This is a genomic window from Streptomyces sp. NPDC000594 (genome assembly GCF_040299965.1).
In the GTDB taxonomy this organism is placed as follows: Bacteria; Actinomycetota; Actinomycetes; order Streptomycetales; family Streptomycetaceae; genus Streptomyces.
In genome coordinates this window covers 212,631-443,316 of sequence record NZ_JBEPCY010000004.1, presented here as the reverse complement: position 1 = coordinate 443,316, position 230,686 = coordinate 212,631, and the positions used below count along the sequence as shown (strand labels likewise).

General features: G+C 72.4%; 191 protein-coding genes, 1 tRNA gene and 1 riboswitch (2 of these 193 only partly in view). Of the genes, 86 read left to right on the top strand and 106 right to left on the bottom strand.

The window, feature by feature from the left end:
• On the bottom strand, positions 1–40 hold the beginning of the coding sequence (locus ABT354_RS09165) for a helix-turn-helix transcriptional regulator (RefSeq protein ID WP_351491007.1). Its footprint begins 992 nt before the window's first position; the window shows 40 of its 1,032 coding nt (coding positions 1–40); the start codon lies at positions 38–40; the stop codon falls past the left edge of the window.
• A 118-nt stretch (positions 41–158) separates the two neighbouring features.
• Between ABT354_RS09165 and ABT354_RS09160 the strand changes: the two genes are divergently transcribed.
• Positions 159–746: a TIGR03086 family metal-binding protein gene (locus tag ABT354_RS09160; protein WP_351491005.1), complete on the top strand. Its 588-nt coding sequence runs from the start codon at positions 159–161 to the stop codon at positions 744–746.
• A 138-nt stretch (positions 747–884) separates the two neighbouring features.
• On the opposite strand, the gene ABT354_RS09155 is transcribed toward ABT354_RS09160, so the two are convergent.
• From ABT354_RS09155 to ABT354_RS09105, 11 genes are all read right to left on the bottom strand, one after another.
• Complete coding sequence (locus ABT354_RS09155; protein ID WP_351491003.1) at positions 885–1,757, bottom strand: SRPBCC family protein; 873 nt, start codon at positions 1,755–1,757, stop codon at positions 885–887.
• Positions 1,758–1,977: 220 nt separating this feature from the next.
• Positions 1,978–2,823 carry a thioesterase family protein gene (locus ABT354_RS09150; RefSeq protein WP_351491001.1) on the bottom strand — a complete coding sequence of 282 codons (846 nt, stop codon included), beginning with the start codon at positions 2,821–2,823 and terminating at the stop codon, positions 1,978–1,980.
• Positions 2,824–2,917: 94 nt separating this feature from the next.
• Positions 2,918–3,580, bottom strand: coding sequence for a trimeric intracellular cation channel family protein (locus ABT354_RS09145; RefSeq protein ID WP_351490999.1), 663 nt, complete (start codon positions 3,578–3,580; stop codon positions 2,918–2,920).
• Positions 3,581–3,683: 103 nt separating this feature from the next.
• The gene (locus tag ABT354_RS09140) at positions 3,684–4,895 is read right to left on the bottom strand and encodes an ABC transporter ATP-binding protein (RefSeq protein WP_351490997.1); all 1,212 of its coding nucleotides are present in this window, start codon (positions 4,893–4,895) and stop codon (positions 3,684–3,686) included.
• Positions 4,892–5,890, bottom strand: a complete 999-nt coding sequence (locus ABT354_RS09135; protein WP_351490995.1) for an ABC transporter ATP-binding protein — start codon at positions 5,888–5,890, stop codon at positions 4,892–4,894. Before ABT354_RS09135 ends, ABT354_RS09140 begins: the two co-directional genes overlap by 4 nt.
• Before the next feature lie 6 nt (positions 5,891–5,896).
• Positions 5,897–6,850: an ABC transporter permease gene (locus ABT354_RS09130; RefSeq protein WP_502983365.1), complete on the bottom strand. Its 954-nt coding sequence runs from the start codon at positions 6,848–6,850 to the stop codon at positions 5,897–5,899.
• Positions 6,851–6,860: 10 nt separating this feature from the next.
• Positions 6,861–7,865, bottom strand: coding sequence for an ABC transporter permease (locus tag ABT354_RS09125; RefSeq protein WP_351490991.1), 1,005 nt, complete (start codon positions 7,863–7,865; stop codon positions 6,861–6,863).
• A gap of 88 nt (positions 7,866–7,953) precedes the next feature.
• Positions 7,954–9,624, bottom strand: coding sequence for an ABC transporter substrate-binding protein (locus ABT354_RS09120; RefSeq protein ID WP_351490989.1), 1,671 nt, complete (start codon positions 9,622–9,624; stop codon positions 7,954–7,956).
• A gap of 272 nt (positions 9,625–9,896) precedes the next feature.
• The gene (locus ABT354_RS09115) at positions 9,897–10,688 is read right to left on the bottom strand and encodes an enhanced serine sensitivity protein SseB C-terminal domain-containing protein (RefSeq protein WP_351490987.1); all 792 of its coding nucleotides are present in this window, start codon (positions 10,686–10,688) and stop codon (positions 9,897–9,899) included.
• Between the two features lie 233 nt (positions 10,689–10,921).
• Positions 10,922–11,698, bottom strand: a complete 777-nt coding sequence (locus ABT354_RS09110; protein ID WP_351490985.1) for an enhanced serine sensitivity protein SseB — start codon at positions 11,696–11,698, stop codon at positions 10,922–10,924.
• Positions 11,699–11,869: 171 nt separating this feature from the next.
• Positions 11,870–12,547, bottom strand: a complete 678-nt coding sequence (locus ABT354_RS09105; RefSeq protein WP_351490983.1) for an AAA family ATPase — start codon at positions 12,545–12,547, stop codon at positions 11,870–11,872.
• Between the two features lie 323 nt (positions 12,548–12,870).
• Positions 12,871–12,965: riboswitch (glycine riboswitch) on the top strand.
• A gap of 158 nt (positions 12,966–13,123) precedes the next feature.
• On the opposite strand from ABT354_RS09105, the gene gcvT reads away from it, so the two are divergent.
• The 7 genes from gcvT to ABT354_RS09070 all read left to right on the top strand — a co-directional run bounded on the left by gcvT (position 13,124) and on the right by ABT354_RS09070 (position 21,945).
• Positions 13,124–14,239, top strand: coding sequence for a glycine cleavage system aminomethyltransferase GcvT (gene gcvT / locus ABT354_RS09100; protein ID WP_351490980.1), 1,116 nt, complete (start codon positions 13,124–13,126; stop codon positions 14,237–14,239).
• A gap of 135 nt (positions 14,240–14,374) precedes the next feature.
• Positions 14,375–14,752, top strand: coding sequence for a glycine cleavage system protein GcvH (gene gcvH, locus ABT354_RS09095; protein ID WP_351490978.1), 378 nt, complete (start codon positions 14,375–14,377; stop codon positions 14,750–14,752).
• 112 nt (positions 14,753–14,864) lie between these two features.
• Positions 14,865–16,124, top strand: a complete 1,260-nt coding sequence (gene glyA / locus ABT354_RS09090) for a serine hydroxymethyltransferase (protein ID WP_351490976.1) — start codon at positions 14,865–14,867, stop codon at positions 16,122–16,124.
• A gap of 315 nt (positions 16,125–16,439) precedes the next feature.
• A complete protein-coding gene (locus ABT354_RS09085; RefSeq protein WP_351490974.1) occupies positions 16,440–17,807 on the top strand; it encodes an L-serine ammonia-lyase in 1,368 nt (455 codons plus the stop codon).
• A 231-nt stretch (positions 17,808–18,038) separates the two neighbouring features.
• Positions 18,039–18,854, top strand: coding sequence for a DUF8832 domain-containing protein (locus ABT354_RS09080; RefSeq protein WP_351490972.1), 816 nt, complete (start codon positions 18,039–18,041; stop codon positions 18,852–18,854).
• Positions 18,855–19,107: 253 nt separating this feature from the next.
• Entirely contained in the window at positions 19,108–20,382 is a 1,275-nt protein-coding gene (locus tag ABT354_RS09075; protein WP_351490970.1) for an MFS transporter, read from the top strand.
• Positions 20,383–20,496: 114 nt separating this feature from the next.
• Positions 20,497–21,945 carry an MFS transporter gene (locus tag ABT354_RS09070; RefSeq protein WP_351490968.1) on the top strand — a complete coding sequence of 483 codons (1,449 nt, stop codon included), beginning with the start codon at positions 20,497–20,499 and terminating at the stop codon, positions 21,943–21,945.
• An 87-nt stretch (positions 21,946–22,032) separates the two neighbouring features.
• Here the strand turns inward: ABT354_RS09070 and ABT354_RS09065 are convergent, their stop codons facing one another.
• Complete coding sequence (locus ABT354_RS09065; protein WP_351490965.1) at positions 22,033–22,323, bottom strand: hypothetical protein; 291 nt, start codon at positions 22,321–22,323, stop codon at positions 22,033–22,035.
• Positions 22,324–22,507: 184 nt separating this feature from the next.
• Between ABT354_RS09065 and ABT354_RS09060 the strand changes: the two genes are divergently transcribed.
• Positions 22,508–23,365 (top strand): TIR domain-containing protein, encoded by an 858-nt coding sequence (locus tag ABT354_RS09060; RefSeq protein WP_351490963.1) that lies wholly within the window; start codon positions 22,508–22,510, stop codon positions 23,363–23,365.
• 35 nt (positions 23,366–23,400) lie between these two features.
• Here the strand turns inward: ABT354_RS09060 and ABT354_RS09055 are convergent, their stop codons facing one another.
• On the bottom strand, positions 23,401–24,279 hold the full coding sequence (locus ABT354_RS09055) for an NAD(P)-dependent oxidoreductase (RefSeq protein WP_351490960.1): 879 nt from the start codon (positions 24,277–24,279) through the stop codon (positions 23,401–23,403).
• Positions 24,280–24,429: 150 nt separating this feature from the next.
• Between ABT354_RS09055 and ABT354_RS09050 the strand changes: the two genes are divergently transcribed.
• Positions 24,430–25,407 carry a GlxA family transcriptional regulator gene (locus ABT354_RS09050; RefSeq protein WP_502983372.1) on the top strand — a complete coding sequence of 326 codons (978 nt, stop codon included), beginning with the start codon at positions 24,430–24,432 and terminating at the stop codon, positions 25,405–25,407.
• 261 nt (positions 25,408–25,668) lie between these two features.
• Positions 25,669–26,940: a serine hydrolase domain-containing protein gene (locus tag ABT354_RS09045; RefSeq protein WP_351490956.1), complete on the top strand. Its 1,272-nt coding sequence runs from the start codon at positions 25,669–25,671 to the stop codon at positions 26,938–26,940.
• Between the two features lie 10 nt (positions 26,941–26,950).
• On the opposite strand, the gene ABT354_RS09040 is transcribed toward ABT354_RS09045, so the two are convergent.
• The 7 genes from ABT354_RS09040 to ABT354_RS09010 form a co-directional block, all read right to left on the bottom strand.
• Positions 26,951–27,091 (bottom strand): hypothetical protein, encoded by a 141-nt coding sequence (locus ABT354_RS09040; protein ID WP_351490954.1) that lies wholly within the window; start codon positions 27,089–27,091, stop codon positions 26,951–26,953.
• Between the two features lie 127 nt (positions 27,092–27,218).
• A complete protein-coding gene (locus ABT354_RS09035) occupies positions 27,219–28,196 on the bottom strand; it encodes a CopD family protein (protein ID WP_351490951.1) in 978 nt (325 codons plus the stop codon).
• 104 nt (positions 28,197–28,300) lie between these two features.
• A complete protein-coding gene (locus ABT354_RS09030) occupies positions 28,301–28,522 on the bottom strand; it encodes an EF-hand domain-containing protein (protein WP_351490948.1) in 222 nt (73 codons plus the stop codon).
• 133 nt (positions 28,523–28,655) lie between these two features.
• A complete protein-coding gene (locus tag ABT354_RS09025; RefSeq protein ID WP_351490946.1) occupies positions 28,656–29,888 on the bottom strand; it encodes a YVTN family beta-propeller repeat protein in 1,233 nt (410 codons plus the stop codon).
• A gap of 1 nt (position 29,889) precedes the next feature.
• A complete protein-coding gene (locus tag ABT354_RS09020; protein WP_351490943.1) occupies positions 29,890–30,738 on the bottom strand; it encodes a polysaccharide deacetylase family protein in 849 nt (282 codons plus the stop codon).
• A gap of 472 nt (positions 30,739–31,210) precedes the next feature.
• The gene (locus ABT354_RS09015) at positions 31,211–31,717 is read right to left on the bottom strand and encodes an ATP-binding protein (RefSeq protein ID WP_351490941.1); all 507 of its coding nucleotides are present in this window, start codon (positions 31,715–31,717) and stop codon (positions 31,211–31,213) included.
• Between the two features lie 252 nt (positions 31,718–31,969).
• The gene (locus ABT354_RS09010; protein WP_351490939.1) at positions 31,970–32,740 is read right to left on the bottom strand and encodes an enoyl-CoA hydratase/isomerase family protein; all 771 of its coding nucleotides are present in this window, start codon (positions 32,738–32,740) and stop codon (positions 31,970–31,972) included.
• A 175-nt stretch (positions 32,741–32,915) separates the two neighbouring features.
• Here ABT354_RS09010 and ABT354_RS09005 point away from each other — a divergent pair, with 175 nt between their 5' ends.
• On the top strand, positions 32,916–33,152 hold the full coding sequence (locus ABT354_RS09005; protein WP_351490936.1) for a hypothetical protein: 237 nt from the start codon (positions 32,916–32,918) through the stop codon (positions 33,150–33,152).
• 76 nt (positions 33,153–33,228) lie between these two features.
• On the opposite strand, the gene ABT354_RS09000 is transcribed toward ABT354_RS09005, so the two are convergent.
• Both ABT354_RS09000 and ABT354_RS08995 read right to left on the bottom strand, forming a co-directional pair.
• Positions 33,229–34,359 (bottom strand): L,D-transpeptidase, encoded by a 1,131-nt coding sequence (locus tag ABT354_RS09000; RefSeq protein WP_351491163.1) that lies wholly within the window; start codon positions 34,357–34,359, stop codon positions 33,229–33,231.
• 377 nt (positions 34,360–34,736) lie between these two features.
• Positions 34,737–35,987 carry a L,D-transpeptidase gene (locus ABT354_RS08995; protein ID WP_502983364.1) on the bottom strand — a complete coding sequence of 417 codons (1,251 nt, stop codon included), beginning with the start codon at positions 35,985–35,987 and terminating at the stop codon, positions 34,737–34,739.
• A 249-nt stretch (positions 35,988–36,236) separates the two neighbouring features.
• Here ABT354_RS08995 and ABT354_RS08990 point away from each other — a divergent pair, with 249 nt between their 5' ends.
• Both ABT354_RS08990 and ABT354_RS08985 read left to right on the top strand, forming a co-directional pair.
• On the top strand, positions 36,237–38,219 hold the full coding sequence (locus ABT354_RS08990; RefSeq protein WP_351490932.1) for an ABC transporter ATP-binding protein: 1,983 nt from the start codon (positions 36,237–36,239) through the stop codon (positions 38,217–38,219).
• The gene (locus tag ABT354_RS08985) at positions 38,216–40,141 is read left to right on the top strand and encodes an ABC transporter ATP-binding protein (protein WP_351490930.1); all 1,926 of its coding nucleotides are present in this window, start codon (positions 38,216–38,218) and stop codon (positions 40,139–40,141) included. The genes ABT354_RS08990 and ABT354_RS08985 overlap by 4 nt, the downstream gene beginning before the upstream one ends.
• 124 nt (positions 40,142–40,265) lie before the next feature.
• Here ABT354_RS08985 and ABT354_RS08980 read toward each other — a convergent pair whose 3' ends face one another.
• On the bottom strand, positions 40,266–41,213 hold the full coding sequence (locus ABT354_RS08980) for a helix-turn-helix transcriptional regulator (protein WP_351490927.1): 948 nt from the start codon (positions 41,211–41,213) through the stop codon (positions 40,266–40,268).
• Positions 41,214–41,277: 64 nt separating this feature from the next.
• Between ABT354_RS08980 and ABT354_RS08975 the strand changes: the two genes are divergently transcribed.
• The 4 genes from ABT354_RS08975 (at position 41,278) to ABT354_RS08960 (ending at position 45,878) form a co-directional block, all read left to right on the top strand.
• Complete coding sequence (locus ABT354_RS08975; RefSeq protein WP_351490925.1) at positions 41,278–42,288, top strand: alpha/beta fold hydrolase; 1,011 nt, start codon at positions 41,278–41,280, stop codon at positions 42,286–42,288.
• A 132-nt stretch (positions 42,289–42,420) separates the two neighbouring features.
• A complete protein-coding gene (locus ABT354_RS08970; protein ID WP_351490923.1) occupies positions 42,421–43,212 on the top strand; it encodes a class I SAM-dependent methyltransferase in 792 nt (263 codons plus the stop codon).
• Between the two features lie 94 nt (positions 43,213–43,306).
• Complete coding sequence (locus ABT354_RS08965; protein ID WP_351490922.1) at positions 43,307–43,465, top strand: hypothetical protein; 159 nt, start codon at positions 43,307–43,309, stop codon at positions 43,463–43,465.
• Between the two features lie 397 nt (positions 43,466–43,862).
• Positions 43,863–45,878 carry a M4 family metallopeptidase gene (locus tag ABT354_RS08960; RefSeq protein ID WP_351490920.1) on the top strand — a complete coding sequence of 672 codons (2,016 nt, stop codon included), beginning with the start codon at positions 43,863–43,865 and terminating at the stop codon, positions 45,876–45,878.
• Positions 45,879–45,958: 80 nt separating this feature from the next.
• On the opposite strand, the gene glgP is transcribed toward ABT354_RS08960, so the two are convergent.
• Positions 45,959–48,838 (bottom strand): alpha-glucan family phosphorylase, encoded by a 2,880-nt coding sequence (gene glgP, locus ABT354_RS08955; RefSeq protein ID WP_351490918.1) that lies wholly within the window; start codon positions 48,836–48,838, stop codon positions 45,959–45,961.
• Positions 48,839–49,122: 284 nt separating this feature from the next.
• Between glgP and ABT354_RS08950 the strand changes: the two genes are divergently transcribed.
• From ABT354_RS08950 to glgB, 4 genes are all read left to right on the top strand, one after another.
• On the top strand, positions 49,123–51,111 hold the full coding sequence (locus ABT354_RS08950) for an alpha-1,4-glucan--maltose-1-phosphate maltosyltransferase (protein ID WP_351490916.1): 1,989 nt from the start codon (positions 49,123–49,125) through the stop codon (positions 51,109–51,111).
• Entirely contained in the window at positions 51,108–52,814 is a 1,707-nt protein-coding gene (gene treS, locus ABT354_RS08945; RefSeq protein ID WP_351490914.1) for a maltose alpha-D-glucosyltransferase, read from the top strand. Before ABT354_RS08950 ends, treS begins: the two co-directional genes overlap by 4 nt.
• 221 nt (positions 52,815–53,035) lie before the next feature.
• Positions 53,036–54,526 (top strand): maltokinase N-terminal cap-like domain-containing protein, encoded by a 1,491-nt coding sequence (locus ABT354_RS08940; RefSeq protein WP_351490911.1) that lies wholly within the window; start codon positions 53,036–53,038, stop codon positions 54,524–54,526.
• A gap of 306 nt (positions 54,527–54,832) precedes the next feature.
• On the top strand, positions 54,833–57,010 hold the full coding sequence (gene glgB / locus ABT354_RS08935; protein ID WP_351491161.1) for a 1,4-alpha-glucan branching enzyme: 2,178 nt from the start codon (positions 54,833–54,835) through the stop codon (positions 57,008–57,010).
• A 67-nt stretch (positions 57,011–57,077) separates the two neighbouring features.
• Here glgB and ABT354_RS08930 read toward each other — a convergent pair whose 3' ends face one another.
• The 6 genes from ABT354_RS08930 to ABT354_RS08905 form a co-directional block, all read right to left on the bottom strand.
• Entirely contained in the window at positions 57,078–59,402 is a 2,325-nt protein-coding gene (locus tag ABT354_RS08930; RefSeq protein WP_502983363.1) for a HelD family protein, read from the bottom strand.
• Positions 59,403–59,624: 222 nt separating this feature from the next.
• Positions 59,625–59,999 carry a DUF4259 domain-containing protein gene (locus ABT354_RS08925; RefSeq protein WP_351490909.1) on the bottom strand — a complete coding sequence of 125 codons (375 nt, stop codon included), beginning with the start codon at positions 59,997–59,999 and terminating at the stop codon, positions 59,625–59,627.
• An 80-nt stretch (positions 60,000–60,079) separates the two neighbouring features.
• Complete coding sequence (locus ABT354_RS08920) at positions 60,080–61,336, bottom strand: cytochrome P450 (RefSeq protein WP_351490907.1); 1,257 nt, start codon at positions 61,334–61,336, stop codon at positions 60,080–60,082.
• 42 nt (positions 61,337–61,378) lie between these two features.
• Positions 61,379–61,789: a thioredoxin family protein gene (locus ABT354_RS08915; protein ID WP_351490905.1), complete on the bottom strand. Its 411-nt coding sequence runs from the start codon at positions 61,787–61,789 to the stop codon at positions 61,379–61,381.
• 4 nt (positions 61,790–61,793) lie between these two features.
• Positions 61,794–62,186: a MerR family transcriptional regulator gene (locus ABT354_RS08910; RefSeq protein WP_351490903.1), complete on the bottom strand. Its 393-nt coding sequence runs from the start codon at positions 62,184–62,186 to the stop codon at positions 61,794–61,796.
• Positions 62,187–62,492: 306 nt separating this feature from the next.
• The gene (locus ABT354_RS08905) at positions 62,493–63,926 is read right to left on the bottom strand and encodes a cation:dicarboxylate symporter family transporter (protein WP_351490900.1); all 1,434 of its coding nucleotides are present in this window, start codon (positions 63,924–63,926) and stop codon (positions 62,493–62,495) included.
• A 135-nt stretch (positions 63,927–64,061) separates the two neighbouring features.
• On the opposite strand from ABT354_RS08905, the gene ABT354_RS08900 reads away from it, so the two are divergent.
• From ABT354_RS08900 to ABT354_RS08880, 5 genes are all read left to right on the top strand, one after another.
• Positions 64,062–65,690 (top strand): sensor histidine kinase, encoded by a 1,629-nt coding sequence (locus ABT354_RS08900; RefSeq protein WP_351490898.1) that lies wholly within the window; start codon positions 64,062–64,064, stop codon positions 65,688–65,690.
• Entirely contained in the window at positions 65,687–66,373 is a 687-nt protein-coding gene (locus ABT354_RS08895) for a response regulator (protein WP_351490896.1), read from the top strand. The genes ABT354_RS08900 and ABT354_RS08895 overlap by 4 nt, the downstream gene beginning before the upstream one ends.
• Positions 66,374–66,830: 457 nt before the next feature.
• Entirely contained in the window at positions 66,831–68,189 is a 1,359-nt protein-coding gene (locus tag ABT354_RS08890) for an ABC transporter substrate-binding protein (RefSeq protein ID WP_351490894.1), read from the top strand.
• A complete protein-coding gene (locus ABT354_RS08885; protein WP_351490892.1) occupies positions 68,186–69,049 on the top strand; it encodes a carbohydrate ABC transporter permease in 864 nt (287 codons plus the stop codon). The genes ABT354_RS08890 and ABT354_RS08885 overlap by 4 nt, the downstream gene beginning before the upstream one ends.
• Positions 69,046–69,861: a carbohydrate ABC transporter permease gene (locus ABT354_RS08880; RefSeq protein WP_351490889.1), complete on the top strand. Its 816-nt coding sequence runs from the start codon at positions 69,046–69,048 to the stop codon at positions 69,859–69,861. Before ABT354_RS08885 ends, ABT354_RS08880 begins: the two co-directional genes overlap by 4 nt.
• A 74-nt stretch (positions 69,862–69,935) precedes the next feature.
• Here ABT354_RS08880 and ABT354_RS08875 read toward each other — a convergent pair whose 3' ends face one another.
• Both ABT354_RS08875 and ABT354_RS08870 read right to left on the bottom strand, forming a co-directional pair.
• Positions 69,936–70,319 (bottom strand): hypothetical protein, encoded by a 384-nt coding sequence (locus tag ABT354_RS08875; RefSeq protein WP_351490887.1) that lies wholly within the window; start codon positions 70,317–70,319, stop codon positions 69,936–69,938.
• A gap of 315 nt (positions 70,320–70,634) precedes the next feature.
• Positions 70,635–71,660, bottom strand: coding sequence for an ATP-dependent 6-phosphofructokinase (locus ABT354_RS08870; protein ID WP_351490885.1), 1,026 nt, complete (start codon positions 71,658–71,660; stop codon positions 70,635–70,637).
• Between the two features lie 401 nt (positions 71,661–72,061).
• Here ABT354_RS08870 and pta point away from each other — a divergent pair, with 401 nt between their 5' ends.
• From pta to pyk, 3 genes are all read left to right on the top strand, one after another.
• On the top strand, positions 72,062–74,149 hold the full coding sequence (gene pta / locus ABT354_RS08865; protein WP_351490883.1) for a phosphate acetyltransferase: 2,088 nt from the start codon (positions 72,062–72,064) through the stop codon (positions 74,147–74,149).
• A gap of 51 nt (positions 74,150–74,200) precedes the next feature.
• Positions 74,201–75,475 (top strand): acetate kinase, encoded by a 1,275-nt coding sequence (locus tag ABT354_RS08860; protein WP_351490881.1) that lies wholly within the window; start codon positions 74,201–74,203, stop codon positions 75,473–75,475.
• A 74-nt stretch (positions 75,476–75,549) separates the two neighbouring features.
• On the top strand, positions 75,550–76,974 hold the full coding sequence (pyk, locus tag ABT354_RS08855) for a pyruvate kinase (RefSeq protein WP_351490878.1): 1,425 nt from the start codon (positions 75,550–75,552) through the stop codon (positions 76,972–76,974).
• 143 nt (positions 76,975–77,117) lie between these two features.
• Here the strand turns inward: pyk and ABT354_RS08850 are convergent, their stop codons facing one another.
• The 4 genes from ABT354_RS08850 to ABT354_RS08835 all read right to left on the bottom strand — a co-directional run bounded on the left by ABT354_RS08850 (position 77,118) and on the right by ABT354_RS08835 (position 81,364).
• Positions 77,118–78,512: a hypothetical protein gene (locus ABT354_RS08850; RefSeq protein WP_351490876.1), complete on the bottom strand. Its 1,395-nt coding sequence runs from the start codon at positions 78,510–78,512 to the stop codon at positions 77,118–77,120.
• Entirely contained in the window at positions 78,502–78,966 is a 465-nt protein-coding gene (locus tag ABT354_RS08845; protein ID WP_351490874.1) for a DUF6114 domain-containing protein, read from the bottom strand. The genes ABT354_RS08850 and ABT354_RS08845 overlap by 11 nt, the downstream gene beginning before the upstream one ends.
• A gap of 93 nt (positions 78,967–79,059) precedes the next feature.
• Positions 79,060–79,731, bottom strand: coding sequence for a DUF6230 family protein (locus ABT354_RS08840; protein ID WP_351490871.1), 672 nt, complete (start codon positions 79,729–79,731; stop codon positions 79,060–79,062).
• A gap of 661 nt (positions 79,732–80,392) precedes the next feature.
• A complete protein-coding gene (locus ABT354_RS08835; RefSeq protein ID WP_351490869.1) occupies positions 80,393–81,364 on the bottom strand; it encodes a tetratricopeptide repeat protein in 972 nt (323 codons plus the stop codon).
• A gap of 213 nt (positions 81,365–81,577) precedes the next feature.
• Here ABT354_RS08835 and ABT354_RS08830 point away from each other — a divergent pair, with 213 nt between their 5' ends.
• A complete protein-coding gene (locus ABT354_RS08830; protein WP_351491157.1) occupies positions 81,578–82,246 on the top strand; it encodes a TetR/AcrR family transcriptional regulator in 669 nt (222 codons plus the stop codon).
• A 9-nt stretch (positions 82,247–82,255) separates the two neighbouring features.
• Here the strand turns inward: ABT354_RS08830 and icmA are convergent, their stop codons facing one another.
• From icmA to ABT354_RS08810, 4 genes are all read right to left on the bottom strand, one after another.
• The gene (gene icmA, locus ABT354_RS08825; protein WP_351490867.1) at positions 82,256–83,956 is read right to left on the bottom strand and encodes a coenzyme B12-dependent isobutyryl-CoA mutase large subunit; all 1,701 of its coding nucleotides are present in this window, start codon (positions 83,954–83,956) and stop codon (positions 82,256–82,258) included.
• 112 nt (positions 83,957–84,068) lie between these two features.
• Positions 84,069–84,395 (bottom strand): DUF3817 domain-containing protein, encoded by a 327-nt coding sequence (locus ABT354_RS08820; RefSeq protein WP_351490863.1) that lies wholly within the window; start codon positions 84,393–84,395, stop codon positions 84,069–84,071.
• Positions 84,396–84,518: 123 nt separating this feature from the next.
• Complete coding sequence (locus ABT354_RS08815; RefSeq protein ID WP_351490861.1) at positions 84,519–85,028, bottom strand: MarR family winged helix-turn-helix transcriptional regulator; 510 nt, start codon at positions 85,026–85,028, stop codon at positions 84,519–84,521.
• 120 nt (positions 85,029–85,148) lie between these two features.
• Positions 85,149–85,493, bottom strand: a complete 345-nt coding sequence (locus tag ABT354_RS08810) for a DUF3817 domain-containing protein (RefSeq protein WP_351490858.1) — start codon at positions 85,491–85,493, stop codon at positions 85,149–85,151.
• Positions 85,494–85,696: 203 nt separating this feature from the next.
• Here ABT354_RS08810 and ABT354_RS08805 point away from each other — a divergent pair, with 203 nt between their 5' ends.
• From ABT354_RS08805 to ABT354_RS08790, 4 genes are all read left to right on the top strand, one after another.
• Positions 85,697–86,329, top strand: a complete 633-nt coding sequence (locus ABT354_RS08805) for an AIM24 family protein (RefSeq protein ID WP_351491155.1) — start codon at positions 85,697–85,699, stop codon at positions 86,327–86,329.
• Complete coding sequence (locus ABT354_RS08800; protein WP_351490855.1) at positions 86,329–86,979, top strand: AIM24 family protein; 651 nt, start codon at positions 86,329–86,331, stop codon at positions 86,977–86,979. The genes ABT354_RS08805 and ABT354_RS08800 overlap by 1 nt, the downstream gene beginning before the upstream one ends.
• Entirely contained in the window at positions 86,976–87,761 is a 786-nt protein-coding gene (locus tag ABT354_RS08795) for an AIM24 family protein (protein ID WP_351490853.1), read from the top strand. Before ABT354_RS08800 ends, ABT354_RS08795 begins: the two co-directional genes overlap by 4 nt.
• Before the next feature lie 147 nt (positions 87,762–87,908).
• Positions 87,909–88,385, top strand: a complete 477-nt coding sequence (locus ABT354_RS08790; protein WP_351490851.1) for a MarR family winged helix-turn-helix transcriptional regulator — start codon at positions 87,909–87,911, stop codon at positions 88,383–88,385.
• A 78-nt stretch (positions 88,386–88,463) separates the two neighbouring features.
• On the opposite strand, the gene ABT354_RS08785 is transcribed toward ABT354_RS08790, so the two are convergent.
• Both ABT354_RS08785 and ABT354_RS08780 read right to left on the bottom strand, forming a co-directional pair.
• Positions 88,464–89,909: a sensor histidine kinase gene (locus ABT354_RS08785; protein ID WP_351490849.1), complete on the bottom strand. Its 1,446-nt coding sequence runs from the start codon at positions 89,907–89,909 to the stop codon at positions 88,464–88,466.
• Positions 89,906–90,571, bottom strand: coding sequence for a response regulator transcription factor (locus ABT354_RS08780; RefSeq protein WP_351490847.1), 666 nt, complete (start codon positions 90,569–90,571; stop codon positions 89,906–89,908). The genes ABT354_RS08785 and ABT354_RS08780 overlap by 4 nt, the downstream gene beginning before the upstream one ends.
• Before the next feature lie 122 nt (positions 90,572–90,693).
• On the opposite strand from ABT354_RS08780, the gene ABT354_RS08775 reads away from it, so the two are divergent.
• The gene (locus tag ABT354_RS08775) at positions 90,694–91,380 is read left to right on the top strand and encodes a PepSY domain-containing protein (RefSeq protein ID WP_351490845.1); all 687 of its coding nucleotides are present in this window, start codon (positions 90,694–90,696) and stop codon (positions 91,378–91,380) included.
• Between the two features lie 416 nt (positions 91,381–91,796).
• On the opposite strand, the gene meaB is transcribed toward ABT354_RS08775, so the two are convergent.
• On the bottom strand, positions 91,797–92,753 hold the full coding sequence (gene meaB, locus ABT354_RS08770) for a methylmalonyl Co-A mutase-associated GTPase MeaB (protein ID WP_351490843.1): 957 nt from the start codon (positions 92,751–92,753) through the stop codon (positions 91,797–91,799).
• A gap of 55 nt (positions 92,754–92,808) precedes the next feature.
• Complete coding sequence (locus ABT354_RS08765; RefSeq protein WP_351490841.1) at positions 92,809–94,014, bottom strand: acetyl-CoA C-acetyltransferase; 1,206 nt, start codon at positions 94,012–94,014, stop codon at positions 92,809–92,811.
• A 148-nt stretch (positions 94,015–94,162) separates the two neighbouring features.
• Here ABT354_RS08765 and mce point away from each other — a divergent pair, with 148 nt between their 5' ends.
• The 7 genes from mce to ABT354_RS08730 all read left to right on the top strand — a co-directional run bounded on the left by mce (position 94,163) and on the right by ABT354_RS08730 (position 104,669).
• Positions 94,163–94,591, top strand: a complete 429-nt coding sequence (gene mce / locus ABT354_RS08760) for a methylmalonyl-CoA epimerase (protein ID WP_351490839.1) — start codon at positions 94,163–94,165, stop codon at positions 94,589–94,591.
• Positions 94,592–94,758: 167 nt separating this feature from the next.
• Positions 94,759–98,838 (top strand): polarized growth protein Scy, encoded by a 4,080-nt coding sequence (gene scy, locus ABT354_RS08755; RefSeq protein WP_351490837.1) that lies wholly within the window; start codon positions 94,759–94,761, stop codon positions 98,836–98,838.
• A gap of 772 nt (positions 98,839–99,610) precedes the next feature.
• Positions 99,611–100,546 (top strand): coiled-coil domain-containing protein, encoded by a 936-nt coding sequence (locus tag ABT354_RS08750; protein WP_351490834.1) that lies wholly within the window; start codon positions 99,611–99,613, stop codon positions 100,544–100,546.
• A 132-nt stretch (positions 100,547–100,678) separates the two neighbouring features.
• Positions 100,679–101,710 carry an ABC transporter ATP-binding protein gene (locus tag ABT354_RS08745; protein WP_351490832.1) on the top strand — a complete coding sequence of 344 codons (1,032 nt, stop codon included), beginning with the start codon at positions 100,679–100,681 and terminating at the stop codon, positions 101,708–101,710.
• A gap of 3 nt (positions 101,711–101,713) precedes the next feature.
• The gene (locus tag ABT354_RS08740; protein WP_351490830.1) at positions 101,714–102,493 is read left to right on the top strand and encodes an ABC transporter permease; all 780 of its coding nucleotides are present in this window, start codon (positions 101,714–101,716) and stop codon (positions 102,491–102,493) included.
• 170 nt (positions 102,494–102,663) lie between these two features.
• Positions 102,664–103,836: an ABC transporter ATP-binding protein gene (locus tag ABT354_RS08735; RefSeq protein ID WP_351490828.1), complete on the top strand. Its 1,173-nt coding sequence runs from the start codon at positions 102,664–102,666 to the stop codon at positions 103,834–103,836.
• Positions 103,836–104,669, top strand: coding sequence for an ABC transporter permease (locus tag ABT354_RS08730; protein ID WP_351490826.1), 834 nt, complete (start codon positions 103,836–103,838; stop codon positions 104,667–104,669). Before ABT354_RS08735 ends, ABT354_RS08730 begins: the two co-directional genes overlap by 1 nt.
• Before the next feature lie 32 nt (positions 104,670–104,701).
• On the opposite strand, the gene ABT354_RS08725 is transcribed toward ABT354_RS08730, so the two are convergent.
• The gene (locus ABT354_RS08725; RefSeq protein WP_351490823.1) at positions 104,702–105,028 is read right to left on the bottom strand and encodes an Rv1322 family protein; all 327 of its coding nucleotides are present in this window, start codon (positions 105,026–105,028) and stop codon (positions 104,702–104,704) included.
• Between the two features lie 220 nt (positions 105,029–105,248).
• Here ABT354_RS08725 and ABT354_RS08720 point away from each other — a divergent pair, with 220 nt between their 5' ends.
• Complete coding sequence (locus ABT354_RS08720; RefSeq protein ID WP_351490821.1) at positions 105,249–106,277, top strand: LLM class flavin-dependent oxidoreductase; 1,029 nt, start codon at positions 105,249–105,251, stop codon at positions 106,275–106,277.
• A gap of 181 nt (positions 106,278–106,458) precedes the next feature.
• On the opposite strand, the gene ABT354_RS08715 is transcribed toward ABT354_RS08720, so the two are convergent.
• Positions 106,459–106,851, bottom strand: coding sequence for an SCO5389 family protein (locus tag ABT354_RS08715; protein ID WP_351490819.1), 393 nt, complete (start codon positions 106,849–106,851; stop codon positions 106,459–106,461).
• 309 nt (positions 106,852–107,160) lie between these two features.
• Between ABT354_RS08715 and nucS the strand changes: the two genes are divergently transcribed.
• Complete coding sequence (nucS, locus tag ABT354_RS08710; protein ID WP_351490817.1) at positions 107,161–107,823, top strand: endonuclease NucS; 663 nt, start codon at positions 107,161–107,163, stop codon at positions 107,821–107,823.
• A 117-nt stretch (positions 107,824–107,940) separates the two neighbouring features.
• On the opposite strand, the gene ABT354_RS08705 is transcribed toward nucS, so the two are convergent.
• From ABT354_RS08705 to ABT354_RS08695, 3 genes are all read right to left on the bottom strand, one after another.
• Positions 107,941–110,463 carry an ATP-binding protein gene (locus tag ABT354_RS08705; protein WP_351490815.1) on the bottom strand — a complete coding sequence of 841 codons (2,523 nt, stop codon included), beginning with the start codon at positions 110,461–110,463 and terminating at the stop codon, positions 107,941–107,943.
• 481 nt (positions 110,464–110,944) lie between these two features.
• Complete coding sequence (locus ABT354_RS08700) at positions 110,945–111,268, bottom strand: STAS domain-containing protein (RefSeq protein WP_351490813.1); 324 nt, start codon at positions 111,266–111,268, stop codon at positions 110,945–110,947.
• Between the two features lie 275 nt (positions 111,269–111,543).
• Positions 111,544–112,392 (bottom strand): 3-hydroxyacyl-CoA dehydrogenase family protein, encoded by an 849-nt coding sequence (locus tag ABT354_RS08695; RefSeq protein WP_351490811.1) that lies wholly within the window; start codon positions 112,390–112,392, stop codon positions 111,544–111,546.
• A gap of 172 nt (positions 112,393–112,564) precedes the next feature.
• On the opposite strand from ABT354_RS08695, the gene ABT354_RS08690 reads away from it, so the two are divergent.
• Complete coding sequence (locus tag ABT354_RS08690; protein ID WP_351490809.1) at positions 112,565–113,137, top strand: cob(I)yrinic acid a,c-diamide adenosyltransferase; 573 nt, start codon at positions 112,565–112,567, stop codon at positions 113,135–113,137.
• Positions 113,138–113,242: 105 nt separating this feature from the next.
• Here ABT354_RS08690 and ABT354_RS08685 read toward each other — a convergent pair whose 3' ends face one another.
• On the bottom strand, positions 113,243–113,839 hold the full coding sequence (locus ABT354_RS08685; RefSeq protein ID WP_351490807.1) for a hypothetical protein: 597 nt from the start codon (positions 113,837–113,839) through the stop codon (positions 113,243–113,245).
• 173 nt (positions 113,840–114,012) lie between these two features.
• On the opposite strand from ABT354_RS08685, the gene ABT354_RS08680 reads away from it, so the two are divergent.
• The 3 genes from ABT354_RS08680 (at position 114,013) to ABT354_RS08670 (ending at position 117,991) form a co-directional block, all read left to right on the top strand.
• A complete protein-coding gene (locus ABT354_RS08680) occupies positions 114,013–115,215 on the top strand; it encodes a sensor histidine kinase (protein WP_351490805.1) in 1,203 nt (400 codons plus the stop codon).
• Positions 115,212–115,952, top strand: coding sequence for a response regulator (locus tag ABT354_RS08675; protein WP_351490803.1), 741 nt, complete (start codon positions 115,212–115,214; stop codon positions 115,950–115,952). Before ABT354_RS08680 ends, ABT354_RS08675 begins: the two co-directional genes overlap by 4 nt.
• 167 nt (positions 115,953–116,119) lie before the next feature.
• Positions 116,120–117,991: a glycosyl hydrolase family 18 protein gene (locus ABT354_RS08670; protein WP_502983362.1), complete on the top strand. Its 1,872-nt coding sequence runs from the start codon at positions 116,120–116,122 to the stop codon at positions 117,989–117,991.
• Between the two features lie 51 nt (positions 117,992–118,042).
• Here ABT354_RS08670 and ABT354_RS08665 read toward each other — a convergent pair whose 3' ends face one another.
• From ABT354_RS08665 to ABT354_RS08535, 27 genes are all read right to left on the bottom strand, one after another.
• The gene (locus ABT354_RS08665) at positions 118,043–118,693 is read right to left on the bottom strand and encodes a class I SAM-dependent methyltransferase (RefSeq protein WP_351490802.1); all 651 of its coding nucleotides are present in this window, start codon (positions 118,691–118,693) and stop codon (positions 118,043–118,045) included.
• A gap of 57 nt (positions 118,694–118,750) precedes the next feature.
• On the bottom strand, positions 118,751–119,212 hold the full coding sequence (locus ABT354_RS08660; RefSeq protein ID WP_351490800.1) for a DUF2550 domain-containing protein: 462 nt from the start codon (positions 119,210–119,212) through the stop codon (positions 118,751–118,753).
• 128 nt (positions 119,213–119,340) lie between these two features.
• Positions 119,341–119,724, bottom strand: a complete 384-nt coding sequence (locus ABT354_RS08655) for a F0F1 ATP synthase subunit epsilon (protein ID WP_351490798.1) — start codon at positions 119,722–119,724, stop codon at positions 119,341–119,343.
• A gap of 225 nt (positions 119,725–119,949) precedes the next feature.
• A complete protein-coding gene (gene atpD / locus ABT354_RS08650; protein WP_351490796.1) occupies positions 119,950–121,392 on the bottom strand; it encodes a F0F1 ATP synthase subunit beta in 1,443 nt (480 codons plus the stop codon).
• The gene (locus ABT354_RS08645) at positions 121,392–122,309 is read right to left on the bottom strand and encodes a F0F1 ATP synthase subunit gamma (protein WP_351490794.1); all 918 of its coding nucleotides are present in this window, start codon (positions 122,307–122,309) and stop codon (positions 121,392–121,394) included. Before ABT354_RS08645 ends, atpD begins: the two co-directional genes overlap by 1 nt.
• A gap of 20 nt (positions 122,310–122,329) precedes the next feature.
• Positions 122,330–123,928, bottom strand: a complete 1,599-nt coding sequence (gene atpA / locus ABT354_RS08640) for a F0F1 ATP synthase subunit alpha (RefSeq protein ID WP_351490792.1) — start codon at positions 123,926–123,928, stop codon at positions 122,330–122,332.
• A 159-nt stretch (positions 123,929–124,087) separates the two neighbouring features.
• Complete coding sequence (locus tag ABT354_RS08635; RefSeq protein WP_351490790.1) at positions 124,088–124,903, bottom strand: F0F1 ATP synthase subunit delta; 816 nt, start codon at positions 124,901–124,903, stop codon at positions 124,088–124,090.
• The gene (locus tag ABT354_RS08630) at positions 124,900–125,454 is read right to left on the bottom strand and encodes a F0F1 ATP synthase subunit B (protein WP_351490787.1); all 555 of its coding nucleotides are present in this window, start codon (positions 125,452–125,454) and stop codon (positions 124,900–124,902) included. The genes ABT354_RS08635 and ABT354_RS08630 overlap by 4 nt, the downstream gene beginning before the upstream one ends.
• Positions 125,455–125,495: 41 nt before the next feature.
• A complete protein-coding gene (gene atpE / locus ABT354_RS08625; protein ID WP_323446747.1) occupies positions 125,496–125,738 on the bottom strand; it encodes an ATP synthase F0 subunit C in 243 nt (80 codons plus the stop codon).
• A 79-nt stretch (positions 125,739–125,817) separates the two neighbouring features.
• Positions 125,818–126,630: a F0F1 ATP synthase subunit A gene (gene atpB / locus ABT354_RS08620; protein WP_351490783.1), complete on the bottom strand. Its 813-nt coding sequence runs from the start codon at positions 126,628–126,630 to the stop codon at positions 125,818–125,820.
• A 228-nt stretch (positions 126,631–126,858) separates the two neighbouring features.
• Positions 126,859–127,296: a Cg1360 family ATP-synthase-associated protein gene (locus ABT354_RS08615; protein ID WP_351490780.1), complete on the bottom strand. Its 438-nt coding sequence runs from the start codon at positions 127,294–127,296 to the stop codon at positions 126,859–126,861.
• A gap of 269 nt (positions 127,297–127,565) precedes the next feature.
• On the bottom strand, positions 127,566–128,948 hold the full coding sequence (locus ABT354_RS08610; RefSeq protein WP_351490778.1) for an MraY family glycosyltransferase: 1,383 nt from the start codon (positions 128,946–128,948) through the stop codon (positions 127,566–127,568).
• Positions 128,949–129,070: 122 nt separating this feature from the next.
• Entirely contained in the window at positions 129,071–130,426 is a 1,356-nt protein-coding gene (glyA, locus tag ABT354_RS08605; RefSeq protein WP_351490776.1) for a serine hydroxymethyltransferase, read from the bottom strand.
• A gap of 113 nt (positions 130,427–130,539) precedes the next feature.
• Positions 130,540–131,193, bottom strand: coding sequence for an arsenate reductase/protein-tyrosine-phosphatase family protein (locus ABT354_RS08600; protein ID WP_351490774.1), 654 nt, complete (start codon positions 131,191–131,193; stop codon positions 130,540–130,542).
• Complete coding sequence (locus ABT354_RS08595; protein WP_351490771.1) at positions 131,190–131,837, bottom strand: L-threonylcarbamoyladenylate synthase; 648 nt, start codon at positions 131,835–131,837, stop codon at positions 131,190–131,192. Before ABT354_RS08595 ends, ABT354_RS08600 begins: the two co-directional genes overlap by 4 nt.
• Before the next feature lie 151 nt (positions 131,838–131,988).
• A complete protein-coding gene (prmC, locus tag ABT354_RS08590) occupies positions 131,989–132,834 on the bottom strand; it encodes a peptide chain release factor N(5)-glutamine methyltransferase (protein WP_351490769.1) in 846 nt (281 codons plus the stop codon).
• Between the two features lie 132 nt (positions 132,835–132,966).
• Positions 132,967–134,046 (bottom strand): peptide chain release factor 1, encoded by a 1,080-nt coding sequence (gene prfA / locus ABT354_RS08585; RefSeq protein ID WP_351490767.1) that lies wholly within the window; start codon positions 134,044–134,046, stop codon positions 132,967–132,969.
• 154 nt (positions 134,047–134,200) lie between these two features.
• Positions 134,201–134,425: a 50S ribosomal protein L31 gene (gene rpmE / locus ABT354_RS08580; protein WP_351490765.1), complete on the bottom strand. Its 225-nt coding sequence runs from the start codon at positions 134,423–134,425 to the stop codon at positions 134,201–134,203.
• Positions 134,426–134,547: 122 nt separating this feature from the next.
• The gene (locus tag ABT354_RS08575) at positions 134,548–135,720 is read right to left on the bottom strand and encodes an LCP family protein (protein WP_351490763.1); all 1,173 of its coding nucleotides are present in this window, start codon (positions 135,718–135,720) and stop codon (positions 134,548–134,550) included.
• 355 nt (positions 135,721–136,075) lie between these two features.
• The gene (locus tag ABT354_RS08570) at positions 136,076–137,845 is read right to left on the bottom strand and encodes a trypsin-like serine protease (protein ID WP_351490761.1); all 1,770 of its coding nucleotides are present in this window, start codon (positions 137,843–137,845) and stop codon (positions 136,076–136,078) included.
• Positions 137,846–138,219: 374 nt separating this feature from the next.
• Complete coding sequence (gene rho / locus ABT354_RS08565) at positions 138,220–140,235, bottom strand: transcription termination factor Rho (protein ID WP_351490757.1); 2,016 nt, start codon at positions 140,233–140,235, stop codon at positions 138,220–138,222.
• 613 nt (positions 140,236–140,848) lie between these two features.
• Positions 140,849–141,805: a homoserine kinase gene (gene thrB, locus ABT354_RS08560; RefSeq protein WP_351490754.1), complete on the bottom strand. Its 957-nt coding sequence runs from the start codon at positions 141,803–141,805 to the stop codon at positions 140,849–140,851.
• Between the two features lie 544 nt (positions 141,806–142,349).
• A complete protein-coding gene (gene thrC, locus ABT354_RS08555) occupies positions 142,350–143,420 on the bottom strand; it encodes a threonine synthase (RefSeq protein ID WP_351490752.1) in 1,071 nt (356 codons plus the stop codon).
• Between the two features lie 7 nt (positions 143,421–143,427).
• Positions 143,428–144,726 (bottom strand): homoserine dehydrogenase, encoded by a 1,299-nt coding sequence (locus tag ABT354_RS08550; protein WP_351491150.1) that lies wholly within the window; start codon positions 144,724–144,726, stop codon positions 143,428–143,430.
• A gap of 99 nt (positions 144,727–144,825) precedes the next feature.
• Complete coding sequence (gene lysA / locus ABT354_RS08545; RefSeq protein WP_351490750.1) at positions 144,826–146,217, bottom strand: diaminopimelate decarboxylase; 1,392 nt, start codon at positions 146,215–146,217, stop codon at positions 144,826–144,828.
• 10 nt (positions 146,218–146,227) lie between these two features.
• Complete coding sequence (gene nrtL, locus ABT354_RS08540) at positions 146,228–147,229, bottom strand: ArgS-related anticodon-binding protein NrtL (protein ID WP_351490747.1); 1,002 nt, start codon at positions 147,227–147,229, stop codon at positions 146,228–146,230.
• A 56-nt stretch (positions 147,230–147,285) separates the two neighbouring features.
• Positions 147,286–147,783: a response regulator gene (locus ABT354_RS08535; protein WP_351491148.1), complete on the bottom strand. Its 498-nt coding sequence runs from the start codon at positions 147,781–147,783 to the stop codon at positions 147,286–147,288.
• Positions 147,784–147,975: 192 nt separating this feature from the next.
• Between ABT354_RS08535 and ABT354_RS08530 the strand changes: the two genes are divergently transcribed.
• From ABT354_RS08530 to ABT354_RS08495, 8 genes are all read left to right on the top strand, one after another.
• A tRNA-Arg gene (locus tag ABT354_RS08530) sits at positions 147,976–148,047 on the top strand.
• Between the two features lie 528 nt (positions 148,048–148,575).
• Positions 148,576–149,442, top strand: coding sequence for a DUF4132 domain-containing protein (locus tag ABT354_RS08525; protein WP_351491146.1), 867 nt, complete (start codon positions 148,576–148,578; stop codon positions 149,440–149,442).
• A complete protein-coding gene (locus ABT354_RS08520) occupies positions 149,439–154,355 on the top strand; it encodes a DNA-binding protein (protein ID WP_351490744.1) in 4,917 nt (1,638 codons plus the stop codon). Before ABT354_RS08525 ends, ABT354_RS08520 begins: the two co-directional genes overlap by 4 nt.
• A gap of 180 nt (positions 154,356–154,535) precedes the next feature.
• Entirely contained in the window at positions 154,536–155,696 is a 1,161-nt protein-coding gene (locus ABT354_RS08515) for an ATP-binding protein (protein WP_351490742.1), read from the top strand.
• Between the two features lie 44 nt (positions 155,697–155,740).
• The gene (locus ABT354_RS08510; RefSeq protein WP_351491144.1) at positions 155,741–159,646 is read left to right on the top strand and encodes a DUF5682 family protein; all 3,906 of its coding nucleotides are present in this window, start codon (positions 155,741–155,743) and stop codon (positions 159,644–159,646) included.
• Positions 159,643–161,631: a hypothetical protein gene (locus ABT354_RS08505; protein WP_351490740.1), complete on the top strand. Its 1,989-nt coding sequence runs from the start codon at positions 159,643–159,645 to the stop codon at positions 161,629–161,631. Before ABT354_RS08510 ends, ABT354_RS08505 begins: the two co-directional genes overlap by 4 nt.
• Before the next feature lie 48 nt (positions 161,632–161,679).
• Positions 161,680–162,864: a cytochrome P450 gene (locus ABT354_RS08500; protein WP_351490738.1), complete on the top strand. Its 1,185-nt coding sequence runs from the start codon at positions 161,680–161,682 to the stop codon at positions 162,862–162,864.
• A gap of 666 nt (positions 162,865–163,530) precedes the next feature.
• Entirely contained in the window at positions 163,531–164,250 is a 720-nt protein-coding gene (locus ABT354_RS08495) for a sigma-70 family RNA polymerase sigma factor (protein ID WP_351490736.1), read from the top strand.
• Here ABT354_RS08495 and ABT354_RS08490 read toward each other — a convergent pair.
• The 6 genes from ABT354_RS08490 to ABT354_RS08465 form a co-directional block, all read right to left on the bottom strand.
• A complete protein-coding gene (locus tag ABT354_RS08490; protein ID WP_351490734.1) occupies positions 164,240–166,192 on the bottom strand; it encodes a mannosyltransferase YkcB-related protein in 1,953 nt (650 codons plus the stop codon). The genes ABT354_RS08495 and ABT354_RS08490 overlap by 11 nt on opposite strands.
• Positions 166,193–166,279: 87 nt before the next feature.
• Positions 166,280–168,106 (bottom strand): sensor histidine kinase, encoded by a 1,827-nt coding sequence (locus ABT354_RS08485; RefSeq protein WP_351490732.1) that lies wholly within the window; start codon positions 168,104–168,106, stop codon positions 166,280–166,282.
• A complete protein-coding gene (locus ABT354_RS08480) occupies positions 168,103–168,909 on the bottom strand; it encodes a response regulator transcription factor (RefSeq protein WP_351490729.1) in 807 nt (268 codons plus the stop codon). The genes ABT354_RS08485 and ABT354_RS08480 overlap by 4 nt, the downstream gene beginning before the upstream one ends.
• A gap of 232 nt (positions 168,910–169,141) precedes the next feature.
• A complete protein-coding gene (locus ABT354_RS08475; RefSeq protein WP_351490726.1) occupies positions 169,142–169,882 on the bottom strand; it encodes a zf-HC2 domain-containing protein in 741 nt (246 codons plus the stop codon).
• Complete coding sequence (locus ABT354_RS08470; RefSeq protein WP_351490724.1) at positions 169,879–170,445, bottom strand: sigma-70 family RNA polymerase sigma factor; 567 nt, start codon at positions 170,443–170,445, stop codon at positions 169,879–169,881. Before ABT354_RS08470 ends, ABT354_RS08475 begins: the two co-directional genes overlap by 4 nt.
• Positions 170,446–170,612: 167 nt before the next feature.
• Positions 170,613–171,554 carry a DUF1996 domain-containing protein gene (locus ABT354_RS08465; RefSeq protein ID WP_351490722.1) on the bottom strand — a complete coding sequence of 314 codons (942 nt, stop codon included), beginning with the start codon at positions 171,552–171,554 and terminating at the stop codon, positions 170,613–170,615.
• A 494-nt stretch (positions 171,555–172,048) separates the two neighbouring features.
• Between ABT354_RS08465 and ABT354_RS08460 the strand changes: the two genes are divergently transcribed.
• Positions 172,049–172,702, top strand: a complete 654-nt coding sequence (locus ABT354_RS08460) for a hypothetical protein (protein ID WP_351490720.1) — start codon at positions 172,049–172,051, stop codon at positions 172,700–172,702.
• 50 nt (positions 172,703–172,752) lie between these two features.
• Here the strand turns inward: ABT354_RS08460 and ku are convergent, their stop codons facing one another.
• Positions 172,753–173,853, bottom strand: coding sequence for a non-homologous end joining protein Ku (gene ku, locus ABT354_RS08455; RefSeq protein WP_351490718.1), 1,101 nt, complete (start codon positions 173,851–173,853; stop codon positions 172,753–172,755).
• A 49-nt stretch (positions 173,854–173,902) separates the two neighbouring features.
• On the opposite strand from ku, the gene ligD reads away from it, so the two are divergent.
• The 9 genes from ligD (at position 173,903) to ABT354_RS08410 (ending at position 185,499) form a co-directional block, all read left to right on the top strand.
• A complete protein-coding gene (ligD, locus tag ABT354_RS08450; protein ID WP_351490716.1) occupies positions 173,903–174,790 on the top strand; it encodes a non-homologous end-joining DNA ligase in 888 nt (295 codons plus the stop codon).
• A complete protein-coding gene (locus tag ABT354_RS08445; protein ID WP_351490714.1) occupies positions 174,787–175,677 on the top strand; it encodes an ATP-dependent DNA ligase in 891 nt (296 codons plus the stop codon). The genes ligD and ABT354_RS08445 overlap by 4 nt, the downstream gene beginning before the upstream one ends.
• A gap of 610 nt (positions 175,678–176,287) precedes the next feature.
• The gene (locus ABT354_RS08440; protein WP_351490712.1) at positions 176,288–178,942 is read left to right on the top strand and encodes a hypothetical protein; all 2,655 of its coding nucleotides are present in this window, start codon (positions 176,288–176,290) and stop codon (positions 178,940–178,942) included.
• The gene (locus ABT354_RS08435; RefSeq protein WP_351490710.1) at positions 178,939–179,298 is read left to right on the top strand and encodes a zinc-ribbon domain-containing protein; all 360 of its coding nucleotides are present in this window, start codon (positions 178,939–178,941) and stop codon (positions 179,296–179,298) included. The genes ABT354_RS08440 and ABT354_RS08435 overlap by 4 nt, the downstream gene beginning before the upstream one ends.
• A gap of 282 nt (positions 179,299–179,580) precedes the next feature.
• A complete protein-coding gene (locus ABT354_RS08430; protein WP_351490708.1) occupies positions 179,581–180,306 on the top strand; it encodes a hypothetical protein in 726 nt (241 codons plus the stop codon).
• A 266-nt stretch (positions 180,307–180,572) separates the two neighbouring features.
• Positions 180,573–181,871 carry an ATP-binding protein gene (locus ABT354_RS08425; protein ID WP_502983371.1) on the top strand — a complete coding sequence of 433 codons (1,299 nt, stop codon included), beginning with the start codon at positions 180,573–180,575 and terminating at the stop codon, positions 181,869–181,871.
• A 149-nt stretch (positions 181,872–182,020) separates the two neighbouring features.
• A complete protein-coding gene (locus ABT354_RS08420; RefSeq protein ID WP_351490706.1) occupies positions 182,021–183,463 on the top strand; it encodes an FtsW/RodA/SpoVE family cell cycle protein in 1,443 nt (480 codons plus the stop codon).
• Positions 183,460–184,920 carry a penicillin-binding transpeptidase domain-containing protein gene (locus ABT354_RS08415; RefSeq protein WP_351490703.1) on the top strand — a complete coding sequence of 487 codons (1,461 nt, stop codon included), beginning with the start codon at positions 183,460–183,462 and terminating at the stop codon, positions 184,918–184,920. Before ABT354_RS08420 ends, ABT354_RS08415 begins: the two co-directional genes overlap by 4 nt.
• Before the next feature lie 123 nt (positions 184,921–185,043).
• Complete coding sequence (locus ABT354_RS08410) at positions 185,044–185,499, top strand: DUF3291 domain-containing protein (protein WP_351490701.1); 456 nt, start codon at positions 185,044–185,046, stop codon at positions 185,497–185,499.
• 32 nt (positions 185,500–185,531) lie between these two features.
• Here ABT354_RS08410 and ABT354_RS08405 read toward each other — a convergent pair whose 3' ends face one another.
• Positions 185,532–186,428, bottom strand: a complete 897-nt coding sequence (locus ABT354_RS08405) for an ADP-ribosylglycohydrolase family protein (RefSeq protein WP_351490699.1) — start codon at positions 186,426–186,428, stop codon at positions 185,532–185,534.
• 118 nt (positions 186,429–186,546) lie between these two features.
• Between ABT354_RS08405 and ABT354_RS08400 the strand changes: the two genes are divergently transcribed.
• Positions 186,547–187,512: an alpha/beta fold hydrolase gene (locus ABT354_RS08400; RefSeq protein WP_351490696.1), complete on the top strand. Its 966-nt coding sequence runs from the start codon at positions 186,547–186,549 to the stop codon at positions 187,510–187,512.
• Here the strand turns inward: ABT354_RS08400 and ABT354_RS08395 are convergent.
• Together ABT354_RS08395 and ABT354_RS08390 are read right to left on the bottom strand one after the other, a co-directional pair.
• Entirely contained in the window at positions 187,509–188,066 is a 558-nt protein-coding gene (locus tag ABT354_RS08395; protein ID WP_351490694.1) for a DUF6882 domain-containing protein, read from the bottom strand. The two genes, ABT354_RS08400 and ABT354_RS08395, sit on opposite strands and share 4 nt — an antisense overlap.
• Positions 188,067–188,200: 134 nt before the next feature.
• The gene (locus ABT354_RS08390) at positions 188,201–189,331 is read right to left on the bottom strand and encodes a ferritin-like domain-containing protein (protein ID WP_351490692.1); all 1,131 of its coding nucleotides are present in this window, start codon (positions 189,329–189,331) and stop codon (positions 188,201–188,203) included.
• A 210-nt stretch (positions 189,332–189,541) separates the two neighbouring features.
• Between ABT354_RS08390 and ABT354_RS08385 the strand changes: the two genes are divergently transcribed.
• Together ABT354_RS08385 and ABT354_RS08380 are read left to right on the top strand one after the other, a co-directional pair.
• A complete protein-coding gene (locus ABT354_RS08385; RefSeq protein ID WP_351490690.1) occupies positions 189,542–190,477 on the top strand; it encodes an AurF N-oxygenase family protein in 936 nt (311 codons plus the stop codon).
• An 83-nt stretch (positions 190,478–190,560) separates the two neighbouring features.
• Positions 190,561–191,289, top strand: coding sequence for a TetR/AcrR family transcriptional regulator (locus ABT354_RS08380; RefSeq protein ID WP_351490688.1), 729 nt, complete (start codon positions 190,561–190,563; stop codon positions 191,287–191,289).
• A gap of 16 nt (positions 191,290–191,305) precedes the next feature.
• Here the strand turns inward: ABT354_RS08380 and ABT354_RS08375 are convergent, their stop codons facing one another.
• The gene (locus tag ABT354_RS08375; protein ID WP_351490685.1) at positions 191,306–191,809 is read right to left on the bottom strand and encodes a DinB family protein; all 504 of its coding nucleotides are present in this window, start codon (positions 191,807–191,809) and stop codon (positions 191,306–191,308) included.
• A 559-nt stretch (positions 191,810–192,368) separates the two neighbouring features.
• Between ABT354_RS08375 and ABT354_RS08370 the strand changes: the two genes are divergently transcribed.
• Positions 192,369–192,905 (top strand): hypothetical protein, encoded by a 537-nt coding sequence (locus ABT354_RS08370; RefSeq protein ID WP_351490682.1) that lies wholly within the window; start codon positions 192,369–192,371, stop codon positions 192,903–192,905.
• Between the two features lie 3 nt (positions 192,906–192,908).
• Here the strand turns inward: ABT354_RS08370 and ABT354_RS08365 are convergent, their stop codons facing one another.
• The 4 genes from ABT354_RS08365 to ABT354_RS08350 form a co-directional block, all read right to left on the bottom strand.
• Positions 192,909–193,061, bottom strand: coding sequence for a hypothetical protein (locus tag ABT354_RS08365; RefSeq protein WP_351490680.1), 153 nt, complete (start codon positions 193,059–193,061; stop codon positions 192,909–192,911).
• A 110-nt stretch (positions 193,062–193,171) separates the two neighbouring features.
• Positions 193,172–193,477 (bottom strand): hypothetical protein, encoded by a 306-nt coding sequence (locus tag ABT354_RS08360; RefSeq protein ID WP_502983361.1) that lies wholly within the window; start codon positions 193,475–193,477, stop codon positions 193,172–193,174.
• Positions 193,478–193,684: 207 nt separating this feature from the next.
• The gene (ltrA, locus tag ABT354_RS08355) at positions 193,685–195,070 is read right to left on the bottom strand and encodes a group II intron reverse transcriptase/maturase (protein ID WP_351490676.1); all 1,386 of its coding nucleotides are present in this window, start codon (positions 195,068–195,070) and stop codon (positions 193,685–193,687) included.
• Positions 195,071–195,735: 665 nt separating this feature from the next.
• Complete coding sequence (locus ABT354_RS08350) at positions 195,736–195,873, bottom strand: hypothetical protein (RefSeq protein ID WP_351491170.1); 138 nt, start codon at positions 195,871–195,873, stop codon at positions 195,736–195,738.
• Between the two features lie 691 nt (positions 195,874–196,564).
• Between ABT354_RS08350 and ABT354_RS08345 the strand changes: the two genes are divergently transcribed.
• A complete protein-coding gene (locus ABT354_RS08345) occupies positions 196,565–196,849 on the top strand; it encodes a DUF8847 domain-containing protein (protein ID WP_351490673.1) in 285 nt (94 codons plus the stop codon).
• Between the two features lie 112 nt (positions 196,850–196,961).
• Positions 196,962–198,308, top strand: a complete 1,347-nt coding sequence (locus tag ABT354_RS08340; RefSeq protein ID WP_351490672.1) for a C40 family peptidase — start codon at positions 196,962–196,964, stop codon at positions 198,306–198,308.
• Here the strand turns inward: ABT354_RS08340 and ABT354_RS08335 are convergent.
• Genes ABT354_RS08335 through ABT354_RS08315 form a run of 5 tightly spaced genes read right to left on the bottom strand, consistent with a single transcriptional unit; the run spans position 198,236 to position 204,039 of the window.
• The gene (locus tag ABT354_RS08335; protein ID WP_351490670.1) at positions 198,236–199,516 is read right to left on the bottom strand and encodes a styrene monooxygenase/indole monooxygenase family protein; all 1,281 of its coding nucleotides are present in this window, start codon (positions 199,514–199,516) and stop codon (positions 198,236–198,238) included. The genes ABT354_RS08340 and ABT354_RS08335 overlap by 73 nt on opposite strands.
• 48 nt (positions 199,517–199,564) lie before the next feature.
• Positions 199,565–200,263 (bottom strand): GTP-binding protein, encoded by a 699-nt coding sequence (locus tag ABT354_RS08330; RefSeq protein ID WP_502983360.1) that lies wholly within the window; start codon positions 200,261–200,263, stop codon positions 199,565–199,567.
• Complete coding sequence (locus tag ABT354_RS08325; RefSeq protein WP_502983370.1) at positions 200,244–200,654, bottom strand: DUF742 domain-containing protein; 411 nt, start codon at positions 200,652–200,654, stop codon at positions 200,244–200,246. Before ABT354_RS08325 ends, ABT354_RS08330 begins: the two co-directional genes overlap by 20 nt.
• A gap of 23 nt (positions 200,655–200,677) precedes the next feature.
• Positions 200,678–201,160, bottom strand: coding sequence for a roadblock/LC7 domain-containing protein (locus ABT354_RS08320; protein WP_351490665.1), 483 nt, complete (start codon positions 201,158–201,160; stop codon positions 200,678–200,680).
• On the bottom strand, positions 201,157–204,039 hold the full coding sequence (locus ABT354_RS08315) for a sensor histidine kinase (protein WP_502983359.1): 2,883 nt from the start codon (positions 204,037–204,039) through the stop codon (positions 201,157–201,159). The genes ABT354_RS08320 and ABT354_RS08315 overlap by 4 nt, the downstream gene beginning before the upstream one ends.
• Before the next feature lie 376 nt (positions 204,040–204,415).
• On the opposite strand from ABT354_RS08315, the gene ABT354_RS08310 reads away from it, so the two are divergent.
• A complete protein-coding gene (locus ABT354_RS08310; RefSeq protein ID WP_351490661.1) occupies positions 204,416–205,210 on the top strand; it encodes a hypothetical protein in 795 nt (264 codons plus the stop codon).
• 134 nt (positions 205,211–205,344) lie between these two features.
• Here ABT354_RS08310 and ABT354_RS08305 read toward each other — a convergent pair whose 3' ends face one another.
• The gene (locus tag ABT354_RS08305; protein WP_502983358.1) at positions 205,345–205,848 is read right to left on the bottom strand and encodes a MarR family winged helix-turn-helix transcriptional regulator; all 504 of its coding nucleotides are present in this window, start codon (positions 205,846–205,848) and stop codon (positions 205,345–205,347) included.
• Between the two features lie 274 nt (positions 205,849–206,122).
• On the opposite strand from ABT354_RS08305, the gene ABT354_RS08300 reads away from it, so the two are divergent.
• Positions 206,123–207,031 carry a lysozyme gene (locus ABT354_RS08300; protein WP_502983357.1) on the top strand — a complete coding sequence of 303 codons (909 nt, stop codon included), beginning with the start codon at positions 206,123–206,125 and terminating at the stop codon, positions 207,029–207,031.
• A 60-nt stretch (positions 207,032–207,091) separates the two neighbouring features.
• Here ABT354_RS08300 and ABT354_RS08295 read toward each other — a convergent pair whose 3' ends face one another.
• Together ABT354_RS08295 and lon are read right to left on the bottom strand one after the other, a co-directional pair.
• A complete protein-coding gene (locus ABT354_RS08295) occupies positions 207,092–207,913 on the bottom strand; it encodes a pentapeptide repeat-containing protein (protein WP_351490656.1) in 822 nt (273 codons plus the stop codon).
• A 405-nt stretch (positions 207,914–208,318) separates the two neighbouring features.
• The gene (gene lon / locus ABT354_RS08290) at positions 208,319–210,745 is read right to left on the bottom strand and encodes an endopeptidase La (RefSeq protein ID WP_351490654.1); all 2,427 of its coding nucleotides are present in this window, start codon (positions 210,743–210,745) and stop codon (positions 208,319–208,321) included.
• A 174-nt stretch (positions 210,746–210,919) separates the two neighbouring features.
• Between lon and ABT354_RS08285 the strand changes: the two genes are divergently transcribed.
• The 10 genes from ABT354_RS08285 (at position 210,920) to ABT354_RS08240 (ending at position 222,437) form a co-directional block, all read left to right on the top strand.
• On the top strand, positions 210,920–211,519 hold the full coding sequence (locus ABT354_RS08285) for an RNA polymerase sigma factor (RefSeq protein WP_351490651.1): 600 nt from the start codon (positions 210,920–210,922) through the stop codon (positions 211,517–211,519).
• A gap of 11 nt (positions 211,520–211,530) precedes the next feature.
• Positions 211,531–212,412, top strand: a complete 882-nt coding sequence (locus tag ABT354_RS08280; RefSeq protein WP_351491135.1) for a zf-HC2 domain-containing protein — start codon at positions 211,531–211,533, stop codon at positions 212,410–212,412.
• Between the two features lie 95 nt (positions 212,413–212,507).
• Positions 212,508–213,299: an ABC transporter ATP-binding protein gene (locus ABT354_RS08275; RefSeq protein ID WP_351490649.1), complete on the top strand. Its 792-nt coding sequence runs from the start codon at positions 212,508–212,510 to the stop codon at positions 213,297–213,299.
• Positions 213,296–213,550: a hypothetical protein gene (locus tag ABT354_RS08270; protein ID WP_351490646.1), complete on the top strand. Its 255-nt coding sequence runs from the start codon at positions 213,296–213,298 to the stop codon at positions 213,548–213,550. The genes ABT354_RS08275 and ABT354_RS08270 overlap by 4 nt, the downstream gene beginning before the upstream one ends.
• Positions 213,547–214,914 (top strand): hypothetical protein, encoded by a 1,368-nt coding sequence (locus ABT354_RS08265; RefSeq protein WP_351490643.1) that lies wholly within the window; start codon positions 213,547–213,549, stop codon positions 214,912–214,914. Before ABT354_RS08270 ends, ABT354_RS08265 begins: the two co-directional genes overlap by 4 nt.
• Positions 214,911–215,522: a hypothetical protein gene (locus tag ABT354_RS08260; protein ID WP_351490641.1), complete on the top strand. Its 612-nt coding sequence runs from the start codon at positions 214,911–214,913 to the stop codon at positions 215,520–215,522. The genes ABT354_RS08265 and ABT354_RS08260 overlap by 4 nt, the downstream gene beginning before the upstream one ends.
• A gap of 165 nt (positions 215,523–215,687) precedes the next feature.
• Positions 215,688–216,377: a spermidine synthase family protein gene (locus tag ABT354_RS08255; RefSeq protein ID WP_351490638.1), complete on the top strand. Its 690-nt coding sequence runs from the start codon at positions 215,688–215,690 to the stop codon at positions 216,375–216,377.
• A 90-nt stretch (positions 216,378–216,467) separates the two neighbouring features.
• The gene (locus ABT354_RS08250; RefSeq protein ID WP_351490636.1) at positions 216,468–217,205 is read left to right on the top strand and encodes a response regulator transcription factor; all 738 of its coding nucleotides are present in this window, start codon (positions 216,468–216,470) and stop codon (positions 217,203–217,205) included.
• Positions 217,202–218,281: a HAMP domain-containing sensor histidine kinase gene (locus ABT354_RS08245; protein WP_351490635.1), complete on the top strand. Its 1,080-nt coding sequence runs from the start codon at positions 217,202–217,204 to the stop codon at positions 218,279–218,281. Before ABT354_RS08250 ends, ABT354_RS08245 begins: the two co-directional genes overlap by 4 nt.
• A 298-nt stretch (positions 218,282–218,579) precedes the next feature.
• Positions 218,580–222,437, top strand: coding sequence for a multifunctional oxoglutarate decarboxylase/oxoglutarate dehydrogenase thiamine pyrophosphate-binding subunit/dihydrolipoyllysine-residue succinyltransferase subunit (locus ABT354_RS08240; protein ID WP_351490632.1), 3,858 nt, complete (start codon positions 218,580–218,582; stop codon positions 222,435–222,437).
• A gap of 95 nt (positions 222,438–222,532) precedes the next feature.
• Here ABT354_RS08240 and ABT354_RS08235 read toward each other — a convergent pair whose 3' ends face one another.
• From ABT354_RS08235 to ABT354_RS08220, 4 genes are all read right to left on the bottom strand, one after another.
• Positions 222,533–225,880, bottom strand: coding sequence for an SAV_2336 N-terminal domain-related protein (locus tag ABT354_RS08235; protein WP_351490630.1), 3,348 nt, complete (start codon positions 225,878–225,880; stop codon positions 222,533–222,535).
• Positions 225,881–226,093: 213 nt separating this feature from the next.
• Complete coding sequence (locus tag ABT354_RS08230) at positions 226,094–227,158, bottom strand: AAA family ATPase (protein ID WP_351490628.1); 1,065 nt, start codon at positions 227,156–227,158, stop codon at positions 226,094–226,096.
• A gap of 129 nt (positions 227,159–227,287) precedes the next feature.
• Positions 227,288–229,276, bottom strand: a complete 1,989-nt coding sequence (locus tag ABT354_RS08225) for a VMAP-C domain-containing protein (RefSeq protein ID WP_351490626.1) — start codon at positions 229,274–229,276, stop codon at positions 227,288–227,290.
• Complete coding sequence (locus tag ABT354_RS08220) at positions 229,273–229,713, bottom strand: CU044_2847 family protein (RefSeq protein ID WP_351490623.1); 441 nt, start codon at positions 229,711–229,713, stop codon at positions 229,273–229,275. The genes ABT354_RS08225 and ABT354_RS08220 overlap by 4 nt, the downstream gene beginning before the upstream one ends.
• A 165-nt stretch (positions 229,714–229,878) precedes the next feature.
• On the opposite strand from ABT354_RS08220, the gene ABT354_RS08215 reads away from it, so the two are divergent.
• Positions 229,879–230,061, top strand: coding sequence for a DUF6104 family protein (locus ABT354_RS08215; protein ID WP_351490621.1), 183 nt, complete (start codon positions 229,879–229,881; stop codon positions 230,059–230,061).
• Positions 230,062–230,105: 44 nt separating this feature from the next.
• Here ABT354_RS08215 and ABT354_RS08210 read toward each other — a convergent pair whose 3' ends face one another.
• On the bottom strand, positions 230,106–230,686 hold the 3' portion of the coding sequence (locus tag ABT354_RS08210) for a hypothetical protein (RefSeq protein WP_351490618.1). Its footprint extends 232 nt past the window's final position; only the last 581 of its 813 coding nucleotides appear in the window; the start codon falls outside the window, past its right edge; it ends in the stop codon at positions 230,106–230,108.

Below are 230,686 nucleotides of genomic sequence, written 5' to 3'. Positions count from 1 at the left end.
GGAGGAGCAGCAGCACGGAGAGGAGCCGTTCGGATCTCATCTGCGGGCACGTCCTGGGCTTCGGATGAAAGAGTTCGCAAACCTGACGGGGGGTGTCAGGTTATCGGTGCAGAGTGGCGTCCCGTACCGACCCCTCCATCACTCCGTGGGAGACGCCGATGAACGACCCCCGCCCCCTCTACGCCCGTGCCGTCGCGCAGTTCGCCGCGCTGGTGGCGACCGTGGAGCAGGACCAGCTGGACCGCCCGACGCCCTGTGCCGAGTTCGATGTCCGGGCCCTCCTGGACCATGTGCTGATGGTGACGGACCACCTCGCGCACGTCGGGGAGGCCGGGGACTGGCTCACCGCCCCCGAGTGGACCCGGCAGGTGGCCGACGACGGCTGGCCGGCCGCCTTCGAGGAGAAGCGCGTACGGGCCATCGGGGTCTGGGCGGACGACGCCAGGCTGGCCGGGGAGGTCTCGGTGCCCTGGGGGAAGGTATCGGGCACGGCGGCGCTGGGCGGCTATGTGCTGGAGACGGTCACCCACACCTGGGACCTCTCCCGGGCGCTGGGCAATCCGCTCCCCCTGGACCAGGAGCTGGCCGAGGGTCTGCTGCCGCTGGCGCGGGGGTTCATCGGGGCGGAGCACCGGGGCGGCGAGATCCCCTTCGGGCCGGTGCGCGAGGTCCCGGAGGACGCGGACGCCTATGACCGGCTCGCGGGGTGGCTGGGCCGTGAGGTGCCCTTCACGGCGGCGGGCTGAGCGCTCCCCCAGCGGCTGTCCCCTGCCACGGCTGCTCCCACCGCGACTGCCCCTGCCACGGCTGCTCCCACCGCGACTGACCCTGCCACGGCTGCTCCCACCGCGACTGACCCTGTCTCGGCTGTCCCGGGGCCCGGCTCAGGACCGGCGTACCTCGCCCGCCAGCTGTTCGATCCGGGTCCGCCAGGACTCCAGGGTGTCCGCCGCCGGGGCGTCGGACGGCAGGGTCGCCGTGAGGAGCAGCCGGGCGCCATGGCCGGTCCCCTCCAGCAGCTGCCAGCGGACCTCGGTGCCGGGCCCGGGTTCATAGGCCAGCAGATGGGGTGGCCGCAGCTCGGTGATCCGGCCGGGCCGGGTGCCGGGGGCGAGGAAGCCGGGCGGCGGGGGCGCGCCGAGCAGCGGGGTCGAGTGGCGGGCCAGCAGGGCCCAGACCCGCTCGGCGGGCCGGACGAGCTGGCGTTCGTAGCGCAGGCTGCGGCCGCCCGCCGCGGTGGCCCGGACGGTTCCGCCGTCCAGTCCGAGGCGGCGTACGTACTCCTCGTGCAGGGTCCCGCCGGTGTCCCGTTCGGGGGCGGTTCCGGTGTCCTGGCCGGCGAGGAGCCGGGCGAGGGCGGCGAGGCAGTGGTGCCAGCCCGAGGCGTAGCTCGCGGCGCCGTAGTGGTCGCCGAAGGTGTGGGTGAGGGTCAGCAGGGAGCCGGAGCCGTCGGGGCCGTCCGGGGCGATCTCCCAGCGGAGTTCGTCGTCGCCCCAGGTGAAGCCGAGGAGCCGGGGTTCCACCAGCTCGGTGACGGTGCCGGTGGCCCCGGGGGCGGACGCGCCGGGGAAGCGGAAGCCGAGGGTGGCGCCGGGCCGGGGGGCCGGGCTCACCCGGCAGGGGAACCACCGGGCGAGCAGCTCGGGATCGGTCAGCGCCGTCCAGACCCGGGCGGGGTCCGCCGCCAGCGGGCGGGCCATGCGCAGCGCGGTCCGGCCCTCGCCGGCCGGGGTGAGCGCGTCGGGGTGCGCGGTCATGAGGAGTGGCCTCTCTCGCGACCCCGGTGGTACGCGTCGCGTCCGTCGGGCGGCCGGGGCACGCTCCGACCATACCGACGGGCGGGCCGCCGGTCCCCCACCCCGGGCCGCGTGTCAGCCGACCGCCCGGGGAGGGCCATGTCCCAGCCGGTGGCCCGGGATGGGCCGTGTGTCGGCGGGTGGACCGTGGGTCAGCCGGTGGCCCGTCGCGCGCCCCGGCTCAGCGGGGCGCCTTCGCCAGCTGGCGGGACTGGGCGACCAGCCGGTCCGCGCTGTCCCAGACCTCGGCGTCCTCCTCCAGGAAGCCGCCCGCGAGATTGCGGGTGGCGATGGCGATGCGCAGCGGTCCGGGGGCGGGCCGGCAGCGGACATGGACGGTCAGCTCCACCGTCGGGGTCCAGCCGGAGAGCCCGAGGTCGAAGGAGGTGGGCGGCAGCGCGTCCACCGCGAGGAGCAGCGAGAGGGGGTCGTGGTCCCGGCCGTCGGCGAGCCCGAACCAGCCACGGGTCTCGCCCTTGCCGGAGGGGGCGCCGACGACCCATCCGACGGTCGCCGGGTCAAGCCGGATGGCGAGCCGGTCCATGATCGCGGAGCTGCCGCTGAACGGGGGCGGCGGCCCGTCGCCGGTGCCGGCGCACTGCTCGTACGGGGGCATCGCGGGCGGCCGGGCCGAGGTGCGGACCTCGCCGTGGAGGGTGTCGAGGTCGCCGTAGGTCGCCAGTACCCGGATGCGTTCGACCTCGGTGCCGTCCTCGTCCCGCTGGAGCAGGGACGCCTGTCCGGTGGAGAGGGTGCGGCCGGTACGGACGGTCTCGGTCCGGATCTCCGCGGGGCCGGGCCGGGAGGCGCTGAGGTAGTGGGCGGTGATGGTGAACGGGTCCGCGTGGGGCAGCGCGTCGCCGAGCGCCCGGCCGAGCAGGGCGAGCAGATAGCCGCCGTTGACGGCGCGGATGATGGTCCAGCCGGGGGAGAGTTCCGCGTCGTAGACGCCCGGCGCGCGGAGGGTGACGGCGGTGTCGCGGTCGAACTCGCTGTCCCCGATGGATGCCTGAACTGCCTGTGCCATGGCGGCACCGTACAACAGCGTCATACTGAGCGGTAGCTTAATTCTTGGCGTTCCCGATCCGCGAACACCGCACTCACCTGCGGCGACGGAGAGATCACTGACCGTCGTCGGCCATGGCGGAGCGGCGGTTCCAGGCGCGCGGGGCCCGCCAGTGGAAGCGGAGCGCGAGCAGCCGCAGCGAGAAGGCAGCCAGCGCGGCCAGCCCGCCGGTGAGCGCGTTGAGGGTGTCGAAGCGGATGCAGAGCGCCACGACGGTGGCGCCGACGATCGCGGGGACCGCGTAGAGGTCCCGGTCCCAGCGGAGCAGCGAGGGGACCTCATTGGCGAGCACATCGCGCAGCACCCCGCCGCCGACGGCGGTGGCCAGGCCGAGCACGGCGGACATGGTCAGGCCGAGACCGTACTCGTACGCCTTGACGGTGCCGGTCACACAGAACAGCCCGAGGCCCGCCGCGTCGAAGACATTGACCCCCGTCTGGATCCGCTCGACCTCCGGGTGGAGGAAGAAGACCAGGACCGTGGCGACCAGGGGCATCAGAAAGTAGCCGAGGTCGGTGAAGGCGGCCGGGGGGACCGCCCCGATGATCAGGTCACGCAGCAGCCCGCCGCCCAGCGCGGTCACCTCGGCGAGGACCGCCATGCCGAAGACATCGAAGTTCTTGCGGACGGCGAGGAGCGCGCCCGAGATCGCGAAGACGAAGATCCCCACAAGGTCGAGCGCATGCAGAACGGAGGGTGAGAACAATTCTTGGAGCACCGGACAGTTCTACCCTGTCCCGCCCGGTGCTCCTCCCCCCTGGCCCGCCGCCCCTTTGTCCCTCTTCGTACCGGGGGACCACCGGGGGCGTACCGGGGGCGGGTCAGCCCTTCCCCGAGGCTGCCTCATCGGGCTCGGTGCCCTTGGCCGGGGCTGCCTCGTCGGGCTCGGCGCCCTTGGCCGGGGCGGGGGCGTCGTCCGTCTTCTGGGCGGGGATCGCCACCGACAGCGGGTCCGCCACCTTCTCCGTGACCTCCGCCTCCTTCGCGACGACCGCCGCCGTGGCCACCACCGCGTCGATCCCGGTCGAGCGGGTCTGCTCGACCGTGCCCGCCTCGATCTCGCGCGCGAAGTGGCAGGCCACCCGGTGGCCGTCACCGAGATCGACCAGGGCCGGACGCTCCGCGCCGCACCGCTCCTGCGCCCAGGGGCACCGGGTGTGGAAGCGGCACCCGGCGGGCGGGTTCGCGGGCGAGGGCAGGTCCCCGGCGAGCAGGATCCGCTCCCGCCGGTCCTCCACCTCGGGGTCGGGCACCGGCACCGCCGACATCAGTGCCTTGGTGTACGGGTGCTTCGGCGCCGCGTAGAGCGCGTCGCCCGGCGCCTCCTCCACCAGCCCGCCCAGATACATGACCCCGATGACATCCGAGATGTGCCGGACGACGGCGAGGTCATGGGCGATGACCAGATAGGTCAGCCCCAGCGACTCCTGGAGCTCCTCCAGGAGATTGATCACCTGGGCCTGGACCGATACATCGAGCGCGGAGACCGGCTCGTCGCAGATGATCACGTCCGGCTCCAGGACCAGCGCCCTGGCGATACCGATGCGCTGGCGCTGACCGCCGGAGAACTCGTGCGGATAGCGGGAGAGGGCGTTCGCCGGAAGACCGACCCTGGCCAGGATCTCCTTGATCTTCTCGCGCCGCTCGGCCTGGTCCTTGCCGATCTTGTGGGCGGCCATGCCCTCGCTGAGGATCGACTCGATGTTCTGCCGGGGGTTGAGGCTGCCCAGCGGGTCCTGGAAGACCATCTGGAGCCGGCGGCGGAAGCCGCGCATCTGCTCATCGGGCAGTTGCGCGAGGTCCGTTCCGTCGAAGACGACCTTGCCGTCGGTGACATCGACCAGCCGCAGGACGGCCCGCCCCAGGGTGGTCTTGCCGCACCCCGACTCGCCCACCAGGCCATAGGTCTGCCCGGCCTCGACCCGGAGCGAGACCCCGTCGACCGCGTAGACATGGCCGACCGTACGGTCGAAGAGGATGCCCTTCCTGACCGGGAAGTGGACCTTCACATCGTCGAGTTCGAGCAGACTCATGCCGAGACCTCCGCCTGGGGCGTGGGAAGGACCGGGTTGACGCAGCGCACCTGGTGGCCCGCGGCGCGTGGTTCGGTCAGTTCGGGCGTGCCCGTCAGGCACTCCATCGTGTAGTGGTCGCAGCGCGGGGCGAAGGCACAGCCGTCGGCCCAGGCGATGCGGTCGTTGATGGATCCGCGGATCGGGGAGAGCGGCTCCCCGCGCGGGGCGTCGAGCCGCGGGATGGAGCCCAGCAGACCGTGCGCGTACGGGTGGGTCGGATGGGCGAACAGCGCGCGCCGGCCCGCCGACTCCACCGCCCGGCCCGCGTAGAGCACATTGACCTGGTCGCAGAGACCGGCCACGACACCGAGGTCATGGGTGATCATCAGCAGGGCGGTGCCCTCCTGGTCGACCAGCTCCTTGAGCAGCTCCAGGATCTGGGCCTGGATGGTCACATCCAGGGCGGTGGTCGGCTCGTCGGCGATGAGCATGCGCGGCGCGCAGGCGACCGCCATGGCGATCAGGGCGCGCTGGCGCATCCCGCCGGAGAGCTGGTGCGGATACTCCTTCAGCCGCCGGGAGGGATCCGGGATACCGACCCGGTCAAGGAGCTGGGCGGCCTCCTTGCGGGCGGCCTCCCCCTTCATGCCCCGGTGGCGATGGAGGATCTCGGTGACCTGGATCCCGATGGGGACCACCGGGTTCAGCGAGGAGAGCGGATCCTGGAAGATCATCGCCAGCTGGCTGCCCCGCAGACCGCGCCGTTTGCGCGGGTTCATGGTCAGCAGGTCCTGGCCGTCGAAGACGGCCCGGCCGCCGACCCGGACACCCTTGGCGGGCAGCAGGCCCATCAGGGCCAGCGAGGTGACGGACTTGCCGCACCCCGACTCGCCGACCAGGCCCACGACCTGACCCTGGTCGACATCGAAGGAGACACCGTCCACGGCCGTGGAGTCCTTCCGGCCCTTGGCGGTGAAAGTGACGCTGAGTTCGTCGACGGAGAGCAGTGCCATGGGACTTCAGCCTCGCAGCTTCGGGTCGAGGGCTTCGCGCATGGCCTCGCCGAGCAGGGTGAAGCCCAGGGCGGTGATGATGATTCCGACCGCGGGATAGACCGCCATCATCGGCTCGTTGTCGAAGAAGCGCTGTGCCTGGGAGAGCATGACGCCCCACTCCGGGACGGCGGGGTCGGGGTTGCCGAGACCGAGGTAGGACAGGGCCGCGGCCTCGATGATCGCGGTGGCGAGGCTCAGCGTCGCCTGAACGATCACCGGGCTCAGCGAGTTGGGCAGGATCTGGGTGAGGACGATCCGCCGCTTCCGTACCCCCAGCGCCTTCGCCGCGAGGACATAGTCCGCGCCGCCCTGGGCGAGCATCGAGCCGCGCAGCAGCCGGGCGAAGACGGGGATCTGGACCACACCGACGGCGATCATCACGGTGGTCAGGGACTGGCCCATCACCGCCGCTATCGAGACCGCCAGCAGCAGCGACGGCAGCGAGAGCATGATGTCGGTGATCCGCATGATCACGGTGTCGACGCGCTGTCCGGCCCGGCCGCCGAGGGTGGCGGCGGCGCCCGAGACCACGCCCACCAGGGCGCCGGCGATCAGACCGATGAGCATGGAGACCACACCGACGAGCAGGGTCTGGCGGGCGCCGACGAGCATCCGGGAGAACATGTCCCGGCCGAGGTTGTCGAGGCCGAACCAGTTCTCGGCCCGCATGCCGACGAACCGTCCCTGGTTGGGGAAGACCTCGCCGCGCCAGGTCTGGGCGGTGGGGGTGTGCGGGGCGACCCACGGTCCGATGATCGCGAGCACCACGAACACGGCGATGATGGCGGCACCGATGATCGCCATCTTGCTGCTCCGCAGCCGCCGGGCGGCCTCGCGCCAGAGGCTGGCGCCGCTGGTGGCCTCGGAGGTCTGCATCAGCTCCGCGAGCCGGTCGATCTTGTCGGCCTTCTTGGTCATGATCGTCACGTCAGTGCACCCGCACTCTCGGGTCGATGAGGCTGTACGCGAGATCGACCAGCAGGTTGATCACCACGTACACCATCGCGATGAAGAGGATGAAGCCGACGAGCACCGGATAGTCGCGCGCGTCGATCGAGGTGCGGATGAACGAGCCGACGCCGCCGAAGGAGAACACGGACTCGGTGAGCACCGCCCCGGAGAGCAGGCTGCCGGTCAGCAGACCGACCGCGGTGACCACGGGGAGCATGGCGTTGCGCAGGACATGGCGGACCCGGACGACCCGCTTGTCGAGGCCCTTGGACTCGGCGGTGCGGACATAGTCCTCGCCGAGGACTTCGAGGACGCTGGCGCGGGTCATGCGGACGATCACCGCGAGCGGGATCGAGGAGAGGGTGACCGCGGGCAGCACCAGATGGACGATCGCGTCCCAGCTCGCGTCCAGCTCACCGGTGAGCACACCGTCGAGGATGGCGAAGCCGGTGATCTCGGTGGCGTCCAGACCGGTGGAGAGCCGCCCGTAACTCGGGAACCAGCCCAGCTCCACCGCGAAGACGCCCTTGAGCAGCAGGGCGAGGAAGAACACCGGGATGCAGATCCCGACGAGGGAGCCGGAGACCGCGGCCACGTCCAGCCAGCCGCCGCGGCGCTTGGCCGCCAGATAGCCGAGCGGGACACCGATGACGACGGCGATCAGGATCGCCGCGACACCGAGTTCCACGGTGGCCGGGAAACGCAGGGTGAACTCGTCCCACACCGGCTGACCGGTCTGGGTGGAGGTGCCGAGGTCCAGTTCGAAGATGCGCTTGAGGAAGCGCCAGTACTGGACGTGGACCGGCTCGTCGAGGCCCAGCGCCCGGTTGATCCTCGCCACTTCGGCTTCTGTGGCCCGCTCGCCCAGGATCGCTGAGGCGGGTCCGCCGGGCAGTCGGTTCAGCCACAGGAAGAGCAGGACCGACAGGCCGAGCAGGGTGGGAATGAGCTGTAGCAGTCTTCTGACGACAAGTCGCAGCACCCCGCATGCCCCTTTCTCACGTACGTCACTGTGGGTCCGCCCGGCCACCGATGAAGCGTGGCCGGGCGGACCGTGAGCTAACAGTCGTCTACTTGAAGGAGACCTCGGCGAAGTTCTCCTGCGTCAGCGGGGAGACCTTCGGCGGGTTGACGTTCTTGCCGAACGCGATGGCCGGCGGGGAGGACGAGACCGGGACACCCGGGACGTACTCCATGATCGCCTCGTTGGCCTTCTTGTACGCCTCGACGCGGCCCGCGGGGTCGGTGATCTTGGAGGCGGCGTTCACCGCGTCGAAGACCTTCTTGTCCTTGAAGCCCCACTGCTTGTCCGGCCCGGCGAACCAGGTGCCGATGAAGTTGTAGCCGTCGTTGAAGTCACCGGTCCAGCCGAGGAGGTGCAGGGCGCAGGAGCCCGCCTCGGTGGCGTCCAGGTAGTCCGGGGCCCACTTCATGGCCTTCGGGGTGACGGTGATACCGGCCTTCTCCAGGTCGGCCTTCATCAGCTCGAACATGTCCTGCGGAGCGGGCATGTACGGGCGGGTGACCTCGGTCGGGTAGCAGAAGGTGAGCTTCAGCTTGCTCTCACCGGCGTCCTTGAGGAGACCCTTCGCCTTCGCGCTGTCGAACGGGTACGTCTTCACCTGGTCCGAGTAGCCGGCGACGGTGTCGGGCATGAACTGGGTCGCCGCCTTGCCGCCCTCGGGCAGCTGGGTCTTGACGAGGTTCTCCCGGTCGATGGCGTGGGTGATCGCCTGACGCACCTCGGGCTTCTTCAGCGCCTTGTTGGCGCTCTGGCTCATGCCGACATAGAAGATGTTGAAGACATCGCGGGTCGGGACCTCGTAGCCCTCGCCCTCCAGCGTCTTCACATCGGCCGGGGCGACCAGGTCGTAGCCGTTGATGTCACCGGCCTGGAGCGCCTGGCGGCGGCCCTCCTCGGTGTCGATCGTACGGAAGACGAGGTTCTTCACCTTCGCCTTGTCACCCCAGTAGTCGTCGAAGCGCTCCAGGGAGACTTCCTTGTTGCCCTTGTTCCACTTGGTGATCTTGTACGGGCCGGTACCGGCGACCGTGCCGGCCTCCTGGCTGTACTTGGGGTACGTGATCGCGTCGCCCTTGGCGCTGGCGTCCTGCTTCGCGTACTCCTGGAGCGCCTTCGGCGAGTGGATCGCCAGGGCCTGGAGGGAGAAGCCGCCGGGGAGGTTGGCCGAGGGCTCGTTGACCTCGATGACAGCGGTGCTGTCGTCCTTGGCGGTGCAGGACTTGTAGTTGGCCTTCGGGGCCTCGGAGTCCTCGTTCTTCGCGAACCCGCCCATGATGGTCTGCCAGTAATAGGAGACCGCGCTGGACTGGTACGTGCCCTTCCAGTTGAACCAGTGGTCGTAGTTGGCGCAGACGGCCTTGGCGTCGAGCGCCGCGCCGTCGTGGAACTTGACGTTCTTACGGATGTTGAACGTCCACACCGTGCCCTCGGCGTTGCTCGACCACTTCTCGGCGAGCCCTCCGACGAGTTTGCTTCCGCCGGGCTCGTGCTCAAGGAGTGCTTCGAACGCCTGACGGGTGACGCGGAACGTCTCCCCGTCGCTGGCGAGTGCGGGATCCAGGGAACCGGGGTCGCCGGCGCCGGCGAACACGAAGGTGTCCTTCGCGCCGCCCTTGTCACCGTCCTTGTCCCGCTCGCTGGCGCAACCGGTCGCGACCAGTGCGACGACAGCCGTCGTCGTGATCGCCCGGAGCGCCCCGGACTTGAGTATGCGCATGGTCCACCCCTGGTTCACCATGTGGGAGAGGTCTTGACCGGCCGAACACTACAGACGGGAGCCACCGGGGAGAACAGTCCGGATACCGGTGATATCCAGTCGAGACCCGGACGCTCAACAAATCGGTGCGATACAGGACATCCGCGAACGTCTCATTAAGTCCCTTGACATAGGCGATAGTTCGGAGATGTCATGGCGGACCACCACCTGAGGGACGGGCCCGTGCGGGTGGGACGGGTCAGCGGTGGCGGGAGTGGGTCAGCGGGGGTGGGTCAGCGGTGGTCGGCGGAGCCGGGCCGGGGATAGCCGTAGCCGCCCGCGCCCGCGCCATGTGCCTCGCGGTCGTAGAAGGGCCGGGCGCGGGCGCGCAGCCACATCGTCACGGGGTCGTACTCGTCGGACATGGCGACGGTCGAGACCGGCAGCCCCTCGGGGACGGCCGCGATGGACTGCTGCATCATGGCCCGGACCGCGTCGACGGAGGCGCGCCCGGTGTCGTAGAGATCGAGCCCGATGGCGAGGTAGGGCGCCCCCAGCGCGGGCTGCACCCAGGCGCGGCGGAGCGAGCGGACCGCCGGGGTGCGATGGGCGTTCTGGGCGAGCAGCGCGTAGAAGTGCGGGATCTCCAGGGCGGGTTCGGTCAGCCGCAGCGGCCCGGCGGGCATCCGGTCGAGGCCGGTGGCGATCCGGCGAAGGTCGGTCCAGGGGATGCCGACACCGCCGCCCGGGGCATGGGGATTCAGCCAGATGCCCCAGCGCTCGGGGAAGAGGGTACGGGCGATGTCGACGCCGGTGACCACCTCATGGGCGCGGCTCCAGCCGGAGCCGGAGAGTTCCCGTTCGGAGGTGACACAGGGGGCGTAGCCGAAGCCGTCGATGCGGACATTGCCGTACTGGGCGTCGGCGGAGCCGGGGGTGCCGTGCCACAGGAGCATCCAGAGTCTGCCCTGGGAGGGGTCGGCGAGTGCCGTGAGCAGTGCCTCGTACGCGTCGAAGCGTCCGGGCGTCACCTGGCGCAGCATGTGCTCGACCTGGCCGGCCGCCGCGGTGCCTGACGCGCTCACCCTGGGGTCCTTTCGTCTCCTGGCTCGGTGTTCGGCACGACCTCCGGCTCGACCTCCGGCTCGGGGGAGGCCAGGCCATGGATCAGCTTAATCGGCCACGGGGGCGCGGGCGGGGGCCTTCGGCGCGTGCCGCGGTCCGGGTCGGCGCCGACGGGTCCGGGACCGATGGTCGGGCGGTCGGGTCCGGGCCGGCGCGCGGTCGGGGCCGGCGCCGGGTCCGCCCCTTCTACCGGTCAGTGGTCGTGCCGGTAGAAGGGGCGGACCCGCTCCACCATCCAGTCGGCGACGGGGTCGCCGACGGCGAGGTCCAGCAGGATGAGATGGACGGGCCAGCCCGCCTGGACCCGGCCGAGTGCCCGGCCGAGCGCGTCGAGGGGGGCGGTCCGCTCGGGGCCCTCCCAGGACGAGAGCTGGACCCCGATGAAGAGGGAGGGCGGGTCGCCCTCCACGGAGGCGAGCGCCCGGCGGGCGGAGAGGACGATCCCGGTCTCCCGGAACTCCTGCGAGGCGGCGGCGAGGAAGTCCAGCGGGTCGTCCTGCCAGTCCGGCTCGAACAGGCGCACCCGGCCGCCCGCGGTCGGCCCGGCGAGGGGGACGGTGCCGTCCGGGCCGCTCCGGCACAGCTCGGCGACGGCGGGCGGGGGCAGCGGCGCGCCGACGACCCCGCCGGGGTTGACCGCGATGCCCAGCTGCGGGGGGAGCCCCCGGGCGAACTCGCGGGCGGGGGCCACGGTGTACGGCATATGGGCGCCCGCGCAGGCGGTGAACTGCTCCTCGGAGCTGAAGACCGGCACATAGGCGGCGCCGTCGATCTCCAGGGTGGGGAGGGAGAGGTCGCGGCTGTCGGGGGAGCCGCCCTCGGGCAGCGGGATCCACAGGGGGCTGCGGCCGAGCACCTCGACGAGCCGGGCCCCGGCGCCGGGGTCACCGAGGGAGGCGGCGAGGACCGCCTCCAGCTCATTGGCGGGCCAGCCCGCGGCCTGCGGCTCCATCTGCTGTGGAACGGTCATGGTGCTGGCTCTCTCCCCCCGGCGCGGCCGGTCGCCCCCGATGTGACCCCCCGAGCCTACCGACCCGGCCGCCGCGCCACGCCGGACAACGCCTTCCGCGCGGTGCGGCGGCGCACCCGGCGACCGCACCCGGGGCCGCACCGGGGCCGGGGCACTCGTAGCCGGGCAGGGTCAGGGGCGCTCGAAGCCGAGGAGGGTCAGCGCCGAGGCCGCGTCCCGGTCGAGCAGGACCGCCGAGGAGCAGCCCCCCGGCAGCCGGCCCGCCTCCGCGTCGGCGATGAGCCGGCCCACTCCGCGCCGGTGCCGGGCGAAGGCGTACCCGGAGACGCCCCGCCCGCGCTCCCGCTGCCCCTCGCGGGCCACCCCGGGCTCCACGTCGAGCAGGACGAGATGGAGGGCGGTGCCCCGGCGCCGGGCCTGGCGCGCCAGCCAGCGGCGGACCCAGGTCTGGGTGCCGCAGTCATGGACGACGACGCTCTCCCCGGCACGCAGGGCGCGCCGCAGCCCGGCGTAGTGGGCGATCCGGACGAAGGGGCGGTAGACGGCGTACGGCAGCCGGGCGGGCGCCCGCCGGTCCCAGCGGTCCCGGGTGTCCTGGGAGTCGACGGACCGGCCGCGCACGGACCGCCGGATCAGGGTGGACTTGCCGCTGCCGGGCAGCCCGGAGACCACCACGAGGTCGCCGGGGGCGAAGACGAGCCGACGCGGGCTGTGTCCCGACCGGTCCCGCAGATCACGCAGGACGGGGGTGGCCGGGCCCGCGGTACGGAACCTGCGGGCGGCGCTCACCACGGCCCGCGCGGCGCGGTTCCCGGCCGTGGTGTACGTACTGGAGTGCTGAAGCGTCATTCCACTCTCCCCCTCGTCGGCTCACCACACACTTGCCCAAGAAGCGTAAAGAAATGGTAATGGGACACAACCGATTTGCCCTGGAAGCGCGTCCGGCGCGTACTCCGTGCCGCTTGCGGGCCCCGGCACCGCGCCGGCGGCCGGCCCCGGCTCCGTACCCGGGACACGGCCCGGGCACCCGCCCCTCCCCCCTGCCCGTATCCGCATCCGCACTCCTGTCCGTATCGCTGTCCGCGCCCCTGTCCGTATCCGTGTCCGGCCGGACACCCCCACAGCGGGCGGATGCGTGCAATGATGTGCCCGCCAACTGCATATCGGCCGTTTGAATCCGCGCGGGAGAGTCCCGGCACTGTGTGCCGGGCGCCGAAGGAGCAAGTTCCTCCCTTGAATCTCTCAGGCCCCGTACCGCGCGCGACGAGGCAGATCTGAAAAGCGAGCCGCCGGGCGGCTCCACCCAAGGTGCAAGTCGCGATCCGCGGTACGGAGTACGTACGTACGGTCGCGACGAACCTCTCAGGTTCCGATGACAGATGGGGAGGGAATGTCCTCGCCCGCCCTGCCCCGGGAGCCTGTTTCATGACCCATGCCCCTCGTCAGACCGCCCTTGACGCCCTGCATCGCTCGCTGGGCGCGACCATGACCGACTTCGCGGGCTGGGACATGCCGCTGCGGTACGGCAGCGAGCGCGACGAGCACCTCGCGGTCCGTACCGGCGCCGGTCTCTTCGATCTCTCCCATATGGGCGAGATCACCGTGACCGGCCCGCAGGCGGCGGCGCTGCTGAACTACGCCCTGGTGGGCAATATCGGCTCCGTCGGGGTCGGCCGGGCCCGCTACACCATGATCTGCCGCGAGGACGGCGGGATCCTGGACGACCTGATCGTCTACCGCCTCGGCGAGACCGAGTACATGGTGGTGGCGAACGCCTCCAACGCCCAGACCGTGCTGGACGCGCTCACCGGGCGGGCCGCCGGCTTCGACGCCGAGGTCCGCGACGACCGTGACGCCTACGCCCTGCTCGCGGTGCAGGGTCCCGCCTCCCCCGGCATCCTGGCCTCCCTCACCGACGCCGATCTGGACGGGCTGAAGTACTACGCCGGTCTGCCGGGCACGGTCGCCGGGGTGCCCGCGCTGATCGCCCGTACCGGCTACACCGGCGAGGACGGCTTCGAGCTGTTCGTGGAGCCCCGGTACGCGGAGGAGCTGTGGCGGGCGCTCACCGAGGCGGGCCGCGAGGCCGGTCTGGTGCCGTGCGGCCTCTCCTGCCGGGACACCCTCCGCCTGGAGGCGGGCATGCCGCTGTACGGGAACGAGCTGACCACCGCGCTGACCCCGTTCGACGCGGGGCTCGGCCGGGTGGTGAAGTTCGAGAAGGAGGGCGACTTCGTCGGCCGCGCGGCGCTGGAGAAGGCCGCCGAGCAGGCGCGGACCGCCCCGCCGAGGGTGCTGGTCGGGCTGATCGCCGAGGGCCGCCGGGTGCCGCGCGCCGGATACGACGTGGTGGCCGGATCCACCGTCATCGGCACGGTCACCTCGGGCGCCCCCTCCCCCACCCTGGGCAAGCCGATCGCCATGGCCTATGTGGACCAGGCGCACGCGGCCCCCGGCACCGAGGGCGTGACCGTCGACATCCGGGGCGCCCAGGAGGCGTACCAGGTCGTGGCGCTCCCCTTCTACAAGCGCCAGAAGTGACCTTTCCGCGGCCGTCGGCCCGTTCCGTCCCCCGGGACGGCGGTCAGGCGTGTCCGCGACAAAAGTGACCAGCGGCACCCCGTACCGTCCCCACCACGTCGTTTCCCACCTCCCGCGTACAGGAGAATTCAGGTCATGAGCAACCCCCAGCAGCTGCGCTACAGCAAGGAGCACGAGTGGCTGTCGGACGCCGAGGACGGCGTCGCGACGGTCGGCATCACCGAGTTCGCGGCCAGCGCGCTCGGCGATGTCGTCTACGCCCAGCTCCCGGCCGTGGGCGACACGGTGACCGCGGGCGAGTCCTGCGGCGAACTGGAGTCCACCAAGTCGGTGAGCGACCTCTACTCCCCCGTATCCGGCGAGGTCGTCGAGGCCAACCAGGACGTGGTGGACGACCCGTCGCTGGTGAACACCGCTCCCTTCGAGGGCGGCTGGCTGTTCAAGGTGCGGGTGAGCGAGACCCCCGGGGACCTGCTCACCGCCGAGGAGTACGCGGCCTTCACCGCGGGCTGATCCGAGGCACCCGGGCGCACCGGCCGCCGGACCCCACCGGGTCGGCGGCCCCGCACCGGTCCGTACCGCCCCGCCCACGACCGATCACGACCGATCACGACAGGGACCCGAGATGTCGCTTCTCAACACCCCTCTCCATGAGCTGGACCCCGATGTCGCCGCCGCCGTCGACGCCGAGCTCCACCGTCAGCAGTCCACCCTGGAAATGATCGCCTCGGAGAACTTCGCTCCGGTGGCGGTCATGGAGGCCCAGGGTTCGGTCCTCACCAACAAGTACGCCGAGGGCTACCCCGGCCGCCGCTACTACGGCGGCTGCGAGCATGTCGACGTGGTCGAGCAGATCGCGATCGACCGCATCAAGGAGCTGTTCGGCGCCGAGCACGCCAATGTCCAGCCCCACTCGGGTGCCCAGGCCAACGCGGCGGCGATGTTCGCCCTGCTCAAGCCCGGCGACACGATCATGGGTCTGAACCTCGCCCACGGCGGCCATCTGACCCATGGCATGAAGATCAACTTCTCCGGCAAGCTCTACAACGTGGTCGCCTACCACGTGGACGACGCCACCGGCCAGGTCGACATGGCCGAGGTGGAGCGGCTGGCCAAGGAGAGCAAGCCCAAGCTGATCGTGGCGGGCTGGTCGGCCTACCCCCGTCAGCTGGACTTCGCCGCCTTCCGCCGGATCGCGGACGAGGTCGGCGCCTATCTGATGGTCGACATGGCCCACTTCGCGGGCCTGGTCGCCGCCGGGCTGCACCCCAACCCGGTGCCGCACGCCCATGTGGTGACCACCACCACCCACAAGACGCTGGGCGGCCCGCGCGGTGGTGTGATCCTCTCGGTGCAGGAGCTGGCCAAGAAGATCAACTCCGCGGTCTTCCCCGGTCAGCAGGGTGGCCCGCTGGAGCATGTGATCGCCGCCAAGGCGGTCTCCTTCAAGGTCGCCGCCTCCGAGGAGTTCAAGGAGCGCCAGCAGCGCACCCTGGACGGCGCCCGGATCCTCGCCGAGCGCCTGATCCAGGACGATGTGCGTGAGCACGGGGTCTCCGTCCTCTCCGGCGGCACCGACGTCCATCTCGTCCTGGTCGACCTGCGCGACTCCGAGCTGGACGGACAGCAGGCCGAGGACCGTCTCCACGAGGTCGGCATCACGGTCAACCGCAACGCGATCCCGAACGACCCCCGGCCCCCGATGGTCACCTCGGGTCTGCGCATCGGCACGCCGGCGCTGGCCACCCGGGGCTTCCAGGAGGACGACTTCCGTGAGGTCGCCGACATCATCGCCGAGACGCTGAAGCCGTCCTGGGACGTGGCGGCGCTCCGCGAGCGGGTCACCGCGCTCGCGGCGAAGCACCCGCTGTACCCGGGGCTGTAAAGCGGCTCTGCAGGGCTGACGCGTACGTTTGTACGAGGCCAGGGGGCATCGCGCACACTGGAAGGCGCAGTGGGCGCGATGCCCCGCCGCTTGTCACGCCCCTACAACCCCTCTAGCCCCCCTCGCCCCCGATTCCCCGGCCCTCCTGATTCACCGGCCCTCCTGATCCCTGATCCCCCGGAGCGCGCCGCCCGTGCCCCAGGACACCGGGGGACACACCCTTCGCACCACTCGCACGCCCGCCCCGCACACCCGGCGTCCCGCACCGCCGGACACCTGGCAGACAACGGCGTCTACCAAGCCCTAGGAGTTCCCGTGGCCATCTCGGTCTTCGACCTCTTCTCGATCGGCATCGGCCCCTCCAGCTCCCATACGGTCGGCCCGATGCGCGCCGCCCGGATGTTCGCCCGGCGGCTGAAGAACGAGGGGCTGCTCGCGCACACCACCTCGGTCCGGGCCGAGCTGTACGGCTCCCTGGGCGCGACCGGCCACGGTCACGGCACCCCCAAGGCGGTGCTCCTCGGCCTCGCGGGGGACTCCCCGCGCACGGTCGATGTCGAGACCGCCGACGCCCAGGTCGAGAAGATCAAGGAGTCCGGCCGGATCGATCTCCTCGGGATGCACGAGATCGCCTTCGACTTCGACGCCGACCTGGTGCTGCACCGCCGCAAGGCCCTCCCGTACCACGCCAACGGCATGACGATCAGCGCCCGGGACACGGATGGCGCCCTGCTCCTGGAGAAGACCTACTACTCCGTCGGCGGCGGCTTCGTCGTGGACGAGGACGCGGTCGGCGAGGACCGGATCAAGCTGGACGACACCGTCCTGAAGTATCCTTTCCGCACCGGGGACGAGCTGCTGCGGCTCACCCGGGAGACCGGGTTGTCGATCTCCGCCCTGATGCTGGAGAACGAGCGCTCCTGGCGCTCCGAGCAGGAGATCCGCGAGGGCCTGCTGGAGATCTGGCGGGTGATGCAGTCCTGTGTCAGCCGGGGCCTCTCCCGCGAGGGCATCCTCCCCGGCGGCCTCCGGGTCCGCCGCCGCGCCGCCACCTCCGCCCGCCAGCTGCGCGCCGAGGGCGACCCGCTGCCCCGCTCCATGGAGTGGATCACCCTCTACGCCATGGCCGTGAACGAGGAGAACGCCGCGGGCGGCCGGGTGGTCACCGCCCCCACCAACGGCGCGGCCGGCATCATCCCGGCGGTCCTCCACTACTACATGAACTTCATCCCCGGCGCGGACGACGAGGGCGTGGTCCGCTTCCTGCTGGCGGCGGGCGCGATCGGGATGCTCTTCAAGGAGAACGCCTCCATCTCCGGCGCCGAGGTCGGCTGCCAGGGCGAGGTCGGCTCCGCCTGCTCCATGGCCGCCGGCGCCCTCGCCGAGGTCCTGGGCGGCTCCCCCGAGCAGGTCGAGAACGCCGCCGAGATCGGCATGGAACACAACCTCGGCCTCACCTGCGACCCGGTCGGCGGCCTCGTCCAGATCCCCTGCATCGAACGCAACGGCATGGCCGCGGTCAAGGCCGTCACCGCCGCCCGCATGGCCATGCGCGGCGACGGCAACCACCTGGTCTCCCTCGACAAGGTCATCAAGACCATGAAGGAGACGGGCGCGGACATGTCGGTGAAGTACAAGGAGACGGCGCGGGGCGGGCTCGCGGTGAACATCATCGAGTGCTGACCCCTCACCCTCCCGGGCGGCCCTGACCAGCGCTTCTTTATCCACCGGCGCGGTCGGGGCCTTTCCTGTCCGTACGGCGGAACGTCCCGGCCCTCATGCACTCCGGCCCCGCGAGTCCCGGGAGAACTCTGGCGTCGGAATACCCCCGGGGGGTATGTTGTTCTGGCGGGTGTCCGACGGGCACCCGCCGGAGACGCAGCACTCGGCACGCAGCAGACAGGTGGAGAAGCGATGAAGAAGACCTCCGGCCACGACATGACCGACCACAGCGGCCACGGCGGGGCACGTCCCGGCGGGCTGGCGGTCTCCGAGGGCGGGTACACCCTGGAGTTCGACTCGACGATCCTTTCCGCCGGGGTGCGGACGGTCACCTTCCGGGTGACCGGTCCCGATGGGCGGCCGGTGACCGGGTTCACGCCCGAGCACGGGAAGGAGCTGCACCTCATCGCCGTCCGGCGCGACACGACCGGGTTCCAGCATGTGCACCCGGTGATGGACGAGAAGGGCACCTGGAGTGTCGAGGTGACCCTCACACCGGGGGACTGGAGGTTCTTCGCCGACATCCACCCGGCAGGGCACGACGGAACCTTGACGCTGGGGATCGACGCCTCGGTCGCCGGAGCGTACGACCCGCAGCCGATTTCCGAGGACACCCGCACCGCCCATGTCGACGGGTACACCGTCACCCTCGACGGTGACCTCGCGCCCGGCGAGATGGGCGAGTTGACGCTCACCGTCAGCCGGGAGGGGAAGCCCGTCACCGACCTGGAGCCCTACCTGGAGGCATACGGGCATCTGGTGGCGCTGCGCGTCGGCGACCTGGGCTACCTCCATGTCCACCCGGAGGGCGAGCCCGGTGACGGCACCACCGAGCCGGGGCCCGGGATCACCTTCCTGGCCGCCGCGCCATCGGGCGGCACCTACCGCCTCTACCTGGACTTCCAGCACGACGGCACGGTCCGGACCGCCGAGTTCACGGTACGGGCGACCCAGGCCGCGTCCGATCACACGGGCCACCACCACGGCCACCACGGCCACCACCACTGACCGCCCCGAAAGCCAGGGGCGCTCGACCCGTCGAGCGCCCCGCCGACCCCGACCCCGCCCGCCCTGAAAGGACCGTCATGCCCCGTCCGACACCCACCGTCCCGGTCCAGCAGGGCTGCGGGCCCTGTCCCTGTCCGCCGGCCTCATCCCTGAGGGCGGCACCGCCGCACAGCGACACCCGGGCCTCCCTCCGCGAGGCCCGGACTCCCGCCCGAGGGCGGGCCCCGCCGCACGGACATGGAAGGAACCCGCCATGAGTCTGTTCGCCAACCGCGACTACCGCCTCCTGTTCAGCGCCCAGATCATCGCCCTGTTCGGTACCGGACTGACCACCGTGGCCCTCGGGCTGCTCGCCTACGACCTCGCCGGCCCGCGCGCCGGCACCGTCCTCGGCACCGCGCTGACCATCAAGATGGTCATGTACGTCGTCATCGCGCCCCTCACCGCCGCGTACGTCGACCGCTTCCCCAGAAGAACCTTCCTGGTCCTCCTCGACGTGGTGCGCGCCGCCGTGGTCCTGGCACTGCCGCTGGTCACCGAGGTCTGGCACATCTACCTCCTGATCGGCCTGCTCCAAGCCGCGTCCGCCGCGTTCACCCCGACGTTCCAGGCCGTCATTCCCGACATCGTCACCGACGGGTCCGACTACACGCGTGCCCTTTCCGCCTCCCAGGTCGCCTCCACCATGGAGAGCCTGCTCAGCCCCGTACTGGCCGCGGTCGCCCTGGCGTTCATCAGCTTCGACCGGCTGTTCCTGGGCACCTCCGCCGGATTCCTCCTCTCCGGCCTGCTCGTCCTGGCGGCCCGCGTCCCCGACGCCCGCCCCAGTGCGCACACCCGGGCCTGGGACAAGGTGGCGGCGGGGATCAGGACCTTCCTCAGGACACCGCGGCTGCGTGGCGTCCTGGCGCTCAACCTCGTGGTCGCGGCGGCGGGATCGATCGTCGTCGTCAACACCGTCAACCATGTCCGTGACGGGCTCGGCGGCTCGCAGTCGGAGGTGGCGTGGATGCTCGCCGCCTCCGGTGGCGGAACCCTGCTGGCCGCCCTCGCGCTGCCCCGCGTACTCGACCGGATCGCCGCCCGCACCGTCATGGTGACCGGTGCCGGGGTCCTCGTCGGCGGTACGGTCGCCGCCGCGGCCCTCGTCGCCACCGGCCTGACCACCTGGACCGGTACGGCGATCGTCTGGACCACGATCGGTGTCGGCATGGCGCTGGTCATCACACCGACCGGCAAGGTCCTGCGCGCCTCCGTCGAGCCGAACGCCATCCCCGAGACCTTCGCGGCCCAGTTCTCCCTGTCGCACCTGGCCTGGCTGATCACCTACCCCATCGCGGGATGGATCGGTACGGACGCCGGCCTCACCCTCGCCTGGACCGTCCTCGCGGCCCTCGCCGGGGCGGGCGCCATCGGCGCTCTCCTCCTCTGGCCGCGCCACGACGGACGGCGAGCCATGACCGCGCCCCCGGCGCCCGGCCCGACCGTACCCCGCACGGACAGGTCCGCTTTGTCCAAAGCCGCGTAGACCGCGCCGATTTGAACCGCACTCCCGACATCGGGACCGGGCAGCACGGAATACCGGAGGGGGGTATATTGCTGACCCGAGGGAAGATACCCCCCTCCGGTATAGGAGATAGCCATGTCCACCCCAGCCACCCCGCCAAATCCGCGCCGCTGGACGGCGCTTGTCCTCATAGCCCTGGCCCAGTTCACGGTCATCATGGACACGTCCATCATCGGCGTGGCTCTCCCCAAGATGCAGGTCGACCTGGGCTTCTCCCCGGAGGGGCTGTCCTGGGTCTTCAACGCCTATGTCATCGCCTTCGGCGGACTGCTCCTCCTCGGCGGGCGGCTGTCCGATCTGTTCGGCGCCAAGAGGATCTTCACCGCCGGCTGGGCCGTGATGGCCGGGGGATCCCTGGTCGCCGGCCTCGCCTCCGAGGTCTGGGTCGAACTGACCGGCCGTGCCCTCCAGGGCGTCGGAGCCGCGCTGATCGCCCCGTCCGCCCTGACCCTGCTGATGATGCTCTTCGGCGCCCGCCCCAAGGAACTGACCAAGGCGCTGGCCCTGTACGGCGCGGCGGCCCCGGCGGGCGGCACCGCCGGAGTCTTCCTCGGCGGTGTCATCACCGAGTACGCCAGCTGGCCCTGGGTGTTCTACATCAACATCCCGATCGCGCTGGTCGTGCTGGCCCTCACCCCGGGCGTCATGCCCTCGGCCCCGGTCCGCCGCGGCTCCGTCGACCTCGCGGGAGCGGCCACCGTCACACTGGGACTGGCCGTCGCCGTCTACGCCATCGTCCGTGCTCCCGAGACCGGTTGGGGCTCGGCCGAGACCTGGCTCGTGCTGCTGGCCGGTGCGGCCCTGATCGCCGCGTTCGTCGTCATCCAGTCCAAGCGCCGCGAGCCGCTGATGCGGCTGGGCATCTGGCGGGCACCCAATCTGGCCGGGGCGAACATCGCCCAGCTGCTGATGGCCGCCGCGTGGATCCCGATGTGGTTCTTCCTCAACCTCTACCTCCAGCAGGTCCTGGGGCTGGGCGCCTTCGCCTCCGGCGCGGCCCTGCTGCCCATGACGGTCGCCATCATGATCATGATGATCGTCCTGGCACCCCGTCTGATGGCCCGCTTCGGGACCAAGCCGCTGATCGTCACCGGTCTGCTGGCCCTCGCCGCAGGCATGCTGTGGCTGTCCTTCGCCCGGCCGGACGGCACCTTCTGGGTCGACGTCCTGCCCGCCTCCCTGCTGGCCGCGGCCGGTATGTCGCTGGCGTTCATCCCCTCCCTCGGCACCGCGCTGTCCAGCGCCCGCCCCGAGGAGGGCGGCCTGGCCTCCGGCATCGTCAACACCAGCTACCAGGTGGGATCCGCCCTCGGACTGGCCGCGATGACGGCCGTCTCCGCGGCCTACGGGGCGACCGAACTCGGCAACCCCGACGCCCTCACCGACGGCTTCTCCGCCGCCTTCCTCGGCGCGGCGGCCCTCGCCGCCGTCGGCGCCCTCGCGTCACTCCTCACCCTGCGCACCACCCCCGCACCGGATGCCCCGCGCGACGGGGAGCAGCCCGCCAAGGCGAACGCGGCCTGAGCCGCCCGTACCGCAGATGCCGCCTGTGCCGCCCGGCAGGGACTTTTCCCCTGCCGGGCGGCACAGCGGTTCCACGGGCGGGCGCAGTCACTCCGGAGGCGCGTACCCGAATCGCTCGTTCATGACCTCACGCCAGTCGCGATCGTCCACACCGCTGCCCCACAGCGTGTCCCGGTAGTCCCAGCGCACCTCCTCGAAGATCAGCTTCATGGAGTGGCCCTGAAGGCGGTTCAGCACGATGGCCGACACCATCCGGTTGGGGTCCTCCCGGTGAAACACCGCCTCGTCCAGATCGGCGAAACGAGCACGCATCTCCTCACGGTCCGCCGCGTCGACCACCCGGTCGATCAGACCGGACGCCCAGTCGGAGAGAAGCATCCGCACCACCGTTCCCCTCTGCCGTACGGGAGGGCTCCCGCGCCGGCCGCCGTCATCGCCGAAGACGGTACATCCGACACACGCATTCTGCTCAACTCCCCTGTGATAGACGGCATATGGGTGGGGTCGCACGGGCCTGGCGAAGCGCCACCCGCCGGGCAGAGGGGCACCTAGGGTGGGCGGTATGGAGCAGCCGACCGTACCCGGGCATGTCTTTCTCTCGTATGTCCGGGAGGACACCGAACTCGCCCTGAAGGTCGCGCACGAGCTGCGGCGGGGTGGGGTGCGGGTGTGGCTGGACCGGGACGGGATACGGCCCGGGGCGCGGTGGCGGTCGGTGATCCGGGGGGCGATCGGGGAAGGGGCCTTCTTCCTGGCGTGTTTCTCCGCCGAGTACGCCGGGCGCTCGCGCACCTATATGAACGAGGAACTGACGCTGGCCGTCGAGGAGTTGCGGCGGCGGCCCACGGACATCTCGTGGTTCATCCCCGTCCGGCTCACCCCCTGCCGGATACCCGACCGGGAGATCGGTGGCGGGCAGACCCTCAAGGATCTCCAGTCCGTCGATCTCTTCGCGGACTGGGAGGGCGGCCTCCGGGCCCTGCTCGATGTCATGGCCCCGGCCCGGACACCCCACCCGGTGAGCGGGAACCTCACCCTGCTGGAGCGCGGGACCCCCGTGGAGCGGCGGGTGGCCCGGGTCGTGGAGGGCTGGGTCTCGACCGGGCGCGGCGGGAACTGGCTGGTGAACGGGAAGGCGTTCTTCCTGTTCTACTGCTGGTTCCTGGCGAGAAACCGGGCGGGCGGTGCCGGTGGCGCCGGGGCGCCCACCCCGGAGACCGTAGACTACGCCGCCGCCTGTCTCGCGGCCATCGGCGGCGAGCGCGGCTGGCAGCTCACCCTCGCCGAGCGGCTGACCTGCCCCGGCTGCCGGGACACCTACCGGGCGGAGAACATCGGCATCTGTGTCGGCTGCGTCGCCTATCTCTGCCCGTTCTGCGCGCACGACCACCGCGGCCCGGAGTGCGAGGTGGTCGGCTGACCCCACCGCGCGGCGGCCGACCCCGCCCCACGGGATCAGGCGGCGGGCGCGCGCAGCGCCTCGATGACGCTCGCATAGCTGTCGGAGCCATGGCCGAGGCCCTTGACCCGCTCCATGGTGGCCTTGAGCAGCTCGGGCAGAGCGGTGTCCACGCCCCGGGCCGCCGCCGCGTGCAGCAGATGGTCGATGGTGGCGATCTGGACATCGACCGTGGCGTCGTCACCCGGGTACTTCCCGGCGTCCACCTGGGGGGCGTACGTGGTCATGAAGCCCGAGACCGCGGTCAGCCAGCGCAGCGCGAGCGGGGTGAACTCCGTCGCGGTGGCGCCCTCGGCGCCGACCAGGGCGGTGCCGTGCAGCCAGCCGGTCAGCGTTGACCACATCAGACCGAGCAGGGCCGCGTCGTAGAGGGAGGCCAGACCGGGGTCGGTGCCCAGGTGGAGGGGGTCGCCCAGCCGGGCCAGGGCCGGGCGGTGGCGGGCGAAGACCTCCTCGGGGCCGCTGTAGAGGAACATCCGCGTGGGGTCGCCGACCCCGGGGGGCGTGGTCATGACCGCCCCGTCGAGATAGTCGGCGCCGTGCCCCTTCGCCCAGGCCAGCGCCTCACGCGCCTGCTCCGGCGAGCCGGAGGTGAGATTGACCAGCGCGCGGCCCGCCAGGGAGCCGGCGACGGGGTCGAGGATCGTGTGCAGCGCATCGTGGTCCAGGACGCAGGCGATGACCAGGTCGCTCGCCGCGATGGCCTCCGCCGGGGTGGCCGCGAGCCGGGCGCCCCGTTCGACCAGGGGCCGGGCCTTCTCCGGCGAGCGGTTCCATACGGTGGTGGGGTGGCCGTGCTCCAGCAGCACGGCGGCCAGCGCCGAGCCCATCGAGCCCAGTCCGATGACGGTGACGGCCTGCGGGGCAGCGTTCATGGCACAACTCCTCGGGTGTGTACGCCGGTCGGCGCTCGTTCACGTACGGATACGCTCGCAGCGCCCGGCGTCCCGGGACAGTGACCGGGATGACGGCCATCACCAGATTCCTGCCATACCCTTCGGGGCATGAGCGCTGGTTCCGTCGCCGTGGTCGTCCCGGGGGAGATCGACCTCCCCTCCTGGGACCTCTATGAGATAAGCATCCCCTGCACCGTCTTCGGGAAGCCGCAGTCCGATCTCGCCGACCCCTGGTACGAGCTGCGGCTCTGCGCCTTCGGGGAGCAGTCGTCCGGTGACCCCGGCGCCGGTACCGGGGCCGGTCTCGCACTCCGTACCGGACATGGGCTCGACGGTCTCATCGGCGCGGACACGGTGATCGTGCCCTCGGTGCCCGACCCCTGTGTGGAGGAAGGCGCGCCGCTGCCGCCGGAGCTGATCGGTGCCCTGCGCGAGGCCCATGCCGCCGGGGCCCGGATGGTCTCCCTGTGTACGGGCGCCTTCGCGCTCGCCGAGGCGGGGCTGCTCGACGGCCGCCGGGCCACCGCCCACTGGATGCACACCGCCCAACTGGCCGCCCGCTACCCGAAGGTGACGGTGGACGACTCGGTGCTGTACGTGGACGACGGCGATGTGCTCACCAGTGCGGGGCTGACCGCCGGGCTCGATCTCTGCCTCCATCTGGTCCGCCGCGACCTCGGCGCGCATGTCGCCAATCAGCTGGCCCGCCGGATGGTGGTGCCCGCCCATCGCCACGGCGGTCAGGCGCAGTTCGTGGATCTGTCGATGCCGGTCACCGACGACGCGGGGCTGGGTCCCGTACTGGACTGGGCCCGCGCCCATCTGGACCGTCCGCTGACCGTCGCCGAGCTGGCGCGGCGGGCGGCGATGAGTCCACGCACCTTCTACCGGCGGCTCCAGCGGGCCACCGGGACCACTCCGCTCCAGTGGCTGCTGAACCAGCGGCTGGGGCGGGCGCAGGCCCTGCTGGAGTCGACGGATCTGCCGGTGGAGAAGGTGGGTGAGCTGAGCGGTCTCGGCACCGCGAACAACCTCCGCCATCACTTCGTCAAGCAGATCGGGGTATCGCCCAGGGAGTACCGGCGGGCCTTCTCCCGTACGGCCTGACCCGCCCCGGGCCGGGAGCCAGGGACCCGTACCGCCCGCCCCGCCCCGGCCGCAGGACCCCGTACCGCCCGACCCGACCCGGGCCCACGGCCCCGTACCGCCCGACCCGCCCCGACCCGGGCCCACGGCCCCGTACCGCCCGACCAGCGCAAAGGCATCGGCCGCCGTGCGGGGTCACCCGAACGGGCCTAGCCTGGTCCAGGGATCTCGTCCGGGAAGGCCACGAAGGTCAGGAAGTCCGGGGACGACGGGAGGACTGCCATGAGCGGCTCACGGATCTGCTGGCGCCGGGCCTGTGCCGGGCTGGCGATGGCGGGCATGCTGGTCGGACCGACGGTGGGCACCGCGTACGGCGACCCCTCCCCCGCCCCCACGACCGCATCCGCCTCCGCGTCGCCCGGTGACACCGGCTTCGCCACCCTGGACGCCGCCACCTCCGCCCGGCTGGACCGGGCGCTCCGGGAGGTCATGACCGAGACCTCGGTGCCCGGCGCGATCGTCGGGGTGTGGGCGCCGGGCAAGGGCAGCTATGTCCGTACCTTCGGCACCGCCGACAAGGCGACGGGCGCCCCCATGACCACCGATCTGCTGATGCGGATCGGCAGCGAGACCAAGACCTTCACGGTGACCGCCCTGCTGGAACTGGTCGACCAGGGCAAGATCGGTCTGGACGACACCATCGGCCGCTATGTGGACGATGTCCCCAACGGCGACGAGATCACCCTGCGGCAGCTCGCCGGAATGCGCAGCGGGCTCTTCAACTACTCGGAGGACGAGGACTTCTTCAAGGCGCTGACCTCCGACCCGGAGCGGCCGTTCACCCCCGACGAGCTGCTGAACTACTCCTTCCGCCATCCGGTGCAGTTCGCGCCCGGGGCGGACTTCGAGTACAGCAACACCAATCTCATCCTGCTCGGCCTGGTGGTGGAGGAGGTGAGCGGGATGCCGCTGGACCGGTACATCGAGGAGAACGTCCTGGATCCGGCGGGGCTGGACCGTACCCTCTTCCCGACCGGGGCGGAGTTCCCCCGGCCGCACGCCCAGGGGTACACCGACCAGACCGCGAGCGGGAAGGTCGAGAACGCCACCGACTGGAACCCCTCCTGGGGCTGGGCGGCCGGGGCGATGATCTCCGATCTGGAGGATCTGCGGGAGTGGGCGCGGGTGGTGGCGACCGGCACCCTGCTGACCCCCGAGACCCAGGCGGAGCGGCTGCGGACGGAGCCGACCGGTGTCGCGGGTGCCGGGTACGGGCTGGGGATCTTCACCCTCCACGGCTGGGTCGGGCACAACGGCTCACTGCCCGGCTATGAGTCGCTGACGGTCTATCTGCCCGAGGAGCGGGCCACCCTGGTGGTGCTGCTCAATACCGATATCGCCCATGACGGGGAGGAGCCCAGCACCCTCTTCGGCGAGGCGATCACCAGGATCGTCTCCCCGGACCATGTCTACTATCTGCCGCCGGGCGCCGGGACGAGCCCCGCCCCCAGCGGCAGCGGCAGCGGCAGTGACAGGGGCAGCGGCAGCGGCTGACCGGCGGGGGTCAGGCCCCGCCCTCGTCGATGTCGTCCCCCTCCGCCTGCGAGGGGGTCGTCCGGGTCACATCCGGGTGCCGCTCCTCGACCGGCTCGTCGGACTCGCCCTCGGCCTGCGACGGGGTGGGGTACTCGCCGTTCTCGCTCATGACCGGTCCTTGTGTTCGGTACCCATCGGGGTACGCATGAGGGTACGCATCGGGTTACGCATCGAGGTATGTATCGGCATAAATCGGTACGGTACGGGGGGCCACGGTAGCGCGGCTCCCCCGCCGCTCAGCGGATGCCGAGCCGGGTACTCACCCAGTGCGGGTCCGGAACCACCGTCAGCACCGCCGAGACCACCGTCACCACCACCAGCAGCCCCAGCTCCACCCGGGCCGGGAGCTGGGCGTCGAGCCGGCCGCGCCGCATCCGGTGGCGGGCGGTCAGGGCCAGTGCGCAGACCCCCGCGACCAGCGCCGTCTTGGCCAGCATCAGCCGCCCGTACGCGGAGTCGAACACCACGTCCAGGGGGAGCTTGCGCAGGGTGGAGGCGGTGCCGGTGACCGCGAGCACCGCCAGCGGCCAGATCGCGGTACGGGCGTACCGGCGCAGTGCCTCCAGCGCGGTGGACCGTTCGGCGCGGCGCAGCCACATCACCCGCAGGGTGTAGAGCAGCCCTCCGGTCCAGAGCGCGGCGGCGGGGAGATGGAGGAAGGTGAGCGCGGCGCCGATCAGCGGGGTGTACTGCTCCGGATGGGCCCGCAGCGACTCCGCGCCCACCACCAGCAGCAGGGGCAATGGGGCGAGCAGGGGGCGGCGCAGGGCGAGACAGGCGGCGGAGGCGAGGAAACCATTCGCCATGAGCAGCAACAGCCGTCCGTCGCGGGTGCCGTAGGCGGTGGCGAGGTCGATGTCGCTGACGGAGGCATGGACCAGGATCTGCCCGGCGGCTGCGGCGGCCCCGGCCAGCGCCGCGTACAGCGACAGGTCACGGGGGCGGGGTCCGGGGCCCGCGGTGCGCCGCCCGGCCAGTTCACCGAGGTGGACGGCGAGGGCGAGGACGACGACGGTCCGCAGCACCGTGGTGGTGCCCGCGGCGGGGACCGCCAGCTCGCCCGTCCCCCGGGCGGCGAGACGGCCCGTCAGCAGGGCGAGGGCCAGGGCCCCGAGAACTCCCGCGCAGAGCAGCAGAGCGGCGCGCCGCGCGGCCTTGCGGGCGGCCCGCCGGCGGGCAGCCCGGCCGGGGGCCAGGGCTCCGGGGCTGGTCACGGCATGATCGTCACCTGAGGTCGCATACATGGCAACTCGGACGGCCCGTCCGCGCCCCGGCCCCGCCGGGGTGCTCCCCGGCCGTGGACCGGGGCGCGCCCGGATCAGCCCTGGTTCTTGTCGATCGCGTCCCAGAACTCGTCGAAGGTGAGCCGGCCGTCACCGTTGGCGTCCTTGGTCCGGATGATGGCCTCGGCCACCGTCTCGGTCACGTTGAAGTCGCCGAGCTGCGCCATCACGCTCTTGTACTCGCTGGCCGTTATCTCGCCGTCGCCGTCGAGGTCGTACCGGTCGAACGCCTTGCGCGCCTCGTCCTTGGACACCACTTCTGGGCCCCTCCCTGGTGCGGAACCGTGCCGGAACGCACGGTCGGAGGGTCAGATTATCCGTTCGCGCCACCCCGGCGGGCGCCGGGCCGTACGAGCGGTGCTCCGGTGCGGCGGGGGGTCAGGCGGGGCGTCAGCGGAAGACGCCCGTATGCCCCAGCGAGTAGCGGCCCGGCTGCGGATAGACGGCGAGGCCGTGGGGGCCGGAGCCGACCGGGATACGGGCCAGCTGCTTCCCGGTGCGGGTGTCGATGGCGTACACCTCCTCGTCGTACCGCCCGGAGAGCCACAGCACCTTGCCGTCGGCGGAGACCCCGCCCATGTCCGGGCTGCCGCCGTCGGGCAGCCACCACTTCTTGGTGAGTCTGTTCCGGGTGAAGTCGAAGACGGAGACCGACCCCTCGCCCCGGTTGGGGATGTACATCTCGCGGGAGTCCCGGCTGATGTAGAGGCCATGGGCGCCCTCGCCGGTCGGCAGCAGCTTCGGGGTGGTGAAGCGCTCGCCGTCGAGGACCCAGACGCCATGGGCCATCATGTCGGCGACATAGAAGGTCTTCCCGTCCGGGGAGATCTTCACATCCTGCGGCATGGCGCCCTCGAAGGGCAGTTTCTGCTGGCCGACGACCTCCATGCGCTCGGTGTCGACCTTCAGCAGCTCCCCGGAGAACTCGCAGGAGACGACGAAGTAGCGCCCGTCGGCGGAGAAGTCGGCGTGGTTGACCCCGAAGCAGGTGACGGGGACGGTCTTCACCCGGTCCATGGTGCGGGGGTTCCGGAAGACGAGTTCGCGGTCGAGCGAGGCCATGACGACCGCGTACTTGCCGTTGGGGGTGAAGTAGAGGTTGTACGGGTCGTGCACCTCGACGGAGCGGCCCGCCTTGCCGGTGGCGGGGTCGATCGGGGTGAGGGTGTGCCCCCGGTTGTTGTTGACCCACAGCGTCTTCAGATCCCAGGAGGGCACCACATGCTGCGGCTGGACGCCCACCGAGATGGTGTCGACGATCTCGTAGGTCTTGGGGTCGATGACGGTGACCGTGTTGGAGTTGGTGTTGGGGACATAGACCCGGGAGGGGAACTTCCGTACCACCGGGGAGAGCATGCCCGGCCGGTCGGCGGCGTAGATGTCCTTCGGGTCGAGGACCGGTGGCATCCCGGGCAGTCCGGGCGGCGGCGGGGGCGGAGCGGTCGCGGGGGTTCTGGCGGCGGCGGTACGGCCCGCGCGCCCCGGGTCGGAGTTCTCCGTTCCGCCGTCCGTGCCGCAGCCCGTGAGCAGGGCGATCAGCGTTCCGGCGGTCAGTGCCCCGGCGCGCCGGAGCGCCCGGTGGCGGGCGGGCCCCGGGAGGGTGGGAAGGGGTGCGGTAGGCATATCAGCTCAGCAGCTCCGTGGTGGTCACCGCGCGCAGTCCGCGCCGGTGGAGGTCGTCGAGCAGGGCGGGCAGCGCGGCGACCGTGTCCGCGTAGCCGAAGTGGAGGCTCACCACCGATCCGCGCCGGATCTGCCCGGTGACGGTGCGGGTCACGGCCGTGGCCCCGGGCGAGGTGAAGTCGAGGGAGTCGAGGTCGTACGCGAGGGTGTGCGGATAGCCGGCCCGCTGGGCGAGCCGGATCAGCGCGGGGGTGGCGAGGCGGGTGCGGGAGGGCCGGAACCAGGTGCCGATGGAGCCGGTGAGCCGGCGCAGCCGCTGGGCGCAGGCGGTGATCTCGGCGGCGGCCTCCGCCTCGGGCAGTTCGGTGATGGTCCGGTGGTGCTGGGTGTGATTGCCGAGGTCATGGCCGCCGTCGAGGATGCGGCGGGCGAGGGCCGGATGGTCGTCCAGCCACTCGCCCACCGCGAGCACGGTGATCCGGGCTCCGGCCCGTTCGGCCTCGGCGAGCACCGCGCGGGCGGTGGCGGGGTCGCCGCCGCCGTGGAAGGTGAGGGCCACCCGGTCGCGGTCGCGGGGGCCGTGGACGATCTGGGCCGGGTGTCCGGGGAAGCGGCGGGCGGCGGGGGCGGCCGGGGCCGCACCCCGGCCGGGAGTGCCGGGGGTGCCGGGAGTGCCGGATGGGACGGACGGGGCGGACGGCTGACGGGCGCCGGGGGTCCGCTCCGGTGCGGTACGGGCACGGGGGGTCCGCTCCGGTGCCGGGGCGGGCCCGGTACAGCCGAGGGCGAGGGCGGCGAGCGCGGCTCCCGCCCCGGTCCGCAGGGTCCGGCGGCGGTCGATCGGGGTCACGGGCACCGACCCTAGGAGCAAAGAGCACAAAAAATGATGATTGCCCTGTATGCCGGGGCGTACGGGTCGCCGCGAGCTGAAGCGTACAGATCAAGGAAACATCAGCCGAAAGCGAACTCTGGGCGAGAAATGTGAGGCAGGTGGGCCATATCACCTGAGATTCACTATCGATCTAACGCTTTTGCCCACTTTTGACCGAATCGAGAATTTTGGCCATCGGCCCCCCGTCTGCCATAGTCGGGGACACGACCCCCTTTGACCCGGGCCAGGTCGTTCTGAGCGACACCGGAGACACCCCCCTTGCTCCGGGTCGCATGTGAGAAGCCCCCGCGGCGCCGACACCCTCGGCCGCACGGGGGCTTCCGCGCGTCCGGGCCCCTGACCTCAGGACCTCCCCGGCCTCCGGGGCGCCGGGGCGCCGGGGCGCCGGGGCGCCGGGGCGCCGGGGCGCCGGGGCGCCGGGGCGCCGGGGTCAGACGCGCATCTCGAACCAGGTGGTCTTGCCGCGCGGCAGCAGATCCACCCCCCAGCGGTCGGAGAGCTTGTCCACCAGGAAGAGGCCCCGGCCGCTGACATCCATCGGCTGGACCGGCAGCAGACAGGGCAGCCCCCGCGAGGGGTCACGGACCTCCACCCGGATCCACCCCCGGCGGCGCAGCATCCGCAGCCCGAAGACCCGGGCACCGGTGTGCCGGACGGCATTGCCCACCAGCTCGGAGACGAGCAGCACCGCGTACTCGGAGGTCTGCGCGGAGAGCGCCCAGTGGCGCAGCGCCACCCCATGGGTGAGCCGGCGGGCGGTGAAGGCGGATTCCGGCCGGGACGGGAGGCGGACCTCCTCGTCGGCGGGGTTGCCGTACAGCTCCAGGGCCTTGAGCGCCTGCTCCTCCTCCAGGGCGGCCAACCGCCGGATGGCGACCGCGCCGCCGCGCTGCCGCGGTTGTTCCACACCTTCAAGGCCCGCCATGCCCCCCATCATGGCCGCAGTACGCACCGCGCGTGGTCGTTCCCGCGCATTGGCGGCGGACGGCCACCCCCGGACGGGGGTGACGGGGAGGACGGGGCGGGCGCGCCATGCGTACTCCTGTGCCCATCCTGAGCTGGGCTGACTCCCTGTCAATAGGAATCGCACACCCATGCGGCCTCCGGATTCCTTAAGGTTTCCTTAAGGCGGAGATAAGTCTCACGGCGGGTTGACCCGGTGGAACCGACCGCATCAACCCGCCATGTTTCACAGGAACTTGGCCTTTCCAGGACCCTCTTCGACAAAGCTGCGCATTCCACGCTCGCGGTCCTCGGTGGCGAAGAGCCCCGAGAACCAGTTCCGCTCAATGGTCAGACCGGTGTCGATATCGGTCTCCAGACCCGCGTCCACCGACTCCTTGGCGGCGCGCAGCGCCAGCGCCGGGCCCTTGGCCAGCCGGGCCGCCCAGGCGTGGGCGTGCTCGTACACCTCGTCGGTGGGCACCACCCGGTCCACCAGGCCCAGGGCCAGCGCCTCCTCGGCGCCGACCTGCCGGCCGGTGAAGATGAGGTCCTTGGCCCGGGACGGACCGATCAGCCGGGCCAGCCGCTGGGTGCCGCCGGCCCCCGGGATCAGCCCCAGCAGGATCTCCGGCTGGCCGAGGCGCGCGGTGTCCCCCGCGATCCGGTGGTCGGCGCAGAGCGCCAGCTCGCATCCGCCGCCGAGGGCATAGCCGGTGATGGCGGCGACCACGGGCTTGGGGATCCGGGCGATGGCCGTGAACGCCTCCTGGAGACCGCGCGAGCGCGCCACCATGGCCGCGTGGTCCATGTCCCGCATCTCCTTGATGTCCGCGCCCGCCGCGAACACCTTCTCCCCGCCGTAGAGGATCACGGCCCGGACGTCGTCCCGCCGGCCGGCCTCGACGGCCAGCTCATGGAGGCGGTCCTGCATCGCGGTGTCGAGCGCGTTCATCGGGGGGCGGTCCAGCCGGAGGGTGGCGACACCGTCCGAGACCTCGAAGTTCACAGTCGTCATGGAGGGAGGTTAACCATGGCTAACGGACGGCGGACGGGAGTTGTGGCGTACGGCACCGGCCGGATCCGGCACCCCGGGGTGTCGGATCCGCCGCGCGGGGGTGCCGACACCCGGGTGACACATCGGAGTGAACGCGTAGGTCGCGGCGGGCACCCGCCGCTACGCTGCGGGCGAGATGACCGATTTCGCCGACGAGGCCCGTTCCCGTACCGCCCATCTGCTGCGGATGGCGGCCACCGACGACCCCCGGGTCCGGGACCGGATCATCGCCTACGCCGCCGGGACGCCCGATCCGCCGCCGATGGGCGGCCAGGGGATCCAGACCAGCGGCTGTCCCCGGTGCGCGGGGACCATGTGGCTCCAGCGCGAGGTGTGGGTCTGCTCGGGGTGCGGCCATGTCCGGGAGCGCTGACGGCGCGCGCCCCGGGCGGGCCGGGTGCGGGGCGCGCCGGCGGGGGCACGGGCACGGCGGGGGCACCCCGGGCGGGTCACCTCTTCCACTCCTCCCAGGGCATGTTCCAGCCGTTGAGACCGTTGTCCGGGGCGATGGTGCGGTCCCGTGAGTTCTTCACCACGACCACATCGCCGAGGAGCGAGTTGTCGAAGAGCCACGCGGCCGGCGCGGCGGCGTCCCGGCCGCCGCGGACATCGCGCAGCCCGACACACCCATGGCTGACATTGGCGGTGCCGAAGGTCCGGGCCGGCGCCCAGTAGTTGCCGTGGACGAAGGTGCCCGAGGCGGAGAGCCGCATCGCGTGCGGGACGTCCTTGATGTCGTACTCCCCGCCGAAGCCGACGGTGGCCCCGTTCATCCGGGTCACCTCGTGCTTCTCGCTGATCACCATGGTGCCGTTGTACGTGGTGGTGGCGGGCGCGCCCGCGGTGACCGGCAGCGAGCGCAGGGGGCGGCCGTCCCGGACGACCGTCATCCGCCGGATCGCGGCGTCCACGGTGGAGATCTGGGACCGGCCGACGGTGAACGAGACGGTCTTCGCCTGGGTGCCGTAGACCCCCGGCCGCCCCTGGACCCCGTCGAGGCCGAGTCGGACGGTGACCCGGGTGCCCGGGGCCCAGAAGCGCTCGGGGCGGAAGTCGAGCCGGTCGTCGCCGAACCAGTGGCCCACGATCTCCACCGGCGGGTCCGAGGTCACCGTGATCGCGCGCTCGACCGCCTCGGGCTCGGTGATGCCCCGGGTGAAGACCAGGGAGACGGGCATGCCGACGCCGACCGTGGCCCCGTCCTCCGGGGTGTGGTGGCCGATAAAGGTGTTCCGGGGGACGAGGGTGGTGAACCGGCTGGTCTTGGCCGAGATCCGGCCCTGGTCGTCCTCGGCGAGGGCATGCACCCGGTAGCGGGTGGCGGCGGCGAGATGGGTCAGCGGGCGCCAGGAGCGGCCGTCCCCGGCGATCCGGCCGTCGACCGTACCGCCCCTGCCGTCCTCGACGGTGACGGCGGTCAGCCGCCCGTCGGCGGCGGTGATCCGCAGGGCGTCGCTGGTGGGCACCCCGGTCGCGCCGTCGCCGGGGGCGACGGTGACGACGGCTCGGGAGGCGAGGGCCCGGAGGCCGCCGCTCGGCTCCCCGTCCACGCCGCCCGCTCCGGACCCGCAGGCGGTCATCAGCAGCGCCAGCACCACCAGGGCGCCGGCCGCCCGGGGGAGCCGGCAGCCGCCCGGCCCGCCCCCGTCGTCCCGGGTGCCCCCTTCGCCCTGGCCGCCCCCGTCGTCCCGGGGAGCCGGATGGTCTCCCCGGTCTCCCCGTACCCAGGCCCTCACGTCGTCCCTCCCCCCGCGCGGGCCCGGTCACGCCCGCGTCACTCCAGGGAAGCACAGGGGGGTCGGGGTTCCTTCTCGCACGTGTCACCGTTCGGTAGCGGACGACCGAAAACCGATCGGGGACGCACTCCGGCGCACCTCCCGGGGCGGACGGACGGACGAGGGACGGACGGGCGGGCGGACGGGTGGGCGAGGGGGACGGGCAGGCGGGCGGTACGGCGTCAGCGGAGGGCGGACCCGCCCTTCCAGCGGCTCCAGGAGAGGTTCCAGCCACTGAGCCCGTTGTCGGGCTCCACCACCCGGTCCGTGGAGTTGACCACCTCGACCACATCCCCGATCAGGCTCCGGTCGAAGAACCACCCCGCCGGCGCGTCCCCGCTGCCGCCCTTCTCGTCCCGCAGTCCGATACAGCCATGGCTGACGTTCTCCCGGCCGAAGGTCTCCACCGGGGCCCAGTAGTTGCCGTGCAGAAAGGTTCCGGACTCGGTCAGCCGGATGGCGTGCGGCACATCCTTGATGTCGTACTCGCCCCGCCCGTCGGGTGTGGTGAATCCGACGGTCCGGCCGTCCATCCGGGTCATGTCCTGCATATCGCTGATGACCATGCGTCCGTTGTACGTGGTCGACTTGGGCGCGCCCGCGGTGATGGGCACCGTCGCCAGCAGGGCGCCGTCCCGCCGTACCTCCATGGTCTTGGCGGCGGCGTCGACCACGGAGCTCTGGGACCGGCCGACGGTGAAGGAGACCGTCTTGTGCTGGATGCCGTAGGCGCCGGGGGCCGCCTCCACATCCCGCAGCCTGATCCGCACGGTGACCCGGGTGCCGGGCACCCAGTAGCGCTCGGGGCGGAAGTCGAGCCGGTCGTCGCCGAACCAGTGGCCCGCGATCTCCACCGGTGGGTCCGAGGTCACCGTGACACCGCGCTCCACGGCCGCCCGATCGGTGATCTTCCGATTGAAGTCAAAAGAAACGATCATGCCGGTGCCGACCACCGCGCGGTTCTCCGGCTTGAAGTAGCCGATGAAGCGCTGGGCGGGGACCTCGGTGGTGAAGGTGGTCCGGCGGGCCGAGCGACGGCCGTGCCCGTCGAGGGCGACCACATCGACGCTGTACTTGGCGGCCAGGGCCAGCCGGGTGCCGGGCCGGGGCTGCCAGCGCAGCCCGTCCTCGGAGATCCGCCCGGGGACCACGGCGGGCGCCTCGCTCTCGATCCGGGTCACCCGCACCCGCTCCAGCCGCCCGCTGGGGAGCCGTACCTCCAGCGGTCCCTCGGGGGGTACGGCCTTCGCGCCATGGTCGGGAAGGACACGGATGGACTCCTCCGGCGAGCGGTGCTTGCCGCCGAGGTCGAGACCGGAGGAGCGGCAGCCGCCGACCGCCGCGAGGACGCCCAGAACGGCCAGGACGGCGGTCACCCTGCGTCCCGTACGTCCCGTACGCCCTGTGCGCACCACCCGGCCCGTTCGTCCCATCCGGTCCGGCCGGTCTGTCCACCCCGCCTGCCCCGACTGCCCCGCCTGCCCCGGCCCTGTTCCGGTCACACGCCTCAGTGCTTGTCTCACGTCTCTCCAACGACCGGACGCCCGGCGGGAAACGTGGGAAACCACCCATGGTGGGCGCAAGCGGAAGATCCTTCCCAAGAGCCTCCCCCAGGAGCCTCCAGGTTGCCCGGCCGAAAAGGAGATGAGTTACCCCGGTCGAAAATCGTAGGCTCGCTCCTGATGTCCACTGCACCTATATCCGCCGCCGGGAAACGCTCCGCCGTACGCTCACTGCTGCGGCTGTGGCCCTGTGTCCGCCCGGTCCGCACCCGGCTGTTCGCCGCGGCGGGCGTCGCCATCGTCGCCTCCTGCCTCAGCCTGGTGATCCCACTGGTCCTGAAATGGCTGGTGGACGGCCCGGTGGCCGACCGCGACACCCGGGGGATCCAGCTCGGCGCGCTCGTCGTCCTGCTGCTCGGTTTCGCCGAGGCCCTGCTCTTCGGTCTGCGCCGCTGGCTGGTGGCCCGGCCGCTGGCGAGGGTGGAGGCCACCATGCGGGCCGAGCTGTACGCCCATCTCCAGCGGCTCCCGCTCTCCTTCCACGACCGCTGGCCCTCGGGGCAGCTGCTGTCGCGGGGCACCGGCGATCTGGCGATGCTGCGGATGTTCCTCCAGTTCCCGCTGACCTTCCTGGTGGTCAATGTGACCACCATCGTGGCGGGTTTCCTCATCCTGCTCTGGCAGGACTGGCAGCTCGCCCTGGTGCTGGTGCTGCCGGTGTTCCCCCTGGTGCTGCTGATCTCGCACTACGAAGCCCGCTTCGGGGTGGCCGCCCGGCGCAGCCAGGACCAGGTGGGCGATCTGACGACGGTGGTCGAGGAGAGTGTCCTCGGCATCCGGATCGTCAAGGGGTTCGGCCGCCATCGCAACCAGGCGAACGCCTTCCGCGAGCTGGCGGGCGAGCTGCGCGGCACCGAGCTGCTGAAGGCCCGGATCCTGGCCGCCATCTGGGCGATCATCACGGTCATCCCGGAACTGGCGGTGGGCGCCACGCTGGTGATCGGCTCGGTCCGGGTGGCGGAGGGCGATCTGTCGGCGGGCACCCTGGTGGCCTTTCTCTCGATCGCGCTGGCGCTGCGCTGGCCGGTGGAGTCGATCGGCTTCCTGCTCTCCATGAGCCAGGAGGCGGCGACCGCGACGGACCGCTACTTCGAGGTGATGGACCAGGAGCCGGAGCGCGAGACCTCCGGAGCCACCGGAACCGCCGGGACCGGAGCGGCCGGAACCGGAGCCGCCGGGGCCGAGGGCACCACCGCCGGGGAGACCGCCGAGCGGAGCACGGGCGGGCTGAGGTTCGAGGGCGTCGGCTTCCGCTTCCCGGACGGCGACACCACCGCCGCCCCGGTGCTGAACGGGATCGATCTGCATATCCGTCCGGGCGAGACCATGGCCCTGGTCGGGGCGACCGGCAGCGGCAAGACCACGCTCACCGGGCTCGTCCCCCGGCTGCACGAGATGACCGAGGGCCGGATCACGCTCGACGGCGAGGACATCACCGCGATGCCCCGGGAGCGGCTGCGCTCCCTGGTGTCGGTGGCCTTCGAGGAGCCCACCCTGTTCTCGGCGACGGTGGCGGAGAACGTGCTGATGGGTGCGGCGGACGGCGCGGACGACACCCCCGACGCACCGGGGGCCGGGACGGCACGGGCCGGAGAGCGGCGGGCCGAGCTGGCACGGGCGCTGGACGTGGCCCAGGCCGGCTTTGTCGACCGGCTGCCGCAGGGCGCCGACACCGAGGTCGGCGAACAGGGGCTGAGCCTCTCCGGCGGCCAGCGCCAGCGGCTCGCACTGGCCCGCGCGGTCGTCGGCCGCCCGCGCTTCCTGGTGCTGGACGACCCGCTGTCGGCGCTGGACGTCCATACCGAGGCCCTGGTGGAGGCGGCGCTGCGCCGGGTGCTCGCCGACACCACCGCGCTGGTGGTGGCCCACCGGCCCTCCACGGTGCTGCTGGCGGACCGGGTCGCCCTGCTCTCCGATGGCCGGATCACGGCCGTGGGCACCCATCAGGAACTGCTGCGGAGCAGTACGGAGTACGCCTGGCTGATGTCGGGGGCGGAGCGGGCACCCGCCCCCGACGACCACCAGGACATCGGCGGCGCGTCCGACGGCCGGAGCGATCACAGCGGACTCGGGGCAGGGCCCGGGGAAGGAACGGCACGATGACCGCCGCGACGACATCCGGCGCCCCCGGCACCCCCGGGGACACCGACGAACGGCCGCACGGCACCACGGTGACCACGGACACCACAGGCACCACGGATGTGACGGCCACCGGCCCGAAGGGCACCGGCGGCGGGGACCCCTTCGACCGGGACGATCTGCCCACCGCCAAGGGCGCCACCCTGGCCCTGCTGCGGTCGCTGCTCGGACCCCACCGGGCCCGGGTGGCCCGGCTCGCGGCCATCCTCTTCGTCCAGCAGTTCACCGTGCAGGCGGGCCCGCTCTTCGTGGCCTACGCCATCGACCGGGGCGTCCCCGCCTACCGGGACGCCGACTACGGGCCGCTGATCGCCGTCGCCACCGGCTATCTGCTCTGTGCGGCGGGGGCCGGGCTCTTCCAGTACCTCTTCATGACCGTCTCCGGCCGGCTCAGCCAGGACGTCCTGCTCGATCTGCGCGGACGGATCTTCCGGCACGCGCAGGCGCTGAGCGTGGACTTCCATGAGCGGTACACCTCCGGCCGGCTGATCTCCCGCTCCACCACCGATGTGGAGTCCCTGCGCGAGCTGCTGGAGGAGGGGCTCCAGGAGCTGATCAACGTCTTCCTGGCCTTCCTCTACATCACGGCGATGCTGCTCTGGCTGGATCTGGGCATCGGCGCGATCGCGGTCGCCTCCTTCGTACCGCTGCTGCTGCTGGTACGGGTGTACCGGCGGCGGGCGGACGCCATCTACACCGCGCGGTCGACGGCGACCGCCGGGTTCATCGTGAAGTTCGCGGAGACGCTGAACGGGATCCGCCCGGTGCGGGCGTTCCGCCGTGAGCGGCCCAATGACGCGGTGTTCCGGCGGCTGAACGGGCGGCACGAGCGGCTCAACGGCGACGCCATGCTGGAGATGGCGATCTATGTCCTGGGCTCCCGGCTGGTCGCCAATACGGCCATCGCGGGCATGGTGCTCTGGGGCGCCTACCGGGTCGCGGACGGCACCCTGGCCCTGGGTGTGCTGGCCGCGTCGGTGCTCTATCTGCGGCGGCTGTACGACCCGATCGACCGGCTGGCGATCTTCCTCAACTCCTTCTCCAGCGCCGCCGCGTCGCTGGCCAAGATCGCGGGCCTGCTGGCCCAGACCCCGTCCGTGCCGGAGCCGGAGCGGCCGGTGGAGCTGCCCGCGCGCCGGGGTGACGGTCCCGGCCGTGAGGTGGTCTTCGACGGGGTCGGCTTCGGCTACCGCACCGGCGGCGAGGTGCTGCCCCGGTTCGATCTGACCCTTCCGGCGGGCCAGACCGTCGCGGTGGTGGGTTCGACCGGCGCGGGCAAGTCGACGCTGGCGAAGCTGCTGGCGCGGTTCTACGACCCGACGGCGGGCCGGGTACTGCTGGACGGTACGGATCTGCGCGAGCTGCCCCTGACCGAGCTGCGGCGCGGGGTGGTGATGGTCACCCAGGAGGCGTTCCTCTTCTCCGGGACGGTGGCCGAGAACATCGCGATCGGGCGGCCGGACGCGACCCGCGCGGAGATCGAGGAGGCGGCCCGCGCGATCGGGGCGCACACCTTCATCTCCGCGCTGCCGGACGGGTACGACACCGATGTGCGCAAGCGCGGCGGCCGGATCTCGGCGGGCCAGCGCCAGCTGGTGGGCTTCGCCCGCGCGCTCCTGGCCGACCCGGCCGTGCTCATCCTGGACGAGGCCACCAGCTCCCTGGACATCCCGGGCGAGCGGGCGGTCCAGCGGGCGATGGACACGGTGCTGCGGGGCCGTACGGCGGTGGTGATCGCGCACCGGCTCTCCACGGTCGAGGTGGCCGACCGGGTGCTGGTCATGGAGGGCGGCCGGGTGGTCGAGGACGGCTCCCCCGCCGACCTCATCGCCGGTACGGGCCGCTTCGCCGACCTCCACCGGGCCTGGCGCGACAGCCTGGTCTGACCGGCGCCCTCGCGGGTGCCGCGGTGCGCTGGACCTCCCGGGCGGAACGGGCTCCGCTCCGTCCGGGACACCGCCTTCCGCGAGGACGCCTCCACGATCCGCGCTGCGACACCGCGGGACGGTCTCAGCCGTACCGCTCGACGAGCGCGTTACCGATCGAGGCCAGCTGGTCCCGCACACCCGGAGGGCCGGTCACCTCCACCCATGCGACCAGGCCGGCCAGCTCACCGGCGAGCATGTACTCGTCGTGGCCGCGGATCACGACCTCGACACGGCCGTCCGCCGTGGCACCTCCCACCTCCAGCCGGACGCCGAACGCCCTCCGGAGCACGGCTATCCCATGGGGCCGGCACACCGCCTGGATCTCCAGGGGTGTTCGCCTGCGGTCGACCTCGTCGGCGATCTCGCGCCAGCTCCCGGCGAGGTCGAAGCCCTCGGGCCGGTGCACGGGATCGCCGGTCGGGTCGGCGGACGACACCCGGTCGATCCGGAAGGTCCGCCGGCCGGCCTCGGTGTGGGAGACGAGGTACCACGACGGGCCCTTGGCGACGATGCCCAGTGGGTGGACGGTCCTCTCGGTCTCGGTGCCTTCGCGGTCGACATAGCCGAGCCGCACCTGGACGCCCCGGATCACCGCGTCCTGGAGTGCGTCGAGGAAGCGGGGCGGCCGGTGCTCGACCGGACTCGCCCCCCATCGCCGCGGGTCCATGACCAACGATGCCGCCGCCGCCTCGGCCTGCACCCGGAAGGGCTCCGGCAGGGCGTGGACGAGCTTGCGCAGGGCCGCTTTCACGGCCGGGGTCGCGGCCGAGGCCGGGCCGGCGACCAGGAACAGGGCGCGGGCCTCGCTCGCGGTCAACCCGGACAGATCGGTACGGGCGCCGCCCATCAGACGCCAACCGCCGCCCCGGCCCTGCCGGGAGTACACGGGCACCCCGGCCATGGCGAGGGCGTCGAGGTCGCGGCGGGCGGTGCGCTCGGAGATCTCCAGCTCCCGGGCGACCTCCGCCGCGGTCACCTGCTCGCGCCGTTGCAGCAGAAGGAGGACGGCCACCAGCCGGTCGGTTCGCATACCGATAAAACTTTCACAGAGAACCGGTCATGGGGTGACCGGTTTCGGTCGGCAGGATGGCGGCATGACCTCACCGAAGAGTCCCACCACCCACGACCGTATCGACCCTCGATCTGTCAGGAGTGCGGCGGCGCTCCCTCCCGGCGATTTCCCCGAGCCCACCATCGTTTCGGTCAACGGCGTGGAGCTCGAAGTCTTCGAAGCGGGCCGCCGGAATGCGGGAAAACCCATCGTGCTCTGTCATGGCTGGCCGGAGCACGCCTTTTCCTGGCGCCATCAGATGCCCGTCCTCGCCGCGGCCGGCTACCACGTCATCGTGCCGAATCAGCGGGGTTACGGGAACTCGTCCCGTCCTGCCGATGTGACCGCCTACGACATCGGACATCTGTCGGGTGATCTCGTCGCACTTCTCGATCACTACGGATATGAGGATGCCACCTTTGTCGGTCATGACTGGGGTGCCATGGTCGTCTGGGGACTGACCCTGCTGCATCCGGACCGGGTCAACAAAGTGATCAATCTGAGCCTGCCCTACCAGGAGCGCGGGGAGAAGCCCTGGATCGAGTCCATGGAAGAGGTGCTGGGCGGCGACTTCTACTTCGTCCACTTCAATCGGCGACCGGGCGTCGCGGAGGCCGTATTCGAAGAGAACACCTTCCGGTTCCTCCGCAATCTGTACCGGAAGAACGAGCCTTTCAGGGAGCCCCGGCCGGGAATGGCGCTGATCGATCTCGCCCGAGCGGAAACACCCCTCGGTGATCCGGTCATGAGCGACGACGAACTGGCCGTCTTCGTCTCCGCCTTCGAGTCGACCGGGTTCACGGGCAGTGTGAACTGGTACCGGAACCTCGACCGCGACTGGCACCTGCTGGCGGACGTGGACCCGGTCATCCGGAAGCCCACGCTCATGATCTACGGCGCCCGGGATGCGATCCAGCAATCCGCGAGGCTGGCGGAGTTCGTGCCCCGGGTGGACGTGGTCACGCTGGATTGCGGTCACTGGATCCAGCAGGAGAGGCCGGAGGAAACGAACCAGGTCATCTCACGTTGGCTGGAGCGGCAGGACGCCATCTGAGGTCCGGTACTCCGGAAGGCGGCGGACCCATGGCGGCTCGTCGATATAGGGGCGCGCCCGCGCACCGGGATCGTCAACACTGGCCCCCAAGGCACCAACCGGTGTCCGCTCGGCTGAAGCAGGGAGCTGAACATGCAGGACGGTGTTGTCGACCCCGTTGCCCACAACAGGGCAGCCTGGGACAAGTACGCCCAAGAGGGCGACGAGTGGACGAGGCCGGTGAGTGCCGAGGAGGTCGAGCGCGCCCGCAAGGGCGACTGGTCGATCGTTCTCATCGGGCATGAGCCGGTCGACCGCTCCTGGCTGCCGGCGGACCTGACCGGCAAGGACGTGCTGTGCCTGGCCTCCGGCGGGGGCCAGCAGGGTCCGATCCTCGCCGCCGCGGGGGCGCGGGTCACCGTCTTCGACAACTCACCCCGTCAGCTCGGCCAGGACGCGATGGTGGCGGAGCGCGACGGACTCGAACTGCGCACCGTCCTGGGCGACATGAGCGACCTCGGCGCCTTCGGCGACGCGACCTTCGACGTCGTCTTCCAACCGGTCTCCAACCTCTTCGTACCGGAGTTGGCACCGATGTGGCGTGAGTGCTTCCGCGTCCTGCGGCCGGGCGGAACCCTGCTCGTGGGCTTCCTCAACCCCGATCTGTACCTGTTCGACCAGGAGGCGCTGGACCAGGGCGGCGAGCTGACCGTGGTGCACAAGCTGCCGTACAGCGATGTCACGCATTACTCCGCGGCGGAGCGCGCCGCGAAGTTCGGTGCGGACGCGGCTCTTGAGTACGGCCACAGCCTCACGGACCAGATCGGGGGGCAACTCGCGGCGGGGTTCGTCCTCACCGGCTTCGCGGAAGCGCCGCACCATGCCGACGCGTCCGCTCAGTACATGTCGGGCTACTTCGCGACGCGGGCGGTCAAGCCGGGCTGACCCGGCCGTGGGACTGCGCCGGGCCCATGGCGCTCGCGCCGGGGCGCGTCTACGCTGCGAGCGCGCCCCACCCCTCAGTGGAGGTGATCCGGAGATGTCCCTGTACGAACTCCAGGCACTGGAGCATCCGCCGATGGAGCCGAGCGGTGCCGGCCCGGACGAGGCCGCGTACCCCATCGGTATGAGCGTCTACTGCCTGCTCGGCGGTCTCGCCCGCCCGAGTGCGGAGCGGGAGGACGGCGGCACCGGCTGACGTCCGTACCGGCGGCCCGGCGGCCCCGGCACCCCACCAGGGGGCCGGGGCCGTCGGAGTGTCCGGTCGCGGGCCCGCCGGGCCGTCCGGGCGCCGGGGCGTTCACACGGGCGCAATACCCCTGACACGTCCGCTCAACGGACTCTACGGATCGGTCAACGGACCATTTCTGGCCAATTCTTGACGCGACCCTGTCAGGAACTGTCGCGTTCCTGTCAGTCTTCCCAGCGTTCACCGCGTTACCGCCCGTACCGCCGCACCCCGTACCGCCGCATGTCCGCGCCAGGGAACACCCGTACCCCGGCACGCCCGTACCACCGCACACCCGCGTCACCGCGTCACCGCTCCGCCCGGACGGCCGCTCCGTCGCCCGGTCCCCCTCGCAGAAGGAGTCCGCGTGAGATCCACGCACCGTGCGCGAGCCGGCGCCGCCGGCGCCCTCACCGCCACTGCGGCCCTGCTCGCCGTGACCCTCCAGACCGGAGGCACCGCGTCCGCCGCCCCCGCGGAACGCCCCTCCCCCGCCCTCACCGGGGCGATACCCCAGCAGCTCACCCCCGCCCAGCGGACCGGGCTGATCCGCGCGCAGAGCGCATCCGCCGCCGCCACCGCCCGTGAGCTGGGCCTCGGCGACCGCGAGAAGCTGGTCGTCCGGGATGTCACCCGGGACCGCGACGGCACGGTCCACACCCGCTACGAGCGCACCTATGCCGGGCTGCCGGTCCTCGGCGGCGATCTCGTCGTCGCCCGCGCCGCCTCCGGCGCCACCACCTCGGTGATCAAGGCATCCCGTACCGCCCTGAAGGATGTGCCCGCCACCGCCCGGATCACCCCCGCCGCCGCCAGTGCGCAGGCCGTCGGCCGGGCACGGGCCGAGGGATCGAAGCGGACCACCGCCGACCGCGCCCCGCGCACGGTGGTCTGGCTCGCCAAGGGCACCAAGCCGGTCCTCGCGTACGAGACGGTCGTCGGCGGCCTCCAGCACGACGGCACCCCGAACGAGCTGCATGTCCTCACCGACGCCACCACCGGCGACCGGCTGTACGAGTGGCAGGCCGTCCGCAACGGCACCGGCCACACCCAGTACAGCGGCCAGGTGACCCTGGGCAGTTCGGCCTCCGGCGCCACGTTCAACCTCACCGACAGCGGCCGGGGCAACCACCGGACCAACAACCTCAACCGCGCCACCTCCGGCACCGGCACCCTCTTCGCGGGGCCCGACGACATCTGGGGCAACGGCCAGCCCGCCAATGCCGAGACCGCCGGTGCGGACGCCGCCTATGGTGCCGGTCTGACCTGGGACTACTTCAAGAATGTCCATGCCCGCAACGGCATCAGGAACGACGGCGTCGGCGCCTACTCCCGGGTCCACTACGGCAACAACTACGTCAACGCCTTCTGGTCGGACGGCTGCTTCTGCATGACCTACGGCGACGGCGCGGGCAATGCCAAGCCGCTGACCTCGATCGATGTCGCCGCGCACGAGATGACCCACGGGGTCACCTCCAACACCGCCGGCCTCATCTACAGCGGCGAGTCCGGCGGGCTCAACGAGGCGACCTCGGACATCTTCGCCGCCGCCGTGGAGTTCCACGCCGCCAACCCGCAGGACGCGGGGGACTATCTGGTCGGCGAGAAGATCGACATCCGGGGCACCGGCGCCCCGCTGCGGTACATGGACCGGCCGAGCCGGGACGGCTCCTCCAAGGACTACTGGTACGCCGGGATCGGCGGCGTGGATGTGCACTACTCGTCCGGCCCCGCCAACCACTGGTTCTATCTCGCCTCCGAGGGCCATGGCCCCAAGACCCTCAACGGTGTCTCCTACGACTCCCCGACCGCCGACGGGCTGCCCGTGACCCCGATCGGCCGGGAGAAGGCGGCGGCGATCTGGTACCGCGCGCTGACCACCAAGTTCACCACCACCACCAACTACGCGGCGGCGCGCGCCGGGACCCTCGCGGCGGCCTCGGAGCTGTACGGGGCGGACAGCGCCGAGGTCCGGAACGTGGCCCACGCCTGGGCGGCCGTCGCCGTGGGCACCCGGCCCGGCACCGGCAACCCCGGCCCGAGCTTCGAGAACACCGCCGATGTGGCCATCCCCGACAACGGCACGGCGGTCACCTCGCCGGTGACGGTCACCGGGGTGCCGGGCAACGCGCCCACCACCCTCTCGGTCGCCGTGGACATCGTCCACACCTGGCGCGGCGACCTGGTGGTGGATCTGGTGGCCCCCGACGGCACGGTCTACCCGCTGAAGCCCTTCAGCGGCTCGGACGGACAGGACGACGTGCGCGAGACCTTCACGGTGAACGCCTCGTCGGAGGTGGCCAATGGCGTCTGGCGGCTGCGCGCCCAGGACCGCGCCGCCCGGGACACCGGCTACATCAACAGCGTGAAGCTGACCTTCTGACGCTTCCGCGACCCTTCGGGTAAGCCTTCGGCGGCCGGGCCTCCGGGTCCGGCCGCCGGTTCACCCCTGGATCGAGAGGGTCAGCCGGTGCGTTCGGCGCCGGTCTCCGGTGGCAGCGCCACCAGGCCCGGGTCGGTGTGCGAGGCCAGCAGGGGGTGGCAGGGCAGCACCCGTACCGTGTAGCCGAAGGGCCCGGTGCGGTCGGGGGCGAGGCTCCCCTCGTACACCCAGCGGCCCTCCAGATCTCCGCCGCCCACCGGCTTCAGCGGACAGACCCGGGCATCGCCGATCACATCGTCGGCGTCGACCCGGCCCGCGACGGCCTGGACCTCCACATCGTCGGGGCCGAGCCCGCCGAGGGCGACCCGGGCGCGGACGGTGAGCGCCGCGCCCAGCTCGGCCCGGCCACCGGGCGCACCGTCCCGTACACCCGGGGCGTCCCGTACACCCGGGGCGTCCTGTACACCCGGGGTATCCGGCGCACCCGGGGCGTCCGGAGCGTCCCGCGCGTCCAGGGGATCCGGGTCGCGGCCGTCGCCGGGCGGGGGCCACTCCACGGTCTCCACATGGTCGACGGCGACCTGCGGCCAGGCCCCGGCCACCCGGGCCTTCCAGTCGGCCAGCGCCCGTGCGGTCTCCCGGTCCAGGGCCCGGTGGGCGCGGGCGGCGGGGGTGTAGAGCCGCTCCACGTACTCCCGGACCATCCGCCCGGCCAGCACCTTGGGTCCCAGCTCCGCCATGGTCCGGCGGACCATCTCGATCCAGCGGTGCGGCAGTCCGTCCGCCCCCCGTTCGTAGAAGCGCGGGGCGACCCGGTTCTCGATCAGGTCGTAGAGGGCGGTGGCCTCCAGGTCGTCGCGGCGCTCCTCATGGGCGGTGGAGCCGTCGGCGGTGGGAATGGCCCAGCCGAAGTCGCTCTCGTACCACTCGTCCCACCAGCCATCGAGGACGGAGAGGTTGAGCCCGCCGTTGAGGGCCGCCTTCATCCCGCTGGTGCCACAGGCCTCCAGCGGGCGCAGCGGGTTGTTCAGCCAGACGTCGCACCCGGGGTAGAGCTTGCGGGCGAGGCCCATGCCGTAGTCGGGGAGGAAGACGATCCGGTGGCGCACCCGGGGGTCGTCGGCAAAGCGGACCAGTTCCTGGATGAGCCGTTTGCCGCCGTCGTCGGCGGGGTGGGCCTTGCCCGCGACGACGATCTGGACCGGCCGGGTGGGGTGGAGCAGCAGATCGCGCAGCCGGTCGCGGTCGCGGAGCATCAGGGTGAGCCGTTTGTACGAGGGGACGCGCCGGGCGAAGCCGATGGTGAGCACATCGGGGTCGAGGACCTGGTCGACCCAGCCGAGTTCGGCGGCGCCCGCGCCGCGCTGCCGCCAGGAGGCGCGCAGCCGGGCCCGTACCTCGCCGACCAGCCGTTCGCGCAGGGTGCGGCGGAGTTCCCAGATCTCGGTGGCGGGGACGTCCACGACGGCGCTCCACAGGGCGCAGTCGCCGGTGGTGAGGGCCTCCTCGGCGCGGCGGGCGCCGATCCTGCGGGCGGCGAGCCGGCGGACCTCGGGCGCGACCCAGGTGGGGGCGTGGACGCCGTTGGTGATGGCGGTGATCGGCACTTCCTCGGGGTCGAAGCCGGGCCAGAGTCCGGCGAACATGCCCCGGCTGACCGCGCCGTGGAGGGTGGAGACGCCGTTGGCGCGCTGGGCGAGCCGCAGTCCCATGACGGCCATGTTGAAGAGGGCGGGGTCGCCGCCGGGGTAGGTCTCGGTGCCGAGGGCGAGGATCTTGTCGACGGGTACGGAGGGGAGTTCGGCGCCGTCGCCGAAGTGGCGGGCGACCAGGTCGCGGTCGAAGCGGTCGATGCCGGCGGGGACGGGGGTGTGGGTGGTGAAGACGGTCCCGGCGCGGACCGCCTCCAGGGCCGCCTCGAAGGCGAGCGGCGCACCGCCCCCGGTCACCGGCCCGGGGCCGGACGGGTCGGGCAGATGAGCGGGACCCGGCGGATGGGCGGGGCCGGGCGGCTGAGCGGGATCGGGCGGCTGAGCGGGCCCGGGGCTCGGTTCGCCGAGTTCCCGGATGCGCTCCAGGCCGAGGAAGCCGGCATGCCCCTCATTGGTGTGGAAGACCTCGGGCGCCGGATGCCCGGTGATCCGGCAGTACGCGCGGACCGCGCGCACCCCGCCGATCCCCAGCAGCATCTCCTGGAGGAGACGGTGCTCGCTGCCGCCCCCGTACAGCCGGTCGGTGATCTCCCGTTCCCCCCTTTCGTTGTCCTCGATGTCCGAGTCGAGCATCAGCAGCGGGACCCTGCCCACCCGGGCGAGATGGATCCGGGCGTGCAGACTGCGCCCGGCGGGCAGGGCGAGGGTGACCCGGGCAGGGGTGCCATCGGGTTCCCGCAGCGGGGTGACGGGCAGTTCGCCGGGGTCGAGCAGGGGATAGTGCTCCAGCTGCCAGCCGTCGGCGGAGAGCGACTGCCGGAAGTAGCCGTGGCGGTAGAGGAGGCCGACCCCGATCAGCGGGACCCCGAGGTCGCTGGCGGCCTTGAGGTGGTCCCCGGCGAGGATGCCGAGTCCGCCGGAGTACTGCGGAAGGGCGGCGGTGACCCCGAACTCGGGGGAGAAGTAGGCGATGGCGGCGGGGGCCGGGCCGCCGTCGGGTCCGTGCCGGTCGCGGCTCTGGTACCAGCGGGGGCCGTGCAGATAGTCGTCCAGCTCCGCCGCCGCCGCGTCCAGGCGGCGGAGGAAGCCCCGGTCCCGGGCGAGTTCGGAGAGGCGCGCGGCGGGGACGGAGCCCAGCAGCCGGACCGGGTCGCCCCCGGCGGCCCGCCAGCCGGCGGGGTCGGCGCTGTGGAAGAGGTCCCGCGTCTCGGGATGCCAGGACCAGCGCAGATTACGGGCGAGGGCGCCGAGCGGGCGGAGCGGTCCGGGCAGCACGGGGCGGACGGTGAATCGACGGATGGCCTTCACGGGTCCACCTTCGCAGGGGAGGCATCCATCCCAGGGGACGCACGGCGGTGCGTCGCCGCCCGTTGACCCCGCTGTCCCCCGCTTCCCCCGGTCGCCGTCCTCGCCGCCGCCGCGCGCCCCGGTCCACCCGGGTGAACGCGTTCCCCGGCGCTGCGCGCAGCCGCCCCGCCGCCGATCGAGAGGTTACAAATAGCACGTAAACGATTAAAGACGTGTAAAAACGATGAAACCCACCACGAACAGCCGATGAGCCGTCCCTCCGTCGCAGCCCCCAGGTGAGCCCCATGATCGGTCGTATCCCCGTCCTGGACATCCACCCGTGCGTCGACTCCGGACGGCGGCCCGCCAAGGCCGTCGTCGGGGAGACCTTCCAGGTCACCGCCACCGTCTTCGGCGAGGGCCATGAGGTGGTGGGCGCCAACGCGGTGGTGCGGGACCCGGCCGGGCACCCCGGTCCCTGGACCCCGATGCGGGAGCTGTCCCCCGGCTCCGACCGCTGGGGCGCGGAGATCACCCCGGAGACCGAGGGCCACTGGAGCTTCGCCGTGGAGGGGTGGCGCGACCCGGTCGCCGGGTGGCTGCGCGAGGCCCGGATCAAGATCCCGGCGGGGGTCGACACGGCACTGGTGCTCGCGGAGGGGGCGGAGCTGTACGCCCGCGCGGCCGAGGGCGTCCCCAAGCGGGACGGCCGGGAGACCGTGCTCGCCGTGGTGGACGCGCTCCGCGACACCGCCCGGCCGCCCGCCGCCCGGCTCGCCGCCGCCCTCGCCCCGGCCGTCACCGCCGTACTCGCCCGCCATCCACTGCGCGAGCAGGTCTCGCTCTCCCGTCCGCTGCCGCTGCTGGTGGAGCGGGAGCGCGCGCTCTACGGGGCCTGGTACGAGCTGTTCCCCCGCTCGGAGGGAGCGGTGCTCACCCCGGGGAGGCCGCCGCGCTCCGGTACCTTCCGCACCGCCGCCCGGCGGCTCCCCGCCGTCGCCGCCATGGGGTTCGATGTGGTCTATCTGCCCCCCGTGCACCCCATCGGCACCACCTTCCGCAAGGGCCGGGACAACGCCCTCTCCGCCGGGCCGCACGATGTGGGGGTGCCCTGGGCGGTGGGCTCGGCCGACGGCGGCCATGACGCCCTCCACCCCGAGCTGGGCACCCTCGACGACTTCGACCACTTCGTGGCGGTCGCCCGCGCGCTGCGGCTGGAGGTGGCGCTCGACTTCGCCTTCCAGTGCTCCCCGGACCACCCCTGGGTACGGGAGCACCCCGAGTGGTTCCGCCACCGCCCCGACGGCTCGATCGCCCATGCCGAGAACCCGCCCAAGAAGTACCAGGACATCTATCCGATCTGCTTCGACCGGGACCTCGCGGGCCTGGTCCGGGAGGCCGTACGGGTGCTGCGGCACTGGATGGACCACGGGGTGCGGATCTTCCGGGTGGACAACCCGCACACCAAACCGCTGGTCTTCTGGGAGTCGGTGCTGGCCGAGATCGCCCGTACCGACCCGGATGTGGTCTTCCTCGCGGAGGCGTTCACCCGGCCCGCGGTGATGCGCGCCCTGGCCGACGCGGGCTTCCAGCAGTCGTACACCTATTTCACCTGGCGGACCACGAAGCAGGAGCTGACGGAGTATGTGACCGAGCTGGCCGGGGAGTCCGCCGCGTCCATGCGCCCCAACTTCTTCGTCAACACCCCGGACATCCTGCCGAAGGGGCTCCAGCGCGCCGGGCGGCCCGCCTTCGCGGTCCGTGCGGTGCTCGCGGCGACCCTCGCCCCGAGCTGGGGTCTGTACGCCGGGTTCGAACTGGGCGAGAACACCCCGCTGCGGACGGGTTCCGAGGAGTATCTGCGCTCGGAGAAGTACGAGCTGCGCCCCCGCGACTGGGAGGCGGCCGAGCGCACGGGGCGTACCCTCACCCCGCTGATCACGACGCTCAACCGGATCAGACGGCGCAATCCCGCGCTGCGGCGACTGCGGGAAACCGTCTTCCACCACACCGACAACGACAGCGTCATCGCCTACTCGAAACGCTCCGCAGGCAACACGGTCATCGTCGTGGTCAACCTCGACCCCCACCACACCCACGAGGCCACGGTCTCGTTGGACATGCCGCGGCTCGGCCTCGCCTGGCACGAGCCGGCACCGGTGTGCGATCAGCTCACCGGCGAGTCCTATCACTGGGGCAGAGCCTTCTTTGTGCGCCTAGAGCCGGGCCTGACGCCCGCGCACATCGCGGTTCTGCGACCGTCCCCGCCGATCGGAGGGTCACCCACATCATGATCGTCAATGAGCCCGTCCACGACCTGTTCGAGTCCACACCGGCCAGGGACCGCGATCCCGACTGGTTCAAGCGGGCGGTCTTCTACGAAGTCCTCGTCCGGTCCTTCCAGGACAGCAACGGCGACGGCGTCGGGGATCTCAAGGGTCTCACCGCCAAGCTCGACTACCTCCAGTGGCTGGGGGTCGACTGCCTCTGGCTGCCGCCGTTCTTCGACTCACCGCTGCGGGACGGCGGTTACGACGTGGCGGACCACACCTCGGTCCTGCCGGAGTTCGGCGACCTCGCCGACTTCGTGGAGTTCGTGGACGCGTCCCATCAGCGCGGTATGCGCGTCATCATCGACTTCGTCATGAACCACACCAGCGATCAGCACGAGTGGTTCCAGCAGTCCCGGACCGACCCCGAGGGCCCCTACGGCGACTACTACGTCTGGGCCGACCACGACAAGCAGTACCAGGACGCCCGGGTCATCTTCGTGGACACCGAGACCTCGAACTGGACCTTCGACCCGGTCCGCAAGCAGTACTACTGGCACCGCTTCTTCTCCCACCAGCCGGATCTCAACTACGAGAACCCGGCGGTACAGGAGGAGATCATCTCGGCCCTGCGCTTCTGGCTGGACCTCGGGATCGACGGCTTCCGGCTGGACGCGGTGCCCTATCTCTACCAGGAGGAGGGCACCAACTGCGAAAACCTTCCGGCCACCCATGCCTTCCTCAAGCGGGTGCGGCGGGAGATCGACGCGCACTACCCCGACACGGTGCTGCTGGCCGAGGCCAACCAGTGGCCCGCCGATGTGGTCGACTACTTCGGCGACTACCGGGCCGGCGGGGACGAGTGCCACATGGCGTTCCACTTCCCCGTGATGCCCCGGATCTTCATGGCGGTACGGCGGGAGTCCCGCCATCCGGTCTCGGAGGTCCTGGCGCGCACCCCGGCCATCCCGGAGAACTGCCAGTGGGGCATCTTCCTGCGCAACCACGACGAGCTGACCCTGGAGATGGTCACCGACGAGGAGCGCGACTACATGTACGCGGAGTACGCCAAGGACCCCCGGATGCGGGCCAACATCGGCATCCGCAGACGGCTCGCCCCCCTGCTCGACAACGACCGCAACCAGATCGAGCTGTTCACCGCGCTGCTGCTGTCGCTGCCCGGCTCGCCGATCCTCTACTACGGGGACGAGATCGGGATGGGCGACAACATCTGGCTCGGCGACCGGGACGCGGTGCGCACCCCGATGCAGTGGACGCCCGACCGGAACGCGGGCTTCTCCTCCTGCGACCCCGGGCGGCTCTCGCTGCCGGTGATCATGGACCCGGTCCATGGCTACCAGGTCACCAATGTGGAGGCGTCGATGACCAGCCCCTCCTCGCTGCTGCACTGGACCCGGCGGATGATCGAGGTCCGTAAGCAGAACCCCGCCTTCGGGCTGGGCTCGTACACCGAGCTGTCCTCGTCCAACCCCGCCGTGCTCGCCTTCACCCGGGAGCACGGGGACGACCTGGTGATGTGTGTGCACAACTTCTCCCGCTTCGCCCAGCCCACCGAGCTGGATCTGCGGCAGTTCGCCGAGCGGCACCCGGTGGAGCTGATCGGCGGGGTGCGCTTCCCGCCGATCGGGCAGTGGCCCTATCTGCTGACCCTGGCGGGGCACGGCTTCTACTGGTTCCGGCTGAAGACGGCACGCGCCCAGCGCTGAGCCGTCCCGCCCCCGACCCCGGTGCCCGGGGCCCGCTCCGGGCCCCGGGCACCGCCGTCCCCTCCCCCGGTCGCCGCGCCACCCCTCCCACCCCGCACACATGCCCGACATCCGCCCCGCCCCCGCGCGCCGCCGAAGAGTCCACGCCATGATCCTGGAAACTCTGCGCATTGGCGTATATACAGCACCAAAAGGTGCATATGGGGAAAGGGAGCGATTCCATGCCGGAGACTGCCGCCGCCCGTGCCCCCGCCGGTCTCCTCCCCTCCCTCGCCCCCCTGCTCCGCTCCTGGCTGCCGGACCAGCGCTGGTTCGCCGGGAAGGGACGGCCGGTCACCGGCTTCTCCCTGGTCTCGGCGACCGAGCTGCTCCCGGTCCGGGGCCCGGGGCCCGGCCTGCTCCATCTGCTGGTCGACGTGGACCACCGCCCCCGCCCGGCCGCCGCCGATCCCACCCCCGGGCGCCACCCGGGAGCCGACCCCGACCACGACTGCTACCAGCTCTTCCTCGGGATCCGCCGCACCCTGCCGCCCGCCCTCGCCCCCGCGCTCGTCGGCCGCCCCACCCGGGGCCCGCTCGCCGGTCTCACCGTGTACGAGGGGCTGCGCGACCCCCGGCTCGCCGAGATCGTCCTGGAGCGGCTGCGCACCCCCGGCTCCCTCGGCCCCCTCCGCTTCGCCCACCCCGGACCACCCCCCGGACCGCCGGGCCGCGACGCCTTCCCCGTACCCCCCGGCGGGCCCACCACCCGGCCGCTCGACGCCGACCAGTCCAACTCCTCCCTCGTCTACGGGGACACCTACATCCTCAAGTGCTTCCGCCATGTCCAGCCCGGCCCCAACCCCGACCTGGAACTTCCGCTGGCCCTGGCGCGGGCCGGCTGCTCCCGGGTCCCGGCACCGCTCGCCTGGTACGAGTCGACCGCGCCGCGCCGCTACACCCTCGGCGTGCTCCAGCCCTATCTGCGCGGCTCCCGGGACGGCTGGCGGCTCGCCCTGGAGGCGCTGGCCGCCGGGGCACCCTTCACCGACGAGGCCCGCGCACTGGGCCGGGTCACCGCCGAGGTGCACACCGCGCTCGCCGGTGAGCTGCCGACCGTACGGCTGCACGGCGCCCGGACCGCACGGCTCACCGCCGGGATGAACCGCCGGCTCGACCAGGCGGCCCGGCAGGTCCCCGCACTGCTCCCGTACGCGCCCCGGCTGCGCGCCGCCTTCGACACCATCGCCGAGCTGGGACGGCGGGGCCGGTCCTGGCAGTCCCAGCGGGTGCACGGCGATCTCCATCTGGGGCAGGCGCTGTACGGGCCAGGGGACACCGGACCCGGACCGCCCAGCGGCCCGCACCGCCCGGAGGACCGCGACGGCCGCTGGTCGGTCATCGACTTCGAGGGCGAACCCGCCCGCCCCCTCGGCGAACGCCGCCGCCCCCAGCCACCGGTCCGGGACATCGCCGGGATGCTCCGCTCCTTCGACTACGCGGCCCGCACCCACCGGCCCTGGCGCCCGGAGTGGGCCGAGCGCTGCCGGGACGCCTACTGCGAGGGGTACGCCGAGGCATCGGGCGCCGACCCCCGCGCCGAACCGGAGCTGCTGCGCGCCTATGAGACGGACAAGGCGGTGTACGAGGTCGTCTACGAGGCCCGGCACCGGCCCGACTGGCTCCCGGTGCCGATGGCGGCGATCGAACGGCTCGCCGCCGCACCGGTCTGACCCGTACCCCCCGCCACCCCTCCCCGTACGCCCTGAATCCCCCTGTCCCCCTGTCCCCCCGTCAGCCCGTCAGCCCGTCAGCCCGTCAGCCCGTCAGCCGCCCGTATCAGCCCGCATCCGCTCGTACCCCCGCCAAGGAGCGCCGTTCCGGTGACCGCCCGCCCGCCCTCCCGTCCCCGCACCCGCCCCCAGGACAGCCGGACCGCCCCGGCCCCCGTGGCGCCCGCCCCCGTACCCGTACCCGTACCGGCGACCGTCCGCACGGCGGAGCCCGCAGAGCCGCCCGACCCCGGGGAGCGGGCCCGGCTGCTCGCGGGCGGCCACCACGATCCGCACGCCCTGCTCGGCGCCCACCCCGTCCCCGGCGGGGTACGGGTACGGACCCTGCGCCCGCACGCCCGGACGGTCACCGTCGTCGCCGACGGGGTGCGCACCCGGCTGATCTCCGAGGGCGACGGCCTCTTCGCCGGGGTGCTGCCGCTGGCCGAGGTCCCCGCGTACCACCTGATCGTCGCCTACGCCGGGGGCGGGACCGGCGACGAGGGCGGCCCGGTCCATGAGACCCATGACCCGTACCGCTTTCTGCCCGCCCTCGGCGAACTCGACCTCCATCTGATCACCGAGGGCCGCCACGAGGAGCTGTGGCAGGCCCTCGGCGCCCGGCCCATGACCCACCAGGGGGTGCGCGGCACCCGTTTCACCGTCTGGGCGCCCAACGCGCGCGGGGTCAGGGTCACCGGGGACTTCTCGCACTGGGACGGCACCGCCCATCCGCTGCGCTCGCTGGGCTCCTCGGGGGTGTGGGAGCTGTTCGTCCCCGGCGTCGGCGAGGGCGCGCTCTACAAGTTCCAGATCATGCGCCCGGACGGCTCGTACACCCTGCGCGCCGACCCGATGGCCCGCCGGACCGAGGTGCCCCCGGCGACCGCCTCCGTGGTCACCGCCTCCCACCACCGCTGGGGGGACGAGGAGTGGATGGCCCGCCGGGGCGAGCGCCCGGTGCATCAGGCGCCCTTCTCCGTCTACGAGGTCCATCTGCCGTCCTGGCGCCCCGGGCTGAGCTACCGGGAGCTGGCCGAACAGCTCCCGGAGTACGTCCGTGACCTCGGCTTCACCCATGTCGAGCTGATGCCGGTCGCCGAGCACCCCTTCGGCGGCTCCTGGGGCTACCAGGTCACCGGCTTCTACGCGCCCACCGCCCGGCTGGGCACCCCCGACGACTTCCGCCATCTGATCGACGCGCTGCACCGGGCGGGTGTCGGGGTGATCCTGGACTGGGTGCCCGCCCACTTCCCGCGCGACGACTGGGCGCTCGCCGCCTTCGACGGGTGCCCGCTGTACGAGCCCGCCGACCCCACCCGGGCCGACCACCCCGACTGGGGCACCCTGGAGTTCGACTACGGGCGCCGGGAGGTGCGGAACTTCCTGGTGGCCAACGCGGTCTACTGGTGCCAGGAGTTCCATGTCGACGGGCTGCGGGTGGACGCCGTCGCCTCCATGCTCTATCTCGACTACTCCCGCGAGCACGGCGGCTGGACCCCCAATGAGCACGGCGGACGGGAGAACCTGGACGCGGTCGCCTTCCTCCAGGAGATGAACGCCACGGTCTACCGGCGCTGCCCCGGTGTGGTGACGATCGCCGAGGAGTCCACCGCCTGGGACGGGGTCACCCGGGCCACCCACCATGTGGGGCGGGGCGGCTTCGGCGGCCTCGGCTTCGGGCTGAAGTGGAACATGGGCTGGATGCACGACTCCCTCGGCTACATGGCCCATGAGCCGGTGCACCGGAAGTACCACCACCACGAGATGACCTTCTCGATGGTCTACGCGTACAGCGAGAACTATCTGCTGCCGATCTCCCATGACGAGGTGGTCCACGGCAAGCGCTCGCTGGTCGGCCGGATGCCCGGCGACTGGTGGCAGCGGCGCGCCGACCACCGGGCCTATCTGGGCTTCATGTGGGCCCACCCGGGCAAACAGCTGCTGTTCATGGGGCAGGAGTTCGCCCAGGGGGCCGAGTGGTCGCAGGCCCATGGCCCCGACTGGTGGCTGCTGGACCCCTCGTACGCCGCCGAGGCGGACCACCGGGGGGTACGGCTGCTCGTCCGCGACCTCAACACCGTCTACCGGGCCACCCCGGCGCTGTGGGAGCGGGACTGTGTCCCCGAGGGGTTCACCTGGGTGGACGGGGACGCCGCCGAGGACAATGTCTTCGCCTTCCTCCGCTTCGGCGCGGACGGCGTCCCGCTGCTGTCGGTCAGCAACTTCTCCCCGGTGGTACGGCATGACTACCGGCTGGGGGTGCCCGGCACCGCCGCCGGGGTGTGGAGCGAGACCCTGAACACCGACGCCGAGCGGTACGGGGGCGGGGCGGTCGGCAACCCGGACCCGGTCAAGGAGGAGCCGGTGGCCGCGCACGGGCGGGAGGTGTCGCTGTCGCTGACCCTGCCGCCGCTGGCGACGGTGTGGCTGCGGCCCGAGTGACCGTACCGCCCGTACCGCCCGTACCGATCGGGTCACCCGGGTCACCCCTGCCGCCCGGCTTCCGTGTTCAGCGCAGGGCTTCGGGCAGCTCCTCCCGGTGGACGAGGCCGAGCCGCTGGGTGGCCCGGGTGAGCGCCACATAGAGATCGCTGGTGCCGAGGCGGGCGGGCTCGACCACGACCACGGTGTCAAACTCCAGCCCCTTGGCCTCGCGGGGGTCGAGCAGCACCAGGGGGTGGGTGAGGTCGACCGGCCCGGCCCCGGCGATTCCCGGCACGCCCCGGCGGAGGGCGGCATGGAGTTCGGCGGGGGCGACGACGGCGGTCCGGCCCCCGGGCGCCGGGTCGCCGGTCTCCGCGCTGTCCGCCTGCTCGGTGGCGGCCCGGTCCAGGACGGTACGGACGCCCTCGGCCGGGTCGTCGCTCCGGACGGTCCAGGGCTCGACCCCGGTGGACCGCACCGAGCGCGGGGGCTCGAACGCGGGGTCGGCGGCCCGGCGGACGGCGGCGGCCCGCTCCATGATCTCGGCGGGCGTACGGTAGTTGACCCCGAGCCGGGTGTGGCGCCAGCGGCCTTGGGCGTACGGGGCGAGGATGCTCTCCCAGTCGCCGACCCCCGCCGGGTCACCGGTCTGGGCGGGGTCGCCGACCAGGGTCATGGAGCGGCTGGGGCAGCGGCGCATCAGCAGCCGCCAGGCCATCGCGGACAGCTCCTGGGCCTCGTCCACGATGATGTGGCCGAAGGCCCAGGTGCGGTCGGCGGCGGCCCGCTCGGCGGCGGTGCGGTGGTCGGCCTCCTCCTGGCGCTCGGCCATCCGCTCGGCGTCGATGATGTCGTGCGCGGCCAGGATCTCCGACTCCTCGCCCTCGAACTCATAGCTCTCCGAGCCCTGGGAGAGGTCCAGCACCCCCCGGGCATAGGCGATCTCCGCCTGGCGACGGGCCTCGGCGGCGGCCCGCTCGGCGCTGTCGTCGGCGCCGAGGATCTCGGCGGCCTCGTCCAGCAGGGGCACATCGGCGGGGGTCCACGGCCCGCCGTCCCTGCGGATCAGGGCCGCCTCGTCCTCGGGCAGCTGCCGCTCCGGCGCCGCGAGGAAGTCGGCGAGCAGCCGCTCGGGGGTGAGGGCGGGCCACAGCTCGTCGATGGCGGTGTGCACCTCGGCGCTGGTGGCGATCTCCTTCCCCAGCTGGGCGATGTCGTCGGGACCGAGCAGATTGGGCCCGCCGAAGGGGTCGGCGCCGAGCCGGTCGGCGAGCTGGTCGGTGAGGGCGTCGATGATCCGGAAGGCGAAGTGGGGGCGGGCGAGATTGTGCGGCAGCCCGGTGGCGCGCGCCCGGTCCCGGGCGGAGTGGGCCATCTCGCGGTGGAGCCAGAGCCGGCCGTAGGAGCCGTGGTCGATCTCCAGGGCGGCCTCCGGGACGGCGTTGAGGTCCTCGTAATCCCGGTCGGGCACGGTCTCGGGGAGGGTCTGCCGGTCACGGACGGCGCGGGCCAGCACCTCGGCCATGGCGGGCCGCCCCTTCAGCTCGGCGGCGGCGGGGGTGTCGGTGCCGGTGGCGCGGACGCCGGGGAAGAGTTCGGCGACGGTGGAGAGCAGCACCCCGGTCTCGCCGAGGGAGGGCAGCACCTCGCCGATATAGCCGAGGAAGGCGGGGTTGGGCCCGACGATCAGGACCGCGCGGCGGGCGAGCTGTTCCCGGTGCTCGTAGAGGAGATAGGCGGCCCGGTGCAGGGCGACGGCGGTCTTGCCGGTGCCGGGGCCGCCCTCGACCACGAGGACGCCCTCGCGGGGCGCGCGGATGATCCGGTCCTGCTCGGCCTGGATGGTCCGGACGATGTCGGCCATCCGGCCGGTGCGGGCGGCGCCGAGGGCGGCGAGCAGGACGGCGTCGCCGTCGGGGTCCTCATGGCCGGTGCGGGTGGGGTCGGCGAGGTCCAGGATCTCGTCGTGGAGCGCGGTGACGGTCCGGTCCTCGGTGGTGATGTGGCGACGGCGGCGCAGGCCCATGGGCTCATGGCCGGTGGCGAGGTAGAAGGGGCGGGCGACCGGGGCGCGCCAGTCGACCAGGAGCGGGGTGCGCTCGGAGTCGTCGGCGCGGATGCCGATCCGGCCGATGTGGTGGCGGGTGCCGTCACGCAGATCGAGGCGGCCGAAGCAGAGCCCGGTGTCCACGGCGTCGAGCGCGGCGAGGCGCTCGGTCCGCTCGACGGTGTTCACCTCGCGCTCGACCCGGGCCTGATGGGTGTTGCCGGCGGGGCGCACCGCGTGGGCGACGGCGTCCTCGGCACGGTCCCGCAGGATGTCGAGCCGGGCGTAGAGACGGGAGACGACTTCCTGCTCCTTCCGCAGTTCCGCATCCGACGGATTCGTGGACGGCGAGACCTTTGACAATGCAGCTCCTGACGCGCTATGGTGTAAGTGTTGGCTTTAGCTCTTTGAATTCCCGCCAGATGCACAGGAATTATCCAGTGTACGCGGAGCCTCGCCTCGACTGTCCATCGGTCGGGGTTTTTTTATGGCCGGAGGAAGGCCGCCCGGGCCCGGACGGATCGATTCCGTCCGGGCCCGGGCATGGCCCCACTCCCGGCGTGGCCTGCTCCCTGCGTGGCCTGCTCAGTGCGCCCGTGCGCGGGCCGCCTCGGCGACCCGGTCGAAGGTCACCTCCAATTGGGCCCGCCGCTCCGCCTTGAAGTCGGGTGCGGGTTCGAGACCGTCGATGGAGCGCTCCCACACCGCCATGAAGGTCTCCTTCCAGGTCTCCACGACCCCCGCCTTGGGGAGTTCCGAGCCGACATACCCCTGGGCGGCTATGAGATGGAGCAGCTCCAGATTGCAGGGGACGGCCACCCCCCAGTACTCGTCCGGCTCCAGCTCCACCGGGTCGCCGGCCATGGCCCCGGCGATCTCGGAGACCAACCGCGCCGTGAGCACCGAGAGATGGTCGGCCGCCGTGTCAGACTCGAAGTTCCCACTGCCCCAGGTGCCCACAGGTCCCCTCCGCTGCTTGTACCGGTCCGTGACGACGGTTTTACCAAGAGGGAGTGACATATGCCCGTGGCCGGTTGGCCTCAGCACCGTGCCGGTGAGGTCAACAGCACCGGGAGGGCGAGCGGGCCGCGCAGCAGTCCGCCCTCCCGCCAGCGCAGCTCCGCCGGGGGCACGGCGAGCCGCAGCCCCGGAAAAGCGCTGATGAGGGCGGCGATCACGGTACGCAGCTCCAGCCGGGCCAGCTGGGCACCGGCGCAGAAGTGGGGGCCCGCGCCGAAGGCGAGATGGGCCTGGAGGCCCTCCCGGGCGAGGTCAAGACGACCGGGGTCGGGGAAGACCTCGGGGTCGCGGTTGGCCACATGCTGGAGGGCGACCACACCCTCACCGGCCCGTACGGTGACACCGCCGAGTTCGGTGTCGCGCAGGGCCACCCGGGTCAGCGTGCCGCCGGGGGTCAGCAGCAGATGGCGCAGCAGCTCCTCGACAGCGTTGTCGACGAGGTCGGGGCGGCGCCGGAGCAGCGCGTACCGCTCGGGTTCGACGAGCAGGGCGACCAGGGAGTTGGCGAGCTGGTTGAGGGTGGTGTCATGGCCCGCGACCAGGAACAGCAGCAGATTGTTGACGAGGTGTTCCTCGGTGAGGTCACCGGTCTCGGCGGCGATCCTCGCCAGTTCGCTGGTGAGATCGGAGCGGGGGACGGCCCGCCGGTCGGCGACCAGCCGGTGGAGATAGTCGCGCATCAGCCCGAAGGCGGCCATGACGTCCTCGGCGGCGCCGTCGCGGGTGAGCAGCGCCTCGGTCCAGGCCCGGAAGCGGTCGCGGTCCTCGTAGGGCACACCGAAGAGCCGGCAGACCACCAGCACCGGGAGGGGGGTGGCCAGATGTTCCACGAGGTCGACCGGGCCGGTGCGGCCGGCGAGGGAGCCGATCAGCTCGTCCACGAGTGCGGTGATCCAGGGGCGCAGCCCTTCGACGGTACGGGGGGTGAAGGCGCGGGCGACCACCCGGCGGACGCGGGCGTGTTCGGCGCCGTCGAGCCCGGTGAGCATGGCCGGGAGCGACAGGCCCCGGGAGACCGTGGGCGCGCCCGGCTCCAGGGCGGCGGTGCGGCTGAACACCGGGTCGGTGAGCACCTGCCGGCAGACCCGGTGGCCGAGGGCGACCCATAACGGGGTGCCGTCGGCGAGTTCCGTACGAGCCATGGGGGCCTCGCTCAGCAGGTGCTCACCCCCGGGGTCATCGGGGGACCCGGGGTCCAGGGCGAAGGGGAAGGCGTGCACGGTCCCGTGCTGGGGCATGGTCGACTCCAGGGCGAAGAGGGGGAGTTGACCGGTCACTATGGTCAGGGCCGCCGGACCCCGCAAGGATTTGCCGCCGACTCACAGCGGCAGCACATGCTCCAGATCCCGGCGCAGCCGGGCGAGCGGCCGGGCGCCCACCTGGCTGTGGACGGGCTCGCCCCGGTCGAAGACGAAGAGGGCGGGGAGGGAGAGGACACCGTAGCGGGCGACGGCGCCGGGATTGCGGTCCGCGTCGATCCGTACCACGGTGAACCGCCCCTCGGAGGCGCTGTCCAGGGCGTGCAGCACCGGGAGCAGCTGGCGGCAGGGGCCGCACCAGTCGGCCATGAACTCCACGAGGACGGGGCGGTCGGCGCCGAGGACGGCGGTGGCGAAGTCCGCGTCGGTGACCTGGGGGAGTTCCGGGGTACGGGTGGTGGTGGCCCCGGTCGCCCCGGTCGCCCCGACAGTGGTCCCGGTCATGGTCGCGCTGACAGTGGTCTCGGTCATGTCGTCATCCTCCGAATTCGCATCGTGGTCGCGGGCCGCCCTCGGTGGTGGCCTCCGCGCGGACGAGCTGGGCCGCCACCTGGTCACGCACCGCGCCCAGCCGTGCCATGAGCGCGTCCAGCTCGGCGAGTTTGGCCCGGTAGACGGCGAGCGAGGCGGGGCAGGAGTCGCCCTCGGGATATCCGGCGCGCAGGCACTCGACAAAGGGGCGGGTCTCCTCCAGGTCGAAGCCGAAGTCCTGGAGGGTCCGGATCTGCTGGAGCAGCCGGAGGTCGCTGTCGTCGTAGGTGCGATAGCCGTTGGCGGCCCGCCGGGCGGGCAGCAGTCCCCGGGTCTCGTAGTAGCGCAGGGTGCGGGTGGTGGTCCCGGCCCGCCGCGCCAGCTCGCCGATTCGCATGGGCCCGACGGTAATCCTTGACGCCGGGGTGAGGGCAAGGAGCCGAAGTGAGAGACGGGCCGGACGGGGAGACGGGGCCGAACGGCGGGACGGAGGGACGGCGGGACGGCGGAACGGAGGGCGGGCGGAACGGAAAGGGCCGCGCCCGCCCTCCGCCATGGGGGAATCCGCGGAGGGTGGGCGCGGCTGCGCCGTGGCCACGGGGGCCGCACCGGGGGTGGCGCCGGTCCGCGCCTGCGTGCGGGGGGAAGCACACCCCGTGGCCACGGGTCCGCGGCCGGGCCCGTGCGGGCCCGGCCGGTCAGGTCAGACCTTGGCCTGCGACTTCGCCTCCTCGCGCGGCGCCGGAGGCTCGGCACCACCGTCGGCACCGCCCTCGGCCCCGTCCTTGGCGCCGCCCTCGGCACCGTCCTGGGGCTCCGGCGTCACCGGACCGCCATGGCCGTCGTCCAGGAGGGTCCGCTCGTCGAACGGGATCCGCCCGGCGAGCACCTCCCGCGCCCGCTCCTTGTCGATCTCCTTGGTCCAGGTGCCGACCAGGACGGTCGCCACCGCGTTGCCCGCGAAGTTGGTCAGCGCGCGGGCCTCGCTCATGAAGCGGTCGATGCCGACGATCAGACCCACGCCGTCGACCAGCTCCGGCTTGTGCGACTGGAGACCGCCCGCGAGGGTGGCCAGACCCGCGCCGGTGACACCCGCCGCACCCTTGGAGGCGATGATCATGAAGACCAGCAGCGAGATCTGCTCGGAGGCGCTCAGCGGGTCGCCCATGGCGTTGGCGATGAAGAGCGAGGCCATCGTCAGATAGATGGCGGTGCCGTCCAGGTTGAAGGAGTAGCCGGTCGGGACGGTGATACCGACCACGGGCTTGCTGACACCCATGTGCTCCAGCTTGGCGATCAGCCTCGGCAGCGCCGACTCGGAGGACGAGGTGGAGAGGATCAGCAGGAACTCCCGGCCCAGGTACCTCAGGAGCGGCATCAGCCCGATGCCGGCGACCAGCCGCATCAGCAGGCCCAGCACCACGAAGACGAAGAGCGCACAGGTGACATAGAAGCCGATCATGATGACCGCGAGCGATTTCAGCGCGTCGATACCGGTCTCGCCGACCACCGCCGCGATGGCGCCGAAGGCACCGACCGGGGCGACCCACATGATCATGCCCAGGATGCGGAAGACCAGCCGCTGGATGTGGCCGATACCGCGCAGAATCGGTTCCCCGGAGGCACCCATGGCCTGCAGCGCGAAGCCCGCCATCAGCGCGATCACCAGGGTCTGGAGCACCTTCCCCTCGGTGAAGGCGGAGACCATCGTGGTCGGGATCATGCCGAGCAGGAAGTCCGCCGTGGACTCACCGCCCGCACCCTCGGCCGCCTTGCCGCCGGCCTCCTTCGCCGCCTCGGTGATCTGGAGACCGGAGCCCGGCTCGATCAGATTGCCGACCAGCAGACCGATGGCGAGCGCCACTGTCGACATCACCAGGAAGTAGCCGAGGGCGAGACCGCCGACGGCGCCGACCTTGGCGGCCTTCCGTACCGAGCCGATGCCGAGCACGATGGTGCAGAAGATGACCGGCGAGATCATCATCTTGATGAGGTTGACGAACCCCGTGCCGATGGGCTTCAGCTCCACGGCGACGCCGGGCGCCGCGAAGCCCACCGTAATACCGAGCACCACCGCCGCGATCACGGCAATGTACAGATAGTGCGTACGGTCCCTTCTGCCTGCCTCAGCAGCCACGGGGTCCCTCCTCAAAACGTTCCACTTCACAGATCCGGCCGTCAGCCGGATTTCCGTGACTATCCACGACCCTGTGACCCCGGTCACCCTTGCGTGCGTTTCGTTCATACGAATTCCGGCAGGCAGACTGGGGCCATGCGTATGCCCCGACCCCGCAGCCTCGCGGGACAGCTCTTCGCGATGCAGGTCGTGCTGGTCTCCGCGATCGTTTCGGGGTGTGCCTACTTCACCTACGCCACCGATCGCGACCAGGCCGAGGAGACCGCCCGGCTCCAGACGACCGCCACCGCGACCGCGGTCGCCCGTGCCCCCTCGGTGGTGGCCGCCGCGCTCTCCGCCGACCCCAGCCGGCGGCTCCAGCCGTACACCGAGGGGCTGCGCCGGGCGGCGGGCGTCAACTTCGTCGTCGTCATGGCCCCGGACGGCACCCGCTGGACCCATCCCGAGCCGGCGGAGATCGGCCGGAAGTACCTCGGCCATACCGAGCAGGCGCTGGCCGGGGAGATCCTGAGCGAGAAACACCTGGGCGTGCTCGGCCCCTCCATCCGCACCGTCGCCCCCGTCCGCGCGACGGACGGCCGGATCGTGGGGCTGGTCAGCGCCGGGATCACCATCCGGAAGATCAGCGAACAGGCCCGGGACCAGCTCACCGCGCTGCTGTTCTTCTCCGGGGCCGCACTCACCGTGGGCGGTATCGGCACCTATGTCATCAATGTTCGGCTGCGGCGGCACACCAAGGGCATGAACGCGACCGAACTCAGCCATCTGCACGACTACCACGAGGCGGCGCTGCACGCGGTCCGGGAGGGACTGCTGATGCTGGACGGGCGGCGCAGGATCGCCCTCGTCAACGACGGCGCCCGGGAACTCCTCGGCCTCGGCGAGGACGCGGTGGGCCGTCCGGTGGCCGAGCTGGGGCTCGCGCCCTCCCTCACCGGGGCGCTGCTCGCCTCCGAACCCCGGGTCGACGAGGTCCATCTCACCGCCGACCGGGTCGTGGTCGTCAACACCAGCCCCGTCGTCGGCGGGGAGCGCCGGGGCACCGTGGCGACCCTGCGGGACCACACCGAACTCCAGTCGCTCTCCGGTGAGCTGGACTCCGAGCGCGGCTTCAGCCAGGCCCTGCGCTCCCAGGCGCACGAGGCGGCGAACCGGCTGCACACCGTGGTCTCCCTCATCGAGCTGGGCCGGGTCCGGGAGGCGGTCGACTTCGCCACCGCCGAGCTGGAGCTGGCCCAGGTGCTGACCGACCGGGTCGTCGGCTCGGTCGGCGAGCCCGTCCTCGCGGCGCTGCTCCTCGGCAAGGCGGCCCAGGCCAACGAACGCGGGGTGGAGCTGGTGCTGGCCCGGGACAGCAGGATCGACGACGGGGTGCTGCCGCCGTCGCTGCCGCCCCGGGACCTGGTGACCATCCTGGGCAATCTCATCGACAACGCGGTGGACGCCGCCTCCTGTCCGCCCGCCCCGGGCGACGAGCGGCCCCGGCCGGCCCGGGCCCGGGTCACCGTCACCGCCCGCGCCGGGACGGACGCGGACGAACTCCTGATCCGGGTCCATGACACCGGAGCGGGCATCGACCCGTGCCACGCGGACGAGATCTTCCGGCGCGGCTGGTCCACCCATGGCTCCCACCGGGGGCTCGGCCTCGCGCTGGTCCGGCAGGCCGTCCACCGGGGCGGCGGGACGGTCGCCCTGGCCGAGGGGCCCGACGGCGGTGCGGAGTTCACCGTACGACTGCCACTGCGGACGGGGGCGCCGGCATGAGCACGGACACCATCCAGGTCCTGGTCGTCGAGGACGACCCCGTAGCGGCGGACGCGCACGCCCTCTATGTCGGACGGGTGCCCGGCTTCACCGTCGCGGGGGTCGCGCACTCCCGCGCGGGAGCGGTACGGGTACTGGAGCGCACCCGGGTCGATCTGCTGCTGCTCGACCTCTATCTGCCGGACGGCCACGGTCTCCATCTGGTCCGCTCACTGCGGGCGGCGGGACATCTGGCGGATGTCATCGCGGTGACCTCGGCGCGGGATCTCGCGGTGGTGCGCGAGGGCGTCTCGCTGGGGGTGGTCCAGTACGTGCTGAAGCCCTTCACCTTCGCGACCCTGCGGGACCGGCTGGGGCGGTACGCGGAGTTCCGCGCGGCGGCGGGCGAGGCGAGCGGCCAGGACGAGGTCGACCGCGCCCTCGGCGCCCTGCGCGCCCCCCAGGGCGGCGCGCTCCCCAAGGGCCTCAGCGGCCCCACCCTCGAATCGGTCACCCGCACCCTGCGCGCCTCCACCACGGGCCTCACGGCGGCGGAGGCGGGCACGGCGGTCGGCATCTCCCGCATCACGGCCCGCCGCTACCTCGAACACCTCGTCACGGAGGGCCGCGCGGCCCGCAGCCCCCAGTACGGCCAGATCGGCCGCCCCGAACTCCAGTACCGCTGGCTTCCGTTCAACCGTTAGGCACGTGCAGCCCTGGCCTCGACGGTCGCCTCAGGAATTTCAGCCTCTCCGGCGCTCGGAAAATCCAGCCTCGTGGGGGTGCCCCCGGACGGAGTCTGGGGGAGTTTGAGGCGCGAGGGCCTCACATTTCAGCCCCTCCGGCGTTTGAGGAGCGGGGTTCGGGGCTGGCCCCGACAAGTGCCTCATATTTCAGCCCCTCCGGCGCTTGAGGAGCGGGGTTCGGGGCTGGCCCCGACGTCCACCCGAGGTCACTCGGGGCCGAGGTCCGTCCTCAATCGCCGGACGGGCTTGATTTACGTGACCGTTCGCCCGAGGCGCTCGGGCCCGAGCGAGAGTCCCGGGCGCACGGCCCAAGCACCCGTACCGGACCGGGGGATTGACCCTGACGCAAGCCGCGACCTACGGTCGCAAAGGGCCCCGGGGCTCCGGGGAGCCCGACCCCGAGGAGGTCGTGCCCATGCGCCCCACCCTCCGCCTCACCCTCATCGCCACCACCGCTCTCGCCACCCTCACCCCCCTCACCGCCTGCTCCGACTCCACCGCGGACCCCGACACCGTCAAGGTGCTCTACAACCGCTCCACCGACAACACCATCCGCTTCAAGGACGAGCATCTCGCCTCCGTGAAGCGCCAGTTCGAGAAGGCCCACCCCGGCAAGAAGGTCGAACTGATCCCGGTCCAGGCCCCGGACAACGACTACGCCACCAAGGCGCAGCAGATGATGCGCTCCCCCGGCACCGCACCGGACCTGGTCTACGAGGACACCTTCCGCATCAACTCGGACATCAAGGCCGGGTACTTGAAGCCCCTGGACGACTACCTCCCGGGGTGGAAGACCTGGGACCGCTTCATCGGCTCCGCCAAGGCCGCCGCCCGCGCCGAGGACGGCAAGACCTACGGCGTCCCCGACGGCACCGACACCCGGGGCCTCTGGTTCAACAAGAAGATCCTCGCCAGGGCCGGCCTCCCCGCCGACTGGCGGCCCCGCGACTGGGACGCGATCCTGACCGCCGCCCGGACGATCAAACGCAAGGTCCCCGGCGTCATCCCGCTGAACGTCTACACCGGCAAGGCCCCCGGCGAGGCCGCCGTGATGCAGGGGTTCGAGATGCTGCTCTACGGCACCGGCCGCGACCCCCTCTACCGCCCCGGCGCCAAGAAATGGGTCACCGGCTCCCCCGGCTTCCGGGACGCGCTGGAGTTCGTCCGTACCGTCTACGCCGAGAAGCTCGGCCCCGATGTCTCCGACGCCCTCGACCCCAATGTGAACACCCGGGTCGCCACCGAGTGGCTGCCCGAGGGGAAGCTCGCCATCGCCCTCGACGGCTCCTGGATGGGCCAGTACTGGGGCAACAAGGGAGCCAGGGAGTGGCCCGGCTGGGGCGAGGAGCTGGGCAGGGCCCCGATGCCCACCCAGCACGGCGGCTCCCCCGGCACGGTCTCCCTTTCCGGCGGCTGGGCCTGGTCGATCCCGGCGAAGGCGAAGAACCCCGACCTGGCCTTTGAGTTCATCAAGACCCTCCAGACCGCGCGGAACGCCACCCGCTGGTGCGTGGTCGCCGCGCAGATCGCCGTACGGGACGATGTCGCCGCCGACCGTACGTATCTCACCTCGATGCCGGGGGTCGCGTTCTTCACCTCGCTGGTGAAGTACACCCACTACCGGCCCGCGCTCCCCGTCTACCCCCAGGTCTCCTCCGCGATAGGGGAGGCGATGGAGCGGGTGACGACGGGGGACGCCGACCCGTCGAAGGCGGCGCGGGAGTACGACGAGGCACTGCGGACGATCACCGACGGCGCGGTCACCGCCGGGTGAGCGGCACCCGAGGCCGGTGGCGCTGGGTCCCGATCGCCCCCGCCACCGCCCTGCTGCTCCTCTTCCTCGGTGGCCCCATCGGCTACTGCGTCTGGATCGCCTTCACAAACACCCAGCTCACCGGCGCCGCCGGCGCGGACTTCGTGGGACTGGAGAACTTCCGCCGCGCCTTCGCCGACACCGCCTTCCGCAACGCGGTGTGGCTGACGCTCGTCTTCACCGTGTTCTCCGCCGTCATCGGCCAGAACACCCTGGGGCTCGCCCTCGCGGCGCTGATGCGCAGGGCCTCCCGCCCGCTGCGCACTGCGACCGGCGCCCTGGTGATCGCCGCCTGGGTGCTCCCGGAGATCGTCGCGGCGTTTCTGCTGTACGCGTTCTTCCGCCGCGAGGGCACCTTGAACGCGGTGCTGGACTGGCTCCATCTCCCGTCCCAGAACTGGCTGTTCACCGCGCCGATCCTGGCGGTCTCGTTCGCCAATGTCTGGCGCGGCACCGCGTTCTCGATGCTGATCTACTCGGCGGCGCTGGACGGGATCCCGCGCGATGTGGTGGAGGCGGCGCAGGTCGACGGTGCGACGGGGGTCCGCCGGCTGTGGCACATCACCCTGCCGATGATCCGCCGCTCCATCGGCACCAATCTGATGCTCAACACCCTCTCCACACTCTCCGTCTTCGGTCTGATCTGGGCGATGACCCGGGGCGGCCCGGGGAACCGCAGCCAGACCCTGCCGGTGTTCATGTACGACCAGGCGTTTGTGAAAAGCCTGATCGGGTACGGGACGGCGGTCGCCCTGCTGCTGCTACTGGTGGGGGCGCTGTTCTCCCTGATGTATCTGCGGCTGATGAAGGTGGAGCTGTGACCCGGGGCCGCCTCGCCGCGAACGCCGCTCTGCTGCTGATCGCGCTCGCGTTCGCGCTGCCGCTGGCCTGGCTGGTTTTCTCGTCACTGGACACGGAGGCGGACCTGCGGGTGAGGCTGCCCTCCTCGGTCACCGGGGAGAACTTCTCGGCCGTACTGACGGACGAGATCACCTTCACCCCCATGCTCAACAGCCTGCTGCTCTGCGGCGGCGCCACCGCCGTCACGGTCTCCTGCGCCGCCCTCGCCGCGTACCCGCTCTCCCGGTACCGCTCCCGCTGGTCCCGCCCGTATCTGCTGACCATCCTCTTCACCACCTGCCTCCCGATCACGGCGGTCATGGTCCCGGTGTACGCGCTCTTCGTGAGGGTGGAACTGATCGACACCCTGTCCGGGACCTCCCTGTTCATGGCCGCGTCGCAACTCCCGTTCGCCATCTGGCTGATGAAGAACTTCATGGACGCGGTCCCCGTCGCCCTGGAGGAGGCGGCCTGGACGGACGGCGCCTCCTGGCTCCAGACCCTGGTACGGGTGGTGCTCCCGCTGATGGGTCCGGGCATGGTGGTGGTGACGATCTACACCTTCATCCAGCTCTGGGGAAACTTCTTCGTCCCCTTCATGCTGATCCTCACCCCGGACCGGCTCCCCGCGTCGGTCTCCGTCTTCACCTTCTTCGGCAACTACGGCTCGGTGGTCTACGGCCAGCTGGCCGCCTTCTCGATCCTCTACTCGCTCCCGGTGCTCCTGCTGTACGTCCTGATCGCCCGCAGACTCGGCGGCGGTTTCGCCCTGGGCGGCGCGGTCAAGGGGTGAGCGCCTCGCACAACGCGCCGGTGTCGAGCGTCAGCCGGACGACGCGCCCGGGGCCGGGGCCGGAACCCAGCCTTTCAGCAGCCCTTCCGGACGATCCGGAGGACGGCCGAGGCCGCCTGCCCCTCGCCGAGTTCCCACCCCGCGACCGCATGGTGGCCGGGACGCCCGCCGAACCAGTCGAGCATCGGCGGACACGCGTCGGCGCCCGGCCCGCGGTAGAAGGCGCCGCAGCCGCGGGCCCAGTCCGCGGTCAGGCAGAGCAGGCTCAGATGCTCACGGAGCGCGGGGTCGGGAACGGCACGCAGCCTCTCCGCCCAGCCGGGCTCCACCTCGGCCTCTTCCTCGACCCCCTGCTCCATCGTGACCAGGCACTCCGGACCTCCCGTGGTCCAGGTGGCGGCCCGCATCGCGGCGAACAGCGTCCCGTCCGTCCTGATCCGCAGCAGCAGGGTCGGCATCACCTCGCGGCTCGGCTTTCGTCGTGCGGGCCGCGGCACGACGGCGGTGCACGGCCGCCGCCACGACCCGGAGCAGGTGGATCACCGGCAACTCTAGGATCGGCGGGCGCTGTTCAGGGTCCCGTTCGCCGCATTCGGATGCTTCCGGTCAGGACGGTCCGGGCGGTCAGGGCGGCCGATCCACCGGAACCCGTGATCCCCGGCTCCTTCCGTACGGAGCGGTGGCTCCCGGCACCCCGCCCCGGCCACCGCATGGCGAAAGGGGCCACCCGGCCTCCGGCCGGGCAGCCCCTCGACACGATTCTCGGCAGCCTTCTAGAAGACCGACTCCGCCTCGTACATCCGGTTCTCCGGCACGGTCTTCAGCTGGGTCACGGCATCCGCCAGCGGAGCCATCACCACCTCCGTACCGCGCAGGGAGGTCATCCGGCCGTAGTCGCCCCGGTGCGCGGCCTCCACCGCGTGCCAGCCGAAGCGGGTGGCGAGGACGCGGTCGTACGCGGTCGGCACACCGCCGCGCTGGACATGGCCGAGGATGACCGGCTTGGCCTCGGTGCCGAGGCGGCGCTCCAGCTCGACGGCGAGACGGTTGCCGATGCCCTGGAAGCGCTCATGGCCGAACTGGTCGATCTCGCCCTTGGCGTACTCCATGGACCCCTTGGCGGGGTGCGCGCCCTCGGCGACACAGATCACGGCGAACTTCTTGCCCCGGGCGAAGCGCTCCTCGACCATCTTGACCAGGTCGTCCACCTCGAAGGGGCGCTCCGGCAGACAGATGCCGTGGGCGCCGCCGGCCATGCCGGACTCCAGGGCGATCCAGCCCGCGTGGCGGCCCATGACCTCGACCACCATGACCCGCTGATGGGACTCGGCGGTGGTCTTCAGCCGGTCTATCGCCTCGGTGGCGACCGTCACGGCGGTGTCGAAGCCGAAGGTGCGGTCGGTCGCGGAGATGTCGTTGTCGATGGTCTTGGGGACACCGACCACCGGCATCCCGGCGTCCGAGAGCATCCGGGAGGCGGTGAGGGTGCCCTCGCCGCCGATGGGGATCAGGACGTCGATGCCATAGCGCCGCTGGAGCTCGCCACAGTTCTCGGCGGCCTCCTGGAGGCGGGTGCGCTCCAGCCGGGCGGAGCCGAGGATGGTGCCGCCGCGGGCCAGGATGCCGCTGACGGCGTTGAGGTCGAGGGGACGGAAGTGACCGTCGAGCAAGCCCTTGAAGCCGTCCTCGAAGCCGATCACCTCGTCGCCGTATCCGGTGATCGCCCGGTGCACAACCGACCGGATCACTGCGTTCAGGCCGGGGCAGTCGCCTCCGGCGGTGAGGACTCCGATACGCATCGTGCTCTGTCTCCTGCTCGGTCGGTGACGCGGGTGCCCGGCCTTCAATTGTTCCATGGTGCCTAGGGGCGTGCTTTCGCGGTGCCGGGCGGACTCCTGTAGACGGGCCGGAGACCGGCGGGAGACCGGCTGGACACCGGCGGGAGGCCCGCCCGCAGGGCGCTGGAGTACGGCCCGCGCCGCGCGGGAACACGCGTCCCCACCGGCGCGGGCACCCGGTGGGAGCCCTGACGCGTCCCTGGTGGGGGCGGGTGCCACGGTCCGGGGAACCCGGCAGGCGCCTTATCCAGCGTCAGAGGTATTGTCAAGAGGTATTAGCCGCCCTCCAGCGGTTTTTTTGTACGAACTTTTGTACGTGGCCTTCGGAAGCCGGCCACCTCAGAGCAGGACGGGAGACACGCGTGACACGCAGCGTGTACGTGACGGGGATCGACCGCGGGGACGGGCGGCAGGTCGTCGAGCTGGGGGTCATGGAACTCCTCACCCGCCAGGTGGACCGGGTGGGTGTCTTCCGCCCCCTGGTGCACGACGGACCCGACCGGTTGTTCGAGCTGCTGCGGGCCCGCTACCGGCTCACCCAGGACCCGGCGTCCGTGTACGGGATGGACTACCACGAGGCATCCGCCCTCCAGGCCGAGAAGGGCACCGACGAGCTGGTCTCCCGGCTCGTCGACCGCTTCCACGCGGTCGCCCGCGAGTACGAGGTCGTCCTCGTCCTCGGCACCGACTTCGTCGGCACCCAGCTCCCCGACGAGCTGGCGCTCAACGCCCGGCTCGCCAATGAGTTCGGCGCCTCCGTGATCCCCGTGGTCGGCGGCCGGGGCCAGACCGCCGAGTCGGTACGGGCCGAGGCGCGCAACGCCCACCGGGCCTACGAGGCCCTCGGCGCCCAGGTGCTCGCCCTGGTCGTCAACCGGGTGGTGCCCGAGGAGCGCGCCGACATCGCCGAGCGGCTGGCCGCCCGGCTCCCGGTCCCCTGCTACGTCCTGCCGGACGAGCCCGCGCTCTCCGCGCCCACCGTCTCCCAGATCAACCACGCCCTCGGCGGCACGGTGCTGCTCGGCGACGACTCCGGGCTCGCCCGGGACGCCCTCGACTTCGTCTTCGGCGGCGCGATGCTGCCGAACTTCCTCAGCGCCCTGACCCCCGGCTGTCTGGTGATCACCCCCGGCGACCGGGCCGACCTGGTGGTGGGCGCGCTGGCCGCGCACTCCGCCGGCACCCCGCCGATCGCCGGTCTGGTGCTCACCCTGGACGAGCGCCCCAGCGAGCAGATCCTCACCCTCGCCTCCCGGCTCGCCCCGGGCACCCCGGTGATCTCCGTCCCCACCACCAGCTGGCCCACCGCCGCCGAGCTGTTCGGTCTGGAGGGCAAGCTCAACGCCTCGACGCCGCGCAAGGCGGAGACCGCCCTTGGTCTCTTCGAACGCCATGTCGACACCGGGGAGCTGCTGGAACGTCTCGCCGTCGTCCGCAGCGGCCATGTCACCCCGATGATGTTCGAACACGAGCTGCTGGAGCAGGCCCGCGCCGACCGCCGCCGGGTGGTCCTCCCCGAGGGCGCCGAGGAGCGGGTGCTGTGGGCGACCGATGTCCTGGTCCGCCGGGACGTCTGCGACCTCACCCTCCTCGGCGATGTGGAGCTGATCCGCAAGAAGGCCGCCGACCTGGGCATCGACCTCAGCGCCGTCCAGCTGATCGACCCCAACACCTCCGAGCTGCGCCAGGGCTTCGCCGAGCGGTACGCCCAGCTCCGCGCCCACAAGGGCGTCACCGAGGAGCTGGCGTACGACGTGGTCGCGGATGTGAACTACTTCGGCACCCTGATGGTCGAGGAGGGGCTGGCCGACGGCATGGTCTCCGGCTCGGTCCACTCCACCGCCGCCACCATCCGCCCGGCCTTCGAGATCATCAAGACCCGGCCCGGCGCGGCGATCGTCTCCTCGGTCTTCTTCATGTGCCTCGCCGACAAGGTGCTGGTGTACGGGGACTGCGCGGTCAACCCGGACCCCAACGCCGAGCAGCTGGCCGATATCGCCGTCCAGTCGGCGGCCACCGCGGCCCGCTTCGGGGTGGACCCGCGGATCGCGATGCTCTCGTACTCCACCGGCACCTCCGGCTCCGGCGCCGATGTCGACAAGGTGCGGGAGGCCACCGAGCTGGTCCGCCGCACCCGCCCGGAGCTGCGGATCGAGGGCCCGATCCAGTACGACGCGGCCGTCGAGCCGTCCGTCGCCGCGACCAAGCTGCCGGACTCCGAGGTCGCCGGACGGGCCACCGTACTGATCTTCCCGGACCTCAACACCGGCAACAACACCTACAAGGCCGTGCAGCGCTCGGCGGGCGCGGTCGCGGTCGGACCCGTCCTCCAGGGGCTGCGCAAGCCCGTGAACGACCTCTCGCGCGGCGCCCTGGTGAGCGACATCGTCAACACCGTCGCGATCACCGCCATCCAGGCGCAGCCCGAGCGGTCCGCTCCCTCCGTCTGACCTCCCGCCCCTGCCCGGCACCACCTTCTGCGAAAGACACGAACCCCCCTCATGAACGCCCACACAGCTCAGACGGACCAGGCGGACCAGGCGGCCCAGGCGGCTCGGACGGCCACCCGGGTCCTCGTCCTCAACTCCGGCTCCTCCTCGGTGAAGTACCAGCTGCTCGACATGAGCGACGGCACCCGGCTGGCGGTCGGCCTGGTCGAGCGGATCGGCGAGGAGACCTCCCGGCTGGTGCACACCCCGCTCGCCACCGAGGGAGCCGCCCGCCGGGAGCGCACCGGCCCGATCGCCGACCACGAGGCGGCGCTGAAGGCGGTCGCCGACGAGCTGGCCGCCGACGGCCTGGGCCTGGACTCCCCCGAGCTGGCCGCGATCGGCCACCGGGTGGTCCACGGCGGTCTGCGCTTCACCGCGCCGACGGTCGTGGACGAGGAGGTGCTGGCGGAGATCGAGCGGCTGGTGCCGGTGGCACCGCTGCACAACCCCGCCAACATCACCGGCATCCGGACCGCTCAGGCGCTGCGCCCGGATCTGCCGCAGGTCGCGGTCTTCGACACCGCCTTCCACACCACCATGCCGGAGTCGGCCGCGCGCTACGCGATCGATGTGGAGACCGCCGACGCCCACCGCATCCGCCGGTACGGCTTCCACGGCACCTCGCACGCCTATGTCTCGCGGGAGACCGCCCGGCTGCTGGGCAAGGCGCCGGAGGAGGTCAATGTGATCGTGCTGCACCTGGGCAACGGCGCCTCGGCGTCGGCGGTCCGGGGCGGTCGCTGTGTGGACACCTCCATGGGGCTCACCCCGCTGGAGGGCCTGGTGATGGGCACCCGCTCCGGCGACATCGACCCGGCGGTCACCTTCCACCTCCAGCGGGTGGCCGGAATGTCGGCCGACGAGGTCGATGTGCTGCTCAACAAGAAGAGCGGCCTGGTGGGGCTCTGCGGCGACAACGACATGCGGGAGATCCGCCGCCGGATCGACGCGGGCGACGAGCGGGCCGCCCTCGCCTTCGACATCTACATTCACCGGCTGAAGAAGTACATCGGCGCCTATTACGCGGTCCTCGGGCGGGTGGACGCCATCGCGTTCACGGCCGGCGTCGGCGAGAACGCGGCCCCGGTCCGCGCCGCCGCCGTGGCCGGTCTGGAGGAGCTGGGGCTGGCCCTGGACTCGGCGCTCAACGAGGAGCGTTCGGACGAGGCCAGGCTCGTCTCCGCACCGTACGCCCGGGTCGCGGTCGCCGTGGTGCCCACCGACGAGGAGCTGGAGATCGCCCGCCAAACCATCGCTTTGGTGGCGGGGAATTCACTCGACTGAGCGGGGCACCGCCCACTTGTACATTCCACCGGCCTGAATATTCCGAGTCGAAACAAACCGATAGGATCCGCCTTATGCGCCGTTCCAAAATCGTCTGCACACTGGGCCCCGCCGTCGACTCGTACGAGCAGTTGAAAGCTCTGATCGAGGCCGGTATGAACGTGGCCCGCTTCAACATGAGCCACGGGTCCCACGCCGAGCACGAGGAGCGGTACCACCGCGTCCGCAAGGCCGCCGCCGACACCGGCCGCGCCCTGGGAGTCCTGGCCGACCTCCAGGGCCCGAAGATCCGCCTGGAGACCTTCGCCGAGGGTCCGGTGGAGCTGGTGCGCGGTGACGAGTTCACCATCACCACCGAGGACGTGGCGGGCGACAAGACCATCTGCGGCACCACCTACAAGGGTCTGCCCGGCGATGTCTCCAAGGGCGACCAGATCCTCATCAACGACGGCAATGTCGAGCTGCGCGTCGTCGCGGTCGAGGGCCCCCGGGTGAAGACCATCGTCGTCGAGGGCGGTGTCATCTCCGACCACAAGGGCATCAACCTCCCCGGCGCGGCGGTGAATGTCCCGGCCCTCTCCGAGAAGGACGTCGAGGATCTCCGCTTCGCCCTGCGGATGGGCTGCGACCTGGTCGCGCTCTCCTTCGTCCGGGACGCCGGTGACGTCAAGGACGTCCACAAGGTGATGGACGAGGTCGGCATCCGGGTGCCGGTCATCGCCAAGGTGGAGAAGCCGCAGGCGGTCGCCAACATGGAGGGCGTCGTCGCGGCGTTCGACGGGGTCATGGTGGCCCGTGGCGACCTCGCGGTGGAGTATCCGCTGGAGAAGGTCCCGATGGTGCAGAAGCGGCTGGTGGAGCTGTGCCGCCGCAACGCCAAGCCGGTGATCGTGGCCACCCAGATGATGGAGTCCATGATCACCAACTCCCGGCCGACCCGCGCCGAGGCCTCCGATGTGGCCAACGCCATCCTGGACGGCGCGGACGCGGTGATGCTGTCGGCCGAGTCCTCGGTGGGCGCCTACCCGATCGAGACCGTGAAGACGATGTCCAAGATCGTCGTCGCGGCCGAGGAGGAGCTGCTCTCCAAGGGCCTCCAGCCGCTGGTCCCCGGCAAGAAGCCGCGTACCCAGGGCGGTTCGGTCGCCCGTGCCGCCTGTGAGATCGCGGACTTCCTCAGCGGCAAGGCGCTGGTCGCCTTCACCAAGTCCGGTGACACGGCGCGCCGGCTCTCCCGCTACCGCGTCTGCCAGCCGATCCTCGCCTTCACCACCGAGGAGTCCACCCGCAACCAGCTCGCGCTGAGCTGGGGCGTCGAGTCGTATGTCGTTCCGCATGTGAACAACACCGACGCCATGGTCGACCTGGTCGACGCGGAGCTGCTGAAGCTCCAGCGGTACAACGAGGGCGACACCATGGTGATCACCGCGGGCTCCCCTCCGGGCGTCCCGGGCACCACCAACATGGTGCGGGTCCACCACCTGGGCCACGAGGCGTAACACCCGCCCGCGCCCCCCGGGGCGCGCGGAGACCACGGCCGGGCCGTGTCCCCCTCGGGGGACGCGGCCCGTCGTGCTGTCCGGGCCCGGCGCGCTTCCGGCCCGTCATGCCGTCCGGCCCGTCGTGCCGTCCGCGCCGGGGCTCAGGAGCCGCCGAGGTCGCCGGTGGTGAAGTTGCGCAGCCCCGGGATGGTGAGGGTGCCGCCGAACTGGCCCGCCTGGACGACCCTCGCGTCGGTGAAGAAGGCGAAGGGGAGATTCACCGGCGGCGGGGTGTGCGGGCTGAAGGTGATCGGAATCAGCCCGAAGAGGTTCCCCTTCAGCTCCTCGGTGTACATGGTCACCGTGGCCCGGCGGATGGTGGAGACGGAGTCCGCGCGCGCCTGGGCGTGCAGCGTGGTGCCGCCGGGGCCCGGGACGAGCTGGTGCAGATCCCGGATCTCGACCCGGGCGACGGTGAACTTGAGCGCCTTCTTCAACTCTCCCCCGGCGGTGCGGACCTCGACGATGCCGTGGTACTTGAGGCCGGTGAGGGCGAGCAGCGAACTCTCCAGCACCCAGGGCTCGTCGGGGAGGAGCGGCAGCCCCGTCTCCTCCTCGGCGGCGGCCAGGGCCTCGGGGTCGGGCACCGGGCAGGGGAAGCGGGGTTTGGCACCCTCGGGAATGTCCTCGTCGGGTACGGGGTCGGTGGAGCGGGCCTTCTCGTCCAGCTCCTCGACGGCCACGCCCGCGCGGGCGGCCGCGTCGGCGATGGCCTTCTTGGCCTTCTCACGGGCCGTGTCCCGTGCGTCCTTCTCCGCCGGCTTCCCGTCCGGGCCGTCCTCGGGGGGCTCCCGATCCCGCCGGTCCCGCTCTTTCCCCCGGTCCTGCTCGTCCCGCTGTTTCTCCCGGTCCCGCTGATCCCGCTCGTCCCGCTGGTCCTGCTCGTCCTCGGCGGGCTCGGTGCCCGGCCCGGTGGCGGACGTCGTGGGCGGCTTCGCGGCGGGCGCGGACTCCTGGGGTACGCGGGTGCCCCCCAGCAGATCGCCGATCACGCGCCCCGGCCCCCGCGGGTCCCGCGGATCCAACGGGCCCAGGGGCACCCGGGGCCGCTCCGAACCGTCGGTGTCCTCAGGGGCGCCGACGTCATCGTCGTCACCGGCACGGTCGGCGTCATCGGCGTTGCCCGCGCTGCCGTCGTCATCGGCGTTGCCGTCCGGGGACCGGGCCGGCGGCGGGACACCGGGGACCGGGATGTCGGACGGTCCGGCCGACGCCGCCGACGCGGCGGGCGAGGGGGGCCCGGCCGGCTCGGCGGGCTCCTCGGAGCGGGTCACACAGGGCCCGGGGGCGTAGGGGATGTCCTTGCCCTCGGCGAGCGCGAGCTTCGGCGCGAGGCCCATCCCCACCAGGACGGCGGTCGGCATCGCGGCCAGGGCCATCGCCTTGCCCGCGGGCCGCTGCACCTTGGCGAGCAGCGACTTTCTCGGTGCGGCGTGGCGCGGCCCTCGGCTGGTCCGGGAATCGCTCCCGGTCGGCGGTGTGCTCTCATCCGGCACTGTGCCTCCCGTCCTCGGCGGCGCCCGGCGCCGGGGCGGCGGCGTCCTGGGGCTGTCCCGGCGCCCAGGCGATCGAGAGGGCCCCGCCGATCAGCGCGAACAGGAACCCGACGACAAAGCCGCCCAGGTTGGCGATCGGAAGGGAGATCAGGGCCAGCAGGATGGAGGCGACCCCGGCGAACACCCGCACGATGTGGTGGAACCACATCGTGAACCCGAGCGTCACCAGCAGCACGCCGATGATGAGCGAACCCGCCCCGGTGGTGGTGGCCAGGGAGAGCGTCAGATCGCCGAGTCTCATACTGGTATGGGGGAAGTAGGCGATGGGAACCCCGCCGAGCAGCGTGAACAGGCCCGCCCAGAAGGGCCGTTGCCCCCGCCAGTCGCGGAACCGTCGCCAAAGGGCGCGGAGGAAGTGTTCGTTCTGCCCCGTGGCCATGGACTCGGCGCTCATGGAAAACAGCTCCCTGGAACTGGTGTTGCCGTACGAGGGGTGACCGGGCGGGCGGGGAATCAGCGGCGTCCCCGCCCGCCCCGACAGTCACCGTCAAAAGCACTCGACGTCGGGGCCGTCGCCTCTGTGCAGGCGCATCTCCAGGCCCACGAGGGAGAAGCGTCCGGCCGTGGTCGCCCACGCCGTCTGCTCCACGCCGGTGAGGGTGACCTTACGCGCCTGCTGGGCGAAGCCGTTCTCCAGGACGCCCTCCTTCTTGACGGCCGGGCCCTTGCCCGTCGGGCCGTCCTCGTCCGGCGCATTGTCGGTGTCCCGGACGGCGATGCCGATGTCGATGTCATCGAAGGTCGCATTGCCCTTGAGCTGGGCGATGTCGAGATAGAGGTTCTCGGCCGTGACCTCATCCCCGCCCCGGCCGGCGTCCAGCCTCATCGTGATCTTGCCGAGGAGGGGCACATCGGTCACCACGGACTGACACATGTCCCGGATGGTCGCGGTTTTGAAGGAGGAGACCGCCACCGGGCGGTTGGTCTTCTCGTTCCCCTCCATATTCCGGTACCCGTTGTTGTACGCGGGGTACTGGGTGAATCCATAGCCTTCCAGATAGGAGGCGCTGACCTTGAACTGCTGCCCCGACACCGAGAACGAGGCGGCGAGCGCCCCCTGGGCCAGCCCGATGCCTATCGCCGCCGTCGCGGCCAAGCTCGGCACCATGACAAGGGCGAACCTCTTCCATCTGGTTCCGCCACGAGCCACTTGCTCCATGACTTTCCTCCTTCTCGGACGTAAATCTCCGGTCCGGACGACGGGCGTCCGTCCTTGGGATGGGAGAAGTGCTACGTCCTCGGGAAGGAGAGCGCCCGTACATAGGGGCGCGTACCGCGTCCGAAGCACCGGCGATCACCCCCGAGCGACAACCACTGGTCGCGCCTGACGCATCACGCACAACCCGAATCGGACAGGCCCTGTCGGCGTTCGACAGCAACCCCCCTGTCCGCGGTCGGCGACAGCGCCGCCGGCCGACCCGGTGGGGACCCCGACCGCCCCGGCACGGCTGGGAACCGGGCCGGTGCGCAAGGGACCGAGCGTCGCCGATCGTGGTCCATTCCCGGCCGTCGCACAAGGGGGTTCATTACTCACTGGTAACGATCCGATGGCCGCACCGTCGCCGCCGGGCGCCCAGCAGCCACCCTGGGTGCAGCCGAGTGTGCCAGCAGAAGGGGAGAATGCCATCGATAAACGGACAGAAAAAAGGGGTTGATTTACTCCGAGTAACCCCGCACTCGATAATCAAGATCCATCAAAGAGTGGCCGGGTTCTGTCGCTCTGTCGGCAAAACGGCGGTGGCGCGCCCCGCGCACCACCGCCGCATCTCATGACATTCCCGGCGAAACGATGGAGTCGTTCCGGCGGCTGTGAAGTTGGCTCAGAACAGCACCCTGGCGAGCGCCTGCCGGGCCGCCGTCACCCGGGGGTCGTCGCCGCCGATCACCTCGAACAGCTCCAGCAGTCGTACCCGTACGGCATCGCGGTCGTCGCCCGCCGTCACCCGCACGGTGTCGACCAGCCGCCCGAAGGCGTCCTCGACATGGCCGCCCACCAGATCCAGATCGGCCGCCGCCAGCTGGGCGGTGACATCGGCCGGGTTGCCGGCCGCCTCGGTACGGACCTTCTGGGGGTCCATCGCCCGTACCCGGCCCAGCAGTTGGGCCTGGGCCAGGCCCAGCTTGGCCTCGCTGTTGCCGGGGTCGTCGGAGAGGACGCTCTCGTACGCGCGGACCGCGCCGGCGAAGTCGCCCGCGTCCAGCGCGTCGACGGCCGCCTGGAGGGCGTCGTCGTGCGGACCCGCCGGAATCACCGGGGCCTCGGCCTCGCCCTCGGCGGCGTCCTGGTCGACCGCGATCCCGGTGAGACCGAAGCGCTCCTCGGCGACCTGCACCAGCTGGTCCAGGGTCTGACGGATCTGGGCCTCCGGGGCGGCGCCCTGGAAGAGCGGCAGCGCCTGACCGGCGACCACCGCGAAAACGGCGGGAATTCCCTGTACACCGAACTGCTGCATCAGCAGCTGATTGGCATCGACATCGACCTTGGCCAGCACAAAACGGCCGTTGTACTCCTGCGCCAGCCGCTCCAGCAGCGGTCCGAGCTGCTTGCAGGGCTGGCACCACTCGGCCCAGAAGTCGATGACGACGGGGACCTCGGCGGAACGCTGAAGCACATCCAGCTCAAAGCCGGCCTCATCGACGTCGATCACCAGACTTGAGGGGGGGACGGCACCGGCGCCGCCCTGGCGGGCGGACTCGGCGCGGGCCTGCTCGGCCTTGGCCTTGGCCTCACCGGCCGCCTTCACCGCGGCGAGATCGACGACACCGCTCATGGACATGTTCCTAGGCTGCATGGTTACATCCTCCCCCCTTTCGCGCGCGCAGGGGAAAAGTGCGGCCAGGAGGTCCGGGCCGACCTGGGTGGCGCGGGGTCCCCACCCCGCGCCCAGTGGTCGTCGCTCGGCCGCGCACGGCTTTCGCTACGGCTCGTAGCGTAACTCCATGACCCGGTGTCACGGCAGCCTCACCGCGTGAACTGCCTCACAGCGGCGGCGCTACCCGCCGGTATGGTCGCCGTCATGCACAGCCACCCTCAGCACAGAGACGTACAAAACACCCGGCCGGGGCGACCACGGAGCGCGGCGGCCGATCGCGCGATCCTGGCCGCGACCCGTACCGCCCTGGTCGAACTGGGCTGGTCCAAGCTGACGATGAGCGATGTGGCGACCCGTGCGGGTGTCGCCAAGACCACGCTCTACCGGCGCTGGGCGGGCAAGAGCGAACTCGTGGTCGACGCGGTCGCGGTCCTCTTCGACGAGCTGGAGCTGCCGGACCTGGGCAGCCTGCCCGCCGATCTGGAGGCGATGGTGCTCCGCCTCGCGGCGCTCCTGGACCGGCCGGAGACCCGTACCTCGATGATGGCGGTGGTCGCCGAGGCGACCCGGGACGAGGCACTGCGGCGGCGGATCCGCTCGGCCATCGTGGACCGGCAGAAGGTGCTGGTCCTGGAGGGCAGGGCGCGGGCCCAGGAGCGCGGGGAGCTGCCGTACGAGAAGGATCCGGAGACGGCCGCGCACGACGCGGACCTGATCTTCGACGTGATCGCCGGCGCGGTCGTGCACCGGACCCTGGTGAGCGCGGAACCGGTCGACCCGGCCTGGGCCCACCGGTTCACCCGGCTCCTCATCGGCGGCCTCGCCTCCCTGACCCAGCGGGACCCGCACCAGGCCCCCTAGAAAGGCGACCTAGAAGCCGGGCGGCTCGGTGTAGACACCCCATTCGTCGCGGAGGGCGTCGCAGATCTCGCCGAGGGTGGCCTCGGCACGGACGGCGTCCAGCATCGGGCCGACCATATTGGAGCCGTCGCGGGCGGCGGTGAGCATGGCGTCCAGCGCGCCGCGCACCCGGGCGTCGTCCCGGCGGGACCGGCGGTCGCCGAGGGCGCGGACCTGGTCGCGCTCGACCTCATGGCTGACCCGGAGGATCTCCAGGTCCCCGGTGACCGAGCCATGGTGGACATTGACGCCCACCACCCGCTTGTCACCCTTCTCCAGGGACTGCTGGTAGCGGAAGGCGGACTCGGCGATCTCGCCGGTGAACCAGCCGTCCTCGATGCCCCGGAGGATGCCGGAGGTGATCGGTCCGATGGGGTGGACCCCGTCGGGATGGGCCCGGGTGCCGCGCTCCTTGATCCGGTCGAAGATCGCCTCGGCGTCGGCCTCGATGCGGTCGGTGAGCTGCTCCACGTACCAGGAGCCGCCGAGCGGGTCGGCGACATGGGCGACGCCGGTCTCCTCCATCAGGACCTGCTGGGTCCGCAGGGCGATCTCCGCCGCCTGCTCACTGGGGAGGGCGAGGGTCTCGTCGAGGGCGTTGGTGTGGAGCGAGTTGGTGCCGCCGAGGATCGCCGAGAGGGCCTCGACGGCGGTCCGTACGACGTTGTTGTACGGCTGCTGCGCGGTGAGCGAGACCCCGGCGGTCTGGGTGTGGAAGCGGAGCCACTGGGACTTGTCCTTCTTCGCCCCGTACACCTCGCGCATCCAGCGGGCCCAGATCCGGCGGGCCGCGCGGAACTTGGCGATCTCCTCGAAGAAGTCGAGATGGGCGTCGAAGAAGAACGAGAGCCCGGGGGCGAAGACATCGACATCGAGTCCCCGGCTGAGCCCCAGCTCGACATAGCCGAAGCCGTCGGCGAGGGTGTACGCCAGCTCCTGCGCGGCCGTCGACCCGGCCTCCCGGATGTGGTAGCCGGAGACGGAGAGCGGCTTGTACGCGGGGATGGAGCGGGCGCAGTGCTCCATGAGGTCGCCGATCAGCCTGAGGTGCGGCTCGGGCGGGAACAGCCACTCCTTCTGGGCGATGTACTCCTTGAAGATGTCCGTCTGGAGGGTGCCGTTGAGTACGGCCGGGTCGACGCCCTGCCGCTCGGCGGCGACCAGGTACATGCAGAAGACGGGGACGGCGGGGCCGCTGATCGTCATCGAGGTGGTGACATCGCCCAGCGGGATGCCCTGGAAGAGGACCTCCATATCGGCGGCGGAGTCGATGGCGACCCCGCAGTGGCCGACCTCGCCGAGGGAGCGGGGGTCGTCGGAGTCCCGGCCCATGAGGGTGGGCATGTCGAAGGCGACGGAGAGCCCGCCGCCCCCGGCGGCCAGGATCATTTTGTAGCGCTCATTGGTCTGCTCGGCGTTGCCGAAGCCGGCGAACTGGCGGATGGTCCAGGTGCGGCCCCGGTAGCCGGTGGCGTGGAGACCCCGGGTGAAGGGGTACTCACCGGGCCAGCCGATGCGCTCGAACCCCTCGTACACATCGCCCGGCCGGGGCCCGTAGACCGGGTCGACCGGATCTCCCGAAAGGGTGGAGAAGTCCGCTTCGCGCTTGCGCGCCCGGTCATAGCGGGCCTGCCAGCGGCGGCGGCCCTCCTCAACGGCGTCAGCGTCCATGCCGACAAATTTACTAGGACGTCCTAGTATCTGTCGATGAGAAAGCCGCCGCGAACCGGGGACGCGGCGGCTCAGGGGCCCGGACGGGCCCGATGGGGTACGACCGGCGAGGTCAGGCGGCTGCCTTGACCGTGTCACCGTCCGTGATCAGCGCACGGGCCTCGCGGCTGATCTTCGGCTCGACGAAGAAGGACGCCACCGGGATGCAGCCGGCCGCCAGGACCCACAGCAGCTTGCCGAAGGACCACTTCGCCTTGGAGCCCAGATCGAACGCGAAGATGACGTAGACGATGAAGAGCACACCGTGGATCTGGGAGATCACCATGGTGTCGCCGGTCTCGAAGCCGTACTTGGCGACGATGGCGGCGGTGAAGACGAGCAGCCAGACGGCGGTGATGTACGCCATCACCCGGTAGCGGGTCAGGACGGTCTGTTTCATGAGGATGAGCGTAACCGGGAGTGAGGTGGGGACCGCCGCCGGGGCGGGCCCGGGGCGGCGCGGTGGACAGTTGGAGAACCAGGGCTGGTCAGGGGGGAGCCGGGGGCGGGGAGGGCGCCCTGGTCAGCGCTCCTCGAAGTCCCGCGCGGCCACCCGCAGCGGCCGGAGCGTGGCGAAGATCTCGGCGCACTCCTCCGCGTCGTAGGCGCCCAGACCGAAGTCCATCGCCATCAGATCGCGGGTGGCCGACTCGACCACCTCACGCCCCTTGTCGGTGATGCTCGCCAGGGTGCCGCGCCCGTCGTTGGGGTTGGGCCGCTTGGCGACCAGACCGGAGCGCACCAGCCGGTCGACCGTATTGGTGACCGAGGTGGGGTGGACCATCAGCCGCTCGCCGATCTTGGACATCGGCAGCTCACCCGCCTTGGAGAAGGTGAGCAGCACCAGTGCCTCGTACCGCGCGAAGGTGAGTCCGTACGGCTTGACGACGGCGTCCACCTCGGCGAGCAGGATCTGGTGGGCGCGCATGATCGAGGTGATGGCGGCCATGGAGGGAACGGGGCCCCAGCGCTGCCGCCACAGCTCGTCGGCACGGGCGATCGGATCGAAGGGGAGGCTGAGCGGCTTGGACACACACCGACCCTACCCACAGGTCATCCGGTGGTCAGCCCCCGCGAGGACCCCGGCCGGGCACCCGGGCCGGGGCCGGATCGCCGGCCCTGCCCCGGTGCGCCGCCGACCAGCGGTGGAGCGTCAGGCCTGGGCGATGTCCTCGCGCCGGGCGCGCGCGGCGATCACCGCGTCATCGGCGGAGCGCTTGAGCTTGCGCTCGGCGACAAAGCCGCCGAAGGGCACCACGGAGAGGATGAAGTAGAGCGCGGCGGTCTTCAGATCCCACTTGGTGCGGTTCCAGGCATCGGCCCAGAAGAGCACATAGATGATGAAGAGGATGCCGTGGATCATCCCCAGCGCGGGGACCGCGTTGAACTCCGTCGTGCGCTTCAGCACCGAGGCGACCATCAGCAGGATGAACGAGATGGCCTCCGGAGCGGAGACGAGCCGGAGGCGGTGGAGGGACGAGGCGGTCTTGATGTCCACGGTGGCACCTTCGATGGGACGACGGAGAGGATCTTGTGAACGCGCTCACAAGCGCGGCCCATTGTGGCAGGTTCCTTTGCCAAGCCTTTGTCCGGGGTCGGCTCGGGCCTGTTCGGGCCCCTACGGGCCCGTACCAGGGGGGTGTGGTTATCCACAGGCCCTGTCGCCCCGGTGGCGCGGGCGGTTACCGTCGCCGGGTGGCAATGTTCCGGCTCCAGGGGAGCAAGGTGCTCGCGGTCGAGCTGACCGGCGACACCGTCAGAGCGAAGAACGGATCGATGGTCGCCTATGAGGGCAGTGTGTCCTTCAAAAAGCTGACCGGCGGCGGAGAGGGCATCCGGGGGATGGTCACCCGCCGGCTCACCGGTGAGCAGATGACCATGATGGAGGTCAAAGGGCACGGCGTCTGCTACCTCGCGGACCGGGCGACCGAGATCAATCTGGTCGGGCTCCAGGGCGACAAGCTGTTCGTCGAGTCCGGCAATCTGCTGTGCGCGGAGGGCACCCTGCGCACCGGCACCAGCTTCACCGGGCTGCGCGGCGGCGCCACCGGCCAGGGGCTCTTCACCACCACGGTGGAGGGGAGCGGGCAGGTGGCGATCATGTCGGACGGCCCGGCGGTGCTGCTGCGGGTGACCCCGCAGTACCCGCTCTCGGTCGACCCCGGCGCCTACATCGCCCACCAGGGCCGCCTTCAGCAGAAGTTCCAGTCGGGGGTGACCTTCCGCTCCTTCATCGGGGAGAGCGGCGGGGAGGCGTTCCAGCTCCGCTTCGAGGGCGACGGCCTCGTCTATGTGCAGCCCAGTGAGCGGGTCACGGTCGGAGGCGACGCCTGATGACATTCCGTGAGATCAATTCCCGGATGGTCGAGGCGACGGTGGTGCCCGGCCGGAAGCTCTACAGCCAGCGCGGGGCGATGCTGGCCTACCGGGGCGAGGTCACCTTCACACCCAACAGCCGGGGCGGCGGGGGCGGGCTGATGTCCATGATCGGCCGCCGGGTCGCGGGCGAGAGCACCCCGCTGATGACGGTGGAGGGCGACGGCACGGTGATGTTCGGCCACGGCGGCCACCATGTCCAGCTGATCCAGCTCACCGGGGACACCCTCTGTGTCGAGGCGGACCGGCTGCTGGCCTTCGACGGCAGCCTGGAGCAGGGGACCCTCTTCCTGGGGTCGCAGGGCGGGATCATGGGGATGGTGCGTGGACAGGTGAGCGGCCAGGGGCTGTTCACCACGACCCTGCGCGGCCATGGCTCGGCCGCGGTGATGGCCCACGGCGGGGTGGTGGAGCTGCCGATCGTCCCGGGGCGGCCGGTCCATGTGGACCCGCAGGCGTATGTGGCCCACCACGGCGATGTGCGGAACAAGCTCTCCACCGCGCTCGACTGGCGGGACATGGTGGGGCGGGGCTCGGGCGAGGCCTTCCAGCTGGAGCTGAGCGGCAGCGGCGCGGTCTATGTGCAGGCATCGGAGGAGAAGCTGTGAGCGGACCGGTCGCGTACGACCCCATGACCCTGCCGAGTGACGACAACGTCAACCCGTACACCTTCTGTGTGGAGTTGAAGGGCGACCGGTGGTTCCTCCAGAAGGGGAAGATGATCGCCTATTACGGGCGGATCGAGTTCAACGGCATCGGGCACGGCCGCTTCGAGTCGCTGCTGCGGACCTCCTTCCACTCACCGCTGCACGCGGGCGACTGGGTGGTGGCGGAGGGCAGCGGCAAGATGCTGCTCGCGGACCGCGCGTTCGATGTGAACTCCTATGACCTGGACGAGGGGAATCTGACGATCCGCTCGGGGAATCTGCTGGCGTACCAGCCGTCCCTGGCGCTGAAGCAGTCGATCGTGCCCGGGTTTCTGACCCTGATCGGGACCGGGCGGTTCGTCGCCGTCTCGAACGGCCCGGTGGTGTTCCTGGAGCCCCCGCTGCGGGTGGACCCGCAGGCGCTGGTGGGCTGGGCGGACTGCCCCTCCCCCTGCCACCACTACGACCACACCTACAAGACCGGGGTGATGGGCGGGGTACGGGCGCTGACCGGCATCGGGGGCGCCTCCGGCGAGGAGCACCAGTTCGAGTTCGTCGGGGCGGGGACGGTCCTGCTCCAGTCGACGGAGAAGCTGCTGGACGAGGTGGCCACGGGCGCCCCGCCGGACCAGGCCGGCGTCCCCGGGGCCCGCTCCGGCGGGGGGTCGCACCAGGGCCAGCAGCAGTCCGTGCCCCGGCTCCCCGGCCAGCTCGGTGATCTCCAACGACGCTTCGGCCTGTGAGGGGTAGTCTGCGGAGTGTGACGTCGAACGTCTGCGCCCCCAGTACGCTGCGCACAGCGGGTGACCGGGCGACCCCGCTGCCGCGGGTGCCCCGGGTCACAGCCCCAGACTTCGTCCGTATTTCAACTTCTTAGGTAGAATCCATATATGGAGACCGAGACGGCCACGCGCTGGCTGAGCGATGACGAGCAGTGCACCTGGCGCGCCCATCTGGATGTGAGCCGGCTGCTGATGCACCAGCTGGAGAAGGACCTTCAGCCGTTCGGCCTGACCAACAACGACTACGAGATCCTGGTCAATCTGTCGGAGTCGGCCGATCATCGCCTGCGGATGAGCGACCTCGCCGCCGCCACCCTTCAGTCCAAGAGCCGCCTCTCGCACCAGATCACCCGGATGGAGAGCGCCGGTCTGGTGCGCCGTGAGAACTGCGAGTCGGACCGGCGCGGGCTCTACGCCGTCCTCACCGAGCAGGGCATGGAGACCATGCGGAAGGTCGCGCCCCACCATGTGGCCTCCGTGCGCAAGCACTTCATCGATCTGATGTCGCCCGAGGAGCTGACGGCGCTGCGGCAGTCGCTCTCCCCGGTCGCCGACCATCTGCGCGGGCGGCGCGGCAAGATCTGACACCGCCGCCCGGCCCGCGGCCCCGGAAGGCCGCGGGCCCCGAGGGCCCCGAGGGCCTCTCCTTCCGGCCGGGCCGGCTCAGGAGGCCACCGGGAGGCGCAGCCGGAAGAGCGCGCCGCCCGCGGCGGCCCGGCCGACGGTGAGATCGCCGCCGTGCCGCACCGCGACATCGCGGGCGATGGCCAGGCCGAGCCCGGCGCCTCCGTCGTCCCGGGTACGGGCGTCGTCCAGCCGGACGAACCGCTCGAAGATCCTCTCCCGCTCGTCCTCCGGGACTCCGTCGCCGTCGTCGGCGACCTCCACCACGATCCAGCCGCCGTCGGCCCGTACGGTCGCGGTGACCTCGTCGCGCGCATGGCGCTGGGCGTTGTCCAGCAGATTGCCGACCACCCGGGCCAGCTGCGAGCGGGAGCCGCTGACCTCCAGGCCCGCCGCGCTCTCCACGGTGACCGGGACCCGGTCCCCGTACCGCTGGGACACCTCCTCACGGACCGTCGCACCGAGGTCGATCCGGGCACTGGCGGGCCGCTCCCCCGCGTCCAGCCGGGCCAGCAGCAGCAGATCGGCGGCGAGCTGCTGAAGCCGTACGGTGTCCTCCACCGCGCCCGGGACATCGAGCAGTTCCGGGTGGGCGGCGCCCACTTCGAGCTGGGTCCGCAGCGAGGCGATGGGGCTGCGCAGCTCATGCGAGGCGTCGGCGACAAAGCGGCGCTGCCGCTCCACGGACGCCTCCAGCGCGGCCAGGGTCTCATTGGTGGTGCGGGCGAGCCGGTCGATCTCGTCCCGGCTGCCGGGCTCGGGGACCCGGCGGCTCAGATCCTCGCTGTGGGTGATCGCCTCCATCTCCCGGCGGATGCCCTCGACGGGCCCCAGCGCCCTGCTGGTCACCAGCCAGGTCACGGAGGCCACGATCACCAGCATCACCGGCAGCCCGACGAGCATGGCGTCCCGTACGGTGCCCACCGCGCTCTCCTCGGTGGCGAGCGGGGCGCCCGCGTAGACGGTGCCGGTGGCCCCGTCCTCGTCCCGGGTGGCCCGGACACCGACGAAGCGGTAGCGCTCGGTGTCGCCGTCCACGGTGATCGTGCCGTTGGAGACCTCCTCCTCGCCCGGCGCCACCTGGCCCGGCTCGGGCTCCTCGGAGCCGTCCCCGTCGGAGGAGTCGTCCGAGTCGGAGGAGTCCTCGGAATCCTCGCTGTCCTCGTCCTCCGAGGGCTCGCACCGCTGGGGTACGACCGAGGCGCTCGGGGTGCCGGAGATGGCCTCCAGACCGGGGCTGACGGCGATCACACAGCCGTTCCCGTCCACGATCTGGATGGGCCGCTCCTCGGCCCGGGAGAGGTCCAGCTTCTCGTCGAGCGCGAACCGGGAGGCGGTCTGCCGGGCGGTGACCTCGGCCTGGAGCGCGGCGTCGTCCTCCAGGTTCTTCTGGAGCAGCGACAGCACGGAGAGCCCGGCCGCGATCAGCGCGGCGGCGACGACCAGGGTGGCGCCGACGGCGGCCTTGGCGCGGACGGACCTCATGCCCCGGCCACCAGTCGGTAGCCCGCGCCGCGCACGGTCTGGATCCGGGGGGCGCCGAGCTTGCGGCGCAGGGCGCTGATGTAGACCTCGATGATGTTGGGGTCGCCGTCATAGGCGAAGTCCCACACATGCTCCAGGATCTGCGCCTTGCTGACGACCTCGCCGGCGCGCACGGCGAGCTGCTCAAGGACGGAGAACTCCTTGGCGGTCAGGGTGGCCTCCCGCTCGCCCAGGAAGACCCGGCGGGCGGCGGTGTCGATCCGCAGATCGCCCACGGTGATCTGCGGGGAGCCGCCCGCGCGGCCCCGGCGCCGCAGCAGGGCCTTCACCCGGGCGACGAGCACGACATACGAGAACGGTTTCGTCAGATAGTCGTCGGCGCCGGTGTCCAGGCCCTCGGCCTCGTCGTACTCGCCGTCCTTGGCGGTCAGCATGAGGATGGGCACATCGTGTCCGGCGGCGCGCAGGGCGGCGCAGACCCGGTAGCCGTTCATGCCGGGGAGCATGATGTCGAGGACGACCAGGTCGTACGAGCCCTCGGAGGCACGGTGCAGCCCTTCGAGGCCGTCGTGCACCACGTCCACGGCGTATCCCTCGGCCGTCAGTCCCCCCGCGAGGGAGAGCGCGAGCCTTTTCTCGTCCTCCACGATCAACAAACGCATGCGCCCAGGGTCGCAAACCGAAGCTGAAGATCGCTTCAGGTGGCTTCAGGTTGTGTTCAGCATCTCCCGGCCAGATTGGTGTCTGTCGAAAGCGACCGAGTCCCTCACCGGAGGTTTTCCCCATGAAGCGCAAGTTCATCATCGCCACTGCCGTCGCCGCCCTGCTGACCGGCGGCGCGGTCACCGCGGTCGCGGCCTCCGCTGAGGACCGGCCGGACACCCGGTCGATCACCAAGATCTCCTCGGCCGAGGCGACGAAGGCGGCGCTCAAGGAGCAGTCCGGGCGGGTGGCGTCGGTGAGCCTCGACGACGGGGTCTGGGAGGTCGAGATCGTCGACGCGAAGGGCAAGGGCCAGGAGGTCCGCGTCGACGCGGAGAGCGGCAAGGTGACGGGGACGGAGCGCGACGACGACCACGATGACCGGAACGACCGCGACGACCGGGACGACCGGGACGACGCCGATGACCGGGACGACCGGGACGACGACCGCGACGAGGTCTCCGTCCGCGATGCCAAGGTCGACGCCGACCAGGCCCGCGCCGCCGCGCTCGCCCTCCGGCCGGGCACGGTGACGGAGATCGAGCTGGACGACAACCACTGGGAGGTCGAGATCCGCGCCAAGGGCGGTGCGGAGCACGATGTCCGCGTGGACGCGGGGACGGGGAAGGCGACGGTTTCGGTGGACGACCGCGATGACCGCGATGACCGCGATGACCGTGACGACGACCGGGATGACGCGGACGACCGTAACGACCGCGATGACGACCGCGACGACCGGGACGACGCCGACGACAAGAACGACGACTGACCGTGTCCTCGCCCCGAAGGCCCGGCCGGCCACCCTCCCGGCCGGGCCTTCGCCGTACATCGGCCCCGTGAGGACCCGGGCCCCGAGTCACCTCGGGCCGACGTCGGGGACCAGCCCCCGAACCCCCGCTCCTCAATCGCCGGAGGGGCTGATTTTCCTGGCCCAAGGCTGACTTTGACCCACTCGGAGACAAGATCCCTCTCAGCAGGCGGCCCGAGCAAAAACAAGCCCGTCCGGCGATTGAGGACGGACCCGAGCCCCGAGCCACCTCAGGCCGACGTCGGGGACCAGCCCCCGAACCCCCGCTCCTCAAACGCCGGAGGGGCTTGTTCAGGCCGTCCGGGAGCCTAGAAAACCAGCCCCGCCGGCGATTGAGGCGCCGAAGGTTCGAAGAACCTGACAACGGGCCCTGCGGGCTAGCCCGACGTGAGGTCGGAGATCAGCGCGTCCGCCGCGCGGTAGGGGTCCAGCTCGCCCTGGAGAACCCGGGCCGCCAGGGCCGACACGCGGAGGTCGCCGTGGAGATCCGCCAGCCTCGACCTCAGCCCCGTCACCGCGATCGTCTCGATCTCCGCCGCCGCCCTCCGTACCCGCCGCGCCGCCAGCTCGTCGTGCTCCTCCATCCACGCCCGGTGCTTCTCCACCGCCGCCACCAGCTCCTCCACGCCCTCCCCCCGCGCCGCCACCATCTTGAGGACGCTCGGGCGCCAGTCCCCCGGCGCCCGTGCCTCGCCGAGGCCGAGCATGTGGTTCAGCTCGCGGGCGGTCGCGTCCGCGCCCTCCCGGTCGGCCTTGTTGACGGCGTAGAGGTCGCCGATCTCCAGGATGCCCGCCTTCGCGGCCTGGATCCCGTCGCCCATCCCGGGGGCGAGGAGCACCACACAGGTGTCGGCCTGCGCGGCGATCTCCACCTCGGACTGCCCGACCCCGACCGTCTCCACCAGGACGACATCGCACCCGGCCGCGTCGAGCACCCGGATGGCCTGCGGGGCGGCCCACGCGAGCCCGCCCAGATGCCCGCGGGTGGCCATGGACCGGATGTAGACCCCCGGGTCCGAGGCATGCTCGGACATCCGTACCCGGTCGCCGAGGAGCGCACCGCCGGAGAAGGGCGAGGACGGGTCGACGGCGAGCACCCCGACCCGCTTCCCCGCCTTCCGGTACGCGGTGACCAGCGCCGATGTGGTGGTGGACTTGCCGACCCCGGGCGACCCGGTGAGGCCCACGACATACGCCCCGCCGGTCAGCGGGGCCAGCGCCGCCATCACCTCACGGAGCTGGGGGGAGGCCCCCTCCACCAGCGAGATCAGCCGGGCCACCGCCCGGGGCCGGCCCTCTCTCGCCTGGGCGACCAGCTGTGGGACGTCCACCATGGATGCCGCTCCTCCGTTGCTCTCGACGCGCCGCTCTCGTAACCCCGTACCCGGCTCAGCCCCCGGCGGGAACCCGCAGGATCAGCGCGTCGCCCTGGCCACCGCCGCCGCAGAGCGCCGCCGCGCCCACCCCGCCGCCGCGCCGCCCCAGCTCCAGTGCCAGATGGAGCACGAGCCGGGCCCCGGACATGCCGATCGGATGGCCGAGCGCGATGGCCCCACCGTTGACGTTCACCTTTTCGGGTGACACGCCCAGATCCTTCATCGACTGGACGGCGACCGCCGCGAACGCCTCGTTGATCTCGATGAGGTCCAGGTCAGCGATGTCGATGCCCTCCTTGCGCAGGGCGTGCTCGATCGCCCGGGACGGCTGGGAGTGGAGCGAGTTGTCGGGCCCGGCGACATTGCCGTGGGCGCCGATCTCCGCGATCCACTCCAGACCCAGCTCCTCGGCGCGGGCGCGGCTCATGACGACGACCGCCGCCGCCCCGTCGGAGATCTGCGAGGAGGAGCCCGCCGTGATGGTGCCGTCCGCGCTGAAGGCGGGCCGCAGCCGCCCCAGCCCCTCGGCGGTGGTCTCCGGGCGGATCCCCTCGTCCTCGGCGACGACGACGGGGTCGCCCTTGCGCTGCGGGATCTCCACCGGGGTGATCTCCGCCTCGAAGATCCCGTTCTTGCGCGCGGCGGCGGCCCGCTGGTGGGAGAGGGCGGCGATCTCGTCCTGCTCGGCGCGCCCGATGCCCAGCAGGGTGTTGTGCCGCTCGGTGGACTCGCCCATGGCGATGGACTCGAAGGGGTCGGTGAGCCCGTCGTGGGCCATGGCGTCCATCATCTCCACGGCGCCGTACTTGTATCCCTGGCGGGAGTTCGGCAGCAGATGGGGCGCGTTGGTCATGGACTCCTGGCCGCCCGCGACGACCACATCGAACTCGCCCGCGCGGATCAGCTGGTCCGCGAGGGCGATGGCGTCGAGCCCGGAGAGACAGACCTTGTTGACGGTGAGCGCCGGCACGGTCATCGGAATGCCCGCCCGCACGGCCGCCTGCCGCGCCGGGATCTGCCCGGCGCCCGCCTGGAGCACCTGGCCCATGATCACGTACTCCACCTGCTCGGGCCGGACCCCGGCCCGCTCCAGCGCGGCCTTGATCGCGAAACCGCCGAGGTCGGCCCCCGAGAAGGTCTTCAGGGAGCCCAGCAGACGCCCCATGGGCGTCCGCGCGCCCGCGACGATCACCGAGGTGGTACCGGTCGTTCCAGACATGAGACACGATCCCCTTACCGGCCCGCCGGCCGCGGAGTGAACGAGGGTTTACCTCAAATGTACTGAGCGGCTCCGCCGGGGGTCACCGGGCGGTGAGTGTGATCGCGCGCACCTTGCGCTCGCGCCGCTCCCCCGCTCCACTGGGCGGATGCTGACAAGAATCGACCACATCGGAATCGCGTGTCACGACCTCGACACAACTGTGGAGTTCTATCGCTCCACCTACGGCTTCGAGGTCTGCCACACGGAGGTGAACGAGGAGCAGGGGGTACGGGAGGCCATGCTGCGGATCAGCGGCACATCCGACGGCGGCGCCTCCTACCTCCAGCTGCTGGAACCCCTGCGGGAGGACTCCACCGTGGCGAAGTGGCTGGCCAAGAACGGGGAGGGCGTTCATCACATCGCCTTCGGCACCGCCGATGTCGACGGGGACGCGGAATCCATTCGGAGCAAGGGCGTCCGAGTTCTCTACGACCGGCCGAAGACCGGTTCCATGGGGTCCAGAATCACCTTTCTGCACCCCAAGGACTGTCATGGGGTGCTCACCGAACTCGTCACCTCTGCAACAGAGCACTGACCTCACGATTCCCGGCCCGGTAGAGTGGGCGATTCCGGGCCGGGGCCGGGTCGGGGCCGCACCGCGTCCTCTCATATCGATCTGTCACCATTCCCCGGGGAGCCGTTCGTCCGCGAACGGCGCTTGTGTGGAGTCAGTTGCGACCAGGGGACGGATGGGACCGCGCAGTGCGGGGCTACGAACGCCAGGAGAGCCACCGAGCTGACGACGACCACCTCTCGCGGTTCGAGGCCGAGATGGACCGGCTGAAGACCGAGCGGGAGAAGGCCGTCCAGCACGCCGAGGACCTCGGCTACCAGGTCGAGGTGTTGCGCGCCAAACTCCATGAGGCCCGCCGCAGCCTCGCGGCGCGCCCCGCCTACGACAGTGCCGACCTCGGGTACCAGGCCGAGCAGATGCTGCGCAACGCGCAGGTGCAGGCCGACCAGATGCGCCAGGACGCGGAGCGGGAGCTGCGGGAGGCACGCGCGCAGACCCAGCGCATCCTCCAGGAGCACGCCGAGCACCAGGCCCGGCTCCAGGCGGAGCTGCACACCGAGGCCAATCAGCGCCGGCAGCGCCTCGACCAGGAGCTGGCGGAGCGGCGCCGCACGGTCGAGGCCCATGTCAACGAGAACGTGGCCTGGGCCGAGCAGCTGCGGGCCCGGACCGAGTCACAGGCCCGCAGACTCCTCGACGAGTCGCGCGCCGAGGCCGAGCAGGCCCTCGGCCAGGCCCGTACCGAGGCCCAGCGGCTCTCCGAGGAGACCCGCAGACGGGTCAGCGCGGACGCCGAGGCCGCCCGTACGGAGGCCGAGGCGGTGCTGCTGCGCGCCCGCAAGGACGCCGAGCGGCTGCTGAACACCGCCTCCGGCCAGGCGCAGGAGGCCGCTGCCCACGCCGAGCAGCTGCGCTCCACCACCACCGCCGAGGCCGAGCAGGCCCGCCAGCAGGCCACCGAGCTGTCCCGCTCCGCCGAGCAGCGGTTCCAGGAGGCCGAGGAGCGGCTGCGGGAGTCCCGCGCCGAGGCCGACCGGGTCCTCGCCGAGGCGAAGGAGAGCGCCGCCAAGCGCCTCGCCTCCGCCGAGTCGGACAACGAGCAGCGCACCCGTACCGCCAAGGCGGAGATCGCCCGGCTGGTCGCCGAGGCCACCACCGAGGCCGAGGCGCTGAAGGCGGAGGCCGAGCAGGCGCTCTCCGACGCCCGTACGGAGGCGGAGACCCAGGTCGCCGCCGCCACCGAGAAGGCCCGTACCGCGGCGGCCGAGGACTCCGCCGCCCAGCTCGCCAAGGCCGCGCGGGCCGCCGAGGAGATCCTCACCAAGGCGTCCGAGGACGCCCGGGAGACCACCCGTACCGCCGGGACCGAGGCCGAGCGCATCCGCGCCGAGGCCGACGCCGAGGCGGAGCGGCTGCGCACCGAGGCGGAGGACCAGGCCGACCAGCTCAAAGGCGCCGCCAAGGACGACACCAAGGAGTACCGCGCCCGGACCGTCGAACTCCAGGAGGAGGCGCGACGGCTGCGCGGCGAGGCCGAGCAGCTGCGCTCGGAGGCGGTGGCCGAGGGCGAGCGGATCCGTGGCGAGGCCCGCCGGGAGGCGGTCCAGCAGATCGAGGAGGCGGCCAGCTCCGCCGAGGAGATCCTCACCAGGGCCCGGACCGACGCCGACGAGCTGCGGACGACCGCCACCACCGACAGCGAGCGGGTCAGGTCGGAGGCCACCGAGCGGGCCACCGGTCTGCGCCGGCAGGCCGAGGAGACCCTCGAACGCACCCGCGAGGAGGCCGACCGGCTGCGCGCGGAGGCCGATGAGCAGGCCGCCCAGGTGCGCGAGAGCGCCGAGCGGGCCTCCGGTGAGCTGCGCGAGGAGACCGAGCGGGCGGTGACCGCCCGGCAGGAGGAGGCGGCCCGGAAGATCGCCCGCATCCAGAACGAGACGGACGCCCGGCTGGGCGCCGCCGAGCAGACCCTCACCGACGCGCGCGCCGAGGGCGAGCGGATGCGGCGGGAGACCGCCGAGGAGACCGAGCGGCTGCGCACCGAGGCGGCCGAGCGGATCCGTTCGCTGCGGGCCCAGGCCGAGGAGGAGGCCGCCCGGCTCCGCGACGAGGCCGCGGCCGACGCCTCCGTCGCCCGTGCCGAGGGCGAGAACATCGCGGTACGGCTGCGTGGTGACGCGGCGGCCGAGGCCGAGCGGCTCAAGAACGAGGCGCAGGACACCGCCGACCGGCTGCGCGCGGAGGCCGCCGCGGCGGCCGAGCGGGTGGGTGCGGAGGCCGCGGAGGCGCTGGCCGCCGCCCGGGAGGAGGCCGAGCGGCGCCGCCGGGAGGCCGAGGAGATCCTGGAGTCCGCCCGTACCGAGGCCGGCCAGGAGCGGGAGGCGGCCCGGGAGCAGAGCGAGGAGCTGCTGGCGTCCGCCCGCCGCCGGGTGGAGGAGGCCCAGGCCGAGGCGCAGCGACTGGTCGACGAGGCCGAGCGGCGCGCGGGCGAGCTGGTGGCCGCCGCCGAGCAGACCGCCAAGCAGGTACGGGAGTCCGTCGCCGGGCTGCACGAGCAGGCCGAGGAGGAGATCACCGGGCTGCGTTCGGCCGCGGAGCACGCGGCGGAGCGGACCCGTACCGAGGCACAGGACGAGGCCGACCGGGTACGCACCGACGCGCACGCCGAGCGGGAGCGGGCCACCGAGGACGCGGCCCGGGTACGGGCCCGTGCCCAGGAGGAGTCCGAGGCGGCGAAGGCGCTGGCCGAGCAGACCACGGTCGAGGCCATCGCGGAGGCGGACCGGCTGCGCGCGGAGACCATCGCGGAGATGGAGGCGCTGCGGACGGAGACCGTCTCCGAGGCCGAGCGGGTCCGTGACGAGGCGGTCGCCGACGCGGAGCGGCTGCGCGCGGACACGGCGGAGTACGCCCAGCGGATGCGGACGGAGGCGTCCGACGCGTCGGCCTCCGCCGATCAGGACGCGGCCCGGACCAGGGCGGACGCCCGGGAGGACGCCAACCGGATCCGTTCGGAGGCGGCGGCCCAGGCGGACCGGCTCATCGGCGAGGCGTCGTCCGAGGGCGACCAGCTCCGGACCGATGCCCAGCAGGTGCTGGACGAGGCGCGGCAGACGGCGGACAAGCGCCGGGCGGACGCGGCCGAGCAGGCCGATCAGCTCGTCGCGGAGGCGCAGAGCGACGCGGAGCGGATCAGGACCGAGGGCGAGCAGGTCCTCACCAAGGCGCGGGAGGCCGCCGACAAGCGGCGCACGGACGCGGGCGAGCAGGCGGACCGCCTGGTCTCCGAGGCGTCCGGCGAAGCGGATCGGCTGCTGGGCGATGCCCGTGCGGAGGCGGAGCGGCTGCGGGCCGAGGCCGCCGACACGGTGGGCGCGGCGCAGCAGGCTGCCGAGCGCATAAGGGTGGAGTCGGAGCAGAAGCGGGCGGACGCGGAGGCGTCCGTGGAGCGGATGCGGACCGACGCGCAGGACGCCGCGGACCGTCTGGTGGACGAGGCGCGGCAGGCGGCGGACAAGCGGCGCACGGACGCGGCCGAGCAGGCCGACCAGCTGGTCGCCAAGGCCCAGGAGGAGGCGATGCGGGCCGCGCTGGAGTCCGAGAAGCGGGCCGACGCGCTGGTGGGCGCGGCCCGTCAGGAGTCGGAGCGGCTGGTCGCCGAGTCGACGGTGGAGGGCAACTCCCTGGTGGAGAAGGCCCGTACGGACGCGGACGAGCTGCTGGTCGGTGCCCGCCGGGACGCCACCGCCATAAGGGAGCGCGGCGAGGAGCTGCGGGCCCGGGTGGCGGGCGAGGTCGAGGAGCTGCACGAGCGGGCCCGCCGGGAGAGCGCCGAGCAGATGAAGTCGACGGGTGAGCGGGTCGATCAGCTGATCAAGGCGGCGCAGGCGCAGGAGGCCGAGGCCGTCGAGAAGGCGAAGCAGCTGAAGGCCGACGCGGACTCGGAGGCGAGCAAGGTCCGGATCGCCGCGGTCAAGCGGGCGGAGAGCCTGCTGAAGGAGGCCGAGCAGAAGAAGGCGGAGCTGACCCGGCAGGGCGAGCGCATCCGGGCGGAGGCCGAGACGGAGGCGGAGCGGCTGGTCGGCGAGGGACAGCGGGAGCTGGAGGTGCTGGTGCGCCGCCGGGCGGACATCCAGACCGAGATCTCCCGGGTGCAGGATGTCCTGGAGGCGCTGGAGTCCTTCGAGGCGCCGGGGTCCGGCGGGAAGCCGTCGGGCGGTACGGGCGTCAGGGCGGGCGCGACGCGCGGCGGCAAGTCCGGGGGCTGACCCCCGCACCCCCGCACCCCCTCACTGGGACCGGGACCGGCGGCCATCCCGCCGGTCCCCCGCCCGACCGGGCCGCTGCCCGCGCCCGGCACCGGCACCGGCACCGGCACCGGCACCGGGCACTTCCCCTCACCGGGCCCGGGAGAGCCGTACCGATCCCCGCCGTACCGACCCCCCGCCGGATGGGCGCACCCGGGTGGACATGTCCCGGGGCAGGAAGCCGGAGCCATGGAGCCGGGGGTACGGGGAACTCCGGCCCCCTCATGTCCGCAGGGCGGTGCGCGGTGTCCGGGTGAGCCGGGGGGCGGTGACCGGGCGCGGTCCCGGCGGAGGATTGACGGGCGCGGCCGCGGGCACCGGTGAACCGGACGGGTGTACGCGGGAAGCGGGGCCGGGCCGCCGAAACACCGCCCGGCCCGTACCGTCGCCGCAGGACCGGACGGCGTCTCAGGTGGCGGACCGTTGTCCACGGATGGCGGATCCCGCCCCGGCCTTCGGCGCCGCACCCGCGGGCCCGGCGCGGGCTGTCGTCATGTCAGCCGGCATCGTCGCAGGCCGCGACCGGTCCCCTGACAGGCCGTCGCAGGCGCGCCGACCCCCCTGAGGTGCGCTGCGGCGCGCCCGAGGGTGCGTCAGGATATCGAGTGACACGCCTCAGCCACCCGAAAGGCTGGACATTCTCCAGATCAAACCGACATCCGCTCGATGACACGCCGCTCGGGCCCCTAGGATTCCCTCTATCACCTCACCGGTCTCATTCGACAGGAACCCCATGAGCGACACATCCTCCCCCTTCGGCTTCGAGCTCGTGCGGCGTGGTTACGACCGCGGCCAGGTGGACGACCGCATTACCAAGCTCGTTGCCGACCGTGACAGTGCTCTGGCCCGAATCACCTCTCTGGAAAAGCGCATCGAGGAACTCCACCTCGAAACGCAGAACGCCCAGGCGCAGGTCGCCGAGGCCGAGCCGTCGTACGCCGGCCTCGGCGCCCGCGTCGAAAAGATCCTCCGGCTGGCCGAGGAGGAGGCGAAGGACCTGCGCGAGGAGGCCCGTCGCGCCGCCGAACAGCACCGTGAGCTGGCGGAGTCCGCCGCCCAGCAGGTGCGCAACGACGCCGAGTCGTTCGCCGCCGACCGCAAGGCGAAGGCGGAGGACGAGGGCGTCCACATCGTCGAGAAGGCGAAGGGCGAGGCCCAGCAGCTCCGCGCCGAGGCGCAGAAGGACGCGCAGTCCAAGCGGGAGGAGGCGGACGCGCTCTTCGAGGAGACCCGGGCCAAGGCCGCCCAGGCCGCCGCGGACTTCGAGACCAACCTCGCCAAGCGGCGGGAGCAGTCGGAGCGCGATCTGGCGTCGCGTCAGGCCAAGGCGGAGAAGCGGCTCGCGGAGATCGAGCACCGTGCCGAGCAGCTCCGCCTGGAGGCCGAGAAGCTGCGTACGGACGCCGAGCGCCGGGCCCGTCAGACCGTGGAGACGGCGCAGCGCCAGGCCGAGGACATCGTGGCGGACGCCAATGCCAAGGCCGACCGTATCCGCAGCGAATCCGAGCGCGAGCTGGCGGCGCTCACCAACCGCCGTGACTCCATCAACGCCCAGCTGACCAATGTCCGGGAGATGCTGGCGACGCTGACGGGCGCCGCGGTGGCCGCCGCCGGCACCCCCGCCGACGACGACATCTCGCGCGGTGTCCCGGCCCAGCAGACCCGCTGAGCCCTTCCGGGACCCGGTGCGGGAGCCTGCGGGAACATCTGCGGGAGCCGCGGTGAAAGTACCGTGAAAGAAATCGGAAAGCCCCCTGTCGCTCAAGTGGCGGGGGGCTTTCCGCGCCTTTAGCGTGGCCGCATGATCGAGTTGGATGGCCTCACCAAACGGTTCGGTGCGAAGCTTGCCGTCGACCGGCTCTCGTTCCGGGTCCGGCCCGGTGTGGTGACGGGATTCCTCGGTCCGAATGGCGCGGGGAAGTCGACCACGATGCGGATGATGCTCGATCTCGACAATCCCACCGGTGGCGCGGTCCGGATCGACGGCCGGCGCTATCGCGAGCTGGCGGAACCGCTGAAGTACATCGGCGCGCTGCTGGAGGCCCGGTCGGTCCATGGCGGCCGGAGCGCGTATCACCATCTCCTCTGTCTCGCGCAGTCGAACCGTATTCCGGCCGCCCGGGTGCGGGAGGTGCTGGACATCGTCGGTCTGACCGCCGTCGCGGACAAGAAGGCGAAGGGTTTCTCCCTGGGAATGGCGCAGCGGCTGGGGATCGCGTCGGCGCTGCTGGGCGATCCCCGGGTGCTGCTCTTCGACGAGCCGGTCAACGGTCTGGACCCCGAGGGCATCCACTGGATCCGCCATCTGATGAAACAGCTCGCCTCCGAGGGCCGGACCATCTTTGTCTCCTCGCACCTCATGAGCGAGATGGCGCTCACCGCCGACCATCTGATCGTCATCGGGCAGGGGCGGCTGCTGGCGGACACCTCGATGGCCGCTTTCATCCAGGAGAACTCGCGCAGCTATACGCGGGTGCGCTCGCCGGAGCGGGAGCGGCTGGTGGAGATGGTGCGGGCGGCCGGGTTCACCCCGGTGGAGGCGGGCGGCGGGACGCTGGAGGTGGACGGGGTGAGTACGGAGCGGCTGGGCGAGCTGGCGGCGGAGCACCGGATCACGCTGCATGAGCTGAGCGCGCAGCGGGCGTCCCTGGAGGAGGCGTTCATGCGGATGACGGCGGGTTCGGTCGAGTACCACGCGCACGGGACGGCGGAGGGGCCCACCACGGCGCCGCCGCCCGGCCCGCCGACACCGCGCTGGGGCGAGAGCTTCCGGCCCGCCGCCGGGCTGCCCCCGGGGCCCGGCGGCGCGGGCCACGGCCGGGCGGAGGGCTGAGCGATGGCGTCCCTTCCCGCGGTCCTCCACTCCGAGTGGACCAAGATCCGTACGGTCTCCTCCACGACCTGGACGCTGGTCAGCGCCTTCGTGGTCACCGTGGCCGTCGGCGGGGCGCTGTGCGCGCTCTTCCGGTCGAGCTTCGACCGTCTCTCCGTCCAGCAGCAGCTGACCTTCGACCCGACGCTGGCGGGCTTCTCCGGGATGGTCCTCGGGCAGCTGGCGATGGTGGTCTTCGGGGTCCTGGTGGTCGGTACGGAGTACAGCTCCGGCATGATCCGTGCCTCGCTGGCGGCGGTGCCGCGGCGCGGGATCTTCCTGCTCGGAAAACTCACGGTGGCGACGGCTCTCGCGCTGGCCGTGGGGCTCGCCACGAGTTTCGCGTCGTTCTTCGTCGGCCAGGCACTGCTGGGTGACCACCGCACCACGCTGGGTGCGGACAATGTGCTGCGGGCGGTGATCGGCGGCGGCCTCTATATGGGACTGATCGCACTGTTCTCGATGGCGGTGGCGACGATCCTGCGGAGTTCGATGCTGGCCCTCGGCATTCTGATGCCGTTCTTCTTCCTCGTTTCGCAGATTCTGGTGGCGGTACCGAAGGCGAAGACGGTCGCGCAGTACTTCCCCGACCAGGCGGGGTCGAAAATCATGCAGGTGGTGCCGGACGCGATGGGCAGTACGGCGGCTCCGTACGGGCCCTGGGGCGGGCTGGGGATCATGGCACTTTGGGTGGTGGCGGCGTCGCTCGGGGCGTATCTCGTTCTGGAGAAGCGGGACGCCTGACACAAGACGCAATTTCCGGCCCCTTGCCTCACTCATCGCAAGAGGTTGTGACCGAAGCGTTACCCATTACCGGGAACTACCTGAAAGTCAGTATCCTCCTAAGACTTACGGGGGCGTACAGCCGACTGGCGTGTGCCCTGACGACGATCGAAAGTCGATGGGGCTGGAGAATGATCGAGGCAGTCGGCCTGACGAAGCGCTATGGCGACAAGACAGCCGTGCACAACCTTTCCTTCCAGGTTCGGCCGGGCGCCGTCACCGGGTTCCTGGGTCCCAACGGCGCCGGCAAGTCGACCACGATGCGGATGATCCTCGGGCTCGACACCCCGAGCGCGGGCCGCGTCACCATCGGCGGACTGCCCTTCCGGCAGACCCCCAACGCACCCCGTCAGGTCGGCGCGCTCCTCGACGCCAAGGCCGTGCACGGCGGGCGCAGCGCCCGCAACCACCTGCTGTCCCTCGCCCAGCTCTCCGGCATCCCGGCCCGCCGGGTGGACGAGGTGCTGGCCGTGGTGGGCCTCCAGCAGGTGGCCAAGAAGCGGTCCAAGGGCTTCTCCCTCGGTATGGGACAGCGGCTCGGCATAGCCGCGGCGCTCCTCGGCGACCCCCAGGTGCTCCTCTTCGACGAGCCGGTCAACGGTCTCGACCCCGAGGGCATCCTCTGGGTCCGCAATCTGATGAGGCAGCTCGCCGCCGAGGGCCGGACGGTCTTCGTCTCCTCGCACCTCATGAGCGAGATGGCGCTCACCGCCGACCATCTGATCGTCATCGGCCGGGGGCAGCTGCTCTCGGACATGGGCGTCACGGACTTCATCTCCGCGAACTCCGCCGACTTCGCCCGGGTGCGCACCCCGGAGACCGAGCGCGAGGGGCGCGAGAAGCTCTCCGCCGCGCTGAGCGGGGCCGGTGCCCGGGTGATGCCGGAGCCGGACGGGGCGCTGCGGGTGATGGGGCTGCCGCTGCCGCGGATCAGTGACATCGCCCATGAGACCGGGGTACGGCTCTGGGAGCTGTCGCCGCACCAGGCGTCGCTGGAGGAGGCGTACATGCGGATGACGCAGGGCGCCGTGGACTACCGCTCCTCCGCCGACCAGAAGGCCGGGCTGGCCCCGGAGACCCGGCCCGGTTTCGCACCGCCGCAGCAGATCCCCGAGGTGCCGCAGCAGGGCTGGTACGCCCCGCCGCCGCAGCACCCCGGCGCCGCGCCCGCCGCGCCCACCGTGCCGCCGGTTCCCCAGGCGCCGCAGGACCCGCGGGTCGCCGCCCCGGTTCCCCCGGCTCCTTCGGCTCCCCCGACGCAGCCGCCCGCCGCCGCCCCGACGATCATGGCCAAGGATCTCTGATGACCACCCCGTACCCCCCGCAGAGCGTCCCCGGCGCCGGCTATGTCTCGCCGATACCGATCCGCAGGGCGACCCTGGGTGACGCCCTGGCCTCCGAGTGGACCAAGATCCGATCGGTGCGATCCACGATGTGGACGCTCGGGGTGATGGCGGCCCTCATCATCGGCCTCGGCATCCTGGTCGGGTTCGCCATGAGGGACTCCGCCGACTCGGGCGTGCCCGACCAGTCGGCGCTCGCCCTCGGTGTCTTCGGCGCGCTGCTCGGCAGCATCTGTGTGATGACCCTCGGGGTGCTGACGATCACCTCCGAGTACGGCACCGGGATGATCCGCACCACCCTGACGGCCTGCCCCTCCCGGGGCCGGGTGCTCGCCGCCAAGGCCATCGTCTTCTTTCTGCTGATCTTCGCCTACACCTTCGTCCTGACGCTGGTGACGGGCGCCCTCCAGGTCTCGCTGGTGGACCAGGTCCCCTCCCCCACCGGTGAGGACTGGGCCCGCGGGACCGTCGGCATCAGCTTCTACCTGGCCTGCCTCGGGCTGGTGGCGCTGGCCGTGGGCACCGTCGTCCGCCACTCGGCGGGCGCGATCACCGCGATGTTCGGTGTGGTGCTGCTGCCGCTGGTGGCGGCGATGTTCATGGTCTCGGAGTCGATGCGAGGCCTCCAGGAGTGGCTGCTGGAGTACTCCATCCCCAACCAGCTCTCCATGATCTACGACAGCTCCGCCGCCGAGTCCGGTCCGCAGGGCTGGGAGTCGGTGGCGATCATCACCGTCCTCGCCGCGGTGGCGCTGGGCGGCGCCTGGTCGGTACTGAAGTCACGGGACGTCTGAGGTCGCGGGCGGTCCGACCGCCCGGCCCGGCCTCAGTGCTTGGGCGCGTTACGGGACCGCTGCACCCGCGTGGTGCGGCGGTCCTTCGCGTTCCAGCACGCCTTGTGCCAGTGCCTGCGGTCGTCCACGCCGCCGTGCTCCGGCCAGGCCACCACATGCGGTACGCCGACGATCTCCTGGTCGCAACCGGGACAGCGATAGCGCTTGCCCGCCGCGCTCGCCCCGGACACCAGACGGACCGACCACTCCTCGCCCTGCCAGGTCTCGGTGCGCCCGAAACCCCCGTAGCGGTCGGCCGGTTCATCGGGGTGGACGGGGGAACGGTCGCCGCCCTGCGGGCGGTTGCGGCGGGGGGACACGTGGACACCTCACGGACGAACGGGGACGATGTGCGGAGTTCAAGCCTACGGTCCGCGCCCCGGGGTACACGTACCGCGCGGACCGGCGACCACGCCTCCCACCGGCTCGGTTACCGGACAATCGCAAGAGATTCACGAGGGGCCGTGCCCTTGGCACGTGTCAGACGTTAGTGCCGGTGGGGGAAAGAGAGACGCGTCGGCCGCAAGGAGGCTAAAGGCGATGCGCGTGGGTACATTCGTGCTGGCGGCACAGTTCCCGGGCCAGGGTCAGGGGGAGGCACTGCACCGGGCGGTGCGCTCGGCCGAGGTGGCCGAGGAGGCCGGGCTCGACTCCGTCTGGCTCGCCGAGCACCACTTCGTTCCATACGGTGTCTGCCCCTCCGCGGTGACGCTGGCCGCACTGCTGCTGGGCCGCACCCGCCGGATCCGGGTGGGTACGGCGGTGAGCGTCCTGCCCGGGACACACCCCGTCGCCCTCGGCGAGCAGGCGGCACTGCTCCATGTCACCAGCGGCGGCCGGTTCTCGCTGGGGGTGGGGCGCGGCGGCCCCTGGGTCGATCTGGAGGTCTTCGGCTCGGGCATCGAGGCCTATGAGTCGGGCTTCCCCGACGCCCTCGACCTGCTGCTGCGCTGGCTGCGCGAACCCTCCGTCGCCGCCGCGTCGGAACGGTTCTCCTTCCGTGAGGTGGCCGTCGTCCCGCGCCCCGACGAGCTGATCGGCGGCCCCCCGGTGCCGGAGACCGTGGTGGCCTGCACCTCCTCCCGGACGGTACGGCTGGCCGCCGAGCGCGCCCTGCCGATGCTCCTCGGTATGCACTGCGGGGACGAGGAGAAGGCGGAGATGGTGGCGTTCTGGCAGCGCTGCGCCCTGGAGGCGGGCCATCCCCGCGAGATGGTGCTGGAGGCACCCCATGTGTCGGCCGGGGTCGCACAGATCGCCTCCAGCGCGGCGGACGCGAGCGAGATCCTGCTGAAGGCGATGCCCGGCTGGCTGAAGCAGGGGCTGGACGCCCACATCACGATCGACGGCCGGGTGCGGGTGATGCGCGACCCGCTGGCGTACACGGAGATGCTGTGCGGGCTGCACCCCGTGGGCCCGCCCCAGCTGGCCGCCGACCGGCTGGCCGCCACCGCCGAGCGCACCGGCATCCGCCGCTTCGCGCTGCTGGTGGAGGGGTCGGGCGAGCTGGCCGCGACGGAGGAGAACATCCGGCGGCTGGGCGAGGACGTCCTGCCCCTGCTGCGCTGAGGCCCCCCGCCGGGGCCCGTCCGCCGGGTGCCGTGAGGCAGGGCCCGCCCGCCCTGTGCCGTGCGCCGTCCGCCCTGTGCGCCGGGCCCGTCCGCCGGGTCCCGGTGGCCCGGCGCCACCTCCACCGCCCCGCGTCTGTCACCTCTCCCGCGACGCGGAACGGCGGCGGCGGTACGGGCCGTCAGCAGTCGCGCAGTTCCGGCGACTGGTTCAACAACTGCCCCCGTACGGAAGTGAAGCGCGCGTACCGCTCGTCCACCGACGGGTCCAGCGGGAAGACCGCGACACGGTGACAGTTCTGGAACGCGAGCCGCACCCCGAAGTGGCGCTCCAGCGCACCGCGGATCGCGTCACTGGCGAGAGCGCGCAGCAGCTGACCGCGCGCCTGCTCGTCCGGCGGCGGCGTCAGGTTGTCGGCGAACTGTCCGCCGTCCACCTTCAGCCGGGCCACCAGGGTGCTGATCATCTCCCATGCGTAGGGCAGGGAGGTCCGGACGCAGTCGACGAAGTCGCCTTCGTCGACCTCGCCTCGCTCGGCCTGTGCCAACAGGGCCGGTGAGACGTCGAGCGACATGGGTTCTCCTCTCGCGGCCCCGGGATCCGGGGCCTTACGGGCAGGGAAGAGACCGCCGTACCGGCTCCTGCCGCGATGGTCATGCGCATGACGAATGACCACAGAGAGTGCACGAACGGCGACCTCCTGCATCAACGGTAAGTGCGTGTCCCTGACCGCACCAGGAGAAGGAGCGGACATCCGGCTGGAAACGAAGGGGAGGAGGGGTGTCCAGCCGAAGAATCTCAGTCAGCCGCAGGGGGTCGGGCACCTCGGTAGTACGTAGGGAGAATCGCGCGCCGGGCCCGGTGTCGAGTAGCGTTGCCGACCATGCGCCTTGTCATCGCCCGCTGCTCCGTGGATTACGCGGGCCGTCTCACCGCCCATCTGCCCTCCGCCCCCCGTCTGATCCTGGTCAAGGCAGACGGCAGTGTCTCCATCCACGCGGACGACCGCGCGTACAAACCCCTGAATTGGATGTCGCCGCCCTGCACCCTCAAGGAGGGGGACGACAACATCTGGACGGTCGTCAACAAGGCGGGCGAGAAGCTGATCATCACCATGGAGGAAGTCCTCCATGACTCCTCCCATGAACTGGGCGTGGACCCGGGTCTGATCAAGGACGGGGTGGAGGCGCACCTCCAGGAGCTGCTGGCGGACCGGATCGAGACCCTGGGCGAGGGCTACAGCCTGATCCGCCGCGAATACCCCACCGCCATCGGGCCCGTGGACATCCTCTGCCGGGACGCCGACGGCACCACGGTCGCCGTGGAGATCAAGCGGCGGGGCGAGATCGACGGCGTGGAGCAGCTCACCCGCTATCTGGAGCTGCTCAACCGCGATCCCCATCTCGCGCCGGTACGGGGCCTGTTCGCGGCCCAGGAGATCAAGCCGCAGGCACGGGTGCTGGCGACGGACCGGGGCATCGGCTGTGTGGTGCTGGACTACAACGCGCTGCGCGGGATCGAGGACGACAAGCTGCGGCTCTTCTGATCCGCGCCCCTCGGCGCCCACCAGAGCCCAGCAGCGCCCAGCAGCGGCGGAACAGCACCGACGGCCCCGGGACACCCCGGGGCCGTCGTGCGTCCACGGGCGCGCGGCCCGGCCGGTTCAGGGGGTCGAGGGGCGGCCGTCGGAGCCGTCGGGTCCGCCGCCCGGCCGGTTCTCGCCCCGGCCGGGGGGCGTCGGGGGCGTCGGCTTGACCGGGGGGGCGGTGACCGGCGGCGTCGGGGAGATCGGCGGCTTGGGCGAGGCCGGGGGCGACGAGGACACATCGGACGGCGACGGCTGCCCGCCGGGCGAGGCGGACCCGGAGGGCAGGGGCGGGGCGCTGGAGGCGGGGGGCGGCGCGGAGGTGCCCGGAAGGCCCGGCTCGGAGGGCCCCGGGGAGGCCGGGGTGCCGCTCGGGGCGGACGAGGCGCCGGGCGAGGGCGTACCGCTGGCGCCGGGTACCGGTCCCGTGCCCCGGGTCCGTCCCGGCAGGCCGGCGGGGGTGCCGGGCGGCTGGTCGGCGCTGTCCCCGGCCGACTCGCCGGAGTCGAGTCCGCCCCGGCGGTCGTCGCCGGTGGAGGAGGTGTCCTCGCGGACCGTGCCGCTCTTGCCGTCCCCGTCCTGCCCGGCCGGGCCGAGCGAGACCAGGGTGGTGACCACGGCGGCGAGGACCACGGCGGCGCTCGCGGCGACGAGATTGCGGCGGGCGCCCACCAGGGCCAGGGTGCGGCGGCGGCCCCCGGCGGGCCGGCGGCGCGGGCCCTTCCCGGGCGGCAGGGCCTGGGCCACCGTCACCGTGCCGGAGACCACCGGCAGCGGCTGGGTGGAGCCCCGCCGGCCACCGGCCGGGGCCGTCGGAGGGCCGGCCGGGACACCGGGCGGCAGGGCGAGCGGCCGGGGCGGCAGGGCCGGGGCACCGGCCTTGCTCCGCGCCGCCGCCAGGGTCTCGGGGGTGACGGGGGCCCCGGGCACCAGGCCGTTCTCCCGGTCCTCGACCAGGGCGAGCGCCCGCCGGCCCACCACGGTGCCGATCCGGTCGGCGAGCGCGCCCCGCATCCCGATGGAGGTCTCCAGCTCGGTCCGCGCCCGGTCGACCCGGCCGCCGCACAGCGCCAGGATCCCCAGCTCATGGTGGAAGTACGCCTCCTCGGCGACCTCCCCCGCGATCCGGGCCGCCTCGGAGCCGGTGCGCAGCACCCTTTCCCAGGCCCCCCAGTGCAGTCCGGCGGCGAAGGCGGGCGCGGCGCTGCGGGCGAGCAGCACGGCGGCGCTGGAGTGCCCCGGCTCCCGGCTGGTCACCAGGGAGGTCAGCGTGGCGAGCACGGCGTCCGCCTCGGCGGCGATCCGCTCGGCGGCGACCGAGGGGTGCGCGGTCCACCAGGTGTAGTGCTGGGCGGCGGTGTGCGAGCGGGCGGGCGCGTCGTCCCCGTACCCGCCCTCCTTCAGCTGGAGCAGGGCCCCGGCGGCCAGCCGGTAGCCGCTCCCGGCCGGGGAGAGCAGTCCGCAGCCGAGGAGTTCGCCGATGGCGGTGTCGGCGTGGGTGTCGCCGATCAGGGCGGGCAGATGCGCCTGGTGCGGCAGCTCGCCGCCGAGTGCGACCGCGAAGCGGAGGGTCCGCCGGGCCGACTCACCGAGCCGGGCGGCGAGCAGGGCGGCGGGGGCGGCGCTCTGTCCCAGGGTGGGCAGGGCCGTCTCGCCGCCCTCGACACCGTCCGGCGGTGCGAAGGCGTCGAAGGAGTCGGGGTCGTCCTGGAGCCGTTCGCGCACCGTGTCGCGCTGGAGCAGCAGGGCGCCCGCCTGGACGAAGCGCAGCGGCAGCCCGTCGGACTCGAACCACAGATCACCGGCCCAGTTGATCTCGTCCTCGGCGAGCGGGCGGTCCACGACGGTCCGCAGCAGCTCCAGCGAGGTGGTGCGGGAGAGGCCGGGGAGGGGAACCTCCTCCAGCCGGGTGGAGATCGGCGGCTCGGCGGTGTCGGGGGTGGTCGCCAGCAGGAAGGCGCACTCGGGGGCCGCGTCCAGGAAGTCGTCCAGGGCGGTGGAGCCGAACTCCAGGTCGTCGAGGACGACGACGGCGCCGATGGAGGCCACCGCCGCGCGCAGCCGGTCCGGGTCGGGCCGGTGGAGGGGGGCGTGGTGGACGGCGGCGAAGAGGTCGTGGAGGAGGTCGGCGGGGCCCCGGTGGTGGCCGTTGAGCCGTATGACGCCGTCGGGCGCGAGGTCGGCGCAGTCGGCGGCGACGGCGTCGAGGAGGGTGCTGCGGCCGGCCCCCCGGGCGCCGGTGACCAGCAGGGAACGGCCCCGGGCGAGCATCCGGGCGATGTGTTCGCGCTCGTCGTCGCGGCCGAGCAGCGGCAGCCGGGGCGCGGCGGGTCCGGCCGGTACGGGCGGCCGGGCGGCGCGCTCGTACGCGGCGCGCTGGGCGGGGGTGCGGCGGGGGGTCTCGGTGGACTCGGGGACGCCGTCGAGTCCGGGGGGCCGGCGCTCTATCTCACTGCCGTCGATCGGGTTGACGGTGAGCAGATAGTCGCCGACGGTCAGGCGTACGGTACGGACGGGCGCGGGGCGGCCGGGAGCGGGCGCCGCGGGGTCACGGGGCGGGCGCACGGCTCCGGTGTCCTCGCCGGTGGTGTCGTGGTCCATGGTGCAAGCCCCCCAGGTGCGCTGCGCACGTTCTCTCTCCGCCTGTCTGCTGTCTGTCCGTCGGGTCCGCGGCGGGGCCGTCCGTACCGGCCTCACGGATTCCTGGCACGCCCGGCTGTCGCGTCGGTGCCGACGGGCCGTGCGGGAGGGCGGGGTGTGGCGGTGGCCATCGGTCCCCGCGGCGTTCGCGCGGCGGCCGGCGTTCGAAACCCTGGACCCTGGCAGGGTATCCCCCCGGGGCCGGTGCGCCGCCTTCCGGTGAGGTCACAGCTTGATGAGAGATCAGCCGTACGGGCGGACAGGGGTCCGTCGCCGTTCGGCGCGGGCCGCGCCGGGGCCCGGCGGACCGTTGTGTCGGGGCCGGGTGGAGTGTCGTACGGGACCCGGTGGGCCGTCGCCCGGAGGCCCGGAAGCCCGGTGGGCCGGACCGCGTCGGGGCGCGGTCCGGCCGGGTGGTGACGGTTGGTGACGGATGCCCGGGTCAGACCCGGGGAAGCGATTCCGCGGCGAGCCCGCCCTCGATCGCCAGAATGCGATGCAGCCGTGTCGCCACCAGCAACCGCTGCATCTGCGGCGGTACGCCGCGCAGGACCAGTCGTCTGCCGCACCGGCCGGCCCGGCGGTGGGCGCCCATGATGACCCCGAGCCCGGTGGCGTCCCAGGAGTCGAGTCCGGTCAGATCGAGCACCAGATCGCCGTCTCCGTCGTCGACCGCCGTGTGCAGGACCGTACGGGCGTCCGCCGCGCTGCGGACGTCGAGGCGGCCCCCGACGACCAGCTCGGCGTGGTCGCCCCTGATGTGCATATGCGCTCCCCGAGAGTGCCGGTGCCCTGTGGACATGTCGTCGAGACGGCACCGGGGCCGTCCCCCGCCCACCGGTGCCGCGCTCCTTGCTGCTGCTCGTGTGCTGTGCTGCTCGTTCCGCCGGACGGACCGTGCCGGTCCGTCCCGCTTCAACTGACCATCCCGAGGGGAGGACCGTTGCCGCTTGTAAGCGAACCGATACCGAATTCACTCCTTGGAGTGATCCCGGTGGTGACGTCACACCGTCGCCGACGGCCGGCCGGGGCCCGCTCCGCTCAGTGGCGGTAGAACCCCCGGCCGCTCTTGCGGCCGATGTCACCGGCGTCGACCATCCGGCGCATCAGCTCCGGCGGGGCGAACTTCTCGTCCTGCGTCTCGGTGTAGATGTTGCCGGTGGCGTGGAGCAGGATGTCGACACCGGTGAGATCGGCGGTCGCCAGCGGTCCCATGGCGTGGCCGAAGCCGAGCTTGCAGGCGATGTCGATGTCCTCGGCGGTCGCCACACCCGATTCGTACAGCTTCGTCGCCTCCACGACCAGCGCGGAGATGAGCCGGGTGGTGACAAAACCCGCGACGTCACGGTTGACGACGATACAGGTCTTGCCGACGGACTCGGCGAACTCCCGGATCGTGGCGAGGGTTTCGTCGCTGGTCCGGTGGCCCCGTACCAGCTCGCACAGCTGCATCATCGGGACCGGGGAGAAGAAGTGGGCGCCGACGACCCGCTCGGGGCGCTCGGTCACCGCCGCGATCTTGGTGATCGGGATGGCGGAGGTGTTGGAGGCGAGCACCGCGTCCTCCCGGACCAGCTTGTCCAGGGTGCGGAAGATCTCGTGCTTGACCTCGAGCTTCTCGAAGACCGCCTCGACCACGACGTCGGCGTCGGCCACCGCGTCCAGATCGGTGGTGGTGGTGATGCGGGCCAACGCCGCGTCGGCGTCCGCCGCTTCGAGCCTGCCCTTGGCGACGAACCGCTCCCACGAGGCGGTGATGGTGTCCCGGCCCCGGGCCAGCGCGTCGTCGGTGATGTCGCGCAGCACCACGTCCCAGCCCGCCTGGGCGGAGACCTGCGCGATGCCCGACCCCATGAGTCCGGCTCCGATGACGGCGAGCTTCCCGGCCACTGCGACACCCCTTAACGACTGTTTACCAAGCGCCTCTGTGGCGGAGGTTAGCGCTCCCGGGGGGCCAAGTGGCGGCGAAGAGATGCGCGTCACGCTCCGTCCGGCCGACATCACACCGGGCAGCCGCGCCCGGAGCCGGACGGGGGCGCCGCACGAAACTACGCTGGCCCCCATGGTCAATCTGACACGCATCTACACCCGTACCGGCGACCAGGGCACGACGGCCCTCGGCGACATGAGCCGCACGGCCAAGACCGACCCCCGGATCTCGGCGTACGCCGACAGCAACGAGGCCAACGCGGCCCTCGGGACCGCCATCGCGCTGGGCGCGCTGGCGCCGGACGTGGTCCAGGTGCTCACCCGGATCCAGAACGATCTCTTCGATGTGGGCGCGGACCTCTCCACGCCCGTGGCGGAGAACCCCCCGTACCCGCCGCTGCGGGTGGAGCAGGCGTACATCGACCGGCTGGAGGCCGACTGCGACCACTATCTGGAGGGGCTGGAGAAGCTGCGCAGCTTCATCCTGCCGGGCGGGACGCCGGGCGCCGCGCTGCTGCACCAGGCGTGCACGGTGGTACGCCGGGCCGAGCGGTCCACCTGGGCGGCGATGGAGGTCCACGGCGAGACGATGAACCCGCTGGCGGCCACGTATCTCAACCGGCTCTCGGATCTGCTCTTCATCCTGGCGCGGGTGGCCAACAAGGAGCGCGGCGATGTGCTGTGGGTGCCGGGCGGGGAGCGCTGAGCACGGCACGGGACACCCGGGGGGGGCAGGCGGGCGGAGGCCGGGGGCGGGACACCGGGGGCCGGCTCGGGCACCCGCGTCCCGGGGGACGGGGCACCCGGGGGCTCAGGCGCCGGGGCGGCGCTCCACCCGTACCGGCTCCCGGTCCCCGTCGTCGCCCTTCACCCCACCGGGCTCCTGACGCGGCCAGATCAGATAGGTGAGCGCGATCAGGCCATGGATACCGGTGATCCTCCAGGCCTGGTACATCCAGGCCTCCAGCGAGGCGGTGCTCCCGGAGTCGCCGACGTACCGGATCGCCAGCAGGAGCAGCCCGGTCGCCACGGCGGCGCCGATCAGGGTCCCGGCCCACACCCTGCCCTCGTGGGCGGCGCGGGCCATCCCGTACCGGGGCGGCGCCACCGGCGGCGGCGCCCCGCCCAGGCGGTGGGCGGCATGGCCGTCGAGCCACTTCACCGTGCGGTGGCCATGGCCGACGGTGTAGCCGATGTAGAGCGCGGCGAGGCCGTGGTGCCAGCCGGGCTCGGCGCCGTTCCTGAGGTCGATCGCGGTGGCGATCAGCAGGACGACCTCCAGCAGCGGCTCGCACAGCAGCAGGGCCGCGCCGAGCCGGGGCATCCGCAGCAGATAGCGCGCGCCGAGGCCCGCGGCCAGCAGGACCCAGAAGCCGACCTCACAGATGATGATCAGTGTGAGAATCACCGTGTTCTCCCCGTCGATGGTGCGCTCTCTCCCCTCCAGACTCCCTGCTCCCGGCCCCCGGATCGTCGTCACCGGTGAGGAACCCGGACTGCATCTTTCGGTGTACACGGATCGGCCGCGGTTCCGCCGGGCCGCTGAGGCGCCGCGGGCCGGCCGGCGTGTTGGATGGAGAGGTGACCCTGCCCCGCCCCCACCGCCACGATGTCGTCCTCGCGGTCAGCGCCTTCCTCGGCGGTCTGCTGCTGTGGTCGCTGGGCCTCTACACCCAGCGCGAGTCGCCGCTGCCCGCCTGGGCCACCCTGGTGCCGCTCACGGTGATCTGCGCCCAGGCGCTCTTCCGCCGCTCGCTGCCGCTGACCACCCTGCTGGTGGGTACGGCGGCGCTGGTCGCCGATCTCTTCACACTGGGCAATCTGATCACCCTGCTGGTCTTCACCGATGTGGTGTACGCGGCGGTCCTCTACGGCTCGGCGCGGACCGCCCGGCGGATCCCGGTGATCGCCGGTCTGCTGACGGTCGCCTCGACGGTGATCTTCCTGGTGCTGCTCCAGGACCCCGAGGGGCTGCTGCTCGGAGTACTCGTCGGCATGATCACCATCGCCCCCGCGATCACCGCCGCCGTCATCCGCAACCACCGGGCCGCCGCCGACATGGCCCGGCTCCGGGCGGAGCAGACCGCCCTGCTGGCCGAGATGGACCGGGTGCAGGCGGTGACGGCGGAGCGCGGGCGGATGGCCCGGGAGCTGCACGACATGGTCGCCAACCATCTGTCCGCCATCGCCATCCACTCCACCGCCGCGCTCTCCCTGAACGATCCGTCGACCACCCGGGACGCCCTGGGGGTGATTCGGGAGAACAGCGTCGCCGGCCTGGCTGAAATGCGACGTTTGATCGGACTGCTGCGGGACAGGGGCGAGGACCAGCTGCCCGCCGCCGCGCCCACCCTCGACGGCCTGGAGGCACTGGTCGCCCAGGCCCGGACCAACGGCGCCTCCAGCGGGCTCACCTTCGCCCTGGACGACCGGCGCACCCCGGGTGGGTCGCTGCCCGCCCCGGTGGAGCTGGCCGCCTATCGCATCGTGCAGGAGTCACTGACCAACGCGCTCAAGCACGCGGGCCGGGGCCAGGTCCGGGTGGCCCTGGGCCAGGGGCCGGGCTCCGCCCTGACGGTGACGGTGACCAGCCCCTTCGGCCATCGCGCGGGGCCCCGCGCGCCCGGCTCCGGCAGCGGTCTGGTGGGCATCAGGGAACGGGTGGACCTGCTCTCCGGGACGGTGGAGGCGGGGCCGGCCCCGGGGCCGCCGGACGGACCGGCGACGATCTGGTGTGTCCGGGCGGTCCTGCCCGTGCACGACGACAAGGAGCCCCCGGCATGACCCAGCACCCCCCGCAGCCGCCGTACCCCCGGGAAAGCGCCGGGGAGAGCCCCGGGGAGCGCGCCGGGGCGGGCGGCGGTTCCCCGGCCCGTATCCGGGTCCTGGTCGCCGAGGACCAGCGCGCGGTCCGGGCGGGACTGGTGCTCATCCTGCGCAGCGCCCCGGACATCGAGGTGGTGGGCGAGGCGGCGGACGGCGAGGAGGCGGTACGGCTCGCCCGCGAGCTGGACCCCGATCTGGTGCTGATGGACATCCAGATGCCCCGGCTGGACGGGGTCTCGGCGACCCGGGAGATCGTCGCGGAGCGGCTGGCGGATGTGCTGGTGCTGACCACCTTCGATCTGGACGAGTACATCTTCGGGGCGCTGCGCGCGGGCGCCTCGGGATTTCTGCTGAAGAACACCGAGGCGGCCGATCTGCTGGCGGGGGTGCGCACGGTGGCGCGTGGCGAGGGGCTCATCGCCCCGGCGGTGACCCGGCGGCTGATCGCCGAGTTCGCCGCCCCCCGGCCGGTGCGCCCGGCCTCGGGGCCGGACGCAGCCGCGCTGGAGTCGCTGACCCCCCGGGAGCGCGAGGTGCTCTCGGCGCTGGGTGCCGGGCTCTCCAACGCGGAGATCGCCGACCGGCTCTCGATGGCCGAGGCCACGGTGAAGACCCACGTCAGCCGATTGCTGGGGAAGCTGGAGCTGCGCAGCCGGGTGCAAGCGGCGATCCTGGCGCAGGAGTTGGGGATCTGACGGACGGTTTTCCGCCGTCTGCGATCCGGCCGCCGTCTTTGGTCTGGACCTATTGACGATTGGTCCAGACCTTCCTACTCTCACCGCAACACACGCTGCGGTGAGCCACGCAGAGTGCGCAGTGCCCCGGTCCCACCCCACTGTCCGGACCTCCACAAGGAGCACCCGTGAGCACTCAACCCCCACCCCTGCACGGCCCCAGAAGTCGTCATACCCCGTGGTCGCGTCTTTCCACCAGGTCACGGATCGTGGCGGGGCTGACGGCCCTCATCGTCCCGCTGGCCGCCATGGTCGGCCTCGCGACCCCCGCCCAGGCCGCCACCTCGGCGACCGCGACCTACGCCAAGGCCGCCGACTGGGGCAGCGGGTTCGAGGGCCGCTGGACCATCAAGAACACCGGGACGACCACCCTCAACGGCTGGACCGTCGAGTGGGACTTCCCCGCCGGCACCCGGGTGGCCTCCGCGTGGGACGCCGACGTCACCAGCGTCGGCAACCGGTGGACCGCCAAGAACAAGCCCTGGGCGGGCTCCCTCGCCCCCGGCGCCACCGTGACCTTCGGGTTCAACGGCACCGGCACCGGCGCCCCGTCCAACTGTAAGCTCAACAACGGCTCCTGTGACGGCGGTGTCGTCCCCGGTGACGACCCGCCCACCGCCCCGGGTGTACCCACCGCGGGCACGGTGACCGAGACCTCGGCCGTCATCAGCTGGGCCGCGGCCACCGACGACAAGGGCGTCAAGAACTACGACCTCCTCCGCAACGGCACCGTGGTGACCACCACCACCGGGCTCACCTTCACGGACACCGGCCTCACCAAGGGCACGGACTACACGTACACCGTGGTGGCGCGGGACACCATCGACCAGGTCGGCCCGGCGAGCGAGCCGCTGATCGTCTCCACCCCCGGCGGTGGCACCGGCCCCAAGGCCAAGAAGATGGTCTACTTCACCCAGTGGGGTGTCTACGGCCGGAACTACCACGTCAAGAACCTGGACACGGCCGGGATCGCAGCGAAGATCACCCACATCAACTACGCCTTCGGCAATGTCCAGGGTGGCCGCTGCACCATCGGTGACGCCTTCGCCGACTACGAGAAGGCCTACACCGCCGACCAGTCCGTGGACGGCGTGGCCGACACCTGGGACCAGCCGCTGCGCGGCAACTTCAACCAGCTCCGTGAGCTGAAGAAGAAGCACCCGCACATCAAGGTCCTCTTCTCCTTCGGCGGCTGGACCTGGTCCGGCGGCTTCCCGCAGGCCATGCAGAACCCGGCCGCCTTCGCCGACTCCTGCTACCGCCTGGTCGAGGACCCGCGCTGGGCCGATGTCTTCGACGGCATCGACCTGGACTGGGAGTACCCCAACGCCTGTGGTCTGACCTGTGACACCAGCGGCCCGGCCGTGATGAAGAACATGATGCAGGCGTTCCGTACCCGGGTGGGTCCGAACTACCTGCTGACCGCCGCCATCACCGCCGACGCCTCCGCCAACGGCAAGATCGACAAGGCCGACTACGCGGGTGCGGCGCAGTACACCGACTGGTACAACGTGATGACGTACGACTTCTTCGGCGCCTGGGCCCAGCAGGGTCCGACCGCCCCGCACTCCCCGCTCAACGCCTATGCCGGCATCCCGCAGCAGGGCTTCAACTCCGCCGAGGCCATCGCCAAGCTGAAGGCCAAGGGCGTCCCGGCGGCCAAGCTGCTGCTGGGCATCGGCTACTACGGACGGGGCTGGACGGGCGTCACCCAGGCCACCCCGGGCGGCACCGCCACCGGACCGGCCCAGGGCACCTATGAGCCCGGCTTCGAGGACTACAAGGTCCTCAAGAACACCTGCCCGGCCACCGGCACCATCGGCGGCACCGCCTACGCCAAGTGCGGCGCCAACTGGTGGGGTTACGACACCCCGGCGACCATCGGCGCCAAGATGTCCTGGGCCAAGGCCCAGGGCCTGGGCGGCGCCTTCGCCTGGGACGCCAGCGGTGACACCAGCAACGGTGAACTGACCACCGCGATCAACAACGGGCTCCAGTAACAGACCGCACCACCCAGCGGACCGGGCACAGCACCACGGAGGGGCCGGGGATCACTCCCCGGCCCCTTCGCCGTCCCTCCCCGGGAGGGGCTTCCGGTACACCAGCAGACAGCGCCAGAAGAGGAGACGTCGGATCGTGCTGCCCGGCAGGAGCACCCTGGCACCCGCCGCCATCTCGGGCAGGGTCATGGGAGGCCTGGCGGTCACGGAGGGGCGGCTGATGTCCTTCTTCAGGCCGAGGCGCTCGCGGATCCATGTCACCACCCGGCAGACCGCGTTGACGGGTACGGCGGCCAGGCCGATCAGCCGGTCCGACGGAGTGCTCTCGCGGTAGCAGCCGAGGATCACCAGCACACCCCCGGGGCTCAGCGCCTCCCGGAGCTTCTCCACGGTGTCGAAGGGAACATGGTGGATGCTCGCCAGACAGGAGATGTAGTCATAGGTGCCGGACGGCAGAGCGGTAGCGGTGATGTCCGCCCGCCGCCAGCGGATCCGGGCGGCGTGTGCCGGGTCCGTCGCGAGGGACCGGGCCGTCCCGATGGCCGTCCCGGCGGGGTCGAGGGCGTCGACATCGATGCCCCGCGCGGCCAGTTTCCGGGCGAAACTCCCGGTGCCGCAGCCGACATCGAGCGCTCTGCGGCAGTTCTCGGGGAGGTGGCGGAGTAAGAGCCCGTGATAGTGGTCATTGTGATCGAAGGACATCGCGCCATCCTGGCACGGGCCCGGCTGCCCGGACCTTCCCTGATCCACCCACCGGGCTCAGGCCACATTCACCCGCTGCCCGGGAGGCGCCGCCTCCAGCCAGGCGAGAAAGCCGGTGAGCGCGTCCTCGCTCATCGCCAGCTCCAGGCGGACCCCCTGGTGCACACAGCCCAGGACCACCGCGTCGGAGAGGAGCGCCAGCTCCTCCTCGCCCTCGGGGGTGCGCCGGCCGATCACCTCGATGGAGGAGCGCTCCAGCACCCGGCGCGGCCGGGGGGCGTAGGAGAAGACCCGGAACCACATGATGCGGTCGCCGCCGTACCGGGCGACCCCGTACACCCAGCCCTTGCCGGAGGGAGCACCCTCCGGCTCCGGCTCCTCGGGGACGTTCCACCGCAGGGAGCAGTCGAAGGTGCCCCCCGAGCGCTGGATCAGCCGTCTGCGCAGTCCGAAGACGAACAGCCCGATCCCCACCAGGGCGACCAGCGCCAGGACGCTCACAAGCACCGCGAGGAACATCTTCACCGACCTCCTCGCCTCGTCCTCGTCCTTGACCGAACCGTGTGCACCTGCATTGCCTCAGCCGCGGCCCGGTCTGGAAGTCCAGTCCGGGCCGCGGCTGAGGATGACGACTGTCGGCGGGGTGCTCAGCGCACCGCCACCGCGCGCAGCCGGACATCGGCACGACGCTCGGCGGCGGCGTCCGAATCCGACTTGGCGCGCTCCAGCGCACGCTCGGCGCGCTGGGCATCGATCTCGTCCGCCAGCTCGGCGATCTCCGCCAGCAGCGACAGCTTGTTGTCGGCGAAGGAGATGAAACCGCCGTGCACGGCGGCGACGACGGTACCGGCCCCCTCGGGGGAGCTGGTACGGATGGTCACCGGGCCCGATTCCAGCACACCCAGAAGCGGCTGGTGACCGGGCATGACACCGATGTCGCCGGACGCGGTGCGCGCGACGACCAGGGTGGCCTCGCCGGACCAGACCTGACGGTCGGCGGCGACCAGCTCGACATGCAGCTCAGCAGCCAAGGGTGGCTCCTCGGGTCACCACCCGGCACAGATGCCGGGTGTTGGGTCAAAGTCTAATGGGGTACGGGCCGCCGGGACGTCCGGACCCCGCCCCGGCCTGTCACGGCCGGGTGCCGGGGGGCGAACCCCCCGGCCGGAAGGCGTACGGAAGGGGCGGGACGGACCCCGCCCCCTCCGTCATGAGCCGACCGACTTGAGAGCCGGCCGACTCAGGAGTCAGCGGACTCAGGAGACGCCGAGCTCCTTGGCGTTCTTCTTGAGGTCCTCAAGACCACCGCACATGAAGAACGCCTGCTCCGGGAAGTGGTCGTACTCGCCGTCGCAGATCGCGTTGAACGCGGAGATCGACTCGTCGAGCGGCACGTCCGAACCGTCCACACCGGTGAACTGCTTCGCCGCGTGGGTGTTCTGGGACAGGAAGCGCTCGACACGACGGGCACGGTGGACAACGAGCTTGTCCTCCTCGCCCAGCTCGTCGATACCGAGGATCGCGATGATGTCCTGGAGGTCCTTGTACTTCTGAAGGATTCCCTTGACACGCATGGCGGCCTGGTAGTGGTCCGCCGCGATGTAGCGGGGGTCCAGGATCCGGGACGTGGAGTCCAGCGGGTCCACGGCCGGGTAGATGCCCTTCTCAGAGATCGGACGGGAGAGCACCGTCGTCGCGTCGAGGTGGGCGAAGGTGGTGGCCGGGGCCGGGTCGGTCAGGTCGTCCGCGGGGACGTAGATCGCCTGCATCGAGGTGATCGAGTGACCACGGGTCGAGGTGATGCGCTCCTGGAGGAGACCCATCTCGTCCGCCAGGTTCGGCTGGTAACCCACCGCGGACGGCATACGGCCGAGCAGGGTGGACACCTCGGAACCGGCCTGGGTGAACCGGAAGATGTTGTCGATGAAGAAGAGCACGTCCTGCTTCTGCACATCGCGGAAGTACTCCGCCATGGTCAGACCGGCCAGGGCGACGCGCAGACGCGTCCCCGGGGGCTCATCCATCTGGCCGAAGACCAGGGCGGTCTTCTCCAGAACGCCCGACTCCTCCATCTCGTCGATGAGGTCGTTGCCCTCACGCGTACGCTCACCGACACCCGCGAAGACGGAGACGCCCTCGTGGAGGTTGGCGACACGCATGATCATTTCCTGGATCAGCACGGTCTTGCCGACACCGGCACCACCGAACAGACCGATCTTTCCACCCTTGACGTACGGGGTGAGAAGGTCGACGACCTTCAGGCCGGTCTCGAACATCTCGGTCTTCGACTCGAGCTGGTCGAAGGCGGGAGCCTTGCGGTGGATCGCCCAGCGCTCGGTCTTCTCGTTGTTCGCCTCGGGGTGGTTCAGCACCTCGCCGAGGGTGTTGAACACCTTGCCCTTGGTGAAGTCGCCGACCGGGACGGTGATGCCCTTGCCCGTGTCGGACACCGGGGCCTGGCGGACCAGACCGTCGGTGGGCTGCATCGAGATGGTGCGGACCAGGCCGTCACCGAGGTGCTGCGCGACCTCAAGGGTCAGCGTCTTGAGGGCGCCGTCCTCGGCGGGGTCAGCCACCTCGACGTGCAGCGCGTTGTAGATCTCCGGCATCGCGTCGACGGGGAACTCCACGTCGACGACCGGGCCGATGACCCGGGCGACGCGGCCCGTGGCCGTGGCCGTCTCAACAGAGGTCGTCATTACTTTTCACTCCCCGCGTTCGCGTCGGCCAGGGCACTGGAGCCACCGACGATCTCGCTGATTTCCTGGGTGATTTCGGCCTGGCGGGCCGCGTTGGCAAGACGGGAGAGTGAATTGATCAGATCTCCCGCGTTGTCGGTGGCCGACTTCATCGCCCGGCGGCGGGCCGCGTGCTCGGAAGCGGCGGCCTGCAGCAGGGCGTTGTAGACCCGGCTCTCGACATAGCGCGGCAGCAGGGCGTCGAGGACGTCCTCCGCCGACGGCTCGAAGTCGAACAGCGGAAGGATCTCGCCCTTCGCACCGCTCTCCTCCGCCGCCTTCTCAAGGCTGAGCGGCAGCATCCGGTTGTCCACCGGCGTCTGCGTCATCATCGACACGAACTCCGTGAAGACGATGTGCAGCTCGTCGACTCCGCCTTCGGCGGTGTCCTTGCGGACGGCCTCGATGAGCGGCGCGGCCACGTTCTTGGCGTGGGCGTACTCAGGGCTGTCCGTGAACCCCGTCCACGAATCCATGACCTTGCGCTCACGGAATCCGTAGTAGGCGACACCCTTGCGGCCGACGATGTAGGTGTCGACCTCCTTGCCCTCGCCACGGAGCCGCTCGGTGAGCCGGTCCGCCGCCTTGATGGCGTTGGAGGAGTAGCCGCCGGCCAGACCGCGGTCGCTCGTGACGAGCAGGACCGCGGCACGCGACGGGTTCTCCGCCTCGGTGGTCAGAGGGTGCTTGGTGTTCGATCCGGTCGCCACCGCCGTGACCGCGCGCGTCAGCTCGGTCGCGTACGGCGTGGAGGCCGCCACCTTGCGCTGCGCCTTGACGATGCGCGAGGCGGCGATCATCTCCATCGCCTTGGTGATCTTCTTCGTCGCGGTGACGGACCGGATGCGACGCTTGTAGACCCGGAGCTGCGCTCCCATGAGTCAGGTCCCTTCCGTCGTCACTTCGAGACGTTGACGGTGGCCGGGGCGTCCTCGCCGAGCAGCTTGCCGTCGTGCGTCTCGAACTGCTTCTTGAACGCGGCGATGCAGTCCGCGATCTTGGTCAGCGTGTCGTCCGACATCTTCGCGCCGTCGCGGATGGAGGCCATCAGACCGGCCTCGTCGCGGTGCAGGTACTCCAGCAGCTCGCGCTCGAAGCGGCGGATGTCCTGAACCGGGACATCGTCCATCTTGCCGGTGGTGCCGGCCCAGACGGAGACGACCTGGTCCTCGGTGCGCATCGGCTGGTACTGCGCCTGCTTCAGCAGCTCGACCATGCGCTTACCGCGCTCCAGGGCCGACTTCGAGGCCGCGTCCAGGTCGGAACCGAAGGCGGCGAACGCCTCCAGCTCACGGTACTGGGCGAGGTCCACACGAAGACGTCCGGAGACCTGGCGCATCGCCTTGTGCTGGGCGGAGCCACCGACACGGGAGACCGAGATACCGACGTTCAGGGCCGGGCGCTGACCGGCGTTGAACAGGTCGGACTCCAGGAAGCACTGGCCGTCGGTGATCGAGATGACGTTGGTCGGGATGAACGCCGAGACGTCGTTGGCCTTGGTCTCGACGATCGGCAGACCGGTCATCGAACCCGCGCCCATCGCGTCGGAGAGCTTCGCGCAGCGCTCCAGCAGACGGGAGTGCAGGTAGAAGACGTCACCCGGGTAGGCCTCACGGCCCGGCGGGCGGCGCAGCAGCAGCGACACGGCACGGTAGGCGTCGGCCTGCTTCGACAGGTCGTCGAAGATGATCAGGACGTGCTTGCCCTCGTACATCCACTGCTGGCCGATGGCCGAGCCGGTGTACGGGGCGAGGTACTTGAAGCCCGCCGGGTCGGACGCCGGGGCGGCGACGATGGTGGTGTACTCCAGCGCGCCGGCCTCCTCCAGCGCACCGCGCACGGACGCGATGGTGGAGCCCTTCTGGCCGATGGCGACGTAGATGCAGCGCACCTGCTTGTTCACGTCGCCCGAGCGCCAGTTGTCGCGCTGGTTGATGATCGTGTCGACGGCCAGGGCGGTCTTGCCGGTCTGACGGTCACCGATGATCAGCTGACGCTGGCCACGGCCGATCGGGGTCATGGCGTCGACGGCCTTGTAGCCCGTCTCCATCGGCTCGTGGACCGACTTGCGCTGCATGACCGTGGGGGCCTGCAGCTCCAGGGCGCGACGGCCCGAGGTCTCGATCTCGCCGAGACCGTCGATCGGGTTGCCGAGCGGGTCGACGACGCGGCCGAGGTAGCCTTCGCCGACGGCGACCGACAGCACCTCTCCGGTACGGCTGACCGACTGGCCTTCCTCGATGCCGCTGAACTCGCCGAGGACGATCGCGCCGATCTCGCGCTCCTCCAGGTTCAGGGCGAGACCGAGCGTCCCGTCCTCGAACCGCAGCAGCTCGTTCGCCATGGCCGAGGGAAGACCCTCGACCTTGGCGATACCGTCGCCGGCCGCGCTGACCGTACCGACTTCCTCGCGCGAGGCCGCGTCCGGCTTGTACGACTGGACAAAGTTCTCCAGCGCATCCCGGATCTCCTCCGGCCGGATCGTGAGCTCCGCCATCTGGGTTCCCTGCTCTCCTTGTTGGGCCCGAAGTTTCTTACTGGGGGTCTGGGGGCCGACCCCCAGGAATCTTCTGCAATCTCTGCACGGCCCAACCGGGCCGCTGGTACTTCTCGTGCTTCGGATGAAGCGGGTGTTCTGGTGCCGTCGCCTTCGGCGTCAGCCGGCCATGCGCCGGGTCGCGTCGTCCAGACGCTCCACGACGGTGCCGTTGATCAGTTCGTCCCCGACCCGCACCGAGATCCCGCCGAGGACCGTGGGGTCCACATCCAGGTTCAGATGCATCGCGCGGCCGTACAGCGAGGCCAGCGCGGCGCCGAGGCGCTGCTTCTGCTGGTCACTGAGCGGAACCGCGGAGGTGACGGTGGCGACCATCCGGTCCCGGCGCGCCGCGGCGAGCTTGGACAGGGCCTCCAGGCCCCCCTCCAGGCTACGTCCCCGGTACGCGGTGACCAGCCGGGCGACCAGTCGCTCGGTGGACGGGACGGCCTTGCCGCCGAGCAGTCCGCGTACCAGCTCCGTCTTGGCGGAGGCGGTGGCGGCCTTGTCGGTCAGCGCGGACCGCAGGTCCTTGCTGGAGTCGACGATCCGGCCGAAGCGGAACAGCTCGTCCTCGACGCTGTCGAGCGTGCCCGCGCGCTGGGCGGCGGTCAGCTCGGCGACAGCCGCCAGCTCCTCCACCCCGTCGACCAGGTCACGCGAGCGCGACCAGCGGGAACGGACCATGCCGGAGACCAGATCGACGGCTTCGCCGCCCACCTGGCCGCGCAGCAGGCGACCCGCCAGCTCGGCCTTGGCCTCGCCGGACTGCGCCGGGTCGGTCAGGACCCGACGCAGCGAGACCTCGCGGTCGAGCAGGGCGGTGACGGCGGCCAGCTCCTCGGCGAGCTTCGCCGCGTCGACCGAGGTGTTGTCGGTCAGCGCGTCGAGGGACTCGCGTGCGGTGGCCAGCGCCTCCCGGCTCGCTCCGTTCATCGGGCCGCCCCATTCGAGACGGCCTTCTGCTCCAGCTCGTCGAGGAAGCGGTCGATGGTGCGGCTCTGCCGGGCGTGGTCCTCAAGGGACTCGCCCACCAGCTTGCCGGCCAGGTCGGTCGCGAGCTTGCCCACGTCCTGGCGGAGCGCGGCGGACGCGGCCTTGCGGTCGGCCTCGATCTGGGCGTGACCGGCCGCGATGATCTCCTCACGCTGCCGCTGGCCCTCGGCCTTCATCTCCGCGATGATCGCGGTGCCCTGCTCGGTCGCCTCCTGGCGGAGTCGGGCGGCCTCGTGGCGGGCCTCGGCGAGCTGCGCCTTGTACTGCTCCAGGACGCTCTCGGCCTCGGTCTTCGCCTCCTCGGCCTTCTCCATACCGCCCTCGATGGCTTCCCGACGCTCCTCCAGAACCTTGTTGATGTTCGGGAGCAGCTTCTTCGCGAGGAAGAAGAAGACGATGGCGAACGCGATCAGGCCGACGATGAGCTCGTCCAGGTGCGGAATGAGAGGAGGCTGCTCCTCCGCTGCCGCGATAGTGAGCTGAGCGATCACATCAGTGCCTTCCGTGAAAAGAGATAGGGCTGTCGGTCGGCTTACTGGAAGACGAAGCCCATGACGATGCCGATGAGGGCAAGCGCCTCACAGAAGGCGAAACCCATGATCTGGTTGGTACGGATCAGGCCGGCCGCCTCGGGCTGACGGGCGAGGGCCTGGGTGCCGTTACCGAAGATGATGCCGACGCCGATGCCGGGGCCGATGGCGGCGAGGCCGTAGCCGACAGCGTTGACGTTGCCGGAGACGGCGTTCTCGGCGGCGAGGGTCTGGAGAGCGGACATGCCGGTTCTTCCTTCTCTTTCAATGTCCCGGTGGGGGTTGGCCACCGGACGACTGCGGATCTGGGAGGGAGGGGGAGGCTCAGTGGTGCTCGGAGAGCGCGCCCTGGATGTAGCTGGAGGCCAGGAGGACGAAGACGTACGCCTGGACGGCCTGGACGAAGAGCTCGAAGACGATCATCACCATGACCATCACGAACGAGGCGCCGGCGTAGGCGAAGCCGATACCGCTCATCAGGTACCAGGTGGCCAGCGAGAACATCACGATCAGCATGTGGCCGGCGAACATGTTCGCGAAGAGCCGGACCGCGTGCGTGAAGGGGCGGATGACCAGGTTGGAGAAGAACTCCAGCACCATCACCAGCGGGAGGATCGGCCCGAGGTTCTTGTCGTAGCCGAGGATGTTCTTCCAGGCACCTGCGAAGCCGTGCTTCTTGAAGGTGAGGGTGACCCAGGTTACGTAGACGACCAGCGCCAGACCTGCCGGGAAGGCGATCAGCGACGTGACCGGGAACTGGGCGAGCGGAATGATCGACCAGAGATTCAGGATCCAGACGAAGAAGAACAACGACACCATCAGCGGGACGTACTTCTCGCCGTCCTTCTTGCCGATGATCTCGTAGACGACACCGCGGCGGATGAAGTCGTATCCGGCCTCACCGACCATCTGGAGCTTGCCGGGAACAAGCTTCGCCTTACCGAAGGCGGCCCAGAAGAAACCGACGACCAGGATGGAGCTGACAATGGCCAGCAGCATCGGCTTGGTGAACTCGAAGCCGGCGACCGTGAAGATCGGCTCATACAGGAACGTGTGCAGGCCCGGAGCTGGGAACCCGCACCCGGAGAAGAGCTGACAGTTCGGGTCGAAGGCGAGCATCTGGGGGTCAGCACTCACCGCGGGCTCCTTCAGCGTGGCGCATGGGTACGGCAACCTCGTTGTGTCGGCGCGGCGCATGGCCGCGGTTCGGCACTGGACTGGTGTTTCGGATGTGAGGGCGGCTGGCGGGCATGGAGCCTCGCGAATGAGCAGGCGTCAGCTCAGATGCCCGCGCCCGCTGTGCCGCAGTAGTTGGCACCGGACGATAGCAGGATCGCGAACGGCCCCTTATACCGCCCCTACCTTTCACGACGACGAGCCCGTCTTCTGGGGCTTCTCGCCCTTCGAAGACTCAGGTTCGACATACATGATCTTGGCCTTCATGAACACGCGCGCCTGAGCCACTACCCAGACGATCGTCGCCGCGAGCAAGGAGAAGGCGAAGGCCTTGAAGTCGAACGCGGTGGTGCCCTTGAACAGGGCCATCAGCATGAAGAGCAGCAGCAGCTGCGCCATGTAGAGCATGAGCCCCATGGCTTGGAACAAGTGCGGGAGATTCCTGGCGGTCCGCTGGAGGACGACCATGCCGACACCCATGAAGCCGATCACCACGACCGTGCCGAGGACGGCTCCGAGCGCACCCTTGCCGCCGGCCACCACGGCGCTCACCACGGCGGCGACAAGGCCGGTGGCGGCTGTGGGTACGGCGGTGTGAAGGAGTGTGCGGACGTCGTTGGACGGCATGGCGGCAGCTCCGCTTCCTGGGGGGAATGGCAGTGGTGTGTCGTCATGGACGAGCGTAATCCGGATCCGAGTCGGGTCCTCGGGGCCAAATGACCGTCGCACTACGGTCCTTCAGCGCTGTCGCCGGTTCTCGTGAACCGTATCACAAACTATTTGAAGAGACCTTTACCCAGACGTGTGCCTACTGTCACACATGAGAGCGAACGCGCCCGTGTGTGCAGAGATCACCCGGCTGAATGTGTGCTAATGCCCCAGCATAATCAGAAACGTCACCCGCGTGTCCCGGCCTTGCGCCGGTCGAGCAGGCGTGCGCGGCCACCGACCGCGGTCGCGCCGTTGACGCCCGCCGGAACGGGGGTACGGGAGCCCTCCGCGCCAGGGGCCCCAGGGGCCGTGTGTGGGCCGCTCCCGGCCTCCTGCCGGGGTGCCTCACCGAGGGCCTCGGGGGCCTCCGTGGCGTCCGTGGCGAGCGCCACAGGGGCGCGGCGGCGATAGCGCGGCGGTACGAAGCGCTCCGCCCAGCGCGGGGCCCGGGGAGTGAATCTCGGCAGCAGCAGCAGAACCAGTCCGACGGCGCTCAGCCCCGCGATCACCATCACGATCCAGAGGGCGGTGGAATTCACCGAATAGCCCACCACACCGAAAGCGATCACCGCCGACCAGAAGTACATGATGAGAACCGCTCGGCTGTGCGAGTGACCGATCTGGAGCAGCCGGTGGTGGAGATGGCCCCGGTCGGCGGCGAACGGCGACTGGCCGTTCCAGGTGCGGCGCACGATCGCCAGCACCAGGTCGGCGAGGGGGATCGCGATGATGGTCAGCGGCAGCAGCAGCGGGATGAAGACCGGCAGGGCCGCATGGGCGGTCTGCGCGGATCCGTCCTGGGCGAAGATCGCCATGGTGTCCATGTCGACATTGCCGGTCACCGAGATCGCCGAGGCGGCGAGAACCAGGCCGATCAGCATCGACCCGGAATCCCCCATGAAGATCCGTGCCGGATGCATATTGTGCAGCAGGAATCCCAGGCACATTCCGATGAGAATGGCGGTGAAAAGCGTCGCCGGGGCGGCGGCCTGAATTCCGTTGCCGACCCAGATCCGATAGGCGTACAGGAAGAACGCGGCGGCGGCGATGCACACCATGCCCGCGGCGAGACCGTCCAGTCCGTCCACGAAGTTCACCGCGTTGATGGTGATCACCACCAGGGCCACCGTCAGCAGGGTGCCCTGCCAGTCGGTGAGGGTGACCATGCCGACACCGGGGACCGGGATCCACAGAATCGTCAGACCCTGCATCACCATCACACCCGCGGCGATCATCTGTCCGCCCAGTTTGATCAGGGCGTCGATCTCGAACTTGTCGTCCAGGACACCGATGATCCAGATCAGGGCGGCGCCGGACAGCAGTGCGCGCGGCTCGTTCGACCATTCGAAGACCGACCGGAGATTGGTGAGGTGGTCGGCGACGAGCAGCCCCGCGCAGAGCCCGAAGAACATGGCGATGCCACCGAGCCGTGGAGTCGGTTCTCGGTGCACATCACGGGCGCGGATCTCCGGTACGGCTCCGGTCGCGATGGCGAACTTCCGCACCGGACCGGTGAGCAGAAAGGTCACCGCGGCTGTGACGCAGAGCGTCAGCAAATAATCACGCACGGACTTGCCCCAGAGGAATCGCCGGCCATCTCAATCACCACACCCTAGCCGGGGCGGCCCCATGGTTGAGGACACGCTTGGGGCCCCGATGGTTGCACCGGCCGGGACGGTCGCCGGGACTGTCACGGATAGGGCGGAAATCTACCGGCAAGATCATGAACCTGGGCCCGGACCCCGCCCGCCCCGCCTGTCCCGACGGCACCGCCACCACCGCCGCTGCCGACACTGGCACCGGCACGGCCGCCGTCCTCTCGGACCGCACGGGCGAAGAGGGCGGCGATCCGCGCCATCTCCCCCTCCCCCATCCCCTGGGTGGTCACCGCGGCCGTGCCGATCCGCACCCCGCGCCCCGTCCCCGAGGGCAGTCCGCAGACATCGGCGATCAGCCCCGCGGCGGCGAGCCGGCTCCGGGCGGTACGGCCGTCGACCCCGAGCGGCGCCGGGTCCACCACCAGCAGATGGGTGTCGGTCCCCCCGGTGACCACGGTGAACCCCTCCGCCGCCAGCGCCCCGGCCAGTACCCGGGCATTGGCCACCACCCGGTGCGCGTACCCGGCGAAGGCCGGGGTCGACGCCTCCCCGAAGGCGACCGCCTTCGCCGCGATGGTGTGCATCTGCGCCCCGCCCTGGCTGAACGGGAAGACCGCCCGGTCGATCCGCTCCGCCAGCGACCGGCCGCACAGGATCATTCCGCCGCGCGGACCGCGCAGCACCTTGTGGGTGGTCGCGCAGACCACATCCGCGTACGGGACCGGACTCGGCGCGGCCCCGCCCGCGACCAGGCCCAGCGGATGGGCCGCGTCCACGATCAGCCAGGCCCCCACCTCGTCGGCGACCTCCCGGAAGAGGGCGTAGTCCGGATGGCGGGGATCGCAGATGGAGCCGCAGACGATCGCCCGGGGACGGTGCTCACGGGCCAGCCGGCGCAGCTCGCCGGGGTCGGTGCGGCCGGTGACGGGATCGACCCCGTAGCCGGTGAAGTCGTACCAGCGGCCGGAGAAGTTCGCGGGCGAGCCATGGGTGAGATGGCCGCCGCGGTCCAGGGAGAGCGCGAGCACGCCGTCCCCGGGGCGCAGCAGGGCCGCGTACACCGCCAGCACCGCGGCGGAGCCGGAGTGCGGCTGGACATTGGCGTGGTCGGCGCCGAAGAGGGCGGTGGCGCGCTCCCGGGCGATCCGTTCGGCGGTGTCGACGCGTTCGCAGCCGCCGTGGTGGCGGGCGCCCGGATAGCCCTCCGCGTACTTGTTGGCGAGCGGGGAGCCGAGGGCGGCCAGGACGGCGGGGGAGGTGAAGTTCTCCGCGGCGATCAGCTGGACGGTGCCCGCCTGGCGGGCGGCCTCCCCGAGGATGACCTCGGCGATCAGCGGGTCCTGGCGGCGGAGCGCGTCCAGATCGGCGTAGCGGGGCACCGCCGCCGCGCCGGCGGTCCCGGTGTCCGGGGCGGCGGGGGGTGAGCTGGGTGCGGTGGGTACCGCCATCGCGGCCTCCGTGCCTCACAGGGGGCGCTGCTGCCCTCTCCACTGTAGGCCCGCCCCCGTCCGGCCGCCGCGCCGTGCGGGCCCGGCCCGTGGCTCGGTGGCAGGCCCGTGGCTCAGCGGCAGGACGGGGCGGAGGTGCCGGTCAGCGCGGTGAGGACCGGGTCGAGCGCCTGGTTGATCTCGTCGCCGATGGAGCGGAAGAACGTGATCGGCGCGCCGTACGGGTCATGCACCTCGTCCGCGTCCGGGCTCGGCGCCAGCAGCCAGCCGCGCAGCGCCGCCGCCGCGCGCACCAGGGCGCGGGCCCGCTCGACCACGCCCTCGTCCCGGGGGTCGGGCAGGGTCGCGGGGTCGATGGCCCGTACCAGCCGGGTGAACTCCTTCAGGGTGAAGGTCCGCAGCCCCGCCGAGTGCCCCATGGAGATGACCTGGGCGCGGTGGTCGCGGGTGGCGGTGAGCACCAGATCGGCGCGGATCACATGCTCGTCGAGCAGTTCCCGGCCGACGAACCCGCTGGCGTCCGCGCCGAAGTCGGCCAGCACCAGTTCGGCGTTGGCCTCCATGGGGGCGCCCTCGTGGCCCCAGGTGCCCGCGCTCTCCACGATCAGCCCACGGGTCACCGGGTCGCCGAGGCGGTCGCTCAGGGCCTGGCGGGTCAATCGCTCGGTGATCGGCGAGCGGCACACATTCCCGGTGCTGACGTGGAGGATCCTGAAGGTGTCGCCGACGGCCTCCGCGCCTATGCCACGCCCCTCAGGGGCGATCAAGGCGCCACCTCAAGGTCGGGTACGACCTTGCGCAGCTCCTCCGCGTCCAGCGCGCCCGCGCGCAGCAGGACCGGGACCGGTCCCGTCACATCGACGATCGAGGAGGGCACGATCCCCGGGGTCGGACCGCCGTCGAGGTAGACGGAGACCGAGTCGCCGAGCATCTCCTGGGCGGCGTCGCAGTCCTCGGGGGAGCGGTGGCCGGTGAGGTTGGCCGAGGAGACGGCCATGGGGCCGACCTCGGTCAGCAGCTCGATGGCGACGGGGTGCAGGGGCATCCGGATGGCGACGGTGCCCCGGGTGTCCCCGAGGTCCCACTGGAGGGAGGGCTGGTGGCGGGCGACCAGGGTGAGCGCTCCCGGCCAGAAGGCGTCGACCAGTTCCCACGCCTGCTCGGAGAAGTCCGTGGCCAGTCCGTGCAGGGTGTTCGGCGAGCCGATGAGCACGGGGGTGGGCATATTGCGGCCCCGGCCCTTGGCCTCCAGCAGATCGGCCACCGCCGCCGAGCTGAAGGCGTCCGCGCCGACCCCGTAGACGGTGTCGGTGGGCAGCACGACCAGCTCGCCCCGGCGGACCGCCGACGCGGCCTCGCGCAGGCCGGTGGCACGGTCGTTCGCCTCGTTGCAGTCGTATCGCCGAGCCATCAGAGGGCCTCCTTCATTCTCGGTGCTCGCGCCGCACGGGTCGCGGAGGTGCGCCGGACGGCCTCTGGACACAACGACGGACCGCCCGTGCGGGTACGCGAGGACGGACCGCCCGTGCGGATACGCGCGGTGGTGGTGGCGCCCGGGGTCGTCACGGGGTCGCCTTGCGGGCCGTGGCGAAACGGGGGCGGTTGTTCAGGTCGGGGTGGTCGGCCGCGTCCGTCCAGCCGGATTCCTCGTTGAAGATCCACGGCACCTGTCCGCCCTGGGTGTCGGCGTGCTCGATGACGACGAGGCCGCCGGGCCGCAGCAGCCGGTGGGCGGTGCGCTCGATGCCCCGGATGGTGTCGAGGCCGTCCTCGCCGGAGAAGAGGGCCATCTCCGGGTCGTGGTCGCGGGCCTCGGGGGCGACATACTCCCACTCGGTGAGCGGGATGTACGGCGGGTTGGAGATGACCAGGTCGACCTGGCCGTCCAGCTCCGGCAGGGCGGTCAGCGCGTTCCCCTGGTGGACGGTGACCCGTGAGCCCTCGGCGTTTCTGCGGGCCCACTCCAGCGCGTCGTCGGAGAGTTCCACGGCGTGCACCCGGGAGCGCGGCACCTCCTGCGCCATGGCGAGCGCGATGGCGCCGGAGCCGGTGCACAGGTCCACGATCAGCGGTTCGACGACATCCATGGCGCGGACCGCGTCTATGGCCCAGCCGACGACGGACTCGGTCTCCGGGCGGGGGACGAAGACCCCGGGCCCGACCTGGAGCTCCAGATAGCGGAAGAAGGCGCGGCCGGTGATGTGCTGGAGCGGCTCGCGCGCCTCGCGGCGGGCGACGGCCTCCCAGTAGCGGGCGTCGAAGTCGGCGTCCTTGACGGAGTGCAGCTCACCCCGCTTCACCCCGTGGACGAACGCGGCCAGCTCCTCCGCGTCGAAGCGCGGGGACGGCACGCCGGCGTCGGCCAGCCGCTGGGTGGCCTGGGCCACCTCGGCAAGCAGCAGGTTCACTGGTCCTCCACCCGGGTTCGTACGACAGTTGCTGCGCGGGGCTGTGGTTCTGGCGGTTCGGTTCTAGCGGTTACGGCGGGTCCGGCGGGTCCGGTCGGCTCCTGGGGATCCGACCGGGCCCGGGGTCCGGGTCTACTGCGCGGCGGCGAGCTTCGCGGCGGAGTCCGCGTCCACGCACGCCTGGATCACGGCGTCGAGATCGCCGTCGAGCACCTGGTCCAGGTTGTACGCCTTGAACCCCACCCGGTGGTCGGAGATCCGGTTCTCGGGGAAGTTGTACGTACGGATCTTCTCGGACCGGTCGACGGTACGGACCTGGCTGCGGCGGGCGTCCGCGGCCTCCCTCTCGGCCTCCTCCTGGGCGGCGGCGAGCAGCCGGGACCGCAGGATACGCAGGGCCTGCTCCTTGTTCTGGAGCTGGCTCTTCTCGTTCTGACAGGAGGCGACGACACCGGTCGGCAGATGGGTGATGCGCACGGCGGAGTCGGTCGTGTTGACGGACTGGCCGCCGGGACCGGAGGAGCGGTACACATCGATCCGCAGATCGTTGGGGTTGATCTCCACATCGATGTCCTCGGCCTCGGGGGTGACGAGCACCCCGGCGGCGGAGGTGTGGATCCGGCCCTGGGACTCGGTCGCGGGCACCCGCTGCACCCGGTGGACCCCGCCCTCGTACTTCAGCCGGGCCCAGACGCCCTGGCCGGGCTCGGTGGCGCCCTGGCCGCCCTTGGTCTTCACCGCGACCTGGACGTCCTTGTAGCCGCCCAGCTCGGACTCGGTGGAGTTGATGATCTCGGTCTTCCAGCCGGCGCGCTCGGCGTACCGCAGATACATCCGCAGCAGATCCCCGGCGAAGAGCGCGGACTCGTCGCCGCCCGCTCCCGCCTTGACCTCAAGGATCACGTCCTTGTCGTCACTGGGGTCGCGCGGGACCAGCAGCAGCCGCAGCTTCTCGGTCAGCTCCTCGCGCCGCTGCTCCAGCTCCTTGACCTCGGCGATGAAATCCGGGTCGTCGGCGGCCAGCTCACGCGCGGTGTCGATGTCCTCACCGGTCTGCTTCCAGGAGCGATAGGTGCCGACGATCGGCGTCAGCTCGGCGTACCGCTTGCTGAGCCTGCGCGCGTTCGCCTGGTCGGCGTGGACCGAAGGGTCGGCGAGCTGCTTCTCCAGACCGGCGTGCTCGCCGATCAGTTCCTCGACCGCCTCGAACATCGAATGGCTCCTGTTTTTTACGAGGTGTTGCGCGGCCGGCCGTTCGGCCGGACCGCCTGGGGCCCCGGAACCCCAGCTCTGGCTGGCGGGACGGCAAAGCGCCGGTCCCGGCCGCACCCCGTGGGGACGGCCGAGGACCGGCGCAGATGGCTCGCTACTTCTTGGCGGAGCCGGCAGCCTTGCCGAAGCGGGCCTCGAAGCGGGCCACGCGGCCACCGGTGTCGAGGATCTTCTGCTTGCCCGTGTAGAACGGGTGGCACTCGGAGCAGACCTCGGCACGGATGGAGCCGGCGCCGATGGTGCTACGGGTGGTGAACGACGCGCCACAGGTGCAGCTGACCTGCGTCTCGACGTACTCGGGGTGGATGTCGCGCTTCAAGGTGTCTCCTAGTTTCGGGAGGGCTCCGGGTCGCCCGGGCGGATTGCCCGTGCGTGAACCGGGGCCGACGTACCAGTCTGCCAGGACCGGCCGTATCTCCCAAAACCGGGGTGGCCCCCCTGCTATTCCCCGGACCCGGTCGTGTCGCCGGATCCCGCCCGCGGCTCGGTCCGGGCGGCCTTCTCGCCCACCATCGAGCCCGCCACGCCCTTGTCACCGGCGGAGTCCTTGAGCGCGGAGGCGGGAATGGGCCGGTCCTGCCGCAGGGCGTTCCAGACCTGCTGGGCGGCGCTCGGCAGCGGGATCACCCGATTGGGGTCGATGGGGTCGTACTCCACCGGCATGGTCACCATGTTGACGTCCTTGGCGTCCAGCCCGCCCATGCCCCGGGCGAAGCCGGTCAGCTCCGGGATGGAGTCCAGCTCGGAGTCGGGGGTGATCGCCTGGGTCGCGGTGTCGGCGATGTCCAGCAGCTTGGTCGGGCTGGTGAGCACGCCGACCTCCTTGACCTGGGCGATGAACGCCTTCATGAACGCCTGCTGGAGCTGGATCCGGCCGAGGTCGGAGCCGTCGCCGACGCTCTTGCGGGTCCTGACCAGGCCGAGGGACTGCTCACCGTTGAGGGTGTGGGTGCCGGGTTCGAGGTTCAGATGGCTCTTGCTGTCCTTGATCGGCTGGTTGGTGGTGATCTCCACCCCGCCGAGGGCGTCGATGAGCTTCTTGAAGCCGGTGAAGTCGACCTCGATGTAGTGATCCATGCGGATGCCGGACATCCGCTCCACCGTCTTCACGGCACAGGCGGGGCCGCCGACCTCGTACGCGGTGTTGAACATGACCCGGTGCTGCTCCGGTACGGTCCGGTCCTCGCGGTTCTGGCACTCGGGCCGGGTGATCAGGGTGTCGCGCGGAATGGAGACGACGCTGGCCTTCTTGCGGCCCTCGTGGAGGTGGACCACCATCGCGGTGTCCGCGCGGGCGCCCTCCTCCCGGCCGCCGTACGCGGAGTTCGCGCCGTCCCGGGAGTCGGAGCCCAGCAGCAGGATGTCCAGCGAGCCGTTGTCGATGTCGTCGGGGCGGTCGGTGCCCAGCCGGGCGTTGATGTCGACGCCGTCGAGGTTGCCGTCGAGCTTGAGATAGACATAGCCCGCCCCGGCGCCGCCGACGAGCAGCAGCCCGACCAGGGACCAGGTGGCGACGGCCCCGGCCCGCCGGCCCCGACGCGCCGGGGCGGGCGCCTTGCGCCGTCTGCCGCGACTGCCGCCTATTCGGCCGCCGCTGCTGCTGTGCTCGCCCATGGTCTCCTCGGTTCTCCGTACCGGTCGCCGGTGGTCGTCCCCGGGCGACCCGGCCGGGCGCGATGGCCCACCCTGTCAATTTTTGCTCCGCCAGTGGGGAGACGGCGAGGGGAGGGAAAGGGTTGCACAGCGGGGTGAGAACTTGCTGAGAAGTACGGGTGACCCGCCGTGACCGGGTGCGCCGGGGCGGGTGACGGGCGCACTCTCCCCCGTACGGAAGGCCGTACGCGGGCGTGGACGCGGGCGTACGGCCTCTCGCGCGGTACGGGGGGACACACGCACACGCCCACCGTGCGGGGCGGCACGGTGGGCGTGCGGGCGCGGGCGGGGCCCGCAGGGGGCGGCCAGGGGTCGGCTAGCCGAGCAGGGTGGCGTCCTGCCAGCCGCCGGCGAGCTGGATCCGGGTCCCGAAGGGCTTGGCCGCCTTACCGGTGCCGGGGTAGAGCCAGAGCTTGCCCGCGCTGTCCCGGCCGATCATGTCGGCACGGCCGTCGCCACTGACATCACCCGTGGTGACCAGCGCGTTCAGATGGCTGTACGTACCCACCTGGACCTTGTCCCGGAAGGGCTTCTTGGCGTCGCCGGTGCCCTGGTGGAGATAGGTCCTGCCACCGGCGCCCCGGGACAGGACATCGGCCCTGCCGTCACCGGAGAGGTCACCCCTGCCACGGACCGTGTCGAACTGGTCCCAGCCGGAGCCGACGAGGACCGGCGCGGCGAAGGTGCCCTTGCCGGTGCCCTTGTGGACATACGCGTTGCCCTTGGCGGAGACGGTCAGCAGATCGGGGATCTCGTCCCCGCCGAGGTCGCCGGGGGCGACGATCTGCCGCTGGTCACGCCAGTTCTTGACGATGGTGGTCGTCGCGCCGCCGCCGCGCTTCCAGCGGATCTCGCCGGACTTCTCCCGCCAGATCAGATCCTGCCGGTCGTCCCGGTCCAGATCGGCCTGGAGCAGCAGATCGACACCGGTGAAGGCGCCCAGGCTCTCCTTGCGGGTGAGCGACGTGCCCTTCTTGGCGGTGGTCCAGGCATGCGCGGTGGAGCCACGGCGGGCGACCAGGTCGGCATAGCGGTCGCGGTTCCAGTTGGTGTCGTGCAGCTGCGCCCTCAGGCCCACCTGGAAGGCGCTGACCTTGGCGTAGACGCCGTACTTGCCCTTGGCGGAGCAGTCCGCGTCACCCCAGGAGACGATGCCGGCCAGCTTGCCGCCGGCGACGAGCGGACCGCCGGAGTCACCGTTGCAGGTGGTCTCGGAGGTGCTGTCCTTGCCGGTGGGTGCCTTCCCCGCGCAGTACATGGTCCCGGCGACGAAGTCGGAGCCGTACGCCTTCCGGCAGTTGGCGTCGGACTGGGCGTCGGCGTCGGCGACCTTGAGCCTGTCCGAGCCCTTGGCCGTCGGTCCGGAGCCGGTCAGGCCCCAGCCGTACACCTTGCCGTCGGTACCGGCCTTGTACAGCCCGCTGTCACCGCCGCGCAGGATGGGCAGCGGCTTCGCCTTGACGGTGGCGTCGAGGGTGAGGACGGCGACATCGTTGTTGAGCGTCCAGTCGTCGTACGCGCGGTGCTGCCACTGGCGTACCGCACCGCGCAGCTGGCCGCCGTGCAGATCGAGCACGGGACGCCCGGCGGCGTCCTTGCGGCCGGTCTGGGTGGGCGTGCGGTCGGCTCCGGTGACCACGGCCCCGGTGCCCTTCCAGTCGATGCCGTCGACACAGTGGGCGGCGGTGACGATCTTGGTGGGGGCGACCACCGCGCCGCCGCAGAAGAACGGAACGCCCCGGTCGTCCTCGAAGTAGAGCTGCGCCATCCAGGGCGCGGAGGAGATCACCGTGGTCTTGCCGCCGATGATGCGGGCGCTGGGCCCGCGCTTCCGGTCGGCACCCGGGCCGGGCCGGGCGGGGGCCTTCGCCCGCTCCAGGGCGTCCAGGGCACCGGCGATCCGCTCCCGCAGTTCACCCTGCGGGGCGGGGGCGGGCTGGGCGGAACCCTGCGGGGCGCCGGCCGGCGTCGCCGCCTCGGCGTCCGCGACACCACCGGTCGCCAGCGCGGCGCCGGCCAGGGCCAGCACGGTCGCGACGGCGGGTATCTCGTATCGGATGCGGCGCGTACGGGCGCTCGGGGCCACTCGGTCTCCACCTCGGCTGCTGGGCCGGCGGCGCTTCTCGCGTACCGCCGGGACGTGCTGTGGTGGGGCGCGCGGGCGTCAGGGGAGGAGCGCGCACCGGTCCGGTACGCGGACCGTGCGACGGAACAGGATCCCCCGGACCCCCCGGGGAGCCCCCGGGAACCCCCACCTGTGACGGGAGTGATCGTATGCGTGGCTGCTGACCGGCCGGCAGCCGGGGTGGTCAACGGCGGCCGCGCACAAGGCCCCAGGCCCAGGGGACAGCGGAGCCGAGCGGCACCCCTGCGGCAAGGCGGCCGCGGTACCGGGGGAAACGGCGACGCCCCGCCACCCTGAAGGGTGACGGGGCGGTCCGATGGATCGCTGACCGGTGGTCAGTCCCCGTTGGACATCGACGGGGTGGTCTTCTGGATCTGGAGCAGGAACTCCGCGTTCGACTTCGTCTGCTTCATCTTGTCGAGCAGCAGCTCGATCGCCTGCTGCTGGTCGAGCGCGTGCAGCACCCGGCGCAGCTTCCAGACGATGGCCAGCTCCTCGCTGCCCAGCAGGATCTCTTCCTTACGGGTGCTGGACGCGTCGACGTCCACCGCGGGGAAGATGCGCTTGTCCGAGAGCTTCCGGTCGAGCTTGAGCTCCATGTTGCCGGTGCCCTTGAACTCCTCGAAGATCACCTCGTCCATGCGCGAGCCGGTGTCGACCAGCGCGGTGGCCAGGATGGTCAGCGAGCCGCCGTCCTCGATGTTGCGCGCCGCACCGAAGAACCGCTTCGGCGGGTAGAGCGCGGTCGAGTCGACACCACCGGAGAGGATGCGTCCGGAGGCGGGGGCCGCGAGGTTGTACGCACGGCCCAGACGGGTGATGGAGTCCAGCAGGACGACCACGTCGTGGCCCAGCTCCACCAGGCGCTTGGCGCGCTCGATGGCCAGCTCGGCGACGGTGGTGTGGTCCTCGGCCGGGCGGTCGAAGGTCGAGGAGATGACCTCGCCCTTGACCGACCGCTGCATGTCGGTGACCTCTTCCGGCCGCTCGTCGACGAGGACGACCATCAGATGGCACTCGGGGCTGTTGACCGTGATCGCGTTGGCGATGGCCTGGAGGATCATGGTCTTACCGGTCTTCGGCGGGGCCACGATCAGACCGCGCTGGCCCTTGCCGATCGGCGACACGAGGTCGATGATCCGCGTGGTCAGCACGCCCGGGTCGGTCTCCAGCCGGAGCCGGTCCTGCGGGTAGAGCGGGGTGAGCTTGTTGAACTCCGGGCGGCCACGGCCCGATTCGGCCGCCATGCCGTTCGCCGAGTCCAGCCGCACCAGGGCGTTGAACTTCTCGCGGCGCTCGCCGTCCTTCGGCTGGCGGACCGCGCCGGTGACGTGGTCGCCCTTGCGCAGGCCGTTCTTGCGGACCTGGGCGAGGGAGACATACACGTCGTTGGGGCCCGGGAGGTAGCCCGAGGTGCGGATGAACGCGTAGTTGTCGAGGATGTCGAGGATGCCCGCGACGGGGATCAGCACATCGTCGTCGGAGACCTGCGGCTCGTTCGGACCGAACTCCTCGCGGCCACGACGGCCACGACGGTCGCGGTAACGGCCCCGACGACCGCGGCGACCGCCGCCGTCCTCGTCGAAGTCGTCCTGCGGGCCGCCGCCCTGCTGCTGCTGCGGCTGCGGCTGGCGCTGGCCGCCGCCCTGCTGCTGGCGCTGGCCGCCCTGCTGCTCGTCGTTCTTGCCGCGGCGGTCGCGCTGGCGGTCCCGGCGGTCACGGCCGCGGTCCCGGCGGCCTTCGCCGTCCTGGGCACCGCCGTCCTTGGCCTCGGAGCGGTCCTCGGACTTCTCCTTGACCTCGACGGCGCCCGCGCCGTCCTTGGCCTCGGCCTGGACATCGGGGCTGCCCGCGGGGGCGGTGGCCCGGCGGCGGCGGCGCTCGGCGGCCGGCTGCTCGTCGCCCGCCTGCTCCGCGGCGGCCGGCGCCTTGGGCGAGGGCTGGCCGGGGATGTCGATCTGCTGCTGAGCGGCGGGGGCCTTCTCCGCGGGGGCCGCGGCCGGGGTGGTCTCGGCGGCGGTGTCGCCCGTACGGGCCTTGGAGGTGGCGCGGCGCTTCGGCTTGGTCTCGGCCTCGGCGCTCTTGGCGGCGGTCTCCGCCGTCCTGGCGCCGGCGGCGGAGCCCTGCGCCTCCTTGATGACCTCGATCAGCTGGCTCTTGCGCATACGCGCGGTGCCCCTGATGCCGAGGCCGGAAGCGACCTGCTGGAGCTCGGCCAGGACCATGCCCTCCAGGCCGGTGCCGGAACGGCGGCGCCGTGCGGTGGTGCCGGAGGCAGCACCTGCGGCGGGCGCGGAGGTGTCGACGTTGCTGTCGGCGCTCACGCCCATCAGATCGGTGGTGTCGCTCACGAAGGGTCCTTCCCTGGAGCGGACGTCGGCCTTCTGGCTCGGCGACCGGTTGTGCTGTCCGACGGCGGTCTCTCTGTTCGGACCGTGCCGGGGCGGTGGTCCCCGCCGGGTCTGGTACGGCGGAGAGTCAGATACATGCGGGTCCGGCCCGAGTCCCCCTGCTCGGCCCACTCCATGGCGGAGCGGGAGGTTACGTGCCGGTTCCGGAGCGTGCTCGAAACTGCTCAGGCAGGCTGCTCAGGCAGTTGGGGAGGCTCCCGGAAGAATTTGCGGTCCCGAATCGGGACACGAAGAACCGAGCCGTGATGGCTTCGGTTGCAGACTTGAGGTTAACACTACCGGCTCCAACAAACATTCCCCCTCTCCATCACCGGCAATCTCGTGTCACGTCGATTCACCGGCTTCCGCCGGTGCGCCCACACGCCCCGCCGCCCGGGGACGCGCCGACCGGGCGAAGGCCGACCGGTACATACCGGATCCGCCCGTATTCGACCGGCGTATATCCGGTGCGTAAACGATCGAATCGCATTTACCGGACTCATACCCATCGTCCCCACGATGCCCACGGGACCCCTCCCCACCGGGCCCGTGACCACCGAATTCATCGACGGCTCTACCGCACCGGGGTGTCGCCGTCGGCGGGGGCACCGCCCGGGGGAGAGAGCGGCAGGACGCTCGCCCCCGCGGTGTCGAAGTCGAGCCGGTTGGCGGCCCAGCCCTCCCCGGCCAGCCGCGCGACCTTCTCGGCCGCACTCTCCTCGGCCAGGGCGAGCACGGTCGGGCCCGCACCGGAGATCACGGCGGGGATGCCGTCCGCGCGCAGCCGGTTGACCAGGTCGACGCTCTGCGGCATCGCCGGGGCCCGGTACTCCTGGTGGAGACGGTCCTCCGTGGCAGGAAGCAGCAGCTCGGGACGCCTGGTCAGGGCCTCGACGAGCAGGGCGGCCCGGCCGGCGTTGGCCGCGGCGTCCACATGGGGGACGGTACGCGGCAGCAGTCCGCGGGCCGTCTCGGTGAGCACCGCCTTCTCGGGGACGAAAACCACCGGAACGACGGAATCGGCGGGCTCCATCCTGATGGCGCGCGCGGCCCCGCGGTCGGTCCACGCCAGGGTGAAGCCGCCGAAGAGACAGGCGGCCACATTGTCGGGGTGCCCCTCGATCTCGGTGGCCAGCTCCAGCAGCGCGGTGTCGTCCAGCCGGGAGTCGCCGCCTATCGTCACCGCCCGCGCGGCGACGATGCCGGCGCAGATCGCGGCGGACGAGGATCCGAGGCCACGGCCGTGCGGGATACGGTTGGCGCAGACCACCTCAAGGCCCCGGGGCTGCCCTCCGAGCAGGTCGAAGGCGGTACGCAGGGAGCGCACGAGCAGGTGGCCCTCGTCGCGCGGCAGGGTGGCCGCGCCCTCCCCGGCGATGTCGATGTGCAGACCGGAGTCCGCGACCCGGACGACGACGTCGTCGTAGAGCCCCAGGGACAGTCCGAGGGCGTCGAAGCCCGGACCGAGATTCGCGCTGGTGGCGGGGACGCGCACACGGACGGCGGCGGCGCGGAACGCTGGACCGGCCATCGCTTGATGACACTCCTTGGTTCTGACGGAGAGATGTACTGACAGAAGGATGTACTGACGGGGGACGCGGTGACGGGGATGCGGTGACAGGGAGGTACTGGCGGGGACGCGCTGGCGGCGGACGCTCTGGCTGCGGGAGATCTGGACGCGACAGGGAAAGAGAACGCCCGGGGGCCATCACGGCGGCTGCACCGCGGCATATGCGGCGGGTCTGGTTCGGTACAGCCTATCGAAGGAAGGTTCCGCGGCGACATAGGGCGCACGGCAGGCGCACGATGCGTGTCGCAAGCCTCCCGTGCCCCTGTCTGCGCCGATGCCTTGCTTGGCGGGCTTTTCGCCGGGGTAGGGCTGTCCTCTCGGAGCCCTGTTCAGCCGGCCCCGCGCCGGTCCGTGCGCCGGTACCGCCGCGCCCGGGTCCCTTCCCCGTACAGAACCCCGGCACCCTCCCCCGTACGGGCGAACCGGGTACGGCGGAGGGACGGTGACGACGGACCGTGCACGGACCGCGCACCCGGCCCAGGAGGCGCGGGGCGCGGACCGGGTGTTACGCCAGACCGAGCCGCTCGGCGGCCGAGGCCGCGTCCACCGGCACGGTGACCGGCTGCGGGGCGCCCGCGACGGCCCAGTCGGGGTCCTTCAGGCCGTTTCCGGTGACGGTGCAGACGATCCGCTGGCCCGGGTCGACCTTGCCGGCCTCGGCGGCCTTGAGCAGACCGGCGACGGAGGCGGCCGACGCGGGCTCCACGAAGACACCCTCCTGCGCGGCCAACAGCCGGTAGGCCCGCAGGATCTCACGGTCCGTCACCTCGTCGATGAGGCCGCCGGACTCGTCGCGGGCGGCGAGCGCCTGCTTCCAGGAGGCCGGGTTGCCGATCCGGATGGCGGTGGCGACGGTGGAGGGGTCCTTGACGACCTCGCCGCGCACGATCGGCGCGGAGCCGGAGGCCTGGAAGCCCCACATCCGGGGGGTCCGGCCGCTGATGCCATCGGCGGCGTACTCGCGGTACCCCTTCCAGTACGCGGTGATGTTCCCCGCGTTCCCCACCGGCAGGACATGGATGTCAGGGGCGTCCCCGAGCGCGTCCACGATCTCGAAGGAGGCGGTCTTCTGCCCCTCGATCCGGTACGGGTTGACCGAGTTGACCAGGGCGACCGGGTAGTTCTCGGAGAGGCTGCGGGCGAGATTCAGACAGTCGTCGAAGTTGCCGTCGACCTGGAGGATCTTGGAGCCGTAGACCAGCGCCTGGCCCATCTTGCCCAGCGCGATCTTGCCCTGCGGCACCAGGACCGCGCAGACCATGCCGGCCCGTACCGCGTAGGCGGCGGCGGAGGCGGAGGTATTGCCGGTGGAGGCGCAGATCACCGCGCGCGCCCCCTCCTCCTTGGCCCGGGTGATCGCCATGGTCATGCCCCGGTCCTTGAAGGAGCCGGTCGGGTTGGCGCCCTCGACCTTGAGGTACACCTCGCAGCCCGTGCGCTCGGAGAGGACCTGCGCGGGGACGAGCGGCGTACCACCCTCACCGAGTGTGACCACAGGCGTGGTGTCCGTGACCGGGAGCCGGTCCCGGTACTCCTCGATGATGCCGCGCCACTGGTGGGTGCCCTGGTTGGTCATGGGTCCTTTACTCCCCTTCAACACGCATGATGCTGGCGACACCGCGCACGGTGTCGAGCGAGCGCAGCGCCTCGACGGTCCCGGAGAGGGCGGCGTCGGGCGCGCGGTGGGTGACGACGACGAGGCTGGCCTCGCCGGAGGAATCCGGTCGTCCTTGCTGACGTACGGTGTCGATCGAGACCCCGTGCTCGGCGAAGACCGTCGCGACCTGGGCGAGCACGCCCGGCTTGTCGGCCACGTCGAGGCTGATGTGGTACCGCGTGACCACGTCGCCCATGGGGCTGACGGGCAGCTGGGTGTAGGCCGACTCACCGGGCCCGGTGGCGCCGGCGAGCTTGTTGCGGCAGACGGCGACGAGGTCGCCGAGGACCGCCGACGCGGTGGGCGCGCCACCGGCGCCGGGACCGTAGAACATCAGCTGTCCGGCGGCCTCGGCCTCCACGAAGACGGCGTTGTACGCCTCGCGCACGGAGGCGAGGGGGTGGCTGAGCGGGATCATCGCCGGGTGGACCCGGGCGGTGACCGACTTGCCGTCGGCGGCGCGCTCACAGATGGCGAGCAGCTTGACGGTGCAGCCCATCCGGCGGGCGGAGGCCATGTCGGCGGCGGTGACCTCGGTCAGGCCCTCGCGGTGCACGTCGTCGAGGCGGACCCGGGTGTGGAAGGCGATCCCGGCGAGGATGGCGGCCTTGGCGGCGGCGTCGAAGCCCTCCACGTCGGCGGTGGGGTCGGCCTCGGCGTAACCGAGCGCGGTGGCCTCGTCGAGGGCCTCGGTGTAGCCGGCGCCGGAGTTGTCCATCCGGTCGAGGATGAAGTTGGTGGTGCCGTTGACGATGCCGAGGACGCGGTTGACCTTGTCGCCGGCGAGCGACTCGCGCAGCGGCCTGATCAGCGGGATCGCCCCGGCGACGGCGGCCTCGAAGTAGAGGTCCCGGCCGTGCTCGGCGGCGGCGGCGTAGAGCGCGGCACCGTCCTCGGCGAGCAGCGCCTTGTTGGCGGAGACGACGGAGGCGCCGTGCTCGAAGGCGGTGGTGATGAGGGAGCGGGCCGGCTCGATGCCACCGATGACCTCGATGACGACGTCGATGTCGCCGCGCTTGACGAGCGCGGTGGCGTCGGTGGTGATCAGCTCCTCGGGGACGCCGGAGCGCACCTTGGAGGGGCGGCGCACGGCGACACCCGCCAGCTCGACGGGTGCGCCGATGCGCGCCGCGAGGTCGTCGGCGTGCGTCGTCATGATGCGCGCCACCTCTGAGCCGACCACTCCACAGCCCAGCAGCGCCACCTTCAGCGGACGCGTACGCATCATCCGACCTCGCTTCTCATCACTTCTACAGTTGGTCCAGTCTCACCCACCGGACCGAAGTTTCTATCCCCGGTCCGGGATGCGAGACAAGTATCTCAATTACCCGACATCGAGTCGCAAGAGATCCTCTTCCGTCTCCCGTCGGACGATCACCCGGGCCGCACCGTCCCGGACGGCCACCACCGGGGGTCGCAGCGCGTGGTTGTAGTTGCTGGCCATCGAGCGGCAGTACGCCCCGGTCGCGGGCACGGCGAGGAGATCGCCGGGTGCCAGGTCGGCGGGGAGGAACGCGTCCTTGACCACGATGTCACCGCTCTCGCAGTGCTTGCCGACGACACGGGAGAGCATCGGGGCGGCGTCGGAGGTCCGGGAGACCAGCGCGACGCTGTACTCGGCGTCGTAGAGCGCGGTGCGGATGTTGTCGGACATCCCGCCGTCGACGCTGACATAGGTGCGCAGGCCCGCGAGGGGCTTGAGGGTGCCGACCTCGTACAGCGTGAAGGCGGTGGGGCCGACGATGGCGCGGCCGGGCTCGACGGAGATCCGGGGGGTGCGCAGTCTGGCGCTCTCGCACTCACGGGTGACGATCTCGTGGAGCGCCTTGGCGATGTGCCGGGGCTCGCGCGGGTCGTCCTCGGGGGTGTACGCGATGCCGAGGCCGCCGCCGAGGTCGATCTCGGGGAGTTCGACGCCGTGCTCGTCGCGGATCTGCTTCAGCAGGGCGACCACCCGGTGGGCGGCGACCTCGAAGCCGGAGGTGTCGAAGATCTGGGAGCCGATGTGGGAGTGGATGCCGACCAGCTCCAGGGCGTCGAGGCCGAGGGTGCGGCGTACCGCCTCGGCGGCCTGTCCGCCCGCCAGCGGCAGCCCGAACTTCTGGTCCTCGTGGGCGGTGGCGATGAACTCGTGGGTGTGGGCCTCGACGCCGACGGTGACCCGGATCAGCACCCGCTGGCGCACCCCGAGGGCCTGGGCCACATGGGCGACCCGGACGATCTCCTGGAAGGAGTCCAGCACGATCCGGCCGACGCCCGCGCGGACGGCCCGCTCGATCTCCTCGGGGGACTTGTTGTTGCCGTGGAAGGCGATCCGCTCGGCGGGCATCCCGGCGTCGAGCGCGGTGAGCAGCTCGCCGCCGGAGCAGACGTCGAGGTTGAGCCCTTCCTCGTGGAGCCAGCGGACCACGGCCTTGCTGAGGAACGCCTTGCCCGCGTAGAAGACATCGGCGTCGGGGCCGAACGCGTCGGCCCAGGCGCGGCAGCGGGCCCGGAAGTCCTCCTCGTCGAGGATGTAGGCGGGGGTGCCGAACTCCTCGGCGAGCCGGGTCACCTCGATCCCGCCGACGGTGGCGACGCCGTCGGCGTCGCGGGTCACCGTCCGGGACCACACCTTGAGGTCGAGGTGGTTGAGGTCGCTGGGCGGGGCGGGGTGGTGACCCTCGGGGAGGACATCGGCGTGGCGGGGCCCGGCGGGGTGGGCGGAACGGCTCATGGGGTCTCTCTCACAGATGTTCGGGTGCGCTGATACCGAGCAGGGACAGGCCACCGGCCAGCACCGTCCCGGCGGCCTCGGCGAGCGCGAGCCGGGAGCGGTGGGCGGCCGAGGGTTTCTCCTCGCCCTGGGGCAGCACGGTGTGCTGGAAGGAGAGGACGGCGTCGGCGGTGGCCTCCAGATGGCGCACGAGCCGGTCGGGCGCGTGGAGCCGGGCGGCGGTGGCGAGGGCGTCCGGATACTCCGCGATCAGGGCGTCGAGGGAGGTGCCGGCGGGCTCGACGGTCTTCAGGGGGTCGCCGTGGAATCCCAGCGCGGCGGCGTTACGGGTGAGGGCGCGGGTACGGGAGTGGGCGTACCGGACGGTGAAGAGCGGGTTGCTCTCGTGCTGGCGCAGGAGATGGCCGCCGGGGCGGGGGCGGTCGTGGGCGGCGGCGTGGAGGAGGGCCCAGCGCAGGGCGTCCGTACCGAGCGCCGCGTCGATGGCGGCGGGCTCGACGGGCGCGGCGGGGGTCCGGCCACGGGATCCGGCCGCGCGGCCGGGGTCCTGGGCGGGGTCCTGAGCGGCTGTCTCCCGGCCGGCGCCCTGGGTGGCCCGGAGGCGGCGCACGGTCTCGTCCCAGACGGCACGGCGGGAGGTGACGGGTCCCGGCGCGACCGGGGGATGTTCCTTCTGGCCGTAGCGGACGCCCTCGGCGCGGACCCGGCGGACGAGGTCCCGCTGGGAGGCTCCGCCGAGGGTGATGTTGAGGAAGCCGGGCCCGGTGATATCGACGGAGGCGATGCCCGGGGCGTCGGTGAGCCGGTCCCGCAGCAGCGCCGCGACCTCCCGGGGAGGGATTCCGGCGGGCCGGGCCAGCCGGAGCGCGACGGTGGTGGCCCAGTCGCCGCACCCCCCGGGGCCGGGCCGCTCGACCCGGATGTCCTCCGGTACGGGGACCCTCAGCACACCGTCCTCCACGGCACGGCACACGGCGTGCCGCACGGTACGGGAGAGCTCTGCTGGGGTCACGGGGCAAAGCCTAGGGGAGGAAGGGGGGCCCTTCGCGAACCCGTTTCGCCATGCGGTCAGCCGCGCGCGCCCTCCGCCTGCCCGGCGCCCTGCCGCCCCTCCGCCCCCGGCGCTTTCGCCGGCCGCTCCCGCCCCACCAGCCCGCGCACCAGCCGGACCAGCTCCGCGGGCTCGAACGGCTTCGCCAGAAAGGCGTCGACCCCGGCGGCGATCCCGCTCTCCACCTCGTGCTGGGTGCACGCACTGATGATCGCCACCGGCAGATGCGAGGTCTCCGGGTCGGCCCTCAACCGCGCGGCCGTCCGGATCCCGTCCAGCCTCGGCATGACGACATCCAGCGTCACCACATCGGGCCGCGCCTCCTCGATGACCTCCAGACACTCGGCACCATCGGCCGCGGTCACGACCTCGAAGCCCTCCAGCTCAAGGTTGACCCTGATCAACTGCCGGATGACCCGGTTGTCGTCGACAACGAGCACACGGCCGGACGCGCCTGACACAACTTGAGAGTAGGTCCCCCGCCTCGACCGCGTCCGGGTTTTCCCCACTTCCACCCCCTGCGGGGGACCCACCCGCTCCCCTCCCCCGTCCCCTCCCCCGTCCCCTCTCCCTCTCCCCTCCGGCGCTCCTCCCCTGCTCCTTCCTCCGCCCTCTCCGACCGAAATACCTGTTCACGGGCACCGTCCGGGAGCTGGTAATGTTCTTCTCGTCACCGCGACAAGGCATCAGCCCAGCGGAGATGGTGCGCCCCCGTAGCTCAGGGGATAGAGCAACGGCCTCCGGAGCCGTGTGCGCAGGTTCGAATCCTGCCGGGGGCACCTTGGAAAAAACTCCCGACCTGCGGAATTGCAGGTCGGGAGTTTTTGCGTATCTGCCCAAGCGCACATTCGTTTGACCGTTGCTCCTTTCCGGCCGCGTGGGTTCACCCCGCCGGATGCTTCTTCGACAACCGGCACAGGACCGCGGCGCGTGCCCCGTCACTGATCACCGGCGCCGTGAGCCCTTCGGGCCCTCCGGCGGCAGAGCGGGGCGTGACCGGCCGGTGGCCCGGGTCGGTGTCGACGCCCGGTGAGGGTCCAGCGCCTCCGGTCGCGGGGGTGCGTACCGGGTGAATGGCCGGAACCGGTGCCCCGGTGCGGGGCCCGTCGGCCGTGGTGAGCAGCGGGGAGCAGGGGGCGGAGTGCTCCCGGTGGCGCGTCGCCGGTTGGATTCCTCGGTTTGTCCACAGCTGGCCCGTCGATTGTCAGTGACCGCCGCTAACGTTCCGCCTGTCGTCGCACTGATGCCGGGAATTTCCGGCTGAACTGTGCTTTCTTCTTGCTGTCTTGATGCGTGAGGCGGGGATCGTGGGCTGGCTGGCGGCGGGTGACGGGTATGAAGTCACCCTGGTGGAAGGGCGGGTGGCGGCACGTGCCACCTCGGGGCGGGCGGCGGGGCGGCAGTTGAAGTCGCTGCCGCGGGCGCTCAAGGACCACCCCGAGGTGGACCGGCTGCGGCGGTTCGCGGAATGGCTGGATCGGCATGCCGCGGGATGTGTCGCGCAGGTCGACTCCTGGATGGTGTCGTCACTGCCGGTGCCCACCGGGCTGCTGGCCCGGGTGTGGCCGGACGAGGCCTGGCAGGCGGCGCTGCGTGATCTGGCCGTGGTCGGTGACGACCCGGACGAGGTCGGGCTGCTGCGGGGCACCACCGAGGACGGCGAGCTGCGGCTGGTGAACCTCGACGGTGAGACCGTCCGTCTCTCCCCGCGCACGGTGACCCTGCCGCACCCGGTCCTGCTGCCCGATCTCGACGACATCCGGGAGTTCGCCGCGGAGCTGGGCATCGTCCAGCGCGTCGAGCAGATCCACCGGGCGACCTGGCAGCGGCCCGGCGACCTCGACCCCGGGGCGACCGAGATACGCGAGTTCGCCGGTGGCTCCTTCCGCTCACGCTTCGCCCTCGCGGCGCGCGCCACCTCCCTGGGCTACCGGGTCTCGGGCGGCTACTCCACGGCCCGGGTGCGCGACGGCGGACACACCGTGGAGGCCTCGGTGTGGATCGGGGAGCCGTACTGGGAGGACTCCGTGGAGACCGGTGGCCTCACCTGGCGCGGTCCGGACGGCCGTGCCGTGCCGTTGCGCGAGGTGGGCCCGGTGGCCTGGTCGGAGGGGATGCGGATGGCGGCGGCGCTGTACGCGGGGCGGGTCATCGAGGAGGGCGGGAACGCATGAGCGGGGAGACGCAGGTGTCGTACGAGGACATGCTCGCGGCGGGCGCGGTGCTGCCGCCGGACACGCGGGACGCGGGCGAGCGGGCGGTTCCGCTGACCGCGCGCCGCTACCGCCACCCGGGGCTCGACGACCGTGTGGTGGTGCGGCTGGTCGCCGGTGAGCTGGGCGCGGCGGAGGATCTCGCCGCCGGTTACCTCGGCCTGGAGCGGGACGGCGAGCCGGCCGTGGTGGGCCTGGGGCCGCGCCGGTCGCTGGGCTTCCCGGAGTGGGTGCTGGTGCACCACCCCGCGGACGGGCACCACGCCCTCGGTGTCGTACCGGATCTGGAGCGGACGGCCCGGCAGGCGAAGTCCCGGCCCAAGGCCGCCATGGACGCCTATGGGGAACTCGGCGCGCGGCTGGCGGCCTCCGTCCCGCACTTCCTGCCGACCTTCTACGAGCAGGCGGGCCGGGTCTTCCTCGCCGAGGAGAACGCCACCTACGCGGCCCAGCTGTTCACCCGGGCCCGCAAGGCCGAGGCGGAGCACGGGCTGGTCATCGAGGAGGACCGCCTCGACGCGGTGTTCCTCGAATTCGCCCTGGCGGGCGCGCTGCCGGTGAAGGTGCTGTCCGCCTACGGCAGGGAGCTGGCCGCCCGGGTACCGGCCGAGGAGGCGCTGCGGCGCTTCACCCAGCTGTGTCTGCGCCGCACGGCGGGCGGCCTCCCGCCGTCCGCGCAGATGGCGGGCGACCTGCGCCGGCTGGCCCGCGCCGCCGGCCGGGACGCCGACCTCGCCGAGCAGGAGTACCTCTCCGAGCTGCTCGGTCTGCCGGCCACCCTGCGGGCCGCGGCCGGCTGGTGGAAGGGCCACCGGACCGCGCTGGTGGCGCTGGCCTCCCGGGACCGGCGGGTACGCGGCACCCTGCTGGACATGGTCCCGGCGAGCCACGACGACGAGATGCCCGCGCTGTGGCTCAAGGTGCTGGAGGACTCCGGCGCCACCGCGGGCCTTCTGGACGCCTCGCTGCCCGGGGAGGAGCGGCCGCAGGACGGCACGGCGGGCTGGCTGGGACGCTTCCTGGTCTTCCGCGAGCGGGCGCGCTCCTGGCGTGGCACGACCCGGATGCCCGAGCTGTACGCGCTGGTGGAGCGGGCCGTGGAGGGCCTGCGGGCCGAGCTGCGCGCGTCCGGTGGCGCGCTGCGGGTCACGCATGACATCGACCTGATCGACCTGCTGCTCTCGCTGGACGTCCCGGTGGCCGCCCCGGAGCGCGACGACGCCCTGCCGCTGACCCCCTGGGCACAGGGCGAGGGCCACCGGGACCTGCTGTTCCTGGGCGCCGACGCCCGGTTCCACCAGGCCTTCCTGAAGGGCGCCGAACAGTTCGCCCACCACGACAACGCGCTGCGGGCCATCCGTCTGCTGGCCGGGTCCCCCGGCTGCCGCCCGCTGCTGGCCCGATGGGTCGCGGAGTCCGTCCAGCGCTTCACCGTGGCCGGTCTGCCCCAGTTGCCCGGCGCGCTGGACCGGCTGAAGTGGCTCCCCGCCGAGGCGCTGACACTCGCCGAGGACGAGGTGCGCGAGGCTGCCGCCACCGACCTCGCCCCCGTACTGGTACGCACCCTGCGGGCCGGTCTCTTCGACGAACTCGGCTGGCCCGCCTGGGAGGAGGCGGTGGCCGATCTGGTGCCGAAGAACCAGGTGGAGGATCTGATCGTCGCCGACGCCTGGCCCCGGCTCGTGGTCGCCGGCGCGGCCCAGGCCCGGGTGATCGGCGCCGAGGGCACCCTGCTCACCCACGATCTGCGCGTCCCCTCGGGCGAGCGCCAGGGCGACCCGGGCTTCCACCATGTCGACGGCGAACTCCTCGTCTACTGGAACAGCCGCAACGGCGGCCTGCGCGGCTACTGGCACAGCCGGGCCGACCGCGTCGAGGCGCTGGAGGGCCCGCGCGCCACCCGCGGCACCGAGATGGACTGGTACAAGGGCGACTTCCCGATCACCCTGCCGCTGCCCGGCGGCGGCCGGACCACCGGCCGGGGTGTCGTGCACGCGGGCGACACCACCGTCCCCGAGGAGCGCCCGCTGCTCTTCGACGGCTCCTCCTACTGGGTGTGGCACACGGACTCCGAGGACCACGCGGCGCACGGCTGGTACGAGTACGACCCGGCCACCGGCGACCGCGGCCGCATGAGCCGGCCCGCCTTCCTCGCCGACGCGCTGCGCGACGCCCCCGAGGGCAGCAGCTTCGCGGGCGGCCGGCTGCGCCCCTCCCCCACGACGGGTGCCGCCCCCGCCTGCGCACCCGTGGACGGGCTCGTCGGCCTGCGCAGGGTGACGCTCCCTGACGGTTCCACGCGGGTCGAGGACCTCGCCGGGCACACCGTCACCCTCCCGGCCGGGGCCGGCAAGCCGTACACCCTGGTGATGTTCCCCGGTGCCGAGCGGCCCACCGCGGTCGTACGCAACAACTGGCAGCTCGACCTCGTGGACGCGGACGGGGTCGTCACCGGCTGGGCGAAGACCGACCGCACGGCGGGCTCCTTCGGCGAGGGCACCCTCCTGCTGCCGCCGGTGCAGTACTGGGAGTGCCTGACCCCGCGCGACCCGGCGGGCTCGGCGGCCCTGCGGCACATCGACAACGGCACCGCCGCCACCCTGCTGGCGGCCGCCGCCGACCAGGACACCGAGGCCCTGCCCGGCGCGATCCGTACCCTGCTGTCCGTCACCCACCCCGCCCTGCTGAAGGGCATCGCCGGAGTCGTCCGCTACGCGGCGGCCCAGCAGGGCGTCCTGGACTCGGCGGCGGCCCGGCTGACGCAGGCCATGGAGGACGGCCCGGTGGACGAGGGCCCGGCCGGTCCGACGGACCATCTGCTGCGCGACGCCATCAGCGGTCTCGGCGCGCCGAACGGCTACTGGTGGAACCGCGACGACCAGGCCGACACCGTCTTCCGCACCCTGCGCGTACTGACCCGCGCCACCGAGACCGCCGAGGCCACGGAGGCCGGCGGCACCGGACCGGACCGGGCCGACGGACGGCTGCACCTCGACGGACCGGAACTGCGCCGCGGACAGCCCGAGCTGTCCACCCTGATCGCCCGGATGCCGGCGCTCGCCTACCGGGCCGCCGCCGGCATCACCACCGACGGGCACCGCGAGGCGCTGCGACAGCTCCTGACCGGATTCGACCGGCTGGGGATGGGCGGGGCCACGGAGGCCGACCGCTGGCGCGCGGTGACCCTGCGCCTGGAGGCGCACCGGCTGCGCATCGCCTCGGGCGACCGGCGGGAGGGCTCCTGGAACGGCCTGCTGCCGCTGGCGGGCGGCGCCTTCGTCGCGCTGACCGCACATGGGTCCCTGGACGCCGACGGCTGCGACTTCACCGGCCTCTTCCACGACCCCGCGGGCCGGTTCGCCGCGCCGGAGCCCTACCGGATGCTGTCCTGCGAGCCGATCGACCGGGGCGACCACCCGATCACCCTCGGGGGGTTCCTGACCGAGCTGGCCGCGCGCGGTCCCGCGCCGTGGTTCCCCGAGGCGGCCGAGGAGTTCGCCCGTCTGACCGGCGTCACCGGGACGATGGCCCGGCTCGTCGTCGCCGGGCTGCCGGGAGTCGATGTCTACGAGCGGACCTTCCTCACCACCGAGGTCCGCACCGCCATCGGGGTGAAGGCCGCCCCCGCGGCGGTCGCCAAGGACGAGTTGCGCGGCATCGACGGCACGGCGCGCGCCGCGGTCGTGGCCGCCCTGCTGCCCGCCGATCCGGTCCGGCTGTGGACCGATGGCCCGGACGTGGCCGCGGCCGCCGCCGTCTGGAACGCCCGGATCGGCCGACGTCCCGCCGTGCCCGAGGAGCTGCTCGGCGACGCCGTCCGCGCCCTCAAGCACGCGATGTGGACCGTACGGGAAGCCCTGCCCGCGCTGCTGGACCCGGCGGGCGCCCCGCAGCTCGCCCGGGATCTCCGCTGGGAGGTCAACGGCGACCGGGTGCGGCCCGTCGGCAACGACACCGGGTTCACCGCATCGACCCTGGTCGGCGCGGTGTCCCTGATGGCCTGGCTCGCCCACCGGCTGCCCGCGGGCTACCCGGTCCGCGCCGCGCTGCCGGCCGCGTTCAGCGCCGTACGGGCACGGCTGGCGGCCCCCGGCCTCATGCTCGACCTCGGCCGCTACATCAACCTCTCCGACTTCCGGAAGGCGGCGGGCGCGCCCACCGAGACCGGCCCGGGATTCGAGCGCTACGGCGCCGTCGTCCTCGCCACCCATGACGACCGGCCCGCCCCGGGCCTCCGTGTCGACCTCCTCGACGAGGCCGGCCAGGACCCCCATCTGCCCGCCGCCCGCTCCGACGACCACCCGTACCCGGCCGAGATCGCCCTGCGGCTGATGCGCGACCCCCGTTTCACGGCCCTGCTCGCCGACCCCGGGGAGCCGGTCGTGGGCGACCGCGACCAGGCCGGCACCTGGTGGCCGCAGGACCCGGGCCGCTCCGTGCCCGACCTGGTCATCGAGGCGGCCAAGGAGTACGGCCTCGGCGAGGACGCGGCCACCCTGTATCTGATGCTGCTCGCCCTGCCCGACCCGACCGACCGGTCCACCGCCCGGTGGACGGGGTGGAAGCCGGCCCGTCTCAAGGCGGCCCGTGCCGAGCTGGCCGCCACCGACCTCGTGGTCCAGGCCACCCGTACCAGGGCGGGCCGTTCCCTCTTCCTGCCCGGCGGCTGGGCCGAACAGCCGGCGCCCCGGGTCCCGCTGGAGCGCTGGAAGCTGCCGCTGTTCGACGTGGTCCACGGCGAACACGCCCCGCTCGGCGTGATCGTGCCGACGGAGCCGGTCGCCGACCTGTACCGCCGGGCCTGGCAGCGGGTCCTCGACGGCGACGCGCCCCGCTTCGAGGAGCTGAAGGTGCGGCGGGGTCGCCGCCGCTGACCGACGCGAGACGCCACCGCCGCCGACCGGCCGCCGCCGACCGACGTGCGGCACCACCGCCGGTGGGGGTGGCGCGGGGGCACCGGACACCACCGGTGCCCCCGTCCCCTCCCGATTCCCCCGCTCGTCGACGATCACCGGATCCTCGACGCCGACCGGACCTACCCAGCAAGGACATCCATGACCCCGACCACCACGGCGACGGCACCTCCGCCCCGGCAGACACTGCCCGCCGAAGAGCGTCACGCCCTTGAACTCGCCTTCCTCGCCGCCCATGACGACGGCCCGCGTCCGCCCGGCTGGCTGCTGACGCCCCGTTCCGTCATCACCTTCGTCTGCGGCAGCGCCGGCGATCCCCTCACCCTGAGCGAGCCCCGGGGGACGCTGCCCGGCCGGCTCGTCATCACCCCGAAGTTCGTCGGCGAACGCGCCCTGGTGGAGCGGTGTGTGGTCACCCTCGCCGGAGAGCGCGGCCTGCTGCTGGTGGGTGAGCCGGGCACCGCCAAGTCGATGCTCTCGGAGCTGCTGTCGGCGGCCGTCTGCGGCACCAGCGCACTGACCGTGCAGGGCACCGCGGGCACCACCGAGGACGCCCTGCGCTACGGCTGGAACTACGCCCTCCTCCTGGCCCAGGGACCCACTCCCGAGGCCCTGGTGGACTCACCGGTCCTCAGCGCGATGCGCTCCGGGCAGGTGGCGCGCGTCGAGGAGATCACCCGCTGTCTGCCCGAGGTGCAGGACGCACTCGTGTCGATCCTCTCCGACCGCCGGATGAGCGTGCCCGAACTGTCCGGCACCGCCGGGGCGCAGGTGGCCGCCGCTCCCGGGTTCACCGTCATCGCCACCGCCAACCTGCGCGACCGCGGTGTCTCGGAGATGTCCGCCGCGCTCAAGCGCCGCTTCAACTTCGAGACGGTGCACCCGATCGCGGATGTCGAGGCCGAGACCGCGCTCGTCAAGCGGCAGGCCGTCGCGGCCGTCGAGCGGGCGGGCGCGGCCTTCGACGTCGACGACGCGGTGCTCGACGTCCTGGTGACCGTCTTCCGGGACCTGCGGGCCGGGCGCTCCGCCGAGGGCTGGGACGTGGAGCGCCCCGGCACGGTGATGTCCACCGCCGAGGCGGTGCAGGTCGCCGTCTCCCTCGGGGTGTCCGCCGCCTATCTGCCCGCCGGGGACTCCCTCGACCTGGTCCCCGGCCATCTCCTGGGCGTGGTCCGCAAGGACGATCCCGCCGACCACGCGCGCCTGCTGGGGTACTGGGACGGCCCGGTGCGCCGCCGCGCGGAGGACGGTTCGCCGACCTGGCGCCGCCTGTGGGACCTGCGGGAGAACCTCCGGTGACAGCTGCCCAGGACTCGAAGGCGACTCCTGTACGGGAAACGGAGGTGACACCCGTACAGGAGTCGCGGGCGGCGCTCGTCCAGGACCCGCGGGTGGCGCTCGACGCCCTCGCCGGCTCCGCGGTGCCGTATCTGCTGGGCGTACGGCACCACAGCCCCGCGCTCGCCGCCGCCGTGCCCGCACTGCTGGACGCGGCCGGCGCCGATGTGGTGTGCGTGGAGCTGCCGGCCGACTTCCAGCCGTGGCTCGCCCACCTCGGCGCCCCCGGTACGGTCGCGCCGGTCGCGCTCGCGGGCGCCGGGGAGGGCGGGCGGCTCGGCTTCTACCCGTTCGCCGACTTCTCCCCCGAACTCGCCGCGATCCGCTGGGCGCGGGAGCGGGGTGTGGAGGTCGTCTGCTGCGATCTGCCGATGGCCGACGCGCGCTGGGACAGCGGGGACATGACGGATAGCACGGACAGCGTCGGCCCCGATACGGGCGGGGACCCTCGCGGGACGGTCGCCGGACCCGCCGGGCGGCCCGTACCCACCTCCTTCGCGCGGGCGCTGACCGCCGCCGGGACCGGCCGTGCCGGGGACGACCTGTGGGACCGCGGTGTGGAGGTACGTGCCCCGGGGTGTGCTCCCGAGGCGCTGCGCCGGGCCGCGCTGGGCGTCGGCTGGGCGCTGCGTCAGGACGCCGAGTCGTCCGGCGGGGTGTCCGCCGTGGACCTGGCGCGCGAGGCGCACATGCGGGACACCATCGCCCGTGCGGCGGCGGGTGGACGCCGGGTCGCGGCGGTGATCGGCGCCTTCCACGCCCCGGCGCTGGCCGACGGGGCGGCCGGGCGGGAGCGGCCCGCCGCCGGCGGCACCACCGTGCGGGCGGCGGCGACGGGGACGGTGCTCCCGGAGGACCCCTCCCCCGTCGTCACCTCCCTCGTCCCGTACGCGTTCGATCTGCTGGACTCCCGGTCCGGCTACCCCGCCGGGATCCGCGATCCGCGCTGGCAGCAGGCGGTGTTCGGCGCCGGGGGCGATCCCGCTCTGCTGCACGACGCCGCGGCCGGAGCGATCACCCGGGTGTGCCGGGAGCTGCGGGCGGCCGGGCACACGGCGGGGACGGGCGAGGCGCGTGAGACGCTCCGCGTGGCCTGCGACCTGGCCCGGCTGCGCGGGCTCCCGGCCCCCGGCCGGAGCGAGGTCCTCGAAGCCCTCACGGTGGTGCTGGGCCAGGGCGAACCGCTCGGCCGGGGCCGGGCCCTGGCACGGGCCCTGGAAGTGGTCCTGGTCGGCACCGAGCGCGGCCGGGTCGCGCCGGGCACCCCGCGTTCCGGGCTCGGCCCGTCCGTCGAGGCCGAACTCGCCGCCCTGCGGCTGCCGGGCCCCGACGATCCCGCGCCGCGCGAGCTCCGTCTCGACCCGCTGCGTTCGGCGCTCGACCACCGCCGCGAGATCCTGCTGCGACGGCTGGAGGTGTGCGGGGTGGGGTACGGCCAGCCGGTGACGGTCGCCGGTACGGGCGACGCCGCCGCGCTCTCCTCCCGGTGGCGGCTGTCATGGGTCCCCTCCGTGCCGGTCCGGCTGGACCTGGCCGGGGTACGGGGCGTCACCGCCGCGCTGGCGGCGGAGGGCACCCTGCGGGAGACCTTCCGCAGGGAATCGGCCGACGGCGGCCCCACCTGCGCCCTCGTCCTGACGGGGCTCCGGGACGCCGCGCGCTGCGATCTGCCCGCGCTGGTCGCCCAGCGGCTGGCCGAGGCGGCCGAGGTGCTGCCCGCGTCCGCGACGATCCCCGAGATCCTCACCGGCCTGGATCTGCTGGAGGCGCTGCGCCGGGGGCATCTGCCCGGCACGACGCCCGCGGGCAGGCAGGCGGCGGGTGCGCTCGCCGCGGACCTCCTGGAGTCGGCGGTACGGTCCCTGCCGGGCCTCGCGGGCAGCGACGACCCGGAGGAGGCGGCCGCGCTGGTCGCCCTGGCCGCGCGCGCCGGTGAACTCCGCCTGGGGCTGCGGATGGACCGGGCCCTGGCCGACCTGGCGGCATCCGCGTCCCCCCTCGTCCAGGGTGCCGCTCTCGCCTGCCGGGTCCTGTTCGACCTGGAGGACGCCGGGACGCTCGGCGCCAGGGCCGCCGGCTGGATCGACACGGCCACCGGTCCCGACGCGCGGCGCGCGCTGACCCGCCGGCTCGTCGGACTGCTGACCGGGGCCGCGCCGCTGCTCCAGTCGGCGCCGACCGCCCTCGACCCGCTGCTCGACCGGATCGACTCGCTCGACGACCGGGGTTTCCTGGACCGGCTGCCGGCACTGCGCGGTGGCTTCGACACGCTCAGCCCGGCGGGCCGCGACCGGCTGCTGCACACCGTGACGGAACGGCTGGGCGACCGTCTCGACCTCGCGCTGGGCGCGTCCCCGCGGCTGCTGGCCCTGTGGACGGCGGCGGACGAGGCGGGCCGTTCGGCGTCGGCCTCCCTGCGGCCGGTGCCCCCGCCGCACCGGCCCACCGCGACACAGGTCGCGGAAGCTCCGGCCGCCGAAGCCACCCAGGCCTCCGAGGCCGCCCAAGCCGCCGAGGCCGTCGAGGCCGTCCACGCGGCGAAACCGCACGGGTCCCTCGCGGACGGGCCACGCGACGGCGCGAGACGTCTGTCGGCGGCGGCCTCCCTGCGGCCGACGCCCCCGCCGCACCGGCCCGTCGAGGCTCCGGCCACCGGGACACCGAACGCCGACACCACCGGGACGCCGAACGCCGACACCGCCAAGACCACCGACGCCGCTGAGGCCGCCGAAGCCACCCGTGCGGCGATACCGCGCGGGCCCGTCACGGACGCGGCGCGCGACGGCGTACGGCGGCTGTCGGCGGCGGACCGGTGGCGTCTGCTGCTCGGCAGGGAGCACGAACGGCTCCCGGCGGACGCCCGTCGCTACGCGCACGCGCTCGACGAGCTGTACGGCGCCGGCCGGGGTGAGGGCTCATCGGAGCTGGGCCGGGAAGGCGGTCGCGGCGGCGGACAGGACGCCTCCTTCCCGACCGCGCGCGAGTGGGCCGAGGAACTCCAGGCACTGTTCGGCGCGGAGGTACGGGAGGAGGTCCTGGCGGGCGCCGCCGACCGGGGGCGCAACGACGTACTGGCCGAACTCGACCCCGACGCGGTGCGCCCGTCCGTCGATCTGCTGACGTCCGTACTGACCCTGGCGGGCGGGATGCCGGAGCAACAGCTCGCCCGGCTGCGCCCGCTGGTACGCCGGCTCGTCGACGAACTGGCCAAGGAGCTGGCCACCCGGACGCGTCCGGCGCTGACCGGTCTCGCCACTCCTCGCCCGACCCGCCGCCCCGGCGGCCGGATCGACCTGCCGCGTACCCTGCGGGCCAACCTCGTCCACGCCCGTAAGCGGGCCGACGGCAGCACCCTGGTGATCCCGGAACGGCCGGTGTTCAGCACCCGTTCGCGCAAGGAGGCGGACTGGCGGCTGATCCTGGTGGTCGATGTGTCCGGGTCCATGGAGGCCTCCGTGATCTGGTCGGCGCTGACCGCGGCCGTGCTCGGCGGCGTGCCCACGCTCAGCACGCACTTCCTGGCGTTCTCGACGGACGTCATCGATCTGACGGACCGGGTCGACGACCCGCTCTCCCTGCTGCTGGAGGTCCGCGTGGGCGGCGGCACCCATATCGCGGCCGGTCTGGCCCACGCCCGCACCCTGGTGACGGTGCCCAGCCGGACCCTCGTGGTGGTGGTGAGCGACTTCGAGGAGGGCTACCCGCTCGGCGGGCTGCTCGGCGAGGTGCGGTCCCTCGCGGGTTCGGGGGTGCATCTGCTGGGCTGTGCCGCGCTGGACGACAGCGGCAGCCCGCGCTACTCCGTGCCCATCGCCCAGCAGTTGGTCGCGGCCGGCATGCCCGTCGCCGCCCTCAGTCCTCTCGCCCTGGCCCGCTGGGTGGGCGATCGTCTCCGCGGAGAGTCCCGATGAGCCCCGACCTTCCCCCGGCCGCACCCGAGGTGACCGCCGCCGCCGTGGCGGAGCTGACCTCCCGGCTGGTCAAGAAGCTGGACGCCGCCATCGAGACCTACGCGGCCGTTCCCGTCGTCGTGGAAGGCGCCGGGCGGCGGGTACGGTGCGGCGCGGACGCGGAGGTCGTCCTCACCCCCGGTCCCTCCGGCGCGGTCACACAGGCCGAGCAGGCGGTGTGCAGCTGTCTGCTGGCGCCGCGATGCCTGCACCGCGCCGCCGTGCTGAGCGCCTGCCCGGTGGCCGACCCGGACTCGGTCACCGACCCGGACCCGGTCACCGGCCCGGACACGCTGGCCGACCGGAGCACGGTGGCCGACCCCGGCACGACCGCCGACCCCGCCACGACTGCCACGGCCACGGCGATCGACCACGACACCGGGTCGGACGCCGTACCGGGCCCGGGCGGCTCCGGCACCTCGTCGGGGACACAGCTCACCGAGCCGCAGCTGGCCGCCGCACACGCCCTCTGGGCCGCCGCGGCGGCGGTGCTGGCCGCCGGGGTACCCGCGGCGGGCGCGGTCGCGCAGGCGGAGTTGCTGCGCGCCTCCCACTCGGCGCGCCTCGCCGGGCTGTACCGCGCGGAGGGCGCGGCCCTGCGGGTGGTGCGGGGGCTGCGGGGCGCCCGCTCCCGCCATGACGGCCACCGACTGGCCGACCTGGTCGACCAGTTGCGTGAGCTGCTCCTGACCACCGCCCTGCTGACCGGGGCCGAGCCGGACCCGGCGTGGATCGGGTCCGCCCGCCGCGCCTACCGCCCGGAAGGCGCCCTGCGCGTCCACGGAGTGTGCCGGGAGCCGGTGGTCTCGGCCACCGGGTTCGGCGGGGTGGTCACGCACGTCATCTCCGACGACGGCCGCTGGTTCACCGTCGCGGACGTCAAACCGGGCGGTGCCGCCCGTGCGCGCGGTGCCGCGACGGCCACGGTCGCGCTGGGCTCGGGCAGTCTCGATCACGCCCGGCTCTCCCGCGGTGGGCTGCTGGTCTCGGGGGCGACCGTGTCGTCGGACGGCCGTCTCGGCGCGGGCAAGGGAGTCCGGGCGACACCGGTCGCGGGCCGGTCCTGGGCCTCGGGGCCGCTGGCCGCCCTGTTCGCGCGGCCCCTCTCGGAGGCCATGGGCGAGGGGTCCGGGGACGCTCCGGTGGGCGACGCCGAGCAGGCGCGGCAGCCGGGCGGTGCACCGATCGGCTGCGATCTGGTCATCGTCGGGGCGTTCGACGGCCATGTCCTCGCGCGGGAGCTGCCGCCCGGCGGGGCGGACCGGGAGGGCCTGCTGATCCGGTTGCTGCCGGCCCATGGCCACCCCGATCTGGCCCACACCGCGAACCTTCGCCGGCTGGCGTCCCGTCCCGGGCTGCGGCTGCGGGTCGTCGGCCGTCCGGATCCCGACCGCGCCGCCACGCTCCGGCCCCTGGCCGTCGGGCCGCTGCCGGGCGACGACACGACGACCCTGCGCCTGCCGGCGGAGTGGCTGGGCCATGCCGACCTGGGCTACGACCGCCTCGAAGGCGTCCATCTGCCGCCCGGCGACGCACTGCCGGAGCGGGCACTACCGGAGCACGCACTACCGGAGCCGGCGGGGCTCCCCCGCGTCGCGCCGGACCCGGTGGCGGAGGCACCCCTGTGGCGGCTGCGGCGGCTGGTCGAGGTCGCCGTGTCGGGTGGCCGCCGGGCCGTCGCCCAGCCCGCGCGCGACGGCGACCGCGCCGGAGCCGCCGCGGCCCTGCGCCGGGTCGGCTTCCGTACGGCGGCGGAGCTGGTGACGGAGCTGGCCACGGAAGCGGACCGGCGCGGCCGTGACGTCTTCGGCCGCACCGAGGAGGCCGACCCCGACGCGTACGCACGCGCCTGGCTCGCCGCGGCGGTCTATCTGGCCGGCACCGAACGGGCCCTGGTCCGGGCGACCTGGCAGCCGCCGGACACCACCGGAGGGCGCCCGGGGTGAACCGGAGGGGCGCCGGGGACGTGGGTGCGGGCAGGAGAAGGAGGCAGGATGCAGCAGACGGTGCCCGACTACCCCGCGCACGCCTTCGCCGGGGAACCGGCGCCGCTGCCCGGGGAGCCGGTGGCCCGGGTGCGGTTGCCCAGTGGGCATGAGGTGTGGCTCGTCACCGGGTACGAGGAGGTACGGGCCGCGCTGACGCATCCACTGCTCTCCCGGGAGCCGGTGGAGGGCGACCCGCATGTGGGGTCCGCCGGGGTCCCCGGCGGGCCGAACCGGGCGCCGCGGACGTTGCAGAAGGACGGACCGGCCCATGCGCAGATACGGCGGCTGGCGGCCCGTCCCTTCAGCGCCCGCCGCATGGAGTCGCTGCGGCGGCGGGTGCAGGAGCTGACCGACGGCTTCCTCGACACGATGGAGGCCTCCGGGTCACCGGCCGATCTGATCGGGGCGCTGGCGTACCCGCTGCCGATCACCGTGATCACCGAGCTGTTCGCGGTGCCCGAGGAGGACCGCGAGCAGTTCGCCCTCTGGTCGGACCGGACCGTCACCCTGCACGGCATCGAACGGTCCCAGGTACAGGCCGCATACGCCGCGCTCCAGGAGTATCTGGGGCGGCTGGCCGAGGAACGCCGCCGCTCCCCCGGCGACGATGTCCTCAGCGGCTGGCTCACCGCCGACGAGGGCGGCGACCGGCTGACCGACGGTGAGGTCGTCCGGCTGGCCCAGACCGTGCTGATCGGCGGGTACGAGACGACGGTGAACTCCATCGGCGCCGGGATGTGGCGGCTCTTCCGGAACCCCGACCAACTGGCCGCGCTCCGCGCCGACCCCGGGCTGCTGCGCGGCACCGTCGAGGAGATCCTCCGCCACCAGCCGCAGGGGCTCTTCTTCCTGATCATGGTGGCCCGGGGCGATCTGGAGCTGGGCGGGGTGACCATCCGCTCCGGGGAGGGCGTCATGCCGCTCCCGTTCGCCGCCAACCGCGACCCGGCGCGCTTCCTGGACCCGGGGCGCTTCGACATCCACCGTCCGCCGGGCGGGCACATCACCTTCGGGCACGGCCCGCACACCTGTCTGGGTGCGGCGCTCGCCCGGATCGAGGTGGAGGTGGCGATCGGCACCCTCAACCGCCGCTTCCCCCGGCTCGCGCCGGTCGACGGCGATCTCGCCGCGCTGCCCTGGCGCGGCGACCGGCTGGTGAGCGGTCTGCGGGAGCTACGGGTCACCTGGTGATCCGTCCGTACGGTCGGCGGCGCGGCCCGGCCGCCCGCTGACGGTATCCCGCACCGGAGCCGGGAGCCGGGCATTTCTTTGTGCTGCCCGGATTCCGGTACGGTCGGCTGCCCATATTCTTTTGGGGTCCGTTCCGGTACGTTCCGGTGTTCGGTCGAATGAATTCCCGGAACCACCGCGCGCATCCGGCGGCCCCGGAGCACGGACCCGCGCCCCCGGGATCCCCATCGCCCCGGCCTGCCTCCAGTGCGCCGCGACCGAAACCCCCTCCGCCTCCAGCGATGGTCCAGGGAGCTGCGGCAGACTGGAGCGAGCGTCCGCGTACAGGCCGCACACGCACGCGCGGCCCGACCCTGCCGGGCTCGGCGCCACCGCACTTGGAATTCGATACGAAGGCACTGTGAGTTCCCTGTGAAAGCCCTTTTGGGGCGGCTGAGCTGTTACGTTCAGCCGCAACCGGACCGGTGATATGCCATGCCAGGTTCCTGGGAAAAAGGGGGGCTCCACGTGATCTGTTCAGTGAAATCAGCGAAATCGGCGAAATCAGAAACGATACTGCGCATTCACCGGACCCATGGAGTTGAGAACCACGCGCCCATGACACGACCGTTCCCTGCCAGGTCCGTCCCGGTGGTGTCCGGCGGTACGACCGAAGGGGAGACGACCGTGATCGCGACGCATGAGAGAACCCCGGACACCGTGGCGCGCACCGCCCGTACCCGGCCCTACGGCTGTGACCGTCCGGCCACCAGGGACGCCGGCAGGGACACCCCCAGGGACGCCGCCAGAGATACCGCCAGGGACACCGCCAGGGACACGGGCAGGGAACCGGTCCCCGGCCGGCGGCCGGCGGAGACGGCCGACTCCCGCGCATCCCAGGAAACGCTGCGGGAGGTGCACGCGGTCTATGGAAAGGTCCTGCTCTCGGTGGTGCTGCGGTTCACCGGCGGCGACCGCCACTGGGCCGAGGACGTGGTGCAGGAGACCTTTCTGCGGGCCTGGCGGCACGCCCATGAACTCCGTCCGGACGGCGACACCCGCACCCTGCTGCCCTGGCTGGCGACGGTCGCCCGGCGGATCGTCATCAACGACCGCCGACGGCGGGGCTGCCGTCCCCAGGAGGTCGAGGTCACCGAGGGCGACCCCGCCTTCTTCACGGTGCCCGACGGCACCAACCAGATCCTCTCGCGGATCGTGGTCCGCGACGCCATGGCCAAGCTGACCAGCGCGCACCGCCGGGTGATCACCGAGGTGTACCTCTACCGGCGGACCATCAACGAGGTCGCGGTGAGCACGGGGGTGCCGCCCGGGACGGTCAAGTCCCGGCTCCACTACGGGCTGCGGGTCATGCGCGCGGAGCTGGAGAAGCAGGGCGTCACCCCCTGAGCGGAACCCTGAGCGGAACCCTGAGCGGGTCCCTGAGCGAAGCCCTGAGCGGGTCCCAGCCCTTCACCGGAGCCAGGTCCCGTACCGCAGCCCGCTCCCGTACCGGGGCGCTCAGGTCGTAGGCCGTGTACCCGCCCACCGTCCGCGCCGGATGACGCGCGGCGACCCAGGCCCCGATCAGCTCGGCGGCCGGGGACGGCCCGCCGGGCGGCGCTCCCGGGCCGGTCCCCGGGGACACGATGAAGTAGTGGATCCGCCCGGCCCGCGCCAGCTGCCGGAACCGTTCCAGGGAGGGCGAGGGGTCCACCCCCTCCGGCCCGCCGACCGCCATCACCGGCGCCCCCGACGCGAGGTGCCACCGCGCCGCCTCATGGGTGCGGACCACGGCGGCGGCCCAGGTGTACGAGCCGCTGTCCTTCCGCAGCGCCGCGACGAGTTCGGCCGGACAGGGGGCGGGGCGCTCCCCCGCAGTCCGCCCCGGCGGGACCGGCCAGCTCAGCGCGGCGACCAGGAGCACGGCCACCGCCCCGGCCCCGGCCCGGCTGACGGCCCGTACCCCCTCGACCGTACGGGCGGCCGCGTCCCCGCGCTCCGTACGGCGGAGAGGCACACCGGCGAGCAGCACCACCACCGCTACCACCCCCAGCCCCACCGCCATCGGTACGGGTACGGAGGCGCGCCCCGTCGTCTGCGCCACGACGGCGGCGGCGAGCGCGGTCCCGAGCAGCAGCAGCCAGGAGGGCGGCACCCGGTGTCCCCGCCGCCGCTCCGCCGGCCCGGTCGCGGCGAGCGCGGCGACGGCGGGCACCAGCAGGGCCGGACCGGCCGGACAGCCGCCGGGCGTCAGCCCGTGCACCGCGAGCAGCCCGCCCCAGAGCAGCGGTCCGGCCGCCGGGGGAGCGAAACGGGCGCGCCGGGCGAGACGGACGGCGACGGTGACGGCCGCCACCCCGGCCGGCGGCAGCCAGCGGGGCGGCCCCTGGGCCCAGGAACCGGCCGGGGCCCGCAGATCGCGCTCCAGGACACTGTTCCCGGCCGAGCCCCCGATGTACGGGCGGGTGCCCTCCGGCCACAGCTCGGCGAGGGCGGGCCACCAGCCCGCCGTGACCAGGACCAGCAGCCCCGCCGCACCCAGCCGGCCGAGGCGGGCGGCCCGGCGGCCCGGCGCGCAGACCAGCTGGACCAGGGCGAACACCGGCAGGCTGAGCAGGGCCGTCGTCACCTCGGTGAGCAGGGCGAGCCCGGCGCACCCCGCGGCGAGGAAGAGCAGCCGACGGTGCACGGGTGGGGGCTCCTCGACGGCGCGCAGCAGCGTGTACGCGCTCACGGTCAGCAGCAGGACGGCCAGGGGGGCCTGGCCGCCCGCGGTCTGTCCCCGGTCCACCAGCGGGGCGAGGGCGAACACCGCCCCGGCGAGCAGCCCGGCGCCGGGCCCGGCGGTGCGGCGGACGGCCGCGTACAGGGGGACGACGGTGGCGGCGCCGAGCAGGACCGGGGGCAGCAGCCAGCCGGGGGAGCCGGTGCCGAGCAGTCGTACGGAGACTCCGGTGACCCAGAGGGCGGCGGGCGGGTGGTCGACGGTGCTGGCGTTGGCGGCGTCCACCGAGCCGAAGAGGAACGCCTTCCCGCTCTCCAGGCCCGCCCGGACGGCGGCGGTGTGAGCGGCGTCAGCGCCGTCAAAGGGGGCGGCGACCGCGAGCCGCACCAGGACGGCGAGGAGCAGCACCCCGCCCAGGGCGAGCCGCCGGTCCCGGGCACGGGCCAGGACACCACCGGCCCCGGGCGGCGCGGGTACGGGGGGCCGCGCCCGGCCGCCCGCCGCGCGCCCTTGGGGCCGGGCCCCGGAGGACGCCCGCGCGCTGTGACCGCCGCGCCCCGGCCGCCCACGGGCGTAGCGCTGGGCACGGCTGCGGGCCAGGGGTCGGCCGGGAGAGGTCTGCACGGTCCGACGCTTCCGGTCCCACCTGTGGACGGCTTGTGCCGATCCTGTGGCCCGGATGTGGATATGTCCCGCGCGAACGCGACCCCGTCAGCGGCCGTGCTCGGCGCCGGGTGGGCGGGGGCCGCTGTGGGTGCCGACGCGGCGGTCCGTGTCGCCGCGTGCGTACCGCCTTCTCCAGCGGGGGCGCAGGAGTCGGCCGAAACCCGCCCTGGGGACGGGCCGTTCGGCCGCCATCGAAACGGGTTCGCCGTCGGGGACCGGGGCCGGGAGCGACGCCGGATCGGCGGCAGGGCCGGGCGCGAGGTCGCCGACGGGGTCCGGGGCGGGGACAGGATCCGGGGCGGAGGGCTCCGGGGCCGGTTCCGCAGGCGGCGGGGGCGGGACCGGTACGGAGTCCTCGGGCGGGGCACCGTCCTCGCACGGCTGCGGCCCGTACGGCAGCCGTACCTCGAAGGCCGTACGCCCCGGCACGCTGTGCACCTCGACCGACCCGCCGTGCGCCACGGCCAGCGCGCGGACGATCGCCAGCCCGAGGCCGCTGCTCCCCGCCGCCCGGGAGCGCGAGGTGTCGCCCTTGGCGAAGCGTTCGAAGACCTGGGGCAGCAGCTCCGGGGGGATGCCCGGGCCGTCGTCGGAGACGGTGACCACCACCGAATCCGGCTCCTCCCGCACCGCGGCGGTGACCGTGGTCCCGGGTGGGGTGTGGGTCCGGGCGTTGGTGAGCAGATTGACCAGGATCTGGTGGAGCCGGGCCGGGTCCGCCGCCACACAGACCGGGGCGTCGGGGAGCTCCAGCCGCCAGCGGTGGTCGGGGCCCACCGTGCGGGCGTCGCTCACCGCGTCGACCACCAGCAGGGGCAGCTCCACCGGTTCGGGCGCCAGCGGACGCCCGGAGTCCAGCCGGGCCAGCAGCAGCAGATCCTCGACCAGGGCGGTCATCCGGTCCGCCTCGGACTCCACCCGGCGCAGCGCGTGCGCGGTACGCGGCGGTGTCTCCTCGCCGCCCCGGCGGGTCAGCTCGGCGTACCCCCGGATGGAGGCGAGGGGGGTGCGCAGCTCATGGCTGGCGTCGGCGACGAACTGCCGTACCCGGGACTCGCTGGACTGACGGGCGGTGAGCGCCGATCCGACATGGTCGAGCAGGCGGTTGAGGGAGGCGCCGACCTGGCCGACCTCGGTACCGGGGTGGGTGTCGGCGCAGGGTACCCGCTCCAGCTCGCCGACCTCCCCCTGGTGCAGATTCTGTTCGGAGACCCGGGTCGCGGTCTCCGCGATCCGCCGCAGGGGCCGCAGGGTCAGCGAGACGGCGGCGGCCCCGGCGAAGCCCACGAGGATCAGGCCGCCGACCGAGACGACCACATGGACGGTGGTGAACCGGGCGACGGCGTGGGCCACGTCGTCCATCGGCAGCCCGGTGATCATCACCAATCCGGTCGTCCCCTCCCGGTAGGCGATCAGACGGTAGTCGCAGAGGCCGGGGACCTGCCGGGTGTGGGGGGTGAAGTCGGCCGGCACATCGGCGACGGCGGCGACCTGCTCGGGGGTCAGGCGGACCAGCCGCCCGCCGTCGAGGTCGCCGTCGAGCATCGCGGCGCGCCGCGGGCGGCCGTCGAGCACCTCGACCCCGATGGTGCCGAAGGCCGTTCCGGCGCCCCGGATGAAGCCGAGTCCGCCGTCGCGCCCGCCCTGTTTCCGGGGGCGGTAGGGGTACCTGTCGGGGTTGGCGATCAGTTGACCCTCCGCCTGGAGGACCACACCGAGTTTGTTGACGCGTTCGTCAAGGTCGGAGTGGAGGGAGGCCCGGACGGCGAGACCGGTGATCACGGAGATGACCGTCAGGACCACCGCCAGCAGGGCGACCGTCAGGGTGACCAGCCGGGCCCGCAGGGTCCACCCCGCCCACCAGCGCCTCATGAGGTCTCCGCGGGGGCGAGGAGGTAGCCGGCGCCGCGCCGGGTGTGGATCATCGGCGGGCGGCCCGCGTCGATCTTGCGGCGGAGGTAGGAGATATAGATCTCGACCACATTGGCCCGGCCGCCGAAGTCGTACGACCAGACATGGTCCAGCAGCTGGGACTTGCTCAGGACACAGCGCGGGTTGCGCATGAGACAGCGCAGCAGCTCGAACTCGGTGGCGGTCAGGCGGATCGGTTCCCCGGCGCGGTGGACCTCATGGCTCTCCTCGTCCAGGGTGAGGTCGCCGACGACGAGGACGGTGTCGGGCCGGGTGGTGGTGGCGCCGGAGCGGCGGAGCAGACCACGGAGGCGTACGACGACCTCCTCCAGCGAGAACGGCTTGGTGACATAGTCGTCACCGCCCGCGGTGAGTCCGGCGATCCGGTCCTCGACGGCGTCGCGCGCGGTGAGGAAGAGGACGGGGACGTCCGGCAGCTCGCGGCGGAGCCGGGCGAGGACCTCCAGGCCGTCCATGTCGGGCAGCATGATGTCGAGGACCACGGCGTCGGGCCGCAGGGCACGCGCCTCGCGCACCGCGCCGGCGCCGTCGCCCGCGGTGCGGACGGTCCAGCCCTCGTACCGCAGGGCCATGGAGAGCAGTTCGGCCAGGGGGGCCTCGTCGTCCACCACCAGCAGACGCGGTGGTGTGCCGTCCGGGCGTCGCAGTCCGGCCGGGGCGGGGGCACCGAGACGGGTGTCCGGCGCGCGCGGTGGCGGGGCGGCGGCGGACCCGTGGGGAGGATGGGGAGCCATCCTGGTCATCAAACCACGGCACCCGGTCGGCGTGTAGACGGACGCTTTCGGGGGGTGTTGGACATGGCGTCAAAACGCCTACGGGACCTGCCTTCTGACGGTTCGTCATGGGGTGCTCCGACGGGCCGCAGGAGGGTCGTACGGGTGGGTACGGGAGCCCGCGCACCCACCCGTACGGCCCCGCCGGGGTCTCCCGGGGTCTGCCGGGGTCTCCCGGGGTCTCCCGGGGTCTGCCGGGGGATCAGGTGCGGATCGGTGTCGTCACCAAGGTCTCCCCCGCCTCGCTCTCCACCACGATCGCCACCACATCGCCCCGGGGAACCGCGGCCGAGCCGTCCAGATGGGCGCCCTTCTCGGCGCTGCCGACGCGCCAGCCGCCGGCGATCCGGCGCCCGCCGTCGCGGGAGACCACGACCAGCCGGCACAGCTCCCCGGCGGGGACACCGGCGACGGCGGCGCTGAGCCGTACCCACGCATGCGCGGGGGTCACCCGTACCACCAGCGTCGCCCCGGTGCGCGGGTCCTTCGCCGACGCGTGGACGACCCCCGCGGGCGGTGGCGAGGGGGCGGGTGCCGTCGCCGTGGGCGCGGCGGCCGGCGGGGCGGCTCCGGCCGGCGCCGAGCGGCCGATCACCACCCCGGTGCCCAGGACCGCCGCCGCGGCGACCACGGCCACGGCGGCCAGCGCGGCCCGCTGCCGCCGCTCCGCGCCCCGGCGTTCCGTGCGGGCCTGCCGCAGGGTGCGCTGGAGCAGCAGGTCGCCGCCGTCCGGGGGTCCGTCGAGGAAGGCCTCGGGCGGTACCTCGCCGAGCGATGCCGTCATCTTCCCGAGCCGCTCGGCCTCCTCCCGGCACCGCGTGCAGCGGGCCATGTGTTCCTCCACGTCACGGGCCTCGGCCGGGTCGAGCGCGCCCAGCGCGTAGGCGCCGAGCAGTGCGCTGTCGTACCCCCCCGTGTCGCTGTCGTGCTCCCCGGTGCTCACGCGGCGGCTCCCTTCACCACGACCAGCCTCGCCTTCCCCGGCCGCTCGGTGTACAGCTCCCGCAGGGCCTTCAGGGCGTAGTGCGAACGGGACTTGACGGTGCCGGCGGGGATGCCGAGGGTCCGGGCCGCCTCGGCGACCGTGTGCCCCTGGAAGTAGATCTCCAGCAGCACCTCGCGGTGCTCCGGCGAGAGCCGGTCGAGCGCCTCCATGACGACCATCGAGTCGACCACGGACTCGGCGTGATCCTGCTCCACCGGGCCGTTCGCGGGCGACTCGGCGACCTCGGTGGGGCGGGCGGCACGGGCGCGGAAGCGGTCCGTGACGATATTGCGGGCGACGGTGAGCAGCCAGCCGCGTACCGAGCCCTTGCCGTTGACCAGGGCCTCGGGGTGTCTCCAGGCCCTGATCAGGGTCTCCTGGACGATGTCCTCGGCGGCGCCCCGGTCTCCGGTGAGCCGTTGCGCGTAGGTGAGCAGGGCCCGTCCGTGTTCCTCGTACAGGCCCCGGATCAGTACGTCGTCACTGGTTCTCTGCCGGGTGCGTGACCACAGCGCCGCCATCCACTCACTCCGTCCTGTGCCGGTCCGACGCGCTGAACACGGGTCACATACGGGGTTGGTTCACGGTGGGGTACGGGACCGGCCGTGGGCCGTGGGGAGGCGAGGCGGGCAGCCTGGGGCAGAGGGGCCGGGGACGAGGGGGCCGGGGACGAGGGGGCCGGGGCGGATCAGCGGGCCCGGCAGCGGCGGCCCTCGTTCACACAGCGGGCCATCCGGGCGAGCTGCCGCTCGGACATCGCGTTGACGAACAGGGCGTGGTCGGTCTTGGGGTGGCGCCGCTGCTCGGGAAAGGAGTCCACCGCGTACGGCACCCCCCGGGGCAGGTCATAGGCGAGGGTGAGCCTCAGTCTCGGCACCGGGAAGGTGTTCGCCGGGCAGACCCCGTTCTCCGCCGGGAAGGCCATATGGGCACGGTGGTCGGGGCTGTCGGTGTGCAGTCCGTTCCAGCAGCCGGGAAACTCCAGTGTCCGGGTGGGGCCGCTGCCGGACGGGCACTTCGGATAATCCCGGGTGATCCGGTCGGGGAATCCGGAACAGCTCCATTGGGCCCGGACCCGGCGGTCATCGGTGGTGGCGGCAACCGGGTCGCCGGTGATCATACGGAGAAATCGCGGCAGTGCGACGACCTTTCCGGCGGGATTGCCCAGGAATTCGACGCGTACCGACGTCGGGGTGAGGATCTCGCCGGTATTGCCGTCCGCGCCGCCACCATGGGCGTGCCGGTCCTCGCCTTTCCGGTCGAGTCGGCGCAGTACCGGCCAGAAGTACGCCGATCGATCACCGCTCGTACAGGTGGTGGCCGCCGCCACCAGACTTCGATCGGTGGACAGGGCATGGGTGGATACATTGCCCACATAGTCATGTGTGTGATGGGCGCCGCCCACCAGACCGGGAGAGGTCACCATGTTGTCGGTGTTGTGATGCCCTCGTTCATTCCGTCCGCAGTCCTGGACGAAGGAACCGAGGGCGGCGTCGGGGCCGGGGGCCGGGGCACCGGCCCGCCGGGGGACATCGGCGAGCCGGACCCGGTGCGCGGAGTACGGCGTACTCTCCGAGGAGGAACGCATCGCGACGACCCCGGCGACCGCCAGACAGAGACACAAGGTCATCAACAACGGGGCCGACTTTGTCAACGGGGTGCGCTTCCCATGGATTTGCTTCACCACATTGCCAGAATCCCAGCCCCACCGGACATCTTCAATATCAACCCGTTGAACCATCCATGCTTCTGATCCGTGCGGGGGGCAGGACGGGAGGATCTCCCGTCGTTTCCGCGGCGGTGTTCAGGAGGGGCGATGTCCGGGATCGATGTCCCAGGTGAAGAGGTGGAGAGCGTGATCGCGCTCCTGGGAAGAGGGCTGGATCTCAGCGGCACCGGGACATCGGAATATTCCGCTGTCACCGTCTGTCGGGCCTGCTTCCCGGCCTTATGCAATTGCAGTGGACGGCATCGCGGCGGAGGGCCGGGGGCGGCTGGTTTCCCGGCCGGTTTCGCGGCTGGTTTCGCGGTCGGTTTCACGGGCGGTTTCGCGGGCGCCGGACCGGAATTCACCGGGGCACTCCCGGGCGGCGGAAGCGTAAAGAAGACATGAGCGGTGATGGCATGGCAGGCCCGCCCCGGTCCTTCGCGATCGGCATCCCGGACAGCTGGGTGCGGTACGACCTCTCCGGGGACAGTCTCACCCCGCTCCGGGCGAGCATGCTCAGCGCCGGCCCCGACCCCCGGGGCGTCGCCCAGATCAACGAGGCGTTCCGTACCGCGCGCAGAATCCTGGAGAGCGCGCGGCAACGGGGTGCGCTGTACGCGGCGGGGACGACATCGCTGTACGAGGACGGGCTGCTGATGGCCGGGGTGATGGTCTTCAGTGTGAACACACCGCCCGGGGAGACCTTCTCCGCACAGGAGCTGGCGAAGCGTTTCAGCGCGGCCGGGACCCGGCGGCGCGGAGCGGGCACCGCCCGGACCTTCTCCACCCGGACCCTGCCGTCGATCGGGCCGGTGGGGCGGCTGGTGGGGGTGGAGGAGAGCGAACCGGTCCATGACCCGGGAGGCAGGGCGGGCAGCGGGAGCGCCGGGTCCCGGCTGCTGGTGATGCACACGGTGATTCCGGTGCCGGAGTCGTGCCGGGCGATGGTGGTGACCTGCTTCAGTCCCAATCTGCCGCTGGCGGAACAGCTCTACGACATGTTCGACGCGATCACCGCGACCTTCGCCTTCGAACGGACGGAGGCGGCGAAGACGGAGGCGGCGGGGTGAGAACACCGGGGCCGTCCCGGGAGGACGGCCCCGGCACCACGAAGGCCGCCTCAGGCGGAGGCGCGCTTCCCGGAGGTGCTCTTCGTCGCCGTCTTCCGCCCGGTGGACTTCTTCGCCGACGCCTTCCGGGTACCGGCGCCCGACGCGGTCCGCTCGGCCGTCGTCTGCCGGGCGGCCGTTGTCTTCCGGGCGGCCGTCTTCCCGGCCGGGGCCTTCTTCGCGGCGCTCTTCTTGGTGGCGGACTCCTTCGCGGCCGGCTTCTTCGCGGTGCTCTTCCTCTCCCCCGCCGTGCCGGACCTCCGCGAGGCGGGCCGCTTCCGCTCCGCCAACCGGGTGACCCCGGCCAGCCGCCCGCCGTCCGCCTCCTCCCCGCGGGCCTCCCGGGCCGCCTTGACGCTGTTCTCCAGCGCCGCCATCAGATCGATGACCCGCCCGCCGCCGCCCTCCTCACCCGCCGGTTCGACGACCGCCCCGCCGCCCTCCGCCTTGGCGGCGATCATGGCCTCGACCGCCTCGCGGTAGTCGTCGTGGAGCGACTCCAGATCGACCTCGCCGAGGGTGGCCATCAGCGCGTCCGCCAGATCGAGTTCGGCCTCGCGGACCGTCACCTCGGTCTGCGGCGCGACCCCCTCCGGGCGGCGGATCTCATCCGGCCAGAGCAGCCCGTGCATGGCGATCACATCGTCCACCACCCGCAGCATCCCCAGCCGCTCCCGCCCCCGCAGCGCGAACTTGGCCACCGCCACCTTCCGGCTCCGCTTGAGCGCCTCGCGCAGCAGGGTGTACGGCTTGGCCGCCGGGACCCCGTCGGCGGAGAGGTAGTACGCCGCGTCCATCTGGAGGGGGTCGATCTCGTCGGCCGGGACGAAGGCCACGATCTCGATCGTCCGCGCGGTCGGCAGCGGCAGCCGGGCCAGGTCCTCGTCGGTGATCGGGATGATCGAGCCGTCGCTCTCCTCGTACCCCTTGCCGATCTCCGCCGCCGGGATCTCCTTCTCCTCCAGCTCGCACACCTTGCGGTAGCGGATCCGGCCGCCGTCGGCGGTGTGGATCTGGCGGAAGGAGACCGTATGGCTCTCGGTGGCGTTCACCAGCTTGATGGGGATACTGACCAGCCCGAACGAGATCGCCCCGTTCCAAATGGATCGCACCGTGTATCCACCTCGCCCAGAAATGCGGCTTTCATGGAACTCTTATCGTATGACGCCCATCACCGAGGTGGCGGGACGGCGGGTGCCGCTGAGCAACCTCGACAAGGTCATCCACCCCGCCACGGGCACCACCAAGGGCGAGATCCTGCACTACTGCGCGGTCATGGCCGGGGCGCTCCTCCCCCATCTGCGGGACCGGCCGGTCTCCTTTCTGCGCTATCCCGACGGACCCGGGGGACAGCTCTTCTTCACCAAGAACCCGCCGCCCGGCGCCCCGCCCTGGGTCCGGACCGCCCCCGTACCGCGCTCGGACGACCCCGGGGCGCGCCAGGTCGTCGTGGACGATCTGCCGTCGCTGGTGTGGGCGGCCAATCTGGTGGTGGAGTTCCACACCCCGCAGTGGACGGCGTCGGCGCCCGGGATCGCGGACCGGCTGGTGCTGGATCTCGACCCGGGGCCGCCCGCCGGGACCTCCGAGTGCTGCGCGGTGGCGCTGTGGCTGCGGGAGCGGCTGGCGGCCGACGGGATCGACGCGTACGCGAAGACCTCGGGGGCCAAGGGGCTGCATCTGCTGGCGCCGATCGCGCCGACCCCCTCGGCGGAGGTCTCCGCGTACGCCAAGGGGCTGGCCATGGCGGGCGAGGCGGAGCTGCCCCGGCTGATCGTGCACCGGATGGCGCGGGCGCTGCGGCCGGGGAAGGTCTTCGTGGACCACAGCCAGAACGCCGCCGCGAAGACCACGGCGACCCCGTACACCCTGCGGGCGCGTGAGCTGCCCACCGTCTCCGCCCCCGTCACCTGGGAGGAGGTGGAGGCCGGGGCGGCGGGCCGGCGGCTGTCCTTCCTGCTGGGCGAGATGGCGGGGCGGCTGGAGCGGTACGGGGAGCTGCTCGCCCCGCTCACCCGACCGGGGCGGGACCGGCCCGCGCTGCCGTGAACGGGCGGCTGCCGCTGACTCCGCCGCTCGGGGTGATGCGGCCCCGGCGCGCGGAGACGATCCCCGGGCCCGACGGGCTCCCGGGCGGCGTGCAGTACTCCGTCAAGCTGGACGGCTTCCGGGCGCTGGCCTTTGTCCGGGCGGACGGTGAGGTCTTCCTCCAGTCCCGCTCCGGGCGGTCGATGGGGCCGGATTTCCCGGCGGTCACCGCGTATCTGGGCGGACGGCTGCCGCCGGGTCTGGTCCTCGACGGCGAGCTGTGCGCCTACACCGACGGGCGGCTCAGCTTCACCGAGCTGCTGCGCTCGCGCGCGGAACGGGAGCGGTCGGCCGTGCCCGTGTACTACATCGCCTTCGACGTCCTCGCCGTGCCGGGGCGGGATGTCCGCCCGCTGCCGCTGGCCGAGCGGTGGGAGCTGCTGGGGGCGGCGCTCCGGGGAACAGGGCCGCCGCTCCAGCGGGTGCTGGCCACGACGGAGGAGGAGACGGCCCGGCGGTGGTTCGACGGGCTGCGGGACGCCGGGGTGGAGGGGATCGTCGCGAAGTCGCTCTCCTCCGCGTATCGGGCGGGGCCGAGCTGGGCGTGGCGGAAGGTGCGGCACACGGACACGGTGGACGCGGCGCTGCTGGGCCTGTTCGGGCCGGAGCGGCGGCCCCGGGGGCTGCTGGTCCGGCTCGCCGACGGCCGCGAGGTGCGGGTGGCCGGGCTGACGCCCGTCCAGTCCCGGCGGCTCGCGGAGGCGACGGGGCCGCTGCTGGGCGGGGCGGAGGAGCGGCCGGGGCTGGGGCGGGTCCGTCTCCTCACGTCGGAGCGGCGGGTGGAGCTGCACGAGGTGCCGGGCCGGCACGAGACGGCCCGCTTTGTCCGCCTCCGGGGCGATGAGTAAGCTCCGCCCGACCTCGGCTCCGAGTCGGCTCGGGCCCGTGTCGGGGGCCGGCCCCCGAGACCCCCGCGCCTCAATCGCCGGCGGGGCTGTTTTACCGACCCAGTCCGGGGGAGATCGAGGAGCGGGGTTCGGGGCCGGCCCCGACGGGAACCCGAGGTGACTCGGGCCCGAGGTCCGTCCTCAATCGCCGGACGGGCTGAAAATCAAGCCCCGCCGACGATTGAGGCGCGGGGTTCGGGGCCGGCCCCGACAGGAGCCCGAGGTTCTCGGGAACCGGCGGGACCGGGGCCCACACACAGCCGTACCCGAAAAGATCCGGCCACCCTCGGGCCCGGCCCTCGCGCCCACACCCCCCGCGGGCAGCACCCGCACACGCCGCACCGCACGCCCCCGTACAGCCGGAAACCGCTTTCTCCCCGACCCGGTAAGGGTCACCGTCACCCCACCCCGCCCACAGGCCCACCCACCCCGTCCCGGAACCCTCCCGAGGCGTTCCGGGCAATATCCCCGCGATGTCCGAACGGTGGTGCACACTCTCCCCAAGCGCGCGGTTCCGGCGCATAGTTCAGGGCGCGGAAGGATGCCGCACGTTTTCTCGGGAGGGGGCGGCGTGTTCGGGGGAATCGACGAGGTCGACTGGGCCGCGCTGGGTCATGCCTACGGTCCGGCGGACGATGTGCCCGAGCTGCTGCGCGGGCTGGCCTCCGGCGACCCGGCGGAGCGCGAGGCGGCTCTCGACGGGATGTACGGGGCCGTGCACCACCAGGGGGATGTCTACGACTCCACGCTCGCGTGCATACCGTTCCTGCTGGAGCTGGTGGCGGACCCGGCCGTGCAGGACCGCGGCGGCATAGTGGAGCTGCTGACCAGCATCGGAGGCATCGATCTGGACGGCGACGACGAACTCGATCCGGAGGACGAGGAGTTCGAGTTCGCCGCCAATTACGCGATGGCCTCGTCCGCCGTGACGGCGGGCGCGGATGTCTTCCTGGCCCTGGTCGACTCCGGCGACCGGGGCGTGCGGCTGAGCGTTCCGCTGGCGCTGGCGACCCTGCACAGCGAGCCCGAGCTGGTGCTGCGGATGCTGCGGGACCGGCTGGGCGTCGAGCACGACCCGGAGGTCCGTTTCGCCTGTGTGGAGGCGGCGGGGCGGATCGCCCTGCGGCACTCCTGGCTCGCCGCCGAGGTGGTGCGCTGGCTGGTGGAGCTGGCCCGGGTGCGGCACGGCAGCGGCGCGGGCACGGTGGCGGGCGGCAGGCCCGGGGCGGGGCTCGCCGGGGAGAGCGGACCGGACCGGCCGGTGCCGCCGCGCCCGGATCCCTGGGCCGACGGATACGACGGCTGGGCGCTGCTGGACCCCTGGTGCATACCGGACGGGGTGGCGGAGCTGACCGGCCCCTGGGACGATCCGGGCGATCCACCGGGGCCGTCGAACCGTCGGGATCCGGACAGCTTCCCGGGCCCCCGGACCCCCGAGAGCACCCCCCGCCCGTCACTCGGCGGAGTGCCGTCCCCCACCGCCCCCCAGGACCGGGCCATCGCGCCCACCCCCGTCTCCGCCCAGGGGTCAACGCGCGGAGATGACCGGGAATCCGGGGATTCCGGCCCCTCGGGAGGCTCCGACGACGAGCCCCGGCCACCCGACGAACCCCACGGCGGCGGACCCCGCGCCGAAGAGCCCCGTACCGAGGAGCCCCGGCCGTCCGACGAGCCCCGCACCGACGACGCCGGGCTGCGGCTCTCCGCCCTCGCCCAGCTCGCCCGGTGCGCCCCGCACGCGCTCCCCGCCGATATCGTCCCCGGGGTGCTGGGGCTGCTCCGGGAGCTGCGCGCGGGGCAGCCGGGGCCGTCGGCCGGGCACGGCCCGCCCCCGGAGCCGCCCGAGGGGCCGCAGGGAGACCCGGACGACCGGGAGGACGACGGCGGCACGACCCGCCACGCCCTGTGGACCGGCGATCTGCTGCGGACGCTCCACTCCGGACTCGGCGACCGGGTCGCCGACCGGACCGCGCTCCTGACCGACCAGCTGTGCAGCCCCGACTGGGGCCAGCGGATCGACGCGGTCCGGATGAGCAGCGCCCTGCTGCGGACCCGTCGCGGGGAGTACGGCGAGCTGGTGGCGCTGATCGGGGAGCAGCTCTCGGACAAGGAGCCGAGGCTCGCGGACGCGGCGGCGGCGGCGCTCGGGGAGCTGTTCTCCCTCGCGGCCCCGGCGGCGGACGCGCTGGCGGAGTTCGTGGCGGCCGACCCCGGGTGCTGGGTGCAGGAGTGGGCCAGCGGGCCGCGGACCCTGGGGTGCGCGGTCGCCGCGCTCGCCCGGACCGGGGACGCCCGCGCGGTGCCGGTGCTCGGCCGGATCCTGGAGCTGCCGCAGGCCCCGCACGATCTGGGGTACGCGCTGGACCATCTGGGTCCGGTGGCGGCCCCGCTCGCCCCGGCGCTGCGGGCCCGGCTGGCCGGGACCGGGCTGGACGACCGGCTCTACGACACGGCGGGGCCGCTGCTGTACGGGCTGACGGCGCTGCGGACGGCCGAGGCGCTGCCGGAGGTGCTGCGGGTGCTGCGCGGCGCCCCGGAGTACCGCCGGGAGTGGGTGGTGGAGCTGGCCCTCGGGGCGCTGACCGCCTTCGGACCGGCGGCCGGGGAGGCCGCGCCGGAGCTGCGGGCGCTGCTGGCGCGTTCCCGGCGGACCGGCGGGCACGGGGGTGCGTTCGCGGTCCGGGTCGCGGGGGCGCTGTGGGCGGTGGGGCGGGATCCGGACGCGGTGCTTCCGGTGCTGCGGACGACGCTGGCGTCGGACACCGGGGCGCGCCGGGCCGCCGCCGGGGTGCTGGGCACGATGGGCCCGGCGGCCTGGGAGGCGGTGCCGGAGCTGCGGCTCGCGCTGCGCGCCGCGGACCCGGGGACCAGGGTGGACGCGGCGCTGGCGCTGTGGCGGGTGACGGGTGCGGCCGAGCCGGCCTGGCCGGTGCTGCGGACGGCGTGGGAGACGCTGCCGTTCACGCGGATGCCCACGGCGGAGCGGCTGGCGGAGCGGGCGGCGGGCCCGGGGAGCGGTCCGGTCGCGGCGTCGGCGGAGGGTGCCGCCGGGCTGATCCACGCCGAGCTGTCGCGGGTCCGCCGGCACAACGCCGTGGACGGCGGGTACGGCAGCCATGACATCGTGAGGGACGAAAGGCTGCTGGCCCTGTGCCGGCACGCGCTGACCGCGGAGGGCGGGGAGACCCGCACGGCCGGAGAGACCGGGGAGAGGCCCACTTCATGATCATTTTTGGTACCAAGGGGTATCTGCACCAGCTGGCGGTCCTGACCCTTGTCTGCGGATTCTGCGGGAATCCGTCGGCACACACGCTGCGCAAGCGGGTCACCAAGTTCACGCTCTTCTTCGTGCCGCTGTTCCCGGTCTCCACGAAGTACGGGATGCAGTGCACGTTCTGTGCGGCGGAACAGAAGCTCACCGGGGAGCAGGCGGACCAGCTGCTGGCACAGAGCGCGGCCGGGATGGGTATGGGGACGGGCGGACCGCAGGGCCCCGGGGGCATACCGGGCCACGGCGGCATGGCGGGCCCCGGCGGCGGCCAGGGCATGGGGCAGCCGCCCCGCAACCCGTACCAGAAGTAGGCCGCCGACCCGGGCGGTACGGGCGTACGGGCCGGGGGTACGGGCGGCGGGGCAGGGGGCCTGGGGCACGGCCCGGGGCAGGGGCGGCCGTGGACATGCGACCCTGGACGAGCCGGGTTCGGAGCACCGTACGGACGCGTAGGACGACTGTCGGGAACCAATCAGTCCGGAACGCGGTCGCTTCCTCGGGGAGAAACCTTCCTGCGAATAGGCTGGCCCCGCACCGCCGTCCCGCACTCCCGGCCGCCCCCGAAGGAGCCGGCCGCCCTCGAAGGAGAACGTGTGCCCGCCCGTCCCCGCCGGCCCCGCCGCGCGCCGCGTACCGTGCCCCTGCTGGCCGTCGCCATCGCTCTGGTGGCGGGCTGCGGCGACCCGGGCGAACTGACCAGCGCGGGCCCCGCCGACGAGGCGAAGGGACCGGTCCGGCTCTGGCCGGACCTGCCACCCGTCACCGCTCCCCCGTACGACTACGGCGAGGGGGACACCACGGTGGTCCCCCGGCTGAAGGTGCCCGCCCAGGGGGTGCGCGGGATCGACCCGGTCGCGGTGCTGCTGGCCGAGGAGAGCGGCTCGCCCCATATGGGGCTCTCCGGGCTCTATCTGGAGACCATCAAGAAGCTGCCCGGCTGTGCGAAGAAGCCCCGTACCGCCCGGTCCTGCCCGGTGCTCAAGCCCTACCACCGGGATCTCACCGGGGACGGCCGGGAGGAGATGATCGTCGCGGTCACCATGCCCGACCAGCAGACCGCCCTGCGCTGCTACACCGCCGACAGCAAGGGCCGGCTGGTCCGGATCATGGCCACCGACGCCCAGATCGTCCGGATCGAGCTGGCGGGCCGGGACCTCGTCCTGCACTCGGTGTCGGCGGGAATCCCGGGGTACGAGTACCGCACCGCCTGGTCCTGGGACTCCACCCACCGGGCGATGCTCCAGACCCGGGACGAGATAGTCCCGGTGAAGCCGCGCGCCGGCGGCACCACGAACAACACCATGGGCCGGATCAGGTGAGCCGCCCCCGCCCCGCCGAGGCGGCACCGCCCTCCCCCGCGCCCCCGGCAGCCCCGTCGGATCCGTCCGCCCCGTCCACCCCGGGCTCACCGGGCTCACCGGGCTCACCGGGCTCACCGGCATCGGACCCGGCGGCGGATCTGACACCGGACCCGGCACCGGACCCGGCGGCGCAGGCCTGTTCCCGGCGGCGCGGGCTGCCCCGCCCCCGGCTCCCGCGCTGGACCGCGACGCTGACCTGGAAGGCCGCGCTCTTCATCACCGTCATGTGCTGTGTGCTGGCCGCCCTGCTCGGCGCGCTGGTGCACACCGCCGTGACCACCCAGACGGTCGACCAGGCCCGGGAGAAGGCCCTGGAGAAGCTGGACTCGGTGACCGACGCCTACCGGGCGGGCGGGCCACTGCCCCCGTACGCCGCCGTGGACCCGCCCGCTCTCCCCCGGCAGCTGCGGGCGCTGGCGGTGGACGGCGAGCGCGGCACCATGATCGGCACCTTCGGGGGCCGCCCCACCATGTGGGCGGCGGGACCGGCGGACGGCCGGGCGCTGGCCGTCCGGATCGACCACGCCCACGCCGCACGCACGATCAACGGCCTGGACCGGGCGATCGTCGGCTCCTCGGTGCTGGCCATCGCCGCGACCCTGCTGGTGGGCGCGTTCGCGGTGACCCGGGTGACCCGCAGGCTCCATCTCACCGCCCAGGTGGCCCGCCGGATCGGCGCGGGCGACCTGGACGCCCGGGTGAACGATCCCCGCACCCAGGAGCCGCACCGCCCGCCGGACGAGGTGGCCATCGTCTCCGCCGCACTGGACACCATGGCCGCCACCCTCCAGCGCAAACTGCTGAGCGAGCAGCGGTTCACCGCCGATGTGGCACATGAGCTGCGGACCCCACTGACCGGGCTGACGGCCGCGGCCGAGCTGCTCCCCGAGGGCCGCCCGGCGGAGCTGGTCCGGGACCGGGTACGGACGATGCGCGCGCTGACCGAGGACCTGCTGGAGATCTCCCGCCTGGACGCGGGCGGCGAGCGGGTGGACCTGGATCTGCACCGGCTGGGCGAGGTGACCGAACGGGTGGTGCGCGCGGCCGAGGCGGACACCGGCGAGACGGCGGGCCCCCGGAGCGAGACCGACCCCGGGACCGGGACAGGCGGCACGGGGGCGCGCCCGAGGACCGAGGTACGGGTGCTCCGGGACGCCACCGTGGAGACCGACCGGCGCCGGCTGGAGCGGGTGCTGGGCAATCTGGTCGCCAACGCGCACCGGCACGGCGCCGCCCCCGTGGTGCTGACGGTGGACGGTCCGGTGGTGACCGTGGCGGACGGCGGGCCCGGCTATCCGGCGTATCTGCTGGCGCACGGCCCGGCGCGGTTCCGCACCGAGGGGGGCAAGGGCCATGGTCTGGGGCTGACGATCGCCGTGGGCCAGGCGGAGGTGATCGGCGCGCGGCTGCGGTTCGGGAACGGTCCGGACGGCGGCGCGGTGGCCCGCCTGGAGCTGCCGGACGCCCCGCCCCCGGGCCCCCCGGCCCCCTGCGAGGACCCCGGCCCCTCCGGACACCCCTGATACCCCGGGCCCGCCGGCGCCTGACCCGTACCGGACCGGGAGCGGCGCCCGCCCCCGTACCCCCGTACCGGACCCAGGGGGCGACGCCCCCCGTACCAACGCAAGCCACATAAGGGACACAAGCGGAATAAATTGGTACGTTGCCGGGCATGACGGGAACGACGCGGGCGGCCGACGCTCCCCCGTCGACCGGGTCCCGCCCGGCCGCCGGACGGCGCGGTGTGGAACTCGCCCTGCTGGTCGGGGCCGTACTGATCGCCGTACTGGGCTACACCGCCGTCGGGGTGACCCGTGGCCACGCGGTCCCCCCGGACGCCCTGCGGTACGGCGCGGGCCTGGGCGCGCTCGCCCTCCTCGCCCATCTCGCGGTACGGCTGCGCGCCCCGCTGGCCGATCCGCTGCTGCTGCCGATCGCGGTCCTCCTCAACGGCCTCGGCCTGGTCCTGATCCACCGGCTGGACCTGGAGACCCCCGGCGAGCCCGCCGCCCCCGCCCAGCTGGTCTGGTCGACGCTCGGGGTGGCGCTCTTCATCGTGGTGGTGACGGCCCTGCGGGACCACCGGGTGCTCCAGCGGTACGCCTATCTCTCCGTCACCGCCGCGCTGGTGCTGATGACGGTGCCGATCCTGTTCCCCGCGGTGAACGGGGCACGGATCTGGATCCGGGTCGGCGGACTCTCCTTCCAGCCCGGGGAGTTCGCCAAGATCCTGCTGGCGGTCTTCTTCGCCGCCTATCTCGCCGCCAACCACCACGCCCTCGCCGTGACCGGCCGCCGGATCCGCCGGCTGCGGCTCCCGGCGGGCCGGGTGCTGGGCCCGATCGTGACGATCTGGCTGATCAGTGTGGGCGTGCTGATCCTGGAACGGGACCTCGGCACCTCGCTGCTCTTCTTCGGCCTCTTTGTGATCATGCTCTACGCGGCGACCGGCCGCAGCGGCTGGATCGCGGTGGGGCTGCTCCTCGCGGCGGTGGGCGCGGTGGCGGTGGGCACCCTGGAGCCGCATGTGCACGGCCGGGTGGAGGACTGGCTGAACCCCTTCGCCAGCGCCGAGGCCGGTCAGGGCCCGGGTCAGCTGGCCCAGTCGCTCTTCGCCTTCGGCGCGGGCGGGCTGCTGGGCACGGGCCTCGGACTCGGCCACTCGGCGCTGATCGGCTTCGCCGCGAAGTCGGACTTCGTCCTGGCGACGGCGGGCGAGGAACTGGGCCTGGTGGGGCTGACGGGTGTGCTGTTGCTGTACGCGCTGCTGGTGGCCCGGGGGTACGGGTTCGCCCTGCGGCTGCGCGACCGGTTCGGGCGGCTGCTGGCGGTCGGGCTCTCGGCCATCGTGGCGCTCCAGGTCTTCGTGATCACGGGCGGGGTGACCGGGCTGATCCCGCTGACGGGGATGGCGATGCCCTTTCTGGCCCAGGGCGGCTCCTCCGTGGTCACCAACTGGGTGATCGTGGCGCTGCTGATCCGGCTCGGTGACTCGGCCCGCCGCGACGAACGCAGCGACGAACGGGGCGACGGCGGGACCCCTGCCCCCGCCCCAGGGTCCGGACCCGGACCCGGACCGGCCGAGCCCGCCGCGCCCACCGGGGGGCTCCGGTGATCCGCTGCGTCCGGCACTCGGCGGTGTTCTGTCTGCTGCTCCTTGCGGCGCTGCCGGTGAACGCGGCGCGGGTGCAGCTGGTCGAGGGGACGGAGCTGGACGACCATCCGGCCAACCGCCGTTCGGTGATCGCGCGCTATGCCGAGCCGCGCGGCCGGATCCTGGCCGGGGGCCGCCCCGTCACCGGCTCCCGGGACACCAGGGAGCAGCTGCGGTTCGAACGGACCTATCGGGACGGCCCGTTGTACGCGCCGGTGACCGGCTTCTCCTCGCAGACGTACGGCACCACGATGGTCGAGGACACGGCGGACGCCCAGCTGTCGGGGGCGGATCCGGCGCTGGCGACCCTGCCGTTCTGGCACGACCTGAGCCGGGGCCGGCCGCCGGGCGGGGATGTGGTGACCACGGTGCTGCCCTCGGCGCAGCGGGCCGCGTACCGGGGGCTGGCCGGACGGCGGGGGGCGGTGGTGGCGCTCCAGCCGTCGACCGGCCGGGTCCTGGCGCTGGTCAGCAGTCCCTCGTACGATCCCGGGCTGCTCTCGGGCACGGGCAGGGCGGTGCGTTCGGTCTGGGAGCGGCTGAACGCGCTGGAGACGCGGCCGATGCTCAACCGGGCGATCCGGCAGACCTATCCCCCGGGCTCCACCTTCAAGATCGTGACGGCGGCGGCGGCGCTGGACGCGGGGGTGGTGACGGATGTGGACGCGCCGACCGGCACCCCCGCGCCCTATGTACTGCCGGGGACCCGGACCCGGCTGCCGGACGCGGCGCGGGGGTGCGGCGACGCCTCGCTGGCGTACGCGATCCAGTGGTCGTGCAATACGGTGCTGGCCCATCTGGGCACCCGGGTGGGGGCGGCGGGGATGCGGGAGGCGGTGGCACGGTTCGGTTTCAACGATCCGGGGCTGCGGATCCCGTCCCCGGTGGTGCCCTCCAACTTCGATACGGACATGTCCCCGGACCGGCTGGCGCTCTCCTCGATCGGGCAGTTCAACACGACGGCGACACCGCTCCAGATGGCGATGGTGGCGGCGGCGGTGGCCAACGGCGGGGAGCTGAGGCCGCCGTATCTGGTGGACCGGATCACCACCCGGGGCGGCGGCCGGACGGTGTCGCTGCCCCGGCGGGGGGCGGCGCGGCGGGTGATGGCGCCGATGACCGCGCGGCTGCTGCGGCGGCTGATGGTCGATGTGGTGGAGCGGGGCTCGGGTGCCCCGGCGGCGCTGCCGGGGGCGACGGTGGGCGGCAAGACCGGCACCGCGCAGCACGGTCCGGACAACTCGGGGACCCCGTACGCCTGGTTCATCTCCTTCGCCCAGGGGCGGGGGCAGGCGCTGCCGGGGGTGGCGGTGGCCGTGGTGGTGGAGGACGCGGAGGCGGTACGGGGGCATATCAGCGGGGGCGGCAGTGCGGCGCCGGTGGCGCGGGCGGTGATGGCGGCGGCGCTGCGTTCCTGACCGGTTCCTGACCACGGGGCTCATCCGGCCCGTGTCACTGGCCCGGCCCTTTGCCACCGGCGCGGTGTCCCGTACCCCGGAAATCCGCTCCCCGTCGTACACATGGCCGATTACCGTACGTCCATGACCTCGTACGAACTCGCACAAGTGAATGTCGCCTGGCTCAAATACCCCCTCGAAGCACCCGAGATGAAGGATTTCACCGACAACCTCGACTCGGTCAACGCGGATGCGGAGGCCGCCGACGGCTTTGTCTGGCGGCTGCTCCCCGGAGACGGGGAGGACCACGCCGACCTGCGGTTCTTCGGAGAGGAGCGACTGCTGCCGAATATGTCGGTCTGGCGGGACAGCAACGCGCTGACCGCCTTTATGTACCAGGGGACGCACCGGGGGCTGCTCGCCCGGCGCTTCGAGTTCTTCGAGCGCCCCCGGGAGGCGATGACCGCGCTGTGGTGGGTGCCTTCCGGCCATCGCCCGACCATCGCGGAGGCCGAGAAGAAGCTCACCCGGCTGCGCGAGCTGGGCCCCACCCCGGAGGCGTTCACCCTGGGGAGGTCCTTCCCGCCGCCCGGGGCCTGACGCCCGTACCGCCGCCCCGGGTTACGCTCCGTTCAGCCGCCCGGGAGGGGCTCACTGCTGGCGATCCACACCGCGGGGATCCGGTCCAGACCGGTGGCGGCGGCGACGATCCCCCCGGTGATGGCACAGGTGGTGTCCACATCGCCGAACCCCTCGGCGGTGGACCAGAGCGCCGCCTCCAGGTCGTCGGGGTGGCGGGCGGCGGTCCACACGGCGAAGGGGACGGTGTCGTCGGCGCGGATCCCGGCCCCGCTGCCGAGGATCTCCGCCGCGCGCCCCGGCTCGGTGGCGGGGGGCAGCCCGGCGGCCCGCACCAGACCGTCGTGGACCAGCCCCGGCGGGGTGTGCGCGGCGACCGCCGCCGGGGACAGCTCGCCCCGGACCGAGAGCGCGGCGGCCACCGCCACCGCGACCGCCCCCGCGACCCCCTCCGGGTGGGCATGGGTGACCCGGGCGGAGAGCCCGGCCTGCCGGACCACCGTGGCGAGGTCGGCGGCGAACCAGGCGCCCAGCGGGGCCACCCGCATCGCCGCCCCGTTCCCCAGGCTGCCGCCGTCGAACAGCTCGGGCGCCAGCGCCCGCCAGCGCCCCGGCTCCGCCAGCAGCCTCGGCAGCAGGACCCGCATCCCCTGCCCGTACCCCCGCGATCCGTCGTCGGCGTAGGCACGGGCGAAGGCGGCGGCGAGCCGGTCCTGGTCGACCTCCCCGTGCCGCTCCAGCACGCCGTGGAGGGCGAGCGCCATCGCGGTGTCATCGGTCCAGCGCCAGTCGGTCTCCTCCGGCACCCGGCGGTCCCTGATCTGCTCCCGGGCCGGCTGCCGTTCCCGGAAGCGGGGGAACCAGCGCTCCCCGAAGGCGTCCCCGAGGGCGAGCCCCTGAAGGCTGCGGCGGGCGGCGGATCGGTCGGCGGGATTCACGGTGACGGTCATACGGTCATCGTTCCCGAACGCCCCGACGCCGTATATCCATTGTCGTCCGTACCCGGGGCCGTTTCCGTCCTTCTTCCGGACGATCTTCGGCCGCGCGGCCGCGCCTACCGTTTCCCGTATGACCTCCCGCATGACTTCCGGGACGACCTCCCGTACGACGCGACTGCACCTCCATGACCACGGGGGCGAGGGAACGCCCCTGCTCCTGCTGCACGGCGCCGGGCGTTCGCACGCCGACTGGGCCGCCGCCGCACCCGCCCTGCGGGCGGCGGGGCACCGGGTCCTCGCCGTCGACCTGCCCGGCCACGGCCGCTCCCCGGACCGCTCCCCCTGGACCTTCGACGGGGTCGTCGCCGACCTCGCGGAGACCCTCCGGGCGTACGGGGCCGAGGGCGCCGTCCCGGTCGGTCACTCCCTCGGCGGGATGCTGGCCGCGCGGTACGCCGTGGCGCACCCCGGCGCCACCCCCGCCGCGGTGAGCCTGGACGGCTTCGGCTGGGGCACCCCGGGCCGCCATCCGGACGCCGAGCGGGTACGGGAACTCTCCCGGGTGGCCGCCGGCGCGGTCGCCCCCGCCGGCCACCCGGAGCGGCAGGCCGCGTACGCCGAGGGCTTCGGCATCCCCCGCGAACGCGCGGAGGCGGCGGCCCGGGAAGCCGCCCGCCCGCTGCCCGACGGCACCTGGCAGACCCTCCCGGAGCGGGCCGCCGCCCTGGAGATGCTGGACGCCATGGACACCCTGGATGTCTTCGCCCTGCTGGCCCGGGTCGACTGCCCGCTGCTGCTGATCCGCGCGGAGCGCCCGCAGCCGCCCGTACCCGGCATGGAGTGGTTCGACGCGCTGATGGAGTCCTGGAACCGGGGCCTGGACACCGACCTCGCCCACCTGACCCGGTCCCGCCCCGACAGCGTGACGGTCACCGGGGTGGACGCCACCCATGCGATGCTCCTGGAGGAGCCGGAGGCGGTGGCCACCGCGGTGACGGACTTCCTCGCGACCGCGACGGCGACGGCGACCACGACCGTGACGGCGGCCGCGACCGCGACGGCGGCCCTTGGTGGGCGCGGGCCCACCCGCCGCTAGGGAGCGTCTTCCGGGGAGAGGTCGACGGTGAAGGCGGAGGTGGTGCCGTCCGCGGCGGTCAGGGTGACCGGACCGAAGGTGACCATGACCACGGACGCGCCCGCCGGGGCCCGGTAGAAGCCGCCCGCCCGGGTGATCCGCACCGCCAGCGCGGTGAGGGTGGCCACGCTCTCCTCGTCCACGGGAAGCGTCGGCTCGGTGAAGGCGGCATGGCCGTGCCGTTCGCCCCACTCCCGGAGGCTCCGGGCGTCCCGGCCCAGCGACGGCAGGATGCTCTCGTTCGCCCAGGCCCAGAGCCAGGAACCGGCCGTGGGGCTGTAACTGCCGAGGATCTGCGCGGGGGCGGTCGCGGTCCGGTCCGGGAACGTCCAGCTGATCAGGCCGGTCCGCTGGTCCAGGTCCCAGCGCTGCGCCGAGCCCAGCCCCCAGGTCCGGTGGGCCTGCGCCAACCCGCCGATCAGGTCCTCGCCCTGCAACAGCAGGGTGCCGAGATCGTCCTGATCCGCCGACTGGTCGCCCTCATGGGGCTTCTCATCCTGTTTGTTCCGTTCCACGGAGGGAGTCTGCCAGACGGCCCCCTCCCGCCCGACACCCTGCCCCGCACCCCGCGCCGCCCGCGCCCGGGGAGGCCCCGGGCGCCCTCTCCGCCCCGCCGGTCCTGTCAGCCCCGCCGGTCCTGTCAGTCCTGTCAGCCCTGGGGGTCCTGGGGGTGCTCGTCCCCCGCGCCCTGCCTGATCGCCTCCGCCACCTCCTCCACCCGCGCCCGCTCCTCCGCCGCGAAGCGCTCGCGGTCCAGCCGCTCCGCTATCTCCTCGTCCTGCGCCATCAGCAGATCGAGATCGGCATTGCCCATCTCCAGCACCCCCATGTCGACATAGGCCTTCTGGAGCCGGGGCCCCCACAGACCGATGTCCTTGACGCAGGGGACGATCCTGCTGAACAGCAGCTTGCGGAAGAGCCGGACATACTCCGACCGCTCCGCCAGCTCCTCCGCCTCCTTGCGGGGCACCCCGAAGTTCTCCATCACCTCGATGCCCTTGATGCGGTCGCGCATCAGATAGCAGCCCTCGATGACGAACTCCTCGCGCTCACGCAGTTCGGCATCGGACAGCTCCCGGTAGTAGTCCCGTAACGCCATCCGCCCGAAGGCGACATGGCGGGCCTCGTCCTGCATCACATAGGCGAGGATCTGCTTGGGCAGGGGCTTGTTGGTGAGGTCGCGTATCAGCCCGAACGCGGCCAGCGCCAGCCCCTCGATCAGGACCTGCATCCCCAGATAGGGCATGTCCCAGCGGGAGTCGCGCAGGGTGTCGCCGAGCAGTGCCTGGAGGTTGTCGTTGACGGGATAGACCATCCCGACCTTCTCCTGGAGGAAGCGGGCGTAGATCTCCGCGTGCCGGGCCTCGTCCATGGTCTGGGTGGCGGAGTAGAACTTCGCGTCGAGGTCCGGCGCCGACTCCACGATCCGCGCGGCGCACACCATCGCCCCCTGCTCGCCGTGGAGGAACTGGCTGAACTGCCAGGAGGCGGCGTGGCGATGGCAGTCGCGGCGCTGCCGGGCGGTCATCCTGTCCCAGTAACGGGTCCCGTACAGGATGAGCGTCTCGTCCGGGGCGCCGAGAGGGTCGTAGGGGTCGACCTCCAGCGCCCAGTCGATGCGCCGGGCGCCGTCCCACTGTTTGTCCTTGCCCTTCTGGTACAGGGCGAGCAGATGATCCCTGCCTCCGTCGTACTCCCAGTTGAAGCGGGCCGCACCGGAGGCGGGGACCTGCCAGTCGGGGGTGACGGGGGGTTGCACGTAGTGGTCGTACGTGGACACCTGGGCGACTCCTTCGTCCATGCCCCGTGATTCCAGGGCGACTTGAGCGCACAGGGGCAGGCTCACACTTGGTAGACGGGTAGTCAACAAGTCGCGCCGGATGTGTTGACGCGTCTGCTGACACCGAGTCTGATAAGGGTGGCCCCCCGTTCCGGCCGCGCGGGGCGGGGGGCCACCACACCGTCCAGACCGCCATGAGGTGGACCCACCATGACGACCGTGTCCGAACCCGATCCGGCCCTGCTCCAGGACGCCCTCGGCCCCCTCCGCGACCGCGAGCGGGTGGCCCAGCGACTGCTGGACGCGTCGGCCCGGCACTCCTTCGACCCCGACCGGGACATCGACTGGGACGCGCCCTTCGAGGACGGCAAGTGGTTCTGGCCCCCGGAGCTGGTCTCGCTCTACGACACCCCGCTGTGGCGCCGGATGCCCGAGGAGCAGCGCAGGGAGCTGGCCCGCCACGAGGCCGCGTCGCTCGCCTCGCTCGGCATCTGGTTCGAGATCATCCTGATGCAGCTGCTCGTCCGGCACATCTACGACCGGTCCGTGACCAGCAGGCATGTGCGGTACGCGCTCACCGAGATCGCCGACGAGTGCCGGCACTCCATGATGTTCGCCCGCATGATCGAGAAGGGCGGCACCCCCGCGTACCCCGTACCGCACGCCTATCACCAGCTCGGCCGGGTCCTGAAGAGCATCTCGACCACCCCCGGCTCCTTCGCGGCCACCCTGCTCGGCGAGGAGATCCTCGACTGGATGCAGCGGCTCGCCTTCCCCGACGAGCGGGTGCAGCCGCTGATCCGGTCGGTCACCCGGATCCATGTGGTGGAGGAGGCCCGCCATGTCCGCTACGCCAGGGAGGAGCTGCGCCGCCAGATGGTCACCGCACCGCGCTGGGAGCGCGAGCTGACCCGGCTCAGCAGCGGCGAGGCGGCGCGGGTCTTCTCCCGCTGCTTCATCAACCCGGGGGTGTACGAGGCGGTCGGCCTCGACCGCCGGGTCGCGGTCGCCGAGGTGCGGGCCAGCGGCCACCGCACGGAGGTGATGCGGGCGGGGGCGAAGCGGCTGACCGACTTCCTGGACGACATCGGGGTACTGCGCGGGCCGGGGCGCCGGCTCTGGCGCAGCTCGGGCCTGATCGCCTGACGGAGCCCGGGGGGCGGGTGGGGGTCCTTCCCCGGGGTCGCCCCACTCGTCCCTTTTCCGGCCCTTGCGGCTACCCTGCGGTCATGACCTCCCGGACTCCAGCCGCGCCCGCCTACCGGAGGATGAGCGTCGAGGACCGCCGCAGCCAACTCCTCACCTCGGCGCTGACGCTGTTCGCCCAGCGGGCCCCGGAGGATGTCTCCCTGGACGATGTGGCGGAGGCCGCCGGGGTCTCCCGGCCGCTCGTGTACCGGTACTTCCCGGGCGGCAAGCAGCAGCTGTACGAGACCGCGCTGCGCTCCGCCGCCGATGAGCTGGAACTCTGCTTCGCGGAGCCCGAGTCGGGGCCGCCGACCGAGCGGATCTCCCGGATGCTCGACCGCTATCTGGTCTTCGTGGACGGGCACGCCACCGGCTTCAGCGCGCTGCTGCGGGGCGGGAGCGTCGCGGAGACCTCACGGACCACCTCCATCGTGGACGAGGTCCGGCGCGCGGCCGCCGAACAGATCCTGGTCCACCTCGGCGGCGACCGGCCCGGCCTCCGGCTGCGGATGCTGGTGCGCGTCTGGATCGCGGCGGTCGAGGCCGCGTCCCTGATCTGGCTGGACGAGGGCCGCCGCCCCGCCGCGCCGGAGCTGCGGGACTGGCTCCTCGACCAACTCATCGCCACGCTGGCGGCGACCGCCGCCGGTGACCCGGACACGGCCGGCCGCCTCGACGCCCTTCTCCTCCTGGAGCACCCCGACGGCCCGGCCGGCCGTCTGGCCCATGCCCTTCTGCCGACGGCCCGCCGCACCGCCGGCCAGGGCTGACGCCGCAGCTGAGGGTTCAGAAGCCCGTGGCGCCGTCGGCCCGTTCGCGCAGCAGGTCCGCGTGGCCGTTGTGGCGCGCGTACTCCCCGATGAGGTGGACGATGATCCAGCGCAGGGTGACATGGGTGTCCCCCAGGGCCTCGATCATCCGCTGTTCGACCAGCGCGCACTCCCTGTCGAGCGCCCCCGCCGCCACGAACACCTCCCGGCTGCGCTCCAACTCCTCCCGCCACGACGCCACCACCTCCCCGGCGGTCCGCTCCTCCGGGACCATGAACCCGTTCCCCTCGGCGTCCTGCCAGGGCGCGTCCCGCCCCGCCACCACCTGCTGGAACCAGTTCCGCTCCACCGCCTCCATGTGTTGCACCAGCCCGAGCAGGCTCATGATGGACGGCTCCACGGAGGCCCGCCGCAACTCCTCCTCGCCGAGCCCGGCGCACTTGAGCGCCAGGGTCTCGCGTTGGAAGTCCAGCCAGGTGGAGAGCAGGACGCGTTCGTCACCGCCACGGAGAGGCGGCATGGGCCGCCCATCGGGAAAAGTTGCCATGCCTCACTCCTACCACCCACGCGTTTATCACGCCCGGATCGCGTGCCCCTTGAGGCGCGGGGGCCTCACAACGAGGGCCTCAAAACCAGCCCCATGGGGGTCCCCCCAAACCGAGCCTCGCCGGCGTTTGAGGCGCGGGGCCTCAGGAAATTGAGCCCCTCCGGCGTTTGAGGAGCGGGGTTCGGGGCTGGCCCCGACAGGTGCCCGAGGCAGTCAAAGTTCAGCCCCTCCGGCGATTGAGGAGCAGGGGTTCGGGGGCTGGCCCCCGACGTCCGCCCGAGCCAACTCAGGGCTCGGGTCCGTCCTCAATCGCCGGACGGGCTTGATTTGCCCGACCGTTCGCCCCGAGGTGGCCCGGGGCCAAGGTCCGTCCTCAAGCTCCCCCAGACTTCGTCCGGGGGGGACCCCCATCGGGCTGGATTTGTGCGGGCAGCCCGTACCCAGGGGCTTGGACGCGAGGTGGCTCGCGGGTGCGGGGGCGGGGGCCTCCGGGCTCACCTCCTCGGGGCCGGCAGACCGAGGAGAAGGTCCAGTGCGAGGGACCGTCCGCCGGTCCCCTGCGGGGGCGACCCTGCACACCATCGCCCGGGGCCTCGGCGTCCCGACCTCGTACCTCCTCTTGGCGGACTCACCCGCTCCGGTCGTCGGGGACGAGGCCACCAAGAGGAGTCTCGTCCCCATCCGCATGGCACTCATGCCGCCCGTGGGCATCGACGGGTTCATCGCGGAACGCTCGGAGCAGCCGGATCACACCGACGACCTCCGCCAGCGCGTCCTGGACGTGCACACTCTCTACCGCGCCGACCGGTTCGAGTCCGTGGCCGTCCAACTGCCCGGCCTGCTGCGGCAGGCCGCCGTCGGCGCGTCGGCGGCAAGCGGCAAGGAACGCCGACGGGCCACGGTCACCCAGGCGCTCGCCCTGCTGGTGACGGGGAAGTACCTGACTCAGGTACGTCAGGGGAGCTGTGGATGCGGGCTGCCGCATCGGCCGTCCGCGACGACCGTCCGGACGATGCATCGATACGGAAGCCGGGCTTTCCGGCCGAGGGCGCCGGGGATCGTGGGGTAACCATCACCCCTCGGAGGCAGCCATGACCCATCGCAGCAGCGCGGACCATGCCCGCCGCAGCACCTTGGCCGCCACGGCAGCAGGACTCCTCACCGCATCGAGACCCTTGCCGCCTCGCCCCAGCGCGGGGACGGTCCTCTCCTGTTGTCGCCCCATCGGCATCCTCAGGACCCGGCCCTGGGCGGCCTTGACCTCGGCCCTGGTACAGCGGGTGGCCCGGCGGCCCGGTTCTGATGGTGTCCGGGGGGTGGGGCTCTCTCCTGGGGTCACACAGACAGGGGTGGTGGTACGGGGGCCACGGCGGGGGTCCACATACCGTTGGCGCTCAGGTCGAAGTGGTCCATCTCCACGCTGCGGATCAGGACACCGGGGAAGTCCTCGAAGCGGCCCAGCGCATCCGCGATGGCGTCCGTGAGGGTTTCGGCCGGGATGAGGCAGGTGAACCGGCTGTAACCCGGCCGCTCGGCCAGACCTACTCCGCCCGCTCCGAAGCGGTCCAGACCGTCGAGGGTGTCCTTCTGCTCCGGGGTGAGCGGGGCGTCCAGCACAAGGTTGAAGTACCAGTCACGCACAGTTTCGATGCCTCCATGTGAACTGATCGATCCTCTTCGCTTCATCCCCGGCGCTCCGGGGAGTGCAGTAGATCGTGATGTCGTCATTGCAGGGGCAGCAGTAGGGGTCGAGTCCGGGCGCGGTGCCGGTGTCGCCACCGGTCCGTTTCCCGGACCCGCCCTCCGAACCCGCCGTGCGCCTCTCAGCGCAACGGGCTCTCCACGAGTTCATGCCATCGTGGCGGTTGTTTCCGGCAGTCTTGCCGTCCAGGGGGTGGTGATGTTTGCTCCGCGGTATCGGTAGCGGGTCACGCTGACCGACTGCGGGGAGAACAACTCCAGCTTTCCGTCGCGGATCTTCCATCCGGGAATGACCCGATGGATGAAAGCACCCCAGTTCAAGCCCTTGTGCCGCTTGCGGAGCCATGTCACCACACGCCACCATGCAAACTGGCTGACGTAGGAGAAGGTCCGTTTCGACACTCCATGCTTGAAGTAGTTGCACCAGCCTCGGAGAATCGGGTTGAGGTGGCTCAACAGATCGGCAAGCTCTCGATGCCTGTGGCTGCGTGTCGCCTGTCTGACCTTGTCGATAACCGACGCGAGCGCCTTCTTCGACGGCCAGGTGTAGGTGTACCGCTTGTTCGTCCCCCTCTTCACCTTCCGCTGGATACGGAAACCGAGGAAGTCGAACCCCTCGTCAATGTGCACCACCCTCGTCTTCTCGACCGACAGGCGCAGACCCATCGGAGCGAGCACCGCCGCCACTTCACCCCACAGTGCCTCGGCATGTTCGCGTTTCCCATGGACTACGATGACGAAGTCATCCGCGTAGCGGATGATCCGCATCGCCGAGCCACCGGCCGCGATATGCCTCTGGCGTCTCTTGGCCGAGCCGACTCCATGCCATTTGGCATGGAAATGCTCGTCCAGGACTGACAGGGCGATGTTGCTGAGCAGGGGTGAGAGGATGCCGCCTTGCGGCGTCCCGGTCAGGGCCTCCCGGTCGACCAGGTCCTCGGAGAGGATCCCGGCCTTGAGGAACGCCCTCACCAGGGCCAGGACACGCCGGTCGCTGATCCGACCGCGCACTCTCGCCATGAGAGCCGCATGATCGATCTCATCGAAACACGCCTCGATATCCGCCTCGAACACCCAGTGGTACTTCAGGGTGGTGAAGCGGTGGATCTCGGCAATGGCGTCCTGTGCCCGCCGCCGGGGCCGGAATCCGTACGAGCACGGAACGAAATCCGCCTCGAAGATCGGCTCCAGCACCAGCTTGAGCGAGGCCTGCACCACCCGGTCGGCCGTGGTGGCGATGCCCAGGCGGCGCTTCTTGCCGTTCGCCTTCGGGATCATCACCTCCCTGACCGGATCCGGCCGGAAACGGCGCTCCTTGATCTCCTCACGGAGACCGGTGAGCATCCGCATCGCTCCGGCCGGGCCGAGAGCGCGGGGAGGCTCCCCGTCGACTCCCGCCGAGCGGGCACCCTTGTTCGTCCGCACACGTTCCCAGGCGACCACCAGGAAGCCGGGATCGTGGACGAGGTTGAACAGATCATCGAAAGTGCGGCCGGGTTCATCGACCGCCCAATGGTGCAGCTTGCGCTGCATCCTGTGTACCCGCAGCTCCGCCGTATCGATATCGGGCCACGGAGCACCCGTATTCACAGGTGACCTCCCCAGTCTGCTTACTTGCTGCGAACTCGCTGGAGCCCTTCGCCCTCATTCCGGCTCTCCCGGACTTCACGGCCGGTCGTTACTCCGGCGACTACTACGGCTCCTCCGCCCCACCCCGGCAGCGTCAGCCGACGACGGGCCTTCCCACCCCAACCAGGTGGATCCTGAAAGGGTTGGGACCACCGGGGCGGTTCCCGTGTTCCCTGTGAACCGATCGACAGGTGAGGTGCCCAGCTTTGCCCCTGCGGCCTTGCCACGGATACGCCGCAGACCTTCTCCGTGGCCTCCCGGTTCAGCCTCATTATCCGTTCCGGGAGTTCCCCACCGCACATAAGCACGGCAGGTGCACACCGCTGGCCAGCCCATATCCGCCAGATTTGAGCTGGTGTTTCGCTCTTAAGAGGCTTTCAGACGCTGGTTCCTCTCGTACACCTTCCCGTCTCGCTTGCCGGACCCACCCCGTCTGGCGATACCGGGGCGTCCCGTCTTTGTCGGGGCTGCTTCCCGCCCTCACCGGCGTCTCCCGGATCAGACTGCCCCCAGCTTCACCACGCTGCTGCGACAGCGCGAAGGTGATGGCCTCTCACCACCACTCGGCTTCACAGAGCCTCACGGCGCGCGATCAGGTAGCCCCAGCGATGGCGGTTCTTGTCATGGGTCACTTTGAGGCCTGCCGCCTCCGCCCGCTTCAGCGCCGGTTCGACGTCCTTCTTCTGGTGCCGGTCTCCGAGTCCCATGCGACCACGTCCTACGCGGTGGCGACCAAGGGGGCCCGCGGATCGAAGACGATTCGCCCTAACGGGCGACCCTTCCCCCGTCGCGGTCCGCCCGCACCCCGGGTGCGGTTGGCCTCGTGACACGAGGGTGGGGGGTGCAGGGTCGCCCCCGCAGGGGACCGGCGGACGGCCCCCGAACCGGACACGGCGCCTCGGTCTGCCGGCCCCGAGGAGGTGAGCCCGGAGGCCCCCGCCCCCGCACCCACGAGACACCTCGCGTCCAAGCCCCTGGGTACGGGCTGCCCGCACCATCTCAGCCCGATGGGGGTCCCCCCGGACGAAGTCTGGGGGGCTTGAGGACGGACCCGCACCCCGAGACGGCTCGGGCGGACGTCGGGGGCCAGCCCCCGAAGCCCCCGCGCCTCAAACGCCGGCGGGGCTGGGTTTTCCGAGCGCCTCGGGTGGGCCTCGGGGCGGGTGCGCAAAAGTAAGCCCGTCCGGCGATTGAGGACGGACTCCAGCCCCGAGCAGCCTCGGGCACACGTCGGGGGCCAGCCCCGAACCCCGCTCCTCAAACGCCGGAGGGGCTCAATTTCCTGAGGCCCCGAGCCTCAAACGTCGGCGAGGCTGAAATTGTTCCGTCCCGGCCCGGCAGGGGCCGTGCGGGGGCGCCCGTACAGGACAAGGCAGGCGCATGGGTGAGACTGGGCCCGTGAGAAGCGAGAACACACCCTTCGTCGGCGGCCCCCTCGACGGGCAGGCGCTCCCCGTGTACCTGGGAGCCACCGGGCATCCGCCGAAGTGGTACGAGGTTCCCGTACCGCAGGAGGACGGCGGTGCGGAGGTGGTGCACGCGTACCGGCGGGAGCCGCTCGGGTACACGAAGCGGCTCGGGCTTCAGCGGGGCTGGAAGTATGTGTACGCGCCGGAGGGGCGGGAGCGGCGGGAGCTGAAGTGGCCCTGGTCGAAGCCGTCGGGGGGTCGCCCGAAGGGGTGACGGTGTTGGTCCGGTTCGCCCCATTGTGGTGGACCGGAGGGTCCGCGCGTGCACATACCCAGGGTGCGGGCCCCTCACGGGTGGCCCGCACCGGCCCGGAGGTGATGTGGTGGTGGCAGGCGGACGGGCAGGGCCACGACGCCCCCGGCCGGTGTGCAGGGCGGGCCGGACGGGCACGGCCGCGCTCGCCGCGGTGACGGCGCTGGCCCTGGCCCCCGCCGGCCCCGTACCCGGAGAGGCCCTGCGGATCGCGCCGGCCGCGCGCCCGACCGTACCCGAACCGGAAGGCGCACCGGCCGTACCCGCACTGCCCGGCCCGCCAGCCGCACCCGGCGTACCCGCGCCGCTCGTGCCCGGGGCCCCCGTCTCCCTCCCCGACGCCCTCGCCCGGCTGCGGGTCCTCTATCTGCACGCCGAGGACGCCGGCACCCGGTACCAGACCGCCGCCCGGCGGCTCACCGAGCAGCGGGTGCGGACCGCCAGGATCGGGCGGCGGCTGACCCGGGCGCGGGAGGCGCTGGGGGCGAGCCGGGTGGAGGCGGGGCGGCTGGCGCGGGAGCAGTACCAGGGCCACTCCGAGCTGTCCGCCCTGCTGCGGCTGCTGCTCGCCCGCGACCCCCGGCGGTCCGTCGACGAGAAGTACCTGCTGGAGCGGGCCGCCGCCCACCGCAGGACCGCCCTGCACCGGCTGGAGGGGGCGACCCATCGCGCCGAGACGCTGGCCCGCGCCGCACGCCGGGCCCTGGACCGGGAACGCACCCTCGCCGCCCGGCAGCGGATCGCCCGGGACGGAGCCGCCGTGCGGCTGCGGGCCGTCGAGGAGCTGCTCGCCTCCCTCACCCCGGCCCAGATCAGCGGGGTCTCCGCGCCCGGCGCCCTGGACACCGTGCTCCCCGCCGGGGCCCTGAACCGGGACCGGCCGCCGACCCGGGCGGGAATGCTGGCCCTGCGGTTCGCGCTCGCGCAGCTCGGCAAGGACTATGTCTGGGGCGCCGAGGGGCCCGATACCTTCGACTGCTCCGGGCTGACCCTGCGGGCGTGGGAGGCCGCCGGGGTACGGATCCCGCGCACCAGCCAGGAGCAGTGGGCCCGGCTGCCCCGGGTGCCGCTGCGCTCGCTGCGCCCGGGGGATCTGGTGGTCTACTTCCCGGGCGCCACCCATGTGGGGCTCTACATCGGCGGCGGCCGGGTGGTGCACGCACCGCGCCCGGGGACGGCCGTCAAGGTCTCCCCCATCGCCGCCAATCCGCTGCTGGGCGCGGTCCGCCCGGATCCCCTCGGGTCCCCGCTGCCGCCGGGCGCGTACATCCCGCCGCCGCTCCCCGAGGGGGCGACGGCGGGACCGGACACGGGCTGGGCGGGCGGGACCCCGCTCGGTACGACGGGTCAGGCGGCAGGGGACTCCGCGCTCCGACCGCCCCCGGCGGATGCCGCCGCCGCCCCCACCTCCGCCAGATAGGCCTCCGCGAGCGCCGGGTCGTAGAAGAAGTTCTCGAAGTCCCCGGGGTCGTTGAAGCCATTGGCGAACCGGTCCGCCACCGGCTGGAGCTGTCCCGCCGCGCCCAGCACGTTCAGGACGTGCTCCGGCGGCGGTGCCAGCATCGCGTTGGTCCACTTGGTGACATGCCGCGCGGTCTCCCAGTAGCGGTCGAACGCCGACTGCATCCACTCCCCGTCGAACGGCCGGTCGCCGTGTTCCACGATCGAGGCGAGATAGGAGGCCGCGCACTTGGAGGCCGAGTTGGAGCCCTGGCCGGTGATCGGGTCATTGGCCACGACCACATCCGCCACCCCCAGCACCAGTCCGCCGCTGGGCAGCCGCCCGATGGGCTTGCGGACCGTGGGCGCGTACCGCCCGGCGAGGGTGCCGCCCTCGTCGGTCAGCTCGACCTCGGCGCAACGGGCGTACTCCCACGGGAGGAAACGTTCCAGCAGTTCCAGCGTGAGCCGCAGATGCTCCTGGGGGTCCCGGATGCCCTGGAAGACATCGAGCGGACCGCCCGGGATGCCCTCCCAGAAGAGGATGTCCGCCCGGCCGGAGACGGTCCAGGTCGGCATGACGAAGAGTTCCCCGACCCCGGGGACGAGGTTGCACCGCACCGCGTCGAACTCGGGGTGCTCCGGCCGGGGCCCCATGCCGTGCACATAGGCGACGGCCAGCGCGCGCTGCGGCGCGTCGTACGGGGAGCGGGCGGCGTCCCGTGCGAACATGGAGACCAGCTCGCCCTTACCGGCCGAGACCAGTACCAGGTCATAGGTGCGGGCGAAGTAGTCGAGGTCGCCCACGGCCGCGCCATGGATGACCAGCTGTCCGCCGCGCTGGGCGAAGGCCTCCATCCAGCCGGCCATCTTGACCCGCTGATCGACGGATTGGGCATAGCCGTCGAGCCTGCCGACCCAGTCGATCAGGCGCTGGGACTCCGGTCCGGCGACGGAGACACCGAGACCCTCGATACGGGGGGCCTGGTTCTCCCAGAAGTTGATGCCGAGGTCACGCTCGTTCTGGAGCGCGGTGTGGAACATGCACTGGGTGGACATGACCCGGCCGTGCCGGATCTCGTCGGCGGTCCGGTTGGACATCAGGGTGACGTCATAGCCCTGGGACAGCAGTCCAAGAGCGAGCTGAAGGCCGGACTGACCGGCACCGACGATGAGTATCTTCCGCATCCGGGGGGTCTCTTTCGTCTGAACGAGGCGGTGGGGGAACCGCCGGGACTATTCGGGGGTGGCGTCCAGCGCGTGGGTCACCAGTGCGAGCAGGGACTCGATCACACGGTTCTGATCACGCGCGTCCATGATCACAATCGGCACCTGGGCCGGTATGGTCAAGGCCTCCCGTACGTCCTCGGTCTCGAAGAGTTCCGAACCGTCGAAGTGATTGACGGCGACGATGTACGGCAGCCCGCTGCTCTCGAAGTAGTCGAGCGCGGGAAAGCAGTCGGAGAGCCGCCGGGTGTCGGCGAGCACGATCGCGCCGATCGCGCCCCGGGACAGGTCGTCCCACATGAACCAGAACCGCTGCTGGCCCGGCGTACCGAAGACATACAGCACCAGGTCCCGGTCGAGGGTGATCCGGCCGAAGTCCATGGCGACCGTGGTGGTCAGCTTCTCGGGGGTGGCGGAGAGGTCGTCGGTCTCCTCGCTCGCCTGGGTCATCAGCGCCTCGGTCTGGAGCGGGGTGATCTCCGAGACCGAGGCGACGAAGGTGGTCTTGCCCACGCCGAAGCCCCCCGCGACCACGACCTTCGCGGCGGTGGGGGCCCTGGTGTGATCGAGCTGCCAGTCCTGGAGGCCCTCCTCGGCGGGGTGGTGCGCCTCCCGGCGGTCGTACCCCCGCTGCCCGGGCAGGGGCGAGAGCAGGGGCCCGGTGGCCGGACTCTCGGAGGCGAGCGTGTCAGAGGCGGCGGAGTCCACTCAGCACCCTTTCCAGCAGTGCGCGTTCGGGGCGGCCCGGGGCGTGCCCGGTGCCGTATACACGAATCTTTCCCTGGTCGGCCAGGTCGCTGAGCAGCACCCTCACCACACCCAGCGGCATCTTGAGGATCGCGGAGATCTCGGCGACCGTCCGCATCCGCCGGCACAGCTCCACGATGGCCTGGAGTTCGGGCATGACCCGGGTGGAGAGATCCCCCTTGGTCAGCTCCGGGCGGTCGGCCGGGGCCTCCAGCGCGGCGACAAAGGTCTCGACCAGCAGGACATGGCCGAAGCGGGTCCGGCCGCCGGTGAGGGAGTACGGGCGCACCCGCGCGGGGCGGCGGTTCTCCCCGCGCACCGGCAGCCCGGCGGGGGAAGCGGGCGCCGGCAACCCGGCGGGCGGCGGTGCGGCGGTCACTGCGCCTCCTCCAGGGACTTCCTCAGCTCACTGCGGAGTTCGGGGGTGAGCACATGTCCGGCCCGCCCCACGAAGAGACCCATGTGGTACGCGACGACGGACATGTCGCAGTCGGCGTCGGCGTGCACCCCGAGGAGGGAGCCGTCGCTGATGGACATGATGAAGACGCAGCCCTCCTCCATGGCGACCATGGTCTGCTTGACCCCGCCGCCGTCCATCAGCCGGGCGGCGCCGACGGTCAGGCTGCCGATGCCGGAGACAATCGTGGCGAGGTCGGCGCTGGAGCCCCGGGGGCCCTCCTGGCGTTCCACCCCGGTCGGGGCGATGTTCCGCGCCGGGTCGGAGGAGAGCAGCAGCAGTCCGTCGGACGAGACGACGGCGACCGACCGCAGACCAGGCACCTCCTCCACCAGATTGCTCAGCAACCAGTGCAGATTGCGGGCCTCACTGCTCAGGCCGAACGTGCCGGTCGCAGTCAACTGCGTGCCTCCTCGACTGTGTCCCCCGATTCTCTGTGTTCCGTGCGCGCGATCTCCGCCCTGGCCTCCGTACGGCCGCGCTCGGCGGCCTTCTGGAAGCCGCCCAGCCTGCGGCGCAGGGCTTCGGCGTCGACGCTGCCGGTCCGCTCGCCGGGTGCGGCGGCGGGCTTGACGACCTTGGGGGTGCGCTTGGGCAGCCCCTTGTCGGTGAGACGTTCCCCGACGGGTTCGGCCCCGGTCACCGGAGCCGGCGCGGCGCCGGTCCGGGCGGCTTCCCCCGGCTGCCCGGTTCCGGGCGCCGGAAACGCCTCGGCGCTGTGGCGCCCCGCCCTGGTGGGAAGCTCCGTTACGGGGGGAGTCGCGGCGGGCTCCGGCGCGGGGGCGAGGGGGTCGGCGTCCGGGAGCCGCATCGCGAAGGTGGGCTCGTCCACGGAGGCGGGGCCGGTACCGGTGCCGGTGCTCACGGAAGCGGTGCCGGTGCCCGTGCCCACGGGGGCCCGGTCGGGGGCCCGCTCATGGGTGTCGTGGACGGTGTCCTCGGCCTGGCGCACCGCCGCCTCGGCCGCCTCGACCAGGGGGTCGTGGCCGGGGGCGGGAGGGGCGGCGTGGCGCGGACCGTGGGTCTGCTGGGCGGGCACCGGCCGGCGGGTGCCGGCGGGGAGTGCGTTGGAGTTGGCCTCGGCGGCCGAGCCGGGGAACCGGACCTGGGTGGTGCCGGTGTCCGACATCGACGCCACCCCCTCGACGGGCGGCGGTACGGGCAGCAGCGCCGAGGGCAGCACGACCACGGCGGTGACCCCGCCCTGCTTCTGCTCGCGCAGCTGGACGCGGACCTTGTGCCGGGAGGCCAGCAGTCCGGCCACCCGCAGCCCGAGCCCCTCGGCGTCGCCGCCGGTGGGGGCCTGCTCATAGGCCTGCGGGTCGTCGAGACGGGCGTTCAGCTCGGCGAGCCGGGCGGCGGTCATCCCGATGCCGGTGTCCTGGACGGAGAGCATGATCTCGCCGTTCTCCAGGAGCCAGCCCGACAGCTCGACCTGGGCGTCCGGCGGCGAGAAGGAGGTCGCGTTCTCCAGCAGTTCGGCGATGAGGTGGCTGAGGTCGTCGGCGGCGAACCCGGCGATATGGGCGTGCGGGGGCAGCGACTGGATGACCACCCGCTCGTACCGCTCGATCTCGCTGACGGCGGCGCGCAGCACATCGACCAGCGGGACCGGTCCGGGGTGGCCGTGGCCGTGTTCGGCACCGGCGAGGACCAGGAGGTTCTCGCTGTGGCGGCGCATCACGGTGGCCATGTGGTCGAGCTTGAAGAGGGTGGCGAGGCGCTCGGGGTCCTGCTCCCGCTCCTCCAGCTTCTCGATCACTCCGAGCTGGCGTTCGACCAGGCCGAGGGTGCGCAGCGAGAGGTTGACGAAGGTGTGGTCGACGGTGTGGTGCAGCCGCCGGAGTTCGGCGGCGAGTTCGTCGGTCCGTTCGCGCAGCTCGGCGCGGGACTCGGAGAGCTTGGCGGCGAGGTTGTCCCGGGAGGCGATGAGTCCGGTGCGTTCGCTGCCGAGGTCGTCGGCGCGCCGGGCCAGGTCGCGGACCCGGCCGTGGAGGCTGTTGAGGGAGCGGACGACCTGGGCGAACTCATCGTTGCGCCCGGTGAAGCCGACGGGCTCGGCGGTCTCGGGCTGCTCGGCGAGGCGGGCCGCGCCGAGGCGCACCACGGCGAGCGGCCGGGTGAGGGTGCGGGCGACGGCGGTGGAGACCCCGATGCAGATCAGGACCAGTCCGCCGAGGACGGCGAGCTGGATCTGGAGGGCGGACACATCGTCGTCGCGGAGGGCTTCGAGGGCGCTGATCCGCTCGGAGGCGAGGGTGGATTCCACCCCGCGCATCTGGTCGATCCGGGCGGTGAGGGCGGCGTCCAGCTTCTCCCGGTCGGTGCCGCGCTCGGACGCGGTGAGCCGGGGCTGGTCGGTGAGGCGGGCGAGGAAGCCCTCGGCGGCCTTGACCTCGGCGCCGGTGACGGTCTCGGCGAGGGAGTCGCGGGCCTCCTTGGCGGCGGCCTGGTCGAAGTCGGCGAGGGCGGCCAGCTCGCGAACCCGGGCCTGCTGGGCGGCGGAGCTGAGGGCCGCGCGGTCCTCCTCGGCCTTCTTGCCCTCGGTGCTCTCCTTCTCCACGGGGAGCCCGGTGATCTGGTCGATGGAGGTGACGGGCTCGACGGCGGGTACGGAGACCGCGGCCAGCAGCAGGCCTCGCGCGGCGGACGCCTGTTCGGCGGCGAGGCCGAGTTCGGCGGTGGCGCGGGCGGCCCGGGTGGCGTCCCCGGCGCGCGGCGGCAGCCGGTCGGCGAGTTCGTCGGCGAGGCCCTGGAGGGCGGTGATCACCGTGGTGTACGCCTGGTGGGCCTCCATGGCGGAGCCCTTGCCGGTGAGCGCGGTGCGGCGCAGCGACGGCACGGTGGCCAGGTCGCGGCGTAGCTCCGCGCGGTCGTCCGGGATGGCGCCGCGGATCTCCTCGATCTGGCGGTCGACGCGGGAGGTGCGGGCGTCGGTGACGTCGCGCCGCTCCCGCTTGCCGCCGCGCTGTTCGTCACGGCCCGCGGCGATGTACGCGGTGACCTCGTCGCGCTCGTCGGAGAGCGAGTGGGCGAGGGTGACGGCCTGGCGGTTGAGCTGGGCGAGGGTGAGCAGGCCCTGGGATTCGCGCAGGTCGTCGAGGCCGCTGAGGGCCCCGGGCGTGCCGGCGCCCGCGACGGCGAGACCGGCGACGGCGACCCCTATGACGAGGCGGTTGCGCACCCTTCGGGCACGACCCTGTGGAACAGGGGTCGGTGTGCCGTCCTGTGCCGGATACGTCTCAGAGGCCAGGGGGGCCTGAGGCCGCTTCTTCTGCACCGGTGCTCGCAATCCTGCTTGACTCGTCCACCCTTGGGAACCTGGAGCAGAGATGACGACCGGTCACACTCGGACCCCTGGACCCCAGGCACGAGATGACACCATTCCAGTGCTTTTGGGGAAGGAGGCGCGCATCGGCCGCTCTGCCACCTGAACGAGTGAACATCACTGGGGAGTTGGCGAACAACTCCTCTCGGTTGCCTCAGCAGCCGAACCGTGGACGCCGACTGGATCTTACGGCCGGGCTTTGGGAGGATGCGCGCCCGCACCCCGTGCAGACGCTCCGTCAGGCCCGGCGATGCGGCTCTGACCTGCTCGTACCTACGGTTTCCGCAGGTATGCAGGTCACGTGAACAAGTCATGCAGACTAGGGGCCATGCGTATGGATCTGGCCACTTCTTCAGGTTCACCCGAACGGCCCAACGAAGACTGGGTGTCGGCGGCACTGCCCGCATCCGGGCGGGGCGGATCGCTGGTGGTGCTGGACGGTGTCACGCCACCGGAGGGTGACTACGGGTGTGTGCATCCGGTGCCCTGGTTCACCGCGCGGCTCGGGGGCGCGCTCGTCGAACTGTCCGCTTCTCGTCCGGATACGCCACTGGCCGGGATTCTCTCCGCCGCCATCCGGCGCACCGCGGACGCCCATCGAAACACCTGTGACCTTTCTCACGTTCGAACACCGCAGACAACCGTGGCCCTGGTCCGCTGGGGCGGACCGGCCGATCCGGTCGAACATCTGGTGCTCGCGGACTCCACCCTGCTGATCGAATCGCCCGAGGGGGAGGTGCGGGCGGTGGTCGACGACCGGGTGGACCGGATCCCGCCGGAGACCCGCCGCTCCCATGCGGCGGTGGACGCCCTGCGGAACGCGGCGGGCGGCTTCTTCACGGCGGCGGCGGACCCGGCGGTGGCGGCGATGGCGGTGACCGGGTCGACGCCACGGGCGCGGGTGCGGTCGGTGGCGGCGCTGACCGACGGCGCCGCGCGCTGGGTGGACCTCTTCGGCCGGGGCGACTGGACCCAGTGCCTGGGGGTGGTCCGGAAGGAGGGCGCGCGGGGGCTGCTCGGGCGGGTGCGGGAGCTGGAGGAGTCGGGGGCTCCGGCGTTGACGGCGGCGGTGCGGTGGAAGCGGCACGACGACGCCTCGGTGGTCCTCGCCGAGCTGGAGTGAGGGCCCGTACGCCGGTGGGACCCGTACCCCGGTGGGGCCGGTGGGGCCCGTACGCCCGGAGCCCTCTCGTCTCCGTACGCCCGCGGCCCCCGGATCCGTACGGCCCCCGCCCCCGCCCCTCGGGGTACGGCGACTCAGTCCTCGGCGCGGGCGTTGAGCTGGTGGAGGAGGCGGGCCAGCTCGGCGATCTCCGCGCGGTCCCACCCGGCGAGCTTGGCGACATAGCGCTCCCGGCGGGCGTCCCTCACCCGGCGGAACCGGTGGAGCCCTTCTTCGGTGAGCCGGATGAGTGATGCCCGGCCGTCCGCCGGATCGGGCTCGCGCACCACCAGGCCGAGCCGTTCGAGCGCCCGGAGCTGACGGCTCATCGTGGCCTTGCCGACGCCGAAGTACCCCGCGAGATCCGTGGCCCGCAGCGAGCCGGTCTCCTCCAGCCGGACGAGCAGACCGTAGGCGGAGGCCTCCAGATCGGGGTGGAGCTGCCGGGCCATCTCGCCCGAGGAGGCGCGGGCGCGGCGGAGGAAGACCGCCAACTCCCGCTCCAGCGCCAGGAACTCGCGGTCGACCCCGCTCCCGCCGCCGGGGCCGTCCGTTCTCCCCGTGTCGGTTCTGTGCACGTCAGCACCCCTCGTACGCATTCCGGTTTCCCTGCATGTCCGCACCGGCGACGGCGGCGGTCGCGGCCTCATCAGTATTTCGCAGCCAGGGCCCCCGGGTGGCGGTCCGGTCCCCGCCGGAGTGGTCCTCTCCGCGCGGAGCGCCGTACCCGATGAGCCTCATGGCATGTTCACTCCATATTGCTCCATCGTTGCTCCATCCCGGTACGCCGCCGCGCCGCCGCACCGCACCGCCGCCGGTGATCGGGGGCAGGCTGGGTCCGTGCAGAGATCCGGAACTTTCCATTCCAAGTCCTTGCGGGGGAGGCCGCGCCGCCGGTCACGGGTGGTCGCCGCGCTCCTCGCCGTCCCCTCTCTCCTGTCCCTTCTGATCGCCCATCCGTCCCCGGCCGGAGCCACCGCTCCCCCGCCGACCGGAGCCACCGCTCCCTTCCCGGCCGGGGCCGCCGCTCCCCCGCCGACCGGAACCTGGTCCGCCCTGCCCTGGTGGGACGCCCCGCCGCGCGGCTCCGCCTATCTGGGCATGGGGGTCATCGCCCATGACGGCCAGGGGCCGCTGCCCCCGGACAGCCGCGCCGTCCAGACCGAGGGGGTCGATGTCTCCAGCCATCAGGGGAACGTCGACTGGCCCGCCCTGTGGGACTCCGGGGTGAAGTGGGCCTATGTGAAGGCCACCGAGGGGACCTACTACCGCAACCCCTACTACTCCCAGCAGTACAGCGGCTCGTACACCACCGGGATGATCCGGGGCGCGTACCACTTCGCCACGCCCGACACGACGAGCGGGAGCGTCCAGGCCGACTACTTCGTCGACCACGGCGGTGGCTGGAGCCGGGACGGCAGGACCCTGCCGGGCGCGCTGGACATCGAGTGGAACCCGTACGGCGACACCTGTTACGGCCGGACGCCCACCCAGATGGTGAGCTGGATCCGGGAGTTCCTGGACCGCTACCGGACCCGGACCGGCCGGGACGCGGTGATCTACACCGCGACCAGCTGGTGGACCCAGTGCACCGGCGGGTACGCGGGGTTCGGCGCGGCCAACCCCCTGTGGCTCCCCCGGTACAACACGTCTCCGGGGCCGCTGCCCGCCGGGTGGAGCGTCCACACGATGTGGCAGTACACCTCGTCGGGGCCGCTCGTCGGCGATCACAACCGCTTCAACGGGGCGCTCGAACGGGTCACGGCGCTGGCCACCGGCTGACCTGACCACCAGGGCCGCCCCCGGGTGCCGGGGGCGGCCCGCCCCAGGAGGGCCGCCGGGTCAGGACCAGTGCGCGGGGCGCTCGACGCCGGGGGAGAGCCGGGTGGCCCGGTCCCCCCGGGCCGCGTTCAGCTGCGGCCGGGTGAGGAAGAGGCTCCCCGTCAGATCGGCGCCGGACAGCTCGGTGTCGCGCAGATCCGCCCCCAGGAGATCGGCGCCCCGCAGATCCGCCCCGGTGAGATCGGCGGCGATGAGCAGGGCGCCGCGCAGGCTCGCCCCGCGCAGATCGGCGCCGCGCAGCCGGGCGCCCAGGAGGTCGGCGCCCTTGCGGTCCTTGGCCCGGCGGCCGGCCGGGGCCCGGACGAGTTCGCTCGCCCGCTGGAGCACCGCGCCGACCCGCTGCCGGTGGGCGGCCGTATCGAGGGCGGCGAGCCGGTCCGGGTCCAGGCCGGTCAGCTCCTCGGTCCGCGCCAGCAGCTCCCGGGCCCGGTCGTGGACGGGACGGGCGGCGGCGTGGGCCAGCGTCTCGCGGAGGTACCACCGCAGTTCCTGGAGGAGGCGTACGACGGGGAGGGCCGCGAAGGTGGCCGCGGCGCCGGCCCGGTCGTGCCGCCAGTCGCCGCCGGAGGTGTGCCGGGAGATCTTCTGCCCCGCCCCGAAGCAGTCGTACACCGCGCATCCGGTGAAGCCGCCCGTGCGCAGCCGGGTGTGGATGCCGCAGCGGAAGTCGCGGTCGAGGTTGCGGCAGGGCTGCCCGGCGGGCTTGTCCACGGCGAAGTCGGCGGAGGCCGCGAAGGGGAGCGCGACACAGCAGAGACCGGAGCAGCTGGCGCAGTCGGCGCGCAGCTCCGGGTCCCCCCAGGGTGGGGCGGTGGTTTCCATCCGGCCATGGTGACCGAGGAACGCCGCCCGCCGCCCGGGGATTTCCGGGCGGAGGCCCTCCCGGCGGGGCGGAGGGATTCCCGGGCGGGCTCGGGTCCCGGGCGGGCTCAGGTCCCGGGCACGTTCGGGTCCCGGGCACGTTCGGGTCCCGGGCACGTTCGGGTCCCGGGCACGTTCGGGTCCCGGGCGGGGAAACCTCCTGGCCGTTCCTCACCGGGCCGGAACCCCGGATCGGCGCGTCCCCCGCCCGGGGTTTCCCGGAGCGGGGACCCCGGACGGGGCGGGGGCGCGGCCGGAGCCCCCGGACGGGACGGGGGCGCGGCGGGGGACGGTGAGCGGGCCCCGGCCGGCGGGGGGAGGTGCCGGCCGGGGCGGGTGCCGGGCGGGGAGCCCGGCGGGAGGGCGTCAGGCCGCGGCGGGGACCGTCAGCCGGTCCGGGGCCGACGCCGGGGTCAGAGCGATCTCCAGGACCTGCCGGACATCGGTGACCGGGTGGACCTCCAGGGTGTCCAGGATCTCCGCCGGGACATCGTCGAGGTCGGCCTCGTTCCGCTTGGGGATGACCACGGTGGTGATCCCCGCCCGGTGCGCGGCCAGCAGCTTCTGCTTGACGCCGCCGATCGGGAGGACCCGGCCGGTCAGCGAGACCTCGCCGGTCATCGCCACATCGGTACGGACCGGCCGCCCGGAGAGCAGCGAGGCCAGCGCGGTCGTCATGGTGATGCCCGCGCTCGGGCCGTCCTTGGGGACCGCGCCCGCCGGGAAGTGGATGTGCACACCCCGGTCCTTCAGATCGGCGACCGGAAGCTCGGTCTCCGCGCCGTGCGAGCGCAGGAAGCTCAGCGCGATCCGCGCCGACTCCTGCATCACATCGCCGAGCTGCCCGGTGAGGGTGAGCCCGGCGGCCCCGGTCTCCGGATCGGCCAGGGACGCCTCCACGAAGAGGACGTCACCGCCCGCGCCGGTGACCGCGAGCCCGGTGGCGACGCCGGGCACGGCGGTCCGCCGCTCGGCCGGGTCCTGCGCCGACTCGGGCACATGGTGCGGCCGTCCGATCAGCCCGCGCAGCTCCTCCGCGCCGACGGTCAGGGGCAGCTCCTTCTCCCCCAGCTCCACCTGGGCCGCGACCTTGCGCAGCAGCCGGGCGACGGCCCGCTCCAGATTCCGGACCCCGGCCTCCCGGGTGTACTCGCCGGCCAGCTTCCGCAGCGCGGCGTCGGCCAGGACGACCTCGCCCACCTCCAGACCGGCCCGGTCCAGCTGGCGCGGGAGGAGGTGGTCACGGGCGATGACGACCTTCTCGTCCTCGGTGTAGCCGTCCAGCCGGACCAGCTCCATCCGGTCGAGCAGCGCCTCGGGGATGGCCTCCAGCACATTGGCGGTGGCCAGGAAGACCACATCGCTCAGATCCAGCTCGACCTCCAGGTAGTGGTCCCGGAAGGTGTGGTTCTGCGCCGGGTCGAGCACTTCGAGCAGGGCGGCGGCGGGGTCGCCCCGGAAGTCGGAGCCGACCTTGTCGATCTCGTCCAGGAGGATCACCGGGTTCATGGAACCGGCCTCCTTGACCGCCCGGACGATCCGGCCGGGCAGCGCGCCGACATAGGTGCGCCGGTGGCCGCGGATCTCCGCCTCGTCCCGGACACCGCCGAGGGCGACCCGGACGAACTTCCGGCCCATGGCGTGGGCGACGGACTCACCGAGCGAGGTCTTGCCCACGCCCGGCGGGCCGACGAGCGCGAGCACCGCGCCCCCGCGCCGCCCGCCGACCACACCGAGCCCCCGGTCGGCGCGCCGCTTGCGCACCGCCAGGTATTCGGTGATCCGCTCCTTCACGTCCTCCAGACCGGCGTGCTCCGCGTCCAGGACGGCCCGGGCGGCGGTGATGTCGGAGGCGGCGCCGTCATCGGTCCGCTCGTTCCACGGCAGTTCGAGGACGGTGTCCAGCCAGGTGCGGATCCAGGCCGCCTCGGGGTTCTGGTCGCTGGCCCGCTCCAGCTTCTCGACCTCCTTGAGGGCGGCCTCGCGGACCTTCTCCGGCAGGTCGGCCGCCTCCACCCGGGCGCGGTAGTCGTCGGACTCCTCGCCCTCCGCCTCGCCGTTCAGCTCGCGCAGCTCCTTGCGGACGGCGTCCAGCTGGCGGCGGAGCAGGAACTCGCGCTGCTGCTTGTCGACGCCCTCCTGGACGTCCTTGGCGATGGACTCGGCGACATCCTGCTCGGCGAGGTGCTCACGGAGCTGGTCGGTGGCGAGCCGCAGCCGGGTGACCGGGTCGGCGGTCTCCAGCAGCTCGATCTTCTGGGTGGTGGTGAGGAAGGGGGAGTAGCCGGAGTTGTCGGCGAGCTGGGAGACGCCCTCGATCTGCTGCACCCGGTCCACGACCTGCCAGGCGCCGCGCTTCTTCAGCCATTCGGTGGCGAGTGCCTTGTACTCGGTGACCAGCTCGGCGATCTGGCCGGGCAGCGGTTCGGGGACGGACTCCTCGACCCGGGTGCCCTCGACCCAGAGGGCGGCGCCGGGGCCGGTGGTGCCGGAGCCGATACGGATCCGGCCCACACCGCGGATCAGGGCGCCGGGGTCGCCGTCGGAGAGCCTGCCGACCTGCTCGACGGCGCCGAGGACGCCGATGGCCGCGTACCGCCCGTCGACCCGGGGAACAAGGAGCACCTTCGGCTTGCTGCCGCTGGTGGCGGCGGCCTGAGCGGCCTCCACCGCGGCGCGCACCTCGCTGTCCGTCAGATCCAGGGGCACCACCATCCCGGGCAGGACGACCTCGTCGTCCAGCGGCAGCACGGGCAGGGTGAGCGGTGTGACGGTCTGGGACTCAGCAGCCATGATCTCCCCTAGGGCAGTGAACTTGAGCGGTAGAGACTCAATGAAGGTATGTGGTGTCAATGCATGAGCCGCCGCCGATGTTCCCGGGCCCCTGTTCGCTCTGAGCGATCAGCGAAAACGGGGCGGGAACGGGGGCGGAGAACCGGGAGCGCGGTGCGCGGCGATAGAGGGGGTGTGAGATGGATCCGCCCCCGCGGGGGAGACAGGCGAGAACAGGACGACGGCACGCTGCTGCGCGCCGTCGCCCGGGGGGACGCCGACGCGCTGGCCGTCCTCTACGACCGGCACTCCGGCTGGCTGCACGCCCGGCTGAGCCGCCGCTGCGCCGACCCGGAGACCGTGCGCGAGGTGGTGCAGGACACCTTTGTCGCGGTCTGGCGGAACGCCGGGACCCATCGGGGCCCCGAGGCGGGCGGCTGGCTCTGGGTGATCGCCGCCCGGCGGCTCCTGGACGCCCGGCGCGCCGGGGAGCGGCACACGAGACAGCTGCCGCAGGCCGCCCTCCCCGCCGACCGGGTGCCCTCCGCCGAGGAGCGGGTGCTGACCGGTCTGGAGTACGGGGAGCTGGGCAGCGCCCTGGAGCGGATCTCCCCCGAGCTGCGCGATGTCCTGCGCGCCACCGTCGTGGACGGCCTCACCACCCGTGAGGCCGCCCAGGTGCTCGGCATTCCCGAGGGCACCGTCAAGTCCCGGGCCCTGCGGGCCCGCCGGGAGCTGCGCGCGGCCCTGGAACCGCTCGCCCCCCGGAACCGGCCGCTGGGAGGCACCGCGTGAGCGACTGGCATATGAGCGACTGGCATGTGACCGACGGGCTGGCCCTGCGGTACGCGGACGGCTCCGTCGCGGAGCCGGACGCCTGGTCGCTGGAGAAGCACATCGAGGGCTGCGGCGGCTGCGCGGCCCGGGTCTCGGCCGCGGTCCGGCGGGGCCCGGCCGGTCCGGAGCTGGACCTGATCCGTGCGGCGCTCCTCGACGGGGCCCGGACATCCGCGCCGTCCCGGACCGCCCCCGCGCCCGGCCGTGCCGCGTCCTCCCGGATGGCGGGGCGCGCCGCCCGGATCGCCTGGGCGGCGGGACCGGCGGTACGGGGGGCCTGGCCGCTGGCGCTGGCGGCGGTGATCGGCGTGGCGCTGCTGCTGGCGTACGGAATGGGCTCCCCCGCCGCCCGGCCGCTGCTGCTCGCCCTCTCACCGGTGATGCCGCTGCTGGGGGTGGCCCTCTCCTACGGGCGGTACGCCGACCCGCTGCACGAGATCACCGCGTCCACCCCCTCCGGCGGGCTGCGGCTGCTGCTGACCAGGGCCGCCGTGGTGCTCCTGGTCAGCCTGCCGCTGACGGCCGCGGCGGGGGCGCTGCTGCCCACCCTGCCCGCGGACGCGGCGGTGCCGGGCCCGGCCCTGTGGCTGCTGCCCGGTCTGGCGCTGACCCTGGCCGCCCTGGCCCTCGGCTCCTTCGTGGGGTGCGGCCGGGCCGCCACCGGCCTGGCCTGCGGCTGGCTGCTGCTGGTCGGCCCGCTCCTCGGCCCGGTGCCGCGCCGGGTCACCGAGGAGGTGACCGGCCTGATCGCCGGTCCCGCCGCCCAGGCCGGGTGGGCCGTGGCGGCACTGCTGAGCGCGGGACTGCTGATCCTGCGCCGTTCGTCCTTCGACCGTCTGGAGACCGTGTGAGTCCGTCTGGAGAGAGTGTGCGTCCGGCTGGAGAGAGTGGGGGTACGCGTACGGGTGCGGGAGCGGCCCGGGAGCAGGTCGCGCGGGTCACGGGGGTGACCGTGCGTCACCGGCGGACGGTGGCACTGGACGCCGTCGACCTGGAGTTCGGCACCGGTGTCCACGGTCTGCTCGGGCCGAACGGCGCGGGCAAGACCTCCCTGGTACGGGTGCTGGCCACGGTGGCCGCGCCGGCCCAGGGAAAGGTGGAGCTGCTCGGCCATGACGCATCGGACCGCCGGGAGCTGACCCGGCTGCGGCGGCGGCTGGGCTATCTCCCCCAGGAGTTCGGCTACTACCCCGGCTTCACCGTGCGGGAGTTCGTGGCGTACATCGCCTGGCTGAAGGAGCTTCCGGCGGACCGGACGCCCGCCGCCGTGGAGCGGGCGGTGGAGCGGGTCGGGCTCGGCGACCGTATCGACGCCAAGGTGGGCTCCCTCTCCGGGGGCATGGTCCGGCGGGTGGGGATCGCCCAGGCGATCGTCAATGAACCCGAGCTGCTGCTGCTGGACGAGCCGACGGCCGGTCTCGATCCGGAGCAGCGCGTCGAATTCAGAGCACTGCTCCGGGAAGTGGGCACCGCTTCCACGGTGGTGGTCTCCACCCATCTGGTCGAGGACGTGGCCACCGCGTGCTCCGAGGTGACCCTGATCGAGGCCGGGCGGGTCGCCTACCGGGGCACCACGGCCGAGCTGACCGCGCTCGGCACCCCGGCCCCCACCGAAGGACCGGCCGGCCCGGACGGCCCGCCCGACCCGGCCACCAGCCCGATCGAACGCGGCTACACCGCCGCCCTCCGCGCCCACCGCGAGCGCGGCGCCCGGTCCCGGAAGGACTCCGCACGATGAGCCGCCGCACGACTCCTCCGACCCCCCTCGCCGATACCGGCCTCCCCGGCAGGCCCGGCGGCGGCAGCTGGGACCCCGGCCTCGCCCGGACGGCCCGCACCTGCCCGACCGGACCCACCGCCGTACGGCCGGAGGCCCGCCGACCCCGCACCGGTGACCACCGGGTGATGCCCGGGTGCGCCCCGGCCCACCACCGGCCGGTCGCCACCGCCGGCGGCACCCGGGCACTCAGGGGCGGAGGGCGGCGATGAGCGGCGTCGGGACCGAGGAGCGGACGGAGAGCGTGCGCGCGGGCGGGAAGCCGGGCGGCGGGGGCCGGTGGAAGGGGCATCCGCTGCGCGGGGAGGTGCTGCGCGGCACCGGGCCGTGGACCGGGGCGCTCATCCTGGGCGTCGTCGGCCTCTCCGCTGTCTACCGGGCCGGGGAGTGGCAGGGCCACTGGGGCGAGACCGCCTCCATGCTGCATGCCACCGGCACCCTGATGGCCACCCCGCTCGCGGTCGCCGCCGGCTGCTGGCAGGGCGGGCGGGAGCGCCGCCGGGGCACCGGGGAGCTGCTGGCCTCCACCACCCGGGGCCGGCTCGCCCGCACCGTCTCGGCGGGGCTGCCCACCGCGCTCTGGGCGGCCGGTGCCTTCCTCGCCGCCGCCGTGCTCGTGCTGCTGGCCTCCTGGCCGTACACCTGGGCGGGCGCGCCCCGGCTGTCGGCCGTCGTCGCGAGCACCGCCCTGGTGCTCTCGGGGGCGATGCTCGGACATGTACTCGGGGCCCTGGCACCCTGGCGGATCACCGCGCCCCTCGCCGGGATCGGGACCTATGTGCTCCTCGGGGCCGGGTCGTACTCGACCAGTCCGCCGCACTACCTCACCCCCGCCACCTGGAGCTCGTACATCGCCGACATACCGGTGTGGTGGCAGCCCCTGGTCGCGATCGGCTGGCCGGCCGGCCTGGCTCTCGCCGCCGTCCTCGGGTACGCGGCCCGGCGCCGCTGGACCGCCGTGGTGCCGCTGGCCGTCGCCGCCCTCTGCGGTGTGCTGATCTCCGAGTACAACGAGCGGATGTGGCGGGACGACCCGCTGACCCGCCGGACGGTCTGCGACACCTCCGTACGGCCCGCGCTCTGCGTCAAGGCTGTGCACCCCGGGCTGCTCCCGGAGGTGAAGCGGGCGCTCACCCCCCTGCTCGACCGGCTGGAGGGGGTCGAGAACCTGCCCGCCCGGATGGTGGAGGGCGCCGAGTACGCCGGGATGAACCCGCTCGCCCCGTACGGCCAGACCCAGACCGTGACCCGGGGCCGGCTGGGCGACCCGGAGCTGTTCGCGTGGGCGGCGGCTGCCGGACTCATCCACCGAAGGGACGACTGCATGTCCGACGACGACCGGCTCTACCGCCTGGAGACAGGGCTCCAGGAGTGGCTCGGCTCCCCTCGTGGCCACACGGGCGCCCAGGCGGCCAAGGGGTACCGCTGGAGCGAGGACGAGGCCGCCCAAAAGGCGGAGTTCATCCGGACCTTCGACCGGTTCGCCGCGCTGGGCCCCGAGGAGCGCCGTCGCTGGCTCTCCGGCTACTTCGGCGCGCTCAAGGCGTGCGCCCCGGACCGGGTGCCCGCGCTGTGAACGGGCTGAGCGGACCTCTGCTGTACGCCCGTTCCCGCCGGGTCCCCGTCACCCTGGCGGTGCTCACGGCGGCGGCCCTGCTGACCTTCTGGTGGGGGGATCCCCCGTCGGGGCGGGGCCCGGCCTTCCCCGGCCCGGCCGCCTGGGCCTGGCTCGCGGGCCCGCTGCTGGCCGCCGTGGCCATCGGTGCCGCGCTCCACAGCGACAGCGCCGAACTGGACCGGACCGCGGCCCGCCCCGGGTGGCTGCCCCGGGCGGCCCAGCTCCTCGGCCTGACCGTGTTCGCCGTCGCCGCGGCGGCGGTGACCTCGCCGCTGAGCGAGGAGGGGGCGACCCTCGCGACCACCGCCCGGGTCCTCCTCGGCGCAGTGGGCCTCGCCGCCGCCGGGGCCGTCCCGCTCGGTGCCCGGCTGAGCTGGCTGCCCCCGCTGGCGTACCTGGTCACGGTGCCCCTCGTGGGCCCGCTCCCCGAGGGGTCGCCCGTGGTCTGGTCCTGGCCGCTGCGGCCCGACGGCGACACCGGTGCCTGGCTGACGGCCCTGGCGCTGCTCGCCGCCGGGACCGCCCTCGCCGCCTGGCGCGGACCCCGTCCCGAGGGCCGCCGCTGACCCCGGCCACAACGGCCGGGACACGCCACCGGGGGGTGAAACCCGCTGGCGCGGGCGGCGGCGGCCGACCACGATGAGCGGCGCGGGTGCGGCACGGCGGCACGATTCCCGTACCGCCGGACGGTACTCCGCCGCTCATCGCCGCACCACCGCACCGGAGGCCCGATGTTGTCCGCCGAGCAGTACCACGCCCCCGTCACCCTCGACCGCCGTGACGGCCCTTACGGGGAGGTGGTGCTGCGCCGCCGGGGCGAGGTGCACGAGATCGTCGCCAATGGGTGCTTCCTGATGGACACCTCGGACGGCCGCTCCGAACGGCTGCTGATCGACGCCGCGTACGCCGAACTCACCGGCACCGGGCACGGATCCGCCGCGCTGCTCATCGGCGGCCTGGGCGTGGGCTTCTCGCTGGCCCATGCCGTCACCCTGCCCGGCTGGCGACATATCGCCGTCGTGGAGCGAGAACCGGCCATCATCGACTGGCATCTGCGGGGCCCGCTCGGGGCCGTCTCCGCCGCCGCGCTGGCCGACCCCAGGAGCGTGATCCTCCCCACGGATCTCCTCACCCATCTCCGTGACACCGATGTCCGCTATGACGCACTCTGCCTGGACATCGACAACGGGCCGGACTGGACCGTCACCGAGGACAACGACTCCCTGTACACCCCCGCCGGACTGGCCCTGTGCCGGGCACGGTTGACCCCCGGCGGAGTCCTCGCCGTCTGGTCCGCGCAACCCTCCCCGACATTCGAAGCCACCCTGCGGAATGCCGGATTCACCGGGGTAAGAACCGAAGAGATCCAGGTTGCCCGAGGCGTACCTGACGTGGTCCATCTTGCCGTCCGGCCCGCGTAGCCCGCACCCTCCAACTGCCTTTACGCTGCTGAGCTACACATGGATCCACAACGCGCAGGCAACTCGCGAGAGCGCTTACAGGGGCGGGCGATGGAACAGACACACACCACCCACAACGGTGTCGCGGCCACACCCGGTGCGCAGCGCCGGGTGCTGGTCGTGGAGGACGACTCGACCATCGTCGACGCCATCGCCGCCCGGCTGAGGGCCGAGGGCTTTCTGGTGCAGACCGCCGCCGACGGGCCGGCCGCCGTGGACGCGGCCGAGGCGTGGCAGCCCGATCTGATGGTCCTCGATGTGATGCTGCCCGGCTTCGACGGGCTGGAGGTCTGCCGCCGGGTGCAGTCCCAGCGGCCGGTGCCGGTGCTGATGCTCACCGCCCGTGACGACGAGACCGACATGCTGGTCGGGCTGGGGGTCGGCGCCGACGACTACATGACCAAGCCGTTCTCCATGCGCGAGCTGGCCGCCCGGGTCCATGTGCTGCTGCGGCGGGTGGAGCGGGCCGCGCTGGCGGCCGTCACCCCCCGCAGTGGCATCCTCCGCCTGGGCGAGCTGGAGATCGACCACGCCCAGCGCCGGGTCCGGGTGCGGGGCGAGGATGTGCATCTGACCCCCACCGAGTTCGATCTGCTGGTCTGTCTGGCCAATACGCCCCGTGCGGTCCTCTCCCGTGAGCAGCTGCTCGCCGAGGTCTGGGACTGGGCCGACGCCTCCGGCACCCGGACCGTGGACAGCCATATCAAGGCGCTGCGCCGCAAGATCGGGGCCGAGCGCATCCGCACCGTCCACGGGGTCGGCTACGCGTTGGAGACCCCCGCGCCATGAGCGGCCCGGGGGGCCGCGAGGGCCGGACCAAGATCTCGATCAAGACCAAGCTGGGCACCCTCGTCGTGGTGTCGGTCTTCATCACCACCGGACTGATCCTGGTCGCCCTGGAGACCTCCACCGAGCTGCGTTTCATCACCGTGTTCTCGGTGATCGCGACCCTGCTGATCACCCAGTTCGTGGCGCATGGCCTGACCGCCCCGCTGGACGAGATGAACACCGTGGCCAAGGGCATCTCGCACGGCGACTTCACCCGGCGGGTGCGCGGCGCCGACCGCCGGGACGAGCTGGGTGATCTCGCCGAGACCATCAATCGCATGGCGGACGACCTGGAGGCGGTGGACCGGCACCGCAAGGAGCTGGTCGCCAATGTCTCGCATGAGCTGCGCACCCCGATCGCCGCGCTCCGGGCCGTGCTGGAGAACGTGGTGGACGGGGTCTCCGCCGCCGATCCGGAGACCATGCGCACCGCGCTGAAGCAGACGGAGCGGCTGGGCCGGCTGGTGGAGACCCTGCTGGATCTCTCCCGGCTGGACAACGGCGTCGTCCCGCTGCGGGCCCGGCGCTTCGAGGTGTGGCCGTATCTCTCGGGGGTGCTCAAGGAGGCCAATCTGGCGGTCGGCCGGCGCGGGCTGGCCTCCGGCTCGGGCCATCACACCCGTACCGATGTGCATCTGCATCTCGATGTGGCCCCGCCGCAGCTGACCGCGCACGCGGACGCGGAGCGGCTGCACCAGGTGGTCGCCAATCTCATCGACAACGCGGTGAAGCACTCACCGCCGCACGGCCGGGTGACGGTACGGGCCCGGCGCGGTCCGCATCCGGAGTCGCTGGACCTGGAGGTGGTGGACGAGGGCCCCGGCATCCCGGAGCAGGAGCGCCATCAGGTCTTCGAGCGGTTCAACCGGGGCGACGCCGGGATGCCCCCGGGGAAGGGCGACGGCGGCACCGGGCTGGGTCTCGCCATCGCCCGCTGGGCCGTCGATCTCCACGGTGGCCGGATCGGTGTGGCCGAATCCGCGAAAGGCTGCCGGATCCTTGTCACGCTTCCGGGGCTCCCCCCGCCCCGCCCTTGACGTAGGGTTCGAATCGGAAGCAACCCTTCAACCTGTGCGGGACGAGGTCCTGACCGTGCGGGACCAGGCCGGAAACCGGCAGCGCGAGATGAGCGCGACGCCCGGGTGCCGCCGCCGGTGTCATACCAGCGGCGCCGCTGAACCCTGCGTATTTCCCGCCATTCCCTTCCCCGAAACCCGTCTTTCGATGTGACTTGCGCGACTGTGACCCTTCTGGTCTGCACGTCCAGGCCAGGGAGGCGTAGCCTTGTTTCCCGCTGTCCACCACATTGTGAAGCGGAAGAGGGCGGTTGCCGCCGTGTCGTCTCAGTCCCCCAGTAGCCCCAGCTCCCCCGGTCTCCGGCCGAGCGGTGCCCCCACGACCGACCAGAGCGGGCAGGGCGCTGATCCCGCCGCCGCTTTCGGCGCGAATGAGTGGCTCGTCGACGAGATCTACCAGCAGTACCTCCAGGATCCGAACTCGGTAGACCGGGCCTGGTGGGACTTCTTCGCCGACTACCGGCCCGGCGCCAAGAACACCGCCGCGACCGGCGCCGAGCCCACCGGGGACACCCCCGCCGCGGCACCGGCACCGGCCCCCGCGGCCACCCCCGCTCCCCGGGCCGCCACCAATGGCGCCGCCCCGGCGGCGGCCCCCGCACCGGCCCAGGCCCCGGCACCGGCCGCCCCCGCGGCTCCGGCTCCGGCTGCGGCCCCCGCGGCGGCGAAGCCCGCGCCCGCCCCGCAGGCCGCCGCGCCCGCGAAGGCCCCGGCACCGGCCGCCAAGGCCGCCCCGGCGCCCGCCGCCGACGGCCCGGAGCTGATCACCCTGCGCGGCCCGGCCGCCGCCGTGGCGAAGAACATGAACGCCTCGCTGGGCGTGCCCACGGCCACCTCCGTGCGCGCCGTCCCGGTGAAGCTGCTCTTCGACAACCGCATCGTCATCAACAACCACCTCAAGCGCGCCCGGGGCGGGAAGGTCTCCTTCACCCACCTCATCGGCTTCGCGATGGTGCAGGCCCTCAAGGCCATGCCGGCGATGAACTGGTCGTACGCGGAGAAGGACGGCAAGCCGACCCTGGTGAAGCCGGAGCACGTCAACTTCGGCCTCGCCATCGACCTGGTCAAGCCCAACGGCGACCGCCAGCTCGTCGTCGCGGCCATCAAGAAGGCCGAGACCCTCAACTTCTTCGAGTTCTGGCAGGCGTACGAGGACATCGTCCGCCGCGCCCGGGGCAACAAGCTCACCATGGACGACTTCACCGGGGTCACGGTCTCCCTGACCAACCCCGGCGGGCTCGGCACCGTCCACTCCGTGCCGCGGCTGATGCCCGGCCAGTCGGTGATCATGGGCGTCGGCTCCATGGACTACCCGGCCGAGTTCCAGGGCACCTCCCAGGACACCCTGAACAAGCTGGGCATCTCCAAGGTGATGACCCTGACCTCGACCTATGACCACCGGGTCATCCAGGGCGCGGCCTCCGGCGAGTTCCTGCGGATCGTGGCCAACTTCCTCCTCGGCCAGGAGGGCTTCTACGACTCGATCTTCGAGGCGCTGCGCATCCCGTACGAGCCGGTCCGCTGGCTCAAGGACATCGACGCCTCCCACGACGACGACGTCACCAAGGCCGCCCGGGTCTTCGAGCTGATCCACTCCTACCGGGTCCGCGGCCATGTCATGGCCGACACCGACCCGCTGGAGTACCGCCAGCGCAAGCACCCCGACCTCGACATCACCGAGCACGGGCTCACCCTCTGGGACCTGGAGCGCGAGTTCGCGGTCGGCGGCTTCGCGGGCAAGTCCCTGATGAAGCTCCGCGATGTCCTCGGTGTGCTGCGCGACTCGTACTGCCGCACCACCGGCATCGAGTTCATGCACATCCAGGACCCCAAGCAGCGCAAGTGGATCCAGGACCGGGTGGAGCGCCCGCACGCCAAGCCCGAGCGCGAGGAGCAGCTGCGGATCCTGCGCCGCCTCAACGCCGCCGAGGCGTTCGAGACCTTCCTCCAGACCAAGTACGTCGGTCAGAAGCGGTTCTCCCTGGAGGGCGGCGAGTCCGTCATCCCGCTCCTCGACGCGGTCATCGACTCGGCGGCCGAGTCCCGGCTGGACGAGGTCGTCATCGGCATGGCCCACCGCGGCCGGCTGAACGTCCTGGCGAACATCGTCGGCAAGTCGTACGCGCAGATCTTCCGCGAGTTCGAGGGCAACCTCGACCCGAAGTCGATGCACGGCTCCGGCGATGTGAAGTACCACCTGGGCGCCGAGGGCACCTTCACCGGTCTCGACGGCGAGCAGATCAAGGTCTCGCTGGTCGCCAACCCCTCCCACCTGGAGGCGGTCGACCCGGTCCTGGAGGGTGTCGTCCGCGCCAAGCAGGACGTCATCAACAAGGGCGGCACCGACTTCACCGTGCTCCCGGTCGCCCTCCACGGCGACGCGGCCTTCGCGGGCCAGGGCGTCGTCGCCGAGACGCTGAACATGTCGCAGCTGCGCGGCTACCGCACCGGTGGCACCGTGCATGTCGTCATCAACAACCAGGTCGGCTTCACCGCCGCCCCGGAGTCCTCCCGCTCCTCGATGTACGCCACCGATGTGGCCCGCATGATCGAGGCGCCGATCTTCCATGTGAACGGTGACGACCCGGAGGCGTGCGTCCGGGTGGCGCGGCTCGCCTTCGAGTTCCGCCAGACGTTCAACAAGGACGTGGTGATCGACCTCATCTGTTACCGCCGCCGCGGTCACAACGAGGGCGACAACCCGCAGTTCACCAACCCGCAGATGTACAGCCTGATCGACAAGAAGCGTTCGGTGCGCAAGCTCTACACCGAGTCGCTGATCGGCCGGGGGGACATCACGCTGGAGGAGGCCGAGCAGGCGCTCCAGGACTTCCAGGGCCAGCTGGAGAAGGTCTTCGCGGAGGTCCGCGAGGCCACCAGCCTGCCCGCCCCGACGCAGGTGCCGGACCCGCAGGCCGAGTTCCCCGTGGCGGTGACCACCGCGATCTCCCAGGAGATCGTGAAGCGGATCGCCGAGTCCCAGGTGAACATCCCGGAGAATGTCGCGGTCCACCCGCGGCTGCTCCCCCAGCTCCAGCGGCGTGCCTCCTCGGTCGAGGACGGCACCATCGACTGGGGCATGGGCGAGACCCTGGCCATCGGCTCGCTGCTGATGGAGGGCACCCCGGTCCGGCTCTCCGGCCAGGACAGCCGGCGCGGCACCTTCGGCCAGCGGCATGCCGTCCTGGTCGACCAGGAGACCGACGAGGACTACACCCCGCTGCTCTACCTCACCGACGAGCAGGCCCGGTACAACGTCTACGACTCGCTGCTCAGCGAGTACGCGGCGATGGGCTTCGAGTACGGCTACTCGCTGGCCCGCCCGGAGTCCCTGGTGATCTGGGAGGCGCAGTTCGGTGACTTCGTCAACGGCGCCCAGACCGTCGTGGACGAGTTCATCTCCTCCGCCGAGCAGAAGTGGGGCCAGCACTCCGGTGTGACCCTGCTGCTGCCGCACGGCCACGAGGGCCAGGGCCCGGACCACTCCTCGGCCCGTCCGGAGCGGTTCCTCCAGCTCTGCGCGCAGAACAACATGACGGTCGCGATGCCGACGCTGCCGTCGAACTACTTCCACCTGCTCCGCTGGCAGGTGCACAACCCGCACCACAAGCCGCTGATCGTCTTCACCCCGAAGTCGATGCTGCGGCTGAAGGCGGCGCAGTCGAAGACGGAGGAGTTCCTGACCGGCGGCTTCCGCCCGGTGATCGGGGACGAGTCGGTCGACCCGGCGGCGGTGCGCAAGGTCGTCTTCACCTCCGGCAAGGTCTACTACGACCTGGACGCGGAGCGGAAGAAGCGCGGGCTGACGGACACCGCGATCATCCGCCTGGAGCGGCTGTACCCGCTGCCGGGTGCGGAGCTGCAGGCCGAGATCGCGAAGTTCCCGGGCGCCGAGAAGTACATCTGGGCCCAGGAGGAGCCGGCCAACCAGGGTGCCTGGCCGTTCATCGCGCTCAACCTGATCGACCACCTCGATCTGGCGGTCGGCGCGGATGTGCCGCACGGCGAGCGGCTGCGGCGGATCTCCCGTCCGCACGGCTCCTCCCCGGCGGTGGGCTCCAAGAAGCGTCATGAGCAGGAGCAGGAGCAGCTGATCAACGAGGTCTTCGACGCCTGATCGGCGGGATGACCCCACAGTCGACCGACTGTCGGTACGGAGGGCCGGTGCCATCAGGCGCCGGCCCTCCGGCCGTTCCCGGCCGGGTCAGGGCCCTACGGGTCCGGGGGCCCGGGGTCCCGCTCCCCCGTCGGCCGCTCCCCCGTCAGGCGTTCTCCTGTCAGGCGTTCTCCCGTCAGACGTTCCACCTCCTGGCGGATCAGCTCCGCCGAGCGGGAGCGCGCCGATGCCAGCAGCCCCAGCACCGCGCGGTGCTCCTCCAGCGCCCGCTCCGGGCCCGCCGTGCGCTCCAGCCGCCCCGCCCGCGCCCACTGGGCGGTGATCGCGCCCTCCAGCAGCCCCGGCGGGCCCTCCTCGGCCCGCCGGTAGTGGGCCACGGCCGCCCGCAGCCGGGCCGGTGAACCGGTGCGCCGGGCCAGCAGTGCCGAGGCCACCGCCCGGTACCACCAGGCGTACGCGGCCAGCTCCGGGTCGCCGGTCTCCCGGGCGGCGGCGCCCAGCGCCCACTCCGCCTCGTGGAGGTCGGCGATGGCACCGTCCGCGCGGAACCGCTCGATACAGGCATGGCCCAGGAGCGCCCGTCGGCGCGGCAGCTCGGGGTCGGCGGCGGCGGTCTCCTCGATCGCGCCGCGCAGCGCCCGTACCGCCCCGTGGACATCGGTCGGGTTCTCCTTGTCCACGCCCCGCTCGGTGAGCTGGCGGCCGAGTGCGGTGAGCACCGAGGGGCGGCCGGGGTCGGTCCAGGGGAGCAGCGGCAGGGCCTCGGTCCAGGCGGCGATGGCGGAGTCGCGGTGGGCCCAGCCGCCGGTGGTGAGATACCGCTGTTCCAGCAGGGAGGCCATCCGCAGCAGGATGTGCGCCTGGGTGTCCTCGTCGCCCCCGGCGTTGCGCCGGGCCTGGTCCAGGGCCTGGAGGATCCGGAGCCGGGTGTCGTCGTCGGGGTGTTCGTCGGCGAACTCGATGGCGTCGGCGTAGTCCAGCCAGACCCGGCACAGCTCGGCGGGGCCGACGGCGTCCCAGTCGATGCCGTCGATGCCGGTGTGCAGATCGTGGCCGGCGCTCTCGGCGTAGGCGCGGGCGGTGGCGAGGTCGGTTCTGCGGGGGCGCACCGGGCCCTCGCCCCGGTGGTGGCGGGCCAGCTCCAGCAGGAGTCCGCCCCGTATCAGCAGCGCCGACTCGTACCGTTCGTCGGTGCGCAGCTCGGTCAGGGTCTCGGGGGCGGTCTCCTCGGTCAGCAGCCGGACCACGCCGATGGCGGTGTCCAGGGTGGTGGTGAACCAGTCGCCGGGGGCGGTGGGGGTGGTAGGGGCCGTGGGATCGCTGACACCTGTGGGGCCTGTGGTGCCGGTGGGGCTGCTCAGGGCATAGGGGGCGCCGAGGACGGCGAGCCGCCGCAGGACCCGGATACGGGCGGAGGCGGCGTGTTCCCGCAGGCCGCCGTGGTGGTCCCCGGCGGGGGTGTCGGTGAGTTCGGCGAGGCTGCTGTCGGCGGCGGCGAGCAGGACGGCGGCGACCGGTTCGGGTTCGTCGCCGGCCTGGACCCAGGCCCACTCGGGGACGAGTTTGGTGGGCAGGCGTTCGCTGGTCACCTCGTCGGCCATGGCCTCCAGCACCCGGGCGAGGGTGAGATGGCCCCGGGGCGGGCCGCCCGCGATGGCGTTCTGGGCGGCGTCCAGGGCCTCGGGCAGATCCTCCGGCAGGGGCCGGACCAGCCAGCGGCGGAGCAGGGCCCCGGCGAGTTCCTCGTACAGCCCGGCGCGTTCGGTTGCGCGCCGCTCGGTCTGGGCGGCGGTGCCGAGGAGGGCGATGGCGGCGTCGAGGTCCCGTACGGTGCCGTGCTCGGTGTAGTGGGCGAGGCAGACCCGGGCGCGGGCCAGCAGTCCGGCGGGGCCCTCCCGGGCGGGCCGTCCGGGGAGGACTCCGGGGCGCTCGGTGCCGAGCCGGCGCAGGACCTGGGTGGAGATCTGGGCGAAGGAGAGCGGTCCGTGGTCGTCGGGGCCGACCGGGGCGGGCGGCGGGGGGTCGGGGTCGACGGAGCCGGTGAGGAAGGCGGCGGCCATGGCGGGGAAGTTGCGGACGGTCCGGCCGTAGCGCGCTTCGACGTACTCGGAGCAGTACTTGAGCACCAGGGCGGCGCTGCCGGGGCCGAGCCGTCCGAGGAGTTCCTCCCGTACCCCGTCGAGGAAGGTGTAGGAGGGGCCGCCGTCCTCGGGGCCCGGGCCGTCGGGGTCGCGCCGGAGCAGGCCGCTGAGCAGCACCTCGGCGAGGACGTCGGGGCCGCTGCGCTGGAGGGTGGCGCGCTGGACGAGCCGCATCACGGGCAGCATCAGCGGTGCGGCGGAGAGATGGACGACCAGCTGGGCGGCGGCGGGCGAGGCGGTCCGGCGGAAGCGGCGGACGCGTTCGGCCGGGTCGAGACGGCGGGCGGCGCGGGTGCGGGCGGTGGCGGGCCGGTGGCGGCGGAGCACGATCCCGGCGGCGGCGTGCAGGGTCTGTCCGGTGCCGCCGGCGATCAGCCGGGTCCAGGACTCGACGGAGGAGCGGCGCAGCGCCAGCACGGGTACGGGGATGCCCCGGGGGACGGCGGTGCCCTCGCGGGGGGTGAACTCCAGCCGTCCGGCGGGGCCCTCGCGGCGGCGGAGCACCCCGGGGTGGGCGGGGAGGTGGGTACGGTCCCACATCCGCTGGGGCAGCGGCTGGACGACGGCGACGGGGGCGGTGGTGGCCCAGGTGTGGAGGAGCCGCTGCATCCGGCCGCTGCGCCACAGGGGTCCGGCGCAGTCGCTGAGGACGAGGGTGATGCGGCGTCCGGTGGGGTCGCCGATGCTGCCGGGGAGGGGGGCGTCCTCGTGGACGCGGTGGACGACGACCTCGCGGAAGGCGCCGGAGCGTTCGCTGATCCTGCGGAGTTCGTCCAGGGCGTCCCGCCAGACGACGGTGGAGCTGGACTCGTCCATGACGAGGGCGAGCCGGGCCTCGCGGCGGCGGCGGCCGGTGAGGACGGGCAGGACGAGCCCGGTGTCGGCGGCGCGGTCGGCGGTGGCGGTCTCGTCGAGGATCCGGTGGGCGGGGCGCAGCGGGGGCCGGTAGCGCTGGAGGGGGCGCAGGGCGCGTTCGAGGGCGGGGGCGTCGGGGAGGGCGGCGGGGGCGGGGACCTTGATGCGGCGCATGACGGCGCCGGGGGGTGCGGTGGTGCCGGGTCCCGGCCGGCCGGAGGCGTAGAGCCCGACGGGGGTACGGGGGGAGGGCGCGGGGCGCGGTGCGGTGGGGAGTGCGGGGTCGGTGGTGCCGTCACGGACGGGGTCGGTGCCGTCGGTGGTGGCGGGGGTGCCGGGGGGTGTGCCGGGCCGGGCGCCGGTGGGTGGGGTCGGGGGGACATGGCGGGCCAGCCAGAGGGCGTCGGCGAGTTCCTCGGCGGTGGGGGCGAGCCCGGCGTCGCGCATCCGGCGGATCAGGGCGACCAGTGGGTCGGTGGGGCCGGTGGGGGCCGGTGGCCCGGGTACGGGGTCCGTGCCGGGGCCGGGAGATCCGCCCGGAGGTGGTCCGCCGGGAGATCCGCCGGAAGGTGGTCCGCCGGGAAGTCCACCGGGGCGCCGTGAACGGCGTGAGGGGGTCATGGTTCACCACCGCGGGAGGTCTCGGTACGGGGGCACGGGTCAGCTCCGGCGGGTGTCGAGGGGGCGCATCAGCAGCCCGGCGATCTCCTCGCGGCGGCCGGGTTCGGTGCGCACGGTGTGCTGGGTGAGGTAGATGGCGTTGAGGAGCTGGTCGGTGGGGCGGAGTTCGCCGTCGCCGTCCTCGCTGGTGAAGCGGCCGATCAGATCGAGGTTGCGTTCATCGGCGCCGGTGCCGAAGTGGGCCTGGACCATGGCGGCGAGCCGTTCGTCGCGGGGCGGGTCGAGATGGAGGTGGATGCAGCGGCGCAGCAGCGGGGCGGGGAAGTCCCGTTCGCCGTTGCTGGTCATGAGGATGAAGGGGAAGGCGTGGCAGCGGATCCGGCCGCCCCGGACCGGGACCCGGCGGCCGTCGTCGGTGAGGACGCGGACCTCGTGCCCGCCGGGGCGGTCGGCGGCGCGCTCCAGCTCGGGCAGGGCGAACTCGCCCTCCTCGACCACATTGAGCAGGTCGTTGGGGAGGTCGATATCGCTCTTGTCGAGTTCGTCGATGAGCAGCACGCGGGGCAGTTCGGCGGGGAGCAGCGCGGTGCCGAGGGGGCCGAGGCGGATGTAGCGGCCGATGTCGTCGCTCTCGCCGCTCCCCGGCGGGGTGTCACCGGTGGGGCCAGCAGGGCTGGTGGGGCCGGGGTGGTGGCGGCGGTCGGCGAGCTGGGCGTCCTGGAGCCGGCCGATGGCGTCGTAGGTGTAGAGGCCGTCCTTGAGTTCGGTACGGCTGACGACGGGCCACTGGAGGACCCGGCCGAGGCCGAGTTCATGGGCGACGGAGTGGGCGAGGGTGGATTTGCCGGAGCCGGGCTCCCCGGTGACCAGGAGGGGGCGGCGGAGATAGAGGGCGGCGTTGATCAGCTCCAGGGTGCGGGAGTCCTGTGCGGGCGGGGCGCCGACCCGGGCGCCGAGGCGGCGCAGCGAGGAGGCGTCGATGGGGGGTACGGGGCCGGGGAGCGGCTCCCCGGAGAAGGCCCGCCAGGGCGGGGGCGGCGGCAGGGCACGTATCCGCTGGGGATCCGGTGCTCCGACGCCCCGGTAGATCAGCCAGTCGTCCATCGCTCGCTCCTCAGTGACGGTCGGGGGACCGGACGCGGGCAACGCCGGTTATGTACCCACGCCCCCGTCCTCCCATGGCTGACGGCGGCGATCTCTTGCGGCTCTCCCCAGGGACACCTCATGGCGCCCTCATGGGGAGTCCACGGGTCCGCCGTCGTCGGCGGGGAGGGGGCGGCCCGGGTCGTCGTAGAGGAGGGCCACGGACTCGGCCCAGTGGCCGCCGTCGCGGGTGCCGCTGATGTCGTCCCTGATACGTCTGAGGCGGTCGGGGAGTTCGACGGGGTCGGCGGTCCGTTCGAGGAGCCGGGCGGCGCCGTCGTGGAAGCGTTCGCAGAAGTCGTCGCACCCGTGGTCGGGGTGGCCGTCGGTGTGCCAGAGGGCGATCCCGCAGCCGGCGGTGAGCGCCAGGCCGATGGCGCGGCGGCCGACGCCGCTGCCCGCCGGGCGGCAGAGGACGGGGACGGCGCGGGCGGACATCTCCTGGAAGTGGCGGGGTCTCGGGAGCTGTCTCGGTGGGGGCGTGCGCAGCGCGACGAGGGCTCCCGCGCGCTCCATCGCCCGCCACCGGCGGAGCCAGACGGGGTCCGGTTCGCCTCGTCTGGCGATATCACGGAGGACCACCGTCCGCCGTACCCCGACATACGCCGGTTGGTGCAGCCGGGCCATCTCGGTGAGCTGCCAGCGGTGGACGGCGGTGTCGAAGTGGTCGGCGGGCAGCGCGACCTCCAGGGGGGCCGGGGCGCCGGGCGCGTCGACGGTGGCGAAGACCTCCGCGAGCGGGCCGCGCAGCCGGCGGACGAGGTCACCGGCGGGGGTGCCCTCGCCGGTCTGGTCCTCGTGGAGGGGTTCGTTGAGATCGATCCCGTCGTCGACCCGGATGCGCCAGTAGAAGCGGGCCCCGGCGGGTCCGGCGCCCAGCACCTGGTCGAGTTCGACCACGACCACGGCGCAGCCGTCGCCGGCCCGGGGGTAGCGGGCGACGGCCGGGACATCGCCCGGGGCGACCGGGGCGGGGGTGAGGCCGGGGGGCAGGGTGGCCTGGGTGACGACGGTGTGGACGATCCGGGGGACGTCCTGGAGGCGGCGGTCCACCCAGCCGGCGAGGGCGGCGGCGTCCCCGCCCCGGGCGCGCTCGTACTCCACCACGAGCTGGAGGTAGTGGAGGGCGGCGATGGCGGCCACCGGCTGGCCGGCCTCGTAGAGCAGTCCATGGCCGTCGCGCCAGGCGTAGGGGAGCAGCTGGCCGGGGGGTGCGGCGACCCCGCCCCGGGCCTTGCGGGCGAGTTCGGCGACGGGCCGGATGCCGTCCGGCGGGGGGACGGTGGCGAGCAGCCCGAGGGCCTCCCGGCGGTCGCGGGGGCTCCACTGGTCGCCGCCGGTGTGCACCCCGGCGCCGGGGAGCTGGTGCTGGCGCTCCACCCAGTTGTGGCCGGTGATCTTCGGTGACTGTCCGTGCCAGCGGTCGTGGCCGGCGATCAGCGGCTGGTAGACGGTGCCGAAGCGGCGCAGGGCGGTGACGGCGACGGCGGTGCCGCCGTCGCGCCCGGCCCGCCGTGACTTGAGGACGCCGACGACCGCGCCGGTGTGGGCGTCGAGGACGGGGGAGCCGGAGCCACCCGGGGGGAACTCGGTCTCGGGGCGGAAGCGGAGGCCGTGGTCGTCGTCGAAGCCATTGACCCGGGCGGTGGCCTTCCAGCGGACGGCCCGGCCGCCGTCCTCGGGGCGGTATCCCTGGACGACGCCCCGGCCGCCGGGGTGGTCGGTGCGGTCGCTGAGCCAGACGCACTCGTGCTCCAGGCCCGGCTCCAGGACCCGGACCAGGGCGAGGTCCTGGGCGACGGGGATGCGCTGCTCGGGGCGGGGCTCGCCGTCGAGGAGCCAGCAGTCGAGCCGGGCGGGGAGGATCTCGCCCCCGGCGACCTCGCTGCCGCAGATGCCGAAGATCCGGGCGCGGTCGCCGCGTATCTGGGGGGCGAGGACATGGGCGCAGGTCAGGATGGTTCCGGGGGCGACGAAGAAGCCGGTGCCCCAGAGCGCGGAGCCGTCCTGGGCCAGGGCGCGCAGCTGGACGGTGGCGGCGCGGGCGAGGGCGTCGATGACGGGGTCGGCGTCGCTCATGGGGATTCCTGCGGGCCTTGCGAGCCTTGCGGGCCCGGGGTGGTGTGCGGGGTGCGCTGTACGGGCGGGGTGTGCGGCGTGTGCCGGTCGGGCGGGGGGTGCTGATCGGCCCGGTACCAGGTGAGGGTGACCTGGACGGAGGTCTTGGCCTCCCCCGACGCGAGCACCGCGAGCGCCCCACCGGACTTGGCCGCCAGCTCGATCCCGAAGGTGACGGACGCCTCGTCGGGCCGGGCGGCGGAGGCGGCGGCGAGCACCGAGGCGCCGACCCCGGCGATCAGCTCCTCCAGCTGCCGTACCCGGGCGGTGGCGGCCTGGACGAAGCCCACGTCCTCGTCGTCCTCCCCGTATCCGCCGTATCCGCCGCCCTCGGTGGAGAGCCGGGCGTGCACCACGGCGCCCCCGGGCAGCTCGATCCGCTGGACGCGTCCGCTCATGGCTTCCCCCGCCGCTCGTCGGAGAACTCCCCCGGTATGTACCGCACCTGGGCGCCGGTTGAACGGACGGAAGCGGGCGCGAGCCGACCCGGCCCTCACCGTAGGCTTCCCGGCCCTCACCGTAGGCTTGAGGAGTAGTCCCCCACCCCTTTCCAGGAGCATGTCTTGTACTTCACCGATCGCGGCATCGAGGAGCTGGCGAAGCGGCGCGGCGAGGAGGAGGTCACCTTCGAGTGGCTGGCCGAGCAGCTGCGGACCTTCGTCGACCTCAACCCCGACTTCGAGGTCCCGGTGGAACGCCTGGCGACCTGGCTGGCCCGCCTGGACGACGAGGACGACGAGGAGTGACCCGCCGCTGACCGGCGGCCTCGGGCCGGGTCCGCCGGAAGGCGTCAGCGCCAGGGGTCGCGCCGCAGGGTCAGTGCGCCGTTGAGGAGCAGGGCCGCGCCCGCGACCAGCCAGCCCGGGTCGTGGCGGCGTACCCCGTGGAGGAGGGCCGGGACCCCCGCCACGAGCTGGGCCGCGCCGAGGGCCCGTACCCCGCCGACCGGCTCGCGCTCCCGCAGCCAGTGGTCGAGCCCCTCCTCCACCGCGTGCAGCTCCGCCCGGACCGCGTCGCGCCAGCCCGCCCACTCGACCGGCTCCGCCCCCGCGCCCCGCGCGGCCGACCGCAGCCGGTCGCCCGCATCCCCGGGGGCCAGCCCGCCGGGCAGCCGCAGCCCCGTCCTGGCCAGGACCGCGACCAGACCGAGCAGGCGCGCACGGGCGTCCGAGGCGTTGTCCGCACGGGTGAGCGGTTCCAGGGACTGCACATCGAGTACGGGGTCCAGCCCCAGCCGCGCGGCGAAGGTGTGGATGGCCTCGTCCTCGCCCGCCGGAGTGCCGTCGGTGAGCCAGACGTACCCCACCGGTCTGCGGAAGCCGGAGGCCAGGGTGAATCCGGCCCGTTCGGCGTCCCACCAGAGGGCGAGCA

What these genes read in the sequence shown, in the direction of transcription:
- ABT354_RS08250 (WP_351490636.1), top strand. Translation starts at nt 216,468, where the DNA reads ATGGAACAGACACACACCACCCACAACGGTGTCGCGGCCACACCCGGT.
- ABT354_RS08425 (WP_502983371.1), top strand. Translation starts at nt 180,573, where the DNA reads ATGTGCTGTGTGCTGGCCGCCCTGCTCGGCGCGCTGGTGCACACCGCC.
- ABT354_RS09040 (WP_351490954.1), bottom strand. Translation starts at nt 27,091, where the DNA reads ATGAGCGAGAACGGCGAGTACCCCACCCCGTCGCAGGCCGAGGGCGAG.
- meaB (WP_351490843.1), bottom strand. Translation starts at nt 92,753, where the DNA reads ATGGTGGACGTCCCACAGCTGGTCGCCCAGGCGAGAGAGGGCCGGCCC.
- ABT354_RS08840 (WP_351490871.1), bottom strand. Translation starts at nt 79,731, where the DNA reads ATGGAGCAAGTGGCTCGTGGCGGAACCAGATGGAAGAGGTTCGCCCTT.
- ABT354_RS09025 (WP_351490946.1), bottom strand. Translation starts at nt 29,888, where the DNA reads ATGCCTACCGCACCCCTTCCCACCCTCCCGGGGCCCGCCCGCCACCGG.
- treS (WP_351490914.1), top strand. Translation starts at nt 51,108, where the DNA reads ATGATCGTCAATGAGCCCGTCCACGACCTGTTCGAGTCCACACCGGCC.
- ABT354_RS08690 (WP_351490809.1), top strand. Translation starts at nt 112,565, where the DNA reads ATGGTCAATCTGACACGCATCTACACCCGTACCGGCGACCAGGGCACG.
- ABT354_RS09110 (WP_351490985.1), bottom strand. Translation starts at nt 11,698, where the DNA reads ATGACCGTTCCACAGCAGATGGAGCCGCAGGCCGCGGGCTGGCCCGCC.
- ABT354_RS09105 (WP_351490983.1), bottom strand. Translation starts at nt 12,547, where the DNA reads ATGACGCTTCAGCACTCCAGTACGTACACCACGGCCGGGAACCGCGCC.
- ABT354_RS09150 (WP_351491001.1), bottom strand. Translation starts at nt 2,823, where the DNA reads ATGGCACAGGCAGTTCAGGCATCCATCGGGGACAGCGAGTTCGACCGC.
- ABT354_RS08940 (WP_351490911.1), top strand. Translation starts at nt 53,036, where the DNA reads ATGCCGGAGACTGCCGCCGCCCGTGCCCCCGCCGGTCTCCTCCCCTCC.
- ABT354_RS09045 (WP_351490956.1), top strand. Translation starts at nt 25,669, where the DNA reads ATGAGCGGCTCACGGATCTGCTGGCGCCGGGCCTGTGCCGGGCTGGCG.
- lysA (WP_351490750.1), bottom strand. Translation starts at nt 146,217, where the DNA reads ATGAGCCGTTCCGCCCACCCCGCCGGGCCCCGCCACGCCGATGTCCTC.
- ABT354_RS08785 (WP_351490849.1), bottom strand. Translation starts at nt 89,909, where the DNA reads ATGAGGTCCGTCCGCGCCAAGGCCGCCGTCGGCGCCACCCTGGTCGTC.
- ABT354_RS08460 (WP_351490720.1), top strand. Translation starts at nt 172,049, where the DNA reads ATGGCAGGCCCGCCCCGGTCCTTCGCGATCGGCATCCCGGACAGCTGG.
- ABT354_RS08900 (WP_351490898.1), top strand. Translation starts at nt 64,062, where the DNA reads ATGCGTATGCCCCGACCCCGCAGCCTCGCGGGACAGCTCTTCGCGATG.
- ABT354_RS08675 (WP_351490803.1), top strand. Translation starts at nt 115,212, where the DNA reads ATGACCCAGCACCCCCCGCAGCCGCCGTACCCCCGGGAAAGCGCCGGG.
- ABT354_RS09080 (WP_351490972.1), top strand. Translation starts at nt 18,039, where the DNA reads ATGAAGAAGACCTCCGGCCACGACATGACCGACCACAGCGGCCACGGC.
- ABT354_RS08645 (WP_351490794.1), bottom strand. Translation starts at nt 122,309, where the DNA reads ATGGGAGCGCAGCTCCGGGTCTACAAGCGTCGCATCCGGTCCGTCACC.
- ABT354_RS09130 (WP_502983365.1), bottom strand. Translation starts at nt 6,850, where the DNA reads ATGACCAAGAAGGCCGACAAGATCGACCGGCTCGCGGAGCTGATGCAG.
- ABT354_RS08745 (WP_351490832.1), top strand. Translation starts at nt 100,679, where the DNA reads ATGATCGAGTTGGATGGCCTCACCAAACGGTTCGGTGCGAAGCTTGCC.
- lon (WP_351490654.1), bottom strand. Translation starts at nt 210,745, where the DNA reads ATGGCTGCTGAGTCCCAGACCGTCACACCGCTCACCCTGCCCGTGCTG.
- ABT354_RS08805 (WP_351491155.1), top strand. Translation starts at nt 85,697, where the DNA reads ATGTTCCGGCTCCAGGGGAGCAAGGTGCTCGCGGTCGAGCTGACCGGC.
- atpD (WP_351490796.1), bottom strand. Translation starts at nt 121,392, where the DNA reads ATGACGACCTCTGTTGAGACGGCCACGGCCACGGGCCGCGTCGCCCGG.
- ABT354_RS08835 (WP_351490869.1), bottom strand. Translation starts at nt 81,364, where the DNA reads ATGCAGCCTAGGAACATGTCCATGAGCGGTGTCGTCGATCTCGCCGCG.
- ABT354_RS08790 (WP_351490851.1), top strand. Translation starts at nt 87,909, where the DNA reads ATGGAGACCGAGACGGCCACGCGCTGGCTGAGCGATGACGAGCAGTGC.
- atpE (WP_323446747.1), bottom strand. Translation starts at nt 125,738, where the DNA reads ATGTCCGCTCTCCAGACCCTCGCCGCCGAGAACGCCGTCTCCGGCAAC.
- ABT354_RS08575 (WP_351490763.1), bottom strand. Translation starts at nt 135,720, where the DNA reads ATGGGCGAGCACAGCAGCAGCGGCGGCCGAATAGGCGGCAGTCGCGGC.
- ABT354_RS08895 (WP_351490896.1), top strand. Translation starts at nt 65,687, where the DNA reads ATGAGCACGGACACCATCCAGGTCCTGGTCGTCGAGGACGACCCCGTA.
- prfA (WP_351490767.1), bottom strand. Translation starts at nt 134,046, where the DNA reads ATGTTCGAGGCGGTCGAGGAACTGATCGGCGAGCACGCCGGTCTGGAG.
- ABT354_RS08385 (WP_351490690.1), top strand. Translation starts at nt 189,542, where the DNA reads ATGACGACCGTGTCCGAACCCGATCCGGCCCTGCTCCAGGACGCCCTC.
- ABT354_RS08375 (WP_351490685.1), bottom strand. Translation starts at nt 191,809, where the DNA reads ATGCCGCCTCTCCGTGGCGGTGACGAACGCGTCCTGCTCTCCACCTGG.
- ABT354_RS08270 (WP_351490646.1), top strand. Translation starts at nt 213,296, where the DNA reads ATGAGCCGCCGCACGACTCCTCCGACCCCCCTCGCCGATACCGGCCTC.
- ABT354_RS09120 (WP_351490989.1), bottom strand. Translation starts at nt 9,624, where the DNA reads ATGCGCATACTCAAGTCCGGGGCGCTCCGGGCGATCACGACGACGGCT.
- ABT354_RS08720 (WP_351490821.1), top strand. Translation starts at nt 105,249, where the DNA reads ATGCGCGTGGGTACATTCGTGCTGGCGGCACAGTTCCCGGGCCAGGGT.
- thrC (WP_351490752.1), bottom strand. Translation starts at nt 143,420, where the DNA reads ATGACCAACCAGGGCACCCACCAGTGGCGCGGCATCATCGAGGAGTAC.
- thrB (WP_351490754.1), bottom strand. Translation starts at nt 141,805, where the DNA reads ATGGCCGGTCCAGCGTTCCGCGCCGCCGCCGTCCGTGTGCGCGTCCCC.
- ABT354_RS08500 (WP_351490738.1), top strand. Translation starts at nt 161,680, where the DNA reads ATGCAGCAGACGGTGCCCGACTACCCCGCGCACGCCTTCGCCGGGGAA.
- ABT354_RS08975 (WP_351490925.1), top strand. Translation starts at nt 41,278, where the DNA reads ATGACCTCACCGAAGAGTCCCACCACCCACGACCGTATCGACCCTCGA.
- ABT354_RS08705 (WP_351490815.1), bottom strand. Translation starts at nt 110,463, where the DNA reads ATGGACCACGACACCACCGGCGAGGACACCGGAGCCGTGCGCCCGCCC.
- ligD (WP_351490716.1), top strand. Translation starts at nt 173,903, where the DNA reads ATGACGCCCATCACCGAGGTGGCGGGACGGCGGGTGCCGCTGAGCAAC.
- ABT354_RS09065 (WP_351490965.1), bottom strand. Translation starts at nt 22,323, where the DNA reads ATGCTTCTCTCCGACTGGGCGTCCGGTCTGATCGACCGGGTGGTCGAC.
- ABT354_RS08280 (WP_351491135.1), top strand. Translation starts at nt 211,531, where the DNA reads ATGAGCGACTGGCATGTGACCGACGGGCTGGCCCTGCGGTACGCGGAC.
- ABT354_RS08915 (WP_351490905.1), bottom strand. Translation starts at nt 61,789, where the DNA reads ATGACCGAGACCACTGTCAGCGCGACCATGACCGGGACCACTGTCGGG.
- ABT354_RS08910 (WP_351490903.1), bottom strand. Translation starts at nt 62,186, where the DNA reads ATGCGAATCGGCGAGCTGGCGCGGCGGGCCGGGACCACCACCCGCACC.
- ABT354_RS08735 (WP_351490828.1), top strand. Translation starts at nt 102,664, where the DNA reads ATGATCGAGGCAGTCGGCCTGACGAAGCGCTATGGCGACAAGACAGCC.
- ABT354_RS08265 (WP_351490643.1), top strand. Translation starts at nt 213,547, where the DNA reads ATGAGCGGCGTCGGGACCGAGGAGCGGACGGAGAGCGTGCGCGCGGGC.
- ABT354_RS09075 (WP_351490970.1), top strand. Translation starts at nt 19,108, where the DNA reads ATGAGTCTGTTCGCCAACCGCGACTACCGCCTCCTGTTCAGCGCCCAG.
- ABT354_RS08990 (WP_351490932.1), top strand. Translation starts at nt 36,237, where the DNA reads ATGTCCACTGCACCTATATCCGCCGCCGGGAAACGCTCCGCCGTACGC.
- ABT354_RS09160 (WP_351491005.1), top strand. Translation starts at nt 159, where the DNA reads ATGAACGACCCCCGCCCCCTCTACGCCCGTGCCGTCGCGCAGTTCGCC.
- ABT354_RS08730 (WP_351490826.1), top strand. Translation starts at nt 103,836, where the DNA reads ATGACCACCCCGTACCCCCCGCAGAGCGTCCCCGGCGCCGGCTATGTC.
- ABT354_RS08420 (WP_351490706.1), top strand. Translation starts at nt 182,021, where the DNA reads ATGACGGGAACGACGCGGGCGGCCGACGCTCCCCCGTCGACCGGGTCC.
- gcvH (WP_351490978.1), top strand. Translation starts at nt 14,375, where the DNA reads ATGAGCAACCCCCAGCAGCTGCGCTACAGCAAGGAGCACGAGTGGCTG.
- ABT354_RS08255 (WP_351490638.1), top strand. Translation starts at nt 215,688, where the DNA reads ATGTTGTCCGCCGAGCAGTACCACGCCCCCGTCACCCTCGACCGCCGT.
- ABT354_RS08405 (WP_351490699.1), bottom strand. Translation starts at nt 186,428, where the DNA reads ATGACCGTCACCGTGAATCCCGCCGACCGATCCGCCGCCCGCCGCAGC.
- ABT354_RS08410 (WP_351490701.1), top strand. Translation starts at nt 185,044, where the DNA reads ATGACCTCGTACGAACTCGCACAAGTGAATGTCGCCTGGCTCAAATAC.
- ABT354_RS08780 (WP_351490847.1), bottom strand. Translation starts at nt 90,571, where the DNA reads ATGCGTTTGTTGATCGTGGAGGACGAGAAAAGGCTCGCGCTCTCCCTC.
- ABT354_RS08595 (WP_351490771.1), bottom strand. Translation starts at nt 131,837, where the DNA reads ATGGCTCGGCGATACGACTGCAACGAGGCGAACGACCGTGCCACCGGC.
- ABT354_RS08235 (WP_351490630.1), bottom strand. Translation starts at nt 225,880, where the DNA reads ATGCGCGACGCCGGGCTCGCCCCCACCGCCGAGGAACTCGCCGACGCC.
- ABT354_RS08245 (WP_351490635.1), top strand. Translation starts at nt 217,202, where the DNA reads ATGAGCGGCCCGGGGGGCCGCGAGGGCCGGACCAAGATCTCGATCAAG.
- ABT354_RS08875 (WP_351490887.1), bottom strand. Translation starts at nt 70,319, where the DNA reads ATGCCGACCCTGCTGCTGCGGATCAGGACGGACGGGACGCTGTTCGCC.
- ABT354_RS09155 (WP_351491003.1), bottom strand. Translation starts at nt 1,757, where the DNA reads ATGACCGCGCACCCCGACGCGCTCACCCCGGCCGGCGAGGGCCGGACC.
- ABT354_RS08660 (WP_351490800.1), bottom strand. Translation starts at nt 119,212, where the DNA reads ATGTTCCTCGCGGTGCTTGTGAGCGTCCTGGCGCTGGTCGCCCTGGTG.
- ABT354_RS09005 (WP_351490936.1), top strand. Translation starts at nt 32,916, where the DNA reads ATGACCGATTTCGCCGACGAGGCCCGTTCCCGTACCGCCCATCTGCTG.
- ABT354_RS08750 (WP_351490834.1), top strand. Translation starts at nt 99,611, where the DNA reads ATGAGCGACACATCCTCCCCCTTCGGCTTCGAGCTCGTGCGGCGTGGT.
- ABT354_RS08635 (WP_351490790.1), bottom strand. Translation starts at nt 124,903, where the DNA reads ATGAACGGAGCGAGCCGGGAGGCGCTGGCCACCGCACGCGAGTCCCTC.
- ABT354_RS08765 (WP_351490841.1), bottom strand. Translation starts at nt 94,014, where the DNA reads ATGTCTGGAACGACCGGTACCACCTCGGTGATCGTCGCGGGCGCGCGG.
- ABT354_RS08515 (WP_351490742.1), top strand. Translation starts at nt 154,536, where the DNA reads ATGACCCCGACCACCACGGCGACGGCACCTCCGCCCCGGCAGACACTG.
- ABT354_RS08970 (WP_351490923.1), top strand. Translation starts at nt 42,421, where the DNA reads ATGCAGGACGGTGTTGTCGACCCCGTTGCCCACAACAGGGCAGCCTGG.
- ABT354_RS08985 (WP_351490930.1), top strand. Translation starts at nt 38,216, where the DNA reads ATGACCGCCGCGACGACATCCGGCGCCCCCGGCACCCCCGGGGACACC.
- ABT354_RS09140 (WP_351490997.1), bottom strand. Translation starts at nt 4,895, where the DNA reads ATGAGTCTGCTCGAACTCGACGATGTGAAGGTCCACTTCCCGGTCAGG.
- ABT354_RS08740 (WP_351490830.1), top strand. Translation starts at nt 101,714, where the DNA reads ATGGCGTCCCTTCCCGCGGTCCTCCACTCCGAGTGGACCAAGATCCGT.
- ABT354_RS09010 (WP_351490939.1), bottom strand. Translation starts at nt 32,740, where the DNA reads ATGACGACTGTGAACTTCGAGGTCTCGGACGGTGTCGCCACCCTCCGG.
- ABT354_RS08505 (WP_351490740.1), top strand. Translation starts at nt 159,643, where the DNA reads ATGAGCCCCGACCTTCCCCCGGCCGCACCCGAGGTGACCGCCGCCGCC.
- ABT354_RS08295 (WP_351490656.1), bottom strand. Translation starts at nt 207,913, where the DNA reads ATGGAAACCACCGCCCCACCCTGGGGGGACCCGGAGCTGCGCGCCGAC.
- ABT354_RS09055 (WP_351490960.1), bottom strand. Translation starts at nt 24,279, where the DNA reads ATGAACGCTGCCCCGCAGGCCGTCACCGTCATCGGACTGGGCTCGATG.
- ABT354_RS08520 (WP_351490744.1), top strand. Translation starts at nt 149,439, where the DNA reads ATGAGCGGGGAGACGCAGGTGTCGTACGAGGACATGCTCGCGGCGGGC.
- glyA (WP_351490776.1), bottom strand. Translation starts at nt 130,426, where the DNA reads ATGGCGGTACCCACCGCACCCAGCTCACCCCCCGCCGCCCCGGACACC.
- ABT354_RS08715 (WP_351490819.1), bottom strand. Translation starts at nt 106,851, where the DNA reads ATGTCGCTCGACGTCTCACCGGCCCTGTTGGCACAGGCCGAGCGAGGC.
- ABT354_RS09135 (WP_351490995.1), bottom strand. Translation starts at nt 5,890, where the DNA reads ATGGCACTGCTCTCCGTCGACGAACTCAGCGTCACTTTCACCGCCAAG.
- ABT354_RS08845 (WP_351490874.1), bottom strand. Translation starts at nt 78,966, where the DNA reads ATGAGCGCCGAGTCCATGGCCACGGGGCAGAACGAACACTTCCTCCGC.
- ABT354_RS09015 (WP_351490941.1), bottom strand. Translation starts at nt 31,717, where the DNA reads ATGATGGGGGGCATGGCGGGCCTTGAAGGTGTGGAACAACCGCGGCAG.
- ABT354_RS08470 (WP_351490724.1), bottom strand. Translation starts at nt 170,445, where the DNA reads ATGGCGGCGCTGTGGTCACGCACCCGGCAGAGAACCAGTGACGACGTA.
- ABT354_RS08870 (WP_351490885.1), bottom strand. Translation starts at nt 71,660, where the DNA reads ATGCGTATCGGAGTCCTCACCGCCGGAGGCGACTGCCCCGGCCTGAAC.
- ABT354_RS08480 (WP_351490729.1), bottom strand. Translation starts at nt 168,909, where the DNA reads ATGACCAGGATGGCTCCCCATCCTCCCCACGGGTCCGCCGCCGCCCCG.
- ABT354_RS08820 (WP_351490863.1), bottom strand. Translation starts at nt 84,395, where the DNA reads ATGAAACAGACCGTCCTGACCCGCTACCGGGTGATGGCGTACATCACC.
- ABT354_RS08350 (WP_351491170.1), bottom strand. Translation starts at nt 195,873, where the DNA reads ATGGGACTCGGAGACCGGCACCAGAAGAAGGACGTCGAACCGGCGCTG.
- ABT354_RS09070 (WP_351490968.1), top strand. Translation starts at nt 20,497, where the DNA reads ATGTCCACCCCAGCCACCCCGCCAAATCCGCGCCGCTGGACGGCGCTT.
- ABT354_RS08465 (WP_351490722.1), bottom strand. Translation starts at nt 171,554, where the DNA reads ATGACCTTGTGTCTCTGTCTGGCGGTCGCCGGGGTCGTCGCGATGCGT.
- pyk (WP_351490878.1), top strand. Translation starts at nt 75,550, where the DNA reads ATGCGCCGTTCCAAAATCGTCTGCACACTGGGCCCCGCCGTCGACTCG.
- ABT354_RS08950 (WP_351490916.1), top strand. Translation starts at nt 49,123, where the DNA reads ATGATCGGTCGTATCCCCGTCCTGGACATCCACCCGTGCGTCGACTCC.
- ABT354_RS08830 (WP_351491157.1), top strand. Translation starts at nt 81,578, where the DNA reads ATGGTCGCCGTCATGCACAGCCACCCTCAGCACAGAGACGTACAAAAC.
- ABT354_RS08310 (WP_351490661.1), top strand. Translation starts at nt 204,416, where the DNA reads ATGCGTATGGATCTGGCCACTTCTTCAGGTTCACCCGAACGGCCCAAC.
- ABT354_RS08995 (WP_502983364.1), bottom strand. Translation starts at nt 35,987, where the DNA reads ATGGGACGAACGGGCCGGGTGGTGCGCACAGGGCGTACGGGACGTACG.
- mce (WP_351490839.1), top strand. Translation starts at nt 94,163, where the DNA reads ATGCTGACAAGAATCGACCACATCGGAATCGCGTGTCACGACCTCGAC.
- ABT354_RS08365 (WP_351490680.1), bottom strand. Translation starts at nt 193,061, where the DNA reads ATGGGGCGACAACAGGAGAGGACCGTCCCCGCGCTGGGGCGAGGCGGC.
- ABT354_RS08435 (WP_351490710.1), top strand. Translation starts at nt 178,939, where the DNA reads ATGATCATTTTTGGTACCAAGGGGTATCTGCACCAGCTGGCGGTCCTG.
- ABT354_RS09060 (WP_351490963.1), top strand. Translation starts at nt 22,508, where the DNA reads ATGGAGCAGCCGACCGTACCCGGGCATGTCTTTCTCTCGTATGTCCGG.
- ABT354_RS09000 (WP_351491163.1), bottom strand. Translation starts at nt 34,359, where the DNA reads ATGACCGCCTGCGGGTCCGGAGCGGGCGGCGTGGACGGGGAGCCGAGC.
- ABT354_RS08700 (WP_351490813.1), bottom strand. Translation starts at nt 111,268, where the DNA reads ATGCACATCAGGGGCGACCACGCCGAGCTGGTCGTCGGGGGCCGCCTC.
- ABT354_RS08380 (WP_351490688.1), top strand. Translation starts at nt 190,561, where the DNA reads ATGACCTCCCGGACTCCAGCCGCGCCCGCCTACCGGAGGATGAGCGTC.
- glyA (WP_351490976.1), top strand. Translation starts at nt 14,865, where the DNA reads ATGTCGCTTCTCAACACCCCTCTCCATGAGCTGGACCCCGATGTCGCC.
- ABT354_RS08335 (WP_351490670.1), bottom strand. Translation starts at nt 199,516, where the DNA reads ATGCGGAAGATACTCATCGTCGGTGCCGGTCAGTCCGGCCTTCAGCTC.
- ABT354_RS08890 (WP_351490894.1), top strand. Translation starts at nt 66,831, where the DNA reads ATGCGCCCCACCCTCCGCCTCACCCTCATCGCCACCACCGCTCTCGCC.
- ABT354_RS08305 (WP_502983358.1), bottom strand. Translation starts at nt 205,848, where the DNA reads ATGCGTACGAGGGGTGCTGACGTGCACAGAACCGACACGGGGAGAACG.
- ABT354_RS08225 (WP_351490626.1), bottom strand. Translation starts at nt 229,276, where the DNA reads ATGAGCGACGCCGACCCCGTCATCGACGCCCTCGCCCGCGCCGCCACC.
- nucS (WP_351490817.1), top strand. Translation starts at nt 107,161, where the DNA reads ATGCGCCTTGTCATCGCCCGCTGCTCCGTGGATTACGCGGGCCGTCTC.
- ABT354_RS08775 (WP_351490845.1), top strand. Translation starts at nt 90,694, where the DNA reads ATGAAGCGCAAGTTCATCATCGCCACTGCCGTCGCCGCCCTGCTGACC.
- ABT354_RS08980 (WP_351490927.1), bottom strand. Translation starts at nt 41,213, where the DNA reads ATGCGAACCGACCGGCTGGTGGCCGTCCTCCTTCTGCTGCAACGGCGC.
- ABT354_RS08860 (WP_351490881.1), top strand. Translation starts at nt 74,201, where the DNA reads ATGAACGCCCACACAGCTCAGACGGACCAGGCGGACCAGGCGGCCCAG.
- ltrA (WP_351490676.1), bottom strand. Translation starts at nt 195,070, where the DNA reads ATGCAGCGCAAGCTGCACCATTGGGCGGTCGATGAACCCGGCCGCACT.
- ABT354_RS08220 (WP_351490623.1), bottom strand. Translation starts at nt 229,713, where the DNA reads ATGAGCGGACGCGTCCAGCGGATCGAGCTGCCCGGGGGCGCCGTGGTG.
- ABT354_RS08665 (WP_351490802.1), bottom strand. Translation starts at nt 118,693, where the DNA reads ATGTCCTTCGATCACAATGACCACTATCACGGGCTCTTACTCCGCCAC.
- icmA (WP_351490867.1), bottom strand. Translation starts at nt 83,956, where the DNA reads ATGGACGCTGACGCCGTTGAGGAGGGCCGCCGCCGCTGGCAGGCCCGC.
- ABT354_RS08615 (WP_351490780.1), bottom strand. Translation starts at nt 127,296, where the DNA reads ATGCCGTCCAACGACGTCCGCACACTCCTTCACACCGCCGTACCCACA.
- ABT354_RS08965 (WP_351490922.1), top strand. Translation starts at nt 43,307, where the DNA reads ATGTCCCTGTACGAACTCCAGGCACTGGAGCATCCGCCGATGGAGCCG.
- atpA (WP_351490792.1), bottom strand. Translation starts at nt 123,928, where the DNA reads ATGGCGGAGCTCACGATCCGGCCGGAGGAGATCCGGGATGCGCTGGAG.
- gcvT (WP_351490980.1), top strand. Translation starts at nt 13,124, where the DNA reads ATGACCCATGCCCCTCGTCAGACCGCCCTTGACGCCCTGCATCGCTCG.
- ABT354_RS08400 (WP_351490696.1), top strand. Translation starts at nt 186,547, where the DNA reads ATGACCTCCCGCATGACTTCCGGGACGACCTCCCGTACGACGCGACTG.
- ABT354_RS08550 (WP_351491150.1), bottom strand. Translation starts at nt 144,726, where the DNA reads ATGCGTACGCGTCCGCTGAAGGTGGCGCTGCTGGGCTGTGGAGTGGTC.
- ABT354_RS08485 (WP_351490732.1), bottom strand. Translation starts at nt 168,106, where the DNA reads ATGAGGCGCTGGTGGGCGGGGTGGACCCTGCGGGCCCGGCTGGTCACC.
- ABT354_RS08230 (WP_351490628.1), bottom strand. Translation starts at nt 227,158, where the DNA reads ATGGACGACTGGCTGATCTACCGGGGCGTCGGAGCACCGGATCCCCAG.
- ABT354_RS08800 (WP_351490855.1), top strand. Translation starts at nt 86,329, where the DNA reads ATGACATTCCGTGAGATCAATTCCCGGATGGTCGAGGCGACGGTGGTG.